This is a genomic window from Maribacter sp. MMG018 (genome assembly GCF_018100785.1).
In the GTDB taxonomy this organism is placed as follows: Bacteria; Bacteroidota; Bacteroidia; order Flavobacteriales; family Flavobacteriaceae; genus Maribacter.
On sequence record NZ_JAGJEC010000001.1, the window covers coordinates 634387 to 865072 of the forward strand.

Annotated in this window: 189 protein-coding genes, 2 tRNA genes and 3 pseudogenes (2 of these 194 running past the window's edge); 127 read left to right on the forward strand and 67 right to left on the reverse strand. The window is 38.9% G+C overall.

Annotated elements, in window-relative coordinates:
* A protein-coding gene (locus tag J8L85_RS02825) for an outer membrane beta-barrel family protein (RefSeq protein ID WP_348771718.1) crosses the window boundary here: on the reverse strand, positions 1-5 show its start. Its footprint begins 2404 nt before the window's first position; 5 of the gene's 2409 nt are visible here — the first part of the coding sequence; it begins with the start codon at positions 3-5; its stop codon lies off the left edge, out of view.
* A 210-nt stretch (positions 6-215) separates the two neighbouring features.
* Between J8L85_RS02825 and lepA the strand changes: the two genes are divergently transcribed.
* Positions 216-2012 carry a translation elongation factor 4 gene (gene lepA / locus J8L85_RS02830; protein ID WP_211014337.1) on the forward strand — a complete coding sequence of 599 codons (1797 nt, stop codon included), beginning with the start codon at positions 216-218 and terminating at the stop codon, positions 2010-2012.
* 57 nt (positions 2013-2069) lie between these two features.
* Here lepA and J8L85_RS02835 read toward each other — a convergent pair whose 3' ends face one another.
* Positions 2070-2438 carry a hypothetical protein gene (locus J8L85_RS02835; protein ID WP_211014339.1) on the reverse strand — a complete coding sequence of 123 codons (369 nt, stop codon included), beginning with the start codon at positions 2436-2438 and terminating at the stop codon, positions 2070-2072.
* Between the two features lie 569 nt (positions 2439-3007).
* Between J8L85_RS02835 and J8L85_RS17975 the strand changes: the two are divergent.
* Positions 3008-4594, forward strand: a pseudogene (locus tag J8L85_RS17975) (DUF4038 domain-containing protein).
* Between the two features lie 12 nt (positions 4595-4606).
* Here the strand turns inward: J8L85_RS17975 and J8L85_RS02850 are convergent.
* Positions 4607-6454 (reverse strand): sodium:proton antiporter, encoded by a 1848-nt coding sequence (locus tag J8L85_RS02850; protein ID WP_211014345.1) that lies wholly within the window; start codon positions 6452-6454, stop codon positions 4607-4609.
* Positions 6455-7005: 551 nt separating this feature from the next.
* On the opposite strand from J8L85_RS02850, the gene J8L85_RS02855 reads away from it, so the two are divergent.
* The 7 genes from J8L85_RS02855 to J8L85_RS02885 all read left to right on the forward strand — a co-directional run bounded on the left by J8L85_RS02855 (position 7006) and on the right by J8L85_RS02885 (position 17795).
* Positions 7006-10821, forward strand: a complete 3816-nt coding sequence (locus tag J8L85_RS02855) for a PAS domain S-box protein (protein ID WP_211014347.1) — start codon at positions 7006-7008, stop codon at positions 10819-10821.
* Positions 10822-10824: 3 nt separating this feature from the next.
* Positions 10825-11217: a response regulator gene (locus tag J8L85_RS02860; protein ID WP_211014349.1), complete on the forward strand. Its 393-nt coding sequence runs from the start codon at positions 10825-10827 to the stop codon at positions 11215-11217.
* Between the two features lie 148 nt (positions 11218-11365).
* A complete protein-coding gene (locus J8L85_RS02865; RefSeq protein WP_211014351.1) occupies positions 11366-12232 on the forward strand; it encodes an MBL fold metallo-hydrolase in 867 nt (288 codons plus the stop codon).
* 25 nt (positions 12233-12257) lie between these two features.
* A complete protein-coding gene (locus J8L85_RS02870; RefSeq protein ID WP_211014353.1) occupies positions 12258-13889 on the forward strand; it encodes a S8 family peptidase in 1632 nt (543 codons plus the stop codon).
* A gap of 19 nt (positions 13890-13908) precedes the next feature.
* Positions 13909-15765 carry a M1 family metallopeptidase gene (locus J8L85_RS02875; RefSeq protein WP_211014355.1) on the forward strand — a complete coding sequence of 619 codons (1857 nt, stop codon included), beginning with the start codon at positions 13909-13911 and terminating at the stop codon, positions 15763-15765.
* 13 nt (positions 15766-15778) lie between these two features.
* Positions 15779-16186 (forward strand): ribonuclease P protein component, encoded by a 408-nt coding sequence (rnpA, locus tag J8L85_RS02880; RefSeq protein ID WP_247656540.1) that lies wholly within the window; start codon positions 15779-15781, stop codon positions 16184-16186.
* On the forward strand, positions 16167-17795 hold the full coding sequence (locus J8L85_RS02885; protein ID WP_211014357.1) for a S41 family peptidase: 1629 nt from the start codon (positions 16167-16169) through the stop codon (positions 17793-17795). The genes rnpA and J8L85_RS02885 overlap by 20 nt, the downstream gene beginning before the upstream one ends.
* A 98-nt stretch (positions 17796-17893) precedes the next feature.
* On the opposite strand, the gene J8L85_RS02890 is transcribed toward J8L85_RS02885, so the two are convergent.
* Both J8L85_RS02890 and J8L85_RS02895 read right to left on the reverse strand, forming a co-directional pair.
* A complete protein-coding gene (locus tag J8L85_RS02890) occupies positions 17894-18751 on the reverse strand; it encodes a DUF1080 domain-containing protein (RefSeq protein WP_211014358.1) in 858 nt (285 codons plus the stop codon).
* A 101-nt stretch (positions 18752-18852) separates the two neighbouring features.
* Positions 18853-19668: a PIG-L deacetylase family protein gene (locus J8L85_RS02895; protein WP_211014360.1), complete on the reverse strand. Its 816-nt coding sequence runs from the start codon at positions 19666-19668 to the stop codon at positions 18853-18855.
* A 204-nt stretch (positions 19669-19872) separates the two neighbouring features.
* On the opposite strand from J8L85_RS02895, the gene J8L85_RS02900 reads away from it, so the two are divergent.
* Genes J8L85_RS02900 through J8L85_RS02910 form a run of 3 tightly spaced genes read left to right on the forward strand, consistent with a single transcriptional unit; the run spans position 19873 to position 23296 of the window.
* Complete coding sequence (locus J8L85_RS02900; protein WP_247656541.1) at positions 19873-21450, forward strand: peptidase S10; 1578 nt, start codon at positions 19873-19875, stop codon at positions 21448-21450.
* On the forward strand, positions 21451-22425 hold the full coding sequence (locus tag J8L85_RS02905) for an MBL fold metallo-hydrolase (protein WP_211014362.1): 975 nt from the start codon (positions 21451-21453) through the stop codon (positions 22423-22425).
* Positions 22426-22432: 7 nt separating this feature from the next.
* The gene (locus J8L85_RS02910) at positions 22433-23296 is read left to right on the forward strand and encodes a fructosamine kinase family protein (RefSeq protein WP_211014364.1); all 864 of its coding nucleotides are present in this window, start codon (positions 22433-22435) and stop codon (positions 23294-23296) included.
* Between the two features lie 24 nt (positions 23297-23320).
* Here the strand turns inward: J8L85_RS02910 and J8L85_RS02915 are convergent, their stop codons facing one another.
* The gene (locus tag J8L85_RS02915) at positions 23321-24511 is read right to left on the reverse strand and encodes an SH3 domain-containing C40 family peptidase (RefSeq protein WP_211014367.1); all 1191 of its coding nucleotides are present in this window, start codon (positions 24509-24511) and stop codon (positions 23321-23323) included.
* 91 nt (positions 24512-24602) lie between these two features.
* On the opposite strand from J8L85_RS02915, the gene dcm reads away from it, so the two are divergent.
* The 3 genes from dcm to J8L85_RS02930 all read left to right on the forward strand — a co-directional run bounded on the left by dcm (position 24603) and on the right by J8L85_RS02930 (position 26917).
* Complete coding sequence (gene dcm, locus J8L85_RS02920; protein ID WP_211014369.1) at positions 24603-25832, forward strand: DNA (cytosine-5-)-methyltransferase; 1230 nt, start codon at positions 24603-24605, stop codon at positions 25830-25832.
* Positions 25829-26437, forward strand: a complete 609-nt coding sequence (locus J8L85_RS02925) for a hypothetical protein (RefSeq protein WP_211014371.1) — start codon at positions 25829-25831, stop codon at positions 26435-26437. The genes dcm and J8L85_RS02925 overlap by 4 nt, the downstream gene beginning before the upstream one ends.
* Positions 26438-26542: 105 nt before the next feature.
* Positions 26543-26917, forward strand: a complete 375-nt coding sequence (locus J8L85_RS02930) for a hypothetical protein (RefSeq protein ID WP_211014373.1) — start codon at positions 26543-26545, stop codon at positions 26915-26917.
* A gap of 47 nt (positions 26918-26964) precedes the next feature.
* On the opposite strand, the gene J8L85_RS02935 is transcribed toward J8L85_RS02930, so the two are convergent.
* From J8L85_RS02935 to rpiB, 3 genes are read right to left on the reverse strand one after another with little or no spacing between them, the layout of a single operon-like run.
* Positions 26965-27408 (reverse strand): GNAT family N-acetyltransferase, encoded by a 444-nt coding sequence (locus J8L85_RS02935; RefSeq protein ID WP_211014375.1) that lies wholly within the window; start codon positions 27406-27408, stop codon positions 26965-26967.
* A complete protein-coding gene (locus J8L85_RS02940; RefSeq protein WP_211014377.1) occupies positions 27408-28328 on the reverse strand; it encodes a cation diffusion facilitator family transporter in 921 nt (306 codons plus the stop codon). Before J8L85_RS02940 ends, J8L85_RS02935 begins: the two co-directional genes overlap by 1 nt.
* 12 nt (positions 28329-28340) lie before the next feature.
* On the reverse strand, positions 28341-28772 hold the full coding sequence (rpiB, locus tag J8L85_RS02945) for a ribose 5-phosphate isomerase B (protein WP_211014379.1): 432 nt from the start codon (positions 28770-28772) through the stop codon (positions 28341-28343).
* Between the two features lie 641 nt (positions 28773-29413).
* Between rpiB and rnr the strand changes: the two genes are divergently transcribed.
* The 3 genes from rnr to J8L85_RS02960 all read left to right on the forward strand — a co-directional run bounded on the left by rnr (position 29414) and on the right by J8L85_RS02960 (position 33031).
* Positions 29414-31603: a ribonuclease R gene (rnr, locus tag J8L85_RS02950; RefSeq protein ID WP_211014381.1), complete on the forward strand. Its 2190-nt coding sequence runs from the start codon at positions 29414-29416 to the stop codon at positions 31601-31603.
* Positions 31604-31678: 75 nt separating this feature from the next.
* The gene (locus J8L85_RS02955) at positions 31679-32356 is read left to right on the forward strand and encodes a head GIN domain-containing protein (protein ID WP_211014383.1); all 678 of its coding nucleotides are present in this window, start codon (positions 31679-31681) and stop codon (positions 32354-32356) included.
* A 6-nt stretch (positions 32357-32362) separates the two neighbouring features.
* A complete protein-coding gene (locus J8L85_RS02960) occupies positions 32363-33031 on the forward strand; it encodes a LysE family transporter (protein WP_211014385.1) in 669 nt (222 codons plus the stop codon).
* Between the two features lie 59 nt (positions 33032-33090).
* Here the strand turns inward: J8L85_RS02960 and J8L85_RS02965 are convergent, their stop codons facing one another.
* The 5 genes from J8L85_RS02965 to J8L85_RS02985 all read right to left on the reverse strand — a co-directional run bounded on the left by J8L85_RS02965 (position 33091) and on the right by J8L85_RS02985 (position 40486).
* A complete protein-coding gene (locus J8L85_RS02965; RefSeq protein WP_211014387.1) occupies positions 33091-33597 on the reverse strand; it encodes an OmpH family outer membrane protein in 507 nt (168 codons plus the stop codon).
* Between the two features lie 235 nt (positions 33598-33832).
* Complete coding sequence (locus J8L85_RS02970; RefSeq protein WP_211014389.1) at positions 33833-34666, reverse strand: class I SAM-dependent methyltransferase; 834 nt, start codon at positions 34664-34666, stop codon at positions 33833-33835.
* Positions 34667-34725: 59 nt separating this feature from the next.
* Entirely contained in the window at positions 34726-36594 is a 1869-nt protein-coding gene (gene mnmG / locus J8L85_RS02975; RefSeq protein ID WP_211014391.1) for a tRNA uridine-5-carboxymethylaminomethyl(34) synthesis enzyme MnmG, read from the reverse strand.
* Between the two features lie 3 nt (positions 36595-36597).
* A complete protein-coding gene (ybeY, locus tag J8L85_RS02980; protein ID WP_211014393.1) occupies positions 36598-37020 on the reverse strand; it encodes an rRNA maturation RNase YbeY in 423 nt (140 codons plus the stop codon).
* Positions 37013-40486, reverse strand: coding sequence for a DUF4175 family protein (locus J8L85_RS02985; protein ID WP_211014395.1), 3474 nt, complete (start codon positions 40484-40486; stop codon positions 37013-37015). The genes ybeY and J8L85_RS02985 overlap by 8 nt, the downstream gene beginning before the upstream one ends.
* Positions 40487-40668: 182 nt before the next feature.
* Between J8L85_RS02985 and gltX the strand changes: the two genes are divergently transcribed.
* A complete protein-coding gene (gltX, locus tag J8L85_RS02990) occupies positions 40669-42189 on the forward strand; it encodes a glutamate--tRNA ligase (protein ID WP_211014397.1) in 1521 nt (506 codons plus the stop codon).
* 76 nt (positions 42190-42265) lie between these two features.
* Here gltX and J8L85_RS02995 read toward each other — a convergent pair whose 3' ends face one another.
* The 3 genes from J8L85_RS02995 to J8L85_RS03005 all read right to left on the reverse strand — a co-directional run bounded on the left by J8L85_RS02995 (position 42266) and on the right by J8L85_RS03005 (position 44966).
* Positions 42266-43564, reverse strand: a complete 1299-nt coding sequence (locus J8L85_RS02995; RefSeq protein WP_211014399.1) for an ectonucleotide pyrophosphatase/phosphodiesterase — start codon at positions 43562-43564, stop codon at positions 42266-42268.
* Positions 43565-43709: 145 nt separating this feature from the next.
* Positions 43710-44450 carry a sulfite exporter TauE/SafE family protein gene (locus J8L85_RS03000; protein WP_348771740.1) on the reverse strand — a complete coding sequence of 247 codons (741 nt, stop codon included), beginning with the start codon at positions 44448-44450 and terminating at the stop codon, positions 43710-43712.
* Between the two features lie 150 nt (positions 44451-44600).
* On the reverse strand, positions 44601-44966 hold the full coding sequence (locus tag J8L85_RS03005) for a DUF1801 domain-containing protein (RefSeq protein ID WP_211014403.1): 366 nt from the start codon (positions 44964-44966) through the stop codon (positions 44601-44603).
* 222 nt (positions 44967-45188) lie between these two features.
* Between J8L85_RS03005 and J8L85_RS03010 the strand changes: the two genes are divergently transcribed.
* A complete protein-coding gene (locus J8L85_RS03010; RefSeq protein ID WP_211014405.1) occupies positions 45189-46127 on the forward strand; it encodes an SPFH domain-containing protein in 939 nt (312 codons plus the stop codon).
* Between the two features lie 291 nt (positions 46128-46418).
* On the opposite strand, the gene J8L85_RS03015 is transcribed toward J8L85_RS03010, so the two are convergent.
* A complete protein-coding gene (locus J8L85_RS03015; RefSeq protein WP_211014407.1) occupies positions 46419-48104 on the reverse strand; it encodes a glutamine--tRNA ligase/YqeY domain fusion protein in 1686 nt (561 codons plus the stop codon).
* A gap of 220 nt (positions 48105-48324) precedes the next feature.
* Here J8L85_RS03015 and J8L85_RS03020 point away from each other — a divergent pair, with 220 nt between their 5' ends.
* The 7 genes from J8L85_RS03020 (at position 48325) to J8L85_RS03050 (ending at position 69150) form a co-directional block, all read left to right on the forward strand.
* Entirely contained in the window at positions 48325-50571 is a 2247-nt protein-coding gene (locus tag J8L85_RS03020) for a gliding motility-associated C-terminal domain-containing protein (protein WP_211014409.1), read from the forward strand.
* A gap of 8 nt (positions 50572-50579) precedes the next feature.
* Complete coding sequence (locus J8L85_RS03025; protein ID WP_211014411.1) at positions 50580-52667, forward strand: type IX secretion system membrane protein PorP/SprF; 2088 nt, start codon at positions 50580-50582, stop codon at positions 52665-52667.
* A 352-nt stretch (positions 52668-53019) separates the two neighbouring features.
* Entirely contained in the window at positions 53020-67440 is a 14421-nt protein-coding gene (locus J8L85_RS03030; RefSeq protein WP_211014413.1) for a T9SS type B sorting domain-containing protein, read from the forward strand.
* Positions 67441-67462: 22 nt separating this feature from the next.
* Positions 67463-68407, forward strand: a complete 945-nt coding sequence (locus J8L85_RS03035) for a type IX secretion system membrane protein PorP/SprF (RefSeq protein WP_047246875.1) — start codon at positions 67463-67465, stop codon at positions 68405-68407.
* A gap of 48 nt (positions 68408-68455) precedes the next feature.
* On the forward strand, positions 68456-68812 hold the full coding sequence (folB, locus tag J8L85_RS03040) for a dihydroneopterin aldolase (protein WP_211014415.1): 357 nt from the start codon (positions 68456-68458) through the stop codon (positions 68810-68812).
* 59 nt (positions 68813-68871) lie between these two features.
* A tRNA-Cys gene (locus tag J8L85_RS03045) sits at positions 68872-68942 on the forward strand.
* A 134-nt stretch (positions 68943-69076) separates the two neighbouring features.
* Positions 69077-69150: transfer RNA gene (locus J8L85_RS03050), tRNA-Cys, on the forward strand.
* Positions 69151-69183: 33 nt separating this feature from the next.
* Here the strand turns inward: J8L85_RS03050 and J8L85_RS03055 are convergent.
* Complete coding sequence (locus tag J8L85_RS03055; RefSeq protein WP_211014417.1) at positions 69184-69582, reverse strand: DoxX family protein; 399 nt, start codon at positions 69580-69582, stop codon at positions 69184-69186.
* 4 nt (positions 69583-69586) lie between these two features.
* A complete protein-coding gene (locus tag J8L85_RS03060) occupies positions 69587-70747 on the reverse strand; it encodes a DNA polymerase III subunit delta' (protein WP_211014419.1) in 1161 nt (386 codons plus the stop codon).
* 125 nt (positions 70748-70872) lie between these two features.
* Between J8L85_RS03060 and J8L85_RS03065 the strand changes: the two genes are divergently transcribed.
* The 3 genes from J8L85_RS03065 to J8L85_RS03075 all read left to right on the forward strand — a co-directional run bounded on the left by J8L85_RS03065 (position 70873) and on the right by J8L85_RS03075 (position 74817).
* Entirely contained in the window at positions 70873-72063 is a 1191-nt protein-coding gene (locus J8L85_RS03065) for a phosphoglycerate kinase (RefSeq protein WP_211014421.1), read from the forward strand.
* Positions 72064-72181: 118 nt separating this feature from the next.
* Complete coding sequence (locus J8L85_RS03070) at positions 72182-73813, forward strand: lytic transglycosylase domain-containing protein (protein ID WP_211014422.1); 1632 nt, start codon at positions 72182-72184, stop codon at positions 73811-73813.
* A gap of 14 nt (positions 73814-73827) precedes the next feature.
* Positions 73828-74817: a DUF4837 family protein gene (locus J8L85_RS03075; RefSeq protein WP_211014424.1), complete on the forward strand. Its 990-nt coding sequence runs from the start codon at positions 73828-73830 to the stop codon at positions 74815-74817.
* A gap of 122 nt (positions 74818-74939) precedes the next feature.
* Here the strand turns inward: J8L85_RS03075 and J8L85_RS18090 are convergent, their stop codons facing one another.
* From J8L85_RS18090 to tatA, 3 genes are all read right to left on the reverse strand, one after another.
* Complete coding sequence (locus J8L85_RS18090) at positions 74940-75116, reverse strand: DUF6747 family protein (protein WP_316933223.1); 177 nt, start codon at positions 75114-75116, stop codon at positions 74940-74942.
* A gap of 300 nt (positions 75117-75416) precedes the next feature.
* Complete coding sequence (locus tag J8L85_RS03080; RefSeq protein WP_247656542.1) at positions 75417-77894, reverse strand: OmpA family protein; 2478 nt, start codon at positions 77892-77894, stop codon at positions 75417-75419.
* Positions 77895-78202: 308 nt separating this feature from the next.
* Positions 78203-78388 carry a twin-arginine translocase TatA/TatE family subunit gene (gene tatA, locus J8L85_RS03085; RefSeq protein ID WP_047246868.1) on the reverse strand — a complete coding sequence of 62 codons (186 nt, stop codon included), beginning with the start codon at positions 78386-78388 and terminating at the stop codon, positions 78203-78205.
* A gap of 716 nt (positions 78389-79104) precedes the next feature.
* Between tatA and J8L85_RS03090 the strand changes: the two genes are divergently transcribed.
* The 21 genes and pseudogenes from J8L85_RS03090 (at position 79105) to purD (ending at position 100480) form a co-directional block, all read left to right on the forward strand.
* Entirely contained in the window at positions 79105-79974 is an 870-nt protein-coding gene (locus J8L85_RS03090) for a M23 family metallopeptidase (RefSeq protein ID WP_211014426.1), read from the forward strand.
* 4 nt (positions 79975-79978) lie between these two features.
* Entirely contained in the window at positions 79979-81490 is a 1512-nt protein-coding gene (locus tag J8L85_RS03095) for a GH3 auxin-responsive promoter family protein (RefSeq protein WP_211014428.1), read from the forward strand.
* 38 nt (positions 81491-81528) lie between these two features.
* Positions 81529-83208 (forward strand): hypothetical protein, encoded by a 1680-nt coding sequence (locus J8L85_RS03100; protein WP_211014430.1) that lies wholly within the window; start codon positions 81529-81531, stop codon positions 83206-83208.
* Between the two features lies 1 nt (position 83209).
* Complete coding sequence (locus tag J8L85_RS03105; protein ID WP_211014432.1) at positions 83210-84217, forward strand: hypothetical protein; 1008 nt, start codon at positions 83210-83212, stop codon at positions 84215-84217.
* A gap of 10 nt (positions 84218-84227) precedes the next feature.
* On the forward strand, positions 84228-85250 hold the full coding sequence (gene rfbB / locus J8L85_RS03110) for a dTDP-glucose 4,6-dehydratase (protein WP_211014434.1): 1023 nt from the start codon (positions 84228-84230) through the stop codon (positions 85248-85250).
* A gap of 4 nt (positions 85251-85254) precedes the next feature.
* Entirely contained in the window at positions 85255-86109 is an 855-nt protein-coding gene (gene rfbA / locus J8L85_RS03115) for a glucose-1-phosphate thymidylyltransferase RfbA (protein WP_211014437.1), read from the forward strand.
* A gap of 18 nt (positions 86110-86127) precedes the next feature.
* Positions 86128-86673: a dTDP-4-dehydrorhamnose 3,5-epimerase gene (rfbC, locus tag J8L85_RS03120; protein WP_211014439.1), complete on the forward strand. Its 546-nt coding sequence runs from the start codon at positions 86128-86130 to the stop codon at positions 86671-86673.
* Positions 86670-87449 (forward strand): dTDP-4-dehydrorhamnose reductase, encoded by a 780-nt coding sequence (rfbD, locus tag J8L85_RS03125; protein WP_211014442.1) that lies wholly within the window; start codon positions 86670-86672, stop codon positions 87447-87449. Before rfbC ends, rfbD begins: the two co-directional genes overlap by 4 nt.
* 66 nt (positions 87450-87515) lie before the next feature.
* Positions 87516-87796: pseudogene (locus J8L85_RS03130) on the forward strand (UDP-N-acetylglucosamine 2-epimerase); the annotation flags it as partial.
* Between the two features lie 535 nt (positions 87797-88331).
* Positions 88332-89087, forward strand: a complete 756-nt coding sequence (locus J8L85_RS03135) for a hypothetical protein (RefSeq protein WP_211014444.1) — start codon at positions 88332-88334, stop codon at positions 89085-89087.
* Positions 89084-90124, forward strand: coding sequence for an N-acetylneuraminate synthase family protein (locus tag J8L85_RS03140; RefSeq protein ID WP_211014446.1), 1041 nt, complete (start codon positions 89084-89086; stop codon positions 90122-90124). Before J8L85_RS03135 ends, J8L85_RS03140 begins: the two co-directional genes overlap by 4 nt.
* Positions 90125-90126: 2 nt before the next feature.
* Complete coding sequence (locus tag J8L85_RS03145) at positions 90127-90648, forward strand: HAD-IIIA family hydrolase (RefSeq protein WP_211014448.1); 522 nt, start codon at positions 90127-90129, stop codon at positions 90646-90648.
* Between the two features lie 140 nt (positions 90649-90788).
* Positions 90789-92246: an oligosaccharide flippase family protein gene (locus J8L85_RS03150; RefSeq protein ID WP_211014450.1), complete on the forward strand. Its 1458-nt coding sequence runs from the start codon at positions 90789-90791 to the stop codon at positions 92244-92246.
* A gap of 20 nt (positions 92247-92266) precedes the next feature.
* Entirely contained in the window at positions 92267-93298 is a 1032-nt protein-coding gene (locus J8L85_RS03155) for a hypothetical protein (RefSeq protein WP_211014453.1), read from the forward strand.
* 7 nt (positions 93299-93305) lie between these two features.
* Positions 93306-94697: a hypothetical protein gene (locus J8L85_RS03160; protein ID WP_211014455.1), complete on the forward strand. Its 1392-nt coding sequence runs from the start codon at positions 93306-93308 to the stop codon at positions 94695-94697.
* Positions 94672-95853 carry an O-antigen ligase family protein gene (locus tag J8L85_RS03165; RefSeq protein ID WP_211014457.1) on the forward strand — a complete coding sequence of 394 codons (1182 nt, stop codon included), beginning with the start codon at positions 94672-94674 and terminating at the stop codon, positions 95851-95853. Before J8L85_RS03160 ends, J8L85_RS03165 begins: the two co-directional genes overlap by 26 nt.
* A 3-nt stretch (positions 95854-95856) precedes the next feature.
* Positions 95857-96333, forward strand: coding sequence for a PssD/Cps14F family polysaccharide biosynthesis glycosyltransferase (gene pssD / locus J8L85_RS03170; protein ID WP_211014459.1), 477 nt, complete (start codon positions 95857-95859; stop codon positions 96331-96333).
* Between the two features lie 4 nt (positions 96334-96337).
* Complete coding sequence (gene pssE, locus J8L85_RS03175) at positions 96338-96820, forward strand: PssE/Cps14G family polysaccharide biosynthesis glycosyltransferase (RefSeq protein WP_211014461.1); 483 nt, start codon at positions 96338-96340, stop codon at positions 96818-96820.
* A 10-nt stretch (positions 96821-96830) separates the two neighbouring features.
* The gene (locus J8L85_RS03180; RefSeq protein ID WP_211014464.1) at positions 96831-98183 is read left to right on the forward strand and encodes an undecaprenyl-phosphate glucose phosphotransferase; all 1353 of its coding nucleotides are present in this window, start codon (positions 96831-96833) and stop codon (positions 98181-98183) included.
* A gap of 5 nt (positions 98184-98188) precedes the next feature.
* Positions 98189-99166, forward strand: a complete 978-nt coding sequence (locus J8L85_RS03185) for a UDP-glucuronic acid decarboxylase family protein (protein ID WP_211014465.1) — start codon at positions 98189-98191, stop codon at positions 99164-99166.
* A gap of 42 nt (positions 99167-99208) precedes the next feature.
* A complete protein-coding gene (gene purD, locus J8L85_RS03190) occupies positions 99209-100480 on the forward strand; it encodes a phosphoribosylamine--glycine ligase (protein WP_211014467.1) in 1272 nt (423 codons plus the stop codon).
* A gap of 16 nt (positions 100481-100496) precedes the next feature.
* Here the strand turns inward: purD and J8L85_RS03195 are convergent, their stop codons facing one another.
* The gene (locus J8L85_RS03195; protein ID WP_211014470.1) at positions 100497-100718 is read right to left on the reverse strand and encodes a uracil phosphoribosyltransferase; all 222 of its coding nucleotides are present in this window, start codon (positions 100716-100718) and stop codon (positions 100497-100499) included.
* A 42-nt stretch (positions 100719-100760) separates the two neighbouring features.
* On the opposite strand from J8L85_RS03195, the gene J8L85_RS03200 reads away from it, so the two are divergent.
* From J8L85_RS03200 to J8L85_RS03210, 3 genes are read left to right on the forward strand one after another with little or no spacing between them, the layout of a single operon-like run.
* Entirely contained in the window at positions 100761-101696 is a 936-nt protein-coding gene (locus tag J8L85_RS03200; RefSeq protein WP_211014472.1) for a hypothetical protein, read from the forward strand.
* 33 nt (positions 101697-101729) lie between these two features.
* Positions 101730-102332, forward strand: a complete 603-nt coding sequence (locus J8L85_RS03205) for a DUF4254 domain-containing protein (protein WP_211014474.1) — start codon at positions 101730-101732, stop codon at positions 102330-102332.
* Positions 102319-103368, forward strand: coding sequence for a glycosyltransferase family 9 protein (locus J8L85_RS03210; RefSeq protein WP_348771719.1), 1050 nt, complete (start codon positions 102319-102321; stop codon positions 103366-103368). Before J8L85_RS03205 ends, J8L85_RS03210 begins: the two co-directional genes overlap by 14 nt.
* A gap of 4 nt (positions 103369-103372) precedes the next feature.
* Here J8L85_RS03210 and J8L85_RS03215 read toward each other — a convergent pair whose 3' ends face one another.
* The 8 genes and pseudogenes from J8L85_RS03215 to J8L85_RS03250 all read right to left on the reverse strand — a co-directional run bounded on the left by J8L85_RS03215 (position 103373) and on the right by J8L85_RS03250 (position 113422).
* The gene (locus J8L85_RS03215; RefSeq protein ID WP_247656543.1) at positions 103373-104056 is read right to left on the reverse strand and encodes a TetR/AcrR family transcriptional regulator; all 684 of its coding nucleotides are present in this window, start codon (positions 104054-104056) and stop codon (positions 103373-103375) included.
* Positions 104057-104377: 321 nt separating this feature from the next.
* Complete coding sequence (gene arsS / locus J8L85_RS03220; protein ID WP_211014477.1) at positions 104378-105433, reverse strand: arsenosugar biosynthesis radical SAM (seleno)protein ArsS; 1056 nt, start codon at positions 105431-105433, stop codon at positions 104378-104380.
* A gap of 72 nt (positions 105434-105505) precedes the next feature.
* On the reverse strand, positions 105506-105841 hold the full coding sequence (locus J8L85_RS03225; RefSeq protein ID WP_084696481.1) for an arsenosugar biosynthesis-associated peroxidase-like protein: 336 nt from the start codon (positions 105839-105841) through the stop codon (positions 105506-105508).
* Positions 105842-106075: 234 nt separating this feature from the next.
* A pseudogene (locus tag J8L85_RS03230) lies at positions 106076-106711 on the reverse strand (metallophosphoesterase family protein); the annotation flags it as partial.
* Positions 106696-108036, reverse strand: a complete 1341-nt coding sequence (locus J8L85_RS03235; RefSeq protein WP_211014479.1) for a sodium:solute symporter — start codon at positions 108034-108036, stop codon at positions 106696-106698. The gene J8L85_RS03235 and the pseudogene J8L85_RS03230, both read right to left, overlap by 16 nt.
* A gap of 5 nt (positions 108037-108041) precedes the next feature.
* Positions 108042-109475, reverse strand: coding sequence for a SusD/RagB family nutrient-binding outer membrane lipoprotein (locus J8L85_RS03240; protein WP_211014481.1), 1434 nt, complete (start codon positions 109473-109475; stop codon positions 108042-108044).
* Between the two features lie 6 nt (positions 109476-109481).
* Positions 109482-112685: a SusC/RagA family TonB-linked outer membrane protein gene (locus J8L85_RS03245; RefSeq protein WP_211014483.1), complete on the reverse strand. Its 3204-nt coding sequence runs from the start codon at positions 112683-112685 to the stop codon at positions 109482-109484.
* Positions 112686-112741: 56 nt separating this feature from the next.
* Complete coding sequence (locus tag J8L85_RS03250) at positions 112742-113422, reverse strand: DUF2064 domain-containing protein (protein ID WP_211014485.1); 681 nt, start codon at positions 113420-113422, stop codon at positions 112742-112744.
* A 379-nt stretch (positions 113423-113801) separates the two neighbouring features.
* Here J8L85_RS03250 and J8L85_RS03255 point away from each other — a divergent pair, with 379 nt between their 5' ends.
* Together J8L85_RS03255 and J8L85_RS03260 are read left to right on the forward strand one after the other, a co-directional pair.
* Entirely contained in the window at positions 113802-115316 is a 1515-nt protein-coding gene (locus J8L85_RS03255) for a Do family serine endopeptidase (protein WP_211014487.1), read from the forward strand.
* Between the two features lie 65 nt (positions 115317-115381).
* Positions 115382-116173, forward strand: coding sequence for a patatin-like phospholipase family protein (locus J8L85_RS03260; RefSeq protein ID WP_211014490.1), 792 nt, complete (start codon positions 115382-115384; stop codon positions 116171-116173).
* A 60-nt stretch (positions 116174-116233) separates the two neighbouring features.
* On the opposite strand, the gene J8L85_RS03265 is transcribed toward J8L85_RS03260, so the two are convergent.
* The gene (locus tag J8L85_RS03265) at positions 116234-117283 is read right to left on the reverse strand and encodes a ferredoxin--NADP reductase (protein WP_211014492.1); all 1050 of its coding nucleotides are present in this window, start codon (positions 117281-117283) and stop codon (positions 116234-116236) included.
* A gap of 160 nt (positions 117284-117443) precedes the next feature.
* Here J8L85_RS03265 and J8L85_RS03270 point away from each other — a divergent pair, with 160 nt between their 5' ends.
* The 22 genes from J8L85_RS03270 to J8L85_RS03375 all read left to right on the forward strand — a co-directional run bounded on the left by J8L85_RS03270 (position 117444) and on the right by J8L85_RS03375 (position 137780).
* Positions 117444-117782 (forward strand): helix-turn-helix transcriptional regulator, encoded by a 339-nt coding sequence (locus J8L85_RS03270; RefSeq protein ID WP_047246834.1) that lies wholly within the window; start codon positions 117444-117446, stop codon positions 117780-117782.
* Positions 117783-117785: 3 nt separating this feature from the next.
* Entirely contained in the window at positions 117786-118451 is a 666-nt protein-coding gene (locus J8L85_RS03275) for a hypothetical protein (protein WP_211014493.1), read from the forward strand.
* Positions 118452-118471: 20 nt separating this feature from the next.
* Positions 118472-119182 carry a hypothetical protein gene (locus J8L85_RS03280; protein WP_211014495.1) on the forward strand — a complete coding sequence of 237 codons (711 nt, stop codon included), beginning with the start codon at positions 118472-118474 and terminating at the stop codon, positions 119180-119182.
* A gap of 61 nt (positions 119183-119243) precedes the next feature.
* Positions 119244-120713 (forward strand): DUF5687 family protein, encoded by a 1470-nt coding sequence (locus J8L85_RS03285; protein ID WP_211014498.1) that lies wholly within the window; start codon positions 119244-119246, stop codon positions 120711-120713.
* Between the two features lie 11 nt (positions 120714-120724).
* Entirely contained in the window at positions 120725-121420 is a 696-nt protein-coding gene (locus tag J8L85_RS03290) for an ABC transporter ATP-binding protein (RefSeq protein WP_211014500.1), read from the forward strand.
* Between the two features lie 256 nt (positions 121421-121676).
* The gene (locus J8L85_RS03295) at positions 121677-124289 is read left to right on the forward strand and encodes a hypothetical protein (protein ID WP_247656544.1); all 2613 of its coding nucleotides are present in this window, start codon (positions 121677-121679) and stop codon (positions 124287-124289) included.
* Positions 124290-124292: 3 nt separating this feature from the next.
* Positions 124293-124724 (forward strand): polymer-forming cytoskeletal protein, encoded by a 432-nt coding sequence (locus J8L85_RS03300; protein ID WP_211014502.1) that lies wholly within the window; start codon positions 124293-124295, stop codon positions 124722-124724.
* Positions 124702-124926, forward strand: coding sequence for an AtpZ/AtpI family protein (locus tag J8L85_RS03305; protein ID WP_047246827.1), 225 nt, complete (start codon positions 124702-124704; stop codon positions 124924-124926). The genes J8L85_RS03300 and J8L85_RS03305 overlap by 23 nt, the downstream gene beginning before the upstream one ends.
* A gap of 6 nt (positions 124927-124932) precedes the next feature.
* On the forward strand, positions 124933-125319 hold the full coding sequence (locus tag J8L85_RS03310) for a DUF6168 family protein (protein ID WP_211014504.1): 387 nt from the start codon (positions 124933-124935) through the stop codon (positions 125317-125319).
* Between the two features lie 94 nt (positions 125320-125413).
* On the forward strand, positions 125414-126592 hold the full coding sequence (gene atpB / locus J8L85_RS03315) for a F0F1 ATP synthase subunit A (protein WP_211014506.1): 1179 nt from the start codon (positions 125414-125416) through the stop codon (positions 126590-126592).
* 38 nt (positions 126593-126630) lie between these two features.
* Entirely contained in the window at positions 126631-126819 is a 189-nt protein-coding gene (gene atpE / locus J8L85_RS03320) for an ATP synthase F0 subunit C (RefSeq protein WP_013993139.1), read from the forward strand.
* 92 nt (positions 126820-126911) lie between these two features.
* Complete coding sequence (locus J8L85_RS03325; protein ID WP_211014508.1) at positions 126912-127412, forward strand: F0F1 ATP synthase subunit B; 501 nt, start codon at positions 126912-126914, stop codon at positions 127410-127412.
* A gap of 5 nt (positions 127413-127417) precedes the next feature.
* Positions 127418-127957, forward strand: coding sequence for an ATP synthase F1 subunit delta (atpH, locus tag J8L85_RS03330; RefSeq protein WP_211014510.1), 540 nt, complete (start codon positions 127418-127420; stop codon positions 127955-127957).
* A gap of 61 nt (positions 127958-128018) precedes the next feature.
* Positions 128019-129596: a F0F1 ATP synthase subunit alpha gene (atpA, locus tag J8L85_RS03335; protein WP_211014512.1), complete on the forward strand. Its 1578-nt coding sequence runs from the start codon at positions 128019-128021 to the stop codon at positions 129594-129596.
* Positions 129597-129623: 27 nt separating this feature from the next.
* Positions 129624-130484 (forward strand): ATP synthase F1 subunit gamma, encoded by an 861-nt coding sequence (atpG, locus tag J8L85_RS03340; protein ID WP_211014514.1) that lies wholly within the window; start codon positions 129624-129626, stop codon positions 130482-130484.
* Positions 130485-130582: 98 nt separating this feature from the next.
* Positions 130583-131794, forward strand: coding sequence for a TCR/Tet family MFS transporter (locus J8L85_RS03345; RefSeq protein WP_211014516.1), 1212 nt, complete (start codon positions 130583-130585; stop codon positions 131792-131794).
* A gap of 232 nt (positions 131795-132026) precedes the next feature.
* Complete coding sequence (locus J8L85_RS03350) at positions 132027-133484, forward strand: oligosaccharide flippase family protein (protein WP_211014518.1); 1458 nt, start codon at positions 132027-132029, stop codon at positions 133482-133484.
* A 35-nt stretch (positions 133485-133519) separates the two neighbouring features.
* Complete coding sequence (gene dut / locus J8L85_RS03355) at positions 133520-133954, forward strand: dUTP diphosphatase (RefSeq protein WP_211014520.1); 435 nt, start codon at positions 133520-133522, stop codon at positions 133952-133954.
* Between the two features lie 6 nt (positions 133955-133960).
* Positions 133961-134905 (forward strand): hypothetical protein, encoded by a 945-nt coding sequence (locus J8L85_RS03360; RefSeq protein ID WP_211014522.1) that lies wholly within the window; start codon positions 133961-133963, stop codon positions 134903-134905.
* Between the two features lie 3 nt (positions 134906-134908).
* The gene (locus J8L85_RS03365) at positions 134909-135694 is read left to right on the forward strand and encodes a DUF4292 domain-containing protein (protein ID WP_211014524.1); all 786 of its coding nucleotides are present in this window, start codon (positions 134909-134911) and stop codon (positions 135692-135694) included.
* On the forward strand, positions 135691-136923 hold the full coding sequence (locus J8L85_RS03370) for a peptidoglycan DD-metalloendopeptidase family protein (protein WP_211014526.1): 1233 nt from the start codon (positions 135691-135693) through the stop codon (positions 136921-136923). The genes J8L85_RS03365 and J8L85_RS03370 overlap by 4 nt, the downstream gene beginning before the upstream one ends.
* 17 nt (positions 136924-136940) lie before the next feature.
* Positions 136941-137780, forward strand: coding sequence for an aldo/keto reductase (locus J8L85_RS03375; RefSeq protein WP_211014528.1), 840 nt, complete (start codon positions 136941-136943; stop codon positions 137778-137780).
* Here J8L85_RS03375 and J8L85_RS03380 read toward each other — a convergent pair.
* A complete protein-coding gene (locus J8L85_RS03380) occupies positions 137777-138292 on the reverse strand; it encodes an acyl-CoA thioesterase (protein ID WP_211014530.1) in 516 nt (171 codons plus the stop codon). The genes J8L85_RS03375 and J8L85_RS03380 overlap by 4 nt on opposite strands.
* A gap of 59 nt (positions 138293-138351) precedes the next feature.
* On the reverse strand, positions 138352-139317 hold the full coding sequence (locus J8L85_RS03385; RefSeq protein ID WP_211014532.1) for an SPOR domain-containing protein: 966 nt from the start codon (positions 139315-139317) through the stop codon (positions 138352-138354).
* Positions 139318-139407: 90 nt separating this feature from the next.
* Here J8L85_RS03385 and dprA point away from each other — a divergent pair, with 90 nt between their 5' ends.
* Positions 139408-140526 carry a DNA-processing protein DprA gene (gene dprA / locus J8L85_RS03390; RefSeq protein WP_211014534.1) on the forward strand — a complete coding sequence of 373 codons (1119 nt, stop codon included), beginning with the start codon at positions 139408-139410 and terminating at the stop codon, positions 140524-140526.
* A 180-nt stretch (positions 140527-140706) separates the two neighbouring features.
* Here the strand turns inward: dprA and trpS are convergent, their stop codons facing one another.
* Positions 140707-141675 carry a tryptophan--tRNA ligase gene (gene trpS, locus J8L85_RS03395; RefSeq protein ID WP_211014536.1) on the reverse strand — a complete coding sequence of 323 codons (969 nt, stop codon included), beginning with the start codon at positions 141673-141675 and terminating at the stop codon, positions 140707-140709.
* A 70-nt stretch (positions 141676-141745) separates the two neighbouring features.
* Here trpS and J8L85_RS03400 point away from each other — a divergent pair, with 70 nt between their 5' ends.
* Positions 141746-142483, forward strand: a complete 738-nt coding sequence (locus J8L85_RS03400) for a lysophospholipid acyltransferase family protein (protein WP_211014539.1) — start codon at positions 141746-141748, stop codon at positions 142481-142483.
* A 4-nt stretch (positions 142484-142487) separates the two neighbouring features.
* Here the strand turns inward: J8L85_RS03400 and J8L85_RS03405 are convergent, their stop codons facing one another.
* The 4 genes from J8L85_RS03405 to recA form a co-directional block, all read right to left on the reverse strand.
* Complete coding sequence (locus J8L85_RS03405) at positions 142488-143972, reverse strand: outer membrane beta-barrel protein (RefSeq protein WP_211014541.1); 1485 nt, start codon at positions 143970-143972, stop codon at positions 142488-142490.
* A 40-nt stretch (positions 143973-144012) separates the two neighbouring features.
* Positions 144013-144576, reverse strand: a complete 564-nt coding sequence (locus J8L85_RS03410; RefSeq protein WP_211014543.1) for a sigma-70 family RNA polymerase sigma factor — start codon at positions 144574-144576, stop codon at positions 144013-144015.
* A 25-nt stretch (positions 144577-144601) separates the two neighbouring features.
* Positions 144602-145021 carry a hypothetical protein gene (locus tag J8L85_RS03415; protein WP_211014545.1) on the reverse strand — a complete coding sequence of 140 codons (420 nt, stop codon included), beginning with the start codon at positions 145019-145021 and terminating at the stop codon, positions 144602-144604.
* Positions 145022-145101: 80 nt separating this feature from the next.
* Entirely contained in the window at positions 145102-146109 is a 1008-nt protein-coding gene (gene recA, locus J8L85_RS03420) for a recombinase RecA (RefSeq protein ID WP_047246805.1), read from the reverse strand.
* Between the two features lie 445 nt (positions 146110-146554).
* On the opposite strand from recA, the gene J8L85_RS03425 reads away from it, so the two are divergent.
* The 3 genes from J8L85_RS03425 to J8L85_RS03435 are packed head-to-tail and all read left to right on the forward strand — an operon-like array spanning position 146555 to position 149113.
* Positions 146555-147796: a peptidase U32 family protein gene (locus tag J8L85_RS03425; RefSeq protein ID WP_211014548.1), complete on the forward strand. Its 1242-nt coding sequence runs from the start codon at positions 146555-146557 to the stop codon at positions 147794-147796.
* The gene (locus J8L85_RS03430; protein WP_211014550.1) at positions 147796-148026 is read left to right on the forward strand and encodes a ferredoxin; all 231 of its coding nucleotides are present in this window, start codon (positions 147796-147798) and stop codon (positions 148024-148026) included. Before J8L85_RS03425 ends, J8L85_RS03430 begins: the two co-directional genes overlap by 1 nt.
* Before the next feature lie 55 nt (positions 148027-148081).
* Positions 148082-149113: a rhodanese-related sulfurtransferase gene (locus tag J8L85_RS03435; protein ID WP_211014552.1), complete on the forward strand. Its 1032-nt coding sequence runs from the start codon at positions 148082-148084 to the stop codon at positions 149111-149113.
* A gap of 2 nt (positions 149114-149115) precedes the next feature.
* Here the strand turns inward: J8L85_RS03435 and J8L85_RS03440 are convergent, their stop codons facing one another.
* Complete coding sequence (locus J8L85_RS03440) at positions 149116-150285, reverse strand: MFS transporter (protein ID WP_211014554.1); 1170 nt, start codon at positions 150283-150285, stop codon at positions 149116-149118.
* A gap of 176 nt (positions 150286-150461) precedes the next feature.
* Between J8L85_RS03440 and ricT the strand changes: the two genes are divergently transcribed.
* The 9 genes from ricT (at position 150462) to J8L85_RS03485 (ending at position 161375) form a co-directional block, all read left to right on the forward strand.
* Complete coding sequence (gene ricT, locus J8L85_RS03445; protein WP_211014556.1) at positions 150462-151640, forward strand: regulatory iron-sulfur-containing complex subunit RicT; 1179 nt, start codon at positions 150462-150464, stop codon at positions 151638-151640.
* Positions 151630-152115, forward strand: a complete 486-nt coding sequence (locus J8L85_RS03450) for a gliding motility lipoprotein GldH (protein ID WP_211014558.1) — start codon at positions 151630-151632, stop codon at positions 152113-152115. The genes ricT and J8L85_RS03450 overlap by 11 nt, the downstream gene beginning before the upstream one ends.
* A 4-nt stretch (positions 152116-152119) precedes the next feature.
* Positions 152120-154465: a transglycosylase domain-containing protein gene (locus tag J8L85_RS03455; RefSeq protein WP_211014560.1), complete on the forward strand. Its 2346-nt coding sequence runs from the start codon at positions 152120-152122 to the stop codon at positions 154463-154465.
* A 105-nt stretch (positions 154466-154570) separates the two neighbouring features.
* Positions 154571-155272, forward strand: coding sequence for a CoA transferase subunit A (locus tag J8L85_RS03460; RefSeq protein WP_211014562.1), 702 nt, complete (start codon positions 154571-154573; stop codon positions 155270-155272).
* A 2-nt stretch (positions 155273-155274) separates the two neighbouring features.
* Positions 155275-155931: a CoA transferase subunit B gene (locus J8L85_RS03465; protein ID WP_211014564.1), complete on the forward strand. Its 657-nt coding sequence runs from the start codon at positions 155275-155277 to the stop codon at positions 155929-155931.
* A gap of 575 nt (positions 155932-156506) precedes the next feature.
* Entirely contained in the window at positions 156507-156875 is a 369-nt protein-coding gene (locus tag J8L85_RS03470; protein ID WP_211014566.1) for a lipocalin family protein, read from the forward strand.
* A 382-nt stretch (positions 156876-157257) separates the two neighbouring features.
* On the forward strand, positions 157258-159627 hold the full coding sequence (locus tag J8L85_RS03475) for a prolyl oligopeptidase family serine peptidase (RefSeq protein WP_211014568.1): 2370 nt from the start codon (positions 157258-157260) through the stop codon (positions 159625-159627).
* Between the two features lie 61 nt (positions 159628-159688).
* Positions 159689-160213, forward strand: a complete 525-nt coding sequence (locus J8L85_RS03480; protein ID WP_247656545.1) for a GNAT family N-acetyltransferase — start codon at positions 159689-159691, stop codon at positions 160211-160213.
* Positions 160214-160223: 10 nt separating this feature from the next.
* Positions 160224-161375, forward strand: coding sequence for a serine hydrolase (locus J8L85_RS03485; RefSeq protein ID WP_211014570.1), 1152 nt, complete (start codon positions 160224-160226; stop codon positions 161373-161375).
* On the opposite strand, the gene J8L85_RS03490 is transcribed toward J8L85_RS03485, so the two are convergent.
* The 9 genes from J8L85_RS03490 to J8L85_RS03530 form a co-directional block, all read right to left on the reverse strand.
* Positions 161372-162526 carry a methionine aminotransferase gene (locus J8L85_RS03490; protein WP_211014572.1) on the reverse strand — a complete coding sequence of 385 codons (1155 nt, stop codon included), beginning with the start codon at positions 162524-162526 and terminating at the stop codon, positions 161372-161374. The two genes, J8L85_RS03485 and J8L85_RS03490, sit on opposite strands and share 4 nt — an antisense overlap.
* Before the next feature lie 68 nt (positions 162527-162594).
* Complete coding sequence (locus tag J8L85_RS03495; protein ID WP_211014574.1) at positions 162595-163095, reverse strand: very short patch repair endonuclease; 501 nt, start codon at positions 163093-163095, stop codon at positions 162595-162597.
* A 65-nt stretch (positions 163096-163160) separates the two neighbouring features.
* Positions 163161-163907, reverse strand: a complete 747-nt coding sequence (locus tag J8L85_RS03500) for a succinate dehydrogenase/fumarate reductase iron-sulfur subunit (RefSeq protein WP_211014576.1) — start codon at positions 163905-163907, stop codon at positions 163161-163163.
* A 65-nt stretch (positions 163908-163972) separates the two neighbouring features.
* Positions 163973-165988, reverse strand: a complete 2016-nt coding sequence (locus J8L85_RS03505) for a fumarate reductase/succinate dehydrogenase flavoprotein subunit (RefSeq protein WP_211014578.1) — start codon at positions 165986-165988, stop codon at positions 163973-163975.
* A gap of 12 nt (positions 165989-166000) precedes the next feature.
* Positions 166001-166678: a succinate dehydrogenase cytochrome b subunit gene (locus tag J8L85_RS03510; RefSeq protein WP_211014580.1), complete on the reverse strand. Its 678-nt coding sequence runs from the start codon at positions 166676-166678 to the stop codon at positions 166001-166003.
* A 309-nt stretch (positions 166679-166987) separates the two neighbouring features.
* On the reverse strand, positions 166988-167377 hold the full coding sequence (locus J8L85_RS03515) for a DUF2721 domain-containing protein (protein ID WP_211014582.1): 390 nt from the start codon (positions 167375-167377) through the stop codon (positions 166988-166990).
* A gap of 42 nt (positions 167378-167419) precedes the next feature.
* On the reverse strand, positions 167420-170266 hold the full coding sequence (locus J8L85_RS03520) for a sialidase family protein (protein ID WP_211014584.1): 2847 nt from the start codon (positions 170264-170266) through the stop codon (positions 167420-167422).
* Between the two features lie 117 nt (positions 170267-170383).
* A complete protein-coding gene (locus J8L85_RS03525) occupies positions 170384-172126 on the reverse strand; it encodes a M28 family peptidase (protein ID WP_211014586.1) in 1743 nt (580 codons plus the stop codon).
* Positions 172114-173565: a M20/M25/M40 family metallo-hydrolase gene (locus J8L85_RS03530; protein ID WP_211014588.1), complete on the reverse strand. Its 1452-nt coding sequence runs from the start codon at positions 173563-173565 to the stop codon at positions 172114-172116. Before J8L85_RS03530 ends, J8L85_RS03525 begins: the two co-directional genes overlap by 13 nt.
* A gap of 175 nt (positions 173566-173740) precedes the next feature.
* On the opposite strand from J8L85_RS03530, the gene J8L85_RS03535 reads away from it, so the two are divergent.
* Genes J8L85_RS03535 through J8L85_RS03545 form a run of 3 tightly spaced genes read left to right on the forward strand, consistent with a single transcriptional unit; the run spans position 173741 to position 175990 of the window.
* Positions 173741-175033 (forward strand): aminopeptidase P family protein, encoded by a 1293-nt coding sequence (locus J8L85_RS03535; RefSeq protein WP_211014590.1) that lies wholly within the window; start codon positions 173741-173743, stop codon positions 175031-175033.
* A gap of 9 nt (positions 175034-175042) precedes the next feature.
* A complete protein-coding gene (locus J8L85_RS03540; protein WP_211014592.1) occupies positions 175043-175813 on the forward strand; it encodes an exodeoxyribonuclease III in 771 nt (256 codons plus the stop codon).
* A 3-nt stretch (positions 175814-175816) separates the two neighbouring features.
* Positions 175817-175990: a hypothetical protein gene (locus tag J8L85_RS03545; RefSeq protein ID WP_211016360.1), complete on the forward strand. Its 174-nt coding sequence runs from the start codon at positions 175817-175819 to the stop codon at positions 175988-175990.
* 36 nt (positions 175991-176026) lie between these two features.
* Here J8L85_RS03545 and brnQ read toward each other — a convergent pair whose 3' ends face one another.
* Entirely contained in the window at positions 176027-177307 is a 1281-nt protein-coding gene (brnQ, locus tag J8L85_RS03550) for a branched-chain amino acid transport system II carrier protein (RefSeq protein WP_211014594.1), read from the reverse strand.
* Positions 177308-177566: 259 nt separating this feature from the next.
* Between brnQ and J8L85_RS03555 the strand changes: the two genes are divergently transcribed.
* Positions 177567-177779, forward strand: coding sequence for a hypothetical protein (locus J8L85_RS03555; RefSeq protein WP_211014596.1), 213 nt, complete (start codon positions 177567-177569; stop codon positions 177777-177779).
* 156 nt (positions 177780-177935) lie between these two features.
* On the opposite strand, the gene thiL is transcribed toward J8L85_RS03555, so the two are convergent.
* Positions 177936-178985: a thiamine-phosphate kinase gene (gene thiL / locus J8L85_RS03560; RefSeq protein ID WP_211014599.1), complete on the reverse strand. Its 1050-nt coding sequence runs from the start codon at positions 178983-178985 to the stop codon at positions 177936-177938.
* 165 nt (positions 178986-179150) lie between these two features.
* Here thiL and J8L85_RS03565 point away from each other — a divergent pair, with 165 nt between their 5' ends.
* From J8L85_RS03565 to J8L85_RS03620, 12 genes are all read left to right on the forward strand, one after another.
* Entirely contained in the window at positions 179151-179480 is a 330-nt protein-coding gene (locus tag J8L85_RS03565) for an iron-sulfur cluster assembly accessory protein (protein ID WP_211014601.1), read from the forward strand.
* A gap of 37 nt (positions 179481-179517) precedes the next feature.
* Positions 179518-180963, forward strand: coding sequence for a Fe-S cluster assembly protein SufB (gene sufB, locus J8L85_RS03570; protein WP_211014603.1), 1446 nt, complete (start codon positions 179518-179520; stop codon positions 180961-180963).
* A gap of 76 nt (positions 180964-181039) precedes the next feature.
* On the forward strand, positions 181040-181906 hold the full coding sequence (locus J8L85_RS03575; RefSeq protein WP_211014605.1) for an N-acyl homoserine lactonase family protein: 867 nt from the start codon (positions 181040-181042) through the stop codon (positions 181904-181906).
* A 6-nt stretch (positions 181907-181912) separates the two neighbouring features.
* Positions 181913-182665 (forward strand): Fe-S cluster assembly ATPase SufC, encoded by a 753-nt coding sequence (sufC, locus tag J8L85_RS03580; protein ID WP_211014607.1) that lies wholly within the window; start codon positions 181913-181915, stop codon positions 182663-182665.
* Positions 182666-182732: 67 nt separating this feature from the next.
* Positions 182733-184049, forward strand: coding sequence for a Fe-S cluster assembly protein SufD (gene sufD, locus J8L85_RS03585; protein ID WP_211014609.1), 1317 nt, complete (start codon positions 182733-182735; stop codon positions 184047-184049).
* A gap of 132 nt (positions 184050-184181) precedes the next feature.
* The gene (locus tag J8L85_RS03590) at positions 184182-184841 is read left to right on the forward strand and encodes a porin family protein (protein WP_211014611.1); all 660 of its coding nucleotides are present in this window, start codon (positions 184182-184184) and stop codon (positions 184839-184841) included.
* 110 nt (positions 184842-184951) lie between these two features.
* Positions 184952-185572: an outer membrane beta-barrel protein gene (locus J8L85_RS03595; RefSeq protein WP_211014613.1), complete on the forward strand. Its 621-nt coding sequence runs from the start codon at positions 184952-184954 to the stop codon at positions 185570-185572.
* 88 nt (positions 185573-185660) lie between these two features.
* Complete coding sequence (locus J8L85_RS03600) at positions 185661-186875, forward strand: cysteine desulfurase (protein ID WP_211014615.1); 1215 nt, start codon at positions 185661-185663, stop codon at positions 186873-186875.
* A 73-nt stretch (positions 186876-186948) separates the two neighbouring features.
* Positions 186949-187371, forward strand: coding sequence for a SufE family protein (locus J8L85_RS03605; RefSeq protein ID WP_211014617.1), 423 nt, complete (start codon positions 186949-186951; stop codon positions 187369-187371).
* A gap of 5 nt (positions 187372-187376) precedes the next feature.
* Positions 187377-187709 carry an SUF system Fe-S cluster assembly protein gene (locus J8L85_RS03610; RefSeq protein WP_211014619.1) on the forward strand — a complete coding sequence of 111 codons (333 nt, stop codon included), beginning with the start codon at positions 187377-187379 and terminating at the stop codon, positions 187707-187709.
* A gap of 39 nt (positions 187710-187748) precedes the next feature.
* The gene (locus J8L85_RS03615; protein WP_211014621.1) at positions 187749-188261 is read left to right on the forward strand and encodes a DUF2480 family protein; all 513 of its coding nucleotides are present in this window, start codon (positions 187749-187751) and stop codon (positions 188259-188261) included.
* A 67-nt stretch (positions 188262-188328) separates the two neighbouring features.
* On the forward strand, positions 188329-189261 hold the full coding sequence (locus J8L85_RS03620; RefSeq protein WP_211014623.1) for a DUF3078 domain-containing protein: 933 nt from the start codon (positions 188329-188331) through the stop codon (positions 189259-189261).
* A 265-nt stretch (positions 189262-189526) separates the two neighbouring features.
* Here the strand turns inward: J8L85_RS03620 and hflX are convergent, their stop codons facing one another.
* Entirely contained in the window at positions 189527-190738 is a 1212-nt protein-coding gene (gene hflX, locus J8L85_RS03625) for a GTPase HflX (protein ID WP_211014625.1), read from the reverse strand.
* A 134-nt stretch (positions 190739-190872) separates the two neighbouring features.
* Between hflX and J8L85_RS03630 the strand changes: the two genes are divergently transcribed.
* From J8L85_RS03630 to J8L85_RS03695, 14 genes are all read left to right on the forward strand, one after another.
* Positions 190873-193602, forward strand: coding sequence for a M14 metallopeptidase family protein (locus J8L85_RS03630; protein WP_211014627.1), 2730 nt, complete (start codon positions 190873-190875; stop codon positions 193600-193602).
* Between the two features lie 59 nt (positions 193603-193661).
* Positions 193662-194639, forward strand: coding sequence for an endonuclease/exonuclease/phosphatase family protein (locus J8L85_RS03635; RefSeq protein WP_211014629.1), 978 nt, complete (start codon positions 193662-193664; stop codon positions 194637-194639).
* Between the two features lie 176 nt (positions 194640-194815).
* Positions 194816-197026: a S8 family serine peptidase gene (locus tag J8L85_RS03640; RefSeq protein ID WP_211014631.1), complete on the forward strand. Its 2211-nt coding sequence runs from the start codon at positions 194816-194818 to the stop codon at positions 197024-197026.
* Positions 197027-197235: 209 nt separating this feature from the next.
* Positions 197236-199485, forward strand: a complete 2250-nt coding sequence (katG, locus tag J8L85_RS03645; protein WP_211014633.1) for a catalase/peroxidase HPI — start codon at positions 197236-197238, stop codon at positions 199483-199485.
* A gap of 254 nt (positions 199486-199739) precedes the next feature.
* The gene (locus tag J8L85_RS03650; protein WP_211014635.1) at positions 199740-199916 is read left to right on the forward strand and encodes a hypothetical protein; all 177 of its coding nucleotides are present in this window, start codon (positions 199740-199742) and stop codon (positions 199914-199916) included.
* 47 nt (positions 199917-199963) lie between these two features.
* On the forward strand, positions 199964-200533 hold the full coding sequence (locus J8L85_RS03655) for a hypothetical protein (protein WP_211014637.1): 570 nt from the start codon (positions 199964-199966) through the stop codon (positions 200531-200533).
* A gap of 15 nt (positions 200534-200548) precedes the next feature.
* Positions 200549-201013 (forward strand): hypothetical protein, encoded by a 465-nt coding sequence (locus tag J8L85_RS03660; RefSeq protein ID WP_211014639.1) that lies wholly within the window; start codon positions 200549-200551, stop codon positions 201011-201013.
* A gap of 334 nt (positions 201014-201347) precedes the next feature.
* Positions 201348-201734, forward strand: coding sequence for a hypothetical protein (locus J8L85_RS03665; protein ID WP_211014641.1), 387 nt, complete (start codon positions 201348-201350; stop codon positions 201732-201734).
* Entirely contained in the window at positions 201731-202249 is a 519-nt protein-coding gene (locus J8L85_RS03670; protein ID WP_211014643.1) for a hypothetical protein, read from the forward strand. Before J8L85_RS03665 ends, J8L85_RS03670 begins: the two co-directional genes overlap by 4 nt.
* 175 nt (positions 202250-202424) lie before the next feature.
* Complete coding sequence (locus J8L85_RS03675) at positions 202425-202946, forward strand: hypothetical protein (protein WP_211014645.1); 522 nt, start codon at positions 202425-202427, stop codon at positions 202944-202946.
* Between the two features lie 114 nt (positions 202947-203060).
* Positions 203061-203528 (forward strand): hypothetical protein, encoded by a 468-nt coding sequence (locus J8L85_RS03680; RefSeq protein WP_211014647.1) that lies wholly within the window; start codon positions 203061-203063, stop codon positions 203526-203528.
* 137 nt (positions 203529-203665) lie between these two features.
* Positions 203666-204214: a hypothetical protein gene (locus J8L85_RS03685; protein ID WP_211014649.1), complete on the forward strand. Its 549-nt coding sequence runs from the start codon at positions 203666-203668 to the stop codon at positions 204212-204214.
* Positions 204215-204410: 196 nt separating this feature from the next.
* Positions 204411-204647, forward strand: a complete 237-nt coding sequence (locus J8L85_RS03690; RefSeq protein WP_211014651.1) for a hypothetical protein — start codon at positions 204411-204413, stop codon at positions 204645-204647.
* Positions 204648-204961: 314 nt separating this feature from the next.
* On the forward strand, positions 204962-205312 hold the full coding sequence (locus J8L85_RS03695; RefSeq protein ID WP_211014653.1) for a hypothetical protein: 351 nt from the start codon (positions 204962-204964) through the stop codon (positions 205310-205312).
* A gap of 274 nt (positions 205313-205586) precedes the next feature.
* On the opposite strand, the gene J8L85_RS03700 is transcribed toward J8L85_RS03695, so the two are convergent.
* The 5 genes from J8L85_RS03700 to hemB all read right to left on the reverse strand — a co-directional run bounded on the left by J8L85_RS03700 (position 205587) and on the right by hemB (position 210575).
* Positions 205587-206300, reverse strand: coding sequence for a 3'-5' exonuclease (locus J8L85_RS03700; RefSeq protein ID WP_211014655.1), 714 nt, complete (start codon positions 206298-206300; stop codon positions 205587-205589).
* 236 nt (positions 206301-206536) lie between these two features.
* Complete coding sequence (locus J8L85_RS03705) at positions 206537-207010, reverse strand: methylated-DNA--[protein]-cysteine S-methyltransferase (protein WP_211014657.1); 474 nt, start codon at positions 207008-207010, stop codon at positions 206537-206539.
* A gap of 9 nt (positions 207011-207019) precedes the next feature.
* A complete protein-coding gene (locus J8L85_RS03710; protein WP_211014659.1) occupies positions 207020-208153 on the reverse strand; it encodes a hemolysin family protein in 1134 nt (377 codons plus the stop codon).
* A gap of 79 nt (positions 208154-208232) precedes the next feature.
* Entirely contained in the window at positions 208233-209564 is a 1332-nt protein-coding gene (locus J8L85_RS03715; protein ID WP_211014661.1) for a serine hydrolase, read from the reverse strand.
* Between the two features lie 21 nt (positions 209565-209585).
* Complete coding sequence (hemB, locus tag J8L85_RS03720) at positions 209586-210575, reverse strand: porphobilinogen synthase (protein ID WP_211014663.1); 990 nt, start codon at positions 210573-210575, stop codon at positions 209586-209588.
* 359 nt (positions 210576-210934) lie between these two features.
* Between hemB and J8L85_RS03725 the strand changes: the two genes are divergently transcribed.
* Complete coding sequence (locus J8L85_RS03725) at positions 210935-213577, forward strand: DEAD/DEAH box helicase family protein (protein WP_211014665.1); 2643 nt, start codon at positions 210935-210937, stop codon at positions 213575-213577.
* A 203-nt stretch (positions 213578-213780) separates the two neighbouring features.
* Here the strand turns inward: J8L85_RS03725 and hemF are convergent, their stop codons facing one another.
* From hemF to hemA, 5 genes are all read right to left on the reverse strand, one after another.
* Complete coding sequence (hemF, locus tag J8L85_RS03730) at positions 213781-214683, reverse strand: oxygen-dependent coproporphyrinogen oxidase (RefSeq protein WP_211014667.1); 903 nt, start codon at positions 214681-214683, stop codon at positions 213781-213783.
* On the reverse strand, positions 214673-215215 hold the full coding sequence (locus J8L85_RS03735) for a GNAT family N-acetyltransferase (protein WP_211014669.1): 543 nt from the start codon (positions 215213-215215) through the stop codon (positions 214673-214675). The genes hemF and J8L85_RS03735 overlap by 11 nt, the downstream gene beginning before the upstream one ends.
* A gap of 296 nt (positions 215216-215511) precedes the next feature.
* Positions 215512-216543, reverse strand: a complete 1032-nt coding sequence (gene hemE / locus J8L85_RS03740) for a uroporphyrinogen decarboxylase (RefSeq protein WP_211014671.1) — start codon at positions 216541-216543, stop codon at positions 215512-215514.
* A complete protein-coding gene (gene hemC, locus J8L85_RS03745) occupies positions 216540-218123 on the reverse strand; it encodes a hydroxymethylbilane synthase (protein WP_211014673.1) in 1584 nt (527 codons plus the stop codon). Before hemC ends, hemE begins: the two co-directional genes overlap by 4 nt.
* On the reverse strand, positions 218120-219376 hold the full coding sequence (gene hemA / locus J8L85_RS03750) for a glutamyl-tRNA reductase (protein WP_211014675.1): 1257 nt from the start codon (positions 219374-219376) through the stop codon (positions 218120-218122). Before hemA ends, hemC begins: the two co-directional genes overlap by 4 nt.
* Before the next feature lie 194 nt (positions 219377-219570).
* Here hemA and J8L85_RS03755 point away from each other — a divergent pair, with 194 nt between their 5' ends.
* Entirely contained in the window at positions 219571-220461 is an 891-nt protein-coding gene (locus J8L85_RS03755) for an AraC family transcriptional regulator (RefSeq protein WP_211014678.1), read from the forward strand.
* Positions 220462-220625: 164 nt separating this feature from the next.
* Here the strand turns inward: J8L85_RS03755 and J8L85_RS03760 are convergent, their stop codons facing one another.
* Positions 220626-221468, reverse strand: coding sequence for an N-acetylmuramoyl-L-alanine amidase-like domain-containing protein (locus J8L85_RS03760; protein ID WP_211014680.1), 843 nt, complete (start codon positions 221466-221468; stop codon positions 220626-220628).
* A 5-nt stretch (positions 221469-221473) separates the two neighbouring features.
* Positions 221474-222547, reverse strand: coding sequence for a mechanosensitive ion channel domain-containing protein (locus tag J8L85_RS03765; protein ID WP_211014683.1), 1074 nt, complete (start codon positions 222545-222547; stop codon positions 221474-221476).
* A 159-nt stretch (positions 222548-222706) separates the two neighbouring features.
* Between J8L85_RS03765 and hemH the strand changes: the two genes are divergently transcribed.
* From hemH to J8L85_RS03780, 3 genes are all read left to right on the forward strand, one after another.
* Positions 222707-223738, forward strand: a complete 1032-nt coding sequence (gene hemH / locus J8L85_RS03770; protein ID WP_211014685.1) for a ferrochelatase — start codon at positions 222707-222709, stop codon at positions 223736-223738.
* Between the two features lie 228 nt (positions 223739-223966).
* On the forward strand, positions 223967-225343 hold the full coding sequence (locus tag J8L85_RS03775; protein WP_211014688.1) for an MATE family efflux transporter: 1377 nt from the start codon (positions 223967-223969) through the stop codon (positions 225341-225343).
* A gap of 109 nt (positions 225344-225452) precedes the next feature.
* A complete protein-coding gene (locus tag J8L85_RS03780) occupies positions 225453-226556 on the forward strand; it encodes a lactonase family protein (protein WP_211014690.1) in 1104 nt (367 codons plus the stop codon).
* 24 nt (positions 226557-226580) lie between these two features.
* On the opposite strand, the gene J8L85_RS03785 is transcribed toward J8L85_RS03780, so the two are convergent.
* Positions 226581-227447: a type ISP restriction/modification enzyme gene (locus J8L85_RS03785; protein ID WP_211014692.1), complete on the reverse strand. Its 867-nt coding sequence runs from the start codon at positions 227445-227447 to the stop codon at positions 226581-226583.
* 151 nt (positions 227448-227598) lie between these two features.
* On the reverse strand, positions 227599-230686 hold the 3' portion of the coding sequence (locus J8L85_RS03790) for a S41 family peptidase (protein WP_211014694.1). It continues 71 nt past the right edge of the window; 3088 of the gene's 3159 nt are visible here — the last part of the coding sequence; the start codon falls outside the window, past its right edge; its stop codon occupies positions 227599-227601.

Genomic DNA, 230686 nt, shown 5'->3' on the forward strand with positions numbered 1-230686 from the left:
CTCACTTTTAATTTGGTTGAACATCAAATCTAACAAAATATTACCGTTTTTCTTTACAAATTTTGTAATCCGTTTTTTAGGGTGTTACATTCACACCATTTTTATTTCAACGATACCACATTCAATGTCCATTTAAATTAGATTATATTTGCAGTTGCTTTTAAAAACCCTTATTAATCCTGTTTTTATTAGCTTTATCCTTTTTGCCAATTGCTATGAAAAACATTCGTAATTTTTGCATTATTGCCCATATAGACCACGGTAAAAGTACCTTGGCGGACAGACTTTTGGATTTTACCGGTTCGGTGACCGAGAGAGAGAAAAAAGAGCAATTATTGGATAATATGGACCTGGAACGTGAGCGGGGCATTACCATTAAGAGCCATGCCATACAAATGGACTATATATACAAGGGCGAAAAATATATCTTGAACCTTATTGACACCCCTGGGCATGTAGATTTTTCCTATGAGGTCTCGCGATCCATTGCTGCCTGTGAAGGGGCCCTTTTGGTAGTGGATGCCGCACAGAGTATACAGGCACAGACTATTTCCAATTTATATTTGGCCCTAGAGAACGACCTAGAGATTATTCCTGTTTTGAACAAGGTAGATCTGCCAAGCGCCAACCCAGAGGAAGTAACCGACGATATTGTGGACCTGTTGGGTTGTAAGCCCGAAGAGGTGATCCCTGCCAGTGCCAAGACCGGTATTGGTATCGAAGAAATATTGAGTGCCATTATAGAACGCGTACCCGCCCCACAAGGTAATTCGGATGAGCCTTTGCAAGCATTGGTATTCGACTCTGTTTACAACCCCTTTCGTGGGGTAGAGACCTATTTTAGGGTCGTAAACGGAGCAATTAAAAAGAATCAAAAGATTAAGTTTGTCGCTACCGACAAGAGCTATTTTGCAGATGAAATAGGTACTTTAAAATTAACACAACACCCTAAACAGGTTATTAATACAGGTGATGTAGGGTATTTGATTACCGGTATCAAAGACGCAAGAGAGGTAAAAGTTGGTGATACCATTACCGATGCAGACAACCCAACAAAAAACCCGATAGCAGGTTTTGAAGATGTAAAACCTATGGTTTTCGCCGGTATCTATCCTGTGGATACCGAAGACTTTGAAGAACTGCGTTCTTCGATGGAAAAACTGCAATTGAACGATGCTTCTTTGGTCTTTACACCAGAAAGTAGTGCCGCCCTTGGTTTCGGTTTCCGTTGTGGCTTTCTTGGAATGTTGCACATGGAAATTATTCAAGAACGTCTAGAGCGCGAGTTTAATATGACCGTGATCACTACCGTTCCGAACGTTAGTTACCACGCCTATACTAGAAAAGACCCAAATACCCCATTAATAGTAAACAACCCCAGTGATCTTCCAGATCCTTCAACTATAGACAGGGTAGAGGAGCCTTATATAAAAGCGACCATCATTACCAAGTCTGACTTTGTAGGTAACGTTATGTCTCTTTGTATCGAAAAAAGGGGACAGATTACCAATCAGACCTATTTGACGACAGAGCGGGTAGAATTAAATTTTGATATGCCATTGGCAGAAATTGTTTTTGATTTCTACGACCGTCTAAAGACCGTATCAAAAGGGTACGCCTCTTTCGATTATGCCCCAATTGGTATGCGGGTATCAAAATTGGTTCGTGTAGATATTCTGCTGAACGGGCAAACCGTTGATGCCCTGTCTGCCCTGATACATTTTGACAGTGCCTCTACCATTGGTAAAAAGATGTGCGAAAAACTGAAAGAACTGATTCCAAGGCAACAGTTCGATATTCCGATACAGGCCGCCATTGGTTCTAAAATTATTTCTAGGGAAACCATAAAGGCCCTTCGTAAAGATGTGACCGCCAAGTGTTATGGTGGTGATATTTCTAGAAAAAGAAAATTGTTGGAAAAACAGAAGAAAGGTAAAAAACGTATGCGCCAAGTAGGTAACGTAGAAATACCGCAAGAGGCATTTATGGCCGTATTAAAACTAAACGATTAAAAAAAGTCCCTTACGTTCAATCCGTAAGGGACTTTTTACTTTTATAAAGCCTCCGCCTTATTTTTTAATGGCAATCATAAACCCATCTTTTTCCAAAGTGGTATATCCCAATTGCTCCCCTATGGTAAATGTTTCATCGGAACGTACGTCCCCTTCATAGTCTACCTCGTAACCCTCATCGGATTTTGTCCAACTAAACGTGGTCTCCGCATCAATTCGACCATTGGTCATCTCTTTGTACTCTCCCGTATGATTTGCTTTAAAAAGCCATACATCTTCATTGGTAGTAGTTTCGCCTCCCTCTGGGGTATAACTAGATTCGCTCACCCAAGTTCCAACAATTTCATCCAAGTCATCATCATCTTTTGAACAATTGGTAAAGACAACTGTACTAGCCATGGCAAAAAATAAAATGATTCTTTTCATAATAATTATGGATTAAAGTTTACTAAAATCGAATTACTACAAAAACGCATGGTGCTTTCAAATATTGTCAGAAAATAATACATATTTATTGTCCTTTTTAGGTTGGTCGTAGGTATGCAAAAAAAGAATAATCCTGTTGGTTATCCGTTCTCCTTTACCCAATTACAGAGGAAATTGCTTTTCATACAACCACTTTCTCCACGGCACATTTTTTACCCGTCTTACCTTCTGGCGCCGGTGAACTGGCCCCAAGGAAAATAACGACTTACATTGCATGTTTTACGGCGGAACTCCGTATTATTCCCATCCGAACAAACCCTATCTTCATTTGAAAACAGGGTGACGACCAATTGGGGCCGTCAGGTAAGGATATGCCTATATCGGCACTATATTTTTGTAGCCTGTTTGCCGGCCAAAACACATAATCGCCCCAAAAGAGCTAGTCCTTGACATTCGGAAAATACCGGACTTCGAAATACCATGTATTTTACTAACTTCATTGTCTAAATCTGTTCATAATGAGGTCTTTTCGATTCTGTCTGTTTCTATTGTTTCCATTTTTTTCTTTGATGGGCCAATCTTCTTCTGGTGATGTGGAACAATGGACAACCCTCGAGATTACCCTGACCTCAAATGAACAATACAAGAACCCCTACACCGATGTTGATGTTTGGGCAATCTTTTACGATGACAAAAACCACGAATTTATAAGGCCTGCCTTTTGGGACGGCAACAATATCTGGAAAGTACGCTTTGCGCCCCCTACCGGTAATGTCGAATGGAAGTGGAAATCATTTGCTTCGAATCAAAAAGATGTTGGCCTACAAGGGCAATCGGGCTCTTTTAGGTCCGTACCCCATTCGGGCACGAACAAGTTGCTAAAAAACGGGCTTCTGACCATGTCCGAAGGCCATCGAAGTATAGTTCAACACTCCGGAAAACCTTTTTTAATGGTTGCCGATACGCCATGGGCCATACCCTTTCGTGCAAGTGTCGAACAAGTAGAGATCTATGCAAAAGACCGGCAAGAAAAAGGCTTCAATACCGTGTTGTTGATGACCTTGCAACCAGACATGAAAGCTGAGGGACCCAACAAGCGCAATACCGAACAGGGGTTTAAAAGGGCATTTAAAGACTTGTCGAAAGGTAGTTTAAACCAAATGAACATCGACTACTTTCAATACTACGATAAAATCATAACCACTCTTATAGCGCATGAGATAGTTCCTGTACACCAACCTGTTTTTCATGGCTTCGGATGGAAAGGGCTCGAGGTTTTGGGAAGGTCTATAAACCCCAAGGAATATGAACGCTACTGCAAATACCTACTGGCCCGTTATGGAAGTCTTCCGGCCATTTGGCTGTTAGGCGGAGACCATAACGGCAAAGACCCCGGGATACTTGAAAGCGGGGAAATGCTCGAAAAATGGGATTGTTATGCACAACCCACAGGTATACATTACAACCCTTGTGACGATTACTTGGCCTCTTGGGCAAAAGAAGATAGCGACCATTGTTTTCATTACAACAAAACATATCAAGAAAAAGAATGGCTCGATTTTCAATGGGCATAGACCGGCCATAACGGAGAACATCTCTACCATAAAGTAGAGCGCATGTACGCCAATATACCAATAAAAGGAAGCGCAAATGGCGAACCTACCTACGAGGGTATGGGAAATGGCCAAAATGGTCTAGGTTGGTGGCAGGGAGAAGAGGCATGGACGCAACTGATGCACGGGGGCACTATGGGTGTGGTGTACGGTGCGGCCACTCTTTGGCAATGGAAGGTTTCTCCAACAGAAAAAGGTTGGGACTCATGGACGGACCAAGCAACTTCATGGAAAGAGGCCATGGCAATGGAAGGCTCTATGTATGTAGGGCTTGTGGGTAAAATTTTAAAGGATTATGACCTAACGGATATAGAAAAACGATTTGACCTCGCCCAGGGCAAACCCTTGTTGGCCAAAAAAGACCAGCTTTATATTTCGTACCTCAATGAAGGGGGGGCTATAGATATTCCGAGTGTTCCTTTAGGTCTAGAATATTATTGGGCGAACCCCAAAACAGGAAAAACAACACCAAGAAAAAAAGTGGTACAGACTACTTTTAGGTCTCCCGACACCAACCCTTGGGTACTTATAATCGGCAAATGATGTTAATTATGGTTATTCTACAGATTTTGCCCCGTTAACAATATCGAACATCTTTCCCAAATAGACCAACCTAGAACCCTTTTCAATATCAGTGAACTTTTTACTATGGGCAGGAATGATCTTTAAATCACCATCGGGCGTTTTAAGAAATAGCGGTATAATTTCCGTATCTGCCTTTGTTATCTCTATTAAGCCCTCGTAATGTTCCGTATCGTTAAGTTCAATTTCATGGATTACAGGATATTTTCTGGCCGTTTCGGATAATTTTATAAAATCGTCGGTATGGGAAAACAATCCTTCCTTCGGATTGTTTTCGGGATCGTTCATTTCATCGGAATCTACCAACCTAAACGAACCATATTCCCCAAATTGTTTCTTAAACTTGTCAATGGCGTATTTGTTTATTTCAGAGTTTCCCGTAAGTGCCATTAGATAGCCCACATCGTTCAACTCTATATTGTCCGACAAGTTATCCGAATAGATGTTGGCTACAATGGCCTCCAACCCCTGTTTTTTTGCCTTTTCTATATTGGTCTGGTTATTGTCTATAAGTACCACATGGCGGTTGTTCTTATGCAAATAATCCGCAATTAACCTAGACACCTTAGAGGCACCTATAATAAGAACCCCTTCAGATTTTTCTAAGAACACCCCTAACAGCTTTGCCATAAAACGAGCGGTAGAGGCATTAAGCAAAACAGTGCCCAAAACGATCATAAAAACCAATGGTGTTATATATTCAGCGCCCGGTTCGCCCCTAGAAATCAATTTGGACCCAAACAGAGAGGCAATACCTGCGGCTACAATACCCCGAGGGCCTACCCAACTGATAAACAATTTTTCCCTGAAATTAAGGTTAGACCCCATCGTACTTAAAAACACCCCCAAAGGCCTTACCACAAAAACCACGATGGCAAAAAGAATAAGGGTATTAAAGCTGTACAACAGCTCAAGTTCTGGCAAATTCATACTTGCGGATAGAAGTATAAAAAGCATGGAAATTAAAAGTATGCTCAGCGACTCTTTAAAATAGAGCAGTTCTTTAATATTCGGCAATTGAGTATTTCCCATGACCATGCCCATAACCACTACTGCCAACAGCCCTGATTCATGTGCGAACAATTCTGAAATGACAAAAACGGAAAGCACTACCGATAACGATACCACGTTTAATAAATAATGGGGTATATAGTTCTTTTTTATGGCCAAGGTTAGAGCGTGTGCGAAAGTAAAACCAAAAGTAAAACCCAACAATAAGACCTTTACAAATTCTAATAGACCGGTTTGGGTATACCCTTGTCCCTCGCCAATACTAATAAATTCAAATACCAATACCGCCACCAAGGCTCCGATAGGATCTATAAGTATTCCCTCCCATTTTAATACGGCCGAAAGATCTTTCTTTAAAGGAATATTTCTAAGAATAGGAGTAATCACCGTTGGTCCGGTAACGATGATAAGCGCCGAAAACAAAAAAGATATTTGCCAAGTAAGTCCAAAGATAAAATGTGCCGCCGTGCCTGCTAAAAAAAAAGTAACGGCGCTTCCTACGGTAATAAGCTTGGTAATTACGGGCCCTACCCTAGTTACCTCTGAACGTTTTAAGGTAAGCCCCCCTTCGAACAAAATGACCCCAATTGCCAAAGAGACAAAGTGATATAGACTTTCCCCAAGAAAAAGGCCCTCTTTTTTATTCCAAATAGGTCTTATCAATTTTGTACCGTCCTCCGTAAACAATGTAGATATCGGCCCCACCAATAGACCTATAAGAATAAGAGGTAAAATGGCCGGTAGTTTAAATCGCCATGCTACCCATTGTGCAATGATTCCAAGAATGATTATCCCAGCTAGTTCTACCATAAAAAAAATTTAAAGCAAGATAGGTTTTAATATAGAAAAAAATCAACTCTGAAGAAAAACCTTACCCATTGATGCAAATAACACACTATTGATCAAACGGGCACAAACAGTGTGGCGAATACCGTAAACGAGCCCAAAACAAAAACATTTCTCCCCTTTAGTCTATGCGGTTACCCTTTTTATCCACCGATTACAACGTATTGTATCTCCACGTTTTGTTCCTTAAAATGGGTTAATTATATTTCTGTGTCACAAAAAAATGATATATCGTGAAAAACGGTCTTTTATATTTATTATAAATGCAAAACCGAAGAAAACTCTCACTAATTAGACAGAAAACCTTTTTTTTAAAAAAGACTTTTTTACTTTTGTCTCTAGTTTCCCCAAAAAACTCATTTTAAACAATCTATAAGGCTTTCTTCCTCAAAAATTTACAAAAAGTTCATACCTTAAATCCATAAATTTTTCAGTAAAATAACTTTTACTATTAAAAATGTTGATGGATTATAACGAGTTTTTTGATTTAAAAATAATGATGTTAATTTCATAGAATGATCCGTCCTCTTAAACAAAACATCTTAAAGAAACCTATTCTAGTCGGTTTTGTGGTTTTCATAATTGTGTTGTGTTTTGCCCAGTTTTTTGTTTATCAAAGGTTCTTATTGCTAAAAAGTCTCGATCAAGAAGAAATAAACCTTCAGGCCCTAAGGGTAAAAGAGGGTCTGCTCAATGTTTTTAACCAAAGTTTCGCTACCACACAATCTTTATCTTTTATAATAGGTAATTACGGGGTTCCTTCCGATTTTGACAGTATTTCACAACTATTGTTGGACTCAAACGATAAGATAGACGCTATAGAGCTTGTAAATAAAGAAGGTGTAATTACCCATGTATATCCGTTACAAGGCAATGACGTAACAGGATTTAATATCTTACAAGACTCTATTGGCAAACAGGGAGCGCTTAAAACAATAAAGCAAAAGGATTTTTTTCTCACAGGACCTATAAAATTAAAGCAGGGCGGATCAGGGTTTGTTGGCAGAACCCCCATATTTAAAAACGGTTCTTTTGAAGGGTTTTCCGCTGCGGTCATCAAATTGTCCAGCTTTTTAAGTGCTATCCCTACCGACTCGGTAGGTAACGATCGTTTTTTGTATCAATTAGCAAAAATTAACCCCGATAAATCGGAAGAAGTCTTTTTTTCCTCCAAAAAAATCGATGTAAAAAATGCTCAAAGTGTACCTATTACTTTAGGTAAAGGAGAATTAAAACTCTATGTGATATCGAATAACAGAACCACCCTATATACCATATTAATATTTTGTGTTCTAGGTTTCTTGCTCGCTATTATCGCCGGCCTATTTGTTGTGTTCCTTATAAGGCAACCTAAAAAACTCAACAAAATGGTAGAGGAAAAAATTAAACTGTTCAAAGAAAGCGAGGAAAAATACAAAACCCTGATAGAACAGGCTTCTGACGGAATATTTATTACCACAAATGAGGGAAAGATACTAGAGACCAACCTCAAAGGTTCACAAATGTTCGGATATTCGAAGGAAGAACTGTCAAATAAATACATCAAAGAGCTTCTTGCCCAGGGCGAGACCGAAAGATTACCCATTCAGTTCGCTGCCCTTAAGACAGGGCAGACCGTAAGGGCAGAACGGAAACTTATTACAAAAGACGGGCAAACTTTCTATGGTGAGGTAAAATCTAAAATGCTTCCCAACAACACCGTCTTAGGAATCGTAAGAGATACTACCGAGAGAAAGAAACTAGAGTTGATCGCAGAGAACAACTTACAGAAGTTCAGCATGGCCTTTAACACTCGTACGATAGGTATGGCCATTTTTGACCAGCACCTAAACTTTGTAGATGCCAATGCCTACTTTTTAGAGCTGATAGGATACCCCCTACATGAAATAAAAGGAAAAAGAATAAGGGATATAGGTCCTCTTGCCAAAGACCAGGATTCTAAACTGGAAGAGGCGCTACAATCATTGAAATTACATGGTCGATTCTCTTCGTTGGAAATTGAGCTCCTTCCAAGAAATAGTACTATAGTTCATTTGTTGGCTTCTGCGGAAACCTATACGTATAACGGGGAAACGCATATTTTAGCTACTTACGTAGATAGAACAGAGGCAAAAAAAGCTCAAATAAAAATGGCTCAAAGTGAAAACAAGTACAGAGAGCTAACAGAGCGGATCTCTGATGCCTATGTAGCATTTGACAAAGACTGGAACTTTGTTTATATAAATGCCAGAGCGGCAAGAATAATAGATAAAAAGCCAGATGATGTATTGGGCAAAAACATGTGGGAAGAGTTTCCGGAGTTTGCCAATTCCCCCGCCTTCTCTGTGTTCAACAACTCGTTAAAAAATCAGAAATACGCCTATTTAGAACATCATAACAATGAGTTTAACAGTTGGCTGGCAATTCATGTTTATCCGTCACCTAGTGGTTCTACTGTTTACTTTAGAAATATTACCAGGAAAAAATTAGCAGAAAAAGAAAACCAAAAACTGTTGTCCATTATAGAGAACAGTCTTGGGTTTATAGGTTCTTCAGATTTGGAAGGCACCTCTGTTTACATAAACGATGCCGGTAAAAAATTGGTCGGCCTAACTCCCGAAAACGACCTCTCTAACATATCTGTTTTCGACTTCTTTTCAGAAGAATCTAAAGAAATCATCTATAATGAATACCTGCCACTTATTCACGAAAAAGGTTCGTGGAACGGAGAAGTATATCTTAAAAACCTGAAAACGAACAAATACGTACCTGTAGAGTTTTCCGCTTTTATCATTACCGATAGAGAAACCAAAGAACCTATTGGCATCGGAGCGGTAGCCTTTGACCTATCGGAAAGGAAAAAAACAGAAAAAGAGATCTTGTCGTTACAATCGAAAATGGATGCTGCAATACGCATAGGTAAGATAGGCTATTGGAGTTGGGACATAAAAACAGAAACCATAGATTGGTCCGACAGAATGTATGAAATATATGATGTTGAACCAGGAACGGTCATAGACGCTCCGTTTTCTCGAACATTGATCCATAAAGATGATATAGATTTTCATGACAGAATGTTGGCCCGCAACATCGAGGCCAGGGACCATTCTCCATTTAGCTACAGAATTGTTCAAAGAGACAATACGGTAAAACATGTATTGGTACAAATGGAAGTGGTAATGGATGAGAACGGCGTTCCTATTAGATACCAAGGTACCGCCGTAGACATAACATCTCAAAAAGAAGCTGAAAAGGCCCTAAGGGAAACACAAGAAAAGTTCTCAAAGGCATTCTATACCAACCTGATAGGAATGTTCATACTTGACAAGGGCAGAAAAATAGTCGAGGTAAACTCTAGGGCCTGTACTATTCTGAACAGTACTAGAGAAACCCTATTGGGCCACACTATAATGGAATCGGGAACATTAAGCATAAACAATAATGATTCTTTGTTGTCGGGTCAACTTTGGGAGATTTTTCTAGAAAACAAAGAGGTTAAGAACGAGGAGTTTAAAGTTACCCTACAAAACGGCAAAGTAATATCTATATTACTATCTATAGAGTCTTTAATGCTCGAAGGTGTAGAACATTATTTGGTTACCATAGTCGACAATACCAAACGAAAAGAAGCCGAAGAACTTCTTGAGGAGCAAAATGTAGAACTTAAAAAAACAAATTCTGAACTAGATAGTTTTGTCTATAGTGCCTCTCATGAGTTGCGGGCACCGTTAACCTCTGTAATGGGGTTGATACAAATTATGATGGACGAGCAACAAGAATCCCATTGTGTTCATCAATTACAAATGATGGAAAACTCCATCACAAGATTAGACGATTTTATCAAAGAAATTATTGCGTTTTCACGTAATAGAAATTTAGAGGTTCAATTAGATGAAATAGATTTTCATGATTTGATCGACGACGTTCTAGAAAGTCTGTGGTACCTTAAAAACATACAGGCCATTACATTTGTCAAGGACATTAAAAACGATGTACCCTTTATCTCGGATAAAAAAAGAGTAATGGTTCTATTGAACAATCTTATCTCAAATGCCATTAAGTACCACGACATTGATAAAGACAACCCTACCGTCTGGATCAATATTAGAACGTCTCAGCAAAATGTTGTAATAGAAATAAAGGATAATGGGCCCGGCATAGAAAAAGAGCTTCAAAACAAAATATTCGATATGTTCTACCGAGTTTCTGCAAAAGTAATGGGTTCTGGTATCGGGTTATATATAGTTAAAGAAATTTTAAATAAATTAGGGGGAAGTATAAACGTTGAATCTAAACCAAAAAAAGGTTCTTCTTTTATTATAACCGTACCAAACATAACCATTAAAAATTAAATTATGAGTCCTAAAAAAGTACTCTTAATAGATGATTCTGAAATAGATAATTACATCAACAAGGCCGTTCTTTCGAAATCGGAACTTGTTTCGGAAATTACCATAAAAACCTCTGGGGCAGACGCACTTAAATATTTGGAAAGTGCTAACGAAGACTCTTTCCCGGATATCATTTTCTTGGATATAAGAATGCCCGGCATGGACGGCTTTGAGTTTATGGAACACTATATTAAATTACCCGAAAACCTAACGGGCCAATGCAAAGTCTTTGTGCTCAGTTCTTCTATAGACCCTGTAGATATTGAAAAATCTAACAGTTACAAAGAAATTGAAAAGCACTTGACCAAACCACTTGCACACCACCCGATAGAAAAATTGGTGCTATTTCATGATTAAAACCAAGGCTTTATAAAAAGGCGCGGTCGATCATATCGACTTTAAATTTATAACAAACAACCTGTTTCTTAGAGTTAAAAACTCTTAAATAGTACCTGATTATATACATTTTGGTTAATTTTCCGAATTTATTATTTCTTTTTACACAATGCATCTATACCCTATAGAGACAGGTAATTTTAAGTTGGACGGTGGTGCCATGTTCGGAGTGGTACCCAAAACTTTGTGGCAAAGAACGAACCCTGCAGACAACAATAATCTTATAGATATAGCCGCGAGAAGCCTTTTAATAGAAGACGGCAACCGTCTAATTCTGATAGATACGGGATTGGGAAACAAGCAATCGGACAAGTTTTTTGGCTATTACCACAGGTGGGGAGATTTTTCGTTGGATGATTCCCTTGCCAAGGCAGGTTTTCACCGAAACGATATTACCGATGTGTTTATGACCCATCTTCACTTTGACCATTGTGGGGGCTGTATTCAATGGAACAAAGACCGTACAGGTTTTGAACCTGCTTTTAAAAATGCGTCTTTTTGGACGAACAAAAAACACTGGAAATGGGCAACAGAACCAAACGCCAGGGAGAAGGCCTCGTTCTTAAAAGAGAACTTGATTCCTATGCAAGAAAGTGGTCATTTAAAATTCATCGATACCCCTAGTTCGACAAGCACCTTTGTCAAAAACACGGAATTCAATTTTGATATTTTATTTGTGGATGGCCATACCGAAAAACAAATGTTGCCTCAACTACGCTACAAAGAAAAAAATATTGTTTTTGTAGCAGATCTTATTCCTACCGTTGGCCATATTCCATTACCATATGTTATGGGCTATGACACAAGGCCCTTAAAAACACTTTCAGAAAAAGAAATCTTTTTAAATGAGGCCGTAGACAAAAACTACTATCTGTTTTTTGAACACGATGCACACAACCAATTGTGTACCTTAAAAAGAACAGAAAAAGGTGTTGTTCTTGATAAGACCTATACCTTTGACGAAATTTTTAATTAACAACAAACAACTTTAATTACTTTATATGACACGTATATTTCCTAAATCCTTATTAATTCTATCTTTCTCCATCCTCATATCTTGTGGTGGTACAGGAGGGTTAATTTTAACCCCCGTAGAAAATATAGACACCGTTCCCCTAAAGGTTTCTGAATTAACAGATAAAGAAAAGAAACACTGGGGCCATTTGGATCTGGCCACCGATACCATTCCCGGTATGAGCGTAGACAGGGCTTATGATGAAATTATCAAGAATAAAAAAGGAACTAAGGTTATTGTAGCGGTGCTAGATTCTGGTATCGATCTAGACCACGAAGATCTAGATGATGTTATTTGGACCAATACCGATGAAATACCAGGAAACAACAAAGATGATGACAATAATGGTTATGTAGATGATATTCACGGGTATAACTTTTTGGGAGAATCTTACAACGAACAATTAGAGTATGTGCGCATGCTTCGATTAAATATTGGAGACCAGGCAACATTGTCAAAAGCACAGGCAAAATTAGATTCAGAATATGCCGAGGCCCAGCAGAACAAGCAACAATATGAGCAAATTTTACAAGCTGTTAAAAATGCCGACAGCGAGGTTAAAACACACTTGGGCAAAGACAGTTATACCAAAGAAGATGTTGCTGGTATTAAAGCGACTTCGGAGAGTTTACAGCGCAGCCAGGCCATTCTTACCCAAATGTTCTCTATAAAAGAGACGATTCCAGAGGTAATCGAAGAATTGGGCGATGGCATCAATTATTTTACCGAACAACTTAACTACAACCTCAACAAAGATTTTAACGGACGTGAAATTGTAGGTGACGACCCTTATGATTGGAACGACACGGATTACGGAAACGGAAACCCTAATAATAGGGTCGATGACGAGAGTCACGGAACACATGTTGCCGGTATTATCGCAGCCGAAAGAAACAATGGTAAAGGAGCCGACGGCGTTGCCAACAATGTTGCCATTATGAGCATCAGGGCGGTACCTAATGGTGACGAGTACGACAAAGATATTGCCCGTGGTATCCGCTATGCGGTAGATAACGGTGCAAGGGTAATCAACGGTAGTTTTGGAAAGGCCTTTTCGCCCAATGCAGAATGGGTCTATGACGCAATTAAATACGCTGCCGAAAAAGGTGTTCTTTTTGTACATGCCGCAGGTAACGATGGGGCCGACCTAGACGATCCATCAAACCCAAATTTCCCGAACGATCAGATCAATAATGGTCCTGAGTTTGCCGACAATGTAATAACGGTAGGCGCCCTAGATCCTAAATATGGTTCTGAATTGGTTGCTTCCTATTCAAATTATGGTAAAATAAACGTAGATGTATTTGCTCCTGGAACAGATATTTACTCTACATTCCCAAATAACGAATATGAATTTTCTCCAGGTACATCAATGGCAGCCCCAGCGGTAGCGGGTGTAGCGGCTTTGTTGTTCTCTCAATACCCAAATTTAACCGCCTCACAGGTAAAGAAAATCATTCTTAACTCTGGGCTACCTATTAAAACGAAGGTTATTTTAGGGGGAGATAACTCAAAGAGTGCTTCTTTATCGGAAATATCGACCTCCGGTAAAATAGTAAATGCCTATAATGCCTTGATTATGGCAAGCAAAGTAAGTGCAGGCCAACTACAATTGTAATTAATAAAGACACCTAAAAATGAAAACGTTATTTCTTTCGCTATTAATGGTTACGGGTTTCGCTTGTTCTATAAGTGCCCAGAACCAGGCCAATTATTGGCAGCAGCATGTAGACTACACCATGGATGTTGACATGGATGTTGACAACTATCAATATACCGGAACGCAGAAATTAGTTTACACTAATAACTCTCCGGACGAACTTACAAGGGTGTATTACCATTTGTTCTTTAACGCCTTTCAGCCAGGCAGCGAAATGGATATTAGGTTACAGAATATTCAGGATCCTGACCGCAGAATGATCACGGAGGACAAAAAAAGCCGTATTGCAGCGCTCAAAGAAGATGAAATAGGATATCTGCACGTAGAATCATTAACACAAGATGGCCAAAAGGTAACTTTTAACGAAGAAGGTACGGTCTTGGTTGTAGAACTGGCAAAACCGATTCCTTCTGGAGGCAAAACCACCTTTGAAATGACTTTTAAAGGCCAAGTGCCCGTTCAGATAAGACGTTCTGGCCGTAACAATAATGATGGTGTTGCCCTTTCTATGAGCCAATGGTATCCAAAACTTGCCGAATACGATTTTGAAGGGTGGCATGCAGACCCGTACATTGCCCGTGAATTTCATGGTGTTTGGGGTGATTTTGATGTAAAATTGACGATAGATAAAGACTATGTTGTTGGTGGCACCGGGTATTTGCAAAACCCACAAGAGATTGGCCATGGCTATGAAGCTCCCGGAACCAAGGTGAAAAAACAAAAGGGCAAAACACTCACTTGGCACTTTAAAGCGCCTATGGTACATGATTTTATGTGGGCCGCAGATCCAGACTATGTACACGACACCTTAAAAATGGAAAACGGTACTACGCTGCATTTTCTATATAAAAACGACCCAAAGTTTCAAGAAACATGGAAGGCTGTTCAGCCAATGACAGCAAAGGCCATGGACTTTTTTAATAAGAACATCGGGCCCTACCCTTACGACCAATATTCGGTCATACAAGGTGGGGACGGCGGTATGGAATACGCTATGGGAACATTAATTACCGGCGGAGACAGACCTGGTAGTGTTATAGGCACCATGATCCACGAACTTGCACACTCTTGGTTTCAGCACGTGTTGGCCACTAACGAATCTAAACATGAGTGGATGGACGAAGGCTTTACTTCTTTCATTTCCGCTCTTTGCAGTAATGAGATCAGGGGAAGTAAAAAAGACAATCCGTTCGAAAACTCTTATAAAGGCTATTACCGTCTAGTACAATCGGGAAAAGAACAACCTCAAAGCACACATGCGGATAGGTATGACCTTAACTTTGCCTATAGTATCGCGGCCTATAGCAAAGGAGCTATCTTTTTATCTCAATTAGGTTATGTGATCGGACAAGACAAACTAATGGAAACCCTCAGAAAATATTATGCCGATTTTAAGTTTAAGCACCCTGTTCCCAATGACATTAAGAGAACGGCCGAAAAAGTTTCGGGGATGGAGTTGGATTGGTATTTAACGGACTGGACACAAACGACCAACACCATAGACTACGGTATAAAATCTGTAGAGGCCGATGGCAATGGAACAAAAATAACCTTAGAACGTATTGGGCTTATGCCTATGCCACAAGATATTTTGGTTGTTTATAACGATGATACCAGAGAAACCTTCTATGCTCCGTTAAGAATGATGCGCGGTGAAAAGGACAATCCTTACCAAGAGATAAAAAGAACGGTGTTGCCAGACTGGCCCTGGGCTTTTCCAACTTATGAATTTACTATAGACAAGCCCATTTCTAGCATTAAGGCCATTCTCATAGACCCTTCACAATTAATGGCCGATGTGAACGGAGAAAATAATATCTGGCAAGCGGAATAAGCTCAAATATAAGATGATGGGCGAGACGGATACTAAAAAAGATTTTTCCTTTGGGAAGAAAGAAAAACTGAAAAGCAATATACTGATCGGTCAATTGTTTCTCGAAGGAAAAAGCTTGTCCGTCTATCCTCTAAAATTAATTTATTTAAAAACTGACATACAGGACACACAGATAAAGACAGCGGTTACCGTACCAAAAAAGATATTTAAGCGTGCCGTTCATCGAAATAGGATCAAAAGACTGCTAAGAGAGTCGTACAGGCTCAACAAAGCCATTATTTTTAACAATACTGGGGACAAGTTTGCGTTTCTATTTTTATACCTTGGAAAAGAAATGCCGGCTTTTGTGGATCTTGAATCAAAAATGAAGCTGCTTTTACAAAAGTTTAATGCCCAAATCAATGAAAAAAATAATGCGTAAAAGAGTACTTATTCCCATTCTTGCAGTAACTTTTCTTGTAATTGGAAGTAGTTTTAAAAGTGACTTCTTTGAAATAGCAAAACAGATAGAAATCTTTACCACCCTTTTCAAGGAACTTAACATGAACTACGTGGATGAAACAAATCCCGCAGAGTTGATGGATACGGCCATCAAAAACATGTTAGAGGAACTAGATCCATATACCAAGTTCTTGAACGAACAGGATGTAGAATCTTATCGCATAAACAATGCAGGTGAATACTCGGGTATCGGTGCCCTTGTAAGAACCTATAAAGACCGTTTATTGATCATAGAGCCCCACCAAGGATATCCTGCAGACAAAGCAGGGCTAAAGGCTGGTGATCAAATTATACAGATTGGCGATGTAAAAGTTGCAGATTTTAAAGATAACGCCAGCGAACTATTAAAAGGTGCCAATGGCTCAGAAGTCTCCATAATCTATAAAAGACAAGGTAAAATAAGTAGTACCACCATAAAGAGAGAAGGTATAGAAGTAGATGCCGTACCTTTTTATGAAATGGTAGATGACAAGACCGGTTATATTGTATTGTCAAAGTTCAATGCAAAGGCCTCTTCCCAAACCAAAGATGCGCTGTTAGACCTTAAGGGCAAAGGAGCAGAACGTATTATCTTAGATCTTCGTGATAACCCTGGCGGATTATTATCGGAAGCCATCAACGTTACCAATTTGTTCGTTCCAAAAGGAGAATTGATCGTTACCACCAAATCGAAAGTAAAAAAATTCAATAGGGAATATAAAACCACAAAGAATGCCGTCGATACTGAAATTCCTTTAGTAGTACTTGTAAACGGAAGTAGTGCCTCGGCAAGTGAAATTGTATCTGGAAGTTTACAGGATTTGGACAGGGCCGTTATTATGGGCGCCAGAAGTTTTGGCAAAGGATTGGTACAAAGACCCTTAAAATTGACATATGGTACCCAACTGAAAGTAACCATTTCTAGATACTATACCTCTTCGGGTAGATGTATCCAAGCCTTGGATTATTGGAACAGGGATGAAAAAGGCAATGCGACCCGTCATACAAAGTTTAACGATTTTACCACCAGAAACGGCCGAAAGGTACAAGATGGTGGCGGTGTATTGCCCGATATTGAGATCGCTACCGTAAAAACGAACGATCTTACCATGGCCTTGCTTCAAAACAACGTAATTTTTGACTATGCCACCAACTATTATTTTAACCACAACATAGAAAACATTGATAATTTCAAGTTCACCAATTCTGATTTTAACGAATTTAAAGCCTTTGTAAGACAAAGTAATTTTTCTTTTGAGACCAAGGCCGAAAAAGCGATTAAAACGGCATTATCGGGAGAAGAAAACGACTTTTTGGGACAAGAAGTAAAAGATAGTTACAAAACGCTTTTGGCCAACATACAAAAAGGAAAAATAAGTGCTTTGGACAAGTACCAAAACGAGATTCAGAAAAACCTCGAGGACGAAATCGTAAAGCGCTACTTTTATCGCAACGGTCTTTATCAATATTATTTAAATAACGATGATGCCATCTTGGCCGCTACAGAGCTCTTGGGCAACGGTAGCAAGTACAGGTCTATTCTTCAATAAAAATACCTTCTAGTCCGAACATTGCGTAAACGTTATTAGGGCCGTGCTACCTTTTAAGTAATTTTTACCCGTTACGGTAACGCCCTTCTGTAATGCATTTATTTGTATTCACAACTGTTGTTGTCCGCCACTTTATAATACGTCTTATAATTAATGGCCTTGGGATCCATACAGCCCTTTAGATTCCTGATTTTAATATTTCTAAAGTCTATCGGTTGACCCTCGCTCTGTAAAGCGATTAAACCCTCTTTTAACGGCTTGCCGTCCACTTTTTGTTTTGGATCATATCCATTGACCACTCCCCCTCCTATTTGTGGCTTTGTATATTGAAGTACGGTTTTACCGTTAATGATATGGGTCACCAAAGAGTCGTGCAAAACAATAAGCTCTGCGGTCACCCATTGGTCTCCAAAATACGTGTCAGATGATGAGTTAATACAATGTCTAGCGTCTATTTTACCTTGATAGACCACGTCTGTACCGGGTGAACACATATTTCCCGTAGGACGTTTTTTTCCTTCTTCGATACCCGCCAAAAACTGCATTTCTACAGAAATAGGCCAGTCTTGTTCTTTTAACATGGTTCTAGGATCTTGGGAATGAAACATTATGCCACTGTTCTTTAAAGTATATTCTGGGGCTCCGGGAAACAATTCGCCTACAAACCTATATTCCATTACCAAGTGAAAATCAGAATATGGTCGATCATAATACAAATGCCCAAAACGGTCGTTGAACTGCCCCTCGTAATTATCGTATCTAACTTTGATCATACCATCTTCGGCCCTAAAAGTATCACCATAATTATCGTCTACCTCATAATGATGGATCTTGGTGGTCCACCCTTCCAAATTGGTGCCGTTGAACATATTTTTCCATCCGTCGTTGGTTTGCTGAGATAAACTAGCACCACATCCTAACAGTACTAAAAATACTGTTGCCATTCCTTTCTTCATTATAAATGCTTTCACAGAAAAATTCCGTTGATTGTAATTCATGCTTATAATTGTATTTTTTTACCCTTTTAGATTCGTTTAAATTATACAAAATGATAATATTATTCAAATATTGAACTAGTATCCTTTTTCGGAGCTTCAAATTTTCTTAAATAAACGACCCTTCCGTTCTTACTTTTTCTGGCCTCAAAATCCTCTCTGGTCATATTGGGATCTATTTGAGAATAATGACATTTGTAAGAGTTATAGGCCCTCTCCAGATCTTCTTTTGTATACGTAATTTTGGTCCTTAAAAACTTACTGGCCTGCCCCCTTAAAAGTTTACCTTCGGGGTCATCTATAAACGCCGTAGGTGTGCCGTAATAAAACAGAGACATGGGTTTTTCATAATCTTTGCTAAGATAAACCTGGGTTACCGAAGCCCCGACCAACCTGTGGTCCATATGTGTAGACCCACCATCCGGACCCCAAGTAATAATCGCATCTGGTCGTATGTTGTCGACAATCTCTCCTAAATCCTTTATCATCTTACGGGCGTGAGGTACATGGCCATCATATCCTTCACCGGCCTTTAATTGATCGTGATAATCTAAATGTATCAACTCGGCGCCCAGTTGCGATGCGGCACATTGCATTTCTTCCTTTCGTGTGGCCACCAGCTCTTCGCCGGCCTTATGGTCATGATAATCATTGGTGCCATACCTACCATCCGTTACAATTACGATATGCACCTTGGCACCTTCCCTATTGTACTTCGATAATATTGGGGCTACTGTACTTTCATCGTCCGGATGTGCAAATATTGCCAACACCACTTTATTCACATATTCTTTTTGGCCAAAAGCTTTTTGTGTATAGCCTCCTAATAGTAATAACAGCAACGTTGCCGTAAAAAGTCTCTGTGTTCTTTTTTTCATGACGATATCTTTTTATACCAATGCCGATTCTCCAGTTAATGGAGTATAAGACTATGGTTCATTTATAAGCAAGATCAAATACGTTCAATAAGCTGTACATCTCGTTTTAGACATCGTTAAAAATGTTATCGGTGATGCAATTTTATTGACAATTACAATCTATTGATTTTAAGAATTAAAGCCTTTTAAATGTACAGGAATTAAATGAAAAAAACACCCGTTCAAATATTATCGTTAATTTTAAATGTGCTTTATGAACAACTAATAAACCAAATAATGAAATACCGCCCGCTTTTATTCACCAGCTTACTTTTTTGTTTCCTATCACATGCTCAAGGCACCAAGTCAGAAACGGAAATTAAGCCCATTCCGGAAGCAAAATCTTTTGTAACAACCCACCAAGGCATCTTTGGTGGCAAGACCATTAAATATAAGGCAACGGCCAAAGAAACCTTTCTTGTTAACAAAGAAGGGGACTCGATTGCAACAATATGGTCTGTGGCCTATACAAAAACACCCGTTGGCGATGTTACCAAAAGACCCGTAACCTTTGTTTTTAATGGGGGTCCGGGTTCGGCATCTATGTGGTTGCACATGGGGTTTTTTGGCCCTAAGATCATAAAAGTAGATTCTGATGCAAAGCTTGACGACGGTGCCGCCCCATATAATTTGACGGACAACGAGCACGCCTTGTTAGACCTCACCGACCTGGTCTTTATAGATCCCGTAGGAACCGGTTACAGTCGTTTGGTAGGAAAGGGAAAAGGGGAGGATTTTTATGGCCTCAAGGAAGATGTAAATTCTTTTGCCCAGTTTATCCGCACATGGGTTACCGAAAACGAACGTTGGTTCTCGCCTAAATACTTGGCAGGTGAAAGTTATGGGACCACAAGGGCGGCGGCATTGGGTAAAGCCCTCGAGGGTTCTGGCCAAAATATGGCCTTGAACGGAATGATTCTTATTTCACAGGCCTTAGATTATGCCGGGTCTACCTCGGTTGCCAATAACGTTACTTCTTTTATTACCTATTTGCCCAGCATGGCGGCCACAGCATGGTACCACAAAAAGGCAGGACAAGGCAAAACATTGGAAACTTTTACACAAGAATGTAGAGAGTTTACCTATAATACATATATCCCCGCCTTGTACAAAGGGGCATTGCTAACAACAGAAGAAAAGGATGCCGTTGCAGAAAAACTGGCTTATTTTACCGGTTTGGACAAAACATATATTCTACGTTCGAACCTTAGAATATTAATGAGGCGTTTTCAAAAACAGCTGTTGGCGGACAAAGGTTTGGCCATTGGCCGTTTAGACGGGAGGTTTATGGGCGATGAGGCCGACAAGGTTTCGGAAGGTCCACACTTGGGCGATCCGGCAAGCTATCAAATAAGCGCGGCCTATACCGCAAGCCTCAACCACTATTTTGCTTCTGTATTAAAGATTAAAATGGACCGGCCCTATATAACCTCTGGCGGTGGCTCAAATTGGAGGTGGAGAACGGTTCCCGATGGTCAATACTGGGAGCCTATGCCCGTAAACACCGCGCCAGCCTTAGGGGAAACCATGAGACGAAATACCGCAATGAAGGTAATGGTCGCCTGTGGTTATTACGATTTGATCACACCCTTCTTTGATGCTGAATACACCTTTGCCAGAAACGGTATCGTAAAAGACCGTGTAGAAATGCACTACTATGAGGCCGGCCATATGATGTATACCCACCAACCCGATTTAATTATGTTGAGCAAGGATATACGTGAATTTTTAACTGCGGAATAAATGTTTTCAAGACTTGTTTTTTATGCTTTCGCAATGCTGCTTCTTAGCTGCACGCAAACAAAAAAAGAAAATAATGAAGTAGCCCATAAAGCCTCTGTAAAACCCGATACCGGTGTTTCTCTTATAGTACTTGGTAATGTACAGGATGCCGGATCTCCACATATTGCATGTAAAAAAGATTGTTGTAAACTGTTGTTCGATAACGAGGATCAATCCAGAAAGGTCGTTTCTTTAGGTTTGATAGATAACCTGGAACAAAAAACATTTCTTTTTGAGGCTACCCCAGATATGACACACCAGTTGCATCGTTTAAAAGAAAGTACCGATTGGGCCACTAGCGACATTCCCAACGGCATTTTTATTACACACGCCCATATTGGACATTATACCGGTTTAATGTATTTAGGAAAAGAGGCAACGAACGCAAAGGATGTTCCTGTATACGCCATGCCCAAAATGAGCGACTTTCTTTCTGCAAATGGTCCGTGGAGCCAATTGGTATCTGATAAGAACATTAAACTTGTTGCTATAGAAAATGACCGGTTACTGCCCTTAACAAATAGCATACAGGTACTACCATACAAGGTTCCCCATAGGGACGAATACTCTGAAACCGTAGGTTTTAAAGTTATTGGCCCCAATAAATCATTTCTATTTATACCCGACATCAATAAATGGAATGTTTGGGAAACGGATATAAGGTCTATAATAAAAGAAGTGGATTATGCTTTTTTGGACGCCACCTTCTTCGATGCCAAAGAAATAAATAATAGGGACATCTCTGAAATACCCCATCCTTTTGTAATTGAAAGTATGGCTCTTTTTGATTCCTTATCTCCACAAGACAAAAAGAAAGTTCATTTCATTCATTTTAACCACACCAATCCCCTTTTGGACGAACATAGTGAAGCGACCAAACTAGTAAAGGAAAAAGGATTTTCCATCGCAAGAAAAGATATGAAGTTTACATTATAAACCCTTTATGGACAAAGAACTACTTGAGCATATTTCAACATTGCTTGGTGTTGTTTTAAAAAAGGTAACTCCCTTGTCGGGTGGTGATGTCTCAGAAGTATACCTTCTAGAGACCGTAACAGATCGTTTTGTGTGTAAAGTAAATACCCTGGCCAATTCCCCATTATTACATGCGGAAAAAATAGGTTTAGAGGTAATCGCGGCCTCAAATACCATAGGGGTACCAAAAACATATGACTGTGGAGAAAAGGAAGAAAAAGCCTTTTTGGTAATGGAGTTTATAGAAAGTAGAACGGCCACAACCTCCGATATGTCCTCATTGGGGCATCAACTTGCTACTTTGCACATGTCTGGCGAGGTTACAATATTTGGAGGTGAAAACGACAATTATATAGGCAGCCTACCCCAATCTAACACTACCCATAACGATTGGGTCTCATTTTACGTTCATGAGCGCCTAAATCCACAGTTAAAAATAGCGGTGGACAACGGACAACTTTTACAAAACGAAATACCTTCACAAGAAAAGCTTATAGAACGTTGTAAACAACTTTTTCCAAATATTACCCCTTCGCTATTGCACGGTGATCTATGGAGCGGCAATTATCTAATAAGCCATAGTGGTGTCCCATACCTTATAGACCCTGCCGTTTATTATGGGCATTATGAAGTGGACCTTGCAATGACGAAGTTGTTCGGTGGGTTCGGTAATTCGTTCTATGATGCTTACAATGAGCTTGTACCTTTAGAAAACGGTTGGAAGGAAAGACAGGATATTTATCAACTTTATTATTTGTTGGTCCATTTAAATATGTTCGGACCCTCCTATAAACCATCTGTACTCCATATTATATCTACCTATTTTACCTAAAAAACAACCTAGTTGTCTTTTCTATCAATTTCTACTGTCGAAGGTAAAATTTCGCTGTAGGTTGATCAAAGCGTCATCCTCTTCCTTAAAAATTCTATTGGTCCTTAAATAGCGATTTAGATTATATTCGTCATAATTATCGGCTTCTTTGTCCATACTACTTATTCGAACCCTATCCGAAGCGTGAATAAATTCGTTGTTTCCGATCCACATGCCCACATGTACAACTTTCTCTGCGGTTGAATCGGTCGCTTTTCTACCAAAGAACAACAAATCTCCTTTTTCTAAATTGTCGAAATTCTTTACCGAGTCTATGGGTTTGCCCGCATGCACTTGCTGTGATGCATCTCTAGGAATCACAACCCCGTTTAAAAAATATATTGTCTTGGTAAAACCACTACAATCCATACCTTTGGTAGAGGTGCCTCCCCACAGATACGGAACGCCCATTAATCCTTTAGAGGTCTCCACTAGGGCGTCTACGTTCTTTTCCAACCGGTTGAGCCAGCCATTATAATTTTCCGCTTCTTCCTTTTCTACAAAAGCTTCTCTGCCATCAGGAAACCTAACTTTATAAAATGTCCTGTCCTCTTCCAATAATTCCAATATATTTCCTGCCACAAGGTCCGACACCCGCTCTTTACTCTCTATACTTTTATAGGCATGGCCATAAGTATGGGTATATATAATTTTATTCTTGTTCTGCCAGGCTTCCAATTCATCATTGTCCAATACATAAATTTCACCGGCATTTACCCAGGCCAAATATTTATCGGGCGTTTGTATATAGTACCATCCCCCTTCTTTTTTTAATACTTTGACCGGTGTGCCCAATGTTGCTTGGGTAGATAATTCTGCAGAATGTTTTGGGGCACTCCTAAGATTGGCGACCGAAATAGTTATTAGGGCATTCTGTTTTCCTTTTAAATCTTTAGAAGGCAATATTCGAACACTGTCTATAAAATCTATATTCTTAAGCGATAGTGTTTTCTTTAGTTGATCAACGGCTTCTTGCATATTGCTTTCTCCCTCCAAAACATAGCTGCCATTCTCTTTTCTAGCTTCTATATTGAAAAGTGCTACCCGCTTGTCGGGCGCAAACCGGTTCTTGGTTTGGTCTATATACTTTTGTATATGGTTGTTGTCCTCGTTCTTATCTTGGCATGCAAAAGTGATAGTTAGCAATAAAAAGAGAACCGTTCTTTTAAAAAACATATGCTTTTTTTTGTAAAAATACAGAATAAGACCTCTTTTCAAGAAAATTACTGTTGGATCTCATTATATAATTTGGCTAACTTAGCAAAGCATGAAAAAACTCAAAGCAATAGAACTTTTCGCCGGAGTAGGTGGTTTTAGATTAGGCCTGGAAGAAACAGAAAATTATGAGGTTGTATGGAGCAATCAATGGGAACCTAGTACCAAAACCCAACATGCATCTATGGTCTATGAAGCTAGATTTGGTTCTGAAAACCATATCAATTCAGATATATCCGAAGTGCCAACATCTATAATTCCGGATGCAGATCTATTAGTAGGGGGATTCCCTTGCCAAGATTATTCTGTTGCCACTACTTTACAGAATTCGAAGGGGTTAATAGGTAAAAAGGGGGTGCTTTGGTGGAGCATACATCGCATTCTTTCTGAAAAGAAAAATCCTCCGAAATATCTGTTTTTAGAGAATGTAGATCGTTTGCTTAAATCTCCGTCCAATCAAAGAGGAAGAGACTTTGCTATAATGTTGAAGAGTTTGGACGAACTTGGCTATGCCATAGAATGGCGGGTCATAAATGCCGCCGAATATGGCATGCCGCAGCGTAGAAGACGTGTTTTTTTTCTAGGTTACCATAAAACGACCAAACTCTATAAAGAACTTAAAAAGACCCAGGCCTTAAAATGGATTCATAATAAAGGTACATTCGCCCATGCTTTTCCAGTACAGGATCCTATAAAAAGTATCTCTTCTTTTGTGTTGGAAAACGACCTGGTCACCATTTCGGAGACCTTTAACAAAGACAAAAAGCTATCGCCTTTTGAAAATACCGGGGTATTTGTTGACGGAAAAGTGGCTACCATAAAAACAATCCCTTCTTATGATGGCGAAAAAAAGGTGTTGAGAGATGTGCTCCAAAATGGCGAAGTAACACCCGATTTTTATATTTCTAACGAAGACCTGCCAAAATGGGAATATCTAAAAGGGGCAAAAAAAGAGGTAAGGACCGCAAAAAACGGGTATACCTATAATTACAGTGAAGGAGGCATGGTGTTTCCGGACGCCCTTGACAATGCTTCTCGTACCATTATCACGGGAGAGGGAGGTAAAAGTCCATCAAGGTTCAAACATGTAATTAAAAGCGACAAGGGGTTAAGAAGATTAACTCCGGTTGAACTGGAACGTTTAAACATGTTCCCCGACAACCATACAAAGCTAGAGGGCATTAGCGATGCCAAAAGGGCTTTTTTTATGGGCAATGCCCTGGTAGTAGGTATCGTAAACCGTATTGCTGTTACGCTTCATGAAAAAATAAGCAACCGTTGAAAAGTCATTTTAAATCGGACTTAAAGAAAGAAAAAAGGCTTGCGCTGCTTGTAGACTCTTATTATTTAAAACATTTACAATTTTATAACTACCATCGTATTGGTGATATAAAACAGCAACTTGAGGGTATCGATGTTCTCTTTACCGATAAAAAATCTGGTGAAAAGTATGCTATCGATGAAAAAGCACAGTTAGATTACATAAATGAAGATTTACCCACTTTTGCATTCGAAATAAGCTATTTAAAAAACGATATTACCAAAAAGGGATGGCTGTACGACCTTTCTAAAAAAACGGATTTCTATGCCCTTATTACGGCCATATATGAGGACGAGCCAAATATCTTTACTTCTTGTAAGATAACTATTGTAAATAGAAAAAAACTTATTTACCTGCTAAAGGAAAAAGGTGTTTGCGAGTTGTCCATTTCAAATAAATGGAACCAAAGTCAACAAAACCACGGTAAAATAGTATTAAAAGAATTAGACTCAAGATCAGAAGGTTACATTTTTTATTCTAAAAACAACAAAGTAGAAAAACCCATAAATCTTATTTTAAAGTTAGATTTTCTTATTAACAACGGTATTGCTAAACGCTTATGCTGATCCTTTACCCGATTTCTAAACCATAAATTCAATATTTTTTATTAAAAAGCTGTTAATCAGTATGTTTCGTTTGGATTTCTCCAAAAATTTTATAACTTATAGGTTATGGTAAAATTAGATAAATCAGAAAATACGGAATTTATAGAAAAATCTATAAGCTATTTGGAAGCTACCGGTTTTGAGAACATCAAAGCGGATATGGAGGGTTACGAAAAGCCTAAATCTTATAGTAGAAAAGGTGCTGGTGATAAGATTACACCAGATATAGTAGCTATTAAAAATGGCAGAAAATATTTTTTTGACATTAGTCTTAAATCAGAAAAGCCAAGGTTGTTAAAAAGTAAATGGTTGTTTTTGGATACTTTGAGCAGAATGAACTCTAATAGGTTTAGAATTATAACCACTAAGGGCCATTACAAATTCACCGATATGATGTTGGAAGATATTAACCTTAGCAACAAAGAACCTATTAAAATATAATATTCACTATTTCTTACACACTAAAAGGCATCTGATAGATGCCTTTTTTATTCCCTTATCATAGCAATGTGTGGTATACCGTCTTCCAAATAGCCTTCACCGGTCTCAATAAAACCCAATGAGTTATAAAATTTGGTCAAATATTCTTGTGCAGATATCCGTATTTTTTTTGTTCTTAAATGCTCGTGAACAGCTTTAATAGAAGCTTTCATAATATCTATACCATAGCCGAACTTTCTTTCTTCTTGGCTTACTACCACCCTACCAATACTTGCTTCTTCAAAATAATCACCAGGTTTAAAAATTCGTGTATAGGCGACTATTCGTCCTTCTTTTTTTCCTATAACATGAAGGGCCTTTTGATCCTTACCATCTACATCTTGGTAAACACAATCTTGTTCTACAACAAAAACAGCACTTCGCAATTGTAATATTTGATACAGTTCAATGGTACTGAGTTCTTTAAATGTCTTTACTGTTATTGCTATCATTAATCTTGAACAATTATCTTTTTACTGTCGCATTTACCATATTCAGGTTGAATATTTACATGGTTAATACCGTGCTTATGGTAAACCTCTTCTTCTATTTGATCTAATATTTCATCAAATTCCGAAATTCTTATATCTGAAATAAAATCTATATGCGCCTCTAAATGAACTTCATCTTCATTTAGTTGCCAAACATGTACATGATGTACATTTTTTATACCATCTATCTTACAAATGGTATCTACTATTTGCTGTATTTGTATGGTATTTGGCGTAAACAACATTAACACTCTGGTAGAATCCTTTAAAAGGTCATACCCCATATATATCAAGTAAATTGCAATGGCAAAGGTAAGGGCGGGATCAACCCAATATAGTTGATAGAATTTCATTAACAACCCCCCTATTAAAACCGCTACGGAAGCCATCATATCGGTAAGCAAGTGCAAATACGCAGATTTCATGTTCATATTGCTATCTGCATCCTTTTTTAACAGAAAAACACTAAATCCGTTCGCGGCGATTCCTAGTAAAGACAACCATATTACCAGACTGGACTCCACGGGTTCGGGAGCCATAAATCGTTCAATAGCCTCTTTTACCAAAATAATAGCTACAACAATAAGGGCTGCGGAGTTTACAAAGGCAGCAATAATTTCAGCTCTTTTATAACCGAAAGTTTTATTGGCAGAAGCTTTTTTTTTAGAAAGAACGTTAGCTATATAACTAATTATCAATGAAAGTACATCACTGAAATTATGTAATGCATCCGATAGTAATGCCAGGCTTCCGGAAACGATACCCCCTATAACCTGAGATACGGTAATAAGTATATTCAAGAAAATGGAAATAACCAGATTCCTTCCTTCTACTTTGGGGTGGCTATGTGCGTGCCCATGATGATCGTGTGCGTGCCCCATGTTATACGAATACTATTTACAAGGTATTTTTTCTATGCGTCTTTCGTGTCTACCCCCTTCAAAATCGGTATTTAAGAAAGTTTCCACCATTTCCAATGCCTGTGGTAAAGAAATATATCTTGCCGGTAAACTAAGAATATTGGCATCGTTATGTTCTCTGGCCAAAGCAACTATCTCTTTGGTCCAACATAATGCGGCCCTAACTTTTTGATGTTTATTGGCAGTCATTGAGGCCCCGTTACCACTACCGCATATAATAATACCGCAGTCTACTTTACCCTCTTCTACATCTTGTGCCACTGGATGAACAAAATCAGGATAATCTACACTATCCGTACCATCGGTACCATAATTAACAACTTCAATGTTCTTTGACTTAAGAAGACCTATTATAGCCAGCTTATATTCGGTACCGGCATGATCGTTTCCAATAGCTATTTTCATGATATATTTCTTTAGGGTAAACCATTTATAGTAAGCATTTTCAAATGTTTACATATATAAGCAAAGGTACGATATACCAATGTTCACAACAAAAAATGAACGGTTCACAACATTAATTTAATACTTGGTTATTTTGATTGTTTATTAGTAGCGTAAATACTACCCATAAATGTCTGAAAAAATGTTGACAAAAAAGTATTTAAAAATTTGGAAGTACAGTTTATAATTCTCCTACGACCAAATTTTATAATTAGCTAATAATGATATTAGAATTAATTAGTTTCTTGTAAAGGAATATCAATACTTAGTTAACACTAATTTTACTTTTACTTATCAAAAAATACATGTTGAAATAGGTTATCAACCTTTATTGATAACTTTTTTAATCTTCTGATTATCATCTAAATTTTATGCTAATACAATGTCAATAACTATTAGTATCTAATAAAAGCAAGTAAACTTAAAATTAGTTTTACCAGATATTAACAAACAATCATAATCATCATTTTATTTTTAAATTTTAAAAAAAGAAACAGTATTATATTATATATGTTGATAACCTTGGTAGTAAATGCAATAGTGCTTGATTCTAACACTAGCACTAAATTATAATTCGTAATTTTCCAATAAATTAAGATTGAATGTCCAAAAGAAATAAGAAGACGAAAAACCATAAAAGAAACGAGATTACCAAAGGTATATTTACTGTATTAGAGAAAGAACCCAATAAAAGTTTTAATTATAAGCAAATAGCTGCTAAAATTGGTATTACCGATGCGCAGGATAGAAATACCCTAATTAAAAGATTGACCCAACTAAAAGAGAAAAAGCGGATACAAGAAGTTGATAGGGGCAATTATAAGGTTTTAGAGGATACTAAAACCTATCATGAAGGGGTCGTAGATGTTACAGGAAAAGGAAACGCCTATATTATAATAGATGGTATGGACAGTGATGTGTTCGTGCCTTATAACAAGTTAAACAAAGCCTTTCATAAAGATAAAGTCAAAGTATTTGTACATCCTAAAAGAGGAAGTAAAAAGTTAGAAGGTGATATTGTTGAAGTTATAGAAAGATTTAAGTCCACCTTCGTTGGTATTGTAGATATGCAAAAGAACTTTGCATTCGTGAGACCCACCGATTTTAGAATGTATACCGATATATTCGTATCTCAAGATAAATTAAAAGGGGCACAGGATGGTGATAAGGTTATAGTAGAACTGTTGGAATGGCCAGATGGTGTAGATTCACCATACGGTAAAATAACAGAGGTACTTGGTAAACCTGGTGAGCATGATACCGAAATACATTCTATTTTGGCGGAGTATGGTTTACCATATGAGTTTCCAGTAGAAGTACAACGCTTTGCTGATGGCTTGGATACCAGCATAAAAGAAGAGGAAATAAAGAAAAGAAGGGATATGCGGGATGTCCTTACTTTTACGATAGATCCCAAGGATGCCAAAGATTTTGATGATGCACTGTCTTTTGCTGTCTTAGAAAACGGTAATTATGAAATAGGTATTCATATTGCCGACGTATCACATTATTTACAAGAGAATACGGTGTTGGACGATGAGGCCTATGACCGGGCCACATCTGTATATTTAGTGGATCGGGTAGTACCTATGTTACCCGAAGTACTTTCTAACAATGCCTGTTCATTAAGACCTAATGAAGAAAAATATACTTTTTCTGCGGTATTCGAAATAGATGATAATGCGATTATACGTGATCAATGGTTCGGTAGAACCGTAATTGATTCCAACGAACGTTTTGCATACGAAGAAGCACAACATATAATAGAAACCGGTAATGGTAACATACCTAAAGAAGTTTCTATAAGAAAAGATGCCTATAAGGTCGATGATGCAGTAGTTGAAGCGACGCTTACAATGGATAGATTGGCGAAGATGATGCGTGAAAAACGTATGAAACAAGGCGCTATTTCTTTTGATAAGGTAGAAGTACGTTTTAACCTGAACGAGAAAAATGAACCTGTTGGTGTGTATTTTAAGGAAGCTAAGGATGCTAATAAACTGATAGAGGAATTTATGTTGTTGGCCAATAGAAAAGTGGCCGAGTTTATTGGAAAACAAAAACCCAAAAAGACTTTTATTTATAGGGTACATGACGATCCGGACGAGGATAAGCTAATGGCCTTGAACGGTATCGTTTCTAGATTTGGGCATAAATTGGATTTTAAGGACAAGAAAAGTATCAGTGCTTCATTGAACAAACTTTTAGAAGATGTAAAGGGTCAAAAAGAACAGAATCTTGTAGATACTTTGGCTATTAGAAGTATGAACAAGGCCATTTATACTGTTGACAATATTGGTCATTACGGGTTGGCATTCGATTATTATACCCATTTTACCTCACCTATTAGAAGATATCCGGATGTTATGGTCCATAGACTTTTACAACATTATTTGGAGGGAGGAAATTCTGTGAAGGCTGATAAGTATGAAGAAAAATGTAAACATTCTTCTGATATGGAGGGATTGGCCGCCAGTGCAGAACGTGATTCAATTAAGTATATGCAGATCAAGTTTATGCAGGATCATAAAGATGAGGAATTTGTTGGGGTTATCAGTGGAGTTACCGAATGGGGCATTTATGTGGAGATTATTGAGAATAAATGTGAGGGTATGGTACGTACCCGCGATATAAAAGGAGATTATTATATCTTTGATGAGAAACAATATGCGATTGTTGGCGAACGTACCAAAAAGACGTATCAATTAGGTGATGAGGTCGTGGTAATGGTCAAAAATACCGATTTAATAAAGCGTCACTTAGATTTCTCTTTGATTGGTAAAAGAGAATAGTTTTTTGGAACGTATTTTGATTAATTAGGGTAGTAAAATCAAGGTTTTAATTGTTAGGACCTATAAATCAGATAGATGAAGCATTTTCTATTATTGTTATTCCTTGTATTAGGGCAGACGATAGAGGCTCAAGATACAGAGATTACCCAAAAGCTAGAAAAATTTGTAGAACTTAAAGGTTTCGATGGTTTGTCCATTAATCTTATTAGGTCTTCAGAAAATAAAGCGGTAATCAAAGGCGAAAATACCGATAAGGTAGCGATTGTTAATAACGATGGTGTTCTTAAAATACGAATGCAGATAGTTAAGATATTCAGTGGATATAAGACCTTTGTTGATGTTTATTATACCGATGATATAAAGGTAATAGATGTAAACGAAGATGCTAGAATCACTTCGGACGGTGTTATAGTACAAGATGTACTTGAATTGAAGGCACAAGAAGGTGGTGAAATAGTGGTATCTGCCGAAGTGGAACAAATACTTATTAAATCTGTATCCGGTGGTGTTATTAAAGCTTCTGGTATATCCAATTTACAAGATGTACAGATCAATACAGGTGGTATTTATGAGGGCAAGGCGCTTAAAACAAAGTTTTCAACGGTTAATGTAAACGCCGGTTCTAGGGCCGAAATTTATGCAAGCGATTATGTAAAAGCGGCGGTAAAGGCGGGTGGCGAGGTTATAGTATATGGCAACCCTCCTAAATTAGAGGAAAAAACGGTATTTGGAGGTAGCATTAAAAGAATGTAATATTAGATGATAGAAGATATACAGGCGGCAATTCCACTAGGCTTTTTATTAAGTTTTATGATTGGGCCTGTTTTTTTTGTACTACTGGAAACCAGTGCTATAAAAGGATTTAGAGCTGCCATTGTTTTTGATATCGGTGTTATAGTTGCTGATGTATTGTTTATTACTATAGCTTATTTTAGTAGTTTTCAACTACTGGAAAATTTAAGTAATCAACCAGGTCTTTATGTTTTTGGAGGTGTTATTCTGTTAATATATGGAATTACGGTTTTTTTTAAACAAGGTGTAAAACAATCTACCGAGGTACCTATCAAATCTAAAAAGGGGGATTATATAAGTCTCTTTTTTAAGGGATTTCTACTGAATTTTATAAATATTGGGGTACTTGTATTTTGGCTAGGGGTTATTATTATAGTGGGTCCTACTTTAGAAAATGAACCCTATAGGATAAGGGTATTTTTTAGCTCAATGATATTGGCCTATTTCGTAACAGATGTTTTTAAGATCCTATTGGCAAAACAGTTAAAAAGAAAATTGACCAATACGCGTATTCACTTGATTAAAAAGGTTATTGCTATAATATTGATAATTAGTGGGGTAGTGTTGATTGTCAAGGGATTTCTTCCAAAGGATAAATTCAATTTGGAGAATCAGATAGAGAATATGGCACATTAAATAAAAAAGACCGGTATAACCGGTCTTTTCATGTTTTGAGTAGAAATATATGTGAACGTTTATTGTTTGTACTTATCGTTCAATACTTTAATTATTTCATCGGTAAGATCATTGGCTTCTTTACCGTAAAGAACACTACCACCATCGCCACCACCTAAAATATAGCTGTAACCGTTGGTTTTGCCGTATGCTTCAATTTCTTTTTTAACCTTAGAAACTACACTGTCCATTTCGGTTTGTCCGGCTAATTGTAGTTGTTGGTCTTCCATTTGTAATTGTTGCCCTATTTGTTGCCCTCTTTGTTGAAAAGCGGCATATTCTTGTTGTGCTTTTGATTGAGACATTTTTTGAGCTCTTTCTTGAAAAGCTTGTGCTTCCATTTGAAAGGCTTGAGAAATACTATCTCTTTTTTTTGTCAAAGCTTCCGCTTTCACTTTGAATTTGGATTCAACATCAATTTTTTCTTGATATTCATCCATAAGTTTAACATTGTCTACAAAACCTATTTTTTCTTGTTGACAAGCACTCATGGTTAAAATTGTTAAACCAAGGATTATTTTTTTCATTTTACTGGTGTTAAAAGTTGGGCAAAAGTAACAAAGGTTTTCTTAATCGCATATTTATGCGACAGTTATTATTTTTAGTTAAAAATCAATATATCAATATTATTGATGAGTTTAATATATAACATCAATATAATTTATTATAATTGGGTTTTTTTAAGGCGATTTAAGAGTGTTTTGAAATTTTGATTGGTATTTGTATAGCTATCGAATTAAAATACGCTGTATAGGGTTTAATTTAATTTTTTACCTTTTTTAGCACATAAATTAGTGAAGAATATTCACCAGACGACATGGCTTTTAAATTTGAGGTTAAACCGGTAATAAAAGCGTTAAAATATCTATTGGAATTGTTTTTGTATTTTTCTGATAGGAGCGATACGTAATAAGAATCGAATAGCATCGGTTTAATATCGATGATTTCCATACTGTGTTTCTGAAAAATTTTGGATATTGAATTTTTTGAAAAGTGATGAAGATGACGAGGCACATCATAGGCAGCCCAATAGGGCCCATATTTTTTTGCGTCGTACGATTTGTAATTGGGTACGGCAATAATCAAAGTGCCGTTCTTTTTTAAGAGTGATGTTATTTTTTTTGTTTGTTCTTCTAGATTTGGTAAGTGTTCTAAAACATGCCATAGTGTTATGGCGTCGTATGTATTATTTTCTATTTTAGATATATCCGATTTTAGATTTATACCTTTTAATGCAGCATTGTTTCTGGCCAGTTCGTTAGGTTCAATTCCGGTTGTCTCCCACCCTTTCGATTTGGCCGTTAGAAGAAATTCTCCAGTTCCAGCACCAATATCCAATAGTTTATAAGAGTCTTTTGTATACTTATTTAGTAGACCAACTTTTTTCTTTAAACTATATTTTTTAACTAACTGATAGATTTTATCTATAATATTTTTCTTTTGATCGGAGTGTGATACATAGTCTTCGCTGTTATAATAGGTGTCTAAATTTTTAGGTATTGGGTGTGTTGAGAGCATGTCAAACTCATTATTGTACAACAGGTCAAACTCTTCTTGAGTATTAAAATAATCCTTTGTTTTAAGGTATAAACTCATTTTATGGGTGGAATTTATAGAGGTGATTTATGGATTGTTCCACGTGGAACAATTGTTTATTATCTCCCTAGGTAAACTAATAGAACGCTGATGTCACTCGGGGTAACACCGCTAATTCTTGATGCCTGTGAAATTGTCACTGGTTGTATTGCTGTTAGTTTTTCACGAGCCTCAAAAGAGAGTGATTTTAATTTGGTATAGTCAAAGTTTTCTGGAATTTTAACCGCCTTCAATCTTTGTAATTTATCGGCATTTAGTTTTTCCTTTGCAATATATCCAGAGTATTTAACTTGTACTTCTGTTTGTTCCAACACCTCGTTGTCTAAATTATTTTCTTTGGCGTAGTGTTTTACTTTATCTAAGCTTAACATGTGTTCCATGGTAACTTTAGGCCTTGAAAATAGTTTGAACATTTTATCGGATTGTTTTATCAATGATGAATTTACAGATTCTAATATGGGGTTTATTTCATCAGGTAGTACACTTGTTTCTTTAAAGAAACTTACAAATGCATTTGATTTGGAAAGCTTTTCTTCCATACGTTGCATTCTTTCTTTTTTAGCTAATCCTATTTCATAACCCTTGGGGGTTAATCTTAAATCTGCATTATCTTGTCTTAGCAATGTTCTATATTCTGCTCGTGAAGTAAACATTCTATATGGTTCTTCAGTTCCTTTTGTAATAAGGTCATCTATTAATACACCAATGTAGGCTTCATTCCTGGCCAGGGTAAAAGGTTCCTTTTCGTTTATTTTTAAATGAGCATTTATCCCTGCCATTAAACCTTGTGAGGCAGCTTCTTCATAACCGGTGGTACCATTTATTTGTCCGGCGAAATATAAATTGTTTATGAGCTTTGTTTCTAAGGTGTGCTTTAATTGTGTTGGCGGAAAGTAATCGTATTCTATAGCATAACCCGGTCTAAAGAATTTTACATTTTCAAAACCAACCACAGATCTTAATGCCTTAAACTGTATGTCTTCTGGTAAAGAAGTTGAAAACCCGTTAACGTATACTTCAACAGTATTCCATCCTTCCGGCTCAATAAACATTTGATGCGAATCTTTATTTGCAAACCTGTTTATTTTATCTTCTATAGAAGGACAATATCTTGGACCGATACTTTTTATTCTTCCGTTGAACATAGGAGACCTGTCAAAACCCTCTCTAAGAATTTCATGTACCAGAGCGCTGGTATGGGTCATATGACAGTCTCGTTGTTCCTTTAATATAGGTGTGTTGGTATATGAGAACTTATAGGGTTGTTCATCACCTGGCTGAACTATCATTTTAGAATAATCCAACGACCTGCCATCTACTCTGGGTGGTGTTCCGGTTTTCATTCTTCCACTATCAAAGCCTAGGCTTGTTAGTTGTTCTGTTATTCCCGTAGCTGCTTTTTCGCCAGCACGACCTCCTCCAAATTGTTTTTCTCCAATGTGTATTAACCCATTTAAAAACGTTCCATTGGTTAATACAACTGACCTTCCTTTTATATGTACACCTAAAGATGTCTTTACCCCTACCACGTTATCTTTTTCTATTAAAAGACCGGATACCATTTCTTGGTAAAAATCTACATTGGGGGTTCTTTCTAATGCTAGTCTCCATTCTTCTGCAAAACGCATACGGTCACTCTGGGCCCTTGGGCTCCACATGGCCGGTCCTTTCGATTTGTTGAGCATCTTAAACTGTATGGCCGACTTATCGGTAATAATACCGCTGTAACCACCCAATGCGTCTATTTCTCTTACTATTTGACCTTTGGCGATTCCACCCATGGCAGGGTTGCAAGACATTTGACCTATGTTTTGCAAGTTCATCGTTACCAATAAAGTTTTAGAACCCATATTGGCTGCAGCAGCTGCCGCTTCTGCACCGGCGTGACCACCGCCTACTACTATAACATCATAAATTTCTTCGAACATAGCTTACTTGTGTTCCACGTGGAACATATTTATTTTTTCTTCTTCTTTTTTACGCATTTCTTCAATATCCTCTTTTTTCTTGTCCTTATAACCCATTAAGTGAAGAACGCCATGAGCCATAACCCGCAGCAATTCATTATTAAAAGACACATTAAAACGGATGCTGTTTTCTTTGACCCTTTCTATAGAGATATAAATATCACCAGAAACAACGCTTCCGCTTGTATAGTCAAAAGTAATAATGTCTGTATAAGTATCGTGTTGAAGATATTGCTGGTTGATGTTCAATAGATATGAATCATCGCAAAAAATATAGTTCAATTCTCCTGAAGTATATTCTTCGCTTTCACAAATTGTTTTTATCCAGCTGCGGTACTTATCTTTTTCTGATAGTGAAAAATCGGTTTCATAATGAAAATCAATCATTGCCTTTAAAATACGCTTTTACCTTGTTTTGAAAATTTTGGCGCAAAGGTAAGGCTTGTCGATTTAAAATTTCTACCTCATTTCGATAATTCTCTAATAATGAGGGTTTAGTAATTATAGGGTTGCTAAAGTCTTTTTTATTGGTATTACTTTCCCTTTCTTGCTTTCTGCCTTGTTTTAAAGCGGCATTTTCTAGCTTAAGTAATTCGTATTGTATGTTGTTGGCCTTGGTTATAGTGCGTTGGGTTATGCCATTTTCTAACAAATCATTTTGAAAATCCTCCATTTGTTTCATCAACTTCTCCCCTAATTTACGGTCGCCTTCATTGAGCATGTTTTGTAATTGCTTTTCCAGTTCTTGTCGTATGCGTTGTTGTTCTTGATAGATTTCATAAATTTCTTGCAATTCAGATTCTGTCATTCCACCTTCTCCACCACTGCTCCCATTTCTATTGTTTGCTCCTTGTTTGCCGTTTTTTCCTTCCCCATTTTGACCCTCTCCATTTTGGCCTTCTCCATTTTTTCCGGTATTTCCTTTTTGAGAATCCTTGCCTTGATTGCCTTCCCCTTCTCCTTTTTCTCCTTGGCCAGCTTTTCCTTCTCCCTTCTCGCCTTCGTTACCTTGTTTGCCTTCACTTCCTTTTTGGCCCATTTTTTCACCTATAGATTCTTGTTGTTTTATAATATCCGGCAATTGAAACCCTTGTTGTCCATCTCCTTTTCCTTTCCCCATTTGCATGCTTTGTTGCATGTTTTCTAAAACATTTGCCAAGAAATCCGCTAAGCTGTTCGAGGCCGTCAGCACATATTTTTGATAAGATACGCCTTGGTACATTTGACCATCTGCCAAGCTTTCCAATGACTTGTCTATATTGTAATATACCTCTGTTATTTGTTCGTTTACAAATTCAGACAGCTCTGCCTGTCTTAATGATAAGGCAAATAAACTATCATCTACATGTTCGAACAATCCCCGTAATTCTTGTTGGTTTCTTACCGTTTCTGAATATTCCGATATTTCGCCTCTTTCTTGGGCGCTTAGTTTATCATATAGATTTTCTTGTTTAAAAGAGAAAATTATTAGGTTGTCTAGAATTTGACGTAACATTTCGGCATCTTCTGCAACAGAAGAACCCCCACTTGCTCCTTCGGAACTTTTACTAAGTTCTTCGCTCATTTGTTTCATTTTATCGGCAGCCGATTTTTGGCTTTTCTTCGTCTGTGAAGCCGATTTCTCCATTTCTTGTTGGTTCTGTTCCTGTGCCGAATTCTGATAGTTTTTAATTTCTTCCGACGCTTTCTCTTGATCTTGTTCTATTCCTTGTTTTTTATTGTTGTCTATTTTAAGGTCTATGGGTTTCTTTAATTCTGTGTTGTCTTTTTTAAGCTCATCCAGTTGTTTGCTTATTTCCTTAAATTCTTCATTGAGCTTTTGCTGAGCTTTTTCCGAATTGTTCTCGTCAATGTTTTCTTTGGACAGTTTTTCCTGTTTTTCCGATAGTTTTTCTAAATCTGTAGCTAGTTGCGACGTTTTTTCTGTTACATAATACCGTTTGGTCAGTTCTACTAGTTGCTCTAGGCTTCTTTGTGAGTTTTGTTGCTTTTTACCTAGCTCCTCTAGCTTTTGACTTAGTTCTTCTTTGTTTATTTTTTCGGCTATTTTATTTAGCTCCTCTATAAGTTTTTGGTTTTTCTTTGCTTCAATTTCTTGCCGCTCCAAGCGCTCTTGAAGCAGTTTGTTCAGCTTATTGTCGGTATTGTTTTTTTCAAGATTTTCTTTTAGTTCCTTACTGAACTTTTGCATTAGTTCTTCTTGTTGTTCCTGTTTTTTTAGAAAGTCCCGTACTTGGTTTTTGTCATTATAGTTTAGACTACTTTTTTCCTTTTGTAATTCATTTATTTCTTTAAGCGCCTCTATTTGTTGGGCTGCTTTTTCCAGCGATTGGTCAAAATTCTTAATTATAGTTTGTTGTTGGCGTAAGTCATTGTTTTTCAGTTGGTTATCATTTAATAATTGATGATTGAACACCTGACTTTTAACTGATTTTCCTTTATGTATGGCATCGTTATCGGTGACTAAAAAGTAGAAGGAATATTGTTTGTTCTCTTCAAGGTTCAGACCCGACGGAAACGTATAATAAAAGCGACTAAAACTTTCTTTTGGTGAAATAAGGCTCATTACTTTTTTGTCTTCGGCATTATCGTTGCTATAATAGACAAGGTCAATTTTTTGAAGACCATAATCATCGGTGGCTTCGCCTGAATAGTACGATATATTTGGGTTTAAGCTATCTATGACCTGTACAACTTTCACCGTGGGATACGCGTCTTTGATAACCTGAAAGGAATAGTCCAATTTTTCATGAGCTTTTATGTTCTCGTTAGAGGTGGTAAGTTGATATCTTAGGTTAGAGTAAATCCGTTTAGACAGTTCAAAATCATTTTCATTTTTAGAAAACACCAAACTGGTGTCTTTACTTATCAGGTTGATTTCTTGGGTGTCTTCTCCCCTAATTTTCCAGGTAACCTTGGTGCCTTCTGGCATAATGGCATTGCCTGTGCTTTTTAATATTTCGGGCGATTTGTTCAGGTACCCAGGATACTCCATTAAAATATTGAAGTCGGTAATTGCCGGCGCCTTTAATGAAGTCAACGTATATTCTCTGGACCATACTTCGTTGCCCTTGAACCTAAATTTTGTGGAATGTATGGGTGGTGAAAGGGTATATTGATAGATTCCATTTTCTTCTTGTAACAATATTTCCTTGTCACCCAATACAACATACACGTTTTCTGGTCGTATGTTACCCGAGGTAGATACTTTAAACGTAAAGGGTTCACTTTCTACAACCTTTAAATCTGATGACAGTAATTCAAATTGAAAAGGAGCGGGAGGCTCGTAGGCCATATCAAAATTGACCACTCTTTCATAAGAACCGAAAAAAGAGGACCAATTGCCCGAAACCCACAAAATTGCAATGACCAATAAGGGAACAGTGGCATATTTTAAATATTTATAAGCATCTTTAAAGCTAATGGCGTTTGTAAACGGAATTGGTTTTAGTTGCTCTGAACGCTGGTCTATACTGGCCAACAACAATTCTGATTTAGAGGGGCTATCCGCAAGATCCAAAAGATTATAAAGCTTATCCCCCACTTCTGGAAAATGCTTACCTATCATCAGTGCCGCATCTTTGGTAGAAATTCCCTTTTTAAATTTAAAGAGATAGAACAATGGGGTTAATATATATTTAAAAAGCAGAAAGAGCTCCACTCCCACAAAAAACAATAGTAGCACTAATCTTCCTGTAGAATTCAGCCAAAGAGTGTACTCTATGCCCAAGACAATTAAAAAAAACAAAAGCCCCAAGGCTACAAATAGAATAATTCCCTTTACAAGTTCTTGGGTATAATGCTTTCTGATAAACTCGTTGAGTTTTTCTAATATGTTGTTGTAAGACTGCAAATTGTGTTTTTTATACCAAGATAGCAGTAATTCGATTTTTCGTTCAGAAAAAACTGTTAAAACGGTGTTTTATGCCACCCCCTTGTTCTTTATAGAACCATAAGCGCCGATAAAATTTAAAATTATCTTTAATACTCTTCATCAATCTTTTTAGCATACAGTGCTTTTTATACCTTTGCGGCATGACAAAAAAAGTTCGTGTTAGGTTTGCGCCCAGTCCTACTGGGCCATTGCATATAGGAGGGGTCAGAACCGCTCTTTTTAATTATTTATTTGCCAAAAAAAATGGAGGGGATTTTATTCTTCGAATAGAGGATACGGATCAAAATAGGTTCGTTGAGGGTGCCGAAGAATATATTATCGAGGCACTTAATTGGTGTGGAATTATATGTGATGAAGGTCCGTCCGCATCCGCAGCTACCGCTGATCAAGGAAAATATGGCCCTTACAGACAAAGCGAACGTAAAGATCTGTATAGAAAATATGCCGAAGAGCTTGTGGCAAAAGGAAAAGCCTATTATGCTTTTGATACTTCCGAGCGTTTAGATTTTCACAGAAAAGACCATGAGGCCAAGGGTAAAACGTTTATATACAATTGGCACAATCGTCTAAAACTGGACAACTCTTTGTCCATGAGTGCAGAAGACCTGAAAAAAAGATTGGATTCTGGAGACGACTACGTAATTAGATTTTTAACACCACCGGACGAAAAGTTGCACCTAAAGGATATTATTAGGGGAGACATTGAAATAGACACCAATATTTTAGATGATAAGGTCTTGTTTAAAAGTGATGGAATGCCCACCTATCACTTAGCAAACATTGTAGATGACCATCTTATGGAAATTACACATGTAATTCGAGGCGAAGAATGGTTGCCTTCGTTGGCACTGCACAAAGAACTATATGACGCTTTTGGTTGGGATGCACCTGCGTTTGCCCATTTACCATTGATAATGAAACCCGTTGGAAAGGGAAAATTAAGTAAAAGAGATGGGGAAAAAGGAGGGTTTCCAGTTTTTCCGTTATCATGGAAAGATTCTGAAGGATATAGGGAAGCTGGGTATTTCCCCGAGGCGGTTGTTAACTTTTTGGCTCTTTTGGGCTGGAACCCGGGAACAGAACAGGAGATTTTTTCTATGCAAGAACTAATAGATAGTTTTTCTCTTGAGCGCGTAAACAAGTCTGGGGCAAGATTTGACCCAGATAAAACCAAATGGTATAATCAACAGTACATGCACCAGAAAGAGGATTCGGAACTGGCAACATCCTTTATGCAAGAGCTAAAGGCAAAGGATATAGATGTTGTTTCGGAGAACTATGTTGAGAAGGTGGTTGCCCTAGTAAAGGAACGTGCCACTTTTATAGACGATTTCTGGAATTTAAGTGATTACTTTTTTGTTGCACCGGCAGATTACAACGAAAAAGCCATTAAAAAGCAATGGAAAGAAGGTACTCCCCAGATTATGGAAGATTTGGTGAAAGTACTGGAGCCGATTTCTGATTTTTCGTCAGAAAATGTCGAAGCTATCGTTAAGGGCTGGATTTCTGAACAAGAATTGTCTTTTGGTAAGGTAATGCCACCCTTAAGGTTGGTTTTGGTAGGAGACATGAAAGGGCCACATATTTTTGATATTATCGCCATGATCGGCAAAGAGGAAACGATTTCAAGAATTAAAAACGCCATTTTAACCCAGAGCTAAAATGGCGTTTATTGATATGAGTTTAAAACGTTCCCTGTAAGTTTTTAGGCGTTTTTTTGTTTTCCGTGCGGTAAACCTACTGTTTTTCTGTTTTATCCTTTAGAGCGCCTTCTATGGCCTTTAAATTACCATCGATGTCGGTAGGTATGTCCAAGCCCAATAGTTCACATATTAAAGGATAAATATGAATGTTCTTTACAGAGGGTATGGTTTGATTACTTTTAAAAGCGGGGCCATTCGCATAAAAAATGCCGTGCATTTCTTTATGCGCAGGATCGTAGCCATGCACACCATACGAAGTTCTAGTATTTTTCATTTTAGCTGCAATAGCTTCTTTTGAAGAAAAATAATAGCCAAAATCGGGAATAACCTGAATAGACCCCCAGTCTTCGTTCTGTGGCGTATATTCAAAACCTGGGGTATCTTCTGTTTTATACACCATAAAATGGTTTTCCTTTTGTTTTAACGAAGCAACGATTTCATTTGTTTGGCTTTTATTCTTTGGATGTATGAACACAATGGATCCATTGTCTATGGTAGAATATAGGTCATCGTTCTTAATATCTTCAATGGGTATATAATGGTCCTTGTCCACATTGGCCATACCATGGTCTGAAACTATTATCATATTAACGGGTAGTCCCGTGGCACGTACGCCATTATAAAGGTCGCCAAGGTTTTTATCGAGCGACATGAGCGTTTCTTTTAGCTTTTCATCGGCATTGGGGCCAAAACGGTGTCCGATATCGTCCATATCGGAGAAATATAGGGTAATAAGATGGGGTCTTTCTTTAGGGGGCAGATCCAGCCATTCCAACGCTTGTTGTACCCGGGTTTCGTTTTTAATGCTTCCATCGTATTTGCGATAATAGGTAGGTTTTATACCCTGTATATCGGCTTCTGTTCCAACAAAGAAATAGCTGGCGGTAACCATTCCCGCACGTGAGGCCTGAACCCAAATAGGGGTTCCCCCATAAAACTCACCATCTTCTACCACCTTACGATCTCGGATCCTGTACATCGATTTCTTTTTATGGCTGTAGAAGGTGTTTCCTATCAAACCATGATTTTCCGGATACATGCCCGTGGCAATGGTATAGTGATTCGGAAAAGTTTTGGAAGGAAAAGAAGGTATCAAAGATTCTGCCTTGACCCCGGTTTTAATAAAGCTACTTAGAAAAGGAGGATTAAAACGATCCACATAGTCCCAACGGAATCCGTCCAAAGAAATTAAGATAACATAAGGTTTTTGTAAAGCGGACTCGGAATTTATAGTAGTAACCGAGGAAGTAATGTTGGAGGTTGATTTACAAGAAGATACAATTAGGGTGATGGTCATAAAAACCAACACAAAAATGCCATGCTGTTTTCTCATTGGTAAGATTTTTCCAGTATTTAAAAATTGTTATTAGAACACCTAATAAATAAATGAATAAATATAGGAAAACCATTTGCTTAATATCTGTCGGTTTATCATAAATCAAAGATGTTTCAATAGAAAATCTCAGAAGGATTAAAAATCAATAATCGAGGTTGCCCACAACATTCAACAGGGTTACAAGACCTATAAGCAAAATAAGGACCAAAGATATTTTCTTAAACTTGTCTTGAGGTATGTAGTTTAAAATTTGTTTTCCCAAGTAGGTGCCTAGAATACCGATACCCAAAAGAAAAGGTATATAAATAAGGTGCTCTTTGGTTATATACCCGTTATTGAAGTACACGAACGTACGCGTAAAATCTATAAAAAAATCAATAAAGGCCGATGTGGCGATGAAAACACTTTTTTCTAGGTTGAAGGCTGCCATTGTTAATCCGCGAATGGCTCCTCCGGTTCCTAGTAGACCTGCGGAAAAACCAGAAAGAGCGCCGCCCGTGATGGCATTTTTCTTATTGGGTGTAATTACCAAATCTTTTTTTATCAGAAAAAGAAGGCTTAGGCCCACCAAGAAAAGGGCGAGGACAATTTCTAAATATGTACCGTCCACCAATTTGGTCAAAAATCCTCCAATAATAACAAAAACTACAGAAGGAACCCCTATGTTGACCAATAGCCTCTTGTCCAACCCTTTTTTGAATAACAAAATTTTACTCATATTGCTCGCTAAGTGAAACAAGGCCGTCAGCCCTAGCACATAGTGGAAATCAAAATAAAAATTACCAATAGGAACAAAAAATACAGAAGACCCGAAACCTCCTATGGTGCCAATGATTTCGGCCAGTAGGGCCAAAACTAAAAATATGTAGTTCAATTTATCCACCATTAGGATTTATAGATCATTGTTAGGCTAAAGTACTCTTTTATTAATGGGAATGGACCTTACAACCCTGCTTTTGGATAGTAATTCAGTTTTTGTACAAATTGGTATAATTTTTTATCTTTCTGATATAGAAAGGATTAAAGTATGCCCCTATGATCTAACAGTACCCGAAGTATATAACGTTATGGTCTGGAAAAATAAAGATTGAAGCGTTTCCACAGGTAAATCTTTATTGGGGTCTAGTCTAAATATTTTCATTTTAGACCTGTTTCCTGTTTCGAGCTGTGTATGTTGTAAATGTGAACCATTAACAAACAAAACGTAGGGCTCTGTAGTTTTTTTGTCTATCCAGAGATAGCAAAAGGGCTTTTTCTTGAAGCAAAAGCAGGGCATTCCATATTTTTTTGTTTCACTAACGTGACAGTTGAGTTTTAAAATAAGAGATCTTATAGCAAGTAAACAGCCTCTGTTCGGTTCGTCCTGATTTAGATAGAAGGTATCAGTGTTAAATTTCATACCAAAAGGTTTTTATGTGCATACAGCCAGATAAACCGATGTTTTTGATTAGAGTTGGTTTGGCCTTACCGTTTATTTTACTTTTCATTAAAAGTAAGTAAATAATGAAAGCTAAGGCATTGTGGGCCAATGCATTCATATGAAAGTGTAACAAATAGAGGTGAAATACTACATATATAGAAACGATTTTGTACATTGAATCAATAACTTAAATACTTAATTATGGGTGGATTTATTTGGATTCCGATTTTTATCTTTTTAGCACTGGTACTGCTGTCCTTTGTTTTTATCGTAAAACAACAAACGGCGGCGATCATTGAAACTTTTGGAAGGTTTAGTAGTATTAGACACTCCGGTCTTCAGTTTAAAATACCTTTTGTACAACGTATCGCCGGAAGGTTAAGTCTAAAAATTCAACAATTGGATGTTATAATCGAAACCAAAACATTGGACGATGTTTTTGTTCGGCTTAAGGTATCTGTTCAGTATAAGGTCATTAAAGAAAAAGTATACGATGCTTTTTACAAATTGGACTATCCGCACGATCAGATTACCTCTTATGTGTTTGATGTGGTAAGGGCCGAAGTGCCAAAAATGAAGTTGGACGATGTTTTTGTAAAGAAAGACGATATTGCTCTGGCGGTAAAGGCGGAATTGAACGACGCCATGTTGGACTACGGATTTGATATTATTAAAACTTTGGTTACCGATATTGATCCCGATGCCCAGGTAAAAGCTGCAATGAACAGAATTAATGCTTCAGAGAGAGAGAAAATTGCCGCCCAGTTCGAAGGGGACGCGGCACGTATTCTGATTGTAGAAAAAGCAAAGGCAGAAGCTGAAAGTAAAAGATTGCAAGGACAAGGTATTGCGGATCAACGTAGGGAGATTGCCCGTGGACTGGAAGAATCTGTAGAGGTGCTTAATAAAGTTGGCATCAACTCACAAGAGGCTTCGGCTCTAATTGTGGTAACGCAACATTATGATACCTTGCAGAGTATAGGAGAAGAAACCAACACCAACCTTATTCTGTTGCCTAACTCACCTCAGGCCGGCAGTGATATGTTGAATAATATGGTAGCCTCTTTTACGGCAAGCAACATGATCGGAGAGCAAATGAAAAAAACGAGTGGTAAAAAGACAACGGACAAAAAAGAATAATCGGTACAATTTATTTTCTAAACACTCAACTATTACAACCTGAAGGCTCGCGATTTTAAAATCGCGAGCCTTTTTGTTATAGTATTGGCCCCAACTTGACGTAAAAAGGAAACAAAGCCCTTAAAGGCACGTTTTCCTTATAAAATATACCAATGGGTTCAGGCCCTAAAAAATGCTGCCAAAAAGCCTGTAAAAAGGTCAAAAAGCATTGATAAATACAATAAACATCGGCACTGTCTATAGATATTGTTGATCTTATAAAAACGGGTGGCAATGATGCTTAAAAGGGCATTAATTCTTTTGTTGAATTTTAGCCCAAGAATCACGCAGACCCACCGTTCTATTGAAAACCAATTTTTCTGCAGAAGAATCTTTGTCCACACAAAAATACCCGATACGTTGAAACTGGAATCGTTCACCAATAGAGGCGTCTTTTAAACTTGGCTCTACATAACCGGTTATTGTTTTTAGAGAGTCTGGGTTTATGAAATCCATAAAGTCTTTATCCTTGTGGGTGTCCGGACTTTCGTCTGTAAACAAGCGATCATACAACCGAACTTCTGCAGCTAAGGCATGTTTTATAGAAACCCAATGTAAGGTTCCTTTAACACGGCGCAGACTTTCTGGAGTACCACTCCCACTCTTACTCTTTGGGTCGTAGGTACACTGAACCTCAACAATATCCCCATCGGTATTTTTAGTACAGCTCTCAGCCTTAACAATATAGCCGTTCTTAAGCCGAACCTCTCCCCCTAATTTTAGACGAAAGAATTTTTTGTTGGCTTCTTCCTTAAAATCGGCTTTTTCTATATATAATTCTCTGGAGAACGGAACCTGCCTAGAGCCCAAAGATTCGTCTTCGGGACTATTTTCTGCCTCCAACCATTCCTCTTGTCCTTCCGGATAATTGGTAATGACTAATTTTAACGGGTCTAATACACCCATTACCCTTGGGGTAATTTTATTTAGGTGTTCGCGCACATGAAATTCCAATAAAGAAACATCTATTAGGTTATCCCTTTTTGCGATACCAATGGTATCAACAAAATTTCGAATAGATTCTGGGGTATATCCTCTTCTTCTTAATCCTGAAATGGTGGGCATCCGCGGGTCGTCCCATCCATTAACTATGTTTTGTTCTACCAACTGGGCCAGCTTTCGCTTGCTTACAACGGTATGGCTCAAATTTCTTCTAGCAAATTCACGTTGTTTTGGTCTTAATTTATCAGGTGAAGTAACTTGATCTAAAAACCAGTCATAAAGCTCTCTATGTGGTAAAAATTCTAAGGTACATAATGAGTGTGAAACCTGTTCTATGTAATCGCTCTCACCATGCGTCCAGTCGTACATAGGATAAATGCACCAATCGGTATTTGTTCTATGGTGGGCTTTGTGCAGAATTCTATACATAATAGGGTCGCGCATCAACATGTTGGTAGCTGCCATGTCTATTTTGGCCCGTAACACATGTGTGCCTTCCTTGAATTCACCATTTTTCATTCCCTCAAAGAGCGATAGGTTTTCTTCGACAGACCTATTTCTATAGGGACTATCAACACCTGGTTCTGTAGGGGTTCCTTTTTGAGCGGCCATTTCTTCCGAAGTCTGACTATCTACATAGGCTTTGCCATCTCTTATAAGCTGTACGGCCCAATCATATAATTGTTGAAAATAATCAGAGGCATACCGTTCGGTATCCCACTTAAATCCTAACCAGGAAACATCCTTCTTAATGGCATCCACAAACTCTTGTTCCTCTTTGGCTGGGTTGGTATCGTCGAACCTAAGGTTCACCGGTGCATCATAACGTAAACCCAGTCCAAAATTGAGGCAGATAGAACTTGCGTGCCCTATGTGCAAATAACCATTTGGCTCTGGCGGAAACCTAAAACGCAAATCATTTTTAGAATACCCGTTACTTAGGTCTTCCTCTATAATTTGTTCTATAAAATTTAAAGACTTCGATGTCTCGCTCATAGTTTGATTTTTGAAGCTACAAAAGTAGCAAAATTGGCTTAATACCTTGAATTAAAATGTGCTCACACTGTATTAAATCACTTTCACAACATTTTTAAACTTGGCTACAACAATAAATTCAGTGCCCCCGTTATATATGACATATTTGTTTTGAGTACTAGGTTTTAATGAATCGACCTTCAACATTCATAAACATAGGGGCCCAAAACTACACATCACTATGAAAAATTTTTACAAATCTTACATCTTAACCGTAATCTTTATGTTGATTGGCTTCCTACAGCTATCAGCACAAGCAATTGTAATCAACGCACCAGAACCGGCAGATAATCCTAATTTGGCCGGTAATTCTCCATGGACTGCCATTTGTGCAGGTAGTTCAGGTTTTAACGAATACTTTGTGAATATCACATGGGCAGGTACGGCCAATGCTGGTAACAAGTTTATTCTAGAACTATCGGATGCCAATGGAAACTTTGATTCGCCAACCGAATTGGCGACCATTACCGATAAAAACACCGACAACGATTTTGACGTTAGCTTTTCTATATCTACAACCACTAGGGGAAATGGATATAAAATGCGCGTAAGAAGTACCGATCCAGAAAAGATAGGTGCAGAGTCCGATGCATACAATATGTACTATATGGACGTTACCACCAATCTGAACATAAGTGAACTAGGAGATGGAGTACCTCCGGGAAGTGTATGTTCTATGGATCCGATTACCCTGCAGGTAGACAATATAGAAAACCCAGAAACCTATCAGTATATTTGGTACAAGAGCGGAACGCTTCTTACTGGAGAAACCGGACACACTTTAACCGTTTCCGAAAGTGGAATGTACAGCGCCTTTATTGATTATGGACCCGTTTGTACAGGTTCTGGTAATACAGATTCTAATATAGTGGACGTAACTATTGGTGGCATCGGTTCAGGTATAGCTATAAATACGCCTACAAAAACCGCTCTTTGTAGTGGCGATACAGAAACATTGTCCATTGCTACTACAGATGTTTCTTGGAGCTACCAGTGGTATAAAGATGGTACTGCGATTCCAGGAGCCATTTCAACCTCCTATACGATTAATGCTTCGAATGCCGGTTTTGAAGGAGATTATGCCGTAGAAATATCCGGTACAGGTATTTGTACCGAAAGATCCGAAGCTGTGACGATAACAAATGCCGATGCCTTTACGGTTACTAGGGAAAATGCAGAGAATGTTGTGGTTCTACCATCACAATCTCAAGTGCTCTCTGTGTCCACTACGGCTGTGAACCCTACTTATAAATGGTTTAGAAACGGAGTGGAAATATCTGGGGAGACCAGTAATTCTCTGAGCATTACACAAGAAGGAGAATATTATGCCCAAGTATCACAAACGGGTGGTAGTTGTGCCGTTACCAGTAAAAACTCTGAAACGACTACAGCGGTATTGCCAGATTCGTTTGAGATAGTTTTGGATTATGCCGATAGTTATACGGCTTGTGAAACTACCAATGTGGTCTTAGAGGTAAAAACGGTAAACGCCATTACAACCGATGGCACAAGTACAGATGTTACAGCAGACTTAATAGACGCCCTCACCTACCAATGGAAAAAGAACGGTACGGATATCGCAGGCCAGAACGGAAAATCGATAAGCTTGGCTTCTAATTCCGAGAATGGTGATTACAGCGTAAATGCGTCCATTAACTCTTACAGCGAAACATCTAATACGTTGACAGTACAATTATTAACGAGTGAAACAGTTACTATTAGTAGTACCAGTACGGTTTACTGTAGTGCCAGTGATCAAGTTTTTATTACAGCATCTCTAGATCTGTCTTCTGAAAGTTTTCAATGGCAGCTAGATGGAACAACGGTAAGCACCACCGATGAAACATTGATTGCTACCGGACCAGGAACATACCGATTGGTTTTGGACAAGGATGGTTGTGATTTGATTTCAAATGAAATAGTAATCACTACGTTAGATGAAAACTTAATAACACTGGATCCGACCGGGGAGATAATTATACCGGAAGGTACTTCTAAAACGGTGGTCGCCACTGGCGGTACCGCGTATAGTTGGATGGATCCAAACAATGTGGAAATAAGCACCTCTGATAGTGCCACGGTTACAGAACCAGGAATCTATACCTTAATCGCAAATATTGATAACTGTGAAGTAGTAAAACAATTTGAAGTATCCATTTTGGACACCTTTAAAGTGCCCAATGTTATCACCGTAAACGGTGATGGTATAAATGACCAATGGATCATCCCCAACTCTTATTCTAACAAAGCGGATGTAAATGTTATCATCTACAACGAGAATGGGGAAGAGATTTTAAATGTATTTGATTATAAGAACAACTGGCCGCAATCGTCGACCGCTTTTACCAAACAAAACATGGTGTTCTATTATAAAATAAGGAACGCCAGTGAAGTGCTGAAACAAGGCACTATCACAGTAATACGCTAAAATTAACAATGCTACCTAAAAAACGTATATTATTCATTTTCGTTCTAGTTCTGCTTGGGCTTACAAAAGTACAGGCCCAGGACGACAACCCGTATTTTGGTTATGAGGTACCATCTCAAAACCTTCTGAAGTACAATAGGTTTTTGATCAACCCAACGTTTTCGACCGTAAGGGAAGATAAATCATATATTAATCTATTGCACAGAAACCAATCGGTAGAATTTGATGATAACAATCAAAACTACTTTTTAAGTTATAGTGGTCGTATTAGTGATCGCACGGGATTGGGACTAAGTTTGTATACGCAAAGATTAGGTGCATTGAGCAATTATGGCGTATTGGCCAATTATGCCTACGGTATAAAATTAAGCGATAAAAGTAACTTTACCTTTGGAGCCAATATTTCTTACTACAATAGTGGTTTTGACGAAAGTAGGGCTACCACGGTAGAAGAAGACCCATTCTTAGCAGGGTTCCAAGACCAGAATCTTTTATCGTTCCAACCAGGATTCAACCTATCGTACGGTAACTTTGATGTTGGTGTTTTTGCAGAAAACCTATTTGATTATAACTTAAAGACGAGCGAATCATTAACAGAGTTTAGCGATAAGACATATTCCGGGCATTTACAATATACCCATCAGTTTAATAAATCTTCGGGTATTTTGGAATCCGGTAGGTTAATGCCTTTGGCGCGTGTAAGAATGGATGGTGAGGATGATAAGGTAACCCTTGGCGGTAGTTTAATTTTAGACTTGCCCAAGCTTGGGTGGGTACAGGCAGGCTATGACAGTTTTTACGGTGCCTCTGCAGGTGTAGGGTTTAACCTTAACCAAAGAATTTCTTTAGGATACACCATGGAGAAAGGATTGTCGAATAACTTTGACACCTTTGGGCTGACCCACGAGATTTCTTTTGCATACTCCTTTACACCAAACCTTACGGAAGACAGGGTTATGCTAGAGGACGATATGGACGATTTGGTGCAAAATGAATTGGAGCCTAAAGACGTAACCACCAATGAGGAAATTGAGGAGTTAAAAAGGAAGTTGGCGGAAAACGATGCCATTATAGAGGAATTGATGTTTAGGCAAGATTCCTTGGAAATGAACAGACAAGCCGACTTGGAACGTAGGTTCAATATGGTTATGAGAATGGTCCGTAACGAAACCAATGGAGAACGCCCAGACCTTGAAAAAAGAGCGGAGCAGATATTCCGTGGCAATAACGGCAATACACAGACAGGTGTTGCCAGTACCCATAATGCCAGCAACGATGGCGGTGGGGCTACATCAACAGTTGCAACGAATCAAAATCAGGTTAAGAAAGATGTTGTTCCCAACACTTCTGTGGCACAAAATACTCCTAAAAGAAACGTTCAAAAATCAAAACCAAGTACTACTGTAGTACAGGACAAGATTAAAACAAGAAAGTTTAAGGACCTACCGGATGTAACAGATGGGTATTATGTGGTGGCCAATGTATACAAGGGAACCCAATACTTGGACAAGTTTTTAAACCAATTGGAATCAAAAGGTATAAATGCCAATTATATAGACAACCCCAACAATGGTTTAAAGTATGTATATCTACAACGTTACGATACATGGGAGGAGGCTGTTGAGGCCCATAAGAACAATATGGATGGCGCCTATACGGGAAAAACATGGATTATGAACGTGGAGAACCGTTATACCAATGAAGCATATGCCGATAATGTGAACAAGCTAAAAGAGAAGGCTTCAAAGTACGATACCGAAACATTGCGTAAAAACGTTATTGCCAAAGATAACCTGGCCAATAACGGTGTTGAACCCAAAAATTATCGAATAGAAGGTATAGGGGCCGGTTATTATATTATTGCAAATGTATTTGCCAACCCTAAAAATGCCAATCGTTTTGTGGATCTGTTAAACTCATATGGGCTTAGTGCAAGCTATTTTATCAATCCAGAAAATAACTATAGGTATGTTTACTTGAAACGACATGACTCTTGGAGCAATGCCCTTATTTCTTATTACTCTAAACTTAATAATGCCTATGATGATAAGATGTGGATCATGAGGGTAGCTAACCATGAGCGGCATGTGACATAAAAACCATAGTAAAAAAGTACTCTTTTTCAAGTTTGAAGGATTGAAAATAGAGGATAAAAGTCCAAAAACCATATGCGGTTTTTGGACTTTTTTGTTTGCATATAATGAAAAACGGAAACTCAAAAAGGATTTTGAACAATGGTTTTTAGTCTTAAAAATGGACTATGTCAAAAAAAATTTACTGCTCATAAAGATCATTTCACAACACATTAACATGTTATAACAACATTAAATTTTACACCTCAATAGTATGGGTAATATTTGTTTTGGAGTGTCCTGTTCAGACCTTTCACAAAAAGGTAACAGATATATACTCAAAGAATAACAGAGCATGATCAAATATTTTTCTTCTATGAGAACACATTTTATTAAATGTACCCTAGTTATACTTTTCTTTGGATTGGGTTCTTTTACCGCTTTTTCACAGGTAAAGAAGAACTTTGAAGTTAGATATGAAGCGGATATACGGGGAGAACTTACCTTTGTTGGAAATAGCATTGTAGCCCCGCATATAGACCCATATTGTACAGGTTTTTGGATATGGAGAACTTGTTATCCCGAACAATTTCCGAACGATCCGTATAATCTAACGGGTAGTTCCTCTAGAGCCAATGATGACCTCGACATGCAATATATTGATATTGACGGTGATGCATCAACCTTTAGTTCCAGTAGTGCTACATTGCAAATACCCGATATTAGCTGTGCCAGAGTAAGATACGCAGGGCTTTATTGGTCGGCCGTATACAAAAATTCTGATCGTAGCAATATAGATAATATTAAGTTTAGAGTACCGGGAGGATCTTACCAAGATATTACAGCAGATGAAATTCTATTTGACGGAAACGGTGATTCCGATTTTGGTGATTATAGCCCATATGCGGCATATAAAGACGTAACATCGATTGTATCTAGTTTGGCAAATCCGAACGGTGAGTATTTTGTTGCAAACGTAAGAGCAAGTAACGGTGTTGGTAGAGACCTTGGTATTCCTGGTGGTATATCAGGAGGGTGGAACTTGGTCATCGTATATGAAAACCCCAATCTTCCAGGTAGTAAGTTTATCACTACTTTCGACGGTTATGCAGGTATAAAATCGGGTGAAAGCGTAGATATTCCAATTAGTGGTTTTACTACGTTGCCAGCTCCATTTCCTGTTATAGCCAATATGGGCGTTGCCACGCTTGAAGGGGACAACAATATTCAGGGGGATGGACTTAGCATCGATGCTTTTGGTGGAGGAGTATTTACATCATTGTCGGATGGTGAAAACCCGGCAAACAACTTTTTTAATTCCAGTATTACCTTAAAAGGAAATCCTGTCACAACAAGAAACCCAAACAGTACCAACACGCTTGGATGGGATTTAGATTTAATAGAAATACCCAACGACAATAAGGACGTAATTCCTAATGGTGCTACCAGTGCTGTTTTAAGAGCTTCGTCTAGCCAAGATAAATATGATATTTTCTTTACCTCCTTTGATGTGGAGATCATTGCTCCAAAGATTGTTTTGGAGAAGAAGGTATATACGCCTGGCGGGATCGATATCACAGGGCAAGGTGTTCATCTTGGTCAGGTTTTGGACTACGTGCTTACTTTTCAGAATCTTGGTAACGATGATGGTACCAATTATACGATAAGAGATGTATTACCGGTAAACGTTTCTCCTCCGTACGGCAGGTCTTATTTTATAGATTCCGATTTTGATCTTCCAGATGATCTACCGGAAGATGTAACCTATAGCTATGACCCAAATACGAGAGAAGTCACTTTTTCGGTCCCGGATGGATATATAGAAGAAGGTGACCCTGAGTACTCTATTCGGATGAGGGTTCAGGTTGCCGAAAACTGTTTTGATTTTATAGATGCCTGTTCAGATCTGATACAAAACTTGGCGTATGGAACGTATAGCGGAGTTGAAAACAGTGCCGTGGTTACCGATGACCCTAGTGTAACCGATTTTGATGCTTGTGGATTTGTAGTTCCAGGGGCCACAAACTTTTTATTGGACGACCTCTCAGATTGTAACTTTACCCGAACGGTAGAACTTTGTGGGGCAAACGCATTATTGGATGCCGGAGATGGCTTTGATGACTATTTTTGGTATAGAGACAACAACGGAAACGGAGAAATAGACCCCGGGGATACCGATATTACCAATGTAGATGGTGACCCCGATAATGATCCAAGTACAATTTTAGTAGATGCAATAGGAACTTATATTGTAGACAAAATTGCAACAGATCCTTGTAAAGGGTTTAAAGAAATAATAAATGTAGAGCCCTACGGTTCTGGCAGCTTGCCACACCCCATAATTGAGTTTTATAATGCGGTAAACAGCGATACCGATCCATCAAATGATATCTCGGGCGAAATAGTGACCTGTAGTGTCGACAATGACCTGTTGCCGAAAATATTCTTATGTGGTATCGATGATTCCCATCAATTACAGGTAAACATCGTTGATGCCCAGAGTATTGTTTGGGAAAAGCTGGACGAAGGCAGTTGTTCTCCATCTGGTGATGATTGTGCCAACAAGGCTCTTACCTGTACTTGGGACGAAGTAGGAAGAGGCAAGAGTTATGTGTTGGATTCCGAAGGGCAGTACCGTTTATCGGTTACGTATCAAAATGGATGTACAAGCCGTTTTTACTTTAACGGTTTTCAGAACAATCTTGACATAGAGTATAATTCCGCTGATATTATTTGTAATACGGATGGAAACATAACCATAACCAACCTTGGTAATGGTTATGGCTATCAGTTGGTAGATGATATTACGAGCGATATATTGGTTCCATTTAGCGCCAACAACGGGCCTAGCTTTGATTTTAGTACGGGAGAAAGTGGATCTTACAGGGTTGAGGTAACCCAATTGGACACTGACGGAGACCCTATAGACAATGCCTGTATTTTTTCAACACCTGTAATAGGTGTACAGGAAAGAGACGTAACCTATGCCGTAAACGTAACATCGGCAACCTGTTTTGCTGCAGGGTCTATTAACTTACAGATAAACAACGCAGAGCCTGTTTATGAGTATGAAATTAGACTGGATGATGGTAGTAATGGAGGCCAAGGAACCTTGGTGGATAATGAAACGGCCCAAGTGGACAATGATTTCACTTTTGAAGGTTTAACACCTGGAGATTATATCGCTATTATACGTACGGCAGATGGGTGCTCTTATAGTGAGAACGTTACTATAATCGACGAAAACGATCTTGAGGTAACCGCAAGGGTGTCTCAACATATTTCTTGTGAGGATGGCATCATAACAATGGAGTCTACCGGAGGTGTAACACCTCATAGATATGCTATTTGGTCTTATGTGGATGATGGCGGAAATACGGTTACATCGTATCCTTCCCCTGAAGATATTCCTTCTTCAGAATTCCAGACAAGTACCGATTTCAGTATTGCCGATGCGGGAGACTATACCTTTGTTGTTATAGACAGAAGTGGCTGTTTTGCATATTCCAATACGGTAACCATAGAGTTTCAACCACCGGCAGATTTTGACCCTACAACAGTAACCGATGTTGCTTGTTTTGGGGAAGCCAGCGGTAGTATACATTATAACCTGATAAATGATAATGGAAATGTATTGACCTTTACGCTATTTGATGAAAACGATGTAGAAATTTCAGAAAATGGATCGGGTAATTTCACCAATTTATCGGCAGGGGACTATAAGGTAATTATAAACCAAAGCAGAGGAAGTATATCTTGTAATTATGAAAACTCCTTCACGATTGCAGAACCGACCAGCGCAATTACGGGTACGGCCCAGTTGGTTCAAGATTATACCTGTCTGCAAGAGGGTATTATCGAAGTGATCAATGTAAGCGGAGGTACGGCTCCTTACCAGTATAGTATAGACGGAATCAACTTTGTTCCGGATACTACTCCAAATGCAAATAGGTTCGAAAACTTAACCGACGGCAGCTATACGATAAGTATAAGAGATGCCAGCGGATGTGTTTTTACGGCAGCACCTATTGTTATTGATGCTCCCAACCCGCCTACAGATCTAACAATAGTAGAATCGCAGATTACGTGTCCTGCAGAAACGGTATCGTTGAACGTTACCGCGGTTGATGGTACGGCACCTTATACATTTGAAATTATTGTGCCAACAACGATCAACCCTTCCAGTGCTTCGGGCAATACGGCCGATTTTGACGGTCTTGCCGCAGACACATATACGATAAGGGTTACCGATGCGGACGGCTGTTTTTATGACGAAAACTATACGATAGCTCCTATTGTTCCCATTACCATGAGTGGATCCACCTTAACACCTGTAAGTTGTTTTGGTGCCGATGATGGTAGTGTTCAGTTTACTATAAATTATCAAACCGGACAAAACTTTACATATACGGTTACCGGACCATCGGGCGTAGAAGCTACAGGAGGTGTAGAAGCCTCTATCAACCTATCAAATCTTGAAGCAGGTGATTATACCTTGGATATAGTGGATACGGATACTAATTGTACTTATTCGGAAACCTATACATTAGAAGGTCCATTGACCGCATTGACCGTTTCGGACTTAGCGGTTACCCAACCTACATGTTTGGCGAATGGTAGCGTGGTGATTACTGCGACCGGAGGATGGGGAAGCTATGAATTTGATTTAACAAATCCGGATGGTTCTGCCTTTGGGTCTAATACGACCGGAGCTTTTTCAGGCTTAACGCAAACAGGTACTTATAACGGTACTATTACAGATGCCAACAATTGTATTGTGCCTTTCTCTTTTGTAATGGATCCTTCCGTTGCTCCTGTTTTAGAGTTGATCCCGAACAGTTTTTGTTATGATGATGCGGTAGGTTTAACGATTACTGCCAATGTAATTTCTGGAGGAGATGGCAACTTTGAGTACAACATAAATGGAGGAGCTTTTTCTTCAAATAATATATTTGCAGGTCTTTCCGCTGGTACATACACCATAGGGGTTAGAGACGGAAAAAGCTGTGCGGCTACAGAAACTATTACCATTAATCCAGAGTTGAGCGTATTGGCAAGTGCCTCTCCAATTTCTGCCTGTGACACCGACACCGACATCGATATTACGGCAGCTGGTGGCGATGGAAATTATGTGTATGCCGTAGTGGCGGACGGGGATACTCCAGCCGCAGGAGATTTTTCTGCTGCTAACAATCCAGTTTCAGGTATAACCGCAGGCGATTACGATGTTTATGTAAGGGATAATAATGGCAACACCGGTTATTGCGAAGCTGTGTATGATATTAATATACAACAAGATGACCCACTTGCAATTACTGTTTCCAACACCCCAATTCTTTGTAGTGGTGAAAATCAGGCGACGATAACTATCGTGGCATCTGGCGGCGAAGCTCCATTTACATATAGTATAGATAATGGTGCTACCTATCAAATAACGAACACATTTAACAACCTTGGGGCCGGAACCTACAGTATTAGTGTAAGGGATGTGAATAATTGTGAAGTTACCCAAACCTATAACATTACGGAGCCCTTTACCCTTTCTGCTTCGGCTGCGGTAACGCAATTGGTAGAATGTAACCCAAGCGACGGTGCAGAGGTAAGGGTAACCAATGCCCAAGGGGGTACGGCACCATATACATATAGTTTTGATGGGGGATCTACCTATGATACAAGTGCTATAGGTTTCCTTTTACCGGGAACACATACGGTGTATATCAAAGATGCGAATGGTTGTACCTACCCAATGTCGGTTACCATAGAACAGGCACCCACACCACCGAATGTAACGTTGACACCATCGGTAGATTATTCTTGTGAAGGCACGGGTATTGTTACCATTTCTCCTGACAACCCTAATTTGGAATATACCTACTATTTAAACGGAAGTGTAAATTCACCTTCAGATTCCAATGTTTTTGCGGACGTACCAGTGGGAACACACACCGTAAGGGTAGATTATATAAGTGCTACACCACCTGCTAAAAGTGAGCTTTTGAAGGAAGATTTTGGAACAGGTCCTAATGTTTCCATTCCTCAGATAGATTCGGCATATTATTGTTATGAATCTCAAGATGCTTCTTTGGGAACATGTGCCGATGCCAATTTTGAGATTAACGATTTACAATATAGTGTTACCAATACCATTGTCGATCCTTTTGGCACTTGGGTAAGCCCTATAGATAATTCCGGGGATCCTAATGGTAGATATTTGGCCATTAATGTTGGCGACCCGGGTGTAAACACTATTGTTTATAGCAAGACCGGTGTTGAAATTATTCCGAACAGGGATGTAGAGGTAGAGCTGGACGTAATCAATTTGGTAAAACAAGGTACTAATATTATAGAACCAAATATTTTGGTAGAAATCGTAGATCCCTTGGGCAATGTTATAGATAGTGGTACTACGGGCCTTATATCTGAAAATACGGGACCCAACGATTGGAGAAGTGTTAGTATTCCTCCATTGGATCCTGGAGCGAACAGTACAATCGATATTGTTATCAGAACTATTGCTACCGGAACTAACGGAAACGATGTTGCCATTGACAATATTGAAGCATATCAAAATCCGGAACAATGTTATCAAACAGTTACTTTAGATGTAACCGTTGAACCAGGAAATGCTTTTGCCGCCAATGTAATAGGCTTTACAGATGTAGATTGTAATGGGGCCAGTAATGGAGACATCACTTTTGAGGTCGATAATTTTGGAACTGGCGGTTATGAATATAGTTTAGATGATTTTACTACGATATTGGGTAGCTCAACGAGCTCTCCAGCAACAATATCATCGCTATCGGCAGGTAGTTATACTATTTATATTAGAGATGTAGACAACCCTGTTGCGGGATGTACCGTAACAATAAATCAAACTATAGGGGAACCGGATGCCGTGGTTGCCAGTGCTTCTATAACACAAGAATATACTTGTGATAATGGTGGGGCTACAATAACAGCCAGTGCCACTGGTGGTACACCAGGGTATGAATATCAATTGGAAGATGATTTAGGAAATGTTGTTACCGGATACCAGCCCAGTACAACATTTAACGGTGTTGCGGCAGGCGATTATATTGTAAGGGCAAGAGACACGAACGGATGTTCAGACCCTATAGATACGGCTATTACCGTTGTTGCTCCTGTAACCCCGGTATTTACCCTTACCCCTGTTGCCTGTTATTCAGGTAACAATGATGGTAGTATACAGGTAGATGTAACCGCAGGTAATGGCGATTATCAGTTTAGCATTAATTCCGGGCCTTGGTTGACACCAACACCTAGTAACTTAACTACCTATACTTTTGAGAACCTTGGCAGTGGCACCTATACTATTGATGTTAGGGATGGGTATGGCTGTGCTCCGGCACAACAGAGTGTTACCCTTGAGCCACAATTAACGGCCATTGTCGATGTTACCGACATCAGTAATTGTGCAGGTGGTAATATTACGGTTACGGCAACAGGGGGCGATGGTAGTTATGCCTATGCTTTTGTGCCTACCACTACAGACCCGACAGGGTCCTTCGGACCATCAAATTCATTTACCGTGACTGCGGGCAATGAAGGCACCTACGATGTATATGTAAGGGATAATTCGGCGAGCACGCCTTACTGTGAATACATGGAAACTGTTGAGGTTAAACCAGCGGTGCCGCTGACGTTTACCGCAACACCAACAGATCCGATATGTCATGACGGATTTGGTTCTATTGAGGTGGATATTACCTCAGGTAATATTCCATATACGGTACAGATTATCGATTTGGACAATGGAGGAGCTTCCGATGAAACATTGACAAATGTTTTGGGGGCTACCACTAACTTCTATAATCTTGCGCCGGGGAATTATACGATTAATGTTTCGGATCCCGATGGTTGTATGGTTTCACAAACTCCTGTGAATATTGCAAACCCTGATGAGCTTACGGCAGATTTTGAAGCGATCGTACCTTCAGGATGTGATCCCGACCCTAATCAGTACGGGTTTAGATTTATCAACTACCCAACTACTTTGGGTACCCTAGAATTTAGTGCGGACGGTGGGGCTTCATGGCAATCGAGCGACACCTTTGTTGGGGTGGCATATGCATCCGGAACCGAGGTGGATCCAGTAGTGAGGGTTGTTGGAACCAATTGTCGTTTAGATTTGACAAGAGAGACCATTCCATATCCTTTAGACGACCTTAATATACATCTTACAGCAAATCTTGTTAGCTGTAATAATTTAGAGGTTATCGTACAGGGAACGGAAGGTTTGGCTCCATATCAATATACGTATACCGACGATCCGGCCAATTTTAATGCGGCTACGGCAACATGGACCGCTTTTACACCTGGTAACCATGTATATTCTAACCTTGTTCCAGGACGCACCTATGTTTTTTATGCACGGGACAGCAGCCCATGTATGAGACAAAGTAGTGTAAATGTAAACGACGTGGTACCACCTCCGGTACAAATAGATGCTGAGGTGACCCCAACCTGCGATGGCTTTAGTAACGGGCAAATAACCTATACCGTAACAGAAGACACTCCAGGAGAACTTGGTGGCTCGTTTGATTGGGATTTTTATCGCATAGAGAGCACTTTGCCCCATACGCTTGTTCAGTCTGGTACTGTAGCTGGGTTTGTATCTGGTGATAGTTTTGTAGTGCCTACACCGGCAAGCTTGCCAGAAGGTGACTATTATGTGGAAATTAGGGGTGCGGCACCTAATAATTGTATTATTGGAAGTGAAAATGTACGTGTTAGGGAATTAGATCCAATTACCTATACACCAAATGTATTGGAAGACATTACTTGTGCCGATCCGGGAATTATAGAGATTCAAAATATTCAAGGTGGTGGAGGCACCTATAATTACACTTTAAGCAGTGGTAATTTCACGGCTGATATTGTAACAACATCTAACCCTATAGAAGTTCCTATTTCTAATATAGTGGATGTTACGGCTTCACCATTTAATATAGACATTGATGTAACGGACCAATATGGCTGTACGGTGGCAACACAGACCGTTTCAATGAATATAGCCCAAAGTCCGTCTATCGATAACATATCGGTTTCAAATTGTGCAACACCGCTAAGTTTAACGGTAAATGCTAGCGGAGGAACCGGAACATATTTGTACTCCATTGACGGAGGAACTACTTATGTGGATAATGGAGGCGTATTCAACAATGTGGCTTCAGGATCATATACTGTGGCTATTATGGACACAAACGGTTGTACCGATACCGATACGATCGAGGTGCATCCTGTTTTAGAAGCTGATGTTATCCTTACTAAATTATTGGATTGTTCTACGCCACAAGATGCAGGTATTACCATCGAGGTGACCCAAGGCTCCAATAATTATGATTATGAAATTTCCGACGGAACGGGAACAGTGGTCGCCAGGACCAATCTACCTAGCAACCCTTATGTTTTTAATACGTTGATACCAGAAGATTATACTATCACCATATATGACAACAGTACCTCGTCACCAGAATGTAATAGGGTGTTTACGGTAACGGTACCACCAGCGGTAGAGCCTGTATTGTCTATTGATGCCTATACAAATGCTACTTGTTATGGTGTTTCTGATGGTACCATTGCAGTATCGGCAGTAGATAGTGGTATAGGACCGTTTACTTTTGAGATTATTTCAGGTCCGGGAAGTGGGGCAACTTTCCCTATTTCGGCATCATCAAATACGGATGTAACGGCAGTCTTTAATGGTTTGGAAGGAGCTGTAGCTCCCGGAATTACTTATACGATAAGGGCAACAGCCGCAAATGGTTGTTTTGAAGATATCACCCAAGTTATTTTGCAACCTGAGGAAATAGATAATGTGACAGCATCGGTACAAGAATTTATATGTACTGCTGGAAACAATGGAAACAGCGCTACCATCACTATCGATGAGACCCTTATTACTGGAGGTTCGGGTACGTATGTTAGATATGAATTTATTGAAGAAGACGACCCAAATACAGCAACTGTAGAAGCACCGGTTGTTGTTCAAGACGGTACGAATCCTGTTTATACGGAAACAGATATAGCAGGAGGTAGTTATACCATCAATGTCTATGATAGTAATGGATGTATGGGTACTACTACGGCGACAATCGAACCGTTTGACGAGCTGATATCCGCAACGGCAGACATTACCAATACGGTAACTTGTAACCCTGGTACCGATGGTGAACTGACCGTAAACGTAACATCTACATTAGGTGATTCATCTAAATTCGAGTACAGTATCGATAATGGGGCCACCTATCAGGCATCCAATGTATTTCCAGGTCTAGTGCCAGGTGCATATACTATTTTGATTAGACATGTAGATACAGGGTGTGTAATCTCGGCTACCCAAACATTGTTGGAGCCAAATACATTTACTATTGATGTGGTAAAAACCAGTGATGTCGTTTGTTATGGTACCGCTACAGGTGCTGTAAACTTTGAATTGGTCGATGCAACATACCCAGGAGGGTTTACTTGGACCATCTATGACACCAATGGTACTTTGGCGAATACAGGCGATGACACCGTTGTTACTTCAGGCACAGAAGCAACAAATGGCCCAACGGCCGATATTAGCCTACCGGCTGGCAGTTATTATGTTTCTGTTGTACAGGACAACAATCCTTTCTGTACAAATACAGAGGCGTTCTCTATAAATGGCCCAACGGCCGATATTAGCGGAGCTACCGTAGTAACGGATATTACATGTGTTCCTGGCAACGATGGTTCTATTACCATTACCAATGTAACCGGAGGATGGGGCGGCTACACCTATTATGTAGGTGTTGGAGCTCCTGCAACTATAGATTTTGTGTCAGACGCCTCATTTACAGGGCTTTCTGCCGGTACATACCAAGCTTGGGCACGTGACTCAGCAGGTTGTGAAAGATTGATTCAAGATAATATTGTACTTGATGTTCCTGCGCCGATCGCGGCTACACTACAAATAAACCAAGAAAATTGTACAAACCTAGAAGGGGAAATTGAAGTGAGCCTACCAACGGGCGGACAAGGAAGTAACTATACCTATCAATTAATATTGAACGGATCCGATTTCCGAGCACCTCAGAACACCAGGGTATTCTCTGGCCTGGGCGCAGGAAGCTATGCGGTTCGTGTTACGGATCAGTGGGGCTGTACTTTTACAACTCCTGCAGAACTGCTGTACGAGGAAATGAACCTTACGGCAACTGTGGTTAAGACAATCGATTGTACCGTGAATTCAGGAGGAGAAATTACCATTAATGTAAACGGAGGCTCTACAAACTTGGAATACACGGTTACATATCCTGACGGAACTACAACTGCTACCAATACGGACGGTATTTTTACAAACCTTGACCAACCTGGCCTTTATAGTTTCTTGGTAAGGGATTTGGATACTGACAGTCCTATATGTGAGAGAACCATTACACAACGTTTAGAAGCTCCTGTTCTGCCAGCGCTGTTAAACGCTACGGTTACCGATGTTAGTTGTTTTGGAGGTAGTGATGGTAGCATAACGGCGGTGATAGACCCTGCAACCAACACCGATCCAGATTATGAATATGAGCTTTATGCCATTTCCGATTTGGTGAATCCGATAGCAGGACCACAAAATAGTGCATTGTTTACCAATTTGGCCGCTGGTGAATACCAAGTAAGAGTTATTTCGGCAAAAGGTTGTGAAGCAACTAAGAACGAAACCGTAAACGAACCACAAGAGTTGAGAATAGACGCTACAGCGACGGCATTTGATTGTGCCGCTGACAATAGTGTCAATACGGCTACGATTACTGTTGATGTATTGGATGGAATATCTACACCAGGTGTTTCTTCGGGTACGGGGCCATATTTGTTTAGTTTGGACAATATTACGTATCAATCATCGAACACGTTCAATATTGTTGATGACGGAAGCGTGCAGACCATAACGGTATATGCTAAGGACGATAATGGATGTACGACGACGGATACCGTTACCATTCAGCCTATAAACAAGTTTACGGCTACTATAGCTACAGATGTAGAGATATCGTGTACGTATGCCGAAACAATAACAATTACTGTTAACGATAATGGGTTGGCACATAACTACTCGTATGAATTGTTACCGATTGGTAATACCAATGCGACATTACAAGGCACTACTGCCAATACGGCTACATTCGACTTGCTTACTACAGGTTCTTATACCTTTAGGGTTACCGATACGGACACAGGATGTTATTTTGATACCCCTGCGTACGATGTAGAGCCGTTCGATTTTATAGAGGCAACGGCAGTGGCAACGACACCTGTAACATGTTACGGTGATAATAATGGGGCTTTATCAATAGATATTGACGGATATTCGGGCAGCTACCAATATGAGGTACTCGACAATGCAGGAAACATCGTTATACCTGCCACCGCAGCAAATACAAGTGTCAATCCTAGAACAATAGGAGGGCTGACAGGAGGAAGCTACTTTGTGCGTATAACGGAAACATCGGTTCCTCTTTGTTCAGAAGACACCAATATGGTTACAATAGTGTCTCCAGATATGCCTTTATCGGCTACTGTAACACCTGAGGAAGAAGCTACTTGTACCGATGATAAGGGAGAAATTCTTGTTGAGGTCACAGGAGGGTATGCTCCTTATGATATAGAGCTTACAAATACAACTACTGGTCAGAACTATAGTTTTACAGATGTACAGTCTATGTTGTTCACCAATCTTTCTGCAGGTGATTTCACTGTTGAGGTGACAGATAGCGTAGGATGTCTTGTTAGCTATAACGAAACCTTGGTTGCAGCTACCCCGATCATAGCGAATGCAACACCTTTGGTTACCAACTTAGCGTGTTATGGCGACACAGGAGCTACTGTTTCTGCAGTGGTTACCAGTGGAGGTAGCGGAAATTATCAGTACCAGTTAAACCAATATGATGCTACCGGTACAACGATTACATCCACTACAGGGGCACAATTCAGCCCTGATTTTAACGATTTGGGAGCTGGCATCTATAGTGTTACCGTTATCGATGGATGGGATTGTGATGTGACTACCAATACGGTAGAGATCATTGAGCCTACTCTTGTACAGGCACAACTTATAAGAACAGATCCATTGACCTGTGCCACGGGGGTAGAGTTTGAACTATCGGCTACCGGAGGTAGTGGTTCTTATGAATATAGTACCGACAACGTGGTATTCTTGCCTATGACGAGCAATCCGATGCCTTTACCGGAAACAGGAGTGTTGTCGGCAGGTACATACCAATATTATGTAAGGGATGTTAACGGCTGTGATGCGGTGTTGTCCAATGCTATTACCGAAGATATGATAGACCCATTGGATTTGGAGGTAGATCTTTCTGCAGCGGTGATCAACTGTAACGGAGAAAGTACCGCAAGTATATATGCGGAAGCGTCGGGTGGTTTGGGCAACTATGAATATGAGTTGTATACAGATGCCTCTTTATCCGCCGCCAGTAGAATATATGGGCCTCAAACAAGAGGAGAGTTTAGAAATCTACCGGCAGGAACATACTATGTCTCTGTTACCAGTGAAGATTGTACAACCTTGCCAGAAGAGGTTATCATAACAGAACCAACGCCATTGTCGTACACAGAAGACATCGTAAATGTTACTTGTGCAGGAGAAGGCAACGGAAGTATTACTGTTACCTTATCAGGTGGATCGGGAGGTTATCAATATGCGATTTCACCTAATTTAAGCCAGTTCGATACCATTAATACATTTACCGATTTAGAGCCGGGTGATTATACCGTTATCGCACAGGACATAAATGGTTGTTTTGAATACCTGACCTATACCATAACAGAGCCTAGCGCCCTAATGGTAGAGGCAGAGGTGACACCAGAAATATGTGTAGATAGCCAAGATGGAACCATAACGTTGAACATTACCGGAGGTACGGCACCTTACAGTACAGCGTTGAATTCTAATGACGATGCCGATTTTGTAGAAGACAGGGTTAATTTTATAAATATGGCCGCTGGAAACTATCTATTGTTTGTTAGGGATGCCAATGGTTGCGAAACCAATGTTGTAGTAGACATTGATACAGGTGTAAACCTAAACGCAACTATAGAACCTGTCTATGAATGTACGGGAGATGTGCCTAATAATTATATAAATATTACGTTAGAGGACGAAAGTGTTATAGGAGATGTTCTATATGCATTGGATTCTGTAGATCCTTCTGCAATGCAGTTGAATCCGGATTTCACGAATATTGCCCCAGGGGACCATTACATTGCCATAGCCCATGCAAATGGTTGTTTGGTTACTATAGACTTTTCTATAGAGGCATTTGATCCTTTGACCTTGGAATTGGAGCAGAACAAGCTGAACGAGATTACTGCAAACGCCCTTGGAGGAAGACCTGAATACACCTATTATTTTGATGGTATTGACAACGGAAACGACAACACCTTCTATATTACAAGAACCGACACCTATGAAGTTAGGGTGGTAGATGAGAACGGATGTGAGACTATAGCTTCTATTTATATGGAGTTTATAGATATCGAGATTCCTAACTTCTTTACCCCTGATGGTGATGGTAACAATGATTTATGGATTCCAAGAAACATGGAACAGTATCCAGAGATACTAATCAAAATATTTGATCGTTATGGTAGAGTGGTTTCCGAACAATCCTACGATGCAGCAGGATGGGACGGTAAATATAATGACAAGGAGTTGCCAACAGGAGATTACTGGTATGTAATCCAATTGAACGGAGAAACGGACGAACGTGAATTTGTAGGTCATTTTACCCTATATAGATAAAAGAATTTAACCTAAAAAAACTATGCGAAACAGACTATTGACCTTGGCTCTTTTTGTTAGTGCCTTTGCCCTAAGAGGTCAGGAGCTTACGATTCCGCAATTATCACAATATTTGGCGGACAACCCTTTTGTGATGTCCCCCACTTATGCGGGAATCGGAGACCATGTAAAAATTAGAGTTAATGGTCTAACCCAATGGGTAGGTATTAAAGATGCGCCGGACACCCAATCTTTGGCGGCGGATATGCGAATAGGAGAAAAATCGGGAATCGGAGCCTTGCTGTACAACGATAGTAACGGTGAGACAAAGCAAAGGGGAGCCCGTGTTTCTTTTGCCCACCACCTTACGTTAGATAGATATGAGGACGAGTTTTTGTCTTTCGGGATCTCATATAACTTTAACCAGTTTAGAATAGATATCGAGAATTTTGACGCCTTGGATCCAAGCGTAACAGATGACAGGGCAACAACGAACCATAACTTTGACGTAGGGCTGTTATATCGCTACGACAAGTTTTATATAAGTGCAAACGCATCTAATATACTAAATAAGGATCTTACCAAGTTTAACCCTGTTTTTGAGCCTAACAGGTTACGTAACTACTATATCTATACAGGATATAGATATACAAAAAACAGGAGAAGTAACTTAGAGATAGAACCGTCGGTATTCTTTCAGTTGTTCGAAAGTGATGGTAGATCTGTTACCGATTTGAACGTTAAGTTTAGATGGTACGATTTTGAAGATTACTACTATGCAGGTGTAACCTACAGGTTCTTAAATGACCAAATAGGAGACCCTTTATATATTGCCCCTATTGTTGGTTTAAAAAAGAACAACTTTTATTTTGGGTATTCTTACCAGGTAATTTTGAACGAGATATTGGGCTATAGTAGCGGAACCCATGTGTTAACGCTAGGGGTAGACCTTTTCCAAGGTATCAGTAATTGTAGATGTACCTACTAAAGTTTGCTTTCTTTGTTTTAAGTTTGCCGTTATAACTTAACTTTTATAATGGGAACTGTAAGTGTAGACAATATTAGGGTGTATGCCTATCATGGCTGTCTTTCGGAAGAAACAAGAATAGGAAGTGATTATTTGGTGAACGTAACGGTTAAGGCAGACCTTTCCCAAGCCTCTGTAACGGACGAACTAAAGAACACGGTAGACTATGTTCACATAAACAAAATAGTGGCACAGGAAATGGCTATACCCTCTAAATTGTTGGAGCATGTGGCCAAAAGAATCGGGGATAGGATATTTAATGAAATACCGATGGTAAAAAAATCAAAGATATCTGTTTCTAAAGTGAATCCACCTATAAATGGAGATGTAGAAAAAGTTTCGGTAAAACTTAGTTTTCACCGATAAACAATAAGGCGTTTGTTTCGTTAAATAATTATTTTGAGATAGTTTTATAATACTAAAAAGGCATTGTGGCTGAACGGTTAGGCAAAACTCCGCAAGAGTTCTTATAGTGGTTCGAATCCACTCGATGCCTCTAGTTTTTCTTAAGATTTGTTTTTCCGGTTCTTGATACTTTTCTACCAAAAAGGATGCTTAAGTTTTAAACAAACTCACTTTTCTAATAAGCCGAAAGAATTTATTTTACTAAATTTGCACTCGATTTAAAATGGCATCGTGGCCGAGTGGCTAGGCAGAGCTCTGCAAAAGCTTGTACAGCGGTTCGAATCCGCTCGATGCCTCCAGAAAAGCCTTCCTGTTCAGGAAGGCTTTTTTTATTAGGCCTGTAAAAGAAATATCAGAAAAACCGTAGGTATTAAATAAACCACGATCGTTCTGGCACCTTCGTAGTCTTTTGCCACTCTTTGCCCAAACAATAACATTAGCAGCGTTAAAGAACAGAGTAAGGCCCCGTATAAGGCCATAACGGTAGTACCGACAGTTAAAATGCTATAGAGGCCAATGGTACAGAGAATACCGGCCACTACTTCGCTAACCAAGACAATAAACAACAAAACAGGAACTATATCTTTAAAGAGCGTTTTTGAAAAATGCTCTTTTAACCAAGACACATTTCCTTTCCAATCAAAAATTTTGTCAATACCACTTTGAAAAAAAGTAATGATCAAAAATAGCAGTAATACTGTTTCTGTTGCATGGTTCAGAAGAGTTTCCATATTATTAATTGGTTTGAGTTGCTTTTTTATGTAAAAGTCTTGTAAGCCTAATGGATAGATCGGTAAATATCAATTTGGCATTTCCGTTACGTTCTATATGGTAAATGGCATTTTCCAATTCTTCCGTAATCGTTAAAATATTGTTCTCGTGTATAAAGGGGGCAAACTTTGCCAACTGAAATCCATCAGCATGAATTTTCATATAGGCCAGTTCATCGACCCCGTAATTTATCAATAATGCCTGCCTCATTACCATAATGCAGTAATGAAGAAATTTTTTTTGTGTTTCCCTACCTGTTTTCGACAGTTCGTCGCTCCAAAGTATAAGTTCGTGAATAACCGCTTTGTTGCCTTTGGCCTTAAAGGCACTTCGCACCCATTGCACAAACCATTTTTCAAAAACCAAGTCTTCAGAGTCTTTGTTGAGCAAGTCCAGTGCTTTGTTGAAATTGCCGTTGGCCTCATGGGCGATTTGCGCAGCTTCTTGTGTAGAAGCACCATTTTTTATCAAGGCATCCGTTATGGCATTCTCCGCTAAAGGTGGAAAATGCAAGATTTGACACCTAGAGCGTATGGTTTGTATAATCTGCTCTTCGTCTTGGCATAGAAGCAGGAAAACGGTTTGTTCCGGTGGCTCCTCTATTAGTTTCAATAATTTATTGGCCGCGGATAGATTCATTTTTTCGGCCATCCAGATAATCATTACCTTATAACCGCCTTCATATGATTTGAGCGACAATTTTTTTACAATATCCTGAGCTTCATCAACACCTATTTGCCCCTGCTTTTTTTCAATTCCGATAAGTTGGTGCCAGTCGAAAAGATTTCCGTATGGTTGTTCTTTCATGAAATCTCTCCATTCCTGTATATAATGGTCGCTTACGGCGTGTGATTTTGCTTTGTCGGTATTGGCCACCGGAAAGGCAAAATGTACATCGGGGTGCGAGAATGAATTGAATTTCAGGTTACAAGAAACGTTGCCCCCTTCATTTTCGCCGTTCGTATTACCACAGATCAAGTATTGGGCATAGGCCAAGGCCATGGGCAAAACCCCGCAACCTTCTGGCCCCACGAATAACTGGGCATGTGGAACCCTTCCTGCATCCGCGGTTTTCACCAAGTGGTTTTTTATATGTGAAAGCCCTAAAACATCCTTAAAAAACATAGATTCAAATATAGTTGTTTTTAACCCATTTTCGAATTATGCCATAGAGATATAAATTAACCCGCCGGAGTTTTTTCTCCCCCTATTAATCTTTACATTTGCGACTTACTTAAAATCAAGATCTCATGAAAACACTGGACGACTATAATTTTGAAAATAAGAAAGCATTGATCAGGGTAGATTTTAATGTACCCCTGAATGAGAATTTTGAAGTAACGGATACCAATAGAATAGAAGCGGCCAAGCCTACTATTATAAAAGTGTTGGAAGACGGGGGAAGTGCTGTATTAATGAGTCATCTAGGAAGGCCAAAAGGAGTTAGAAACCCTGATTTGTCTTTAAAACATATTTGCTCAAAAGTATCTGAAATTATAGGTGTTGCAGTAAAATTTGTGGATGATTGTGTTGGTGAAGAGGCAGAGAAGGCCGTTGCCGAACTTCAAAATGGAGAAGTTCTTTTATTGGAGAACCTTAGATATTATGCGGAGGAAGAAAAAGGAGACGAGGCTTTTGCCGAAAAACTTTCTAAACTTGGCGACATTTATGTGAACGATGCTTTTGGAACCGCACATAGGGCCCATGCGTCTACAACGATAGTGGCAAAGTTTTTTCCGAACGCCAAATGCTTTGGATACTTATTGGCAAAAGAGATCGATGCCATTGAAAAAGTGATGAGAACTGGCGAAAAACCAATTTTGGCCATTTTAGGAGGAGCAAAGGTTTCATCTAAAATCACAATTATAGAAAACATTCTTGATAAGGTAGACGACCTCATTATCGGTGGTGGTATGACCTACACATTCATCAAAGCACAGGGCGGACAAGTAGGAGATTCTATTTGCGAGGACGACAAAATGGATTTGGCAATGGATATTTTAAAGCAAGCCAAAGAAAAAGGAGTAAACGTACATATTCCTGTAGATGTGTTGGCAGCCGATGCTTTTGATGCCAATGCAAAAACACAAGTGGTGGATGTAGACAAGATTCCTGCCGGATGGCAAGGGTTGGATGCAGGACCAAAAACATTGGAAAACTTTAAAAATGTCATACTTGGCGCAAAAACCATTCTTTGGAACGGCCCAGTAGGAGTTTTTGAAATGGAAAAATTCTCAAAAGGAACGATTGCTGTTGGAAACTACATAGATGAGGCTACTAAAAACGGAGCTTTTTCCCTTGTAGGAGGAGGAGATTCCGTAGCGGCCGTAAAACAATTTGGCTTCGAGAACAAAGTTAGTTATGTTTCTACCGGTGGTGGTGCCATGTTAGAAAGTTTAGAAGGTAAGACCTTACCCGGTATTGCAGCAATAAACGAGTAGTAAAGGCGTTATCGATTAACGGGACTAGGGAGAATATCCGCATTTTAAGAAAGAAAATTTTATTCTAACGGAAAAATGTACGATTTTCGTTGGTCCCGCTAAGAAATTTTACGCTACTATGATCAAGTTAAAATTAAACTACTTCATTTTTTCAGGGCTTTTTGCATTGCCATTTTTTATGATGGCACAGGAAAAAGACTCTATAGTCTCAACTAAAAAAGAAAAGCTTGATGTTGAGGAGATGGTCTCCGATACTATTGCTTTACAGGCCGAAGAGGTGATAGCCCTTTCTACAGTCGATTCTCTTCCGGACAACGATTTTGTCTTGATCAAATCTCCATTGACTAAAAAGTATGACCTTAAAGATAATGAGGTAGCAGCAAAGTATGATAGTCTATGGATGAAAGAATTGATAGCCAATGCGCCGCTATTCGATGAAATCTATGATGAAGTAACTACACTAGATCCTGATTCTACCTATGTTTACGACCTTGATACCGACACGCTAAAACTTCGTTTAGAAAAATTAAATCAAAAGACGCCTTTTAATATAGCTTACAATCCATCGTTAGAGAATGTTATTAAGTCGTTCTTGACAAGAAAAAGGGGGCTTATGCAACGTATGTTGACCGCAAGTCAATTCTATTTCCCGCTTTTTGAACAACAAATGGACAATTATAATATTCCGTTGGAGATGAAATATTTGTCCATTATAGAATCTGCTTTAAACCCCAAGGCACGTTCACGTGTCGGGGCTACCGGATTGTGGCAGTTTATGTACAGCACGGGAAAGATGTATGACTTGGACGTAACCAGTTATGTAGATGAACGTAGCGACCCCATAAAGTCTACAGAGGCGGCATGCAAGTATTTGTCAAAACTGTATGATATATTTAATGATTGGGACTTGGCATTGGCAGCATATAATTCTGGTCCGGGCAACGTTAACAAGGCCATTAGAAGGTCTGGAGGGTATAAAAACTACTGGAACATTAGAAGAAACCTCCCTAGGGAGACGGCTGGATATGTACCTGCATTCTTGGCCACCATGTATATTTTTGAATATGCCGAGGAACACGGCTTAAAGGGCAAAAAGATAGAAAGGCCCTATTTTGAAACGGATACGGTGCATGTAAAAAGCTTGATAACATTTGATCAAATTTCCGAATTGGTAGGTATAGACAAAGAAGAACTGAAGATTTTGAATCCCTCTTATAAACTAAATGCGATACCCTATATTGAAGGTAAAAATTATGCGCTAAGATTGCCCGTGGACGTAATGGGAAAATTCGTTGCCAACGAAGAGGCAATTTATGCCCATGTAGAGAAAGAGCTTAAAAGTAAGGAAAGCCCATTGCCACAATTGGTAAAACAAGCACAGGAGAATAGAATTCGATATAGGGTGCGAAGTGGCGATTATCTAGGAAAAATTGCTGAACGGTATGGTGTTAGGGTAAGTCAAATAAAAAACTGGAACGGTTTAAGGGGAAATAACCTTAGAATTGGACAACGGTTGACAATATACCCTAGAAGAAATGCTACAGCCTCCGTAAAGCCCAAAAACACTCCTTCTAAATCTACGGTTACGAGTAACACTAAGGTTCATGAAGTGCGCAGTGGAGACTCACTTTGGACAATTTCTAGAAAATATCCAGGAATTAGTATTGAAAATTTACGAGAATGGAACGGTATTAGTGGGAATAATCTAAAACCGGGCACAAAATTAAAATTGTGCGATTGTTCATCGTAAATTAGAGATACAAAATGAAAAAAATCAGTACACTATTCCTAGTAACCTTTTTGTTTCTTACAGGATGTAAAGAAGGAAGTAAAAAATCTTATTTACCAGAGTCTATCGGGGCGTATAATACGCTTACCGTGGTCATTGACAATGAACTTTGGAAAGGCGATGTCGGAGACAATATAAGGGGGCATTTTGCCGCGCCGGCACCAGGGCTTTCATGGGACGAGGCTCAGTTTACCATTACCCAAATACCACCACAAATTTTTTCGGGTTCGGTTCGTAATACCAGAGCCGTGCTATATGTTATGGAAGATTCCTTGAACATTGCGCACATGAAAAAGGATATGTACGCAAAACCTCAATTGGTAGGGGTGATCAAGGGGAGAAACAAAAAAGAAATAATTGAGAACCTTAACAAGAAAGCTCCCGAATTTATAACCGATTTTAAGGAATTGGAACTGGCAGAGGCCCAAAAGAGATTTTTAAAATCGCTAAGTAAAGAAAAGGCATTACAAGAAAAGTTGGGTATTTCATTAGACCTACCATCTATTTATAAAGTAGGAAGGGAAGAAGATAATTTTGTGTGGATCGATAGGCAAATACAGAAAGGGAATATGAACATAATTGCCTACAGTGTTCCATGGGATACTTTTAGCAACGATTCTACTTTTGTTCAGGATATTGTAAAAATGAGGGATTCTATCGGAAAAATGTTTATTCCAGGAGAAGATATCCCTGGAAAGGATAATCATATGATTACTGAAAAGGCTTTTTCTCCTTACGTGTTTCCTGCCGAGGTTTCTGGAAGAAAGGCAGCCGAGGTAAGGGGAAGGTGGGAAATGTCGGCATATCCAATGGCAGGCCCTTTTTTAACCTATATTATCAACGATAAGCCAAACAATAGAAAATTGGTTTTAGAGGGTTTTACTTTTGCACCTGCTACAAGAAAAAGAGATTATATGTTTGAATTGGAAGCTATATTGAAGACGGTTCGTTTTATAGAGCCGTAATACCGAGGTATATAACGTAATAGAAAAAGGCTTGAGATATTTCTCAAGCCTTTTTTATGTTTTGTATTTTAAGTTGGTGGGTGTCTCGGGTTAAATATTATCAACCCATATATGCTACTATCCTATAGATTACTAAAGGAAAACCCTGTGGAAACTCTAAAAACCAGCGCATACGTAGCAGCTAGAATCAAAAGAAAACAAAACCACGAAAACAATTTAAAATAATGCTCTAAAATGAAGTTTCTCCAATTTTTAAAAGCCTCAACATAAATCTCTTTAATAAGTAAAAATTTCTCCATACCTGATAATTATTAGTTCTTATGAGGCAAATATCAACGGTTATGGATCAAATACTCAAAATATCGGTTTAAAGGTGCGTTTTTACTATAAAAAGAGAACCATATTTTAAAAAATCTATAAACGGTAGAAATTTACGATTTATAGCACCCCAATTATGCGCTAGGTCTGTTTTATATTAGGGCTATAAGATTAAACAAGAAGGGAGGATGTCAAGTGTCCTTTCAAAAAAGGAAGCAGGATATAAGCAAAAAAGCCACTAACATTAGTGGCTTTTTTTGCTTAGTTGGTTTTGCGATTTTTTACATATCCACTATAATGAATTCAGATCTACGGTTTAGATAGTGCTCTTCTTCAGAACAAGGCACTGATCCATTACATTCGTTCAACAGTTTTTCTTCACCATAACCCATGGCACTTTCAATTCTGTCGGCAGAAATACCTTGTGATATAATATAGTCTCTTGTTGCTTTGGCCCTTTTGTCCGACAAGTATTTATTGTAGACGGCACTACCTCGTGAATCTGTGTGTGATTCAATCTTAATAACCATTTCTGGATACTCGTTCATAACGCTTACCAGCTTATCTAGCTCTTTGGCGGCATCTGTACGAATGTTGAATTTATCAAAATTAAAGTGGATCATCTCCGTTTTAAGTTTTTTGACCCCGTTTTCCAAGGCGATCATTTCGTTCAGTTTTCTCATTTGAACGTTTGTTGCAACCGTATCGTTATCTATGGTAGCAACTTCTATTTCCTCGTCATGGAAGGTGTCTTGTACGGTTCTGATCTTGTATGTTGTATTTGGTTCTAGATCATTAAAACTAAAGCTACCGTCTTCATCAGTTACCGTTTCTTTTAACTTTATGTTGTTTTCATCAAGTAGTTCTACTAAAGCGGTAGGCATATGGTCTCCCGTAACCAGGTCGGTAACTACACCAGCAATGACATTCTGATTTGTTGGAACCTCCTCTACGACCAACCTCTTAAATGAGTATATATCGTCATCTCCTTTTCCTCCGGCCCTGTTAGAGGCAAAATAACCTATTTGTGTTTCTTCATTAACGATATATGAAAAATCATCTTTGTTACTATTTACCGGTTGGCCAACATTTTTGACCTCCTCGAAACCACCATCTTCGTTAAAGGAGGCCTCATATACATCAAGTCCGCCCATACCAACATAACCGTTAGATGAGAAATATAACTTCTTCTCGTTTACGAACGGGAACATTTCTTTTTGTTCTGTATTTATGCTTGGCCCTAAATTTCTAGGCTCTGAAAATTGTCCGTTTTCCAATAGGTCCACAACAAAAATGTCGGTCTCTCCAATACTGCCAGGCATATCTGATACGAAGTACATTTTTTTGCCGTCGGGACTAATCGCTGGGTGTCCGGTGGAGTAATTGTCACTGTTAAATGGCACTTCTGTTGCTTCGGTCCATTCTCCATCAACTAGATTGGATTTGTAAATTTTTAAATGATTTACCCCTTTATTGTCACGCTTAAGTTTTTTACCATAATTGTTTCGGGTAAAATACATAGTCGTCCTATCTGGGGTAAAAGCTACCGAGGCTTCATGGTATTTAGTGTTTACCTTTTTTGAAAGCTTTCTTGCATTTACCAACTCTTGTGATTCTTTATTTAATTTAGCGGTATATAGGTCTAGATAAGGTTGGTTGTTCCATTTATATTTTCTGGTGTTAAAAATAGAGGAGTCGGCAGCGGAAGTAAACACAACCTCATCATCTGTATAAAACACAGGTGAAAAGTCAGAATAAACCGAATTGATATTTAAGTTTTTAATATCAAACTGGTTGGAAGCACTTAATAATTGGTCTAGAACAGCCTCTCTTTGTTTGTTGTCCATACCAACTACAGAGTTCGATTTCTTTTCGTATAGGCGCATCAAACGTTTTGCCCTACCGTACTTACCTGTTCCTTTTAAGGTATGGGCGTATTTAAAAATATTCTCGGCAGATAGTTCGTCACCATATTTTTCATATAATATGTTGTACCATTTATAGGCATGCTCCATATTGGTATTATAATAGTGTGCATCGCCAGCTTTTTGAAGCACTTCAGGAGAGTAGTTGTAAGGGTCTTTGTTTAGTGCTTGCTCATAAAGTTCGGCGGCCTCTGCGTACCACATCTTGTTAAAATACTCATCTGCTTTGCTAATAAGCTTGCTTTTTTCCGATGGATTATTCGAATAGGCCTCTAGAGCCCCAGTGGATGTTTTTGCGTTTTTTTCTGTAGTATCAGCATCAACCACTTCTAACATATCATAAGTTACATTTTCTATGGCTATGGGCTCCTTTGGTTGTTCACTGTTTATTACGTTCAGGATCCAAATATCTTTCGTGTACCTATTGTCAAATTTAGAATTACAATCGGCAATTGCTTTTTGCCAAGAAGAGTATTGATTCAGATATACATAATAAAGGTCGTTTTCGGGGTTTTGTATATAGCCGGCTCCAAAACCTTCTTTTTTTAGTTTTTTTACATGTTTGTCAAGCTTGTTCGGTTTGCTGAAAATACTGGAAATCACATAATACCCGTTTTCTACACCTTTGAGGTTAGATAAGGTTCTTTGTGGAATATTGTTTTCGTTGACCGCGTTTAAAAAGTCCCCACTGTGCGATTCTTCCATTATGGAAGTAGAAGTGTTGTTGGCGGTTATGCCCATGTCTTGTTCTTTCGAAGACATATCGTTTTCAAAATTCTGGCCGCTGAGATTAAGGGCGACAAGAGAAAAGCAAACTAATAGTATATTTTTCATGTTTTGGAAAATCAGTCGACAAATGATGTCAATAGGATGGTTAGTTTATAACGCATTTTGACTTAATTCATTATCGAAAATAGGTCTAAACACTATTTTGATTTATTTTTTGTTGTGAAAGACTTATTTTTTGTCGTGTAGTCCCGTTTCTCTAGTAGGTGACCTTTATGGGTCATGGGAATGTCATACGAAAAAGAAAGGTGTTTTGAGAAAGGGAATGGCCGTAAAAGTTTGGGAGGCAGATTTTTGACCACAAAAAAAACGCTAGCAAAAGTTAGCGTTTTTATAATTTTTGAAAGAATAGGGTATTACTCTTTTTTTGTTTCTTCAGAAACTTCATCTTCTTTTGAAGCGTCTTTAAATTCTTTTATACCACTACCAAGGCCACGCATAAGTTCCGGTATTTTTTTTCCTCCAAATAAAAGAAGAACTACCAAGACCACGATTGCAATTTGCCATGGTCCAATTGCCAAAAATATATTTGCTATAGTCATATGAATATCATTTAACGGATAACAAATGTAAGAAAAAGTTATTAGTTTGTTGTTAATATTAACCTTAAGTGTTTTTTTATTTGCATTAATAAAAATGGAGAAAATTCAAATGTTGGGTTTCAACCTACAACATTAAATAATACCTATTGGTATTATTTAATGTTCTATCTTAAACGGGGTTTTGCTGTATTAAATAAAAGGAACAACCAAATTTGTGGTGCAGGTTAAGTAGGTTTAAAACAAAGAATAGCCTTATCTGCTCCATCGTTATCTTTTTAGATTATTGGAGTTTATATTGGTATGATGTTCCAAATTAAAAGTTCGATGTTTCTAAAATCACATTGCTTAGGCATCTAATGTAGATAAAGGAATAAAAATTTAGCACACTTAACTTGGTGAACAAGCGGATGCTTTGTTAATTTTGACCATAGGTTTTTTGTACTACGGCCAAATCTAATTTCACAGATGTATTTGACCAGTAATAGTTGATTAGCCAATGATGTTATGGGGAATTAGCTGTTCATATGTTGTAAAGAAAGTTAAATACCACCAAAAACTGCAGAAGAGGACTAGATTGGAACGAATACCAGTCAGCAAGTAAGATTTAAAACCAAAGACGAATAAAAAACGTACGTAAAGAATAGCAAGACTTTACTTGATGGAATAAATCATTTCAAAGAAGGTCTTAATTAAATTCTAAGCTTATCTTTGTTAGGATGGCCAAAAAAGTTAAAAAGAGAAAAGAAATAAAGCGAAAGTTACTTCATAAGTATCGTTTGGTGATCCTAAATGAAAGTACTTTTGAAGAAAAGATATCCTTTAAGCTAAGTAGGTTAAATGTATTTGTGACCGGATCTCTTCTTATGATCGGGCTTATCGGTCTAACCATTTTACTGATCGCCTTTACTCCCCTTAGGGAATACATTCCGGGGTATTCATCCACAAAACTTAAACGGCAGGCCACAGAGCTAACCTATAAGACAGATTCTCTTGTAAGAACATTAAATTATACCAATAAGTATCTTGATAATATCCGCATGGTCTTAAGAGGGGATATAGAGAACAATGAAATTAATAGGGATTCTTTGTTCGAGCAATTTAAGATAGATCCCTCTTCGGTAGACCTGACCCCGATAAAAGAGGATTCCCTTTTACGGGCAGAGGTTGCTTTAGAGGACAAGTACAATTTGTTCGAAAGATCTACAAGCAAGAAAAACCTGGTCTTGTTTCCTCCCGTTTCGGGCATGGTATCCATGGGTTATGATTTGGAGAAAAAACATTATGCGGTAGATGTGACCGCCCCTAAGGATACGCCTGTGAAAGCAGTGGCGAACGGTACCGTTATATTTTCCGAATGGACGGCAGACACCGGTTATGTGATTATAATAGAGCACCAGGGCGGTTTGCTTAGTGTGTATAAGCACAATGGCTCTTTGGCCAAGTTTCAAGGAGCGGTCGTTCGTGGCGGAGAAGTAATAGCATCTGTAGGAAATACAGGAGAATATACTACCGGTCCCCATCTTCATTTTGAATTATGGGAAGACGGAAACCCTGTTAATCCTCAGGATTTCATTGATTTCAATTAAGAACATGTCGTTAAAATCTGTAGCAGCCAAAGTTTTTGCGCAATTAATAGCTAGTAAAACATCAAGGTGGACCAAGCACCCTTTTGATACCCAAAAAAAGGTGTTTAAGGAATTGATCCATAACGGGGCTAGAACAAAATTCGGAAAGGACCATGAATTCGGCAGTATTCGTAGTTATGAGGATTTTGTCGCCAAGGTACCGGTAAGGGATTATGAAGAGCTAAAGCCCTATGTAAATTTGGTTGTGGAAGGACAACCAGATGTATTATGGCCCGGAAAGCCCATTTATTTTGCGAAGACTTCGGGTACGACCTCTGGGGCAAAATACATTCCGATTACAAAGGGATCTATAAAAATGCAAGTGGAAGCCTCTAGAAATGCCATTCTTAATTATATACATGAGACGGGAAGGGCAGATTTTGTAGATGGTAAAATGATATTTTTGCAGGGAAGCCCGATACTTGAAGATAAAAACGGAATTAAACTGGGGCGCCTTTCAGGAATCTCCGCACATTATGTTCCTAATTATTTACAAAAGAATAGACTGCCCAGCTGGGAGACCAATTGTATTGAGGACTGGGAGACGAAAGTGAACCAAATTGTAGAGGAAACAAAGGATGAGGATATGACGGTAATCGCCGGAATACCTTCATGGGTGCAAATGTATTTTGAAAGATTAAAGGAAAAGACCGATCGGAATATTGGAGAACTGTTCGAGAATTTTGAGCTTTTTATTTTTGGAGGGGTCAACTATGAACCCTATCGAAAAAAGTTTGAGGAATTAATAGGTAGAAGAGTGGCCAGTATCGAACTTTTTCCTGCAAGTGAAGGCTTTTTCGCATATCAAGATTCTCAGACCGAGAAAGGGATGCTCTTGTTGTTGAATTCTGGAATATTTTATGAATTCATTCGGGTAGATGAGTTTTTTAACGAAGACCGAAAAAGACTTACTTTAAGTGATGTAGAGCTAAACGTCGACTATGTAATGATCATTTCCACCAATGCCGGTCTGTGGGCCTACAATCTTGGAGACACCATTCGGTTTGTTTCCTTAAAACCGTTTAAAATAGTAGTTTCCGGAAGGGTAAAACACTTTATATCCGCTTTTGGTGAGCACGTAATAGCAAAAGAAGTCGAAGAAGCCATGATGACGGCAACCAAGAAAACGGATACCAAGGTTAACGAGTTTACCGTAGCTCCTCAAATAACACCGGTAGAAGGAGAACTTCCGTATCATGAATGGTTGATAGAATTTGAAAAAATGCCTTCTAACGTAGACCAGTTTGTTCAGATTTTGGACGAGGCGTTGCAAAAACAGAACAGCTATTATTTTGACTTGATAGAAGGTAAAGTCTTGCAACAGTTAAAAATAACCCCGATCAAAGAAGGAGGGTTTAGAGACTATATGAAGTCTATTGGAAAGCTAGGAGGGCAAAACAAGGTGCAGAGATTATCGAATGACCGAAACTTGGCTGATAAATTGAGCAATTTTAAAGTAAATTTGCCTAAAAGTTAAAACAAATTATTAATCGTAATTTTGTTGGATATCTTAATATGGATAAAGCAATTACACCCACTAGGGCCCAAGAATCTACAAATGCCATCGAACGCATGTACATTACCATGCGTCATCTTTTTAATAGAGGCTTTTATAAACCGAACGGTGTTTCTGGAGAAGCACTTAAGAATGCGCTTTTGTTGCTCAGACCTGAAATATATGGATCTGTAGGAGAAGAGAGAACAGAGCTTAACGGTCTATTATATGTGCTGGATAGGTTGCCAGAGGGCATAGAGCAATGCAGGTTTATAAACCTTACTTCCGACGAGGGTTATGGCATCTCCCATATACGCCCTATTGTTCCGCCAAAAAGAAGGCGTAATTGTTATCGTATAGATGACGAACAAATGAACATTGAGATTACTAGGGGCCGTTCCGATATCTACGACATTCTTACGCATTTGACATTTCTTTTTATAGAATCTGAAAAGATCTGTAAAAAAGTACTCATACCTGAGTCCAATAAAACGGTCAGAGATTGGCAAAAACTGGAAAATGCCGTTAAAAAGGAAGAATTGGAACAGTCGGAAAGAGAGATTGCCCTAATTCATACCGCCAATATTTTAGGAAGGTCTTTCGAAGAAATATTGGATGTTTACAATAAACTCAGTACAAAGGAAAATCCGGAAAGATTCCTGAAAATTATTTATTGGTTGGGCAAATTGGCCCTTGACGAAGAATTGACAGGAGAAAAAAGGGCGATTACCTTTACATCGTTGTTGCGTGAGCGTTTAGGGCATCACATTCACGGTGAAATATGGGCAACTAACATTAAGAACATACTTAAAAAGAACAATCTTTTAAGTAGGCCTATCCATATTATTTCTGCCAATATGCACAGTGTCATGAATTCTCTTTTCGCCCAAAAGGCCCTTAAAGATGAATTTTCCGATTCCGAACCTATAGAAATTTACGAAGCCTTGAGTAGTTCTGGTAACGAACATCTTAGAGACAAGGTAAAAGCTGTGGCGGAAGAAAACGGTATGATATCTATAGACGACACTTCCGGAACAAACATAGATGTGCAAATATTCGACACTTCTAAATTTAATAAAGAAGTTTGCTCGTATGAATTTTCCAACGACAAAGATGTGGAAAAACCTGTTATATTTGTTATGGACTATGCATTTGGGGAACAGGCCTTTGAAACTATAGATGAGCTTCTAAAACCATTTGGAAATAAGAAGAATGAATCCTTTTTAAATGTTTTATCTGTATCCATAATGGGCAAAGCAGGTATTTTAGAAGGGGGAAAAGGAGATATAATGATTCCTTCTGCCCATATTTTTGAAGGAACAGCGGATAATTACCCGTTCGAGAACGAGTTGTGTGCAAAGGATTTTGAAGGATATGGGTTAAAAGTATTCGAAGGCACAATGGTCACCGTTTTGGGAACATCGTTACAGAATAGGGATATTCTTGACTTTTTTCACAAATCTACATGGAACGTAATAGGCTTGGAGATGGAAGGGGTGCATTATCAGAAAGCGATACAATCTGCCTCTAAAATCAGAAAAAGCATTAGAGAAGATGTAAAGGTCAGGTACGCCTATTATGCTTCTGACAATCCATTGGAGACCGGTAGTACCTTGGCCTCTGGCGGATTAGGGACCACAGGGGTAAAACCCACTTATTTAATAACCGACAAAATATTAAAACAGATATTTAACTCATAACATGGCTGATAACAAACCAAATACTGCCTCTAGCTCAGATGAGATAGATTTAGGACAGTTGTTCAAAATGATAGGAAAGGCGGTAGACCGAATAGGTGTCGCTTTTTTACGGGTATTCCTTTATTTTAAAAAGAATGTACTTATTCTAATTGGACTTCTGGTAGTGGGCGTGGCCATTAGTTATGCACTGAGTTTATTGGTGAGTGAAAAGTTAAAGACCGAGACTATCGTACGACCTAATTTTGACAGTGAAGATTATGTGTATGATGCCGTTGCGGAAATCCAGGCGAATATTTTAAGTAAAGACACCGTATTTTTTGAGAAAATGGGAGTTTCTTTCAAGGACGTAGAAGGATTCAAAATTGATATACAGCCCATTACAGATCCGGAGGAAACAAAGGAAGAGGCAGAGCAGGAGTTGGAGTACTTAAAAATACTTCAAAACTTTAAGGAAGAAAATTTTGTCGTCGATATTATACGATCAGAACTGACCAAGAAAAGTATAATACCACATCGTATTACCTTTACTTATACGGATGCCGAAAAGGGACCTATAGTGGCACAAAAGATATTAGCGTATATTAATAATAATGTTTATTATGATAAGCTGATTACAATGTTTAGGGAAAATGCCCAGACCCGTATAGAGAAGAACACAGCCCTTATTTCCCAGATAGACAACCTTATCGATAATTATACAAAAACGCTTGCACAAGATACTGTAGAAAGACCTCAAGGATCGGTATACATGGAAAATGAAAGTGCGCTTAACATAGGGAGTTTACTTTCTTTAAAAAACATGTTTCTAAAGGAAATAGAAGAAAAGAAAGCCGAACTTGCCGAACAGAACGAGATTTTGAGTATTATAAACATGGGGAATCCCCAAGTCTTTAGAAAACCGTTTTTCGCCAATAAGTTTTTCTTGATTCCTACCGCTTTGGTGGCTTTATTTTTCGTGATATCCTTTATTCGCTTTTTGAACAGGAAAGCTCAAGAATTGCAGTTATAGAAAAGCACAAATGTCCAATAGAACAATTCTGATAACAGGGGGAGCTGGTTTCATAGGCAGTAACTTTATTCCGTTTTTTTTAGAAAAACATAGTACTGTTTCAGTAGTGAATCTAGATAAACTTACCTATGCAGGTGATCTTGGGCATCTTAAGGAAGTTAAAAATAACGAACGGTACAAATTTATTCAAGGAGATATATGTAATGCGGATTTGGTAAGGGCGATTTTTAAGAATGAGCAAATTTCGGATGTCATACACTTTGCCGCCGAGTCACACGTAGATAATTCGATTGAAGGACCGGAAACCTTTATTAAAACCAATATCAACGGAACCTTTACCTTGCTGGAAGCTGCGCGGGAACATTGGTTGGATAATGCGAATAGTGGAAAGAATGGGTTTGAAGCATCTCGCTTCCATCATATATCAACAGATGAGGTTTATGGGAGTCTTGGAAAATCGGGTTTTTTTGATGAAAATTGCGCATACGCCCCCAATAGTCCATATAGTGCATCAAAAGCATCTTCCGATTTTTTAGTGCGTAGTTATTTTCACACTTATGGTCTCAACGTAATTACTACGAACTGCTCTAATAATTATGGGCCCAAGCAGCATGATGAGAAATTGATTCCGACCATTATCCGAAAAGCTTTGAAGGGAGAGGAAATACCTATTTATGGCGATGGGAAGAATGTGAGGGATTGGCTATATGTGCAAGACCACTGTCTGGGAATAGATTTAGCCTTTAGCAAAGGAAAGATTGGAGAAACCTATGTAATTGGAGGAAATAATGAACACAGCAATATTTTCATAGCGCAAAAAATATGTGCTATTTTAGATGAGGTTTACCCGAAAAAGACGGGAAGCTATAGTGAACAGATCACCTTTGTCCGTGATCGTTTGGGACATGATTTCAGATATGCCATAGATGCAACAAAGATCAAAACCGAATTGGGTTGGCAATCTAAGTGGGATTTTGATTCCGGACTTCGGGAGACTGTTTCGTGGTACATGAACAAATATCAGCAAGGTTAATCGTATGAAAGGTATCATTTTGGCAGGAGGGTCTGGAACGCGCTTACATCCACTTACATTGGCAGTAAGCAAGCAGCTTATGCCTATTTATGATAAGCCCATGATATATTACCCTTTGGCAACGCTTTTATCGGCAGGGATACAAGAAATATTGATCATTACCACGCCACAAGATATTGCCTTGTTTCAAAAATTATTGGGCGATGGTAGCCAATTGGGCTGTAGTTTTGAATACGCCGTACAAAAGAACCCGAACGGATTGGCAGAAGCCTTTATTATAGGGGAAAATTTTATAGGAAAAGAAAAAGTGGCCCTTATTTTAGGGGATAATATTTTTTATGGTTCTGGCCTTGCCAAATTGCTGCAAGCGAACAATGACCCCGATGGAGGTATCATTTATGGATATCATGTACAAGACCCAAAAAGGTATGGTGTCGTTGAGTTCGATAAGGAAGGAAAGGCCGTTTCCATTGAGGAAAAACCTGAAAACCCTAAATCGAACTATGCGGTTCCGGGCATCTATTTCTATGATAACGAAGTCGTGGAAATAGCAAAGGGCATTAAACCTAGTCCAAGAGGAGAGCTGGAGATTACCGACGTTAATAAAGTATATTTGGCAAAGAAAAAGTTGACCGTAAGTATTTTAGATCGTGGCACCGCTTGGTTAGATACGGGAACTTTTAGTTCTTTGATGCAGGCATCACAATTTGTTGAGGTTATTGAAGAGCGACAAGGATTAAAGGTAGGGGCTATTGAAGAAGTGGCCTATACCATGGGGTATATTTCACGAAAACAATTGCATAAACTGGCCGAACCACTGTTAAAAAGTGGGTACGGCAACTATTTACTAGAGCTATAATTAGCTGAAAACCATAATATGAAAATTACGGAGATTGGCTTAAAAGGCTGTTATATAATTCAACCGACACTGTTTAACGACGAGAGAGGTATTTTCTTTGAATTGTATCAACAGAAAAAGTTTGAAGAGGCTATCGGACAAAAAGTAAACTTTGTTCAAGATAATATCTCGGTCTCGAAAAAAGGGGTGCTACGAGGGCTTCATTTACAAACGGGAGTTCATGCCCAGTCCAAATTGGTACAAGTGGTTCATGGGGAAGTCATGGATGTCATAGTCGATTTAAGACCCAAAAGTGCCACTTTTGGGGGGCATTACAAGTTTATTTTGTCTAGTGATAATAAAACATCCCTTTTTATACCAAAAGGTATGGCCCATGGTTTTGTTACTTTGAGCAAAGAAGCTACGTTTATGTATAAATGTGATGCTTTTTATAACGCGACATCAGAAAGTGGTATAATCTATAATGATAAAGACTTAAATATAGACTGGCAAATCCCTGTTGACTCCCCTATTGTTTCTGAAAAAGATAGACAACTTCCTACTTTTAAAGAATTTTTTAAATGAAATCCGTACTCGTTACCGGTGCCAACGGTCAGTTGGGAAGAAGTATAAGGGATATTGTTGCCGATTACCCTGATTTACAGGTTACCTTTAAAGGAAAAGATACGTTGGACATAGCAAACGATCAAGAAGTAAAGAACACTTTTGATTCTTATAAATATGACTATTGTATTAATTGTGCCGCTTATACCAATGTTGAACAGGCGGAGATAAACCCGGAACTTGCTTATAAAATAAATACTGAGGGAGCCAAGAATTTGGCATTGGCCTGCAAAGACCATAAAACGGTTTTAATTCATATATCTACGGATTATGTTTTTGATGGCACTAAAAGAGAACCTTATGCGGTTGAAGACGAACCAAACCCCATCAATGAATATGGCAAATCAAAGTTAGAAGGAGAGGTGGTTATTCAAGAAATATTGAATGAGTTTTTTATTGTTCGTACGTCATGGTTATATCATAAAGTGCATGGAAAGAATTTTTATAAGAGTATTTTGGAAAAAGCGAGGTCGGGAGAAGTACTAAAGGTGACCGATGCACAAAAAGGTTGTCCGACGAACGCCAGTAATTTGGCTCGGTATATTTTAGAGTTGATTACCCAAAATAATAAGGGGTATGGTATTCTTCATTATACCGATAATGAAGCAATGACCTGGTATGATTTTGCAAAAAGGATACTTGAGGAAAACAATCTGAGTCACAAGGTGCAACTTGAGAAAGCGAAGAATTATCGCACTTTTACTATTAGACCTGAGAATAGCACTTTAAAGAGCTGAATATCAATACATGAAATTAAAAAAAAGATTCTAATTGTTTTTGGCACCCGGCCAGAGGCAATTAAGATGGCACCATTAGTAAAAGAATTCCAAAAGCATGCTGATGAGTTTGAAACCAAAGTTCGTATAACGGCCCAACATAGGGAAATGCTGGACCAAGTACTTTCCTTCTTTGAGATTAAGCCCGATTACGATTTGGATTTAATGAAACCCAACCAAAATTTGTATTCCTTAACGGCTGATATTATAACAGGGTTAAAGCCTGTTTTAGAGGAATTTGGTACAGGTTGTTTTTTATTCATGGCGACACCTCAACTAGTATTGAAGGATTCTATTCTGGTGCAAAGCCCTTTCATGAGAAGGTGGGGCCTCTGCTTTTAATATAAAATATCCCTTTCCCGAAGAAATGAGCTGATGTTTTGTAGATCTTGTTTCACAATACCTAAAAACATACTAACAAAATCTATCTTAAGTAAATTAAATAGGTTTAATGTTGAGGTAGTTATATTTAGTGTTATTATTGATTGTAATAAATTATACAAATACTTATCGGTCAACTCTCGATTCCAACAAAGGAGAACAAGTTTTTATGTTGAATAAATAAATGAGGGATTTTATATATAGGATGATTTATTAAATTATATCCCAGATTTGATAGTTGCATAGTAAATAAAGTGTTTAGGAGGTATATGTTGATTATTTGTGGAGAATATTTAACTGTTTCATGTATTCTATTATAACGGCGTTTTATATTTCATTTTTCGGGCATACTTGTCTTTTCAGTTCATAAGTTAAACAACGAAAGACCAAAGGGGTTGTTAGGGTCAATAATAATCGTAGATTTGTTCAAATTGATTAAAAAATTATTTATAGTGCTAAAATATGCCTAGAATAGGAATAATAATTCAAGCAAGAACAGGATCCACTCGATTGCCGGGTAAAGTAATATTACCGTTTCATGGAAATAAATCTATTTTGGATGTGATATTGGAAAAAATATTGGTGTTCAAAAATAGGTTTCCAATAATCCTTGCAACCAGTACAAAAGAGAACGATCAAGTTTTAAAATATTATTCAGACAAGTATGGTATAGAATTTTTTGTAGGCAGTGAGAGTAATGTTTTAGAGCGTTTTTATATGGCTGGACAAGCACATAATTTAGATGCTATAGTAAGGGTTTGTTCAGACAATCCTTTTTTAGAAATCGAATATTTGAACAATCTCTTATTTCTTTATGATAATCATGAGGGGTTGGATTATTGTAGTTATAAAACTGCAGAAGGAATACCCGTGATAAAGTCACATTGGGGTCTTTTTTCAGAAATTGTTACGGTATCTGCTTTGCGTAGGACACTAGAAGCTACTGAGGATGTGTTTTATCAAGAACACGTAACTAATTATATTTACGGTCACCCAAAAAAATTCAATGTTAAATTATTTAATGCTCCAGAATTGGTTTTTAAGAGGGAAGATTTTAGATTTACGGTGGACAACGAAATTGATTTCGAAAACATGTCTACATTGTATTCATTGAGCAAAAAAAATAATTGGGATTTAGAAAATGTTATTGCTGAGATTGATAGGAATGAGTCCTTAAAAAGTAGTATGATTAACAATATAAATATATACAAAAAATGACTTATATAATTGGGGAAATAGGGCAAAACCATAATGGATCAGTAGATATTGCAAAGCTAATTGTAGATGTAGTAAGCAGACCAATCCATGACAAATTGTTTGGTAAAGAACTAAGGCGTATGGATGCGGTTAAATTGACTAAAAGAGACTTAAAGCAAGAGCTTTCCTCCTCACATATGGAAAAACCTTATGATTCACTACATTCATTTGGAAAAACTTATGGGGAGCATAGAGAGTTTTTAGAGCTCGATGATGACCAACATTTGGATATTTATAATCACGCCAAAGAAAAGGGGTTGGATTTTGTTGAAACATTATGTGCGGTAAGTTGCCTAAGTCTTTTAAAAAAATTTGTTCCTGACAGGTTGAAAGTGGCTTCTAGGGATTTGACAAACATTCCATTGTTAACTGCAATGGCGGAAACCAAAATACCAATAATTTTATCTACGGGAATGGCGGGAAAAAAAGAATTAGACGATGCTTTGGAAGCCATTGGTAGATACCATACTGATATTTCAATTTTGCACTGCGTTTCGGAATATCCAACAAAATATGAAAATGTTAATTTAAGGACTATAGACTATTTAAAGAAGAATTATGACGACTACAAAATAGGTTATTCAGATCATACGATAGGAATTGCCACTCCAATAGCTGCTGTGGCTATGGGTGCTGAAATTATTGAAAAGCATATTACCCTAGACCGGCAAATGAAAGGTACTGATCAAGCTGGATCATTAGCTATAGATGGTATTTATAGAATGATGAGAGACATTAGAAACCTTGAACTTTCTTTTGGAAAGGAAGACATTTTTATAGAAGATTCTGTAAAAACGGCAAGGTGTAAATTAGAACGCTCAATTGCAACGATAAAACCATTGGAAGAAGGTCATATACTTACTGAAAATGATATTCATTTATTAAGTCCCGGTGATGGGTTTAAATGGGTGGAAAAGGATCAAATTTTAGGGAAAAGATTGATTAAACCATTGCCAAAGGATGAGATTATTTACCCTAATAATTTGAGAAGACAATAAAAATGCTTCCAAAACTTGTTTTAACGGATATAGATGGAGTATGGACGGATGGTGGTATGTATTATGATGAAAAGGGAAATGAATTTAAAAAATTCAACACATATGATAGTGCGGGAATACTCTTTTGTAAACTATTGAATATCCCAACGGGAATTATTACTGGAGAATCTGCAGACTCTGTTAAGCGCCGGGCTAAAAAATTAAATGTAGATTACGTTTATCTCGGAGTAAAGGATAAAGTTAGAATTGTAATGCAACTTTGCGAAAAACTTGATATAAGTTTGGACGAAATAGCTTTTATTGGCGATGATATTAATGATTATAATCTTTTGCAAAAGATTAATTTAAATGCTTGTCCTAACTCAGCACCAAATTATATTAAGGACATTGTTAATTGGGTAATGAAAAAAAATGGAGGAGAAGGGGCTTTTAGAGAGTTTGTGGAGAAAATATTGGAGGAGAACAACATTGACATACCCGAATTGTTAAAAACCCACAATATTATAGGCAAATTCAATCAATAGATAGACTACTTCAGACTTGAATTGATAAACTAATTTATCCTCAAATTTTTTTGTTAAAGAGTTTCCGTTAATGGAAATGTTATTGGACCGTAATATTGCCAGTTGGTGGATTTTGGTCTAAGTTTAAATTTAAGGGATTCATGAGCATTGTAAAAAAAACGGGGATATTATTGCTGTCAGAAGTAATAGCCAAAGGTGTTGCTTTCATGTTGATTCCTCTCTATTCTTTTTTGATATTACCGGATGATTTTGGGAAGATTGCTATTTTACAGATTTTTTTTACCGCATTTCAAATTTTGGTGTCATTCTCGCTCAAGAGCACATTTGACAAGTATTTTTTTGACAGTAAAGAGAAGTCCATTAATACCTTGTTTTCTAATTTAATTGTACTACAATTCATAACACTCGTTCTTGGTGGTCTTGTTTACTTAATTTTTTTACGTTTTTTTGCGAGCCTTCTTAATATTGGAAATAATCAATACTTTGATATAGTATTTGTTACTACAGTGTTAGCTGTGTTTTTGCCAATTGTAAACTCATATTTATTGTGTATTGGTGACGTAAACAAAGTGGGTAAATATTCAATTGTTATTTCGGTGGTGCGCAGTGTAATAGCTTTGGTTCTAGTATTGAATATGGAAGATAAGATTCTCGCTGTTTTATTGGCTAATTTGGTTGAGCATTTACTTGGGGCTCTTATAGCAGCGCCTTTTTATATTAAGAGAATCAGCTCAAAACACATAAGGGTTCATACTATAAAGGAAATGGGTGTTTATTCGCTGTTATATTTCCCTGCAATAGTATCAAATTTTTTAATTAAATTTTCCGATCGTTTAATGATTCAATTTATGTTAGGGTACCAAAGTCTTGGCATCTATGCTATGGGAACTAGACTGGTAAATATACCGGGTCAGTTTATATCAACAATAAATAAAAATTTCACACCTCAAATTTATCAAAGTATTAGTGAGGATAATATATTGGATTTCAACAAGCTAGTAAGATTTTTCTTAGTGTCTATTTTTGTTTTATTGTTTGGTTTAATACTTTTTTCTAAGGAAGTTTTTTATCTCATTGGGGATGAGTATCAATCTTCCTATGCAATATTTATAATATTATCATATACATCCTATATAAATGGATATAATCTTATGATTCAGCCATCTATGACATACTATAAGAAATATGTCAAGTATAAATCAATTATTTTTGTTTCTATCGGTATAATCAATATCATCTTCAACTTTTTAGTTATCCCCAAATATGGTATAACGGGAGCTGCTCTGGTAACAGCAGTATCGTACTTGGCATCTATTCCGTTTAGTTATCATTATTCGAGAATGGCTTATAAAGCCAATTATTTTATCAAATGGTTCTATTTGTCTTGCGTTCTTTTGGCTGGGATTTCATTATATATGATTATAAGTGTTGATGAAAGTTCTATATTTGAATTTTGTGTAAGAATTATATCCTTTTTAGGAATAGGATATCTATTTGTAGTTAGATTAGCAAATCTAAAAAATTTGTATAGTAAATTGAGTTTTTTCGTTAAAGTTAAATTAATATCCAAAGACACAGAAAGGCATAAAAAGGATTAATTGCAGCTAAAAATTATTTTATGGCGAAAAACATACTCGTAATAGTGGAATCTCCATTACAGTTGATAAATGCCAATGAGTATATTAGAGAATTTGCCACGGACGCAAAAATTGATTTTTACTTAATCAGTTCTAGGGAAGTTAATAATCTTGACCAAATGAATGAAACTTTTAAACTTTTAAAGTTAAAAGGAGACATTGTAAGAATTACTGTTCAAGATATTAACAAAAGTAAGTTGACTAGATTAAATTTCTACAAAAAGGTAATTGGAGTTGCATGGAAAAAAGACAACAAACAATATGATTTGGTTCTTGTAGGGCATATTACCTCGATATACCAATTAATCTTAGCAAATACAATAGATTCTCAGGTCAAAACTATTTATCTGGATGACGGTACATCTTCATTTTATGAGCAGAGGGTGTTGCAAAATCAAAGGATAAAATCTTTTTCCCCGTGGTATAAAAGAATTTTTCCAGCTTTATTAGGTTTGAGCGCAAATATTAAATATTATAAAGGAGGCTTATATTTTTACACAATGTATAGGGAGCTAATAACCAAAGAGTTTCCTCACTTGATGTATTCCTTGAATAACTTTAATTATTTAAAAAGGAAATATAGCCAAAAGGATAGGGATAAGGATGTGGTTTTTTTTATTGGAACACCTTTTTATTGGAAATCGGCCAGGTTAAATAATTCAAAGGAGCTTTTTCGACAAATAGCGGAATATTATATTGATAAAAAAGTCATATATTTTCCACACAGGTATGAAGGTAGGGAGCATAAAGACTTTGTAATGGAATGTGGTTGGGAAATTAATGAAACAGGGTTACCTATTGAGTTATCTTTAATCAATTCAGATAGTTTGCCTAAAGAATTCGCAATGTTTACATCATCGGCTTTTTATACGATAATAAAACTTATTCCTTTTATAAAATTCAAATCTTTTGAGCTGAATAATCTATCAGATACATTGAATAGTGAAAACACATATAAATTATATCGTGAATATGATAAAATAAAAGAAATTGAAGTTATAAAACTATCTTAAGATGAGGTTGACTTTAAAAAAAGACATTTACAGTTTAGGTCTGATTGCCTTTGGATTGAACTTAGTACTTTTTTTGACCTTATCGATAAATCTTTTTTTGGGATTTGCAGTACTTCTTTTGATATTCTTTGCAATTGTAGGAAACTCAAAGTTATTTTTTGCTTTTTTTATTCAAGCAATTTTTTTTCAAAACACCTTTATAGCTTTCTTCTCGGGCGTTATCGGCTCCAATACTGAATTTAAGGTGTTACATGGCATTAACTTTTTACTTCCTTCTTTACTTGCCGTGTTTATTTTTAAAAATAGCTCAATGTTTATTAGCAAATCCTTCTATCTAAGGACCATAGGTGTTATTTTGTTGCTAATCATCTATTTTGTCTTTGGGATGATGAATTATGGGGTTATGAACAGTGTAGTGTATTTAAGGTTGTATGTTGCCCCAATTCTTTATTTATTGGCTGGAATATACTTTTCCAATAGATTGGAACTTCCTTTTTTAAATAATAATATGAAGGGTTTGTTCATTATTTGCGTAATTATAACTGCTCTTCAGTTTTTGTTTCCCTTAATCGTTTCTTTCTTTCTTAATGACCTTAGTTATTTTGGTATTAAAGTAGGTGTGGACAATTGGGAAGAGCTGCTTGCTTTTTATAGAAAAAAAAGGTTGTTCAACATATCCTGGTTTGATGTTAAACTAGCCAGAATAGGCTCATTAATCAAAAGTATCATTTCTTTGGGTTATTTTTTGTCAATTTTAGGTGTTTACTTTTTCTGGCCTTATAAGAAGGGGCGTTTGTTTTTGATTTTCATACTAATGGTTTTATCTGTGAATTCTAAAGGAGCATTTTTGGTGATTTTCTTTTCTATGTTGCTTTACTTTTTAATGTATCGTATCAACTTATCAAAAAACCTTGCCTTTATGATTTATTTTATTATCAATGTTTTATTGGTTTATTTAGGTATTTATAGTAGAAATGAACATATTGTAGGTTTTTTTTCGGGAATAGAATACTTGCCAACAATAGGTAACGGGTTAGGGTTTGGGGGTAATCTATCAAGTTCTCTCGTATCAAATTATTCTGGTAGTCCGTTGCCGGATTTGGGTTATTGGACTAGGTTTCAAAATGGAAGCGAAAGCGTGTTTGGGGTTCTTTTTTCTAGCTTGGGAATCATGTCGTTGTTTTACATCTATTATTTTGCGGATACTATCAAAAAATTATTTAGATTATTTGACTCTTCTACTGTACAAGTTAATATTCTTAAGATATTGACAATTGTACTTTTCGTTCAAGGCATATATCAAGAAGAGGCATTCTCTCCTTATGCTTTTGGACTTGTGATGTTTTTGGTTGGTTTAAACCTAAAATCCGTACATGAGAATAAAGCTATTTCAGTATAGTATTTGCGTATTTGCATTTAGTTTAAGTTTTAATCCGGATTGGAGCAGTAAGGCTATTTTGTTGGCGGGAATTATGGCTCTATTTAATTTAAGATTTGATAAAAATGCCCTTAGAGGTAAACTTTTGTATTTCCTGCTGGGACTTTCTGTTTTTACTATTTTCAATCTCTGTATAATTGCCAAAAGTTTTGATGGGTCATTTTTGATTTTAGTAGGTTTATTGTTTCTTTTCTACTTTTTGTTTTTTCATACCAGATTGGAATCAAGTTGGTATAAATATTTTTTTATCTCATTTACGATAGGAGTGTATTTTGTTGGTTTTTTAAATTTAGGCGTGGCATTATTATACATTTCAGATATTGACTTTATGTCTCTTTATAATACCTGGTCTAATTATTCTGTAATAGATATTCAAAAAATATATTATGCACTTTACCTAAACATGGCTTTTTTATTTATTATTGACTTGGTAATCAAAAATGCGAGAAGATATAGGCCTATTATAATTACCGCAATTTGTTTAGCCACGCTTTTGCTATTTGTGTATTCTGGTTCTTTGAGTGGAATTGGGATGTTCTTGGTATTATGTGTGCTCATAACTGTCTATTACGAATTACCTAAATACTTCCATGGGGTTTCTGCTATGTTCGTGCTGTTGCCGTTGGTAACTTTTTTAGCTTTAATAAATCCATCAGCGCAAAAAATATTTAGTAAAGTTGATGGAGAGAACTCTAGAATTAGAAATTTTAACGTCAATAAAGAGTTGGTGTTCCAATCTCCAATAATAGGCTATGGACTAGGTAAGGAGTTAGAGACGATGCAGAAGGCCCGTGAACCAGGCAGTTGGGAGTTTAAAAATAAGTATCATGCCCATAATCAGTATTTCGAGTTTTTTTTGGGAGGAGGTATGGTTTTGTTTGCCGTATTTGTTTATTTATTTTCCTTATTATTAATGAGTGCCTATAGTAATTACAGTAAATCTCTTTACCCAATAGGTTTTTGCATAATTATGGTTTTTGTGTTTTTAATAGAATCAATCTTAAGAAGACATCATGGTTTTATGTTTTTCACTTTTTTCTTTATGCTTTTCATGGGGTACTTAAGTAATAATAATAGTGTAACTTTGAGCAAGGAAATCAAAAGAAACAGTTTATAGTTTATGGGGCGCACTAAAAGGGTTTTGTTAATTTCCAGTGTTGGCGGACATTTAGAACAACTTTTGGGGTTAAAAGTAGTTATTGATGAATTCGAAAGTTATATGGTGACCGAGAAGAATAACTCAACAATTAACCTAAAGAATAAATTACCCAATCTTTATTTTATACCGTATTTATCTAGAAAGAATCTATTAAGTTTTATTGTAAACTTCATAAAAGGTGCATATATATCTTTTAAGCACTATTGGAAGATAAAACCAAGTGTGATAGTTACTACTGGTTCTGGGGCGGTTTTGCCAATGTGTTTAATAGGTAAGTTATTTGGTAGTAAAATAATTTTCATTGAGACATTTTCTCGAATCGAGAGCAAAACAAAAACGGGAAAGTTAGCCTATTACTTTGCAGATTTGTTCATAGTTCAGTGGAAGGAATTACTATCAATTTACCCTAAGGCAGTTTATATAGGACATATTTATTAGTGGTATGGTGTTTGTAACTTTAGGAAATCAAGATTTTCAGTTTAAGAGATTATTAACTAACCTTGAAAAACTCAAACTGAAAGGGGTGATAAATCAGGAAATTATTGCTCAGATTGGTCATACAGTTTTTGAGAGTGATTATATGGAAATAAGGGAATTTCTGTCTCATGAAGAATTTAATCAATTAATGAACGAAGCGGATTTCATTATTTGCCATGCCGGCACAGGTTCAATAGTAAATGCTATAAAAAGGAAAAAGAAAGTTATTGTAGCGGCAAGATTAGCAAAATATAAAGAACATATTGACGACCATCAACAGGAGATTAAAATTGCTTTTGAAAAAAAACAGTATATATTGGGCACTAACAATGAAATGACCGATCTCGAGGAAAAAATGAAGATGATAAAACAATTTGAACCAAAGGAATTTGTTTCAAACAATGAAAACTTTAATAATCAACTAGTTTCTATCATCAAAGGGTTGTAATTTATTTTAAATGTTTTTCAAACAAGGTAGATATTCAGGATTCATTACACCATTATCTTATATCATGGATTTATTGGTGGTGAACCTGTTCACTAATTTTCTTCCCATAAACTTTCAAAACCCAATTCTATTCCACAGTTATATAACCATTGCGTGGGTCGTTTTGTCATTTAAGAACGAGTTTTATGAAGTTCACAGGTACTCTAAGGTTGTTGTAATACTTCGTAAGCTATTTACACAATTTGTTTTTTTCTTCCTGATACTGTATGCCTATATAGGTTTTTTTAAACAACCGTTGATGAGTAGACTGGCCTTAGGAAAGTATTTTCTTTTGGTGTTCGCCGGTGTATCTGTCTTAAAGTTTTTGAGCTATACACTTTTGATGAAATATAGAGAAAGAGTCAAGGGTAATATTAGAAACGTAGTGGTTATTGGCAAAAGTAAGAAGGCGAACCAGTTAATAGACGTTTTTAATGAAAGACGTGAGTATGGATATCAGTTTATGCGACAGTTTTCCACAAAAGATGCCAATTTCGATTTAATAAGTTGTTTCAGGTATATCGCCAATAATAATATCGACGAAATATACTGTTCGGTATCTGAATTGAAAAACGAAGAGATTGCAGCCTTTATAGATTTTGCGGATAATAACCTTAAAACACTTAAATTTTTGCCTGACAATAAAAACATCTTTTCCAAAAAATTGAAATTCGAGTATTATGATTATCTCCCCATACTTTCGTTACGGGATATACCATTGCATAATTCGTTGAACGCCTTTTTGAAGAGAATGTTCGATATCGTTTTTTCTTTGATAGTTATTTTTGGAATCTTAATTTGGTTCGGGCCCATCTTGGCCTTATTGATCAGGTTAGAATCCAAGGGTCCCGTGTTCTTTATTCAAAAACGTACAGGATTCGATAACAATGAATTTTATTGCTTTAAATTCAGGTCTATGGCCATGAACAAAGATGCGGATACGCTACAGGCCGGCAAAAACGATATGAGGGTTACGAAAATTGGTAAGTTTATACGAAAAACCAGTATTGACGAACTACCTCAGTTCTATAACGTGCTTTTTGGAAACATGTCCGTTGTGGGTCCAAGACCACATATGTTAAAACATACTGATGAGTATGCCAGTAGGGTGGATAAGTATATGTTACGGCACTTTGTAAAGCCTGGTATTACCGGACTTGCCCAAGTAAGAGGATATAGGGGAGAAATTGAACAGGACAGTGATATTCAGAACAGAATTAAGTTTGATATATTTTACGTGGAAAACTGGTCTTTTTTCTTGGATCTAAAGATTATTGTGCAAACGGTCATTAATGCATTTAAGGGAGAGGAAAAGGCTTATTAAATAATATGAAAAGAATACTAATAACCGGTGCAGCAGGCTTTTTAGGTTCGCATTTATGCGATCGGTTTATAAAAGAGGGGTTTTATGTGATTGGTATGGACAATCTCATAACGGGTGATTTGGACAATATTTCGCATTTGTTCCCACTGGAGAATTTTGAGTTTCACCTTCACGATGTAACAAAGTTTGTACATGTTTCCGGAAAACTGGATTACATTCTACATTTTGCATCACCGGCTAGCCCCATCGATTATTTAAAAATTCCTATAAAGACCCTAAAGGTTGGTTCTTTGGGTACATTGAACCTTTTAGGGCTGGCCAAGGAAAAGAATGCTCGTATTTTGGTAGCGTCCACCTCTGAAGTGTACGGCGACCCTTTGGTACACCCGCAGAACGAAGAGTATTATGGCAATGTAAATCCAATCGGACCTAGAGGCGTATATGATGAGGCCAAAAGGTTTATGGAGTCTATTACAATGGCGTATCATCGCCATCATGGACTAGATACCCGCATTGTACGTATTTTTAATACCTATGGGCCTAGAATGCGTTTAAACGATGGCAGGGTAGTACCCGCCTTTATGGGGCAGGCGCTAAGGGGTGAGGACTTGACGGTATTTGGTGATGGCTCACAAACACGTTCTTTCTGTTATATAGACGATCAGGTAGAAGGAATATACCGATTGCTATTTAGCGATTACACAGATCCTATAAATATTGGAAATCCGCACGAAACCACGATCAAGGATTTTGCGGAGGAGATAATTGCCCTTACAGGTACCAGTCAAAAGGTAATTTATAAACCATTACCTAAAGATGACCCTATGCAACGGCAACCAGATATAAGCAAAGCGAAAAAAGTACTGGGTTGGGAGCCGAAAACGCCGAGGTCCGAAGGATTGAAAATCGTATACGATTATTTTAAATCACTGTCTCCACAGGAGTTACAGAAAAAGGAACATAGAGATTTTACTTCTAAATAGTTTTATAATACAGCAAAGTTTATTTTTGCCAAAATCATTCTTATGAACATTCTTTTACTTGGCTCTGGGGGTCGTGAACATGCAATGGCTTGGAAAATAAGTCAAAGTCAAAATTTATCTAATCTATATATTGCTCCTGGTAACGCAGGTACTGCCGAATTAGGCGAGAATATACCAATTGGTGTTAATGATTTTAAGGAGATAAAAAAAGTAGTCCTTTCCAAAAACATAGAACTTGTTTTGGTGGGGCCAGAAGATCCTTTGGTGAACGGTATACACGATTTCTTTTTACAAGATACCGAGTTGAGCAACGTTCCTGTGATAGGACCTCAAAAAATGGCCGCGACCTTAGAGGGTAGTAAAGAGTTCGCCAAAGAATTTATGATGCGACATAATATTCCAACGGCACGGTATAAAAGTTTTACGGCTGAAACTGTGGAGGATGGTTTTCGTTTTTTAGAAGAGTTGAGTGCTCCGTATGTTTTAAAGGCCGATGGTTTGGCCGCTGGAAAAGGGGTGGTTATTTTAAACGATCTGCAGCAGGCCAAAGACGAGCTTAAGGCGATGTTGGTAGATCAAAAATTTGGAACTGCCAGTACCACCGTGGTCATAGAAGAATTTTTGGATGGCATTGAGCTGAGTGTTTTTGTGCTTACCGACGGGGAACACTATAAGGTTTTACCGACCGCTAAAGACTATAAACGTATCGGCGAAGGTGATACGGGGCTTAATACCGGCGGAATGGGGGCCATATCGCCCGTTCCTTTCGCTGATGAAGTGTTTATGGACAAGATAGAGCAGCGAATCGTTAAACCTACCGTAGAAGGCCTTAAAATAGATAATTTACCCTATAAGGGATTTATTTTTATCGGTTTGATCAAGGTAGGGGACGACCCTAAGGTGATAGAGTATAATGTGCGCATGGGCGATCCGGAAACAGAAGTTGTTTTGCCAAGGATACAAAACGATTTCATTGAACTTTTAAAAACGGTAGCTGCGGGAACCTTGAACGATGTAGACCTGAAAATAGATGAGCGTTCTGCCACTACGGTGATGACCGTATCAGGAGGGTATCCGGGTAGTTATGAAAAAGGAAAGGAAATTACGGGAATCGAATCTATAACGGATTCTATTGTCTTTCATGCCGGAACCACATTAAAAGAAGGAAAAGTGGTGACCAATGGTGGTAGGGTCATGGCTGTAACTTCGTACGGGGACAATTTTAAGGAAGCCCTTAAATTATCCTACAACAATGTGGAAAAACTGGATTTCGACGGAATTAATTACCGAAAGGATATAGGCTTCGACCTATAATTATAATAGGTCAGGTTTAAAGGAACGAATGAGAAGTACTGGTCTTGTCCTCTTCTCCGTTGTCGTTGAACTTTTTTAGTTGTAGCATCCAATAAACGAAAGCAACAAAGCCGATCAACATAAACAACCAATTGAGTATGTTAGAAAAGGCCCAGCTATCCGCGAACCTGAAAAAATCCAAAGGGGCAAACAATACGTTTACGAACAAATCCTCTATACCTTCAAAAAATGACTTCATCTTATTGTTATATTTACACCCGCAAAAATATAAAAATCATACATGATTTCAAGCATTTTTGGAAAAACTAAGCCGATCAACTTCATTATTGTTGCCGGATTTGTCCTTTTTTTCTATTTAACAGTTCAGAATTTTTTGTTCGAACAAAGCTTTTTAAGTAACGGGACGGCGCAGAAAATACTCGTGCTGGGGTCACTTTTGTTCAGTGTTTTTGTTGTAGATTTTATTGTAAAAAAGAACAAACTTACCGGGCCCAATTCGTACGCTATACTGTTTTTTGCGATTCTATTGGTTGTTTTTCCGGAGTCTTTGGGCGACGATAATGCGGTGTTATGTAGTTTTTTTCTGCTTTTGGCAACTAGGCGCCTGCTTAGTGTAAAATCGCTTAAAAGCATTAGGTTGAAAATATTCGACGCCAGTTTATGGATATTGGTTTCCAGTATCTTTTACGATTGGGCCGTTCTATATTTAACATTGGTGATGGTCACTATATACGTTTATGATGCAAAGAATATCAAAAACTGGTTGGCTATTTTTTCAGCGGTTCTTTGTTTTTCAATGATTTTGGTTAGTACCGTCCTACTGTTGGACAAGACTGATTTTCTTACCGACCACTATGATTTTAGCATAAATATCGAAGCGATCTATCCTCTACACTGGACTTCGAGCATTAAAGTCTCCCTATACATATTCATAAACGTTGTCTTATCTATTTGGACATTTTTAAAACTCAGTAATGCCGGATTGGGAAAAATCATCACCATCCGGTTGATTACATTCTCTTTTTTATTGGGGCTTATCGTGAACCTCTTGGTCATTTCCCGCAATGGCAACGCCATTATGGTCACTTTTTTCCCTTCAATAATATTGTTGACCAACTATGTGGAATCCATTAGGAAGGAAAAATTTAGGGAACTTGTTCTATTGGGCTGTATATTGGTTCCCATAGTAGTTTTTGTGAGCCGCCTTTTAATTTGACAATAAGGGGTATCTTTGTGTAAAATTCTGATTATGTTTAGTGAGTTTGCATTTGATATTTTTGAAAAAAGCATTGAAAAATATCACGAAAAGGATGATGTATACCAATCTTTCGAAAATCCGTATCCCAAAGATGATATAGCCCATTTGCTCTATCGAAAAAATTGGATAGATACCGTTCAATGGCATTATGAGGATATTATAAGGGATCCCGATATTGAGCCGAACGCTGCCCTTGACCTAAAACGAAAGATAGATGCCAGTAATCAGGATCGTACGGATCTGGTAGAGTACATTGATAGTTATTTCCTAAAAAAATACCAATCGGTAGAAGTGTGTGAAGATGCTACGATAAACACCGAAAGCCCCGCTTGGGCCATTGACCGCCTCTCTATTCTTGCCCTAAAGATCTATCATATGAGAGAGGAAGCCAATAGAACCGATGCCTCTTCCGATCATTTAGAAAAATGTAATGCGAAACTTTCTATTTTATTAGAACAGAAGAAAGACCTTTCTACGGCTATAGACCAATTGTTAGATGATATTGAGGCTGGTCGTAAATACATGAAGGTATATAAACAAATGAAAATGTATAACGATGAGGAACTAAATCCCGTCTTACGTGGTCAAAAATAAGCCTCAACATTTATTGGTCATTAGACTTTCTGCCATGGGAGACGTGGCGATGACGGTTCCTGTCTTAATGGCTTTGACCAAAGAGTATCCTGAACTTAAGATTACTTTTTTAACGAAAGCTTTTTTAAAACCTGTTCTTGAGAATATTCCAAACGTAAAGGTGTACGTTGCGGAAGTTAACGGTAGACATAAAGGTATTAATGGCTTATGGAAGCTATACAAAGAACTTCGTAAGTTGAATATTGATGCTGTAGCGGACCTGCACAATGTATTGCGAAGCAACATTTTAAAAATCTTCTTTGGTTTAAGTGGAACACCGTTCGTACAACTGGATAAAGGAAGAGCCGAGAAAAAGGCTTTAGTGGCAGAAAAAGACAAGAAATTCGAACCTTTGATGCCCATGTACGATAGGTATGCGGAAGTTTTTTCGAAATTGGGCCTTGGGTTTCAATTAGACACGAAATGTATATGCAAGCCAAGACCATTGGCTGAAGGTATAAAGTCGAAACTGGGGTTAAAGCCTTTAAAAACTATCGGAATAGCGCCGTTCGCGGCTTTTGAAGGAAAGGTGTACCCATTGCCACTAATGGAGAAAGTTGTTTCTGAGTTGAATGCTGTAGCAAAGTATCAGATCTTACTTTTTGGAGGAGGGAAGAAAGAGGCGAAAATACTGGAAAAATGGGAAGGTACATATGAGAATTGTATATCCGTTATAGGTAAACTTAGCTTTAAGGAAGAATTAAACCTGATCGGTAATTTGAATGTCATGGTCTCAATGGACAGTGGAAACGGTCATTTGGCGGCCATTTACGGTGTTCCCGTAATTACTTTATGGGGAGTTACCCACCCGTATGCAGGGTTTTACCCTTTTGGGCAAGATGAAAGCAATGCCCTATTGGCAGATAGGACGCGTTTTCCCTTGATTCCTACTTCGGTGTATGGGAATAAATTTCCTCCGGGCTATGAAAAGGCCATGGAGACGATTCCTCCAAAGAGGGTAATTCATAAAGTACTCGATATAATTAGCGGGCAATAATGGTCTAAACACCTACGGTCATAGGATGTAGGGATCTAAAATATTGTTTTAATTGTGACATAAACCTATATTTTTTGGCACTTGGTGCTGCACCTACCATTAATGTTCTAATACCAAAATAGGCACTCATTAAATAAGTGGCCACAGCTTCACAGTCAACATGCCGGTCTATATATCCATTGAATTTTCCTTTTTGAAGAGTAGAGACCAGGTTTACTTCCCAAATAGCGACCACATCGTTTAAATGTTTCATGATGTTCTCGTTCTTTCCTTGAAATTCGGTCAGAAAATTGCTCAGAATACAGCCAAAATCCATTTCATTGTGTACCGCCGTTTCCAAGGCATCTTCAAAGCAGTTGGTTATTAGGTCCAATGGGTTCTTATGGCCCTCTATGGGTTCTATTAAAGTGCTATAGACTTTTCTCGCAAGTAGGTTTTGCACGATTTGAATAAAGAAATCTTCTTTAGAATCAAAGTGATAGTAGAAAGCTCCTTTCGATAACGAAAGCCTTTTTAATATATCATCGATACTTGTATTGTAATATCCTTTGCTATAAAATAATTCCAGACCGGTGGTCTGCATATTGTGCATGGTGGCCATGCGTTTTAAATTTTTGTCCATGATTTCAAGATTTGGGTTATCCGACCGTATGGTCTGTACAAAGAACTCAACAATATCTCTCCTCATTGGCGATAAACGGTGTAGGGAAGAAAATAATCGGTAAAAACCCATTATTCGGACGAACTACATATTTAGCCATCGGAGAAACGGACCGACCAGTCGGTTTAGGTGCAATTTTATAGGTTGAACGACAAGCTTGTTAGATGCAGTATACGGTATATATGGGGTATAGTGGGCGCTTTGACGCTTCATGAATTTAGCTTTTACCCACAAGGGATGATGGCTCCCTATTCTTTTTGAGGCTTATGAGGAAAAGGTATACCGGTCTAATTGATGGTAGACCCCCGTTATGATATAATTATCAATCGGGGGGTCAAATAGTTCATATTAGGCAACAGTTCCCTGACAGCTGCTACCAGAGCCGGCTGTACAGCCGTAACAGTGCTGAGATATAATAATGTTCCTGTTATTCAACAGGTCTTCGTTGTAATCTTTAATGTGTTTTACTTTACTGGCAACTTTTAAATCTAACATTTGATTAAAATCACAATCGTACAACCACCCGTCCCAACTGATGGATATGGTATTGGTGCACATGACATTGGCGACCGCGGCGGGGTTGTAGGCTTCGACCAGGGCATACATATAATCTTCATAATTTTCGGAAGCGATCAAATAATCTAAAAACCTGGCAATGGGTAGGTTCGTAATCGCGAACAGATTATGAAACTGAATGTTAAAGTCCTCCATCAAGGCTTTTTTAAAGTCTTTTTCCAAAGCAGCTTGGTCCCCGGGCAAGTAGGCTCCAGAGGGGTTATAGACTAAGTCTAACCGTAAATCGCTATCGGGTATACCATACCCCCTCTCATTTAATTCTTGTAAGGCCTTAATAGATTTATCGAACACCCCGTTACCACGTTGTTTGTCGGTTTTTCCCCTTGTGTAGTGTGGCATGGATGAAATAACATGAACATTGTGTTTTTTAAAGAAATCGGGCAGGTCATAATACTTTTTGTTGGCCCTTATAATGGTAAGGTTCGAACGAACAATAAAATCTTTGATGCCCGCCTTGGCGGCTTCTTCTACGAACCATCTAAAATGAGGGTTCATTTCTGGAGCGCCACCAGTAAGGTCAAGGGTGTGTGCACCGGTATTTTTAATAACCTCTAGGCATTGTTGCATGGTTTCCCGGGTCATGATCTCTTTTCGGTCCGGACCCGCATCTACATGGCAGTGTTCGCAGACCTGATTGCACATATAACCTACATTGATCTGTAAGATTTCCAGTTTCTTTGGACGCAGGGGAAATTTACCGATCATGTCGATCTTATCCTTAAAGTAAGGGAGTTCCCCTTCTTCAAAAATGCCACCGTTCAAGATTTCCAATTGTTTGTTGGAAACTGCTAGTTCATCTCCTTGCGCTTTTAGCGATTTTGTAGCCATATTTATAATTTAAGTAGCCATAATTTGTATTTGGAAGTAATGGTCATAAACTGACTTTTCCAAATACGGTTTCTACATAGATAATTTGTTATACTTGTTCATCATTTGTACACCGTGTACCAAGGTAGCTCCGCTTTCAATGGCCGCTCCAACATGAACCGCCTCCATCATTTCTTCCTTGGTAATTCCCTTTTGTAAACCGTCTTTGGTATAGGCATCGATACAATATGGGCATTTCACCACATGTGAAACCGCAAGTGCTATTAATGATTTCTCTCTAGCACTTAGTGCGCCTTCTTCGAAAACCTTACCATAATAGTCAAAAAATTTAGTTCCGAGCTCTTCGCTCCATTCGGTTATTTTACTGAATTTTCTTAAATCCTTTGGGTCGTAATAAGAATCTGCCATCTGTTTCTGTGTTTTTGTTTTTATATTGTTTTCTAATGAATGGTCTAAAGCAATGGGAATGCCCTGTCCCATTTTTTCTATCTCGGGAAGTATTTCCATATTGTCCCATATACCCGATGAGAGGGTGTCGGCATATGCTTCCGGTAAATGGTTTTTGTACATTAATTGCTGTGTGGTCAAATAGTCATACTCAAAAGACCGATAAGTATATTTTATTTCGCCTTCTGCTATATCCATTAATACATACCACACCCTTGTAGTACCGTCATTGGCGGGCATACCTATGACACCGGGGTTCAACCAAATTTTGTTATTAATTGATTGATGAAAAGGAAGACCACAGTGGCCTGCAATGACCAGATCACTACCTGTTGCTTCAAAACATTGTTTTTTGCTTACATCCGCGTTGGATTTAAAGATGTATTCCGATACATTTTTATAGTTGCCATGAACCACGGTAATCTTTTTGCCGCCGTAATCAAAACTGATGTTTTCCGGTAAATTCGAGATCCATTCCAATGAGTTTTTTGATAAACGGCCTTTGGTATAGGGGAACCACATCTTAGAAAAATCGTCACATCTTCCTCCTGCCTTAAAATCGCAACCACAATCTTCGCTGTCATTTGCCAACTGTATTTCTACGTTGCCAGCAATGGACAATGCGCCCCATTGTCGGAACAAAGAGACCGTTTCTTCCGGTTGGGCACAGTAGCCCGTAATATCACCCGTACAAATGCAATTATCCGGTGCTATGCCCGCTGCTTCCGCAATGGATATCAACTTTTGCAATGCCTGCAAATTGCTATAAACACCACCGAAAAGGAGTATTTTTCCAGTTTTGGCGCCAATATGTTTTATTTTTTTATCCATCTAGGTATTAAATAAAGAGTTGTACAACATAAAATTCCCCATAGGTTGATCCATAACAAATCGGCATATTTTCCTGCCGTAAATATGAGTGCTTGGGGAAACTTGTCAAAAACCAATAAAAAGCCGAATACGATACCACAAAACACGCTTAAGTGAAAACTAATTTTAGGTGTATTGTCTTTCCAGAACAAGAATATCGGGGTCAGGCCTATTACCATAGTACCACTAATAGTGGTAGCGGAGAGTATTTCTGCATCTAAGAACACTGGAACGGTACCTATAATGGCAATAATAATCATAGACCACCTGCCAAAGGACAAGGTGTTTCCTAGATTTAGATCAACGGACAGTAATTTAGAAAATGACGAAAACGTAGAATCCAATGTGGAGGCCGCCGAAGTGATCATAATAAAGTTGATGACCAATAAAATGAAAACACCCATGGCCTTACCGACTTCCACCGCAGCCTGGCCGACCATGCCCTCCGATTGGGCATAGATGCCGATTACACTGAAGAAAATAATACATACGGCACCAACAACACTGGCCCAAAGAAAACTTTTTAATGTTGTTTTTGGTGAGCTTATAAAGCCTCTATCGGTTAAAACGGGGTCATGAAAGGGATAACTAAAAGATTGTAATAGGGCGGCAAACAATAAATTAAGTCCCGTTTCAAAGGACCAGACCCCTGAATTTGCTGCATCTTTTATGGTTAACGATGATTCTTTTCCAAAAATATTGAACAATATTACCATTATAAGAATGGAGAATAACCCCATTTGGATAACATCGGTAAAAATTGAACTGCTCATACCTCCTTTTAGGACATAGGCCAATGTGAGCAGGGTAAACAAGAGGATACTTCCATAATAGGCGCTTGTTCCTATATCCCCGAAATAAGACCCAATGACCATTGTGTTGCTCCAGACCTCGTTGAACAATCTGATGGCAATGAGAACAGAAAAAACCGAGACGGCCGTTTTGCCGAACTTCGAGGTTAAAAAATGATGGATGCTGCTATAATGTCCATATATCCTCATACGGTATATGATAATGCCTGCAATAGTGAAAGATAGATAATAGCCGGCATAGGCAACACCCCCCACAATACCATAATCTAGCCCTAAATTGGCTGCATTTGTAATACTTTTGGCAAATATCCAGGAAATGACCAAACTGCCCATCAACATAAATGTGTTGGGAGCCTTTTTCCTTTGGACCGCCTTAAAAAACTGATTGGTGTCTTTTGCTAAAGGAGAAAGAAAGAATAACACCAAACTTGATGTTATAATGAGTCCCCATTGCCAAAATAAGATGTCTTTCATAATCATTAATCTTTGTCCCACCAGACTTTTACGTTAATACTGTTTCCGTTTGTATTACTGGCCGCTATGCTGTAATTGGCATTGTTCAAAGCCTCTTCTTCTGGTGGGTAGGGCATACGAACGGGAATTTGGTTATTGTTTAAACTGGCAGAAACCTGTTTTAATCTTGGGAACCCCGTTCTTCTGTATTCGACCCAACCCTCATAGCCATTTATCATATTGGCGATCCATTTTTGGGTAATAATGGTTTCTAATGAATTTTCGGGGTCGTAGGCCCCTTGATCGGTCAAATAGTTCGGAGGTAGTTCTACCTGCCAATAATCAAAAGCCTGCAATACCCCGGTTTCATAGAATGTTTGGGCCTGGGCGTTTATATATCCTTTATGGGCGGCTTCGGCCAATAGAAAATGAGTTTCCATACTGGTCATAAAATTGGCGTCCAAGAGTCCGGTGTTTTCCCTAAAAATGGTCCCCGTTAAGGAATAGTCGGACAAGGAAACAGTGGTGGCCGAGGCATCTATTCCGTTTAAAAGACCGTTATATTCATCTTCTGTTATACTGTTGGCAAAAGGTCTATAGAGTCTGGCAATTCTAGGGTCGTTTAATTCGGATAAGATATCGTGTATGGTTTCTGACATTACAAAATTGTTGAAATCACCAATACGTAAGCGGGCCAAACGGAAGTTGTTGGGTTCACCATCGCTGAAATCGAAAACGGCATTCTCATTGTTACTGTCAATAAAATTTCCTTCGTTAACTATAGATTGTAACTCTTGTGAAATATTTACCCTGGCCGAAATGCGCATCAGGTACTTGATACGTAAGGAGTTTGCAAAACGTAACCATCCATCTAAATCGCCGTTAAATAGTATGTCGCCTTCCAATACAATGGTACCTTCGTAGTTTTGTATGGTCTCAATACCCTTTGAGAGATTGTCCAAAATACCATTCTCATCCATGTAAATAGATTCTTGCGAGTCGTATTTTGGGGTTACCGTGGTATTATCTCCCTTAAAGGCCTCGAAATAGGGAACATCGCCGAATAGATCGGTCAGGCTTGCCGCCATGTATGCCTTCATAATTCTGGCAGGACCTTCATAGACCGCGTATGCCGGATTTTCTTTAGATAGGGCAAGAATAATTTCGTTGTCCCTAAGATTCTGGTAAAATATAGGCCAAGGATTTCCGCCCAATTGAGGGGATTTTAAGTTATGCCTATCAAAAAGATTAAAATCTAGCGCAGTGGTATATTGTCCCAATAAATTGCCCGCCGTAAATCCTTCATACGACATTTGCTCGCCATAATCATAAATGACCTGTCGTAATAGTAAACTCGGCTGAACGCTTACGGGGGTATTAGTGTTGGTGTTGATTTCCTCAAAATTTTGAGTGCAACCCGCCAAGAATAAAAAACCGAGTATGATATATAGATATTTCATGTTTCCTTAAAAATTAAAACTTGCCTTAAGACCATAACTACGCGTAGTTGCATACGACATATCTTCTACACCACCAATAAGCGATTGCCCTTGTACGGCAAGCTGTTCGGGATCAAAGTGAGGGTTCTCGGTAATGGCAAATAGATTTTTACCTATGAGCGATAGGTTTAAACTGGCTTCTTGGTTAAAAAGGCTTAGATTATCAAAAGTGTAGCCAATAGAAAATTGGCGTAATTTTAAAAAGGAAGCATCATAGATATTGTTCTCTTCATGGTTTCGGTCATAGAATTGGCGATAATAACTTTCTGCTGAAATAGCGACCGTATTTTGGGTGTAGATCGGGTTTTCTGTAGATCCGGTATTTACCACGCCATCCGCTACAATACCATTTTTAGGTCGGTATGCGGTTTCGGCCAGTTGACCGCCAACATTGCCCAACGCCCTGGTTCTGGATACAATAATGCCTCCTTGCCTCCAATCGAACAAGAAACTTAGATTCCACTTCTTATAATTGAAACGGTTGGAAAACCCCAGCGCAAAATCAGGATTGTAATTTCCTAGTTTTCGTAGGGTATTATCGGGGATATAGTTGCCTTGGTCTGTCAAAACAAAATCCCCGTTCTCATTTTTTAGGTATCCCGTACCATAGAGATCGCCTATGCGCCCCCCTTCTTCCACTTGTAAATATACCGTTTGGTTTTGGCTGTCGTAAATTCTTGAATAAGCAAGCGTTAACCTACCATCGTTTTGTGGCAGATCTTCAACAATGGCTTTGTTCGTACTAAAATTAAAAGTGCTTTTCCATACTAGGTTTTCGGTAACAATAGGGGAAATTCCCATAATGATCTCTACCCCTTTAGAACGTACGCTGCCCGCATTTACCACTTGTTGGGTGTATCCGGAAGAGATGCCGATGGGCAAGGATATAATTTGATCTTTTGTTAAGGCGTTGTAGTAAGAAATATCAAAATTTAACCGATCGGAAAACAAGCGGATATCGGCCCCTATTTCGAAAGATGAGGTTTGTTCCGGTCTTAGGTTGGGGTTGGCGATGGTATTTTGATTGCTGAATGTAGGTTGGCCATTGTACGGTGTCTGTGCTACAAACGCTCCGGTTGTTTGGTAAGGGTCGGTATCGTTACCGACCTGGGCCCAACTGCCCCTTAATTTTAAAAAAGAAATATAGTTTGGTAGATCTGTTACTTCCGACACTATAAAACTAGTGGATACCGAAGGGTAAAAGAAAGAGGTATTATCAACGGAAAAAGGGGTTGCCAAGGCACTGGACCAATCGTTACGAGCGGTAATGTCCATAAAAAGGAAATTTTTATACCCCAACTTTACTAGTCCATAAAAGCTGTTGATACGCTTGTTTGATTCAAATTCGAATACCTCGATAGGCGAGGCGGCATTGGATAATCTAAAAATACCCGGCTGGGCCAAACTGGTAGTTTGTGATTGTGAGGTAGATGCTTTTTGGTCCAATCTATTGCCTCCGATGGAAACATCGAGACTTAAATTATGAAACCCCTTTCCATAATTTATAAGAAAGTCTGTATTTATTTCCCTAAAAAATACGTCGTGTTCGGCATAACCTCCATTTTGAAATCTATTGGAGCTAAAGGCCCGTCTTAACCTGCGTCTTTCGTTTGAGTAATCCATACCAGATCGTAGCGAAATGGTTAGATGATCCGTAATATCATAGCTGGCGGAGATATTTCCAAAAACCCGGTCCCTGTTAAAAGAATTTCGATTTTCGTACATGGTAAAGAAGGGGTTATCAAAATAGGTGTAATTAAACGAGTATTGTTGCACTCCTTCCAACCCTGGTTGCCAATAATCTCGTAAGCTTTCGATATTTAGTGATCTGGGTCCCCATCCTACAAGGGCGTAATTTACGTTCTCGGAGCCATATCCGTTAGAGGGCCTATTGCTGCTTTTGGAATTCACATAGTTTATAAAGGACCCGAATCTTAGATTTTTGGTCGGTTTAAAATTTAAACGGGTACTAATGGTCTGTCTATCCAGATCAACACCGGGTATAATCGATTCACTCCTTAAATCTGTAAACGACAGCCTATAACTTCCTTTTTCAAACCCTGAGGAAACGGCTATGTTGTTAATAAGTGTCGTACCCGTTCTATAAAAATCTTTTAGGTTATCGGGATTGGAAACAAAAGGAGTAGGGGTAATGGGAAGATTGTTGTAAAGAGAGGTATCTCCACCTCTGACCACGGTGCCGTTGGGCAATGTGACGGGACTATCGAATTGGGGAACTAGATTACCTACATCCAAGCGCAGTCCCCAGCTATATGAAATTAAATCGTTGGTACCCCCCCCTAGACCATCAACAAAGGCAAATTGCCCGGCATTTCCTTGCCCATATTCGTTTTGAAAATCGGGGAGTTTAAAAGCCGTGTCCACAAAAAAACTGGTGTTGTAGCTAATGCCCAGATCTTTGGTGTTGCCACCATCCTTTGTTTCTATGACTATAACTCCGTTCGATGCCCGTGTACCATATAGGGCGGCGGCGCTTGGCCCTTTCAACACCGATACCTCTTTAATATCATCCGGATTCACCTCCATGGCCCCGTTACCAAAATCTATTTCTTGAAATCCGGTCGCGGCCTCATTGCTATAATTGAAAACCGAATTGTTGTTTATAGGAACCCCGTTTATAATGAATAACGGATTGTTATTTGAAAAGGATGCTTCTCCCCTAATGGTGATTTTAGATGAAGAGCCTACACCTGTAGGGCCTTGGTTGATCGTTACACCTGCTAATTTTCCGGATAGATTGTCTAAAAAATTGACCGACTTTACTTCGGTAACTCCCTGTGCGTCCAAGCTTTGAACTACATAGCCCAATTCTTTGGTTTCACGTTTTAGGCCCAAAGCGGTCAGAACCACTTCGTTCAGTTGTTCCGATGCTTCCAATAGGGTTACATTTATGACCAAACGGCCGTTAATGGTAATGTTTTGTGATTTGTAGCCCAATACAGAAAATTGCAATACACCTTGGGTGTTGGGTACTGTCAGCGAATAGGAGCCATTTTCATTGGTGGTAGCCCCTATGTCGTAATCCAACAGAACAATATTCACATAAGGTATAGCATTCCCTTCGGCATCCTTTACAGTACCGGAAATAGTATCCTGAGCTAATGTGGGTGCGGTCATAACAATGGCCATGACCAACATTACAAATTTCATATTGGAGGTTATTTCATTAGTAATCGAGGGCGCTTATGCAACCCGGGTCGGTTCAATTAGAAATGAAATAAGAAGGGAGACCCTTTGTTGTAAGGGTGTAGAACAAAGACACTTGAAAAATTTTCTATAAAGAAGGCGTCCGTGTTCTTTTTAATAAATAGAAAAGAGGTCAATATCTTTCTTAAAGAAGTGGAGATAGAACGTGTAAAAGCACAAAGTCTTTTTATGTCGTCTACGGTATCTAGATCATTAAGTACCTGTAATCGGTAAACAGCGCAATTTTTATTTGTAAGTTTTCGCAACAGACTACTTAAAAGGTTAAAACGCCGCCATGGTAATTGTTGAAAGAAGACAGGGTCAAAATTGGATTTGTGAAGGCCTATCAAATAAAAACCTCCATCCAATGAAGGACCCACTACCGTTTTTTGTGATCTAAGTGCGGATACCGCTTCCTTTAGATGGCTTGTTCGTAGTTGGGGGCTATCGTTACCAATGGCAATGACCTTATCGAACCCTTTGTTAAAAACAGTATTTAAGGCATTGGTAAAACGCTCTCCAAACGAATTGCCCATTTGTTCTTTTTCGGTAAAATGAAAGTAGGGTAACTCCGTTTTTTGAACGGTCTTCAGGGTATTTTTCGTAAGGGTATCAAACAGTATTTCTCCATTGCGGACAGGCTTATGTAACAACTCTTCGGAAGAAGAATTCGCAAATACCAAAATGGCCGTACTCTGCATTAATTTCTGTTTAATTTTCTTTTTCTATTTAAACTTACGACAAAAATTGACACGGGTTTTCTCGTATTCAAGATTTCCCTCCTTAGAATATATGAAAAAAACCTGTCAATTGACAAAATGACATAAACATACCGGTGGGTTGGTACGTTTACATCGCGAGGACCCAATTTTTTCAAAGGCACTCCATCATTTCTATTAAAAAGTCGCCAAAAAGCACATTCCTTTCAAAATTCAATATGTTTTTTTTGCAAACAGACCGGATAGTCTAAAAAAGAACTTAAAAAAATATGAAATTTTAAAAAATTTTTAGCACTGAAGGTGACCCAACTGGCATAGGGATTGACATAATTTTGTAGTAAAAACAAAAAAGAAGATAGATATGAATACAAACAAAACAAAGAGTGGAAGTATAAGGGTTTACTTCTTCTCTGCCCTTATCGCCTTGGTCGTTAGTTTAGGGGTGATAGGGTTGAACAAGCTAGACCAAAAAGATGAAGTAAAAGGAGTAACCACCGTAGAAATGGTAAAAGGAAAGCACGTGCTGTATACGGCAGATGATGAGGGTAATATTAAACCGTTGGATTTTACCGATACCTCAAAAAAGGTACTGGATGCCGTAGTGCATATAAAATCTACCCAAATGTCATCTCAATATGGCAATAGTAGGGCGAGGGAGCTCCCCGACCCGTTCAAAGAATTTTTTGGGGATATGTTCAAGGGTCAAACGCCAGAAATAAAATCGCAACCTAGGGTAGGTACCGGTTCGGGAGTCATTATCAATGACAAAGGGTACATTGTAACAAACAACCATGTGATAGAAAATGCGGATGATATTGAGGTGACCCTCTACGATAACGAATCTTATAAGGCAACGGTAATAGGTACCGACCCCACTACGGATCTGGCCCTGATTCAGATAAAGGCCGATAATCTTAAGACCATGTCTTTAGTGAATTCAGATGATGTAGAGGTTGGCGAATGGGTGCTTGCGGTTGGTAACCCCCTTGGGTTGAACTCTACGGTTACGGCCGGTATCGTAAGTGCAAAAGCACGTAATATCAATATTAACCAGGATCGTTTTGCGGTAGAAAGCTTTATTCAGACAGACGCGGCCATAAACCCGGGAAATAGTGGTGGTGCCCTGGTTAACTTAGATGGTAATTTGGTAGGGATCAATACTGCCATAGCCAGTAGAACAGGTACTTATACCGGATACGGGTTTGCGGTGCCCAGTAACATTGTTACAAAAGTTGTGGAAGACCTCTTAAAATACGGAAACGTACAAAGGGGAATGTTGGGTGTTACCATACGTACCATGGACAGTAATTTGGCCAAGGAAAAAGATGTAGATTTTGCCAGTGGTGTTTGGGTAGAAGAAGTTGGTGAAGATTCTGCCGCTGATAAGGCAGGGGTAGAGTCCGGAGATATTATTTTAGAGGTGAACGGTATCGAAACCCATACGTCTCCACGATTACAAGAAATCATTGCAGGTAAAAGACCGGGCGATAAGGTAACCTTGTTGGTAAAACGTGATGGCAAGAAAAAAGAGATAGAGGTAACCTTAATGAATAGGGAAGGTGGCACCGGTATCATTAAAAAAGAGCGAAAAGAAGTGTTTAACCTGCTTGGTGCCGATTTTGAAACTTTGGATAAGGACTTGGCCAAAAAATTGGACCTTGATGGTGGCGTTCAGGTGAAGAAGTTATATCCGGGAACAATAAAAAGACAAACACAGATGAGAGAAGGTTTTATCATCACACATATTGATGGTAAACGCGTTAAGGAAGTAGGAGATGTAGCCAAAATACTAGAGAATAAAAAAGGAGGGGTTATGTTAGAAGGGATCTATGAGAACGGTGATAAATATTATTATGCGTTCGGATTGGAATCATAAGGTAGTATTTGGTTAATTTTAATGCCGTATAGGAAGAACAAAATCCTATACGGCATTTTTATTGTATGCTCGAACCAGAAAGTAACATATCGCTAAGGTCAAAAAAAATAGGATTGGTACTATCGGGCGGTGGTGTAAGGGGCATGGCCCACATTGGGGTTATCAAGGCACTGCAAGAATTTGGTCTGGAGGCGGAAATTGTGGCAGGTAGTAGTGTTGGGGCACTTGTAGGGGCTTTATATGCAAACAATACCTCTATCACCGATATGATCCGTTTTTTTAAAGAGACCCCATTGTTTAAGTATAACTTTTTTACCATTGCCAAACCCGGCCTTTTAGATACCGACAGGTATGAAAATGTTTTTAGGAACTATTTTCCCAAAAATTCTTTTGAAGAGCTCAAAAGAGACCTTTATGTAGTTGCCACCGACCTTGAAAAAGGAGAAGAACTATTTGTGAACAGAGGAGAACTCATTAAACCTTTATTGGCATCGGCGGCGTTACCACCGGTATTCAGTCCTGTAAGCTATAACGGAGGTTTGTATGCGGATGGTGGTATTATGAACAACTTTCCATTAGAACCGGTTTTGGGTAAAGCGGACTTTATAATTGGCAGTAACGTGTCCATTGTTTCTAAATTGGACAAGAAACACTTAAAAAATTCCATCCAGCTAACAGGAAGGGTCACGGGCCTTATGATCTATGCCATTAACAGGGAAAAAATAAGGCAATGTGACATGGTCGTTGAACCCAAGGCCCTAGAGCATATAGGAATTCTTGATAGAAAGGGAATAGAAAAGGCCTATATGTTGGGTTATGAAAATGCCATTGAACAACTAAAGGTGCTGTTTCCATAAGCTATTGCACAAAGACTTGCAGATAAATTGCGGCCAGTATTTCACCAAATAGTTTGGTGGCTATACATCGTCGTAATCAATTTTTAGGGTCGGTGTTGTTGGGTGTGCCTGGCAGGTAAGAACAAAACCTTCGGCAATTTCACTATCGGTTAAAATTTGATTTACCGCCATCTCCGCCTTTCCTTCGGTAACTCGTGCAATACAGCTGCTACAAACACCTCCTTGGCAAGAATAGGGAGCGTCGATATTTTCTTTCAATACGGCATCGAGTACCGTTGTTTTCTTGTCCATGGTCAGTTGAAACTCCTCATCGTCCAAAACTACCGTTAAAGAAGTTTGTCCGTCCGGTAGGGTAGGCAATTCTTCTTTGATTTCGGTGGCCGTAAACAATTCAAAGAGAATTTTATCTTCTTCAATACCATTTTCCAACAAGGTGTCTTTTACGGTATGTATCATTTTCTCAGGACCACATAGGTAAAAGGCGTCGAAAGAGGTGTCGGCGTGTTTGTTTTTTAGGGCGTAGTTAACCGTAGAAGTGTCAATTCGTCCAAACAACGCCTTGTCTTCCCTTGTTTGACTATTGGTAAAGTAAACAAAAAATCTATTGGTGTAATCCAGTTCCAGTTTTACCAAATCGGTATAGAACATGGTTTCTTCATAGCTTTTGTTGCCATATACCAAAACAAAGGTGTTTTTTGGGTTATCGTCCAAAACAGATTTGGCAATACTCATGATCGGTGTAATGCCACTACCTGCAGCAAAGGCCGCAATATTTTGCACCTTCCCGGTCGTTTTAAAAGAGAACCTTCCTTCGGGGGGCATTACTTCCAATACATCGCCCTCTTGTAATTTAGTATTTGCGTAATGGGAAAAACCCCCATTGTCCACTTTTTTGATACCTATGGTAATATTTTCTTTTTTGGGGGATGAGCATATAGAGTAGGCCCTTCGAAGCTCTTTTCCTTTTATTTCTTTTTTTATAGTAATGTATTGCCCGGCAGTAAAAACGAAGGTCTGAACCAGATCTTTGGGTATCTCCAAGGTGACCGCAACCGAATTTGGAGTTAATTTTTTAATGCTTTTAACCGTAAGTGCATAGAAATCTGCCATAGTTTATCTTCTTAAATAGCTAGTCTACAAAATTAAGCATTGGCACATCGATATAAAATGGAAAGCTTTAAAAATATATACCTAAATTATTTATGCATAAGAAATTTATGTATATTGGTAAGGTCTATTTATTGAGATATAATTTAATGTAGCAGAAATAATGGCGAATTCTAAACTATACAAGGGAAGCTTATCTACGATCATCTTAAAATTATTGGATGAAGAAGGAAAGATGTACGGGTACGAGATTACCCAAAAAGTAAAGGCCATTACCAAAGGGGATTTAAAAATCACAGAAGGGGCCCTATATCCGGCCCTGCATAAATTGGAGGCCGAGGGCCTGTTGGATGTTGAGGTGGCCAAAGTGGACAATCGTTTGCGCAAGTATTATAAACTAACCGAGCAAGGGGAAAAAGAAACCGTGAACCGTTTGGCCGAGTTGGAAGAATTTATAAGAAGTATGCAGCAATTGGTCAAACCTAAATGGAGCATTCAATAGATTATGGAACTTACACATGATGAAATAAAAGCTATAGAGCGCTATTTGGATAGTAAGAACCTTACCCATGTAGATTTGAGGGTAGAGGTAGTTGATCATATCTCGGAAAGTATTGGTGAGGCTATGCAATCTCAAAAAGTCGATTTTGATACCGCTTTTCAAAACGAAATAAGTAAATGGCATACCGATCTTGGGGAGTATTCCAGTTATTGGCTCGGACTGCTTTGGGTGGGCCCCAGAATTGTTATAAATAAATGCGTCAAAAGAGTAAAGGTTATTTATTTAAAGACTGTTTTGTTCGCCTTTGCCATAACGGGGCTCTTCTTTTTGGCTACAGATGTGATTGCGATAGAAGCGTTAAGAGCTTTGGAGGTTTTTGTAGGTTCGTTATACCTCTTGTTATTTGCTGTGTTGCTCTTTTTTAAATACCGGATCAAGGGCACTGGTTTTCAAACATCGTTCAGTTTTCTGTTCAATATAAACGCCATCGCTTTTTCGTTCATGTTTGTATTGTACAATCCGTTTTGGACAGTATTTATGTCTTTGCTCCAAGATAGCGCCCTAAACCTTGTTTCCGTCTGGATGCATGCCTTTACCTTGGCCTTTTCATTTTTCTTTTTAGAGTTTTATAATTCACATATGGCAACCAATAAGCAGGTATTGATATGAAATCTGATCTATAATTAAGAATGAAGCTTACTCAAGATCACATACAACAGCTGTATAAATTTACCAGGGCACACCATGTAGAGCATTACGACCTGCAAACAGAGCTGGTAGACCATATGGCCAATGGTATAGAAGAGCAATGGCAAAAGAACCCGAACCTTTCTTTTGAAGAGGCCCTACAAGGCGAATTTAAAAAGTTTGGGGTTTTGGGTTTTATGGATGTGGTAGAAAAGCGGCAAAAGGCCTTGGGTAAAAAATACAGGTCTATTATATGGAGGTTCTTTAAAGAGTGGCTGCAGTTGCCAAAACTGCTTTTAACATTTTCTGCAGTAGCGATCGTGTATACCATACTACATTATACAAGTGATAGCGATGTAAAGGAATACGTTTGTTTCGGAATGGCTTTTTTACTGGTTGTTTTTTCTATGGGTTATCTTTTTGTTTCAAGAAAGTATAGAAAATCTAAAATGGTAGAGGGCGGTAAAAAATGGATGTTGGGGGAGATGATCTACAATCTTGGCAATGTGGTTGTTTATAATAACCTAGTGTTTCAGATAGTGTTATCCGTCCAAAATCTTGATCGATCTTTAATCGATAACATTTGGTTTGATCTGGCCTATGCCCTGCTGGTCGTAGCAGCTGCTTTGACTACCTATGTGGTTATGTTCGTTATTCCTTCAAAGGCGGAAGAATTGTTGGAGGAAACATATGCGGAGTATAAAATTGCCTAGATACTGTAACAAATTTGATTTTCTAAATACCTATTGTCTAAATAATAGCAACCAACCAACTATGTTTAAGAAATTTGCTTCGTTACAATGGAAATCTTTTTTTAGGTCTCCCAACTTCGGAAAAAGTCTTGCGGTAAAGATTCTGATGGGCTTTTTTGCGGTCTATATGTTGATCGTATTAGCGGCCATGGGGGTCGCCAGCTATTTTATCTTAAAAGATATTTTTCCGGATCAAAGCCCTATGTGGTCTATAAGTCAGTATATGATTTACTGGATATTGATCGAGTTGTTCTTCCGTTACTTTATGCAGAAGCTTCCGGTTATGGATATAAAGCCTTTTTTGACCACACCAGTTAAAAAAAGTACTATTGCCCACTATATTTTAGGTCGTTCGGCAGCATCGATCTATAATTTGTTGTCCCTTTTCTTTTTTGTTCCCTTTTGTATTGTTCTACTTTTTCAAGGGTATTCTTTTCTTAATGTAAGCCTATGGCTGGTGTCGATTATGGCCATTGTACTGGGCATTAATTATATAAATCTATTAATTAATAAAAGCGATAAGGCGCTTATTGCCCTAGGTACCATAATTGCAGTGCTGTATGGACTGGATTATTTTGGTCTCTTCTCGGTAAAGGACTTTTTCGCACCTATATTTCATGCGTTGTATGCATATCCAATAACGGTGCTTGTGCCCATAGCCCTGGCTGTGCTCATTTATTACCTTAACTACAAGTACCTGCATAACAAAATATACCTGGATGCAAGCTTAAAACCAAAGGACGTACAGGTGAATGCCAGCGATTTGGCATGGACCAAGAAATTGGGCGATATGGGAACTTTTCTTCAATTAGACCTTAAAATGATATGGAGGAACAAACGTACCAAGTCGCAGGTATGGATCTCTTTGTTGTTCGTTTTCTACGGATTAATATTCTACACGCAGGACATTTATGCCGAAATGATGCCGATGAAGGCATTTTTAGGAGTCTTTATGACGGGGATTTTCCTTAGTAATTTCGGTCAGTTCATACCCGCCTGGGATAGTAGTTATTATAGTATGATGATGTCGCAGAACATTCCATTGCGAAAGTACTTGGAGTCTAAGGCCTTGCTTATATCGGTCAGTGTTATTTTTATGTTTTTGCTTACCATCCCCTATGTTTACTTTGGTTGGGAGGCATTGGCCATTAATTTTGGCTGTGCATTGTATAACCTGGGCGTAAATATACCGGTAATTCTATTTTTCGGTTCCTTCAATAAAAAACGAATAGAATTAGATCAGAGTCCGTTCGGTAATATGCAAGGTACCAGTGCCAATCAATTTTTGATTATGCTGCCCGTATTAATAGTGCCGATTCTCATATTCACCCTATTTTATTATTTAATCTCTGTAGAGGCCGCGGTAATCGTTTTATCGGTAATGGGCATTGCAGGGTTGGCCATGAGAAATTTCCTTTTGGACAAGGTGACCCAACAGTACAGAAAAAAGAAATATGGCATGATCGCCGGATTTAAACAAAAGAATAGCTAACAATATCGACCATGATTATAACACAGAATTTAACGAAGAAATACGGTAAGCAGACCGTTTTGAATATTGAACATTTAGAAATCCCCACAGGGCAGAGTTTTGGTCTGGTCGGAAATAATGGAGCTGGCAAGACCACATTTTTTAGTTTGCTGCTAGATTTGATACAGCCTACATCTGGCCATATAGATAATAATGGGGTACAGGTAAATACCAGCGAAGAATGGAAGCCTTTTACGTCATCGTTTATAGACGAAACCTTTTTAATAGGGTATTTGACCCCTGAAGAGTACTTTTACTTTATTGGAGATCTACGGGGGCAGAACAAAGCGGACGTAGATGCACTATTGGCTCAGTTCGATGATTTTTTTCATGGCGAAATACTTGGGCAAAAGAAGTACCTACGCGACCTTTCCAAAGGAAATCAGAAAAAGGCCGGTATTGTGGCTTCTTTTATAGGAAATCCGGAGGTTGTTATTTTAGATGAGCCTTTTGCCAATTTAGACCCTACCACCCAGATACGTTTAAAAGCGATCATCAAAGATTTGGCCGCAAAGGAAAATGTGACCGTATTGGTATCCAGTCACGATTTGATCCACGTAACCGAAGTTTGTGAACGTATTGTAGTGCTGAACAAAGGCGAAGTGGTCAAGGATATTAAAACATCCACAGAAACATTAAAGGAATTGGAAACCTTTTTTGCCGGATAAATTCCTTTTAAAGTACTATAAAAGGTAAAAATGGATATAAAAAACAAAAACCGACTCACGAGTCGGTTTTTTGATGTAAAAATCTCATTGTAATTTTGGAGTCAGTCGTTTTATAACGACGAAACATCGATAAAAAGAGTAAAATCTTCATTTTTTTAAGGTAGATCTTCCTAAAACAAACTAACTGGTTTGTAAAAATGGAGGACGGGAAAAACAACTAGGGTGTAGTGGATGAAGATAAAATGACGTTTTGTCGATGAACAGTATAATAATATGGTTGTTTTTTAGTTATGCATACATACGTAGACAGTCTATTTTGAAGCTTAGAAACAAACTTATTTTATCCGGTCTTGTGGGAACATTGTTCTTTAGTGCATGTTCCACGAAAAAAGATGCCTTTATCAATCGCAATTGGCATGCCTTGAATACAAAGTATAACACTTTGTACAATGGCAATATTGCTTTTGAAGAGGGCAGGGCCACTTTAAATGACACCTATAAAGACGATTATTGGGAAATTTTGCCAATAGAGCGCCTAGAAGTATCCGGAGAGGTTAAGTTAGACTCTGAAGATAATAATCCGAACTTTATCATTGCCGAGGAGAAAGCCACAAAGGCCATCCAAAAGCATAGTATGGATATTAAAAACGAGGAACGTAACCCGCAGACCGATGAGGCTTTTCTATTATTGGGGAAGGCCCGTTACTTTGATGAAAGATATATACCTGCCCTAGAGGCCTTCAATTATATTCTGAACAAGTATTCCGAAAGCGATAAGCTCAATGAGGCAAGCATTTGGAGAGAAAAGGTAAACATACGTTTAGAGAACGAAGAGTTGGCGATTAAAAACTTAAAACGCCTAATGAAGTTCGAAAATCTTAAAGACCAAGAATATGCCGATGCCCGGGCCATGTTGGCACAAGCCTATATAAATCTAAATGTTCCCGATACGGCCATACAACAGCTTAAGGTAGCTTCACATTATACCAAAAAGAACCCCGAAAAAGGAAGGTATTACTATATAATAGGACAGCTTTACAATCAACTGGGCTATAAAGACAGTGCCAACTACGCCTTTGATAAGGTGATAGAACTTAATAGAAAATCGCCCAGGGTATATATGATCAACGCCGAGATCCAAAAGATCAAGAACACGAAGGTGACCGATGAGAACAAAGAAGAAATGCTGGAGTATCTTACTGATTTAGAGGAGAATCGTGAGAACAGGCCTTTTTTAGATAAGATATATAGGCAGATAGCCGAATACCACTTGGCAGAGGGTTCCGATAGTTTGGCATTGGTCTATTTTAACAGATCGCTACGAGCCACCCAGAACGAGCCAAAGCTTAGTGCCTTGAACTACGAAAACTTGGCGGAATACAACTTTGACCAGAACAATTATAAACACGCCGGGGCATACTACGACAGTGTTTTGACCAACTTGGACGAAAACACTAAAAAATATCGTACCATTAAAAAGAAGCTCGACAATCTAGAGGATGTTATTAAATATGAAGATATTGTACAGTATGCCGATAGTGTGATCAATCTATACTATCTGCCAAAAGATGAGCAAATCGCATATTTTGAGAAACATATCGAAGAGCTAAAGGCGGCCAAAGAAGCAGCGCAGAAGAAAGAAAGAGACAAATTAACCGATGGTTTTGCCGCATTTGCCAAAAGTAAGGGCGGAAAGGAAAACAAAGGTAAATTCTATTTCTACAACATTACCAGTTTAGGATATGGCCAAAATGATTTTAAGAATAGATGGGGCAATCGTGAGCTGGAAGACGATTGGCGATGGTCGAACAAATCTGTTACGAATGTTTCGACCGCCGAAGATGCGGTCGCGCAAGGTGATTTAACGGAAACTCCTATTTCTGAAGAAGAAAAATTTTCACTTGATTTTTATATGGATCGGCTTCCAAAAGATGTTTCGGTCATTGATAGCCTAAAGACCGAACGCAACTTTGCCAATTATCAATTGGGACTCATCTATAAAGAAAAGTTCAAAGAAAATATGTTGGCAGCGGAAAAACTGGAAAGTGTCCTGGCCTCCGATCCCGAAGAGCGCTTGGTGCTTCCATCAAAATATAACCTGTATAAAATATACGAGGAAGAGAATAGCCCTTTAATGGCGACAATGAAAGCGGATATTATTGCCAACCATAAAGATTCTAGATATGCAGAAATATTATTGAACCCGCAAGCGGTGCTTGCCGACAGTTCGGACAGTCCTGAAAAAAGATATCAAAATTTATTCGAGAAATTTCAGGAGCAAAAGTTCTTGGAGGTCATTACCGGTACCGAAGAGAATATTAATAGGTTTACGGGAGACCCTATAGTGCCCAAGTTCGAGATGTTGAAAGCCAATGCTATTGGTAGGCTTCAAGGTTTTGAACCGTTTAAGGAGGCCCTGAACTATGTTGCGTTGACTTACCCGAACAATCCAGAGGGTAAGAAGGCGGAACAGATGATAGCGGAACAATTGCCTAAGCTGGAATCTACCCAATTTTCACCAGAAACAGGCTCTCAGGGCACCTCTAATTGGAAAGTCGTTTTTCCGTTTAAGAGAAGCGATAACGAAAGGGCATTGGAATTGATGGAGTTGTTAGAAAAATCCATTGTAGATTTAAAGTATAAGAATATTGTTTCAAAAGATATTTATAATTTAGAAGAGCAATTTGTGGTAGTACATGGCTTTAAATCCAAAGATTTTGCCCTAGGATATGCCGAGCTTTTAAAAAACAACAAGGATTATAAGGTTGCTGATGAGAATTTCGTAATTTTATCTGACAACTATAAAATAATACAAGTACATAAAAATTTACAAGCATACAAGAACACACTTTTAACCCCAAAACCTTGAACAATGTTTTCAGACAAACAAAAACCTAGATCTATGAGCGAAATTGGAGGACAACCCAACAGAATTGAAAAAAACACTAAGATTAAAGGAGATATCGTTTCCGAAGCCGATTTTCGTATCGATGGAAAATTGGACGGCAACGTAAAAACTTCGGGCAAAGTGGTCATTGGTAAAGATGGTTATATTCACGGCAAGGTAGAATGCGTGAATGCCGATATCGAAGGTAGCTTCAATGGAGAACTATTGGTTTCCGACTTATTATCGTTAAAATCATCTGCAATAATCGAGGGTACGGTATCCGTTTCTAAATTGGCCGTTGAGCCTGGTGCTACCTTTAATGCTTCATGTAGCATGAAAGGAAAAGGCCTAGGAACTAATTCAGGAGGGTTCAAATCTTCCGTAGGCGGAAAAAATGAGCCGGCAAAAGCCTCATAACAATTCCGATTTGCTGCGTGCCGCAGCAAGCCTATCGGGTATTGCCATTCAAATGGGAGCAACCATTTATTTGGGCAATTTGTTAGGTTCTTGGTTGGATGAAAAATTTCAAAAAACATTTTTAGAGGATACAGTTACATTACTTGCCGTATTTTTGTCGATATACTTGGTCATAAAAAAAGTAATGGCCCTAAATAAATAGGTAAAATTGCTCAAAAAGATATTTTTATACACAGCCGTGTTCGCTTTGGTGGGCACGGTCTCTTATTTCTTGCACAGTCTGTTTTTGCAAGAAGATGATCTAGAAATTAGATCGATTTTGGAAAAAACATACCTGTTCCATTTTTTGTATTCCCTACTATTGGTTGTCGGGTTTGAAATTCTTTCAAAACAACATAAAATATTTGAACAATTAGGTTTTATCTATATAGGCCTGTTGGTTTTTAAAATTGTACTCTTTACGGCCATGCTTTTCCCACAACTAATGGGAGATCAACCACTTCCCCGTATTTATAGGGCTTTTATTCTTGTTCCTATATTTATATTCTTGTCTTTAGAAGTCTTTTTTGTTTCAAAAATCATGCAAAGAAAATAATCTGGAATTTTAAAGCTTTAAAATTCTTTGAATTACGGTAATATTAACTACTTTTGCGCAAATTTTCAGGAGCATAATTTTTGATAAAGAAATAATGAAGGACGTTTCAAAAGTGATTAAAAAGCTAGTGTTGTTTTTGGCAATAGGAAGTTCACTCCAAGGTTTTGCAGTCTCAGAGGGTCAAAAAGAAGGTACTGTTAGCAGTAAAGAAGATGTAGATGCATATATTCTGCACCATATTAAAGACGCTCATGACTTTCACCTGTTTTCTTATACAAACAGTGAAGGGGAGAGAAAGCATGTAGGCTTTCCATTACCGGTAATATTATGGTCCAGCAATGGCTTGGTAACGTTTATGTCCTCTGAATTTCACCATGATGATAACGGCGAGGTCGTGGTAGAAAAAAATGGTTCTAAGTTCGTTAAGTTGCACAGTAAGATATATGAGTTGGAAGAAGGTGCAACTTCTTTAAGTTTAGACGAAGACCATCATGCGGCCAATGCGCACAAAGTGTTGGATTTTTCTATCACCAAAAGTGTATTCGGAATTTTATTGGTAGGTCTTTTTATGTTATGGGCCTTTTCTTCTTTGGCCAAACAATATAAAAGCAAAAGTGTTCCTACCGGTTTTGGTAGGGTTTTAGAGCCGTTGGTGATATATGTACGTGACGAAATCGCCCGTCCTAACATAGGTGAGAAAAAATACAGAAAGTTTACCGGCTATTTGTTGACCGTATTCTTCTTTATTTGGATTTTGAACCTTTTAGGCTTGACCCCATTTGGCTTTAACGTAACAGGACAACTTGCGGTAACCGCTGCATTGGCCATATTTACCTTGTTTATATATACGTTTAGTGGAAATAAAGATTATTGGATGCACATGCTCTGGATGCCAGGGGTACCTGTGTTGATAAGACCTGTATTGGCTATTATTGAATTGGCCGGGGCGTTTATCATTAAGCCATTTTCATTGTTGGTGCGTCTTTTTGCAAACATATCTGCGGGCCACATCGTAGTTATGAGCTTGATCGCTATTATGTTCACCCTTAAGGAAACCCTTACGGTCGGTGGGGCTACGGCCTTGTCTTTTGTGTTGTCGTTTTTTATCACATTGATAGAAGTATTGGTAGCCTTTTTGCAGGCCTACATATTTACAATGCTTTCGGCCTTGTTTATTGGTATGGCGGTAGCGGAACATGAGCATGAACATGAGCATGATGCCGAAGGGCATGTGGTACCGGATGCAGAAGATGTAAGAGGAGATTTTATTTAAGAAGAGTTTTTTTAATTTAATATATAAATCAGTTTACTATGTACAATTTAATTGGAGCAGGTTTAATCGTTATCGGAGCAGGTATTGGACTTGGTCAAATTGGTGGTAAGGCAATGGAAGGTATTGCCCGTCAACCAGAAGCGACCGGTAAAATTCAAACTGCGATGATTATCATCGCTGCACTTTTGGAAGGTTTGGCATTCGGTGCCTTGTTCTTAGGAAAATAAGAATATTAAACCAAAAAAGACATTTTCCTGCAACGGTTGGTTGCAGGAAATGTTTTAATTATTGATTCGTATTTTAATTTATAGATAAATAAATGGAAACTTTATTAAACGATTTTTCGCCAGGTTTGTTCATAGTTCAGGTCATTTTGTTATTGGCCTTGATATTTTTGATGGTGAAATTTGCTTGGAAACCAATTCTAAATTCTTTGAACGAAAGGGAAGCCGGTATTCAAGATGCTTTGGCCGCAGCTGAAAAGGCAAAAGCCGATATGCAAAATCTTCAGGCGGACAACGATAGAATGTTGAAAGAAGCCCGTGCAGAGCGTGAGGCAATGTTGAAGGAAGCCCGTGAGATCAAAGATAAAATGATAGCCGACTCTAAAGAGCAGGCGAAAGCTGAGGGCGATAAAATGATCAAGCAGGCACAGGCCACAATAGAGAGCGAGAAGAAAGCCGCTGTTGCCGATATCAAAAGCCAAGTGGCGGAACTATCCGTTAGTATTGCAGAAAAAGTATTGAAAGAGGAATTATCCGCTAAAGACAAGCAGCTTCAATTAGTGGAGAAAATGTTGGGTGATATCAAATTGAACTAAAAGAAATGAGCGACTCTAGAGCAGCAATCAGATATGCGAAGGCCATTTTGGATTTGGCAGTGGAAAACAAGGCTACCGATGCCGTTGAGAAAGATATGCGTACCATAGTGGATACCATTTCAGACAGCACGGATCTAAAAGATATGTTGTCTAGCCCTGTTATTTCCGGAGACGTAAAAAAGAAAGTCTTGAACGAGGTTTTCAAAGGGTCTCATGCAATTACCGATGGAATGATAGGCATGTTGGTAGACAACAAAAGGGTTGCTATGTTGAACGAGGTAGCTTTAAAGTACATCATTCTAAACGAGCAATTGAAAGGAAATGATGTAGCATACGTAACTACCGCGGTTCCTATGGACGAAGCCTTGGAAAAAAAGGTTTTGAAACATGTAGCCTCCATTACCGGCAATGAGGTAACCATTGAAAATAAGATCGATGAGAGTATCATCGGTGGGTTTGTTTTAAGAGTGGGCGATTTGCAGTACGATGCCAGCATTTCGAACAAATTGAACAATTTAAAAAGAGAATTTACAAACAGTCTATAATAATTATTAGTAGAAAGAGAGGGGTGAAACTCCTTATTTCAACACTTTATATCTAGAACATATGGCAGGAGTAAAAGCCGCAGAAGTATCGGCAATTTTAAAGAAACAATTATCAGGATTTGATGCAACCGCTACTTTGGATGAAGTAGGAACTGTATTGCAAGTAGGTGATGGTATTGCCAGGGTCTACGGCTTGGCAAATGCACAATATGGTGAGTTGGTTGAGTTCGAAGGCGGTTTGGAAGGAATCGTTTTGAACTTGGAAGAAGACAATGTGGGTGTTGTATTGTTAGGACCTTCCAAAGAAGTTGGAGAAGGTGCTACCGTTAAAAGAACCCAAAGAATTGCCTCTATCAATGTTGGTGAAGGAATTGTTGGTCGTGTGGTAGATACTTTGGGTAACCCTATCGATGGTAAGGGGCCTATTACCGGTGACACTTATGAAATGCCATTGGAGCGTAAAGCACCGGGTGTTATTTATAGAGAACCTGTAACAGAACCAATGCAATCTGGTATCAAGGCGATAGATGCCATGATTCCTGTAGGTCGTGGTCAAAGGGAGCTTGTGATCGGTGACCGTCAAACAGGTAAGACTACTGTTTGTATAGATACTATTCTAAACCAGAAAGAATTTTATGATGCCGGTGAGCCTGTTTACTGTATATATGTAGCCGTAGGGCAAAAGGCATCTACAGTAGCAGGGATAGCTCAAATATTAGAAGATAAAGGTGCAATGGCCTATACGACCATTGTTGCCGCAAATGCATCCGATCCTGCTCCAATGCAGGTGTATGCTCCGTTTGCCGGTGCTTCTATCGGTGAGTACTTTAGAGATACAGGTCGTCCAGCATTGATCATATATGATGATTTGTCAAAACAAGCGGTAGCTTACCGTGAGGTGTCCCTTCTTTTGAGAAGACCACCAGGACGTGAGGCTTACCCAGGTGACGTTTTCTACCTACACTCTAGATTATTGGAGCGTGCCGCAAAAGTTATCAATGATGACGATATCGCAAAAGAAATGAACGATTTACCAGAGGTGTTAAAACCGATGGTAAAAGGTGGTGGTTCTTTAACGGCATTGCCAATTATCGAAACTCAGGCAGGTGACGTATCGGCCTATATACCTACCAACGTAATTTCTATTACCGATGGTCAGATTTTCTTAGAGCAAGATTTGTTCAACCAAGGTGTAAGACCAGCAATTAACGTGGGTATTTCGGTATCTCGTGTGGGTGGTAACGCACAGATCAAATCAATGAAAAAAGTGGCTGGTACCTTAAAACTGGATCAAGCACAGTTCCGTGAATTGGAAGCATTCGCGAAATTTGGTTCCGATTTGGATGCTGCTACATTGAACGTGATCGAGAAAGGTCGTAGAAATGTTGAAATCTTAAAGCAAGCACAGAACGATCCTTATACGGTAGAAGATCAGATCGCGATTATTTACGCAGGGTCTAAAAACTTATTGAAAGATGTTCCTGTTGAAAAGGTCAAAGAATTTGAACGTGATTTCTTGGAATTCTTGAATGCTAAGCATAGAGATGTACTTGACACTTTAAAAGCTGGAAAATTAACAGACGAGGTTACAGATACCTTAGCCTCTGTTTGTAAAGAGCTTTCTGCTAAATACAACTAAATTAAATCGAATTCTTAACTCGAAAGAATGGCCAATTTAAAGGAAATACGTAATAGAATAGCATCTGTTTCTTCAACCATGCAGATTACCAGTGCCATGAAAATGGTATCTGCTGCAAAATTGAAAAAAGCGCAAGATGCCATTACGGCAATGAGGCCTTATGCCGATAAGCTAACGGAACTTTTACAAGGTCTTAGCGCCAGTTTGGAAGGGGACTCAGGAAGCAAGTATGCCGATAATAGAGAGGTGAACAAAGTATTGGTGGTAGCCATAACCTCTAATAGGGGGTTATGTGGTGCGTTCAACTCTAATATTTTAAAACAGAGTACCGATCTTGTCGAGAATGTGTACGCTGGAAAACAAGTGGATTTTGTTGCCATTGGTAAAAAGGCCAATGATTTTCTTGGAAAGCGATACAATGTTATTGCTGAGCATAGCGTTATTTTCGATGACCTAACATTTGATAATGTTGCCTTGATCGCAGAAGACCTGATGGAGAAGTTCACCAACGGTACTTACGATCGTATTGAAATTATATACAACAAGTTCAAGAATGCGGCGACACAAATTGTTATGACCGAACAATTTCTTCCAATAGTGCCTGTTACAGGGGAAGATAGTGCCAATGTAGATTACACTTTTGAGCCATCTAAGGCAGAAATAGTGGAGCAATTGATCCCGAAATCATTAAAGACACAATTGTATAAGGGCATAAGAGATTCGTTTGCTAGTGAGCACGGAGCGCGTATGACCGCTATGCACAAGGCTACCGATAACGCCACTGAATTGAGAGATCAGCTTAAATTGACCTATAACAAGGCAAGACAAGCAGCAATTACAAATGAAATATTAGAAATAGTTGGTGGAGCCGAGGCTTTGAACAACTAATTTCATATTAATAGTAGAATAAAAAACCTCACAGAAATGTGAGGTTTTTGTTTTTAAGGTCAGACCACTTCAATTTTTAACCGACTTTTGTCCCCGATATGAAATCGAAAAAAACGGCTTTACTTTTTATATTCATTACAATTTTGGTCGATGTTATCGGAATAGGGATCATTCTCCCTATCATTCCAGAATTGATAATGGAGCTAACAGGTGAGGGCAATCATATGGCCATTATATATGGAATGTGGTTGACCACCGCTTTTGCAGGAATGCAATTTTTGTTTTCACCCATATTAGGGGAAGTATCGGATAGATTCGGTAGGCGTCCCATTCTTTTGTTGGCGTTGCTTGGTTTGAGTATCGATTATTTGATACACGCGTGGGCACCTACCATTACTTGGTTGTTTTTGGGAAGGTTTTTGGCCGGTATTACCGGAGCCAGTTTTACGGTGGCCTCCGCTTATATCGCCGATGTTAGTACCAAAGAGAACAAGGCAAAGAATTTTGGGTTGATTGGGGCCGCTTTCGGATTGGGCTTTATTATTGGCCCTGGAATTGGTGGTTTTTTTGGTGAAATAGATATTCGATTACCTTTTTACATAGCGGCGGCATTGACGTTTACTAATTTTCTATTTGGCTTGTTCTTTGTTCCAGAATCCCTATTGCCAGAGAACAGAAGGCCTATTAATATAATGAAAATGGTACCGGGGGTGTCGTTATTCGCATTACGGAACTATAAAGGGGTGTTGTTGCTTCTCTCGGCCTATTTTTTGGCCAATTTGGCCGGCCAGGCGCTTCCTTCCACATGGTCCTATTATGGAATTGAGCGTTATGATTGGAGTCCAAAGGAAATAGGCATTTCATTGATGGTCGTAGGGTTGTTGGTAGCGATCGTTCAGGGAGTTCTAGTCGGTTTTTTTGTAAAGAAACTAGGTAGAAAAAGGGTGGTTGTCTATGGCTTTTTATTATGGACGATAGGTATGTTCCTTTTTTCATTGGCATCTGAACCTTGGATGTTGTATGCCTTTTTAATTCCATACGCATTAGGGGGTATTGCAGGACCCACGGTTCAAGGGGTCATTTCCAACGAGGTTTCCGAAAAGGAACAAGGAAACCTACAAGGGTCTATTACGGGTCTGGTCAGTGTTACCGCAATTTTAGGGCAATTGATATTCTCACCGGTCTTTTATTACTTTATACGTCCAGAAACAACTATTTATTTTCCTGGGGCTCCCTACGCATTGGCTGCCTTTTTGCTATTACTGGCTTTTTTATTGGCCTTTTTGGCAATGAGAAGAATGGACCTATAGAACAATTTACATGTTATTATCATCGGTAGAATAAAGGATTGTATTTTTTGTGCTTGACAGAGGATCGCGACCCTAGAACTTAAAGAAGGGCATTACACATAGATTTGTGTATGGTTTGCACGACGTTTGTCAACACTTTCGATAGAAATACAATTTTTTAAGCAACGAGCTATAGAAGTAACTTTGTTTAACCATCGTAAATAGGTACTTTTAAGGTCTCAATATAAGGTGCTTGAATCCGCTTAAAAAACTTTTTAAACAAACTGCCATATATGGCTTGGCAACTGTTTTGCCAAGAATGCTGTCATTCTTGCTCGTGCCTATTTATACTGCTGTAATGCCTCCCGGAACATATGGAGAGGTAACCCTTATTTTTTCATGGTTTGCCATTTTCAATGTTTTTTTGGCTTACGGAATGGAGACGGCCTTTTTTAGGTTTTATAAAGAATCGGAGTATCGAAAAAAGGTAGTCTCTACCTCTTTGATTTCTTTGGCGGGGTCCTCTATGTTGTTCTTGTTGGTAGGTTTGCTGTTTAAGGATACTATTGCCGCGGTTTTGAATATTGAGCCTAGGTATATGAACTATGTATTGGGTATTTTGGTGTTGGATGCTTTGGTGATCGTTCCTTTTGCTTGGTTAAGGGCAAATGAGAAACCGATGCGGTATGCCATTGTTAAAATTTTGAACGTGGCAATGAATCTTGGGTTGAACCTGTTCTTTCTAATTCTGTTGCCAAAATTGGCGACAGCGGATGCCCCAGGGTTTTTAGGCAAGGCCTATATACCCGATTTTGAGATATCGTACATTCTTATTTCCAATCTTATTGCCAGTAGCGTAACGCTGTTGCTGATGATCCGTATTTATTTAAGAAAACCGTATGTTTTTGATATGGATCTGTGGCGGAGAATGTTAAAATATGCCATGCCTGTTATGGTTGCCGGAATCGCATTTACCGTTAACGAGGTTTTTGATAGATACCTGCTTTCAGAATTGCTTCCTGCCGACATTGCCAAAGTTGAAATGGGAAAATATTCAGCGTGCTATAAGCTGGCATTGTTCATGACACTTTTTGCAACGGCTTTTCGTATGGGTATAGAGCCCTTTTTCTTTAGTCATTCCGATAGCAAAAACCCTCAAAAGGCGTATGCCCAGATAACCAATTATTTTGTAGTACTGGGAAGTATAATACTATTGGGAGTGGTTGTTTTTGCCGATGTGCTAAAAAAAATGATTGTTTTAAATGCATCTTATTGGGATGCTATGTCGGTAGTGCCCATTATCGTATTGGCCAGTTTTTTCCTCGGAATCTACCATAATCTATCTGTTTGGTATAAAATTACCGACAGAACCAAATTTGGAGCATATATATCCATGATCGGGGCTTTGTTAACGATCATCATCAACTTTGCATTTGTATCTTCCTATAGTTATATGGCATCGGCATGGGCAACCCTGATCGCCTATGGTACCATGATGCTGTTGTCCTTTTATTTTGGACGTATGTACTACCCAATACCCTATAATTTTAGAAAAATTATATTTTACTTAGGAATTTCTATACTGTTTTCAATCATTTCCTTCTATATCTTTGATAGGAGTTTATTTGTTGGAATCCCATTATTATTAATTTTCTTGGGCTTGGTATATAAATTGGAAATAGACAATTTAAAAAAGGTTTTCACTAAGTAGGAAACAATAATTTTTAATCTATTATATTAATTTGAATGAAAATAAAGATTATAAATAAATCGGGTCATGAGTTGCCCCACTACGAGACAGAGGCGTCCGCCGGAATGGATTTAAGGGCCAATATTGATGAACCGGTTAGGCTTAAACCGTTAGAGCGTGCCATTATTAAGACGGGTCTTTTTATGGAATTGCCCATGGGCTATGAAGCGCAAGTAAGACCACGGAGCGGTTTGGCGGCAAAAAAGGGGATAACCGTATTAAATGCCCCTGGTACGATCGATGCCGATTACCGAGGTGAAGTGGGGGTGATCCTCGTTAACTTATCAAATGAAGACTTTATTATAGAGAACGGTGAGCGAATAGCACAAATGGTCATTGCCAAACACGAGCGAGCCGAGTGGGTGACGGTAGATAGTTTGTCCGATACCGCTAGGGGCCAAGGTGGTTTTGGTAGTACCGGTGTAAAGTAATTATACATGAGAACAAAAATCCTAATGCTGCTAATTTGTCTGGGGATATACCTTATCCCCATGGGAGTTTGTTCGCAAGAGGATAACAGGGTCATGGTAGAGGAGAGTGCTGAAGTCTTTTTAGATGAGTATTCCGATGATTTTCAGGTTAGTTTCTTTGAAGCACTAAAGCAAAAGGGCATTCAGAACTATGATAAGGCTATAAATGCCTTATTGAAATGTAAGGAAATGGGCCCCGAAAAAGATGTGGTTGCCTATGAGCTCGCCAAAACGTATTTGTTGGACAAGCAATATATAAATGCACAACAATTTGCTGAAGAAGCGATAGCCGAAGACCCAGAAAATTATTGGTACGCACATATTTTGGCAAAAACTATGGATGCGCAAAATTCTTCCATAGAACTTGTAAAAGAACACATTCCTTGGAAGAACGATACTTTAAAGGCGAATATCGCCAAGGCCTATTTTGAACTCGGAAAATATAGATTGGCAAAATCAATATTGGAAGAGGTAAAAAATATGGAGGGATTGGATTATTTGAAATCCAGGATAAACGATTCCATTAACAAGGAGCCCGAAAAAATAGTGGTTAAAAGTTATACTACGGAGGTAGGCACCTCCTCCGAAGTAAAAAGTTTAATGGAGTATAAGAACCGATTAAAAGGTTTGATAAGTATAGAAAATTCCGCGACATTAATTTTGCAGGTCTCGGAAGATGCATTGGAAAATTATCCGTCGCAACCCTATTTTTATTATGCCAATGGATATGCCCTTAACAGAACCAGAAAAAATAGGCAGGCGATAGAGTCGTTGGAAACGGCGTTGGATTATTTAATAGGAGATATATCATTGGGCAATAAGATTTACAAAGAATTGGCAGATGCATACAATGCATTGAACAACCCGACGAAGGCAAATATGTATCTTCGTAAGATTAAACCCGGATTTTAGATTATGACAGGGAATTTATTAAAAAATAGTAGGGCGTTCTTTTATGTGGCTTTTGTTTTCCTTGTGGTATCCTGTAAGAGTACCAAGGTAATATCCGATGGCACCGTAGACGATCGGTTGTCTTCTAAAGCCGTTATTAAGGCCCATTATCAAAACGCACCTGGCTTTAATAGCCTTAGCGGCAAGGTTAAAATAAATTATAACGACGGGGAAGATTCACAGAGTTTTACCGTGAGCCTTCGAATGGTAAAGGACAAGGGTATTTGGATGAGTGCTCCTTTAGGCATCGTAAAGGCATATATTACACCAGATCGGGTTTCTTTTTATAACAAATTGGACAATGAATATTTTGATGGCGACTTTTCTTATTTAAGCAAACTGTTGGGCACCGAGGTCGATTTTGGTATTGTGCAAAATCTTCTGTTGGGTCAGGCACTATTTGATTTGAGAAAAGAAAAGTATGGGGTTTCCATTGCCGATGAAAGCTATCGTTTGATTCCGAAAAAGGCCGGACAGTTGTATAAGACATTGTTTCAGATAGAACCAAAAAATTATAAAATGGCATTACAACAGTTGTCGCAGCCATTAAAGAAAAGATTATTGGAGATCAAGTACCAAAATTACCAGCAAGTGGGTAAGGAAGCGATACCCAATGAAATTAACATACTAGCGATTGAAGAGAATTCGGAGAGCAATATTTCTTTGGAGTATCGTAGCATAGAATTGAATAGGCAAATAAATTTTCCGTATAAAATACCAAAAGGTTTTAAAGAGATAGTATTAGAATGATGCTTAAAAAACCATACACCTATTTGTTGTTTTTATTTGTTGCCTTTGCAGTACAACATGCAATTGGGCAAACAAGTGAGCAAAAGGCATTGGAGGAAAAAAGGGCCCAACTGCAAAACGAGATAAGGAATATTAATCGGCTCTTGTTATCCGAAAAGAAAGAAAAGGGGAATGTCTTGGACCAAATGGAGGCCTTGGATAAAAAGATCGGTGTGCGGCAGCAATTAATAAGGGTAACCAACCAACAAACAAACCTTCTCAATAGGCAAATCAATACCAATATTAGGAATATTAGCAAACTTAAGAGCGAACTACAAGAGATCAAGGACGAATATGCCAAAATGATCCAGAAGTCCTATCAAAACAAATCCAAACAAAACAGGTTGATGTTCCTGTTGTCTTCAGAGAGCTTTTTTCAGGCCTTTAAAAGGCTGCAGTATATGAAACAATATACCGACTATAGAAAAGAGCAAGGAGAGCAGATAATAGCCAAAACGGAGGAGCTAACGAGGCTTAACATGGACTTGAACGAAGAAAGGAAGGTGAAAGAAGTATTGTTGGCCCAGAACAACAAAGCGAAGAATCAACTTTTTAAAGAAATACAGGAGCAGAAAGCCCTTCTTGGCACTATTCGTAAAAATGAAAGTAAATATGCCAAGGCAATAGAGGCAAAGAAACGTGAAGCACGAAAAATTGACCAACAGATCGAAAAATTGATCAGGTCGGCCATTGCTGCATCTAATAAGAAGGCAGGTAAGACATCCAGTAGTAGTTCCAGTAAATTTGTTTTAACACCAGAAGCGACCATCGTAGCCAATAATTTTGCCGCCAATAAAGGGAAGCTTATATGGCCAGTGGAAAAGGGAATAAAAAGCCAAGGTTTCGGAATCTATAAAGATGCCGTTTATCCAGGGATAAAGCATCAAAGCAACGGGGTGATCATAGCTACGGATCCAGGCAGCAAGGCAAGAGCTATTTTTGAAGGTGAAGTCATCGCCATACTGGCGGTGCCTGGTGGTAATAAGGGGGTGCAGATTAAGCATGGTAACTTTATAAGTACGTACTATAATCTGTCGGAACTCTCGGTAAAAAAAGGGGACAAGGTTAAAATAAAGCAAGAGTTGGGCACTATTTATACCAATCGGTCCAATGGTCAAACCCGCTTAAAGTTCTATTTATATAGAGACACTTCAAGGTTGAACCCCGAGGAGTGGGTGTATCAACTTTAACTAATATACTATCGCACATGAAAGGGAAGATAACGGACATTCAAGGAACTTTTACGCTGCATAACGGTGTAAAAATGCCCTATTTGGGCTTAGGAACCTATCAAGCAGAGAACAACCAAGAGGTGATAGATTCGGTAAAATATGCATTGGAAATCGGTTATAGGCATATCGATACCGCTTCTATCTACCAAAATGAAGAAGGGGTGGGTACTGGCATAAAAGAAAGCTCAGTGCCAAGAGAGGACATCTTTTTGGTTACGAAGGTATGGAATGCCGATCAAGGTTACGATAGCACCTTAAAATCTTTCGAGGACAGTATAAAACGATTACAGGTAGATTATTTAGATCTTTTATTGGTTCATTGGCCCGTAAAGGAAAAATATAAAGATACTTGGAGGGCGCTTGAGTATTTATATGAACATAAAAAAGTAAGGGCCATAGGTGTCAGTAATTTTCTACAGCATCACTTAGAGGACTTAATGACGGATTGTAAAATTGTGCCTATGGTGAACCAAATGGAATTTCATCCTTATGTGGTACAGCAAGAGTTGATCGACTTTTGTGATAAAAATACCATTCAGTACGAAGCATGGTCCCCATTTATGCAAGGCAAAGTCTTTAATCTTGATATCTGCAAGAAATTGGCGGCCAAGTATAACAAATCGATCGCCCAGATCATACTACGTTGGGATTTGCAAAAAGGCGTAGTAACCATCCCTAAGTCGGTTCATAGAAATAGGATAGAATCAAATGCCGATATTTTCGATTTCGAATTATCGCAAGAAGATGTAGCTTATTTGGATAGTCTAGATAGGGGCGAGCGAATAGGTCCCCACCCCGATCATTTCGATTTTTAGTCCTTTGTGAAGAGTGCTTTTAGTTCGGTAGCATCGTCCGCTTTCATTTTACCGGCCAATACCAAACTTAGTTGTTTTCGCCTTAGGGCCCCTTCATATCTTTTTTTCTCTAAGGCCGTTTCAGGTCGTAGAGGAGGTACTTCTGTCGGTTTTCCGGTTTCATCTACGGCTACAAACGTATAAATGGCTTCATTGGCCTTGGTGCGCTTTCCATTATACCTGTCTTCTATCCAAACATCTATATATACCTCCATAGAAGTAGTATAGGCCCTAGATACGGCAGCCTCTACCGTTACAACACTTCCTAAGGGAACGGCAAGATTAAATGCCACATGATTTACAGAAGCGGTCACAGTTATTCTTCTACTGTGCCTACCGGCGGCTATACTTGCTGCACGGTCCATCCTGGCAAGTAGTTCTCCCCCAAAAAGATTTTGAAGGGCATTGGTTTCACTAGGTAAGACCATATCGGTCATAGTGGTTCTAGATTCTGATGGAGTTTTTGCTGTCATACAGTAAAATTTTGCGCAAAGATACGGGCAACAAAAATTCTAAATGAAGCTAGGTTACTTTATTTTTCAGAAAGCAGCCACGCATCGGCAGATTGCGTACGTTTGATCTCCTTTAAGGCCGTTAAAGCCTCTTTGGGGTCATTAAAACGGTCATAGGTAACCACGTGAAGGCCGTAGGCATTGGTGCCATAATAAGACGCATTCTTGTACCCTTTGTTTTGAAGGGCCTTAATTTTGCGGTCTGCGTTTTCTTTAATTCTAAATGCCCCTGCTACGATATGGTGTTTTCCGGCGGTGGCCGTTTTGGTTTTGGCAGAGGAGATGGCATCAATAGTTACCGTAGGTAATTCAAGGGGGTCGGTATCAAAAAATGTAGCCTCTTGTATCTGTCTGGTCACCTCTTTTTGAGCCTCTTGTCTTACGATTTGATCTGCTTGTATACGGTCGTTGTAGAAGCGGTAGCCTGTTAGGCTTGTGGACAATGCGACTAAAAATATGGCGGCATATTTTAAATAAGGCCTAAAACTACCTTGTTCTCTTTTTTCGGGACTGATGATAAATGGAATTTGCTCTTCCATTTCTACTACCTCTTCTTTTAAGACTTCCCTGGTAACAGGTATTGCTTTAAAGGAAGATAATCCAAACGAGGAGGTCAGATAATTTACCTCGTAATAAGGCTGAAATTGTATGCGCCCCTCACCATTGGTCCAAAGAAGCCCTATGTTTGGTAAGCTTATCTTTTCACCATCGGCCAATTGTCTTTTCCAATCTTTGGCTACCTCTTCGATTTTGGACAGGGTAGTTTCAAAAGAAGCTTTTTCTGCTTCTGCTATATGGGAAACCAACAAGCCATCATTGGAGGTGAGCTGCTCGTTAAAGGAAATTAACTTTGCAGGAGCATAAAAAGTATTCGTGATATCATTGATCCTTGCCGGAGTCCTTTGGGTAAGGAACGCCCCGAAATTTGGGATTACCACGCAGTTATATCTATAAAGTAATTCTGTGATATAATGTTCTACTACCATAAGGCACAAATATCAAAAAAATAAAGGGTCTTCAAAACGGATGGGATAACTTTTTATTAACATTATATTTGTGGTCTCTGGTTCATAACAATGATAGATTCACAACATACTGCTGATGAGTTGCTTGCAATTTTAAGGTTACAGCACATACCTAACATTGGCGATGTTCTTGCCAAGAAATTAATTGCACATTGTGGTAGTCCATCGGCAGTTTTTGAAGAAAAAAGGGAAGCACTCTTAAAAATTGACGGTATTGGAACACACACCATAAAATATCTGTTCAATGCGGCACATTTAAAAGCTGCGGAAGCTGAATACAGCTATATTATAAGCAACAACATCCAATACACCTATTTTAGGGACGCAGAGTATCCTAAACACCTTAAGCATTGTATCGACGCCCCGATTCTACTGTTTAGAAAAGGAAAAATGGATTTTGCGGGCCGTAAAATAATCAGTGTTGTAGGTACCCGTAACATTACCAGTTATGGCATGGCTTTTTGTGAGCAGTTCGTAAAGGACATAGCTCCGCTAAACCCTATTATTGTTAGTGGATTCGCCTACGGAGTCGATATTTGTATCCAAAGGGAAGCAATAAGGCAAGGTTTGCAGACCATCGGTTGTTTGGCGCATGGCCTTAACCAAATTTATCCGAAGGTACATGCGAAGTATCAGGCCGGGGTATGCGATAACGGAGGGTTTTTTACAGAATTTTGGAGTAACAGTAATCCCGAAAGGGAGAATTTCTTAAAGAGGAACCGGGTAATTGCCGGTATGAGCGAGGCTACCGTTGTAATAGAGTCCGCAGAAAAAGGAGGTAGTTTGGTCACTGCAGATATAGCCCATGGTTACAATAGAGATGTTTTTGCCGTACCAGGACGTAGTAGCGATAAGTATAGTATTGGTTGTAATAATTTAATAAAACAGCAAAAAGCACATATGTTGACCTCTGCGGCCGATTTGGTGTATATGTTAAATTGGGATATTGACGAGCAGAAAACCAAAACGGTTCAAAAGCAATTGTTTGTAGACTTGGACGAAACAGAACAGGCTATTTATACTTATTTGCAGCAAAATGGCAAGCAGTTGTTAGATGGTATCGCCCTAGATTGCCAAATACCCATTTATAAGACTTCGGCCACCTTGTTGGCCATGGAAATGAAAGGCGTTATTAGACCTTTGCCAGGTAAATTGTTCGAAGCCATTTAAGATTTTACAGACTATCCGGTATGTAGAAATGATTAAAATAATGGTGTAAAGCGTTTTTGAGGCGCTATGTCGATCAATCTATAAAAGAAAACGATCACTGGGCCGTTTACGTAAATTTAAAACAATAAAAAACCGACCCTTTGGTCGGTTTTGAATTTTTAATACTATTGGCAGGTATAATTAATACCCTATTTTTTCTCGAACTCTTTGTAAGACGCCCTCAGCTACTTTTCTTGCTTTTTCGGCACCTATAGCCAATGCTTCATCCACTTCATTGAGGTTGTTCATGTAATAATCGTATTTTTCGCGGGCTTCACCAAACTTGTCTGTGATAACTTCGTACAACGCTTGTTTGGCATGGCCATAACCATAATTACCGGCAAGGTAATTGGCGCTCATTTCCTCTATTTGTTCTTGGGTTGCCAATAGTTTGTATAGGGCAAATACGTTGTCGTTGGTAGGGTCTTTCGGATCTTCCATAGGGGTACTGTCCGTTTGTATTCCCATGATCTGTTTTCTCAATTTTTTATCGGTCTGAAAAAGATTGATCAGGTTGCCACGGCTTTTACTCATTTTCTCCCCATCGGTGCCGGGTACATACATGGTATTTTCGTGAACTTTTCCTTCAGGAATCACAAAGGTTTCGCCCATTTTGGCATGAAAACGGGAAGCTACGTCCCTAGTCATTTCTATATGCTGTAACTGATCTTTCCCTACAGGTACTATATTCGCATCGTACAAAAGAATATCGGCGGCCATTAGCATGGGGTATGTGAACAACCCTGCGTTCACATCTTCCAGTCTGTCGGCCTTATCCTTGAAGCCATGGGCCAAGGTCAATCTTTGATATGGAAAAAAGCAACTTAGGTACCAAGATAGTTCTGTAGCTAAGGGAACATCGCTTTGGCGGTAGAAAACGGTCTTTTCTATATCCAGTCCAAAAGCAAGCCAGGTAGATGCAATAGAATAGGTATTTCTTCGCAGTTCCTCTGCATTTTTTATTTGTGTGAGCGAATGTAGGTCCGCAATAAAAAGAAACGACTCGTTTTTAGGGTCGCTTGCCATTTCTATAGCGGGCATTATAGCGCCTAAAATATTGCCCAAATGTGGTGTTCCCGTACTTTGGATTCCTGTTAAAATTCTTGCCATTTATGTATAAAATAAGGGTGCAAAGGTAAAACAAATCAAAAAAATAAGCGCAAATAACTATTTTTGATTTATGGTTAAATTACTTAAGCGAGTAGGGCAAACTATATATAGAATTTGGTTTTACGTTTTAGTCGCCGTACCAATTTTTTTGTGTTTTCCTTTTTTGTTGCTCTTTGCCTCTAGAGAGCAATGGTATCCCCAGTTTTTTTGGATGGCCCGTAATTTATGGGCAAAACCTATTTTATATGGCATGGGATGCCCGCCGAGGGTGCTTTATGATGAATACTTGGTGAAGGGGAAGAGTTATATGTTGGTGGCCAACCATACCAGTATGTTAGATATTATGCTGATGCTTTATGCCAGTAAAAACCCATTTGTTTTTGTGGGAAAGAAAGAACTGGAGAAGATTCCTGTATTCGGTTTCTTTTATAGACGGGTGTGCATTATGGTAGATCGCGACAATGTACAAAGTAGAACGGGAGTCTATAGGCGGGCCCAAAGAAGATTAAAGCAAGGGTTGAGTATTTGTATTTTTCCCGAGGGAGGCGTTCCCGATGACGAAAGTATTGTGTTGGATACGTTTAAGGATGGCGCGTTTAAAATGGCCATAGCACATAAAATTCCGGTAGTGCCTATGACCTTCTATGATAATAAAAAACGATTTTCGTTTACCTTTTTTAGTGGCGGACCGGGATTGATCAGGGCCAGGGTGCATCGATTTTTTGAGACCGAAGGACTGGAAGAAAATGATAAAAGTAAACTTCGAGAAGAGGTTAGGGAAGTCATTTACAGAGAACTCACTTCTTAATACCTTAGAATTTAAAACTAAGTCCACTGTAAATTCCTAATGAGTATGGATTAAACGACCCGTCAACATTTGAGAAAGTGTTTAGTTGATATTTAAAAACCGGTTCTATATTCAAACGAACATTACGGGTAAATTTATAGTCGAGGCCAATACCTACATTGGCACTAAAATTTACATCGTTAATATTATTGGCTTCGCCAACTTCAGTAGTAAGGGCACCTGAAGTAAGGGAAACTTCATTATCTACTAAAAATAAAGAGCTAACACCGCCAATGACATTTACGCCAAGTTTATTGTTGATCAAGGCGTATGATAATTCCACAGGTACTTCAAGATAGCCTATTTTTTGACCCATCTCTCCAGAAAGTTGAGCATTTTGGGCCGAGACATCAAGTGTTTTACTAGTAGTACTTATGGTTGTATTGTTGTTCGAAACTATTAAATTGTCAGATGTTTTTGCGTAATCGATATTTGGGATTTGAGAGTTTTCCAAGGCAGAAAGTGAGGAGGTGAAATATACATCGTTGGTATTATAGCCATAATCTACTTTGTGTATTCCTGACCGTACTGAGAGTTTTGAATTAATCTCATATGCCACGGCTACACCATAACTGAGGTTTATATCACCCGATTTAGAATTGGAGGCGAACATTGGGCTTAAGGGGCTACCATCACCTATTGCGTTATAATATACAGGAGCTACACTTGGTCCGGCCGACCATCTTTTTTCAGATTTCTGTGCAATTTGATCCTCTTCTTGTTCAGTAACCGCTTCAAAAATTGACCTCTTTTTAGAATCGTCTGTAACAGGTTCTTTTTGAGGGTCATTATTGGCTACGGCAGATTGCACGTTTGTTTGCATGGCGCCATTTGCTTTCACTGCGGACAACTCTTTTTCTGTAGGTTGTATATTCTCTTGCCTTTCTTCGGCTTGTGCTACGGCACTCTCTGAAATACCGGTGGTTGTTTTGACAAGGTCATTTTGGCCATTGGTGTTCGTTTCGGTATTTCTATTAGATTTCTCTTGGGAAGAAAGCACGGTAATACCGGGTTGAACAGAGGTACCGTTCGTATTTTTGTGTATGGTGTTTTGAGATGAATTTTCTTTTGTTGTTTCGCTGTAGTCGGTACTCTCTACCAGTTGGTTTTGGTTGTTGTCGGTGTTTTCCTTGTTTACAATTACTTCTGTTTCTTCAATCGGATCGACATCGGATTTTATATTGGTGTTAAAGGGTTGGGTCTCTTTTTTTTCTATATCGGTAATGGGGTTCTTATCTGTGACTTCTTCATTTTGAAATGGATTAAAAACTAATAGTCCCAAGACCAATGTTGCAGCGATACCTCCTAACTGCCACCAAAGGGGTAGAATTCTCTTCTTTTTTTTCTTATCCAACGAAGCTTCAATGGAGGACCACACCTTTTGGTCTGGAGTTTTCTTGAAGTCCAGAAATTTTTCCTGGAATAGTTGGTCTATTTTCTTTTTGCTCATTTTTGTTCAGCCTAATATTTTCTATTGATCCATCTAAGAATCATTTTTTCTTTCCGAGAATAACCATCAATCCGATAATGGATTGGGAAACTTTTCTTTCTATCTTTTCTTTTAATAACATTCTGGCACGGGCAAGGTTGGATTTTGATGTGCCTACTGTGGTGCCCATTAATTCTCCTATTTCTTTATGTGTATATCCGTCCAATACATACAAATTAAAGGTGGCCCTGTATTTATTTGGCAATTCTTGTATGTATTTTAATAAGGTTTGTAAAGAGATGTCGTCATAAACGTTTTCTACCTTTACTTCTTCTTCAATATTGTCATTGACTACATTTAGATATTCCTCTCTTCTGTATTTTTGTAATACCGTGTTTATGGTAATACGTTTCATCCAACCTTCGAATGATCCCTTGGATTTGTACTGACCAATTTTATCATAAATGGTCATAAAACTATCATGAAGGTTATCTTCGGCCTCTGTTTTATTGCGCGAGTATTTTAAACATATACCATAGAGCACCCCTGCATAGGTCCTATACAGATGTTCTTGAGCCTTTCTATCGCCCTTTTTACATTTATGTATGAGTTCTTCTAAAGGCACTCGGTCGGTTATATTAAAATGTAAGTTATTCTACCGGAACGACAACTTCAAAAAACTCAGGTTCTCCTTCACTATTGTCCCCTTTATAAAACCTAAAGGTATATGGTTGATCGTATTTTACGATAAAATCAAAAGAAGCCTCTTCTTCTTCATTTACTTCGGTACAGGCTTCATCATCCGTCATTGATACGCCTATAGCGACTACGTTTCTAACAGTGGTGTCTTCTTTTGTAACGTCAAGGCCTTCATAATGCGTACATTCGTCCGGTATGGTGTAAGTTACGTTTATTTTATATGTTTCGTTTAATTTAAACGACTCTGGTAATTCTGCACTATTTATGGTTAATGAGGTAAAATAAAAGTTGGGGTCGTCGTCGTCAAGCGAACAACCACTCAATAGAACCGATATAAGTGCGGTCGCAAAAACAAATTTTCTCATCATCATCAATTCTTTTTGATAAAGATGGAAGTATGGAAAAAAGGTTGCGTTGGTCGATTAAAAATCGGCCAACGCAGTTTATTTACTTATTTGTTAAGGGCATTGATGGCATCCCTTATTTTACCGTCCAATTCTTCGAACAATTCCGGATTGTCCAGCAATAATGTTTTAACAGCGTCTCTTCCTTGTCCTAGTTTTGTGTCGCCATAACTGAACCAAGAACCGCTTTTCTTAATGATTTCGTATTCAACGCCTAGATCAATGATCTCACCTACTTTTGAAATACCTTCCCCGTACATGATGTCAAATTCGGTAGTCCTGAAAGGAGGGGCTACTTTGTTTTTGACCACTTTTACGCGTGTTTTGTTTCCTTGTACATTACCGTCGGTATCTTTTATTTGCGTAGAACGCCTAATATCCAGTCGTACCGATGCATAGAATTTTAACGCGTTACCACCGGTCGTGGTCTCTGGGTTTCCGAACATGACACCGATTTTTTCACGCAATTGGTTTATGAAGATTACCGTACAATTTGTTTTACTGATAGAGCCGGTCAATTTTCTTAATGCCTGTGACATTAAACGGGCATGCAATCCCATTTTAGAATCTCCCATTTCCCCTTCTATTTCACTTTTAGGGGTCAGTGCAGCAACAGAATCGACTATAACAATATCGATGGCTCCCGAACGAATTAAGTTGTCCGCAATTTCTAGGGCCTGCTCTCCGTTATCGGGCTGGGAAATAATTAAATTATCAATATCAACACCTAATTTTTGTGCGTAGAAACGATCAAAAGCATGTTCCGCATCGATAAAAGCTGCGATACCTCCATTTTTTTGTGCTTCGGCAATGGCATGTAATGTCAAGGTCGTTTTACCTGAAGATTCCGGTCCATAGATTTCTATGACCCTTCCTCGGGGGTAACCTCCTACTCCTAAAGCAATATCAAGGCCCAAAGAACCTGAAGGTATAACTTCAACATCTTCTACAATGCTGTCGCCCATTTTCATAACTGCACCTTTTCCGTAGGTTTTGTCCAGTTTGTCCAAGGTTAGTTTTAGGGCTTTTAATTTTGCTTCTTTTTCAGAACTCATTTGTTAAATTTTAGAAGAGCTAAATTAGCATTTCTTTTTCGAAAAAAAGAATATTGAGGGCTATTACGCAACCATTTGAGCCTTTTGCTATCTTATAATTAATTAGACATTGTTTATTGTATTATAATCCATTGTTTTTAGTGTCAATGGATATTGGTGGCTATGTCCTTTTTATTTTCTGTAAGAATGCTATGAAGAAGAAGAAAATGGAATAGTCGAATAAAGAGTCCCGTTATAACGGGACTCTTTTTTATTGAGTACATCCAGTAATATACCTATCGTTATAAAATTTTGTAAATGCTGAGGTTTTTATCTCAAAATTGATTTATTGGCAAGGGGTTTTTAACATTCTCTTTTAACCAGAGGCCTTATATTTAGTACGGTTGCATGGTAATATTGCCATATAATGTATCTTTGCAGTCCAGAAAACATAGCACTTGTACTTATGACAAGAAATGGAAAGATAGAACTAATGGCTCCGGCAGGGAACTATGAGTCCCTACAGGCTGCTATCGATAATGGGGCCGATTCGGTATATTTTGGCGTAGAGCAATTGAATATGCGGGCCAGGGCTAGTATTAATTTTACTTTGGAAGACCTGCCAGAGATCGCCCGGCGGTGCGGGGAGAAGAATATACGAACCTACCTTACCCTTAATACGATCATATACGACCACGACCTTTCTATTATAAAGACGGTTTTGGATGCTGCCAAAAATGCGGGCATTACAGCGGTGATCGCCATGGATCAGGCCGTTATTTCCTATGCTAGGCAGATTGGTATGGAAGTACATATCTCTACCCAGATCAATATTACGAATATAGAAACAGTAAAATTTTATTCGCTGTTCGCAGATACCGTGGTGTTAAGTAGAGAATTGAGTCTAAGACAGATCAAGAATATTTGTTCGCAGATTGAAAAAGAGGAGGTAAAAGGGCCTTCCGGTAATTTGGTGGAGGTAGAGGTGTTTGGACATGGCGCCCTGTGTATGGCGGTATCCGGAAAATGTTATTTGAGCCTACACTCCCATAATTCATCGGCGAACAGAGGGGCTTGTAAGCAAAATTGTCGTAAAAAATACACGGTCATAGACCAAGAAAGTGGTTTTGAGATTGAATTGGACAACGAATATATGATGTCGCCCAAGGATCTTTGCACCCTCGATTTTCTGGATCAGATCATCGATGCCGGGGTAAAGGTACTAAAGATCGAAGGTAGGGGGCGTGCCCCCGAATATGTGGCTACGGTCATTAAAACCTACAGAGAAGCGATAGACTCCTATTACGAAGGGACATTTAATAAAGAAAAGGTAAACGTCTGGATGGAAGCCTTGAAAAAGGTGTATAACCGAGGCTTTTGGGGTGGTTACTATCTCGGGCAGAAACTGGGGGAATGGAGCGATGGCCCGGGGTCACAGGCTACCCAAAAGAAAGTATATGTAGGTAAGGGGGTGCATTATTACCCAAAACCAGGAATCGCAGAATTTAAGATCGAGGCCTATGATATTAAGGTAGGCGATCAGCTTTTGGTGACCGGACCGACAACCGGGGTAAAAGAACTTCAATTGGACGAGATGATGGTGAACGACCTCAAGGCCGAAATGGCCGAAAAGGGGAACAACTGTACCTTTCCCACCGGCTTTAAGGTGCGGCCCTCCGATAAATTGTATAAAATCGTCCAGCAATAATGGTCGTTGTTACACTGCAGCGGAAGAAGTGCATTGGTTGCAATTATTGTGTCGAATTGGCACCGGAGCAGTTTCAAATGTCCAAAAAAGATGGAAAAAGTGTCTTGTTGCATGCGGTAGAGAAAAAGGGCTTTCATACCATCAAATCACCTGATGACGCGATTTACGAACCTTGCAGGCAAGCACAACAGGCCTGTCCCGTAAAGATCATTACTACCAAGATACGGTAATATTAGCCTATCTTTGCCCGAATAGACTATTCTTTAACTTAACGATTGGTATAGCATGCAACTGTACAATACATTAAGTGCAAAGGAAAGGGAGGCTCTTATCAAAGAGGCCGGTCAAGAACGATTGACAATTTCTTTCTATAAATATGCACACATCGGCAATCCTGCCATTTTTAGAAACCATTTGTTCGTTCATTGGAACGAATTGGATGTTTTGGGCCGTATTTACGTTGCTCATGAGGGTATCAATGCCCAATTATCTGTACCGGCAGAGAATTTTGAAGCTTTCAAAAAACATTTGGACAGCATTTCTTTCTTAGAGAATGTACGGTTGAACATTGCCATTGAACAAGACAACCTTTCTTTTTTAAAGTTAAAGGTCAAGGTGAGGCGTAAAATTGTGGCCGATGGCCTAAACGACAACGCCTTCGATGTTACCAATAAAGGGGTGCACGTAAATGCGGAACGGTTCAATGAGCTTATCGATGATCCAGATACCGTTTTGGTCGACATGAGAAACCATTACGAAAGTGAGATAGGTCACTTTAAGAATGCTATTACGCCCGATGTGGATACGTTTAGGGATTCTTTGGATATTATAGAAAACGACCTTGCCGACCATAAAGAGGATAAAAAATTGGTTATGTACTGTACCGGGGGTATCCGGTGCGAAAAGGCAAGTGCCTATTATAAATATAAAGGCTTTAAACAGGTGTACCAGTTAGAAGGGGGCATTATAGAATATACCCGACAGGTAAACGCAAAAAAGTTGGAGAACAAGTTCGTAGGTAAGAACTTTGTCTTTGATCACCGCAGGAGCGAACGTATTTCAGACGATGTGATCGCGCAATGCCACCAATGTGGCAAACCCTGCGACACCCATGTAAACTGCGCCAACGAGGCCTGTCATCTTCTCTTTATACAGTGCGAGGAATGTGCCCAGAAAATGGACGACTGTTGTTCCGATAGTTGTAAAGAGGTACATGCACTGCCATACGAAGAACAAAAGGCGTTAAGAAAGGGTAAAACGGTAAGCAACAAGATTTTTAAAAAAGGAAGGTCGAAAGTACTGAAATTTAAGGGCTAAGCTTAGATTTCTTTGTTTCCGAATACCAAATGTATTAGCAAGGTTGCGATGGAAAGGGAAAGGCCAAGAATGGAAACCCCTGTCCATTTGTAATGTTGCCATGCGAGGGCGGCCAAAACTGTTCCAAGGGCGCCTCCCAAGAAAAATATGACCATATAAACCGTGTTCGTACGGTTTCGGGCGTTTTCGTTTCTTGAAAATATGATGTTCTGGTTGGCTATGTGTAACGATTGTTGCCCAAGGTCAACCAAAATCACCCCGATAACGATACCGATGATGGAATGATCGGAAAATAGAAAAACCGTCCAAGAGGCAATTAAAATAAGTGATGACGTAATAACGATACGGTTTTTGCTCATCCGGTCGCTTAGTCTTCCTACAACACTTGCGGCCAACGCCCCTACGATACCTATAAGGCCAAATGTCCCTGTAATACCGCTGCCATAACCAAAATTATCCTCCATTAAAAAAACCAAGGTGGTCCAAAATGCACATAGTCCCGCAAAGGAAAGTCCACCGCGTACTGCGGCCAAACGTAGGGGAGGTTCCGTCTTGAACAAATGGACCAACGATTTCATTAAACCCTTATAGGTACCGGTATAGACGGGATCTACCCTTGGCAATTTTATTTTTAGGAGGACAAAGAGCCCTAACATCATGGCGGTAGCTACAAAATACATGGTGCGCCAACCGAATTGTTCGCCGATAAAACCACTGATAACCCTGCTTCCTAAAATACCGATCAGCAATCCGCTCATAACGATACCTATAGCACGGCCCCTGTTCTGGGGGTTTGAGAGCTGGGCAGCCATGGGAACGAACAACTGGGGCAGGGCCGAGGTGCATCCTATAAAAAAGCTGGCAACGACCAGAAGCCATAACGACGGGGCAAACCCTGCAGCCAACAACGATGCCAGCAAAAGCATAAAATCTATTTTCAATATTTTTTGGTTAGAGACCATATCGCCCAACGGAATTACAAAAAGTAGGCCCGCGGCATATCCCAATTGTGTCGCCAAGGCGACATTGCTAACGGCCGATTCGGTGACCCCGAAACTAACCGAGATCATATGAAGTAAAGGTTGGTTGTAGTATAGGTTTGCCGCTAACAAGCCTGCAGAGAGGCTCATAAGATAGAGAACGGTATCGCTCAACCCTTTTTGTTTTTCCATAGATTGGAGTACCCTGTTTTTTTGACTTAGACAAAATTGTTGCAAAGGAACGAAGAACTGTGGTAAGTTGAGATAAGTTTTCAACACATTAAAAATTTAGTACCTTTACATATAAAATTAATACGAACCCAATTTGGTCCGAACTTTCCGGTTTAGATCAAATCAAGATATACTATATGAGCTGTAACAGTTGTTCGACCGGTAAGGACGGACAACCACGTGGGTGCAAGAACAACGGAACTTGCGGTACCGATGGTTGTAATAAATTGACTGTTTTTGACTGGCTTTCAAATATGGCGCTTCCCAATGGGGAAAAGCCTTTTGAGTACGTAGAAGTACGTTTTAAGAACAGTAGAAAAGAATTCTTCAAAAATACCGAAAACCTAACACTTTCTATAGGGGATATTGTAGCAACACAGGCGCAGAGCGGTCACGATATAGGCATGGTTACCTTGACAGGAGAACTTGTGCGTGTTCAGATGAAGCGTAAAAAGGTAGACTTTACAAAAGAGGAATTGCCAAAAATATATAGAAAGGCCACCCAAAAGGATATAGATATTTGGCAGAAATGTCGAGACCGTGAAGAAGAAATAAAAAAACGTTCCAGAGAGATAGCCATTATTCTGAAATTACAGATGAAGATCTCGGATGTGGAATTTCAGGGAGACGGTTCAAAGGCTACATTTTATTACACGGCAGAAGAACGGGTAGATTTTCGTCAGTTGATAAAAGATATGGCCAAGGCGTTCGGTATTCGAATAGAAATGCGCCAAATAGGATATAGGCAAGAAGCCCAGCGATTAGGTGGTATAGGTTCATGTGGGCGAGAGCTTTGTTGTTCAACTTGGCTGACCGATTTTAGATCGGTTTCCACTTCCGCAGCCCGTTACCAACAACTTTCGTTAAATCCCCAAAAATTGGCCGGGCAATGTGGTAAATTAAAATGTTGCTTAAACTATGAATTGGATGTTTATTTGGATGCCCTAAAGGATTTTCCCTCCCAAGATACCAAGTTGTACACCGAAAAGGGATTGGCCTTTTGCCAAAAAACGGACATATTTAAAGAGTTGCTCTGGTTTTCATACAAAGACGAGCCTGCCAATTGGCATGTGCTCTCTAAGGACCAGGTGATAGAGATTCTTGAAAAGAACAAGAAAAAAGAAAAAGTGGCCAGCTTAGAGGCCTATGCGGCGGACAATATTGAAGAAGAAAAGGTAGTTTTTGAAAATGTAGTAGGTCAAGACAGCCTTACACGTTTTGATAAGCCCAAGAAGAGCAGCAATAAGCGAAACCGAAATAGAAATAGAAAAAAGAACAACAGAAATAGAAACAGAAATAAGAAAAATGCGTCGTAGTTTTTTTGTTATAATGTCGATTTTATGTTTTTTCTCTTGTAATACCGATGTGGTAACTTCGGAGTACAAAAGCCTCAATGGGGCCGTGTGGAATAGAGATGATGTAATTAAGTTCAATTTTTCCGAGATCGATACGGTTCAGGAATATAACATGTTCATCAACGTTAGAAACGACAATACCTTTCCTTATAGCAATCTATTTATTATTACTTCATTAACGACTCCGGAGGGTGAAGTGCTCCAAGACACTATGGAGTATGAAATGGCTTTGCCAGATGGAACATGGTTGGGCAAAGGTTCGGGAAGTCTAAAGGAAAATAAATTATGGTATAAGGAAAACATCGTTTTTCCTTCACCAGGCGTATATACACTAGAAGTTTCGCATGCAATGCGTAAAAATGGAAATGTCTCTGGGATTATAGGACTTGAAGGCATTACCGATGTAGGTTTGGAAATAACAAAAAGTAATCCCTAAGCTTATGGCAAAAGCGGTTAAAAAGAAAAACAACAACAAGGGTTTTTCTAAATATATAAAATGGTTTTGGATCTTATTCATATCTGGAGTGGCATTTGTTGCCTTGATCTTTCTGTCGGCCTCTTGGGGGCTTTTCGGGGAGTTGCCACCCTATGAATATCTAGAGAATCCTCAAACAAACTTGGCTTCACAGATAATATCGTCAGATGGCGAGCTTTTGGGCAAGTTTTATTTGGAGGATAACCGTACAGACGTAAAATACGAGGATTTACCGGATAATTTGGTGAATGCACTGATCGCGACGGAAGATGCACGTTTTCATGATCACTCGGGTATAGATGCGAGAGGAACCTTGAGGGCTTTTTTCTTTTTAGGAACCCGTGGAGGGGCCAGTACGATCAGTCAACAATTAGCAAGACAATTGTTTGTCGGTGTAAGGTCAAGAAACAAGATAGAGACCATTAAACAAAAAATTAAGGAGTGGGTATTGGCCATTAGGCTAGAGCGTAGTTATACCAAAGAAGAAATCATCAGTATGTATTTTAATATTTATGATTTTGGAAACAATGCCGATGGTATAAGGTCTGCTGCCCGTATTTATTTTGGGAAAGAACCAAAAGATCTAAAGACGGAAGAATCTGCCGTGTTGGTGGGTATGTTTAAGAACTCATCTCTCTTTAATCCTTTAAGAAGAGAGGAAATGGTGAAGAACCGCCGTAATACGGTATTGGGCCAAATGGCCAAGTACGGTTATATTACCGAAGAAGAGAAAGATTCTTTGCAGGCCTTGAAGATGGATATCAACTATAATCCGGAAAACCATAGGGAAGGTCTTGCCACCTACTTTAGAATGTATCTGCAGAGATTCATGAAAGATTGGATAGAAAAGAACCCAAAACCTGCGATGAAAGGTGAAAGGGACAAGTGGAACATATATTTGGATGGCCTAAAGATTTATACGACCATAGATTCTAAAATGCAGGCGAATGCCGAGGAAGCGGTGTACGAACATATGAAAAACTTACAGAGAGAGTTTTTTAATCAAAATACGCCAGATAAGAACCCTACCGCACCATTTTTGGATCTGACTCCTGAGGAAACAAATCGAATTATGGAAAGGGCGATGAGAACTTCTGAACGTTGGCGAAAAATGAAAGCCGCCGGCAAAACGGAAAAAGAGATCAGGGAGTCGTTTACCAAGAAGGCCGAAATGACCGTTTTTGATTGGAACAGTGAAACCAAAGAGAAGGATACGGTAATGACACCGTTGGACTCTATTCGCTACTACAAGACCTTTTTAAGGGCCGCCATGATGTCCATGGAACCACAAACAGGTCATGTAAAGGCATGGGTAGGTGGTATCGATTACAAACACTTTCAATACGACAATGTAATACAAGGGGCTAGGCAGGCCGGGTCTACCTTTAAGCCTTTCGTATATGCGGCAGCGATCGATCAATTACGCCTTTCGCCATGTGAAACCTTTCCAGATACCCAATACTGTATTGAAGCGGGCAAGCATGGAAATATAGAACCCTGGTGTCCTGATAACTCGGATGGTAAATTCTCTGGCAAGGATATGACATTGAAATATGCCTTGGCAAATTCGGTGAACTCGGTAACGGCACAATTAATAGATAAGGTCGGGCCAAAATCAGTAGTATCGATCGTGAAAAACCTGGGCTTGACAAGAGATATTCTTGAAGTTCCGGCCATTGCTTTGGGAACACCGGAGTTCAGTGTATACGAAATGGTAGGGGCCTATGGTGCATTTGCCAATCAAGGGGTATACGTTAAACCGGTAATGGTTACCAGAATAGAGGATAAGAACGGTACTGTTTTATATGAATATGTTCCAGAAACAAAAGACGTATTGAGCAAAGAAGTCTCTTACGCGATGATAGATTTAATGAAAGGGGTTACTCAAGGAGGATCCGGAACAAGATTACGTCATAGTTACAACAAGAACAACTCGGTATATAAAAAGATCATAACAGGCTACCCTTATGAACTCACAAACCCGATTGCCGGTAAGACCGGAACTACCCAGAATCAAAGTGATGGTTGGTTTATGGGAGTAGTGCCCAATTTGGTAACCGGTGTTTGGGTAGGTGGAGAAGAAAGGTCTGTACACTTTAAGAGTATAACATATGGTCAGGGAGCATCAATGGCACTGCCTATATGGGGACTTTATATGAAAAAGAATTATGCGAACGAAGATCTTGGTGTTTCTAAGGATGACTTTGAGAAACCCGAAAATATGTCTATCGTAACCGATTGCGACAAATTTGAGAAAGACAACAAAAAAGATATGCATTTAGAGGACGATCTAGACGATCTGGACTTCTAATGATGGATTGATAAATTTGTATTAAAAACCCTGGCAAGCGCCAGGGTTTTTTTATATTATCAAATTAAAAGCATTATTTTAGTAATATGATATTTAAATGTGGTTATGATAAAGAAAACGGTATCAAGTGTTGAGGAAGCACTGAAAGGTGTGCAAGACGGCATGACTTTTATGTTAGGAGGGTTTGGCCTGTGCGGTATCCCCGAAAAGGCAATTGCCGAATTGGTAAGATTGGGAATATCGGATATTACCTGTATTTCCAACAATGCTGGGGTAGATGACTTTGGACTTGGTCTTTTACTTCAAAAGCGCCAAATAAAAAAAATGATTTCTTCTTACGTTGGGGAAAACGATGAATTTGAAAGGCAGATGTTGAGTGGTGAATTGGAAGTAGAATTGACTCCACAGGGTACATTGGCCGAAAAATGCAGGGCCGCCCAGAGCGGTTTTCCGGCTTTTTATACCCCGGCCGGTTACGGCACCGAGGTGGCCGAGGGTAAGGAGACAAGAGAATTTAATGGTAAAATGTATGTTTTGGAAGAAGCCTTTAAAGCAGATTTCGCTTTCGTTAAGGCATGGAAAGGAGATGAGGCCGGTAATTTAATATTTAAGGGTACGGCAAGAAATTTTAATCCGTGCATGTGCGGTGCCGCGAAAATAACGGTAGCAGAGGTGGAAGAATTGGTGCCTGCAGGGGCTTTGGATCCAAACCAAATACATGTTCCCGGAATATTCGTTCAACGAATTTTTCAAGGTAACGATTATGAAAAACGTATAGAACAGCGAACCGTAAGAAAAAGAAATTAAAAATGTTAGATAAGAACGGAATAGCAAAGCGCATTGCGCAGGAGGTTAAAGATGGCTATTATGTAAACCTTGGAATAGGGATACCCACCTTGGTGGCGAATTTTGTCAGAGATGATATTAGTGTAGAATTCCAAAGTGAAAACGGTGTTTTGGGAATGGGGCCTTTCCCTTTTGAAGGGGAGGAAGATGCTGATGTGATAAACGCGGGAAAGCAAACCATAACTACATTGCCAGGAGCATCTTTTTTTGATTCTGCCACCAGTTTTTCTATGATCAGGGGGCAACATGTAGATTTGACCATTCTGGGAGCTATGGAAGTAGCCGAAAATGGTGATATTGCCAATTGGAAGATTCCCGGTAAAATGGTAAAGGGTATGGGAGGCGCTATGGACTTGGTGGCGTCGGCAGAGCATATTATCGTAGCCATGATGCATACGAACAGGTCTGGGCAGTCTAAACTTCTAAAAAAATGTTCTCTTCCGCTTACAGGGGTACAATGCGTAAAAAAAATCGTTACTAATTTGGCGGTGTTAGAGATAGGACCAAAGGGATTTATTTTATTAGAAAGAGCACCTGGGGTCAGTGTTGAAGAGATCAAGGCTGCCACCGAAGGAAATTTAATAGTAGAAGGTGAGATTCCTGAAATGAAGCTAGGTTAAGGTCGCATTACTTTTGTGGTATAGAAAACACTTTTAATAATTCACAACATTTTATAATGTCTTCACAACATTAATTGATTTATTTGTTCGTTATTTTCTTATATTTATGACGAGTTACGAATAACCCAAAGCAATCGATTAAAATTTAGCCTAATGAATACCCAAAACCACATTGCACCAGAAGAAAAAGTACAGGTATACCACAATGATTTTTTTAGTGGTATCGTTTTGTTGACCAAAAAGCTGTTTATGCTTTAGTCTATCAACAAAAATTAAAAGAGTAAGAAAAAGAGCAACTTATTAAGTTGCTCTTTTTTTATACCCATACTTTAAGGACTTTTTTTATTGTTCTGTAAACATCCACTAAAATATTAACATATTGACTAATATGTTATTTTTGCCTTACTTTAATCGATAAATAATGTACTTTTATCGTACTATATAACAAGTTTGCCTGTCTACACATCGATAATAGTAAGTTTTACCACAAAATATAAATTTGTAGGAAAAATATTACATATATTTGAAGTGTAATTAATAGTGAATCCCAAATCACTACATAAACTTAACCCATCATGCGAACTTTATTTAATGGTGTATTGCTCTTTATTTTAATTAGTTCTTGTTCTAAAATTGAAACCAATGACGATCCGGTCATAGGTATATGGGAACATAATGTGAAAGCTGCGACCAATAGCAACAAGATGGTGGTGGACAAAGAAGAGTGGATTTTTAATGACGTATATCTTGGGCGCTTTCACGGATACAATAATGGAGAGATTACATATTTAACCGATTTTAAATGGACCGTGGACGGTGACATATACACTATATCCTATCCGGGAACCGATTTTCCAAATGATCAGGCAATACTTGTAGAAAATGAAGACGGGACACATCTAAAGCGTTTGTCCGGTGATACATTGGCAATCAAACGAAATTGAACATAAGACTTATATATACCTACTTATTATGCAAACTACACATTATCAAAGTCCGGCTGTTAGACAAGAATCTCGGTCAGAGGTAAGAATTCTATTAAAAGCTATGTTAATGCTTACCAAGAAGCTATTTATGTTCTAATAGAACTAAAAGCAAAAATCCCCCCTAAGGAGCAAAGAAATTTGTTCCTTTTTTTATGCTGAATTTTCTGTAAACGGCATATGAGAAATGTAAACGACCGCTTTACTGTTCTTTAGGGAAAAGCAAGTTCTGATCAATATCGATATAATTTAGGAAGTCATTTAAAATTCGCTTAAAATATTCCTATTTTTAACCTAGTATCCTAAATAATATTATCTCTAACTAAATTATTTAAACAGGTTCATGATCAAGCGTACTTTCTATTTTCTGGTTTTTTTATTTAATGTGTTGCCGCTGGTTGCCCAGCAATCGAATATTTCTTCATTGAAAATTGAAGAAATTATGAAGGGCGATGATTTTATCGGGCATAGGCCATCCAATGTTTTTTGGGCCTCAGATCAATCTACTATCTATTTTAATTGGAATCCTGAAAAGGCCTTTAGTGATTCACTTTATGGCTACCAACTTGCTAACAAGCAAATAAAAAAAATAGGTTTTATGGAAGCGGAGAAGCTTCCTTCTGCGAGAATGTTGGATCATCCGACCAAACAAAAAAGTGTATATGCCAAAAACGGGGACATATTTATTTTTGATAAGACGACACGTACGTCTTTACCCATTACCAAAACCAAAGAAAGGGAATCCAATCCCCATTTTACCGACAACGGTACAAAAGTGGCCTATATAAAAGAGAACAATTTGTATACCTGGGATCTTAATACAGGCGCTACAGAACAAATCACCGATTTTGTGGAAAGTGTAGAGAAAGAACCTAAAAAAAGTACCAAAGACGAATGGTTGTATCAAGATCAATTAAGCTTGTTTGGTGTGCTTCGTGAAAGAAAAGAAAAAAGAGATCAGGAAGAAAGCATACTCAAAAAATTAGAGGATGAAGCTCCCCTTCCTCTTGTTCATGGTAAAAAGCGTGTCGTAAATTTAAAAGTTGGGCCAGCCGGTCGTTTTGTTACCTATGTGCTAATGGAAACTAAAAAGAACAAACGTACCATTGTTCCGCACTTTGTGACAGAATCGGGCTATACCGAAGATCAGACTACTAGAACAAAGGTAGGGGACGAACTTCCGGTATATGAAATGTTCGTATACGATAGGGTAAAACGAAAAAACTATCAAGTTTCGTTCGAGAACCTTGAGGGGTTGAACGATATTCCTGAATTCACCAAAGATTATCCGGACAAGCCCTACGTAAACGATAATCCTGTCGGTAGAGTTAGTAGCCCCACATGGCATCCAAACGGTTCAAAGGCCATTTTAGATGTTCAGGCCAGTAACTATAAAAATAGATGGATCGTTTTGTTAGATGCCGAGACAGGTACTATTACCCAGTTAGACAGGCAACATGATGAAGCTTGGATAGGTGGCCCGGGAATCACCGGATGGTTTAGTGGGGGAAAATTAGGGTGGATGCCCGACGGAAAACATATCTGGTATATGTCCGAAAAAACAGGATATTCCCATATCTATATGATGGATATGAACGGGGGAGGCAAGAAGGCTCTAACCCAAGGCGAATTTGAAATATACGACCCCTTTATTTCCAAGGATAAAAAACGATGGTATTTTACGGCGAATAAAAACCATCCTGGAGACAGACAATTCTATACCATGAACCTTAAGGGAGGTAAGTTTAGGCAACTAACAAGTATGGAAGGTAAAAATGAAGTTACCCTATCTCCCGATGAAAAGTATATGGCAATACTATATTCGTATTCCAACAAGCCGACAGAATTATATTTGCAGAACAACCCTTTAAAGAGTAATAAGGTTCAACCTATACGTATTACGGAGTCAAACACCCAAGAGTTTGATAGTTATCAGTGGAAAGATCCCGAGATAATTACTTTTCCGGCTTCTGATGGTGCTCAGGTGCATGCCCGTCTTTATACGCCAGAAGCGAGCGTTAAAAACAACGCGGCCGTAATCTTTGTACATGGCGCAGGTTATCTACAAAATGCCCATAAATGGTGGAGTTCTTATCATAGGGAATATATGTTCCATAACCTTTTGGTAGACAATGGCTATACTGTTTTGGATATAGATTACCGAGGTAGTGCCGGATATGGCCGTGATTGGCGAACAGGAATATATCGCCATATGGGCGGTAAAGACCTTTCGGATCAAGTGGATGGAGCCAAGTACCTTATGCAAAAATATGGGGTAGATGCCGATAAAATTGGAATTTATGGTGGGTCATATGGTGGGTTTATTACCCTTATGGGAATGTTCAACGCCCCTGATATTTTTAGCGCGGGCGCAGCCATCCGTTCGGTTGGTGATTGGGCGGCATATAACCATACCTACACGGCCCATATATTAAATACACCTGTACAGGATAGTTTAGCCTATAAAAGAAGCTCACCTATATATTTTGCAGAAGGCCTAAAGGGCAAACTATTAATTCTACACGGTATGGTAGATGATAATGTGCACTTTCAAGATATGGTACGACTTTCTCAAAGATTGATAGAACTTGGTAAGGAAGATTGGGAAATGGCGGTTTATCCAGTAGAAAGACATGGTTTTGTAGAACCAAGTAGTTGGACGGATGAATACAAGCGTATATTTAAATTGTTTCAAGAGACGCTGGTGAAATAAGGCTTTTTATGCCATTATTCGTTAAAGGCCTAATTCTTAAACCAACATTTATGCGGTAGTTATGAAAATTGAGTTCCAAAAATGTGGAGAGGAACATTTAGATACTTTAGTAGAGATTTCTAAAGCTACTTTTATAGCTGCATTTAAGGACCAAAATAATCCTGATGATTTTGACAGGTATATATCACAGGCTTTTTCGAGGCAACGATTATATACAGAATTAATGAACCCAGAATCGGTGTTTTATTTTGTTTTTGGAAAAGGGGAATTAGTGGGGTATTTTAAATTGAACACCAATGATGCCCAAACAGATATTAAGCTTCCTGAAAGTATGGAATTAGAACGTATTTATGTGTTGCATAACTTTCAGGGCAACGGATTGGGAGAAATGATTGTTGAGAAGGCCAAGAAGATGGCCAAGGACCTAAAAAAATCGTTTTTATGGCTGGGGTCTGGGAAAAGAACCAAAGGGCCATTCAGTTTTATGAAAGGCAAGATTTCCATCAGTTCGGAACACATCCTTATTACATTGGGGATGATAAACAGACCGATTGGTTCATGCGTGCAGACCTTTAAAAATAAATAAAAGAACATATATGCTACATAGAATCATTACCGCCCTTTTACTAGTGTCTTGTTTTACAATTTGTGGACAGGATTACTACTTCCCCGAACGCAATGCGGATTGGGAACAAAGAAGTCCCGAAAATTTTAAAGTGAACGGAGAAAAGTTGAAAGAGGCAGTGGATTTTGCCATGAACAACGAATATTCGGGTTCACGAGATTTGCGTATTGCTATTTTAAAAGGATTTGAAAAAGAACCCTTTCACCAAATATTAGGGCCTACCAAGAAAAGGGGCGGCCCGGCAGGTATGATTCTAAAAAATGGGTATGTTGTTACCCGTTGGGGCGATACCAAAAGGGTGGATATGACTTTTAGCGTCACTAAAAGTTTCTTGAGTACAACGGCAGGTTTGGCCTTTGATGAACAATTGATCGCAAGTACGGACGATAAGGTGGCCAATTATGTATGGGATGGTACTTTTGAAGGCCCTCATAACTCTGAAATCACCTGGAAACATTTGCTACAACAAAATTCTGCATGGTCGGGTGAGCTTTGGGGCGGTAAGGATTGGGCCGATAGGCCACCAAGTACAGGTAGTATAGACGATTGGAAATTTGCTGCACCCAATAAACCGGGTTCCGTAATGGAATATAACGATGTTAGGGTAAATGTTTTGGCCTACGCGTTAACGCAGGTTTGGCGTAAACCTTTACCTCAGGTTCTAAAAGAAAATTTGATGGATAAGATCGGGGCTAGTACAACATGGAGATGGTATGGTTATGATCATGCGTGGACGGTTATAGACGGTGTAAAGATGAATTCGGTTACCGGTGGGGGGCATTCTGGTGCGGGTATGTTCATAAGTACGGAGGATATGGCGCGCTTTGGTCTCTTGTTTTTGAATAATGGAAAATGGGAGAATCAGAGGCTGCTAAGTGAAGAATGGATACAAATGGCCATTGAACCATCGGAGCCTAATGTTAATTATGGTTATATGTGGTGGTTGAACAAAAAGGGGGATAGGCATTGGAAAGGATTGTCGGAAGATATTTATTATGCCGCCGGTTTTGGCGGTAACTTTATAGTTGTAGACAGAAAAAATGATTTGGTCGTGGTTACAAGGTGGTTAGAACCTAATAAGATCGGTGAGTTTATGACTCGGGTAACGGCTGCGCTACCTTAAAATCTAGAAAGTATTTCTAACGCTTTTGAAAGGGTTTCTTTCTTTTTTGCAAAACAGAAACGGAGCATTTTATCATCCCTATGCTTCATATTAAAAGAAGAAATGGGTATGCATGCCACGCCATGTTCTGTAATTAGTCTTTTGGCAAAACCTTCGTCCCCTTCGTCTGAAATATTGGAGTAGTCCAATAATTGAAAATAAGTTCCTTCCGTAGGTGTAAATTTAAAGTTGGTGCCAGATAGGCCTTTCAGGAAATAATTGCGTTTTTGCTCATAAAAACTGTTTAACTTCAGATAGTTTTCTTCACTGTTAAGATATGTAGAAAGGGCCCTTTGTTTAGGGTGGTCTACACAGAAGACTGCAAATTGATGGGTTTTTCTAAATTCTTGCATCAATTTGGCCGGTGCGGCACAGTACCCAATTTTCCATCCGGTTACATGGAATGTTTTGCCAAAAGAGGCACATACGATGCTGCGTTGTACCAAATCATGAAATCTGCAGGCACTTTCATGTTGTTGGCCATCAAATACGATATGTTCGTAAACCTCGTCGCTCAATAAAATAATGTTGGTGGGTTTTAGAATTTCCTGTAGGGTCAACATGTCTTTTTTGGTGAAGATGCGTCCGCTTGGGTTATGAGGTGTATTTATGATTACCATTTTCGTCCTTGGGGTTATTTTTTGCTTAAAAACGTCCCAATCTATGATGTATCCGTTTTTATTGAGTTGTAATGGAACCGGAATGCCACCGTTAACCTCTATTGCCGGCTCATAACAGTCATACGCGGGCTTTATTACGATTACTTCGTCTCCAGGTCGTATAAAGGCGGTAATCGCCGTAAAAATAGCTTGAGTGGCACCAACGGTAACGGTTATTTCTTTTTCTACATCGTATAAGTGATTATGTTGGTTGTATATCTTTTTAGAAATGGCTGCTCTTAACCCGTAGTAACCATGCATTGGCGCATATTGGTTATGTCCTTCGCGCATGGCTTTCGAAACCAATGAAATTAATTGTGGGTCGGCTTCAAAATTTGGGAAGCCTTGTGAAAGATCTATTGCCCCATGTGTTCTGGCTAAATTACCGACGGTGGTAAAAATCGTCGTTTGTACATTCGGCAGTTTCGAGATATAAGGAACCATGGCGCTCATTGGTATAAATATAGAAAATTATGCTGGTCTACCGTCTGGGGATTCCTAGTTTGGTTTTTTGGGGGTTGTCAAAGTTTCTTAGGCTGCTGCCGTAGTTGTGTTTCGACACATTTTAAATGATCGGTAACTTTTGTGAGGCATCTTTCAAGGTCTTTTTTGATCTCGCTTTCCCAAAACCTGAAAATGGTATAACCCATTTCTTTTAATTTGGCGTTCACTTCTTGATCACGTTGAATATTACGCTCTATCTTGGCAACCCAAAATTCACGGTTGGTTTTAATTTTTGGTTTTCTTTCTTCCCAATTGTAACCATGCCAGTATTCGCCATCAATGAAGATAACTGTTTTGTATTTGTTTAAGGCTATATCGGGCTTCCCTATTAATTTTTTATAGTCTATACGATATCTATACCCTACGGCGAACAAAGCTTTTCTAAAAGCCATTTCTGGCTTTGTATTCTTGCCGCGGATCTTGCTCATTATTTTAGAACGTTGCGGAGTGGTGTAAAAGCCAGACTCCTCGTTGAAACGTGGTACTACGATACGTTCTTTGGTATAATCTTTAGACATCTCCCTAAATTAAAAAATCCCAGACCTTTCGGAATGGGATTTTGAAAATTTTATGATACAAGGATCTAATCTTTAATATTTGCCGATAAATATTCACGGTTCATACGGGCAATGTTCTCAAGAGAAATTCCTTTAGGACATTCTATTTCACACGCACCGGTATTCGTACAATTACCAAAACCTTCAAGGTCCATTTGGGCAACCATATTCTTAACACGGTCTACGGCTTCTATGCGGCCTTGTGGAAGTAGGGCATATTGTGAAACCTTGGCACCAACGAATAACATGGCAGAGGCATTTTTACAACTTGCAACACAAGCTCCACAACCGATGCACGTTGCGGCATCCATGGCCTCATCGGCAGCATACTTTGAAATAGGAATGGCGTTGGCATCCTGTGTATTACCAGAGGTATTTACAGAAATATAACCACCGGCATGTTGTATACGGTCAAATGAGCTTCTGTCTACCACTAAATCCTTGATTACAGGAAAAGCCTTGGCTCTAAATGGCTCTATGGTTATGGTATCGCCATCTTTGAACATACGCATATGTAGTTGACAGGTGGTGACACCCCTATCGGGTCCATGGGCCTCTCCGTTGATGTACATGGAACACATACCACATATTCCTTCACGGCAATCATGGTCAAAAGCAACCGGTTCTTCTCCTTGGTTGACCAGTTGTTCGTTTAAAACATCCATCATTTCCAAAAAGGACATGTGTTCGGATATATCCGTTACTTTATAATCGACCATAGAACCTTTATCTTTTGGTCCTTTTTGCCTCCAAATTTTTAACGTCAGATTCATATTTTTTCGTTTTGGTTGCTAGTTGTCCGAGTAGATTGCCCCAATCATTTTGAACGAACCATCAACTACTTGTAACTTCTTTGTTTTAATTCTATTTCATTGAACTCCAATTGTTCTTTGTGTAAAACAGCTTCAGAGGGTTCTCCTTTATACTCCCATGCCGCTACATAAGCAAATTCCGCATCGTTCCTTTTTGCTTCTCCTTTTTGCTCGCCTTCAAGTTCTACTGATTCTTCCCTAAAGTGACCACCGCAAGATTCTTCTCTTAAAAGAGCATCTTTTGCGAACAATTCTCCAAGTTCTAGGAAGTCGGCTACACGACCTGCTTTCTCCAACTCGCTGTTAAGTTCATTGGCAGTACCCGGAACACTTACGTTTTTGTAAAAATCTTCACGTAGTTCCTTAATTTCAGAAGCGGCTTCTTTTAAACCTTGTGCATTTCTAGACATACCACATTTGTCCCACATAATCTTACCTAGTTTTTTGTGGTAGTAGTCAACAGAGTGTTTTCCGTTGTTAGAAATGAAGAAATCGATTTTATCTTGTACCGATTTTTCTGCTTCGTCAAATTCAGGCGTATCGGTCGGAATCTTTCCGGTCCTAATTTCGTTGGATAAATAATCGCCAATGGTATAAGGCAATACAAAATACCCATCCGCCAAACCTTGCATTAGGGCCGAAGCTCCCAATCTGTTGGCTCCATGGTCAGAGAAGTTCGCCTCACCGATGGCATAACAACCTGGAATGGTCGTCATTAAGTTGTAATCTACCCAAATACCTCCCATGGTATAGTGTACCGCAGGGTAGATCATCATAGGTGTTTCATACGGATTCTCATCAACGATTTTCTCGTACATCTGAAATAGGTTACCGTACTTGGCCTCTATGATCGCTTTTCCTAATTCATAGATTTTTGCTGCCGATGGATTTTGAATATTATGGATTTTCGCCTGCTCTTTACCATAACGTTCTATGGCAGAGGCAAAATCCAAGTATACCGCTTCACCTGTAGCGTTTACACCATAACCGGCATCACATCTTTCTTTTGCAGCCCTTGAGGCAACATCTCGTGGAACCAAGTTACCGAACGCAGGGTAACGACGTTCCAAGTAATAATCTCTTTCGTCTTCGCTTAAATCGGTAGGTTTTTTACGGCCTTCGCGAATGGCTTTTACGTCTTCAATATTTTTAGGAACCCAAATACGTCCATCGTTACGTAAAGATTCTGACATCAGTGTTAATTTAGACTGATAATCTCCTGAACGAGGAATACATGTTGGGTGTATTTGTGTATAACAAGGGTTGGCAAAAAATGCTCCCTTTTTGTGAATTTTCCATGCGGCAGTTGCATTTGATCCCATGGCGTTGGTAGATAGGAAATAAAGATTTCCGTAACCACCGGAAGCAATTACAACGGCATGTGCAGAATGTCTTTCCAGTTCTCCCGTTACCAAGTTTCTGGCAATGATCCCGCGAGCTTTGCCATCTACTTTAACCACGTCTAGCATTTCATGGCGGTTGTAAGGAACAATCTTACCCCTCGCAATTTGTCGGTTCATTGCAGAATAGGCACCCAATAACAATTGTTGGCCTGTCTGTCCTTTTGCATAAAAGGTTCTGGATACAAGTACGCCCCCAAAAGAACGGTTGTCCAATAGGCCACCATAATCACGGGCAAAAGGCACCCCTTGGGCAACACATTGGTCGATTATATTGGCAGAAACTTCCGCCAATCTATATACGTTTGCTTCTCTAGAACGATAATCACCACCTTTTACCGTGTCGTAAAATAGACGATATACAGAGTCACCATCACCTTGATAATTTTTAGCGGCATTGATACCACCCTGGGCAGCAATGGAGTGGGCCCTACGTGGAGAATCTTGATAGCAAAAGGTTTTTACGTTATAACCCAATTCCGCTAATGTAGCGGCCGCAGATCCACCTGCCAAACCTGTTCCAACAACAATAACATCGATGTTACGTTTGTTGGCCGGGTTTACTAAATTAATATGATCCTTATAATCGGTCCACTTTGTTTTCAACGGACCCTTAGGTACTTTTGAGTCTAATACAGACATAAGTAAATGGTATTAATGATTAAAATGATGATAAAGGGCAATGATTATAAATCCTAACGGTATTATAACCGCATATGCCTTACCAAAAGTTTGTAGCTTTTTCTTTCTCATAGACGTTGCCCCTACTGATTGAAATGCAGAACTAAAGCCATGCATTAGGTGCAATGACAAAAATATAAAGGCAACTACGTAGGCACCGACACGTAACGGACTTACAAACTTATGCGTAAGCTCTTCGTAGTACCGGAAACCTTCTCCATCGGCCAATAGACCGGTCATGTCTCCTTGAATATATTTAGTATTGATTTCCGGAATCCAAAAATCAATGAAATGTAATACCAAGAAGGCCAATATGGCAAGACCACTGTAAATCATGTTTCTGCTCATCCAAGAGGAATTGGCAGCACCATTGTTTTTGGCATATTTGCTTACTCTTGCTCCTTTGTTTCTTGCTTCAAGAATAAAGCCCATAACAAAATGGTAGATTACACCAAATATCAGAACTGGTTGTAAAAGGTATTGTACCGCCCAAAAAGTACCCATGAAATGTGAGGTTTCGTTGAATGCCTCCGGACTGAATACAGATAACATGTTAATGGCAAAATGCTGAAGAAGAAAAATCATTAGAAAAAAGGCAGAGAGGGCCATTGCATATTTTCTGCCAATTGAAGATTTAAAAAATCCGCTCATTAGTTGTTAATTTTATATGCGAATTTAAAGCACGGGCTAGTTATTAACAAGTTTTTAGGGGTTTAGTACTCTTATTTAGACCCATTTTAAGGATGTAAAGAAGGTTGTTCGTACCCCATCCTTAAATTTTGGATGCCACCGTACATTTTGGGTTTAAGAATCTGATTTGTCTAATAGGTCAAAACCCTAAAATATATACAGGAAAAGAACATGTGGGTATTTGGTTTCTGTTAAACCTACATTGTTTTTTGATCTTCTTTGAAGAGACAGAAAAATATGTTTGCTACTAATAAAACTGCCTGTATTGAGTCAGTTTTCCATATTCTTCAGTTGAATTTCAAGAGCTTTGGTTGATAATTGTACTTCTATAAACGATAGTATCAAAGAGATCATTAAAGCGAAAAGGCTGACCCCAAAAACCATATTGGCCCAGAAACGAAGTTCTATATAGATGAGGGACATGGTAATAACGGCCAATAAAAAACTGAAAATGGCTGTGGCCTGCATGTTTTTTATGATCGTAAGGCGCTTGCGCAATTTTTTTACTTGAAGACCTACCGATTTGGACCCTGTTTCCTCATATTTTTGGTTTAATTGGCGAATTAAGGCCGCGATTGCCAAATAACGTGCGTTGTAGGCCAACATGGTCAATGAAATGGCAGGGAAAAGCAATGCAGGTATTCCTAAAGTAAGTTCCATAACTATCTATTTGTCAAGTAAAATAAAAACGCATCTTAGAACTTACTCTATTTTGAACGTTTTGGTTTCAGTTTTTCCATTGCCCGATATTTCAACGGTATACGTGCCTTTTGGTAAATAGGTCTTCCCGTCTTTTGACGCAACCAATGGGGTTTTATGCTTTGTTTGGTAATTGTTTTTACCGGTTTTCGAAAAGGCTACATCGAATGATAGAATATTGAAACCTTTGTCACCGTCAAGGGTCGTTTTGCTTACCTCGATACCGTCTTCACTCTTAATGGTTGCTGTAAACGGGGTGGATTTTGAAGAGTAAAAGACAATGTCAAGACCTGGTGTTCTGGGTTTTGACCATGAGCTTCTTGCATTTCCCCATCTTTTGGAATGTTTTATGTTTTCTAGATCGAACACACGTAATTTATCGTTCAGATTTTCAGGGGTCATTTTTTGTAGGGCGGAGATGTCCGCTTTGTAAATACTGCGCCCGTGCGTGCCGACCAATAAGTGCTTCGCCTTGGGCTGAATTACTAGGTCGTGAACGGCTACGTTGGGCATTCCATTTTGAAATACTTCCCAAGAAGCTCCCCGGTCAAAAGAGACATAAAGGCCGTTATCGGTACCTACAAAAAGAAGATTTTCGTTTTCAGGGGCTTCCAATAGAACGTTTACCGGAGATGCAGGTATGTTATTGGCGATGGATTTCCACGATTCTCCATAATCTTCGCTTACATAGATGTAAGAGCTAAAATCGTCCCATCGGTAACCGTTCAAGGTAACATATACTCTTTCTTTTTTATGCTTAGAGGCGGCAACACGAGTTACCCATAGATCTTTGGGGAAAGTATTTGAAATGATACGCCAGCTATCTCCTCCGTTTTTACTTATTTGTACTAAACCATCATCGCTTCCTGTGTATAACAATCCAAATTTTAATGGTGATTCAGAAATAGTGGTTAAGGTGCCAAAGGCCACATTGCCTTTTTTTCCGCCTTGGGTCAAATCTGGGGAAATGGTTTCCCAGGTATCACCTTGGTTTAATGAACGGTGCAATTTATTGCCTCCCAAGTAAAGAATGTCTTGATTGTGCGGTGAAAGCAATATAGGTGTTTGCCAGTTAAAACGGTAAGGGGTTTCCCCTAGTTCGTGTTTGGGTTGTATGTATTTTCTTGTTTTGTTGGCGAGGTCTATCCTAAAATAATTACCAAACTGGAATCCGGTGTATACAATATTGGAGTTTCTCGAATCTATCTGTACCTGCATACCATCACCACCTAAAATCGATTTCCAAGGGTAATCACCTGTTTGATGCCATTTGCTATTTTCTTCGGCGTTATGTGGGCCTTTCCAAACACCGTTGTCCTGCAGTCCGCCATACACATTGTATGGTTCCTCGTTGTCTACGTTGATGGCGTAAAATTGCCCTACGGTGGGGTAGTTGTTCTTGGTCCAGCTTTGGCCATCGTCATACGATATATTAAGGCCTCCGTCATTTCCATTGATGAGGTGACCGGGCTTCTTGGGGTTTACCCAGAGGGCATGGTGGTCATCATGTACATTTTCTCCATGTATAGAGGTATAGGTTTTTCCGCCATCGTCAGATTTTATAATAGGTACACCTCCGAGGTAAATCTTGTTTTTATTACTGGGATCTACATTGATCTGTGCAAAATAATAACCATAACTGTAGAAAAGCCCGTCTATATAATCCTCGTTCTGTTTGCTCCATGTTTTGCCTCCATTATCACTTCTGTAAACCTCCGCACCTATAACGGGCGAGTCGAACAGCTGCGAGTTGGCATTTTCTAAATACGCCGCTAGGTCCATTGGTTTTATGGCCCCATTGCTAACCATATGCTTTACATTTTTAGCTCGGTATTTTTCTTGAAAATTATTTGTCTTTAAAAAAGTATTTAGCTCTTGGTCAGAGAGTTTAAGAAAATCTTTTGATGACATGGTCTTAAAATCTTCTTTTGTAAGGCCTTTACTCTTTCTGTTCGCACCTCTTGTCCGAGGTCTTCTGAACTGGTTGTCATGAACGGCGTACACTATATTTTCATCAAAAACGGCCAAGCCTATTCTTCCGACACCGCTTCCTGTCGGGAATCCACTTTCTGGGGTGGATATTCTTACCCAAGTATCCCCACCATCGGTACTTTTGTATATACCCGAAAGGTTTCCATTACCTTTAAAATCCCAAGCTTTTCTGTCTTTTTGCCAAGCAGCGGCATACATGATGTTATAGTTTTCAGGAGCATGTGCCACATCTATTATACCAGTGTCCTCACCTATAAAAAGGGTGTTTTTCCATGTTTTGCCACCGTCCGTTGTTTTGTATATACCCCTTTCTTTATTGGTGGAATATAAATGGCCTGTTACCCCAACCACTACTTCATTCGGATTGTTCGGGTTAATAACAATGCGACCTATATGATGCGAATCTGTTAGGCCTACATTTTTCCAACTTTTTCCGTTGTCCGTAGATTTTAAAATACCAATACCGGCATAAGTGGAACGAGAGGCATTGTTTTCTCCCGTACCAACATAAATGGTTCCAGATTTCCAATGTACGGCAATGTCGCCAATATTTTGTGTTTGGGAATTATCCATTACGGGTTCAAAGGTGGTGCCGTTATTGTTGGTGTACCACAATCCTCCCGTAGCATAAGCTACATAGAATTCGGTAGGGTTTTCGTCATTTACCGCCAGGTCTACAACCCGACCGCTCATAATAGAGGGGCCAATATTTTTTAGGGTTATATTTTTTACTATAGACTGCTCTTCTAATTGGTTTTTTGAGGCAAGTGCTTTGATGACTTCTTTTGCGTTGCTAGGTTGTACCTGTGCAGAAAGCACGCTTATGCCGAATAAAACAAAAAGGTAAAAGGATTTCATACGAAGTTATATTCAAATAATACCTCCGAAAGTTAGGGATTACTTTTACTGATGACAAATTTTGTCGAATATTGAAAACGACCTTTAAATCCCTATAGCTCTCTTCCTATGCTGTGATTACTTCAGTCTTTTTATTTGAAGTTTGTTGAAATCTGAAAGTCTGTGTTGGGCATTTTCTATTTCTTGAGATAGCGTAACATCTTCCCCTAAATCTTTTAATGTTTCAAATGCATTTAAGTACCAGTCTTCCCAAGCTTCCAAAATCTGGCGTTCTACAGCAACGGTTGAATTGTTGTTCAGGGTATTTTTACTAAGTTCAAACTCTTCCTTTAATCTTGTTTTGGCCACTTTTTCCAACGTGCTTAAAATATGGAGTGCAGTTTGTGAATTTCCGTTTACCAGTTCCAATGCACTGGCCAAGGCGGCCGTACCCACATTTTTTAGGGTTTCTTGCGAAACTTTGTCTATACGGTCATTGTCCGTATGATAAAACTGGTCGGTAAAGTGCCATAACAAAAGACCGGGAATATCGGCTCTTAAAAAAGGGGTGTGGTCGCTACCGCCTTCAAAAGGGTTGGTGTTCACTTCCCAATGGGCGTATTTTCCTTGTTTTTTAAAATTTTGAATAATAAAATCGTTCAGGTAGTGGGGTTTCATTTGTTCTAAAGACAAAGGTTGTCCGCCCCATTCAGAATGTTTGTCCTTGCCTCGGGTCCAAATGGCACTGGGGTCGGGCATTTTTTCAATCAAGAAAGAACCACCTGTTAGGGCCGTGTTTTCCCCTACCATATCTAAACTAATGCCCCATTTTATACCATTGGCCCTTTCTTTGTTTTCTTGAATGTACCTGTGGGTAGAAGAAATTTCATCGCCCCATAGAAATGTTAGGGTCCTGTTGAAATCCACTTTTGCTGTTTTCGCCAAATTTGCGGCTACGATCGCCATCTCCAATTGTGCGCCTACACCGCTGGCATTGTCGTTGGCACCCGGTTCTTGTATATGTGCACTGAACACCATTCTTTCAGATGGTTTTTTTGCGCCTTTGATGTTGGCGATTATAGTGAGCTCCTCGGCTTTATAAATTTTTGTCTGAATATTTACATGAACCGTGGTCGGTCTTGTTTTTAGTGCTGCCTCAAGTTTTTCTTTGGCCTCATAGGAAAGGGCGATGCCCCAAATATTAGTGTCGGTCTGAGGCGGCAAACTTCTAAATTGAATAGAGGTCTTGTTTTTTTCGGGTTGAAGATAGGGGGGATTGTCGTAGGTGATAACACCCAGAACTCCTTTGGCTACAAGTTCTTTATAGTAATTTCGAAACCCCTCTTCTATGTAGGCTACTTTGCCTTTTATTTTCAGTTTTGAAAGATCATCACCGGGTTTTATATGTACAATATCCGCTGTGATTCCCGTCTTTGGGGTTGAAGCCGAGTTTAGATAGGTCATGTTGCGATTACTGCTAGAAACAAGCAAGGGTGTATTGTCGCCAACAATTTGCAATGAGGCCGAAACAGGTTCCCAAGTGGGTTTTTCCATGGGGCGTTTTTCAATACGATAGGTTAACCTGTCTGTAGGGGAGGCTTTTGTTTCTAGAACATAACCGGCATTTTCCAACGCGTCGGCTATCCAATACACACTGTTGTTAAAACCTGTGTTTCCCGGAACGCGCCAATATTGGGCAACATACTCGGTGGTTTTATAGGCAATGTCGCCACTAAATTGTGGCCGAACCAAATTAAAGTACGTATCACTTGTTTTTTCCGGTTTTTGGGCGAAAGAAACAATAAGCCCCAATAAAAAAAACGGCAAAAGAATTATCGCTCTTTTGCCGTTGTTCGTTTTGTTAATCGTTATTTTTCCCATTTCCAGTCGCCTCCGATAATCAATTTTTCCTTCAAGTTGTTTTTGATCATAAAATTTTTGGTCGTTTCACTGTCCATTTTGGTAGCGGGCAATGTATCCGCATTGGCCAGGGCATATACCATCATAGTGCCAAACCTTGCGGTATTGGTCATATGGTCTTTGTTCACTAGATCAAAATCATCACAATCGGAATGGTAACATCCGTAAATAGAACGGTCTAAATTACTATGTACTGACAAAATGGGAACACCTTCTAACATAAACGGTTGGTGGTCGCTATGCAAACCAGATCGGTTCGAAAATTTGTTTTGGTAAATAGAGTCTTGTTGTTGAATGGCAGCCCCCAGATCTTTAAAAAACTGTTCGTTTTCGAGCTGTCCTCCTGCATTCATGCCTATTGGGTTACCGGACATGTCCAGGTTCATCATATATTTTATATTGTCGATAGTGTTGTTGGCAACAGCTTGCCGTACCATATGCTTAGATCCCAATAAGCCTTGTTCCTCTCCCATGAACATGACAAACTTTACCGTTCTTTTAGGGTGCAGGTTATTTGCTTTAAAAGCCCTTGCAATATCTAATATGGCAAAGGATCCGATGCCGTTGTCGATAGCTCCGGTAGCAAGGTCCCAAGAATCCAAATGTCCTCCCAATATTATTTCTTCCTGTGGAATTTCACTTCCGGGTAATGTTGCGATTACGTTTCTTGCCTTGATCATATCACTTTTGTTGGTCATATGGATATCTGCCTTCGCTTTGCCTTCTTTTAAGGTTTCTTTTAACGCCATACCGTCTTCTTTGCCGATACAAACTGCTGGTATAGGAATCAATTCACCTGTAACGGAGGCCGTTCCCGTCAATAATACACCATTGTCCACTTGGTTGATGATGATGATACCAATGGCTCCGTGTTCTATGGCAAGGGCCGTTTTTTCACTTCGGTGAAGATTGGAGAGTCCTTTCGGGCTGTCGGGTAATATACTTATATACACCAAAGCGATTTTTCCTTTGACAGCATCTGGATTAGCGGCATAATCGGCTTCTAGGCCATTGCCCATATCTACGATTTCACCGGAAACATCGGCCTTTATGGGAGAATGCCCCAAGGTTACGACTTTTACGTCCGTATCATTGATTTTTAATGAAACCTCGCCCCGTGACCAAGCTTCTACTTCAAAAGTTTGGTAGGCGACATCTTCAAATCCGTATTCTTTAAACTTGTTATAGGTGTATTCTTCCGCTTTTGCCCCGTTTTCAGAACCGGTAAGACGGTGGCCAATAGTTTCCGTCGCTTCTTTTAATGTGCTATAGCCTTTTGCGTTTTGTTTTATTTCAGAGTCGATACGAGCAAATAATTCTGCTTGGGTCTCTTCTTTTTTTGTTTCCGAACATCCTATTAGAAACAGAGAGGAAAGAAATAGTAAACTTAGTTTTTTCATATTGTCTGATTAATTATTAATTGAGGTTTGGTTTTGTTTTTATTGACGCTTTCACAAGATAAGAAATTGAAAGCAGAGGAGGTAATTTCAATATCACATTGATCCTACAAATATCATGTTGTTTTTCTGCTTAAACTATATGGAATCCGTAATTTTATGGTCAAATTGTAAACTTATGAAGTACGAACAGATACCGAACTCACTTTTTATAAAAAACCGCCAAAAATTTATGGCCCGTATGAAGCCAAAAAGTATTGCGGTTTTCAATTCTAACGATATTTATCCAATAAGTGCCGATAGTACGTTGCCTTTTGAGCAGCATAGGGATATTTTTTACCTTTCGGGCGCCGATCAAGAAGAAACTATATTATTGTTGTTTCCGGATGCGATGGATAAAAAGCACCGCGAAATTTTATTCGTGCGCGAAACAAACGAGCATATCGCAATTTGGGAAGGCGAAAAGCTGACCAAAGAAAAAGCGACCGAGATTTCAGGAATTGAGACGGTTTATTGGCTGCAAGATTTTGATAAGGTCTTCTTTGATTTAATGACCGAGGCCGAAACAATTTATTTCAACACCAATGAGCATTACAGGCAAGCGGTAGAGACGCAGACCCGAGAGGATCGCTTTATTCAAAAATGTAAACAAGAATACCCCGCACACCAAGTAGCAAAAAGCAATCCTATCCTTCAAGAGATACGTGGGGTAAAAGAACCCGAAGAGCTAGCGCTTATGCAAACGGCCTGCAATATTACCGAAAAAGGGTTTCGTAGGTTGTTAGGTTTTGTAAAACCCGGGGTTTGGGAATACGAAATAGAAGCAGAGTTGTTACATGAATTTGTACGCAATCGATCAAAGGGGTTCGCTTATCCACCTATTATAGCATCGGGCAACAATGCCAATGTATTGCATTATCTAGAGAACAACAAACCATGTAAAGACGGTGAACTGATCTTAATGGATGTTGCCGCGGAGTATGCCAATTATTCTAGCGACCTTACCCGTACCATTCCTGTAAACGGAAAGTTTACCAAACGACAAAAAGAGGTCTATAATGCGGTTTTACGCGTTAAGAACGAGGCGACGAAAATGTTGGTGCCCGGCACCATTTGGGCAGAGTACCATAAAGAATGTGGTAAATTGATGACATCCGAATTGTTAGGGCTGGGACTATTGGATAAGGCAGATGTGCAAAATGAAAATCCGGATTGGCCTGCCTATAAAAAGTATTTTATGCACGGTACCAGTCATCATATCGGGTTAAACACCCATGATTATGGAGAGTTAAAGACGCCCATGAAAGCGAATATGGTCTTTACCGTTGAACCGGGTATTTACATTCCTGATGAAAATATGGGAATTCGTTTAGAGGACGACGTGGTTATACAAGAACAGGGAGAACCTTTTAACCTAATGAAGAATATTCCGATCGAGGTAGAGGAAATAGAAGATTTGATGAACCAATAATCTCTTATTATGAAATTAGTATCATGGAATGTTAACGGGATAAGGGCCTCGGTAAAAAAGGGGTTCGCAGAGGTCGTTTCTGATTTTGGTGCCGATGTTTTTTGTGTTCAAGAAACCAAGGCCCAAGATGATCAAGTAAAAGAGGCGTTGTCGGAAATCTCCGATTACGAACTGTTTTGTAACAGTGCCGAAAAAAAAGGGTATTCCGGAACGGCTATTCTTTCTAAAGAAAAGCCGTTGTCATTTACTGTAGATATGGGAAAAGAGGAACACGATGCAGAGGGGCGCATTACCCATGCAGAGTACCCAGATTTCCATTTGGTAAATGTGTATGTGCCAAATAGCGGTAGTGGATTAAAGCGATTGGATTACCGAGCGGTTTGGGACAAAGACTTTACCGCTTATCTTAAAGAATTGTCACAGAGCAAACCGTTGATTATAACGGGTGATTTTAATGTCGCCCATACCGAAAACGATTTGGCCAACCCTAAATCCAACTACAACAAAACCTCGGGCTTTACACAGGTAGAAATAGATGGTTTCGATGCCTTGTTAAAAGAACTGGGCTTAGTGGACAGTTTTAGGGCCTTGCACCCGACCACTTTTGATAAATATACTTTTTGGAGTATGCGCGGAGGTGCCCGAGGGCGTAACGTAGGGTGGCGTATCGATTATTTTTTGGTCAGTGAGGCTATTTGGCCCAAGGTAAAGTCCGCTCAAATACATGATCAGGTAATGGGCAGCGACCATTGTCCCATCAGTCTTGAAATAACGTTTTAAGGTATGCGTATGTTTTTATTGTTGCAAGATGTGGCCGATATAGAAAAGAAGATGGAAGCGGCTCCTGATAGCGCCTATGAAATAGGGGTGGTCATCGGCACCTATCTTCCATTGGTAGTCTTGGTCTTGGTAGCCTATGCTTTTTACTATTATTCAAAAAAGCGTACCCAAGACTAATGTTGGGGCACCTGATTAATGTTTATAAGTAAGGGGTTAGGGTAGGGAGTTTTTGTGTGTTTTAAATAAGAGGTTGAAAATAATAAACACCGCCAAAGCCGGAAGCAACCACCCTAAACTGTATTGTTGTAGCGGGATCCAAGAAAATATTTTTGTTGTAGTGGCGCCTATACTATCTAAAAAATCGGGAATACTAAAAATTATGGTAGTGATGGTGACCGCTTTGAATACTCTAGATGAAACATACTGGTTCGGGGCTATGTTCAATAGAATTAGAATTATGGTAATAGGATAAATGAACATAAGTACGGGCAATGCTACCGTTATAATATAGCCAACATTGAATTGGCCCATGATTACCCCGAGGACGCAGCCAATAATGGCTGTGATCAAATAAGCAAGCTTAGAATCGTTAAAGCGCGACCTAATAAAATCGGAGGTTCCTGTTACGATACCCACAGCCGTTGTGAAACAGGCAAGCGACACAAGAACGCTTAAAAATAGATTTCCTACGTTACCGAGGGCCATGGTAGCCATACCCGATAAAAGAGATGTTCTTGAAATGGAAGCTTCAAAGAAATCATGCACCAAAGAACCAGAAAGTATCAGTCCCATATAAATTAAGAAAAGGGCAAGGCCGGCAAGCCATCCGGCCGTTCTAATGAGCTTTCTTTTAAAAATATAAGATTCTTCTTTATGTTTTATATTGATGGATACGATGATGACCCCACCAACAACGACCGCTCCAATAGCATCAAATGTTTGGTATCCTTCTAAAAGGCCATCGGTAAAAGGATTAGTGAATTCGGTGCTGGGAAAACTAAAATGGACCGTAAAGGTAATAATGCCTATCAAAACAATTAAAATAAGTATTATACCGGGCGTCAATAGTTTTCCGATGAGGTTCAAAATTTTAGACCGGTTCATTACAAAAATGAAGACCAATAGAAAATAAACAATACTGGTTACCCACGAAGGAATGTCAAAATAGGGGGCAATAGCCATTTCATGGGTTACCGACGCCGTTCTGGGCGATGGTAAACTGATTGATATAGCGTATATGATGACGGCGTAGACCAAGCCAAACGAAGAAGATACTTTTTTGCCAAAGTCAAAGATGGTCCCCTGTAATTTTGCATGGGCCATAATACCCAAAATAGGAATCAAGACTGCCGAGATGCAAAATCCGATGGTTACCAACCACCAAAATTCTCCAGATTTAAAGCCTAATTGTGGAGGCAAGATTAAATTTCCCGCTCCAAAAAATAGAGAAAATAGGGCAAAAGCCGTTACCAGTGTTTCTTTGGTATTGCTCATGGGTTTAATTATGGCCGAAAGATAGATTAAAATGCTGAAAATGTGTTTCTAAAAAATGAAACCTATAAAAATGAAAAGTTGACCACAAGAATGGATCACATCACAACAAATTATAGTTCAGCTGATTAAAAAAATATAATTTAACATAGAATTTAAAAACTCGTCGTTGTGTTGTAACGGCATTATATCAATAAATTAATAATTAGGCATTTAATCATTTCCCAAATTAGACCAAATGCGACTTTAAAAAACCTACAGTATGAAAAAACTATTCTGTAACATTTTCGGCCACCACTACGCAGTTTCAAAAAAAGTAACTTCTCACATTAAGGAGTATAAGTGTATTCATTGCAACAAGCAAGTTACTACAGATGTGACCGGAAACCTGTCTATTCTTACTCCAGAACTTCAAGATATCAATAAGACCTTGGAGCGTATTTATCAAAATAGGCATAACCACCAAGTAGCATAAGCCTAACTGACAAAAAAATATTTGTTTCGGTCATAGATCTGACCCGAAACAACAAATGCATTCCTGGAAATTTAGTAAGCACCTTTCTTCTTAACTGTCGTATGCCCCACAACGGATAAGATTTGGATCGCCCTATGTTTTCAGGATTTTTTTATGCTAAGATCCTTGAAAGGAATTCCAGCCTTGTGCCGTTAGCGGAATTAATGTCTCGGCACGGGTCACCAAATTCGCCCCGCCTTCCGCATCGGTCATATGCCCTATTACCGTTAGATTCGGATTGCCCTTTATTTTTGGAAAGTCGGCCTGATCAATGGTAAGCAATAGTTCGTAATCTTCCCCTCCGCTCAAGGCCACCGTTGTACTGTCCATTTTAAACTCTTCGCAACTGTTAATTACGGTAGGGTCTAATGGAATTTTGTTTTCATACAAATGGCAACCCACCTTGCTATTTTTGCACAGGTGTAAAATTTCGGAAGACAGACCATCGCTAATATCTATCATAGAAGTTGGTTTTACCTCTAGTTTGCGCAGTAACTCAACCATGTCCTTTCTGGCTTCAGGTTTTAGTTGACGTTCCACTATATAAGTATAGGGTTCCAAATCTGGTTGGTTGTTGGGGTTTACCTTAAAAACCTCTTTTTCCCTTTCTAGTACTTGAAGTCCCATATAAGCCCCTCCCAAATCGCCGGTTACCACCAAAAGATCATTGGGTTTGGCTCCGGATCTGTAGGTAATATCTTTTTCTTCGGCCTCGCCAAGTGCGGTAACACTTATGAGCATGCCCTTGTTCGAAGAAGTGGTGTCGCCACCGATCATATCCACATTATAGGTTTTGCATGCCAATGCAATTCCGGCATATAGTTCTTCAATGGCCTCTAATGGAAACCGGTTGGATACGGCAATGGATACGGTAATCTGTGTAGCCTTGGCATTCATGGCATATATATCTGAAATATTGACCATAACTGCCTTGTAACCTAAATGTTTTAGGGGCATGTAGCTTAAGTCGAAGTGAATGCCCTCGATCAACAGGTCTGTGGAAACAACCGTTTTTTTGTTCTTAAAATCCAACACGGCGGCATCGTCACCTACACCCTTAAGGGTAGATTTGTGATTATTTTCGAAATATTTGGTCAAATGATCGATAAGACCAAATTCGCCTAATTTTTCTAATGAAGTTTTTTCGTTATTCTTGTCCTCTAGCATGATGCAAAAGTAAACAGGATATTTATATCGAGTATTCTATTGGAGAGATAATTTTTATATAGATAGCCTCTATTGTATTATACGTTATAATAATGTTAGGATATGCAATAAAAACGTACTAATAAAGTATATTTGTAAATTATTTATAATTAATCCATTTAAGAGATGATTCAAGTATCGGAAACGGCAAAAAAGAAAGTAATCGACCTTATGACAGAGGAAGGTTATAACGCTGCCAAGGATTATGTTCGGGTGGGTGTTAAAAGTGGTGGCTGTAGTGGCTTATCCTACGAGTTGAAGTTTGATAACAAAATGAATGAAACCGATAAGGTTTTTGAAGATAATGATATCCGCATTATTGTGGACAAAAAGAGTTTTTTATATTTAGTGGGTACCGTTCTGGAATATTCTGGGGGGTTAAACGGAAAAGGCTTTGTCTTCAATAATCCGAACGCACAACGTACTTGCGGTTGCGGAGAGAGTTTTTCACTATAAATCGTGGCCGGTTTGCGGCCTACTTATTTGAGAGCATATGGCATATACTGAAGAGGAATTAAAAAAAGAACTGGAAACCAAAGAGTATGAATATGGTTTTTATACTGACATAGAATCGGATACTTTCCCCAATGGGCTGAACGAAGAAATCGTGGTTGCCATTTCAAAAAAGAAAGAGGAACCCGAGTGGATGACCCAATGGCGTTTAGAGGCCTTTAAGGCCTGGAAGGAAATGGAGGAGCCGGAATGGGCCAATGTTCATTATAAAAAACCGGATTTTCAAGCTATATCATACTATTCGGCACCTAACAAAAAGCCTAAATACAATAGCTTAGACGAAGTAGATCCAGAATTGTTGGACACTTTTAAGAAGTTGGGCATCTCCATCGATGAACAAAAGAAATTGGCAGGTGTAGCGGTAGATATCGTAATGGATTCTGTTTCGGTGGCCACTACCTTCAAGAAAACCTTGGCGGAAAAGGGTATTATTTTTTGTTCTATTTCGGAGGCCATTAAAGAGCATCCAGAATTGGTCAAAAAATATATAGGAACAGTAGTGCCACAAAAAGACAATTTTTATGCGGCCCTAAACTCCGCAGTTTTTTCAGATGGTAGTTTTTGTTATATACCCAAAGGTGTGCGTTGCCCTATGGAGCTGTCCACCTATTTTAGGATCAACCAAGCAGGTACCGGGCAGTTCGAAAGAACTTTGGTGATTGCAGACGAAGGTAGCTATGTAAGTTATCTTGAAGGTTGTACCGCACCATCAAGGGACGAGAACCAATTACATGCCGCAGTAGTGGAATTAATAGCATTGGATGATGCCGAAATAAAATATTCTACCGTTCAAAACTGGTTTCCAGGTGATAAGGAAGGAAAAGGCGGAGTGTTCAATTTTGTTACCAAAAGAGGACTTTGTGAGAAAAATGCCAAAATTTCTTGGACACAGGTAGAAACAGGTTCGGCCGTAACATGGAAGTATCCTTCCTGTGTTTTAAAGGGAGATAATTCTATTGGTGAATTTTACTCCATTGCCGTTACCAATAACTATCAGCAGGCGGATACGGGTACAAAAATGATCCACTTAGGCAAGAATACGAAGAGTACCATCATTTCTAAAGGAATCTCGGCAGGTAAGTCACAGAACAGTTACCGAGGGTTGGTACAGGTGAACAGTCGTGCCGAAAATGCAAGAAACTTTTCGCAATGCGACTCTCTTTTAATGGGCAATGAATGTGGTGCGCATACTTTTCCTTATATAGAGGCAAAGAATAAATCGGCTCAGATAGAACACGAGGCCACTACCAGTAAAATTGGCGAGGACCAAATTTTTTATTGTAACCAAAGAGGAATAGAAACAGAAAAGGCCATTGCCTTGATAGTGAACGGATTTAGTAAAGAGGTATTGAACAAATTGCCGATGGAGTTTGCGGTAGAGGCGCAAAAGTTATTGGAAATAAGTTTGGAAGGCTCAGTAGGGTAATCAACTTAAATGCATTCATTGGCAATTGTACATAGAATGTTTTTAAACGATAACCATAGTTAAACGTGTACCGGATATGAAAAGATATTTTTTGCTACTTATGATTCTTGTTACTGCTTTTTCTTGTAAAGAAGAGAAGAAAGAAGCTGTGGACAAGGTTGTGGCGAAAGCCAAATCGGGTATAAAGCTGTATACTTTTGATGGAGGTACGGTAATGGTGAACGATCTAGAACTTTTCTCTCAGGACACCACTTATCATGGTCAGAGCAAAGAATTTGCCGACCCATTTTATGTTATTAGCCATCCTAAGGGAAATTTGATGTGGGATGCCGGTCTGCCAGAAATGTTGGTAGGGCAAGACCCCTATACAACGCCAAATGGAGCTTTTACCGTGTCAAGAAAAGATTCGGTGATAAATCAATTGAAGAAAATAGGAATGACATTCGATGATATTGATTTTATAGCTCTTTCGCATACCCATTTTGATCATAGCGGTCATGCGAACGCCCTTAAAAACTCCACATGGTTGGTGCAAGAGGCCGAGTATGATTTTGTGGCCAGCGAAGCAACGGCTGTTTCAAATCCGGAGTTGTACAATGCGGTAAGAGACCTACAGAACATAAAAAAAATCAATGGTGATTATGACGTGTTCGGGGATGGTAACGTGGTTATCAAAGCTATGCCGGGCCATACACCGGGGCATCAGGTCCTGTTTTTGGACTTGGATGAAAACGGACCTACCCTGTTAACGGGAGATTTGTATCACCTTTACGAAAATAGGGAACATAAAAGAGTACCCGTTTTTAATTTCGATTTAAGTAAAACATTGGCAAGTATGGAGGCTTTTGAGGCTTTTGCCAAAGAAAAAGAAGCGAAAGTATACCTACAACATCAAAAAGAAGATTTTAATAAAATGCCTAAGGCACCAGAATTTTTAAAGTAAGATATTATGTTGAAAATTACAGACCTGCATGCACAGGTAGAGGATAAGGAAATATTAAAGGGGATAAACCTAGAGGTAAAAGCGGGCGAAGTTCATGCGATCATGGGGCCAAACGGTTCTGGTAAAAGTACGTTGGCTTCCGTTATTGCCGGTAAGGAAGAATTTGAGGTTACCGAGGGTAGTGTAGCTCTTGACGGTGAAAACCTAGAAGATATTGCACCAGAGGAAAGAGCGCACAAAGGTATTTTTCTGTCGTTTCAGTATCCGGTAGAGATTCCTGGGGTCTCGGTTACCAATTTTATGAAAACGGCGATCAACGAGTCTAGAAAAGCCAAAGGCTTGGATGATATGCCCGCCAATGAAATGTTGAAAATGATTCGTGAAAAATCCGAATTATTGGAGATAGACCGTAAATTCTTGTCTAGGTCTTTAAACGAAGGATTCTCCGGAGGAGAAAAGAAGCGTAACGAGATCTTTCAAATGGCAATGCTAGAGCCTAAAGTGGCTATTTTGGACGAAACGGATTCTGGTCTCGACATCGATGCCCTAAGAATTGTGGCCAACGGTGTAAACAAATTAAAGAGTAAGGACAACGCTGTTATCGTAATTACCCACTATCAAAGATTATTGGATTATATAGTGCCAGATTTTGTGCATGTACTTTACAACGGTAAAATTGTAAAATCCGGAGGTAAGGAGCTGGCAATGGAACTAGAAGAAAAAGGGTACGATTGGTTGAAGCAAGAAGCTGCCGTTTAAAAGGTAGGTAGACAAGGTAAAAAGAAAGCGCCTTTTAATTTAAGCCGACTACTTAACACTAAAAGAAATGGATTTAAAAGATAAGTTGATATCTTCCTTTATGGCATTCGAGAACAATGTGGATGTAGAGAACCCTGTTCACGATGTACGTATGGAAGCAATAAAGAATTTTGAAGAGAAAGGGTTTCCGTCCAAAAAAGAGGAAGCTTGGAAGTATACTTCGTTGAACAGTCTTCAAAAGATAGATTTTAGTATTTTTCCGAAAGAAGAAAATACGATAGAGTACAAAGATGTTAAGCGTTATTTTCTTCATGAAATAGATACTTATAAGATTGTTTTTATAGACGGTATTTATAGCTCGTACCTTTCTGAGACAACACATGACGGTGTAGATATCTGTCTTATGAGCGCAGCGTTGACCAAGCCTATGTACAAGCAGGTCATAGATGTGTATTTTAATAAAGTGGCCTCTAAGGAAGAGTCCCTGACTACGCTGAATACCGCTTTTAGTAAAGAGGGGGCCTATATCTACATTCCAAAGAACAAAATGCCCAAAAAACCTATCGAAATTTTACATTTTGCGACAGGCAACGAGGCAGCTTTGATGTTACAGCCACGTAATTTGATAGTGGTAGAGGAAAATGCGGAAGTTCAGATCATAGAACGCCATCAGAGCTTAACGTCAAATGAGGTTTTGACCAATTCGGTTACCGAGATATTCGCCGCCGAAAATGGTATCGTAGATTATTATAAAATACAGAACGATGCCCCGGAATCGTCTTTGATAGACAATACCTATATCAATCAAAAAGGTAAGAGCGTCGTAAAAGTGCACACCTTTTCTTTTGGAGGTAAACTTACCCGTAACAATTTGAACTTCTATCAAAACGGGGAGTATATAGATTCTACCATGAAGGGCGTTACCATCTTAGGGGACAAACAGCATGTAGACCATCACTCCTTGGTGCATCATATAGAACCTAACTGTGAAAGTCATCAAGATTATAAAGGTATTTACGGCGATGGTTCCACAGGTGTTTTCAACGGTAAAATTATTGTAGATAAGATTGCCCAAAAGACCAATGCTTTTCAACAGAACAATAATATTTTGATCAGTGATAAGGCAACGATCAACACCAAACCACAATTAGAGATTTTTGCGGACGACGTAAAATGTTCACACGGTTGTACTATTGGGCAGTTAGATGAAGACGCTTTGTTCTATTTACAATCGCGTGGTATTCCTAAAAAGGAAGCACGTGCTTTGTTAATGTATGCTTTTGCCAATAATGTATTGGAGAGTGTTCGTATACCAGAATTAAAAATTAGAATTAATAAATTGATTGCTGAAAAACTAGGGGTTAATCTTGGGTTTGATTTGTAAGAAAAGAACAATTTTCTTAAAACATATTGTTATAAGACTTTAAAAAGCGACACTTCATCAGTGTCGCTTTTTTTATGAGAGAATTTACCTATAAATTAACGGCTTAATAATAAACCAACAACCAATTTATCTATGAAAAAACACTATTTGTTTGTGATTTCTTTTCTCATTTTCAATGCCTCTATTTGGGCTCAAGAAGTTAGACTTGGAGTAAAAGCTGGATTAAATGTATCTAACATAGATAATAATGATCCTTTTTATGATGAAAATAGCAATTATAGGACTTCATTTCATGCAGGGCTTTTTGCTGAGATACCTTTAAATTCTAAATTTTCGTTTCAGCCAGAGCTGTTGTATTCTTCAATAGGGAAGGTAGATAAATATGATTTAAATTATAGAATTTTTGATTTAGAACCTCTAGGAGCAGATTCTTTTAAACTCGTACAAAAGAGAAATTACCTGACTGTGCCTCTAACTTTCAAGTGGTATGTTGCAGAACGATTATATATCAATGCAGGACCGCAAGTAAGTTTTCTTTTAAATACGGTAAGTAAAGCTAAAGGAGATGATTTTCCGGATAGCTATGAAGATGCATATAAAGCTTCAGGAGAATTTAAATTAGATTATGGGGCAGTTCTTGGTGTGGGATTTTTTATAAATGATGATATAAATATCGGTCTTCAATATTACAGAGGATTGAAAGATTTATTTGGTGATTCTGATTTTGATATCATTGATCGTAAAGCTTACCATTCTGTGTTTCAATTAACTGTTGCATATTCAATTTTTTAAATAATTTGAGCATAAATTAACGGTTCGTTAGGTAATTCTTAACGATCCGTTGTATTTTCTTACACTACTATTGAGCTATTTTCGTTTTATAAATAAATAACTAGAATTTTATGAAACGACTTTTATTTACCTCATTTTTAGTATTAACCTCTATTATTTTACATGCTCAAGATCAAAAATGGAGTGTGGAAGCTAATTATCCATTAAATGTTTCTGATGATTTAGGATTTAGTGAATTAAATGGTGTTATCGATTTGGGTATTAAATATCGTTTTGTTGAGCTAGGTGCCGTAAATATTGGTGTTGGACTTAGTGCCGCGTATTTAAAAAATCAAGATGAATGGACTTACTACGATCTAGAGAATGTAAACGTAAATAATGATTATAAAGTGAAAAAGCTTTTATTTCAGCCGAAAGTGTTTGCCGAATTGGCGATACCGGGTTTTACAAAACTTAAGCCACAAATTGCCCTAGGTTATTCAATAGTTAAAGATGATTACTATTATAAAAGTGGAAATAATTCAGAAGTTGATAATAATTCTACTGACGGAGGATTAAACTTGAATTTAGGTCTGTCTTATGATATTTCTAATAGATTTTTTATTCAAATACAATATGATTACTTAAACGTAAATGTAAATGGAGATACCGTTATAAATGGAGAAACTTTTAGTTATGATTATGATGAAAATGGAAGTCTAATAAAAGCTGGTATCGGATTTCGGTTTTAAAACTAATAAATCTACCTTTTCACAAAAGGATAAACAATACCCGATATGTTTTCATTATCGGGTATCTTTGTATATAAGAAGATTGACTATGTTAGACATTAAAAAAATAAGGGAAGATTTTCCAATTCTAAGTCGAGAAGTGAATGGGAAACCTTTGGTGTACTTCGACAATGCCGCTACATCGCAGACCCCAAAACAGGTGATAGATGCTATTGTAGATTATTATGAAAACTACAATGCCAATATTCACCGTGGTGTGCACGCCCTATCGCAAGAGGCTACAGATAAATATGAGATAGCGCGGCAGAAAATTCAGAAGCACTTCAATGCAAAGAATTCATACGAAATCATATTTACTTCGGGTACTACCCATGGCATTAACCTGGTAGCCAGCGGATTTACTTCGTTGTTGGAAAAGGGAGACGAGATTATAGTATCGGCCATGGAACACCACTCCAATATTGTGCCATGGCAAATGCTTTGCGAACGAACAGGTGCGGTACTTAAGGTGATACCAATGAACCAACAGGGAGAGTTGATTATGGAGAAGTTTTCTGAAATACTTTCCCCTAAAACAAAATTGGTATTCTGTAACCATGTATCCAACGCTCTTGGCACTATAAACCCAATTGAGAAAATTATTGATATGGCCCATGGGGTCGGTGCTGCGGTATTGATAGATGGGGCACAGGCAGCTCCACATATAAAGGCGGATGTACAAGCATTGGATGTAGATTTCTATGTTGTTTCCGCTCATAAAATGTGTGGCCCTACGGGTGTTGGCATGCTTTACGGGAAAGAAGAATGGCTCAATAAGCTACCACCTTATCAAGGAGGAGGAGAGATGATAGCCGAGGTTACGTTTGAAAAGACGACCTATGCTGAGCTACCTCATAAGTTTGAGGCAGGTACACCTAATATTTGTGGTGGAATTGCCTTTGGTGCGGCCCTCGACTATATGAACAGTATTGGCTTTGCCAATATTGCCGAGTATGAACACGAGCTGTTAGAATATGCGACCCAAGAGCTTTTAAAGATAGATGGGTTAAAGATCTATGGTAACGCCGAGCATAAAACCGCCGTTATTTCTTTTAATATCGAGGGGGTGCACCCATACGATATAGGCACTATTTTAGATAAATTGGGTATTGCGGTACGAACAGGACATCATTGTACGCAGCCCATAATGGACTTTTACGGCATTCCGGGAACGGTAAGGGCCAGTTTTAGTTTTTATAATACCAAAGAAGAAATAGATGTGCTCGTAGCGGGAGTTGAAAGAGCCAAAAACATGCTGGTGTAAGCTTTTTTGTTAGCATAAGCCTAAACTTTTGATTCCCAAGAATTCCTATTGTACTTTTGTGTAAAAGCCACCCATGAAAATTAAAGAGATACAAGAAGAGATCGTAGATGAGTTTTCAATGTTCGATGATTGGATGCAGCGCTATGAATATATGATAGAGTTGGGCAAATCGCTTCCCATGATCGACGAAGAATATAAGACCGATGATAATATTATAAAAGGTTGCCAGAGCAAAGTATGGGTACATGCCGAGTTGGATGGAGACAAATTGGTATTTACCGCCGATAGCGATGCGATCATTACAAAGGGGATTATTGCCATTTTGATCAGGGCCTTTAGCAATCAAAAACCCCAAGATATTATAGATGCAGATACCGATTTTATTGATGAAATCGGATTAAAAGAGCATTTATCGCCCACAAGGGCCAATGGTCTTGTAAGCATGATCAAACAGTTAAAACTATATGCGATCGCTTATCAGACGCAATTAAATTAAGAGATATGAGCGAAGAAACACAAGAAAGGGATACCTCCGAATTAGGAGAGAAAATAGTAAAGATCTTAAAGACTATTTATGATCCGGAAATTCCTGTAGATATATACGAACTGGGATTAATTTATGACGTTTTGGTCAATGAAGACAATGAGGTAAAGATATTGATGACCCTTACCTCGCCTAACTGTCCCGTTGCCGAGACCTTGCCTACAGAAGTAGAGGAAAAAGTGAAGTCTCTGAACGATATAAAAGATGCTGAGGTAGAGATTACCTTTGATCCCCCATGGACCCAAGATTTAATGAGCGAAGAGGCCAAATTAGAGCTAGGGCTTTTGTAATTGCGCCTTAACCATTAGAATTGATTCGGTAAAAGCTATATGTCAGACGAAATAATAAATAGAGTATCGCAAAGCAAGCTGGTTACTGTTGACCTTGAAGAGTATTACCCTTCGGGAAAAAGAATTGTTTTGGATATTAAAGATTGGCTTTTCGAGGGGTTTATTTTACGTGAAAAGGAATTTAGGGCTTATTTGAAAGAACATGATTGGGAGCAATATAAGGATGCATACGTTGTTCTGACCTGTTCTACGGAGGCTATCGTACCAGGCTGGGCCTATATGCTTATTACCACAAAGCTTCATCCTTATGCAAAAAAAGTGGTTCAAGGCACCTTAGAGGATTTAGAAACCTTGTTGTATCAATCTATTATAGAGAATATGGATGTTTCCGGTTATAAAAACAAACCGGTCATAATTAAGGGGTGTAGTAAAAAACCGGTACCCCCGAATGCCTATATTATGATAGCGGACAAACTTCAGTCCGTTGCAAAATCCATCATGTACGGAGAAGCATGTTCTTCTGTTCCTTTATATAAGGAAAAAAATCAATAGAAATTCCTGTAGGGAAAAAGTGACTATTCGTACATTTGCGTTTCTAAAAAAATAAACACTAATTATCATGAAGAACATTTTTTTAACTACAGTGCTAATGTTGGCGTGTGCTTTTGGCTTTGCGCAGACAGAAGAGGAACTAAAGGCCGAAATGGCTTCTAAGAAAGATTCTATTGCAGCCATTCAAGGAAGGGTAGATGCGATAAAAGGTCAAATTGACGCACTTCCAGGTTGGAAGATAGGGGCTTTTGGTACTATAGGTGCCAATATCAGTGGTTTCGATAACTGGTATGCCCAAGGTACACCTAACAACTCTACCGGTAATATTGGAGTTACGGTAAACGGTTATGCTAACTTGCAACAAGAAAAGTTTTTCTGGAGAAACTCTGGAAACTTGAATTTGGGATGGGTAAAATTCGATGATAAAGACGACCCTGCCGATGATGACAGTTTTAGACAAGCTACCGATGTTTTTACCATCACCTCTTTATACGGTCGTAAATTAAGTGAAAAGTTCGCTATTTCTGCGTTAGGGGAATACAGAACTACCATCTTGGACAACTTTAACGATCCTGGTTATTTAGATTTAGGTATTGGTGCTACTTGGACACCGATAACCGATTTGGTTGTGGTAATACACCCTTTAAACTATAACTTCGTATTTAGCAGCGAAGATGATATTTTCGAATCTTCTTTAGGTGCAAAGATCGTTGCCGATTATACTCGTAAGATCGGAAATATCAATTTCAAGTCCAACCTATCTATGTTCCAAAGCTACAAGTCTTCAGATTTGTCTAACTGGACTTGGATAAACTCTTTTGGTTACACCATTTGGAACGGAATAGGTTTAGGTTTTGAGTTTGGCTTAAGAAATAACAAGCAAGAAGCTCTTAACTATGCCATAAACGACGCTGTAGTTCCTGATGCAGGTGCTACTTTTGACAGTATAGACAACGATTTACAGTCTTACTGGTTATTTGGATTGAACTACGCGTTCTAAGAAATAAATATAGTAGTATAAAAAAAGCCCTCTTTTTAGAGGGCTTTTTTGGTTAAGTAGGTATCGTAAAATTTGGGATTTTACTCATAGTTATAAGTTCAATATCGATTTGGGGTCAACACTATCACTTACGCACACTGTAAAGTTACGGTGAGCGTTTCGCTTGTGTGCAATTTATGTTGTGAACGCGACCTAAAATGTTGTGAAACATATCAACGGTTCAAATTCATCGATGAACAACATCCCTGGTTGTATGGATGGTATTTTAATACTCGTCTAAATGTTCTGGATATAGAAAATTATTATACGGAAAACGGGTCACATGAATGTCCCTTACCTCATCATAGACACGTTTTCTGAACTCGCCCAGGTTTTCTTTGTTCAGGGCAGATATAAAGAGGGCCCTATCGCCAACTTTTTCCATCCAGGTACTTTTCCATTCGTCAATGGTAAAATGTTTTGTGGTACGTTCGGTGATTAAATCGTCCTCGTCTATGGTCTCGTGCTCGTACTGGTCTATTTTATTGAAGACCATGATGGTTTTTTTGTCAGAACTTTCGATTTCCGACAGTATTTTGTTTACAGATTCGATATGCTCATCGAACTGAGGGTGCGAAATATCCACTACATGAAGTAGAAGGTCCGCCTCACGCACTTCGTCCAAGGTGCTTTTAAAGCTCTCTACGAGCTGTGTAGGCAGTTTTCGGATAAATCCAACGGTATCGCTCAAAAGAAATGGGAGATTGCCTATGACCACTTTTCTAACAGTAGTGTCCAGTGTGGCAAAAAGCTTGTTTTCGGCAAATACATCACTTTTACTAATAACGTTCATTAAAGTCGACTTGCCCACATTGGTATACCCCACCAGGGCCACCCTTACCAAAGCGCCCCTGTTACCCCTTTGGGTCTCCATTTGTTTATCTATTTTTTGCAGCTTTTTTTTGAGCAGGGTTATACGGTCACGAACTATACGCCTATCCGTTTCGATTTCGGTTTCACCAGGTCCGCGCATACCAATACCCCCTTTTTGTCTTTCCAAGTGGGTCCATAGCCCGGTAAGTCTCGGCAATAGGTATTGATATTGCGCCAGCTCTACTTGCGTGCGTGCATAGCTGGTTTGGGCCCTTTGGGCAAAAATGTCAAGAATTAAACTTGTTCTGTCTATTATTTTACAGCGTAACTGTTTTTCGATATTTCTTTGCTGGGCGGCAGAAAGTTCATCATCAAAGATGACGGCGCCTATTTCGTTTTCTTCCACAAAACGTTCTACCTCCTGCATTTTTCCACTTCCAATAAGCGTTTTTGGATTGGGAATATCCATTCTTTGAACAAATCGCTTCACCACTTCGCCCCCGGCCGTATAGGTAAGAAATTCAAGTTCGTCCAAGTATTCGGTAACCTTCTCTTCAGACTGTTCTTTGTTCATGATACCGATAAGAACGGCCTTTTCGTATTCTGTTGTTTTCTTTTCTAGCATTGAATCAATTAAAGTACAAATCTAAACAATGTTTCTAAAGCCATTTTTTACAAAAGTATTTTATTATGTACTTACGTCTAAAATAATGGGATAGTTTCTATAATTTAGGCTTTTAGAACCAACCTAGATACATAATGACTCTGATTCACACAGTAATTACCCGGCCTAGATTACTAAAAAACTATTTTTCCCAAGGTCTACTCTTGATCTTTATGTTAACGGTATTTAAGGTTCAGGCTCAGGTAGAAACGATTCCTACACCTAAAGATATTATTGGTTTTGAAGTAGGCGCAGACTTTCACTTGGCGACCTACGACCAATCTATAGCTTATTTTAAAGCATTGGACGCGGCCAGTGATTTGGTAGAAATGCGAGAAACCGGAAAAACATCCGAAGGGCGAACTTGGTATTATGTGCTTATTTCCTCTAAAGAGAATCTTGCCAAAATAGATCATTACAAGGGTATTTCCCAAAAATTGGCCCATCCGGAAGGTATTGGTCGTGAAGAAGCTAAAAAATTAGCGGAAGAGGGTAAGGCAATAGTTGACCTTAGTGGAGGGTTACATGCTTCTGAAGTCGCCGGGGCGCAACATATAATTACATTGGCCCACCAAATTGTGAGCGAAGCGGATACCAAAAAATTCAAACCCATTTTAGACGATGTTATTCTGGTGCTATGGCCGTCGCTGAACCCAGATGGGCAAGATATTATTGCAAATTGGTACATGTCCAATGTGGGTACTCCGTACGAAACAGCTAGAACCCCTTGGCTTTATCAGAAATATGTTGGTCATGACAATAATAGGGATGCCTATATGCTTAATATGTTAGAGTCTAGGGTGGTAGGTAGAACCTGGAGGGAATGGGAACCCAATATAATTCATGTACACCATCAATCATCGCCATTTCCGACAAGAATATGGTTGCCGCCTTTTGCGGAACCTATTGCCCCGCAAACACCTGCGATAGTGGCAAGGGAAGTAAATATGATAGGTATGGCCATGGCGCAAGAACTTGAAACGGAAGGTTTGCCGGGGGCCGTTCATATGGGAAAAGGCTTTGATGCCTGGTACCCGGGGTACATAGACTATTTGCCGGCAATGCAGAACATACCTTCGTTTTGGACAGAAACCGCCCTTTATAGGTATGCGACCCCTTATTTTTATACCATTCAAGATTTTCCGGCCCATCGAAAGGACCTTCGGGTAGAATCTCTTTATAACAGTCCGTGGAAAGGGGGCTGGTGGCGATTGAGCGATGCTATGAAATACATGCAGACGGCATCTATCGCTGTTTTGGACTATAGTGCCAAGTATAAGGAAACCTTGCTGTTCAATAAGTATCAAGCAGCGAGCAATACCATAGAAAAATATAAAAAGGAACCCCCATTTGCCTATATCGTACCACAAAAACAACGAGATCCTGTTCGCCCGGTAGAGCTATTAAAACGTCTGGCATTTAATGGGGCCAAGATTTATGAGCTGGATAAATCTATGGAGTATGCCGGTGTCAACTATCCAAAAGGAACATGGGTGATTCCCTTAGACCAAGAATTCGGTGAAATGATACGACAGGTGTTGGATGTACAGGAATATCCAGATTTACGGGAATCTCCCGATGGGCCTTTGGAACAACCCTATGATGCGGCGGGGTGGACCTTGCCTTTTCAAATGGAGGTACAGGTCGTATCAGGTACGGTACCCTTGTCAGAAGAATTTAGGGCAGCCATGTCTTTGGTTCAGGGGACTCCTATAGAGACATCGGATGATGAAACGGAAGACCTTAATAAGGTAGACATGGCGCCCGGGGCGGGTTTTGACACCGATAGGGTTGCAGCGGGTATAAAGCCCTTGCCCGGAACCCTAAGAGGAGGGGGAAGTACCTTGTGGTTAGACCCCACCGAGAACAATACTTTTAGGGTATTGACCGATGCTATGGACGACGGGTATGGAATAGTATATGATGCAGAAGAGAGAAAATATGGCGTTAAGGGCGCCAGTAAGGGAAAAGCGCAACGATGGGTTGGTGATTATGCCGTTAATGGTATAATGAACTCTAGGTCCGGGGATGCTAAAGTTACCTCTAGGATTGCCGTATATAGGCCATGGACGGCTAGTATGGATATGGGTTGGACTCGGTGGTTGTTGGATAGTTTTGGTTTTTCCTATACCTCTATTAGAAATATGGATTTTAAAACGGGGAGCTTAAAAGACCGTTTTGATGTAATCGTTATTGCTTCCGATAGGCCAAGCGCTATTGAAAACGGTATCCAACAAGGTGGAGCTCCGTCTCAATATACTAAAGGGTTGGGGGATTTAGAAAAAAGAAACCTAGATGCTTTTGTAAAAGAAGGTGGAACGTTGATAGCCTTGAACAGAAGTGTCGATTTTGCTATCGAAGCCCTACATCTACCAGTAGAAAACGTAGTGAAAGGAGTGGATCGGGCCAAGTTTTTTACGGGTGGTTCCATAATGCAGGTAGAGACCAGTCTTACGCACCCGGTAATGGCCGGCATGATGAAGAATGCCAATATATTTGTGTACAACAGCCCGGTATTTGAGCTTGCGGAAGGTTTTAAAGGAGAGGTCCTGGCTAAATACCAAGAAAAGGGTTCTCCGTTAATGTCCGGTTATTTGGTCGGCGAGGAGTATATGAACGGCAGGGCGGCCGCCCTCGATGTGCATCATGGCAACGGACATGTGTTGTTGTTCGGTTTTCAGCCTCAATGGCGTGGTCAACCTATGGGAACATATCGTACCCTGTTCAATGCCCTTTTGTATACCAATGCGTTACCAACATCTATACCCGAAGCAGGTGAAGGGTGGATAGGGCACTTATTCGTTTTGGAGGAAGAATCCGAATAATAAGGAGAGGCTTTTAAATACTCTTTTTATTTTTATCCCTTGATAAATTAGAAGATTGCATGCGATTTCCATTGTTCAGAAAAAAATATAAGAAACATCTATTTACCATAGCGTTCTATAATTTAGAGAATCTTTTTGACGCCGAGGACAATGAATTTACTTTAGATGAAGACTTTACCCCTAAAGGTTTTAAAAAGTGGACACCCAAGAAATACCGTAGAAAACTTGCTAAACTATCTAGAACTATTGCTAAGATAGGTAGCTCTGCCAATAAGTATCCTCCTGTTTTGATTGGGGTCGCAGAGGTCGAAAATGAATCTGTTATGCAAGACCTTGTTAAGACCAAACCGATAGATCAGTACCACTATAGTTTTATACATTATGAATCTCCGGATGAACGGGGTATTGATACGGGACTGATATACAATCAAAAGTATTTTGAGGTTATTACATCGAAGCCCATACCGCTTATCGTTGACAATTTGAATGGCGAAAGGGATACGACAAGAGATATTTTGTATGTATGCGGTAAATTAAATGGAGAAAAGGTCCATCTTTTTGTAAACCATTGGCCTTCTAGAAGAGACGGTAGCGATTCAACGGAATATAAAAGAATAAAAGCTGCACAGGTAATCAAAGAGGAAATGAGGGCCATTGAGAATGAAGACCCGTCTGCCAATTATATTGTAATGGGCGATTTTAACGATGATCCGAGGTCTAAGAGTATTCAAACACTACTGGAAAATACTTCTTTGCACAACCCAATGGAAAAATTACATGCACCTGAGTTAAGGGGAAGTGCCAGCTATAAGCGAAAATGGATCCTTTTTGACCAGATTATTCTCTCCCATAGTTTTTATAACTATGAAAAAAAGAGCCATAGTTTTCATACCGCGAATATTTTTGATGATGAGTTCTTAAAAGAACTAAAGGGTAAATACAAAGGAAGCCCGTACCGAACTTATGCGGGCAGAAAATATCTAGGAGGGTATAGCGATCATTTTCCTGTTTATATAATTCTGAAATATAATTCGTAAAGATTTCACTCTCAAAAAAGTAAGAATAATCCTATACACATCAAAAAATGATGATTTCACAACAACACTTGATATTTAGGCGTGTATTTCATCGAATAAATCATCCTTTTAGTCGAAACTGAAAGAATGTTTAGATATAATTGTAGTCCAAATCTTACATATCTAACTAACAAATTATGGACTACGGAAAGCAATCATACAATAAGAGTGTTCTTTTGGGGCTCTTATTTCTTTTTTTTCTAACAACCTCCTTCCTGACCGCCCAATCAAAAAAAATAAATGAAATCATAAATAAGGAATACGATTTTTCTAAAATCGGATCAATGCAGGTCGACCTTGAGTTTGATTATGAAAAAAATAGGGCAAAGACCATGGCAATGGCCAAGGCAAATAATCTGAAGTTGAAAGAAGTATTGCCCAACGGTAAAAAGGTAGAACTGCAGGAAATTGGAGAAGATGGAAGTCCCATTTATTATGAAACGTATTCCGATAATGCAAGTCAAGCTTGTAGAGCTTCGGAATTACATGCGAATGGCACCCTGAACCTAGATTTGGATGGTGCAGGTATGAAGGTAGGTGTGTGGGATTCTGGTGTAGCCCTTACAACCCATCAAGAATATGGTGATAGGGCAATGGTTGTAGATGGTAGTACAGAAATAGACGCACATGCAACAATGGTTACCGGAAGTCTTATTTCTTCAGGAGTAAAAAAGGGGGCTCAAGGTGTAGCATATAAAGCAAATGTACTTTCGCACGACTGGACCCGTGATAAATTGGAAGTTATAGAAGCGGCCGCAAACGGCTTGTTGCTTTCCAACCATTCTTATGGAATTAAATCTGATAGGGTGCCCGACTGGTATTTTGGTTCTTATATTAAAGTGGCCCAAGATTGGGACAAGATTATGTATAACGCACCATATTATTTAATGGTTACGGCAGCGGGTAATGCCAGACATAGCGGAGATAACGAAACTCCTATATTCGGAACAAGTGCAGATGGTTTTGATTTAATGTTAGGTTTTACCGTTGCCAAGAACGGACTTACCGTTGCGGGATCCGATACCAAAATTGATGGCAATGGCAACTTAAAAAAAGCTACGGTGTCGGCTTACAGCAGTTACGGACCCGTAGATGATGGTAGAATTAAACCAGATTTGGCCGGTGACGGCTCTTCTATCCTTTCTACAGATGCCGATGGTGATACCAGTTACGATGTTTCTTCAGGAACTTCAATGGCAACACCCGGTGTTACAGGAGCCTTGTTATTGTTGCAACAGCACAATGAGCAGTTGTACGGTTCTTATCTAAAAGCGGCTACCCTTAAAGGGTTGGCCTTGCATACGGCCGATGATGTCGATACTCCCGGACCCGATTATAAGATGGGTTGGGGTGTAATGAACGCAAAAAGAGCTGCAGAATTGGTATACAATAAGGAGTATAGTTCCTATGTTCTCGAAGACCAACTTTCTGAAGGTGATACATTCTCTTTTACCGTAATGGCAAATGGTAACGAACCCTTGGTCGCATCCATTTCATGGACCGACCCCGAATCAGATTATGTAAACAGAGGTGAATTGAACGCCAAGACAGCCGCATTGGTTAACGATTTGGATATACGTGTAGTACAGGATGGCAAAACCTATTTTCCTTGGAAATTAAATCCGGCAAATCCCAAGGCGGCCGCTACCACAGGCGATAACCTGGTAGATCCTTTTGAACGAATAGATATACCCAGCGCAAAAGGCTCATATACGATAACGGTAACCCACAAAGGGACCCTAAAATATGATATACAAGATTTTTCGTTGCTTATATCCGGTGTGGGCATTACTTCATGTAACCCAACGGCACCTAACAGTTTGTCTTTAAGTAATGCTATGGAAAATAGCGTTACCCTGTCATGGGAAGAAATGACCGATGGTTTGTACGAGGTACAGTATAGAAACAAAAAAGATGATAATTGGATGACGGATTACGGCATGGAAGCGTACAAAACTTTAACCGGATTACAATTGAACGAAGATTATATTGTGAGGGTTCGTACGTTTTGCTCGCAAAATGTTGCTTCCGACTATAGTATGGAATATAAATTTACTTTCGAAGGAGCCGAAACCGTAATCGGTGATTTAGGGGGCTACCAAACGCTTGGTGCCGACGGTACGGTAAAGTTCTCCGTATATCCGAATCCTGCGGTAGAACAGATCAATATAAGTTCAGAAGTGAGCGATACGGCTATGTATCGTATCATATCTGCCTCCGGTATTGAATTAAAGATGGGCGATGTTCAAAATAATCAGGTCGATGTTGCTGATCTTGCTACAGGACTGTATGTGATACAGGTGCAAGATATGGGCGTGAACAAAAGTGCCAAGTTTTATAAATATTAATATCGATTTGTAAACCTTCCCCCAACATTTATAGGTTTTTTCTTTAGACCTGTCATTTTGCAGAACATGACAGGTTTTTTTTATGACGGTATTACAGTACCTTATGATAGATTATATTTATGTTATGATAACACAAATCAAGAGTTTATCTATTGATTTGAAGGTTTGTTTCGGTAACTTTACTCTATTCACACCTAAAACTTATAAAAATGGACAATAAGAACAATCCCCATGGAGAAGCATGGGACGTAAACGAATCTAGCGCGGCCGGCTGCCCTTTTTTAAATGGCGAGCTACATCAATCGGCCGGTGGAGGTACCACCAATAGAGATTGGTGGCCCAACATGTTAAACTTGAATATTCTTAGGTTACATTCTTCGAAATCGGATCCTATGGACGAGGATTTTAATTATGAGGAGGAATTTAAAAAACTGGATTTAGCGGCGGTCAAAAAAGATCTTACGGATCTAATGACCGATAGTCAAGATTGGTGGCCTGCCGATTATGGTCATTATGGTCCTTTCTTTATACGTATGGCATGGCACAGTGCCGGTACTTATCGTATATCTGACGGTCGTGGGGGTGCTAGCTCCGGTAGCCAGCGTTTTGCACCGTTGAACAGCTGGCCGGATAATGCCAATTTAGATAAGGCAAGACTGTTATTGTGGCCCGTTAAACAGAAATATGGTAAGAAGATATCATGGGCGGATTTGATGATCTTGGCAGGGAACGTTGCCCATGAATCGATGGGACTTAAAATGTTCGGTTTTGCAGGAGGCCGTGAAGATATATGGCAGCCAGAAGAAGATATTTATTGGGGGTCTGAAACGGAATGGCTTGGTAGTAAAGAACGGTATGATACGGATGGAAATGAACTTGAAAATCCTTTAGGGGCTGCCCACATGGGGTTGATCTATGTAAACCCCGAAGGACATAACGGAAATCCAGATCCTGTGGAGGCCGCCCATTATATTAGGGAAACTTTTGGCCGTATGGCCATGAACGATTATGAGACGGTGGCATTGATCGCCGGGGGGCATACTTTTGGAAAAACACATGGTGCCGCCAATCCAGAGGAGTATGTTGGGGCAGAGCCTGCCGCCGCCGATATAACGGAACAAGGTCTTGGATGGAAAAATAAGTACGGTAGCGGTGTAGGGGCCGATACAATTACCAGTGGGCTAGAAGGTGCTTGGAGCCAGACACCTACACAGTGGAGCCATAATTTTTTCAAAAACCTTTTTGGCTTTGAGTGGGAACTTACCAAGAGTCCGGCCGGAGCGTGGCAATACAAGCCCGTAGGCGATGCCGGTGCAGGTACCGTACCCGATGCACATATAGAGGGTAAGGGGCATCAACCATTTATGTTGGTTACCGACCTTTCGCTACGTATGGATCCGGAGTATGAGAAAATCTCAAGACACTTCTTGGAGAACCCCGATGAGTTTGCCGATGCATACGCCAAGGCCTGGTTTAAGCTTACTCATAGAGATATGGGACCGGTAGACCGTTATTTAGGTCCAGAAGTGCCTCAAGAAGAGTTAATTTGGCAAGATCCCGTGCCAAAAGTAGACCACGAACTGGTAAACGAAGAGGACATAGCATCTTTAAAGGCTACTATTTTGGCTTCAGGACTATCAATCTCTGAAATGGTCGCTACGGCTTGGGCCTCTGCTGCTACGTATAGGGATTCCGATAAACGTGGTGGTGCCAATGGAGGGCGAATTCGTTTGGAGCCACAGAAAAATTGGAAGGCCAATAACCCAAAACAATTGGCAAAGGTTATCGCTGTTTTAGAGGGAATACAAAAAGAGTTCAACGATGCGCAGTCTGGAAACAAAAAGGTTTCTTTTGCCGACTTGGTAGTACTTGCAGGAACGGCAGCAGTGGAAAAAGCGGCCAAGAATGCGGGCTACGATATTACGGTTCCGTTTAGTCCGGGTAGAACCGATGCCACACAAGAAAAGACCGATGTTGAAGCGTTTGAGGCATTAGAGCCTCTAGCGGACGGATTTAGAAACTTTACCAAGGCAAAGTATTCTGTTAAAGGAGAAGAGTTGTTGGTAGACCGTGCCCAATTATTAAGTTTGACAGCTCCAGAGATGACCGTTCTAGTTGGTGGTATGAGAGTATTGAATACCAATACCGACGGATCTGAACACGGTGTATTTACGGATAAGAAAGACCAGCTTACCAACGATTTTTTCTTGAATCTGTTGGATATGGGCACTACATGGAAAGCCATTTCTGATGACGACACTCTTTTTGAAGGAAGTAACCGTAAGACCGGTGAGAAGAAATGGACGGGTACCAGGGTAGATCTTATTTTTGGTTCAAATTCTGAACTTAGGGCCTTGGCAGAAGTATATGCTACCTCCGATGCCAAAGAAAAGTTCGTAAAAGACTTTGTAAAAGCATGGACCAAAGTGATGAACTTAGATCGATTTGATTTGAAATAATAATCGAGCTAAATATCAATTGTAGAAAGGGCAGCTAAATAGCTGCCCTTTTTTTATTCGGTATTCTAAAATTGATAATTTGAACGCGGTAGTGGAGTCATTTGCCCTGAACAACATTTATGGAGAAGGTCTAGATTCGGTTTGTTTTAGTGTATTTCATCGGTAAAATCACGTCTTTTATCGTTAAAACAGTAAAACCTCCATTTTTATAAGGCTTTTCTAAAAGGAGCGTAATATCGGTTTTTCTAACTTATATGGAAACCATTAATACTTTCATTGTCAAAAATCTTAGACCAACCGGGGTTTTAGCGTACAAAATGGATGAATTTATTAAGGAGAGTTATATAGAAATAGGAGGACAGGCTACAAGAAGTGCTCCATTAGGTTGGTCAGGTGTTGTTGGGCAATATATAGAAGATTGGAATGGATAATTGTTATTAAAATGAAGGTTTCTTTTTGTTTTCTACTAATTTTTCTCATGAATTATCAAGAAATGAACATGGATTATACTTTTTTGGATAAGTCTGTAAAAGAATTATTTGAAGGTCTAGAATATATTGAATGTAACAATGAAAATTTTAGAGAATGTTATTTCCCGGCAAGTAATTATAGCACTATCTCAGGAATACCAACTAACTATAATTTTTTAGGATTTCCCGTACAGAAAATGGGAGCTTATGTAAATACAAAAAATGAATTGAAAAAGTTTACAATATCAGTTGAAGTGCCGGATGCTCGTTTTTTTTATGATCAAGTGGTAAAAGAATACGGAATGCCAGAAACATCTAGCCTATCAAAATTTTATTTAGAAAAATACGGATATAAAACGCCCAATGAAATCAACAAGGATTCATTGGATGAGTACTATCAAAATCTGAACAAACCTGAAATTGATGATTTTTCTATTGTTAGAAGCACTACATGGTATGATATCGATAAAGGTTCCGGACGGACTCCAATAGGTATGATTGTTAGTAATAAAACTAGTCCTGAGGATATGTTTTCTAAAAGAGAAATATGGATAACCTTCTTTAGGCAAAGACAATAGCCTTTTTTATGAACTATGAAAAATATCTTAACACTAGCAATTTTTTTTCTTTGCCTGAATCTTTTTTCTTGTAAAAAAGAACAAAAAAATAATTCTGAATTAGAAAAAAATAACCGAGATAAATGTTTTAATCGAATTGAAAAAGTAAATCTTATCAATGAAATTCTTAAAACTGATAATATTCAAACCTACCTACATCTAGATATCGAGGAAAGAAATCCAGTAAGGATAATTAAAAATGATTTCTTAATTGAACTCGATTCGTTTTTGCTTGATAAGCATGGATATGTTAAAATAGTGGATTCTTTACCATATAATAAATTAAAACTCCAATTAGAATTATATCCAATGGATTCTTGTCGGTTTAGTAAAGGAAATTTTGTTTTCTATAGTCCCATAGAAAATGCAGAAGTAAATGGTAATATTGAATTAAAAGATTCGGTTTGGGTAATATCCGTTATTCAGGATATTGAATTTTAAACCCAATATCCTTTATTGGCTCTACTGTTTTACATGAGTACACTCATTTAGGGGATTCAGTATTTGGAAATAATTTTTGGGGAAATGAATGGATTAATAGTGGTTTTAATTTGGAAACTGAGGCTGGACTTTTATTTGAAGAAATGATTTTTGGAGAAAAGGTTGAAATTTCAAATGCGGGTGTGATTCTTAAACGAAGTGGAGGTTTATGAAACATATATTAGTCTTACTCTTATACTTTAGTTTGTGTACAAATTGTTTAGCCCAAAAAACGGATGACTGTGATTTGTACGCCTCATCTATCAGTAAAATAAAAACATTTAAATATCATAAATTGGATATAAAGTTCAATTTAGAAATTTCGGAATCATTAAAAAAATCAATACTAAACTCTGAACTATTCGATAATCAGGAAAAGGTAGCTTTAGAAAAAATTCTTTCAGATTATAAAATTAAGAAAACGATGTATCCGTGCAAAAGGATAAGAGATTTGGTGATGAACATAAAAGGTAGAGAACTAAATAATGATGTTGACAAGGGCATTGTCATAAACTATTTAGAACCTGTGTGGATAGATAGTGGAAACGCATATCTAATTATGGAGCAAATTTCAACGAGTAGCAAAACAGGAGTTACTGTAGGTGCAACTATAATGGAAATTTATGCTAAAATGGGGAGTGATTGGGTCGCTGAAGATAAACTAATTTTGGAGCAGTTATGAATTATAAAAAGATAATTTTCACATTTCTAGTTGTTTTTCTGAACATAAATCTTTATGGTCAAAAGAAGTTATGCCATGAACATCAATTTTTAGAACAGGCTTTTAGTTACATGATTCCTGTAGAAGGAGATACCTTAGTAATTGAGGTTGGTTTAATTCCAAGCCTAACAGCTATTACCGATTGGAAAAATCAGGGAATAATAACAAGCAAGGAAAAAAGAAAAATTGAATTGGCTTATAAAAAAAATAAGGAGCCAGTTTGTATAAAAACTCAGCAGCTTGTGGACAGTATTAATAATTTAAGTAATAATTCTAAAAACAAGGAGTATACAAAAAGACTATTTTCCAGACCTGTTAGAATTTCCAAGACTAGGGTGGTTGTTTTTCATGAGAATATATTGCAAAGCAAATATCATAGTGGAGGAAAAGCCGTAGGATGTTTAACCGGTATTTTCTTTGGAAATGAAACTGGGAATTGGAAAATAATTGAAAAAAAATGCCTCGAAATGTATTAAAAAAACACAATTTTCTCTGCAAAGTATAGGTATCATTATTTTTAGAAAATTAGAAAAAAATCATTCTAGATTAGCTTCCGAGGCAACAAATCAAACTTATAATGGTATAAGTCCAGAAGGTGAACCATGCGAATAGCCAGCTTTAGAATTTTATTTATTTTCCTTGTCATAGGCTGTGGATCTACACTCTATTTCAAAGAACAATATTCAGTCTCATGAATGGTATATTGTCAATAAAGTCGTACATCTCATAGATTTAAAAAAGTTTAATGTATATAATGACATTGATGATATTTCCTTGATAAGATTTTTTAAAGATTATGGGGCTTTTGATAAATATGGATATTATGAAGATTTTGGACCCCTAAAAGAATGGATTCCAGATTCCATACTTAATAAGAATTTCACCAAAACTAAGGTGGATGAAATGATTTTGAAGTTAGAAAAAAGAACGGCTAAAAAATGGACAGATACAAACTTAATTGGTAAAGATTGGAAGTTAATTGAAAATGATCAAGATATATCAATGGAGACTAAAACAGCAAGATTGTCTTACCCAGTATTTCTTGGTGATAAGATATCACTTGTAAAATATAGTACAAAATCAGGATTTTATGACGAACATGGTTCATCTGGAACCCTTATATTTTGTAAAAATGCTGACGATTGGAAAATATTAATTCATTTACCTTTTTAATAATGGCTTTGACTATCCTGGAGAAGAAGGTAGAAAATTCGAAATTTCTGTTTATGGAGAAAATGTTCATCCGGATAGGGCAAGAATTGTATTAAATAGGGTAAATTAAAAATCATGAGGATTTCAATAATTATATTTTTTATGTCAATAATTTTTGGCTGTAAAGAAAATACGGCCCAAAAAATCAACACAAAAACACGGCCTGTTCAGCAACCTATGGTTCAAGATTGCATGGACAAAAAAGATAGGGAAAAAATTATTGAAGCCATAGTGTCAACACCAGATTTTCAGATGTTCCTGCATCCCAAGATTGAGGGTAGATTACCTGTTAAATTGGTCAAAAATGAATTTGTAACGTCTGACCTAATAATCTATTCAAACGGGCTTAAAGTTCAATTTGTTGATTCCCTTGAATTGCCGGAAGGAAGTCAGCACCGTATTACCATAGGTGACATTGACTGTTCTGGTTCCAAAATTTCATATTCCGTATATTATCCGATAGAAGGAGCAATTATATCTGGAAAGGTATATAAAAATCATAAGGAATGGGTTGCCACTGAAACAACCTGGGGTGAAATATAACTGACAACTATTATGAATATCTAGCCTGGGACGGTGTTCCTAAGGCTTACCGTGATCCAAATATTACTGATTCGATGATAAATTCCGTAGTTCAAAAATTCAGGTCAAGAGGGCTAGACTGTAATTAGTATTGCGATATGAAATCAAAATTTATTTTAGGCATAATATTTATTATTGGTATTTTGGGAACGATTTTTTGTAGTTATTACGAGTTTGGATCTTTTTCTGATAAGAAGGAAATTTATATTTATTTTAACCCTAATAAGGATTCGACCAATTTGGTTGATTGGGAAAGATTTAAGAGTCATCTACCAAAAGATTTTGACCCAAATAAATTTATGGATGGTAATTATACGGGGATGATTAGCGATATGATGCGAGATAAAATTGATAGTATATATCAAGCATATCAAAAACCTAAAAGGAAATTTATAAATAAGAAGACAGGGGAACTTCAATTCGGGATACAAGTAGGAATGTATGAAAAAATATTTTTTGAATATGACACATTAAAAATTTATAAGGAAAATAAAAATAATAAAAACATAGAGTATACATTAGATTCAATAGTTGACTTAATAAGAACAAGGGATTTTAATAATTACAAATTTTATTTGATTTTAGAAAAGCCACAAGATGATACTAAGTTTATTTCCAAAGTAACTCCCTCATGGATATTGTATTAATTTGCCTGAATTTTTGGTTTGCATCTTCTTATAGAACCATATATAGTAACTTGCAAAGCGAGCCGCTTAGATTGAAATATACGTCCTATTCCATATAAAAGGTCTAGATAGACAAAAAGTTTGTTTCGTTTTTATTGGATAACAACAAAACTGAAGATTCTGTAGCCCCCGCTGGCGCGAGCATCCTGCTTATGCCTTGTACGAAGATTTTGTTTTAGAACAAGATTTTGATTGGTTTACAGACGAGGACCATCCTGAAAGAGTGGATATTGCCAAGGAGTTTGTCTGGTTCTTGATAGATAATGGATATACCGAAGAGAACATAAACTTTGTGCTTACGGCAATAAATGATATAATGGTTGAAAATGTTGAATCGATTTCTGAATTAAGTATATTACAACAAAATCCCTATTCTATTTGGAAGAAACGATAAGTCTGATGCTTTTAGACATGCATTTTATAATGTAATAAATGCAAAACGAGTAGGGGTTACTATTGCAAAGTTGTTTTCGGATGCACATGAAAGCGAGGTGCCGCAGGCATTGATAAAAGAAAAGCAAATGGATTTATCTAATAATAATGTTGGTCATCAAACGATCAATGGTAATTCTGGGAAGACTAATGGAGAATTGTCAACTATTATATTTCAAAAACTCTTGAACGGAGAATTGCGATACGTATCACCTATAGGCTCTAATGGCCTGCCGACAAGTAGTACTAGTCTAATTCCAACTAATCAATAATTAAATGAGAAAAATCGTTTTCGTATCGTTTTTTTTAATATTCTTTTCCTCATGTGTTAAAAACGGAGTGACTTTCGAAGTAAAAAATCAGAGTGGAATACAAATTGATTCTGTTCATATAACTAACGGATATTCATCAGTAGTAGAATCTAATATTGGAAATGGAAAGTCATACTCAATTTTCCTTCCTTTTGATAAAGGAATCAAAATTAGAGGTGATGGTTCCTATCAAATTAGGATATATAATAAAACCTCAAATAGAGAAATGAATTTTGGATATTTCAGTAATGGTATTCCACTAGCGGAAGAGTACGAAATATTAATAGAAAAAGATACGATTTTATTTCATGAATAATTGACTACCCATGAACTAATTCTGTCTGGTTACCATGACAGGAACTTTAGGCACTTATACCCTGTAATGTTTTAGTACAGCTTATAAATGTTCAAGTATCAATAGTCTGTATTAATTAACTTTGCCGTTCAGAATTCTCCCCCCGTTGGCGCATGCATCCTGTTTATGCCTTGTACGAAGATTTTGTTTTACAACAAGATTTTGAGTATGATGGCAATACTAAACCAAGAACCAATAACAATCAACCAAATTCTCACTTCGGGGTTAAAGGGCTTTATACCTTCTTTATTTGGTGGTCTTCCAATAAATCTTCATTACGTAACTTTAAAAATACCTGTGCGGTGGTGACCACGTCCAGTTCGCAATAGGTGACGATACGGTCAATATCCTTTTCCAGGTAATAGACATCCCTTACCATACTGCCGTCTATATCCTCTTTTGGGGAAGGTATGCCTAGAATGTTCGCCATTAGTTTTAAGGAAGTATAATGCTTGTAATCACCAAATTTCCATAGTTCCATAGTGTCCAAATGGGGAACTTCCCACGGTTTCTTTCCAAAAAGGTCTAGTTTCCAGGGTAAGGAAATACCATTAATGATCATACGCCGGGCTATATACGGAAAATCGAACTCCTTGCCATTATGGGCACAGAGTAGATGTTTGGCCTGGTTGTAATGGCCGTCGAGAAGGTTTTTAAAATCTTTTAGTAATTGGGTTTCCTCGCCATAAAAAGTGGTGACCCTAAAACTATTTTCTACTCCGTTTATTTTGAAGTACCCGACAGAGATGCACACGATCTTTCCGAACTCTGCCCAAATTCCGGCCCTGTCATAGAATTCTTCGGCGGTAAACTCTTCTTTGCGCTGGTACCGCGATTTTTGTTCCCAGAGTTCTTGTTTTGCATCGTCCAGCTCTTCAAAATGTTCCTTTTCCGGTACGGTTTCAATATCTAGAAACAGTAAGTTTTCTAAGTTTAATTTTTGAAGCATGTTGTTTTTATTGGGTTTCTCGTTCCTCAATTTAATATATAAAATTCAATTTATAGGAAGGGGATGATTTGTCTGCCAAAATCGTAGAACCGACCGATAGGTCGGTTTTTAGTCCTATTCAATACCATGTTCGAATCTGTTGGCCCGTTTAACGGACGTTAAAACTCGCTGATTCGTCTATTAAATAGGTGAAAGAAGGGTTTTTTACAAAAGAACCGACCGTATGGTATGTTGGCTCAGAACAAAGATTGTTGTTTTACCGGGTTTTCATGATCCAGCAACCATTTTTTGCGGTGCAGGCCACCGGCATAACCCGTTAATGAGCCATCAGTGCCAATGACCCTATGGCAGGGGACAACGATCCATAACGGATTTTTTCCGTTTGCAGCAGCAACGGCCCTAATGGCTTTTACATCGCCGAGTGTTTTGGAAAGCTCCAAATAAGAAACGGTCTTTCCGAAGGGTATACTAGAGAGTGCGTTCCATACACGTTTTTGAAAATCTGTTCCATTCGGGTTTAGGTCCAGGTCAAACTCTTTTCTATTTCCTTCAAAATATTCGTTTAGTTGGTACACGGCATCTTCCAGTACCGTAGGTATTACTTCTGTAATTTTTTCTTCCGATTCCAACACGGTAATAGAGGTGAGGCCATGTTCGTCACCCTCCAATTTGGTATAGCCTAGGGGAGATTGTATTACAGCAGATTCCATACAACGTATTTATTCTGGTTTTGGGGGCGTTTGCTCTTTCTTTTCGATGACGCCTGACCGTTGGGCCCTATTTTCCCAGTTCTTGCGTGCCAAGAGCTGTAAATCGGCTACATTGTCGCTTTCGTCCATAATCTCTAGCCCCAAAAGGGTTTCAATTACATCTTCCATGGTAACCAGCCCACTTACCGATCCGTATTCGTCTACGACCAAGGCAATATGTTCACGTTTGGCCACTAGGGTATCGAACAGTTGGGGTATGGGAGTGCTTCTGCGCGTAATCAGAATGTCCCTTTTAATTTCCTCTAAGGGCATATCCCCGTTTTTATTGATGATTTCCTCATATACATTGTCCTTTAAGACAAATCCTATGATATTATCGATCTTATCTTTGTAAATAGGGATTCGGGAAAAGCGCAATTTCGGGTTCTCTTCAAAAAAGGTCTGAATAGTCTTATCGGCAGATGCTATTTTCACCACCGCCCTAGGGGTCATGACATCTTTTACCAGTACTTCGTCGAACTTTAAAAGGTTTTTGATAATGGTCGATTCCGATTTTTCAAAAACACCTTCTTCGTGGGCCATATCGGTCATAGCCGTAAAATCTTCCCTACTTAGAACGCTACCGTGATGGCCTTTGCCGCCCACCAGTTTGGTGAACAGTTGCAAAAGCCACAAAAGCCCTGTGTATTTTAAACCCAATACCATTATTTTAAGGGCCTTGGCGGTAAAATTGGCCAACTGTCTCCAATAGGTGGCGCCTATTGTTTTTGGAATTATTTCCGAGGCCACCAAGATCAAGATGGTCATAATGGTCGAAACGACACCCACCATTAGGTCTTCTGTAAATTGCATGCCCAATACGGTTCTTTGGGTGGCGCCATAAAGCTCACTATAGGCTACTTTTGCTTGTACCCCGACCAAAATGGCACCAACGGTGTGTGCAATGGTATTTAAGGTCAGAATAGCAATCAGTGGTTTATCAACGTCGTTCTTTAATTCTTCTAAAGTGCTGGCATAAGATTTGCCCTCTCTTTTCTTAACGTTCACGAACGTTGGGCTAATACTCAACAGAACGGCTTCCAAAATGGAGCACAGGAACGAAAAGAAAATGGAAATTAGGGCATAAAAAATAAGTAATCCCATAGTTGTATTTTGAATAGACTAAGATACCAAATTAATCGATTTGCACCATGTATTTATAAATAGCGGTACATGTTATTGTTTATAATCGTTTTTGAAATGCCTTATAAAAAACTTGTTGAACGGCAGAACGTATGTGTAGGTCGTAGAGGTTTCTGTTTGCGCGGGTAGGGTATACCCGATTGGAGAGAAATATATATACCAATTGGTTTTTTGGGTCTGCCCACACAAAAGTTCCCGTAAAACCACTATGACCAAAACTTTCCGGACTAACTTCGGGTGCAGGGTAAGATTCCTCAAGGGGTAAAAGGTTGTTGTCTATAAGCGGTTTGTCGAAACCTAAGCCCCTTCTATTATCGTTTTGTGGATATTGTACACGTATGAATTCGTTCATGGTTTTTTCGGAGATGTAACGCTTTCCGGCATAGATTCCCTTTTGCAAGAACATTTGCATCATAATGGCCAAGTCGTTTGCCGTACCAAAAAGCCCTGCGTTGCCAGATATGCCTCCCAATAGGGATGCATTTTCATCATGCACCCAACCTTGGGTCAGGCGGTGTCTAAATAAAGTGTCCATTTCGGTCGGAACAATTTTATTTGAAAAATTATGCGTGCTAGGTAAGAAACCAAAAGTTTTCATACCAAGTGGTTTGTAAAATTCTTCTTCGATATATTGTTCGTAGGGTATCCCTGTAAGCTGTGCAATCAATTCCGGAAAAATCAAGAACGTAAGACCCGAATATTTGTATTTCTTTTCAGCCGAAACGGTAGAACGGTTTATGATTCGGTACATTTTTTTATTGAAGTTATTTTTTACATAAATACCTTCAAATACTTCATTTTTAAATCGTTTGTTTGGCTTTGAACGTAAAAACCTATTTTTAAACCGACCATTATTTTTTAGGGTTTCGTTTAAGAAAACAATGTAGGGTTCAAGACCCGCCTGATGTGCCAAAATCTCCCTTAATGTGATATTTCTTTTGTCTTTTTTATGTTTCCAAGGGGTCCAATAAGAGCTAAAGGGCGTGTCCAGATCTAATTTACCTTCATCTACCAATTTCATGAGGGCCGGTAGGGGCCCCATAATTTTTGTAACCGAGGCCAAATCATAAATGTCGTTTAAAGCGACAGGTTGAACACTGTCGTAGGTATGATAGCCATATGCTTTATGAAAAATGATATTCCCTTCTTTGGCCACCATAATTTGTGCGCCCGGAAAGGCATTATTTTTTATACCATTTGTTATAATGCTGTCTATTTTATGGTAAATGGCAACAGAATCCAATTCGTAGGCCGCCAAAGAGGATATTTGCAAACTCGACCCCACGGGTAGCGCCAATGGTTGCTTTTTATCTTCTTGGGCAATAAGGGTGGTTACAAATAAACCAAATAGTATAAATAAATATTTAAGCATCAAATTATGGTAAGGGTGGCATTAACCCAATAGTTTTACCGCATCCTTGGCAAAATAGCTGGCTATGATGCTGGCACCTGCGCGCTTAATGGCGGTCAATTGTTCCATCATTACGGCGTCGTGGTCCAACCATCCTTTTTCTGCGGCTGCCTTCACCATGGCGTACTCCCCTGAAACCTGATATACGGCTATAGGAACATCTATCTCGTTTTTAAGGTCTCGGACAATATCAAGATAACAAAGTCCTGGTTTTACCATTACAATATCCGCTCCTTCATCGATATCTTGTTCGGTTTCCCTAATAGCTTCCAACCTGTTGGCATAGTCCATTTGGTAGGTTTTTTTGTCCTTGGGTACGTTTTTAATGTCTACGGGGGCAGAATCTAGGGCATCTCTAAACGGCCCGTAAAAAGCACTGGCGTATTTGGCGCTATACGCCATAATGCCGGTATTGGTATAACCTTCATCTTCCAATGCCTCTCTGATACTCAGAATACGACCGTCCATCATATCGCTTGGAGCTACAAAATCGGCTCCTGCCTTAGCGTGCGACAAACTCATTTCCGTAAGTACTTCTACGCTTTCGTCGTTCAATATCTGACCATCTGTAACAATACCATCATGGCCGTAAGAAGAATAGGGATCCATGGCCACATCGGTCATTACCAACATTTGCGGACATGCGTTTTTTATCGTTTTTATAGCACGTTGCATCAACCCGTCAGGATTTAATGCTTCGGTACCTTTGTTGTCTTTTAAGTTCTCTTCCACTTTGGCAAAAAGTAGCACAGAGCAAAGCCCCATTTTCCATAGTTCCTTGACCTCTTTTTCCAACAGGTCCAAACTCAAATTAAAATAATTGGGCATGGACGGAATCTCTTTCTTTACCCCTTTGCCTTCGGTCACAAAAAGTGGTACCAAAAAATCGCTTGGTGTTAGGGTCGTTTCCCTTACTAAATTGCGTATTGCCTGCGAGCTTCTAAGCCGTCTGTTTCTAATAAGTGGGTACATGTCTTTTCTTTTGTGCAAAGGTAAGGCAAGTGGGTTAAATCTCCTTGTTTCCAGCTGAAATCTATGGGGTGTTAGGCAAAATTTCTGCGCTTAGTGAAACCGATCGTGAACGGTCGGCCATCAAGACCGGAATTTATAGTGAACCCCGGTATGGGAATGCTCGTTATGGGTACTATGAGTGAACTTTTCTGGAATCTGAAACTGGCAATCTCATTGATGGGCGGGCTTTTTTTAAAAGAGGATCATCATATTTGCAATAATTGGATAAGTGAACGTACTAGAAATATCTTTTTGCCTTTTGTTGTACTATTTTATTAGTTTTCCTGTTTAATTATGGAATTAAAACTATACTAGGGTCATTGCGGCAACTTAATAAGATTTTAGAGTTCAAGTACACTTGGCGTAACTATCAACAAAGATTTTTAGATGGTTTTCAAGAACATGTCAAAGATGGGCATTTACATGTAATTGCACCCCCGGGATCGGGTAAAACCATACTTGGTCTAGAAATGTTGATCCGTATTGGAAAACCTACATTGGTTTTGGCGCCAACATTGACCATACGAAACCAATGGCGCAGTAGATTGCTTGATTTCTTTTCTTCGGACGGTATTTTTGATGCTTACTCTTTGGATATTAAATCGCCTAGCGTAATCACGTTTTCAACGTATCAATCCTTATTTTCCTTATCAAAGTCATTTGGCGAGGATGAAGAACAAAAACTTCTAGAACATATAAGGGAGCATAAGATCGAAACCTTGATTTTAGATGAAGCACATCATTTAAAAAATGAATGGTGGCATTGTTTGTATCGCTTAAAGAAAATAGAAGGGCTTACTGTGGTGTCGTTGACGGCTACACCACCTTATGATAGTTCTACCGCTGAGATAAACCGCTATTTTAATTTATGTGGCCCCATAGATGATGAGATCGCAGTACCCGATTTAATCAAAAATGGTGATTTGTGCCCGCATCAAGACTTTGTTTATTTCTCGAAACCGGAAGAAGCCCAAATTCGCTATATCGTAGGTTACAGAGAACAGATTTTAAATTTTACGAACACCCTTATCGCCAACACGGCCCTACAGGAGCAATTGATTGCCTTGGATTTTTATACCGATCCTGAGCGGCATATAGAATTCATTTATGAAAATCCAACATTCTTTTCGGCTATAATTATTTATTTGAACGCTTGTGGTTATACCGTTAACAAAGGCCATCTGAACATTCTTGGTTTTTCTGATAATAAGGTGGTCTTCCCGAGTTTTACGTACGAATGGTCGGAAGCCTTGCTTCAACATTTATTGGTGGATCAACGTGAAGTTTTTAGTGGTATGGAAGAGGTGCTTTTGCCAATAGAGAAAGAACTGAGACGTATAGGGGTATTGGAGCGCAGAAAGGTAAACTTTGTTGGTGATGAGTTATTGTACAGAAACCTTTCTAATAGTCCGAGTAAGCTAGAGAGTATATTCCATATTGTTAATAATACCGATGACCATTTAGGGGAAGGGGCTAGAACGGTGGTCTTGGCGGATTTTATCCGTAAAGAATTTCTTGATTTTAATAGTAGCGATACAAGTGGCCTAAACAGGCTTGGGGTCGTACCGATTTTAAAATACCTATTGGTCAAGCAAAAGAATAAGATAACGTTAGGGGTACTGACCGGTTCGTTGGTGATCTTGCATGAAAATACCCTGTTACGATTAAAACAATTATTAAATACCGATGTGCTTGGTGTTACACCTGTGATAGGTTCGTTGGGTTATGTGTTTATCGAAGTACCCAGTACTTTAAAAAACCAAATAGCAGAAGCGGTCACACAGCTTTTTGAAGAAGGCTTGATCAAAACACTCATTGGTACCAAGGCGTTTCTTGGTGAGGGTTGGGATGCCCCTTGCATAAACACCCTCATACTTGCATCGTACGTAGGTTCATTTGTTTCTTCTAATCAAATGCGGGGCCGTGCTATTCGTGTCGATGCCGATAATCCGGGAAAAACAGGAACTATATGGCACTTGGCGTGTATAGACCCTACCGTTACCGATGGAGGTAAGGATATGGAAAAATTACGGCAACGTTTTAATGCTTTTACGGGGGTCTCCTTACGGGATGAAATCTATATCTCCAACAGAATAGACCGATTGGTATTACCTTCGGAGTTCACTGAGGCTACCGATGTAGCATTGATGAACGAAGAGATGTTGCAATTGTCTCGACAAAAATCCGTCATCGAACAAAGATGGGACAAGGCCATTGAAAAGGGTAACATTCTGGTTCATGAATTAAAAATACCGTTCGGCCAAGAATCATCTTTTTATAATACGAAAAAGTTAAAAGCACTTAATGCAGGTAAGTATGTGATGCTAGAGGTTGTCTTAGGAGTTTCCTTGTTTGTTCCGGAATTTGTGATCAAAAATATAGGGACAGTTTTGAACAAGGGTATTTTGCAAACGCTTTATTTTTTTATAGCAGCTCTTATCGTGGGTTTTGGGCCTAAAACTTACAAGGCGATACAACTTTACTTTTTGTTCGGAAATCAGTACAAGAAGACTAAAAAAATAGGAAAAGCTTTATTGTCGTACTTGTTAGAAAGCAATACTTTAGGTTTTTCCTCTGCAGAAGCTATTCTGTGTGCCGAGCAGTCGGTAAAAGGTGTGTTTTCCATCTATTTGTTAAAAGCTAGCCAGCAAGACAGTAATTTGTTCGTTTCTTTGTTGGAAGAGATAATCGCCCCAATAGAAAACCCTAAATATCTAATGGTAAACAGTAGTTGGTTAAAAAGAAAATTGAGGGTTAGCAATTATTATGTGGTACCCAAGGACATAGGAAAGAACAAAAAGGAAGCTTCGTTGTTTCAAACGCATTGGAAAGCCCATGTTGACCGTTCTAGAATTTTATATACCAGAACACAGAAAGGACGCAAAGTTCTATTAAAGGCCAGATTTTCCCATCTTAAATATCAGTTTGAGGAAGTTTCAAAGAAGACGATTACCTGGAAGTAAATAGAAAGGCTCGGTTCAAAAAACGAACAGTGCTAAATGTAGGGTTATTCTTTTTTTGATTTTGCCCTTTCCATAATAGCCTTAAGCCGTTCTTTACGCAAGGCCTCTTCCTTTCGAAGTTTGTTTTTCTTCCGATTTATAAGCTTGGTGTGTTTTGCTTTGTTGACCGTGTTTTTCGCTTTTCCCTTTTTGCCCATAACCTACTAAACCCAGTCTTTAGGTTGTTTTAAGACCTTTAGTAGTTTTTCTTCTTCACTACCTTCTTTTGGGTGGTGGTCGTAACGCCATTGAACGTGTGGCGGTAGGCTCATTAGAATACTTTCTATACGTCCGTTGGTCTTTAGGCCGAACAAGGTGCCCTTGTCATGTACCAAATTAAACTCGACATAGCGACCACGCCTTATTTCTTGCCAATCTCTTTGTTCTTGGGTGTAGGCAAGGTCTTTTCTTTTTATAACGATAGGTATATAACTATTCAGGAAGCTGTTGCCGACCTCTGTAACAAAATTGTACCAATTTTGCATGGTCATTTCTGGCGTAGCCTTGCAGTAATCAAAAAATAGGCCGCCAACTCCTCTGGCTTCGTTACGGTGTGTGTTCCAGAAATATTCGTCACACCTTTTTTTGTAAGTGTCGTAAAAGGTTGGGTCGTGTTTGTCGCAGGCATCTTTGCAAACCGTATGAAAATGAACGGCATCCTCCTCAAAAAGATAATAGGGAGTTAAATCTTGGCCGCCCCCAAACCATTGGTCTATAATTTCACCGTCTCTGCCGTACATTTCAAAATAACGCCAGTTGGCATGTACGGTCGGTACCATTGGGTTTTTCGGATGTAGTACCAAACTGAGTCCACATGCAAAAAAATCAGCTTCTTCGACCCCGAAATAGGCTTGCATACTTTTGGGCAAAGCCCCATGTACCCCAGAAATGTTTACACCACCTTTTTCAAAAACGTTTCCGTTTTCTATAACTCTGGTTCTACCGCCACCACCTTCTGCTCTCTTCCAAATATCTTGGTGAAAAGTGGCTTTACCGTCAATTTCCTCTAATTTATTGGTAATGGTATCTTGTAGGTTTTGTATATAATCGTAGAATTTATCTTTCATTGGTTTTAATGTATAGTTCCATATCCAATAATGCTTCCTCGGGAGGTTGATGCTCATTGGGCAAGGTTTCTTTCCAGATGTAACCACATTTTTCGGCTATACGAACACTTCCTATATTAGTTTTATGAACGATGATTCTCAATTGGTTCAACTTTAATTTATCAAAGGACCAATTGGTCAAATGTTGCACTATTTTGGTAGTAATTCCCAGACCTTCGTATTGGTAACCGATACAATAGGCCAATTCTGCTTCCAGTTTTTGGTAATCTAGACTTTTTACATATACCAAACCGGCCACGGTTCTTTCGATTTTGTTCTTCACTACAAACAAAAACTCGGTCTTATCTTGAAACTCCTTAACCTTTTGAGCTACAAAAATGGCAGAAAGTTCCGGTGTTAGGGTCGCTTCCAAGGTTTTGGGAAAATAGCGTTTTAATCGTGTGGCATTTACCGTGGTAAAATCACAAATGCGCCAAGCGTCTTTTTCTTGGACAGGGTTGATCTCGAAAATTCCTATATCAAAAGAATCCATACTGCAACTATCTAAGATTCGTTTATATTGTTAAATAGAGATTTGATAGTAGGCTCTTGCCTTTGCGTTTTATAGGTAAGCCGAAGCTTAAACACGTAATCTGGCAATAAACATAAGAATAATTAGTATTACATTTTCTTAAATTAACTAGATTTCTGTAACCAAACCTGAGCACTCAAAACAAGAAGTTTTTCTAAGTTACTGTTTATATGGGGATAAACACCATAAAAAGTAAAAAGATAAGATTTGTAAAGACACGTAGCTTAACGGAAATTTGTCTTTTTTTTATTCCCGTATCAAGATGCTTTAAACTCCTTTACGGCATCAATAAAGGCTTTGGCATTCTCTACGGGTACATTGGGAAGAATTCCATGTCCCAAATTGACTACATATTGGTCTTTTCCGAATTCATGGATCATTTGAGTGACCATTTTTTTAATTTCTTCGGGAGGCGAAAGCAAACGGGCAGGATCAAAATTTCCTTGTAGGGTGATCTTGCCGCCAGAAAGGTAGCGTGCATTTCTTGCCGAACAGGTCCAATCTACACCTAGTGCCGCTGCACCCGATTTGGCCATATCGCCAAGCGCGAACCAACATCCTTTTCCAAAAACGATTACAGGAGCCTCATCTTTAAGGGCGTCTATGATCTGTTGTATGTATTGCCAAGAAAACTCTTTGTAATCTACGGGGGAAAGCATGCCGCCCCAAGAATCAAAAACCTGTACGGCGTTTACACCGGCTTTTACTTTTGCTTTTAAATAGGCAATGGTGGTATCTGTTATCTTTTGTAAAAGTTCATGTGCTACCACGGGTTGGGTAAAGCATAATTCTTTTGCCTTGTCAAATGTTTTGCTGCCCTGGCCTTGTACGCAATAGCACAATATGGTCCAAGGGGAACCGGCAAAACCAATAAGCGGTACTTCGTCTTCCAATTTCTCTTTGGTAGCGGTAATGGCATCCATGACGTAGCCGAGAGTGTCTTGTATATCGGGTACTATAACACTGTCCAAATCTTTTTGTGAACGTATGGGGTTTGGTAGGTAGGGACCAAAATTTGGTTTCATTTCCACATCAATGTTCATTGCTTGCGGAATGACCAAAATGTCGCTGAACAATATAGCGGCATCCATACCAAATCTTCGAATGGGCTGTACGGTAATTTCCGACGCCAGTTCCGGAGTTTGGCACCGGGTGAAAAAATCATATTTTTTCCTGATTTCCATGAATTCCGGCAAGTATCTTCCAGCTTGGCGCATCATCCATACAGGAGGTCTTTCAACAGTTTCGCCTTTTAAGGCCCGCAAAAATAAGTCGTTCTTTAAGCTCATTGTTCTTTGTAATCTTCATTTACCAATTCTATGACACTTTCGATGTCCGGAATTCTAGCAACTTTTACCTTTTTAAAGTGTTTACGGGCTTCATTGGCCGTTGTTTCACCTATGCAATAGGCAATTGAATGTGGTTTGTTCTTCAACAGGTAACTTTCAATGGCAGAGGGGCTACAAAATATGATTCCTTCTACCGATTCGTCTATCGCTTTGCTAGATAATTTGGTGCGATAGGCCTCTACCTTGTTAACGGTAATATTGTTTTTCTCTAAAACGGAGGGTAATTCCTCTAAACTTAAATTGCCATGAAAATAGGTTACCTCTGTTCCTTCAAGATATTCTACCAGGTATTTTGCCAGATCGGCGGCATTGTTTTCAAAATGGGCTACTTTACCTATTCTCTTTTGTATAAGCCGTCTTGTTTTTCGGCCAACACAGTATATGTTCTCAAATTGTAGTTCGGCAGCACTGATGTTCGTTAAAAGGCTCTCTACGGCATTCTTACTTGTAAAGACTACATTTTTCATTTCCTTTTTGAGCACCAAAGGAGAAATTCTATTGGGGCTTATCTTAATAAAATCCTCTGAATCTACTTTAATGGAAATATTAAAACGCTGTAATTGTTCTTCGGTCAGTTTTTTGGTAGAAAAAATGTTCGTTTTAAGATCGGCTCCCTGCAGTTCGTTCATTAAACGTTTTCCGCCCCTGCTCAAAATACTTTTGGCGGCATCTATACCTAATCTGTCATGTTTTCCCAATGGTGCCGTAAGCGCAGCCTCTAGTTTTTTAGAGCCATTTGCGGTCAATAACACACCCTTAAAGTTTACCGTTTCTTCCTTGTCTATGTAGGCCAAGGCTCCTATAGGGGCAGAGCATCCACCTTCCAATTCCCGTAAGAACTCGCGCTCTATTTTTGTGCAAATTTCTGTTTCACGGTGGTTCAGCTCCGCACAAATCTCCCTGATTTCCTCGTCGTGCTCCATGGCGACTACCATAATTGCCCCTTGTGCAGGTGCAGGAACCATCCAGGTAAGGCCGATGGTGTTTTTTGGCTCTAGGCCAATGCGTTGTAGACCGGCCGCGGCAAATATGGCGCCGTTCCAGTCATTATTCTGTAATTTCTCTAATCGGCTGTTTACATTTCCCCGTAAATCTACTACGGTATGGGTAGGGTATCGATTTAGCCACTGTGCTTTTCTTCTGAGGCTGCCAGTGGCAATAACGCCTTCAGGGGAACCTAAAAACTCTTCGTTGTCCTTAAAAGCGAGTATGTCCATATAATTGGCCCGCTTCAGAACTGCAGCTTGTACAATTCCTTTTGGTAGGGCCGTAGGTACATCTTTCATGGAATGTACCGCAATATCAATATCGCCATTTAGCATGGCAATATCCAATGTTTTGGTAAAAACACCAGTTATTCCGAGCTCGTAAAGGGGTTTGTCCAAAACAAGGTCGCCGGTAGATTTTACCGGTACAAGCGTTACTTTATGTCCTAATGATTGTATTTGGTCTTTAACCGTGTTGGCCTGCCAAAGCGCAAGTTCGCTATCGCGGGTACCTATTCGTATGGTTCTGCTCATTTAGTTTCTAGTTCTAATTGAAATACTTTTTGAATAAGCTCAAGACTAGAGTCGGAATCGATGGTATCGTCCTTTAAATGATTAGCAAACTGTTTGGTTATTTTTTGAATGATACGGTTAGATATAATATCTGCGTGCTCGGTATCAAAATTGGCCACTTTTTTAGATTGATAATCGAGCTCTTCCTCTTTCATGGTCTTCAACTTCATTTTTAAAGCCTTGATAACGGGGGCGAACTTTCGTGTTTCGAGCCATTGGGTAAAGTCGTTTTTTACCTCTTCGATAATTCGCTCTGCCTGTGGAATGAACAATTTTCTCTTTTCGAGTGTTTGGTCCGTGATCTGTGATAATTGATCTAGGTGAACAAGGGAAACATTGTCTAATTCCAGCACATTGTCATCTACGTTCTTGGGTACCGACAAATCCAAGATCAACAATGGATTTTTGGTATAGATAAGTTCTTTGCTAATAGTGGGCTTTTGTGCTCCGGTAGCGACTACCAGTACGTCTGTTTTTCGAATTTCGGCTTGTAGGTCCCCATAATCCTTTACCGTAAGATTAAATTTGCCACCAATTTTATCCGCTTTCTCCTTAGTTCTGTTAATAAGGGTAATGTTCGGGTTTTTAGTGTGTTTTATAAGGTTTTCACAGGTGTTTCTACCTATTTTACCTGTGCCGAACAGTAAAATGTTCTTGTTGGTCACATCCGGTACATTGTTTAGAATGTATTGTACGGAGGCAAAGGATACCGATGTGGCACCAGAAGATATTTCTGTTTCGTTTTTTATACGTTTACTCGCCTGTATGACAGAATTTACAAGGCGTTCAAGAAACGGATTCGCAATTCCTAATTTCTTTGATCGGCCAAAACTTTGCTTTAATTGGCTAATAATCTCAAAATCTCCCAAGATTTGACTGTCCAAGCCGGTTCCTACGCGGAACAAGTGGGTAATGGCCTCGTTGTTCTTGTACACATAAGCTACTTCTTGAAACTCTTCTACACTACCGTTAGAGTAGTCGCAAAGCAACTTTATAAGTTGAAAGGGGTGTTGGGCAAAACCATGCAGTTCTGTTCTATTACAGGTTGAGGTCGCCAAAAGGCCATCTATGCCTTGCTGTTGGGCCTTTTTCAATAGCCCGGTCATGGCAGTTTCGTCCAAACTGAATTTACCACGCACTTCGGCATCGGCTTTTTTGTAGCTTAAACCAATGGTGTAAAACGAGCTATGTTTAGAAATATGATAATTTTTCATAGATGCGGTGACAAAAATAGAAGCATCAAATCAATAAAAGTAACGCTAGAGGAACTATTAGCATCGATTAAAGTGATTTTCGACCAAAATAAAGGCATTTCCGTTGAAATCCCTTAATTTTACTATGTTTGAGGTAAATTTAGATGCTATTATTTAGAAGGGTTCTAAATAGAATTAATTTATAGATTCATTTTATGATGGATAAAAATGTCGCCAAAGGTTCTTTTGAGGAAATATTAATCGATGATGGCTTTTATGTACTTAAGATTCAGAACAATACTCCTGAAGTAACTAAGGTTATACGTGAAATTAACCGAACCTATATCCAGTTTCATTTTTGCCTAAAAGGTGGAGGTAAATTTGTGTTCAACGATGGCAATTATGCCTTGGAAGTCTCAGAAGAGAATTCGTTGTTACTTTATAATACACAGTTAGATCTACCATTGAATTTGATGTTGTCCCCAAATTCTTGGATGGTTTCGGTAGTAATGAGCATACGTAAATTTCATTCGTTATTTTCCGATGAGGCCAGCTATATTCCTTTCTTGAGCAGCGAAAACCAAGAAAAGAAATACTATGCACAAGAACCGGTTTCACCTGCTATTGCGGTAGTGCTCAGCCAGATCATAAACTACAACCTTAATGCTACCATTAAAAAATTATACGTAAAAGGAAAGGTATATGAACTAATTGCCCTTTACTTCAATAAAAATACGGATACCGATGTGGAGCAATGTCCTTTCTTGGTAGATGAGGACAACGTAAAAAGAATTCGCAAGGCAAAAGAAATAATTATTGCCAATATGGCCGAGCCACCATCGTTGGCGGAACTGGCAAAAGAAATTGGCCTTAGTTTAAAAAGATTGAAAGAAGGTTTTAAACAGATTTATGGAGACTCGGTGTATAGTTTTCTCTTTGATTATAAAATGGAATACGCCAGAAGACTGTTGGAATCGGGGCAGTACAATGTAAATGAGATTGGATTGAAAATTGGGTATAGTACTTCGAGTCATTTTATTGCGGCGTTCAAAAAAAAGTACGGAACTACGCCCAAAAAATACGTGATGGCTTTGGCGAGCGGCTAAAAATTTAGACCAAGTAGTCTGTTGGGTATTTTTATAGGTGTCTTAAATTGATATAAAACTTCATTTTGGCGATAAAAAAATACGGTTCTACGAGGTTGTTTATGGGGGTATCGTTTTTTGGCCATAAGAAAACAGACCAGTGGGTCGGAAAGCTCTTTTTTCTCTTAATTGGGGCGAGCTACTATTATTCCCGTATTCTTTTTGATGTTTTTAAGATATTCTGCAAGGGGTTTTGTGGAAACCTCCACTTCCATAGATCCTGTTGATGCATGTAGCAAATGTATTCTGCCATCGGCTTCTCGTGTGGCAATGCCGGTATGGGTTACGTCCAAACCATTAATCGAGGTCGCCAAGGCGATAATGTCACCAGAATGGATCAAGTGCTCGTTCTCGACAATTTTGTCTTGTGCCAAAACACAAATAGGACGATTGTTCAAAAAACGCTCGGAGGCTTTTATTTTTTCATAATTTACATCATCCTTTAAAAAAGGATATAGGTCTCTGTGGGTACTCATAAAATTAATGTCCTTGGCAATTTCTTCTCCGCCAATTTCACTGGTAATATCTTTTAAAAGGCCTTTGGCCTCGTTGTTGGCGATCCATTCGGTAAAATAATGTAAGCGAGAGGCGTAGCCATTTAGTTTTCCGTCTTTATACCGAACGGTTTCTAGGTTTTCCGTAAAGTTCTCAAAACTGTCCTCTCCGTTTCTTGCCATTAGGCTAAAGGCCAATACGTTTTCTACAAAAGTGGTGCAGTCCAGCCCTTGCAGGTTGACCACCAAAGTTTCTCTATCGCCTATTTCCAGTGTTTTGGCAACATAGGGTGTTTTTAAAAATGTTTTGCCAACGGCTACCATTGTTGCCCCAAAATCTGGTTGTAACAAGGCGGGTATTTCCTTTAATTTGGCATCAACGGCCGCTCTGTTCAAAGGAGAGCAGGTTAGGTTTTGGGCCTGTAAAAAACTTAATGTGATGGCAAGAAAGCCAAATAGAAGATATTTTTTCATGTATGTTAGTTTTTACTTTGTGGTGTTTCGTCCGTATTATTGAGTAATATTCTATTATGTACAATGCTGTCCGGATAGTTTTGTTGTAAGAAAGTAATTAATTTTTCTCTGACCAACACCCGCAAATCCCATGCCGTCGAAGAATCTTTGGCGCTCATAAGGGCTCTTATTTCCACGCAATTTGGTTTACTGTCCGTTACTTGTAGCACATTTACCTGTTTGTCCCATAGATCCGTGTTCTCCAAAATGCGCGTCAGTTCATTACGAATGGCGTCAATTGGTACGTTGTAATCGGTATATAGGAATACGGTTCCTAAGATATCTGCCGAGGTTTTTGTCCAGTTTTGAAATGGTTTTTCGATAAAATAAGGGGTAGGTACGATCAATCTGCGCTTGTCCCATATTTTGACAACGACATAGGTTAAGGTTATTTCCTCGATGCGGCCCCATTCTCCTTCTACGATGACCACATCATCTATTTTAATGGGTTGGGCAATGGCGATCTGTATACCTGCCAATACGGTACCTATTAGTTTTTGGGCAGAAAAACCTATAATAATACCGGCTACTCCTGCAGAAGCGAATATACTTACCCCTATTTCACGAATCTCTTCGAAACTCATAAGGGCCAGACCTACGGCCAAAATGACCACGATGAATATAACAATGCGTTCAAGAATATTGAATTGGGTGTATATTTTTCGTGCTTTAAGGTTGTTGGTCGTATGTACGTCGTAATTATGAATGACCAACTGTTTAACGATCTTTAGAATTCCGATGATCAGCCATGTCATGGCAAAAATAAAGAGCAGGGTACTGGTCTTTTTAAACCAATAAGCTTCATCTTCTAGACCTAATAACTGTCGTAACGAGGCCATTCTGATGATAATGGATAAAAAAATAAGGAAAATGGGAAGGGCTATTTTCTTCATTACCCCTTTGGGCAATAAATATTTTGGATTTCTACCAAGCTTTCGCAATGTAAAGAGTACCACCCAATATAATATTAGAAATACGGCCAAAGATAGGCTCAGGTATATAATAGATTCGTTGGGAATATCTTGAAAGATGGTATCCATAAATTTTAGTTTGGTACAACATACTAAAAATTAGTGTCGCACAAAATAATTGCCAAAGATATCGATAGCCTTTATGGCAGAATAGAAAACTATTGCCGAAAATTAAAATATCATCTATGTTCAAGTGTTATTTTTGCATCCGAACAGAACAAGTAAATCATGAAAGGAGTTTTATTGGTCAATTTAGGATCCCCAGATAGTCCCACGGCAAAAGATGTAAAACCTTATTTGGATGAGTTTTTGATGGATGAGCGGGTGATCGATACCCCTAAATGGCTGCGAAACATTATTGTAAGGGGTATTATCCTTCAGACCAGACCCAAAAAATCTGCAGAGGCATATGCCAAAATCTGGTGGGATGAAGGTTCTCCTTTGATCGTACTTTCCGAGAGATTTACGAACAAGTTGCGCAAACAGACGCAAATGCCGGTAGCATTGGGAATGCGCTATGGTAGCATGACCATTAAAAATGCCTTACAGGAGTTAAAGGACAAAGGGGTGGACGAAGTTCTTTTGGTGCCTCTATATCCGCATTATGCCATGTCTTCCTATGAAACGGTGGTGGTAAAGACCATGGAAGAAAAAGATGCCCATTTCCCAGAAATGAAGATAACTACCCTGCCCGCTTTTTATGATAACGAAGATTTTATAAAGGTGCTTTCAGAATCGATAGCGGCAGAGCTGGACGGCTTTGATTATGATCATATATTGTTTTCATATCACGGTATTCCCGAAAGACATATCCGAAAATCAGATCCTACCAAATTTCATTGTAAGATAGATGGTTCTTGTTGTTCCACAAATTCTGTGGCCCATCATACCTGTTATAGGCATCAATGTTATAAAATGACAGAGCTGGTAAAGTCTTATTTAGAGCTTCCTGACAATAAGGTGAGTGTTTCGTTTCAATCAAGACTGCCCAATGATCCATGGTTAAAGCCTTATACCGACTTTGAATTTGAGCGTTTTCCGAAAGAGGGCAAGAAAAAATTGGCAGTTATAACTCCTGCCTTTGTTTCCGATTGTCTAGAAACCTTAGAAGAAATAGCTATGGAGGGTAAACACCAGTTTCAAGAGGCCGGAGGAAAGGATTACAAACATATACCTTGCCTAAACGATAGCGATAGTTGGGTAAATGTGATGGCCTCTTGGGTAAACGATTGGGAACAAAACGGGGTGCTGCCCAAGTAATTTCTTTTGTATAGTTTTCTGATTGTTAAGTGCCTATGTTCGTTGAGGGATCGTAGGTAGGTGAAGTTGTTCCGTAAAATGTACGGAAGACAACAAAAAAATAACAAAAATCTATAAATGGTCTTGGTAACATATTATTAGTTTTGCCGATGCTATTAGTAGGTGAAATAAGGGAATATCCAAAATAGGCCAAGGTTGTATCCTAGGCCATTTCGATTTAAAGCAATAATGTCAAAAGTCTCAGCGGAACAACTCGGAACACAACCTATCGGTAGACTTTTGATCAGTCAGGCCGTACCGGCAAGCATCGGTATCTTGGTAATGTCGTTAAATGTACTGGTCGACTCCATTTTCGTAGGCAATTGGATAGGTTCTATTGCCATAGCTGCTATTAATGTAGTATTGCCCGTTTCTTTTTTTATCAGTGCTTTGGGGATGTCCATAGGTGTCGGCGGCGCCAGTATTATTTCTAGGGCCTTGGGTAGAAATGATAGAGAAAAGGCTTTTGCCACTTTTGGAAACCAGATTACCCTCACCCTGATCATTACCATTACCATGGTCATCGCCGGATTAACCTATGTGGAGTCCATTATTCCGGCTTTTGGGGGAAAAGGAGCCATTTATGAACCTGCAAAAATATATTATACCATTGTTTTGTTCGGCGTGCCTTTCTTGGCGCTATGTATGATGGGAAACACCGTTATTAGGGCAGAAGGAAAGCCTAAGTTTGCCATGATCGCCATGATCATACCTTCTATAGGAAACCTTTTGATGGATTATGTTTTTATTTATAAGCTCGATTTGGGAATGGAAGGAGCGGCATGGGCAACCACCATTAGTAATATACTGTGTTTTGCCTATGTTTTATATTTCTTTGCCTCCCCAAAATCGGAAATAAAATTTAAGGCCAGACATTTACTGTTAAATGCTCCGGTGGTAAAGGAGATCGGCTCTTTGGGTTTTGTTACATTGGCAAGACAGGCCGTGGTAAGTATTATTTACCTTTTAATGAACAATATTCTTTTTGGTTTAGGGGGTGAGGCTATGGTTGCGGTGTATGCCATTGTAGGTCGAATGTTGATGTTCTCGTTATTTCCGGTTTTTGGAATCACCCAAGCATTTTTGCCTATTGCCGGCTTTAATTACGGAGCTAGAAAATTTGATAGGGTCCGAGAATCCATAACAACGGCCATTAAGTATGCCGCTCTTTTGGCAACCGTCGTCTTTATTGGTCTTATGGTTTTTCCAGAGGCGATTACTTCGTTGTTTTTAAGTGATAAGCCTGGTATGTCGGCCCATGATTTGCAAACGAATGCCTTTGTTTTGGAAAATGCTCCAAATGCCATGCGCTGGGTATTTGCCGCTACACCGATCATTGCCCTGCAATTGATTGGGGCCGCATATTTTCAGGCAATCGGTAAGGCAGTGCCCGCTCTACTTTTAACCCTGTCAAGGCAAGGGTTTTTCTTTATTCCATTAATCTTGATATTACCTGGGTTTTGGGGTGAATTCGGGGTGTGGTTGGCGTTTCCCGTTGCCGATATCTTGGCAACGATCGTAACCGGTTATTTTTTGAGAATGGAAATTAAGAATACCTTGGTGTAATACACTTTGCCGTAATTTCATGTTTTTGTCTTTTCTTACCTTAAAAATCTTCACTTATTACTCTTTCAAGTTGATCTAAGTGCCTATTTTTAGGTTTTAAATGATATAGATGAAGAATTTAAAAGCCACTTTGGCCATAGTTTGTATTATGGCATTTATAGGATGTAAAATGGAAGAAGAGCAGCAATTAAATGAACTGTATGTGGGTACGTATACCCAAGGCGATAGTGAGGGTATTTATCGTTTTCAATTCAATTCCCGTACAGGGGAACTCTCCCAGAAAGAATTGGCCGCACCCTTGAACAATCCTTCCTATATCCGTTTCTCACCCGATAAAAAAAAGCTATATGCGGTTATGGAAACAGATGAGTTTGATGGTAACTCTGGGGGTATTATGGCTTTTGATCTTGTAGGGGGTGCTTTAAAGGAGAAAGGCCCCAAGGCCAATGTTGGAGCGCATCCTTGTCATATTGCTATATCCGATGATGGCAAACAGTTGGCAGTCTCGAGTTACACCGGTGGAAGTGTTTCTTTGTTTGCTTTGGACGATTCTGGAGCCCTATTGCCCGACCCGCAATTTATAGACCTTAAAAGTCTGGATACGGTGAAAACCTCACATGCACATTCAACCGAATTTACGCCCGACGGACTGTTTATTGCCGATTTAGGGCTAGATGCCGTAAAACGTTACTCGTACAATGGCAAGGAGTTCATCCCTCATGAGCAGACCTCTTTAGATTTGCCCGACGGTGCTGGGCCTAGGCATTTTACCTTTGGCCAAAACAGACGGTTTTTATATGTTATCAATGAGTTAAACTCTACCATTACCGTTTTTGAGAAAACGGGAAAAGAATATAAAATGTTGGAAACCAAAACAACACTTGCCGATGACTTTAAAGGAGAAAGTTTTTGTGCCGATATTCACCTTTCGCCAGATGGTAAGTTCTTGTATGGTTCCAATAGGGGAGAGCAGACTATAGTTATATTTAAGGTTGATGATGCAACTGGAAAACTGACCTTAGTGGGTAGAGAGGATGTACGGGGAGATTGGCCGCGTAATTTTACCATAGATCCCAGTGGACAATTTCTTTTGGTCGCCAATCAAAAGAGCGATAATATTACGGTTTTTAAAAGGGATGCTAGTACCGGTACCTTGACCTATTTACAGGAAACAAGCTTGCCCAGTCCTGTTTGTTTGACATTTTTGGAGTAGGGGGCGTAGTCGAATCACATGCTGTTATTCTTCAATTTCAATGGCGTCTATTTTTCGTGTCAACTGGTAGGTTTTGGTGAGCGCCACAATTATTTTCTGGTAATGCAGAATATCATCATGGCTTAGTGTGCGACCCTTGCGGTCTTTAAGCCATTTTTGGGCCGGTCGGTTGCCGCTCATATGAAACTCCCATGCTATTAACGGTACTTGATCAAAATACTGCGCGTCGTTGATCCAAACTTTACCTATTATTTCCTTAGTTTTCTCCTTAACAGAGGAATCGTTCGGTTCAAAACCGGGGCTGGTCTTGGTAAACTCTCTTGTAATGATATTGCTGCCGTCTTTAGGATAGCTGGTAGTGTATTCCTCTACAAGCGGCCATTCCTGCAGGTGTATTTTTCTAATTTTTTTGCCTAGTTGTACCAATTGCCAAAAGGTTTTGGAGTCTTTGGGGTAGGGCACCCTAGAAAAATCTATTTTGAGGAACTCCTTGTGCTTTTTGCGATAAGTGGACGAATGCAGAACCGCATAGATATAGTCTAAGAGGTCTGCGGGGGTAAAAAAGGTCTTATAATCGTCACGCAGTTCCGGACTGTTTATAAAACATACATTGCCTTCTGCTTTTTCATCGGGAAGAAAGGATAGACCTGTGTTTTTTTCAACTTGTTTTATAATTGTGGTACTTGTGTCCAAAGTTTGATTTGAGGATTCTTTATAAGAATCCTGATAGTCCATTGTAGAATTTGAATAAGTGGGAAAGGGGTAAAGAATATCCTTTGTTTTCCATTGTTCAACATAATTGACCGGAATTGTCTTAGAAACAATAAGATGCTGCCAATTAAAAGTGTTATGTGCCATGAAAATAGATAATATTACGTTTATTCCCTTCATCACATGTTTAGTCGTGTACCCAAATAAGGAAGCTTATTTCCTCTATAAACTTATGAATACACCAATGGGCAAGGTGCTACTGCCATGTCATAAAACATAGGTTGGCACCTTGGCGAAGTATTTTCTTGCTCGGTATATGGCAAGTGTTATGTTATCCTTTCAGCTGACGGAATATTTCTTGTAAGGCACCATCTAGCTGAGGTTTTTTTCCGTCTAAACGGTCCTTGAAATTTTCGGGCACTACAATGTCGGGGCTAACCCCTGTTTTTTCCAGGTTCTTACCATCCAATGTAAAGCATCCCCATGCCGGTAATCTATAGAACGAACCATCTACGAGTCCCTTGCCAGAGGTGAAAATAATCCAACGATAGGTTTCCTTACCCATTATCGTACCCAATTTTAGGGCTTTGAATCCTGCGGCGGTCATTTCAGCGTCACTGAGCGATTGCTCGTTTATCAATAGAATAATAGGCTTTACGGCGGGGGCAAAATTAGGTTGCGGCGCTAGGTCACCGTCCCTGTATTTCCATTTTAGATATGGTTTTTGTGAAAGAAACTGTAAGACCTCGTTATGTACGTTTCCACCGGTATTGTATCGTAAATCCAAAATTAGGGCATCCCTTTGATTGGTTTCCGAGACCATTTCCCTTTTAAAGTTTTTAAGTTCGCCACCACCCATGTTTTTCATATGTACGTAGGCAATCTTTTTGTCGCTTTTGGTGTCTATGTATTTTTGGTTGTCGTCTACCCATTCATCGTACAGAAGGTTTCTTTGGGCATTGGTGCTTATCGGATGGATGTTAATTGATATTGTTTTACCGGCACGTTTAAAATCTAACTGCATTTCATTGTCCAACGAAGGTTCGTTAAAGTAAGACTCCCTGTTTTTTGATGGATCTACTTTTTTACCGTTTACGGCGACTAGCACATCGCCTTTTTTGATGTCCTTTCCGGATACGTCCGCAGGACCATCGGTAATAATGTGCTCAACGGTGTAGGGGTTATCGTTAGAGAATAAAATGCCTGTCGCCAATGTCTTGGTCTTGTAGAATACTTTTTCTTCATCTCCACTAGAACTAAAACCAAAATGCGAGGTGTTTAGCTCGCCCAACATATCATTGAATAATCGGCGTAATTGGTTTCTGTTGGTAATGTAGGGTAGGTATTGTTCGTATTTTTTTCGGAGTACGGTCCAGTCTTCCCCATGAAAATCACCGTCGTAAAAGTTTTCCTCGAATCCGGCCCAAGCTTCATGGAACATTTGGTTGAATTCTTCGGATAGATTTCTGCGGAAGGTAAAGTCGATGTCAATCTTTTCCGCCTTGTTGTTTTCTACATCAAAGGTGTGAATGTTTCCTTTGCTCAACAGGTAATAACTGTCTTTTGCATTCGCTAATTGATACCCGTTCATTGCATCGTCCAATACCTTTTCTATCTTGTTTTTTTCGAAAGGCTTTATGACGGTTTTCCAAAGTTTTGTTTTTCCTTCGTCATGGTTGCTCAAATAAAGCACGTGCATTGTCTCGTCTTTTTGAATAACAAAAGGACTTGTTTGTCTGCCAAAAGAAGGACTTATAGCCGTAATTCTTTCCATAATGCCATCCTCGTTGATTTTGATGGTTATGGGTTTTTTATCTTCTTTTTTAGGTTCTTTTTTCTTGTTCTTAGTATCCTTGTCTTTATCCTCTTTTTCTTCCTCTTTAAACAATTCTTCATACTTGCCATAAGTAAAGGCATCCTCGTATTTATCTAAAGGCATCTGATATATCTGGGATTCGGAAAGTCCGTATGGGTAAGAGGGTTCTGTTAGATTGGAAACCATATACAGGTATTTTCCGTCTGGGGACCAAACGGGAGATCTTTCCGTAACACCGGTATTGGTCAGGTTGGTTATTTTTTTATCCGACAGGCGAATTACAAAAACGTCCGATTCGAAATTTCTAATGGCGGTATACACAACATGGCTACCATTGGGAGAAAAGTAGGGTTGCGGGGCATAAAGGGCCCAAAACTCATCCTTTACCAATACGTCACTTTTGAAATTGGAAAGGTCTAACAGGCGCAACTCGTCACGTCCGCTAATGTACAGAGCTTTTTTAAGATCGGGGTCCAGCAAAATGTTCACATTGTTTCTAAGGTCGCTGGTATGTTGTTTTTCAGGGCTGCTGCCATCTCCGGCAATGGTAAATAAATTGGCGTAACCATTATGCGTTCTATTGTACAACAATGTTTTGTTGTCTTTTAGCCACACTACCTCGAGTACGCGCTCTTTGGGGTTTGTAACGATATGTTTTACGAATTTTCCTTTCACATCCGATACAAATAGTTCTCCCCTAGCTATAAATGCCAGTTTCTTATTGTCTGGAGATACCGAAAAATTGGTGATGTTGCCCTGTGCCTTAAAGTCTTGGGTCTTGGTCAAAGTGCTGTTCTTTGTTATTTTGATGGGAACCTTATTCGCGGTTTTGCTGCTTACATCATAGCTGTAAATTTGATAGTCTTTGCCGAAAACCACTATTTGGCCGTTGGCACTCACCTGTGGGCGACCAATGGAGGAGTCGAATGTAGTCAATTGATTTTTCGAATCGTTTTCTAGCTGATATAGGTTGTACTCGCCATTGGCTCGGTCAGAAACAAAATAAAGACTTCCGTTTTGGTCTATTGTGGCCCAAAGGTCTTTGCCGTTATAAGTCGTGTATTCCTTATATTCTTTAGTAGCTGGGTTATATGATTTTATATTGGGGTTATAGGCGCCCTTGTATCTTTTTCTATGGGTGAAATTTTTGCCTTCCCAGCTTTCGTTAAAGAATATTTCTTCTGTCTTCGGATGAACTGCAATATTGGCGACGGTATTAAAATAATTTTGGAAAAGGCGTTTTGGCGTTCCCCCTTCAATAGATACTTCATAGCCCGAGTAGCGATTGTTTCTGGAAGAGGTAAAGTATATCGTTTTTGAGTCCCAAGACCAACTATCCATGTCATCGGCGGCATCGTTAAAGGTGAGCTGCTGAATGGTGCCGCCTTCAAGGGGCATTACGTAAATATCCTTATTGCCGAATTGTGTAGCGCTAAAGGCCAACCATTTTCCGTCGGGAGATATTCTAGGCAATGATTCCTCTCCGTCCATTGCGGTAAGCCTTACTGCCGTTCCCCCGGTTACGGGAACACTCCATAGGTCAGAATCATAACTAAAAACAATGGTTTTTGCATCTGGTGATACGGTAGGGTCCATTAAAAAA

Coding starts and splice junctions, on each gene's coding strand:
- J8L85_RS03785 (WP_211014692.1), bottom strand. CDS start 227,447: ATGAAGGGAATAAACGTAATATTATCTATTTTCATGGCACATAACACT.
- J8L85_RS02960 (WP_211014385.1), top strand. CDS start 32,363: ATGATAGAAGATATACAGGCGGCAATTCCACTAGGCTTTTTATTAAGT.
- hemB (WP_211014663.1), bottom strand. CDS start 210,575: ATGTACCCACTTATTAGAAACAGACGGCTTAGAAGCTCGCAGGCAATA.
- hemC (WP_211014673.1), bottom strand. CDS start 218,123: ATGAGCAGAACCATACGAATAGGTACCCGCGATAGCGAACTTGCGCTT.
- J8L85_RS03620 (WP_211014623.1), top strand. CDS start 188,329: ATGAAGAACATTTTTTTAACTACAGTGCTAATGTTGGCGTGTGCTTTT.
- atpB (WP_211014506.1), top strand. CDS start 125,414: ATGAAGGACGTTTCAAAAGTGATTAAAAAGCTAGTGTTGTTTTTGGCA.
- J8L85_RS03435 (WP_211014552.1), top strand. CDS start 148,082: ATGCAACTGTACAATACATTAAGTGCAAAGGAAAGGGAGGCTCTTATC.
- J8L85_RS02895 (WP_211014360.1), bottom strand. CDS start 19,668: ATGAAAAAAAGAACACAGAGACTTTTTACGGCAACGTTGCTGTTATTA.
- J8L85_RS03540 (WP_211014592.1), top strand. CDS start 175,043: ATGAAATTAGTATCATGGAATGTTAACGGGATAAGGGCCTCGGTAAAA.
- J8L85_RS03500 (WP_211014576.1), bottom strand. CDS start 163,907: ATGAATCTGACGTTAAAAATTTGGAGGCAAAAAGGACCAAAAGATAAA.
- J8L85_RS03530 (WP_211014588.1), bottom strand. CDS start 173,565: ATGAAAAAACTAAGTTTACTATTTCTTTCCTCTCTGTTTCTAATAGGA.
- J8L85_RS18090 (WP_316933223.1), bottom strand. CDS start 75,116: ATGGAGAAATTTTTACTTATTAAAGAGATTTATGTTGAGGCTTTTAAA.
- J8L85_RS03080 (WP_247656542.1), bottom strand. CDS start 77,894: ATGAAAAATATACTATTAGTTTGCTTTTCTCTTGTCGCCCTTAATCTC.
- J8L85_RS02905 (WP_211014362.1), top strand. CDS start 21,451: ATGTTTTCAAGACTTGTTTTTTATGCTTTCGCAATGCTGCTTCTTAGC.
- J8L85_RS03735 (WP_211014669.1), bottom strand. CDS start 215,215: ATGGATTCTTTTGATATAGGAATTTTCGAGATCAACCCTGTCCAAGAA.
- J8L85_RS02900 (WP_247656541.1), top strand. CDS start 19,873: ATGAAAAAAACACCCGTTCAAATATTATCGTTAATTTTAAATGTGCTT.
- J8L85_RS03515 (WP_211014582.1), bottom strand. CDS start 167,377: ATGGAACTTACTTTAGGAATACCTGCATTGCTTTTCCCTGCCATTTCA.
- J8L85_RS03035 (WP_047246875.1), top strand. CDS start 67,463: ATGCGAAACAGACTATTGACCTTGGCTCTTTTTGTTAGTGCCTTTGCC.
- J8L85_RS03450 (WP_211014558.1), top strand. CDS start 151,630: ATGCGTCGTAGTTTTTTTGTTATAATGTCGATTTTATGTTTTTTCTCT.
- purD (WP_211014467.1), top strand. CDS start 99,209: ATGAACATTCTTTTACTTGGCTCTGGGGGTCGTGAACATGCAATGGCT.
- J8L85_RS02940 (WP_211014377.1), bottom strand. CDS start 28,328: ATGGGGCACGCACACGATCATCATGGGCACGCACATAGCCACCCCAAA.
- rpiB (WP_211014379.1), bottom strand. CDS start 28,772: ATGAAAATAGCTATTGGAAACGATCATGCCGGTACCGAATATAAGCTG.
- J8L85_RS03025 (WP_211014411.1), top strand. CDS start 50,580: ATGCTACCTAAAAAACGTATATTATTCATTTTCGTTCTAGTTCTGCTT.
- J8L85_RS03670 (WP_211014643.1), top strand. CDS start 201,731: ATGAATTATAAAAAGATAATTTTCACATTTCTAGTTGTTTTTCTGAAC.
- J8L85_RS03375 (WP_211014528.1), top strand. CDS start 136,941: ATGAAAGGGAAGATAACGGACATTCAAGGAACTTTTACGCTGCATAAC.
- dcm (WP_211014369.1), top strand. CDS start 24,603: ATGAAAAAACTCAAAGCAATAGAACTTTTCGCCGGAGTAGGTGGTTTT.
- J8L85_RS03075 (WP_211014424.1), top strand. CDS start 73,828: ATGAAAAAAATCAGTACACTATTCCTAGTAACCTTTTTGTTTCTTACA.
- sufB (WP_211014603.1), top strand. CDS start 179,518: ATGGCATATACTGAAGAGGAATTAAAAAAAGAACTGGAAACCAAAGAG.
- J8L85_RS03610 (WP_211014619.1), top strand. CDS start 187,377: ATGAGCGAAGAAACACAAGAAAGGGATACCTCCGAATTAGGAGAGAAA.
- J8L85_RS03065 (WP_211014421.1), top strand. CDS start 70,873: ATGAAAACACTGGACGACTATAATTTTGAAAATAAGAAAGCATTGATC.
- J8L85_RS03165 (WP_211014457.1), top strand. CDS start 94,672: ATGAGAATAAAGCTATTTCAGTATAGTATTTGCGTATTTGCATTTAGT.
- dprA (WP_211014534.1), top strand. CDS start 139,408: ATGATAGATTCACAACATACTGCTGATGAGTTGCTTGCAATTTTAAGG.
- J8L85_RS03270 (WP_047246834.1), top strand. CDS start 117,444: ATGGCGAATTCTAAACTATACAAGGGAAGCTTATCTACGATCATCTTA.
- ybeY (WP_211014393.1), bottom strand. CDS start 37,020: ATGATTGATTTTCATTATGAAACCGATTTTTCACTATCAGAAAAAGAT.
- J8L85_RS03650 (WP_211014635.1), top strand. CDS start 199,740: ATGGAAACCATTAATACTTTCATTGTCAAAAATCTTAGACCAACCGGG.
- J8L85_RS03055 (WP_211014417.1), bottom strand. CDS start 69,582: ATGGAAACTCTTCTGAACCATGCAACAGAAACAGTATTACTGCTATTT.
- J8L85_RS03490 (WP_211014572.1), bottom strand. CDS start 162,526: ATGAGCGCCATGGTTCCTTATATCTCGAAACTGCCGAATGTACAAACG.
- J8L85_RS03380 (WP_211014530.1), bottom strand. CDS start 138,292: ATGACAGCAAAAACTCCATCAGAATCTAGAACCACTATGACCGATATG.
- folB (WP_211014415.1), top strand. CDS start 68,456: ATGGGAACTGTAAGTGTAGACAATATTAGGGTGTATGCCTATCATGGC.
- atpA (WP_211014512.1), top strand. CDS start 128,019: ATGGCAGGAGTAAAAGCCGCAGAAGTATCGGCAATTTTAAAGAAACAA.
- J8L85_RS03755 (WP_211014678.1), top strand. CDS start 219,571: ATGATGGATAAAAATGTCGCCAAAGGTTCTTTTGAGGAAATATTAATC.
- brnQ (WP_211014594.1), bottom strand. CDS start 177,307: ATGAGCAATACCAAAGAAACACTGGTAACGGCTTTTGCCCTATTTTCT.
- J8L85_RS02930 (WP_211014373.1), top strand. CDS start 26,543: ATGGTAAAATTAGATAAATCAGAAAATACGGAATTTATAGAAAAATCT.
- J8L85_RS02970 (WP_211014389.1), bottom strand. CDS start 34,666: ATGAGTTTATACCTTAAAACAAAGGATTATTTTAATACTCAAGAAGAG.
- J8L85_RS03510 (WP_211014580.1), bottom strand. CDS start 166,678: ATGAGCGGATTTTTTAAATCTTCAATTGGCAGAAAATATGCAATGGCC.
- hemE (WP_211014671.1), bottom strand. CDS start 216,543: ATGAGCTTAAAGAACGACTTATTTTTGCGGGCCTTAAAAGGCGAAACT.
- J8L85_RS03415 (WP_211014545.1), bottom strand. CDS start 145,021: ATGATGATGAGAAAATTTGTTTTTGCGACCGCACTTATATCGGTTCTA.
- J8L85_RS03680 (WP_211014647.1), top strand. CDS start 203,061: ATGAGGATTTCAATAATTATATTTTTTATGTCAATAATTTTTGGCTGT.
- J8L85_RS03095 (WP_211014428.1), top strand. CDS start 79,979: ATGTCGTTAAAATCTGTAGCAGCCAAAGTTTTTGCGCAATTAATAGCT.
- J8L85_RS03700 (WP_211014655.1), bottom strand. CDS start 206,300: ATGCTTCAAAAATTAAACTTAGAAAACTTACTGTTTCTAGATATTGAA.
- J8L85_RS03565 (WP_211014601.1), top strand. CDS start 179,151: ATGATTCAAGTATCGGAAACGGCAAAAAAGAAAGTAATCGACCTTATG.
- J8L85_RS03145 (WP_211014448.1), top strand. CDS start 90,127: ATGCTTCCAAAACTTGTTTTAACGGATATAGATGGAGTATGGACGGAT.
- J8L85_RS03285 (WP_211014498.1), top strand. CDS start 119,244: ATGTTTAAGAAATTTGCTTCGTTACAATGGAAATCTTTTTTTAGGTCT.
- J8L85_RS03525 (WP_211014586.1), bottom strand. CDS start 172,126: ATGGGAAAAATAACGATTAACAAAACGAACAACGGCAAAAGAGCGATA.
- J8L85_RS03555 (WP_211014596.1), top strand. CDS start 177,567: ATGAAAAAACTATTCTGTAACATTTTCGGCCACCACTACGCAGTTTCA.
- atpG (WP_211014514.1), top strand. CDS start 129,624: ATGGCCAATTTAAAGGAAATACGTAATAGAATAGCATCTGTTTCTTCA.
- J8L85_RS03015 (WP_211014407.1), bottom strand. CDS start 48,104: ATGAGCGAGACATCGAAGTCTTTAAATTTTATAGAACAAATTATAGAG.
- J8L85_RS03295 (WP_247656544.1), top strand. CDS start 121,677: ATGAACAGTATAATAATATGGTTGTTTTTTAGTTATGCATACATACGT.
- sufC (WP_211014607.1), top strand. CDS start 181,913: ATGTTGAAAATTACAGACCTGCATGCACAGGTAGAGGATAAGGAAATA.
- J8L85_RS03695 (WP_211014653.1), top strand. CDS start 204,962: ATGAGAAAAATCGTTTTCGTATCGTTTTTTTTAATATTCTTTTCCTCA.
- lepA (WP_211014337.1), top strand. CDS start 216: ATGAAAAACATTCGTAATTTTTGCATTATTGCCCATATAGACCACGGT.
- J8L85_RS03470 (WP_211014566.1), top strand. CDS start 156,507: ATGCGAACTTTATTTAATGGTGTATTGCTCTTTATTTTAATTAGTTCT.
- thiL (WP_211014599.1), bottom strand. CDS start 178,985: ATGCTAGAGGACAAGAATAACGAAAAAACTTCATTAGAAAAATTAGGC.
- J8L85_RS03405 (WP_211014541.1), bottom strand. CDS start 143,972: ATGAGCAAAAAGAAAATAGACCAACTATTCCAGGAAAAATTTCTGGAC.
- J8L85_RS03370 (WP_211014526.1), top strand. CDS start 135,691: ATGATGCTTAAAAAACCATACACCTATTTGTTGTTTTTATTTGTTGCC.
- J8L85_RS03765 (WP_211014683.1), bottom strand. CDS start 222,547: ATGGATACCATCTTTCAAGATATTCCCAACGAATCTATTATATACCTG.
- J8L85_RS03060 (WP_211014419.1), bottom strand. CDS start 70,747: ATGTTTTTTAAGGATGTTTTAGGGCTTTCACATATAAAAAACCACTTG.
- J8L85_RS03240 (WP_211014481.1), bottom strand. CDS start 109,475: ATGAAATATCTATATATCATACTCGGTTTTTTATTCTTGGCGGGTTGC.
- rfbD (WP_211014442.1), top strand. CDS start 86,670: ATGAAATCCGTACTCGTTACCGGTGCCAACGGTCAGTTGGGAAGAAGT.
- J8L85_RS03400 (WP_211014539.1), top strand. CDS start 141,746: ATGGTTAAATTACTTAAGCGAGTAGGGCAAACTATATATAGAATTTGG.
- J8L85_RS02955 (WP_211014383.1), top strand. CDS start 31,679: ATGAAGCATTTTCTATTATTGTTATTCCTTGTATTAGGGCAGACGATA.
- J8L85_RS03480 (WP_247656545.1), top strand. CDS start 159,689: ATGAAAATTGAGTTCCAAAAATGTGGAGAGGAACATTTAGATACTTTA.
- J8L85_RS02850 (WP_211014345.1), bottom strand. CDS start 6,454: ATGGTAGAACTAGCTGGGATAATCATTCTTGGAATCATTGCACAATGG.
- J8L85_RS03205 (WP_211014474.1), top strand. CDS start 101,730: ATGTTTAGTGAGTTTGCATTTGATATTTTTGAAAAAAGCATTGAAAAA.
- J8L85_RS03775 (WP_211014688.1), top strand. CDS start 223,967: ATGTCAAAAGTCTCAGCGGAACAACTCGGAACACAACCTATCGGTAGA.
- atpE (WP_013993139.1), top strand. CDS start 126,631: ATGTACAATTTAATTGGAGCAGGTTTAATCGTTATCGGAGCAGGTATT.
- J8L85_RS02875 (WP_211014355.1), top strand. CDS start 13,909: ATGAAAACGTTATTTCTTTCGCTATTAATGGTTACGGGTTTCGCTTGT.
- pssD (WP_211014459.1), top strand. CDS start 95,857: ATGGGGCGCACTAAAAGGGTTTTGTTAATTTCCAGTGTTGGCGGACAT.
- dut (WP_211014520.1), top strand. CDS start 133,520: ATGAAAATAAAGATTATAAATAAATCGGGTCATGAGTTGCCCCACTAC.
- J8L85_RS03600 (WP_211014615.1), top strand. CDS start 185,661: ATGTTAGACATTAAAAAAATAAGGGAAGATTTTCCAATTCTAAGTCGA.
- J8L85_RS02855 (WP_211014347.1), top strand. CDS start 7,006: ATGATCCGTCCTCTTAAACAAAACATCTTAAAGAAACCTATTCTAGTC.
- J8L85_RS02935 (WP_211014375.1), bottom strand. CDS start 27,408: ATGATAGCAATAACAGTAAAGACATTTAAAGAACTCAGTACCATTGAA.
- J8L85_RS03255 (WP_211014487.1), top strand. CDS start 113,802: ATGAATACAAACAAAACAAAGAGTGGAAGTATAAGGGTTTACTTCTTC.
- hemA (WP_211014675.1), bottom strand. CDS start 219,376: ATGAAAAATTATCATATTTCTAAACATAGCTCGTTTTACACCATTGGT.
- J8L85_RS03535 (WP_211014590.1), top strand. CDS start 173,741: ATGAAGTACGAACAGATACCGAACTCACTTTTTATAAAAAACCGCCAA.
- J8L85_RS02965 (WP_211014387.1), bottom strand. CDS start 33,597: ATGAAAAAAATAATCCTTGGTTTAACAATTTTAACCATGAGTGCTTGT.
- J8L85_RS02890 (WP_211014358.1), bottom strand. CDS start 18,751: ATGAAGAAAGGAATGGCAACAGTATTTTTAGTACTGTTAGGATGTGGT.
- J8L85_RS03090 (WP_211014426.1), top strand. CDS start 79,105: ATGGCCAAAAAAGTTAAAAAGAGAAAAGAAATAAAGCGAAAGTTACTT.
- trpS (WP_211014536.1), bottom strand. CDS start 141,675: ATGGCAAGAATTTTAACAGGAATCCAAAGTACGGGAACACCACATTTG.
- mnmG (WP_211014391.1), bottom strand. CDS start 36,594: ATGTTCGAAGAAATTTATGATGTTATAGTAGTAGGCGGTGGTCACGCC.
- J8L85_RS03545 (WP_211016360.1), top strand. CDS start 175,817: ATGCGTATGTTTTTATTGTTGCAAGATGTGGCCGATATAGAAAAGAAG.
- J8L85_RS03715 (WP_211014661.1), bottom strand. CDS start 209,564: ATGCTTAAATATTTATTTATACTATTTGGTTTATTTGTAACCACCCTT.
- J8L85_RS03200 (WP_211014472.1), top strand. CDS start 100,761: ATGATTTCAAGCATTTTTGGAAAAACTAAGCCGATCAACTTCATTATT.
- J8L85_RS02910 (WP_211014364.1), top strand. CDS start 22,433: ATGGACAAAGAACTACTTGAGCATATTTCAACATTGCTTGGTGTTGTT.
- J8L85_RS03135 (WP_211014444.1), top strand. CDS start 88,332: ATGCCTAGAATAGGAATAATAATTCAAGCAAGAACAGGATCCACTCGA.
- J8L85_RS03195 (WP_211014470.1), bottom strand. CDS start 100,718: ATGAAGTCATTTTTTGAAGGTATAGAGGATTTGTTCGTAAACGTATTG.
- J8L85_RS03180 (WP_211014464.1), top strand. CDS start 96,831: ATGTTTTTCAAACAAGGTAGATATTCAGGATTCATTACACCATTATCT.
- J8L85_RS03020 (WP_211014409.1), top strand. CDS start 48,325: ATGAAAAATTTTTACAAATCTTACATCTTAACCGTAATCTTTATGTTG.
- tatA (WP_047246868.1), bottom strand. CDS start 78,388: ATGACTATAGCAAATATATTTTTGGCAATTGGACCATGGCAAATTGCA.
- hemF (WP_211014667.1), bottom strand. CDS start 214,683: ATGAAAGATAAATTCTACGATTATATACAAAACCTACAAGATACCATT.
- J8L85_RS03705 (WP_211014657.1), bottom strand. CDS start 207,010: ATGGAATCTGCTGTAATACAATCTCCCCTAGGCTATACCAAATTGGAG.
- J8L85_RS03685 (WP_211014649.1), top strand. CDS start 203,666: ATGAAATCAAAATTTATTTTAGGCATAATATTTATTATTGGTATTTTG.
- rnpA (WP_247656540.1), top strand. CDS start 15,779: ATGATGGGCGAGACGGATACTAAAAAAGATTTTTCCTTTGGGAAGAAA.
- J8L85_RS02885 (WP_211014357.1), top strand. CDS start 16,167: ATGAAAAAAATAATGCGTAAAAGAGTACTTATTCCCATTCTTGCAGTA.
- J8L85_RS03100 (WP_211014430.1), top strand. CDS start 81,529: ATGGATAAAGCAATTACACCCACTAGGGCCCAAGAATCTACAAATGCC.
- J8L85_RS03325 (WP_211014508.1), top strand. CDS start 126,912: ATGGAAACTTTATTAAACGATTTTTCGCCAGGTTTGTTCATAGTTCAG.
- J8L85_RS03275 (WP_211014493.1), top strand. CDS start 117,786: ATGGAACTTACACATGATGAAATAAAAGCTATAGAGCGCTATTTGGAT.
- arsS (WP_211014477.1), bottom strand. CDS start 105,433: ATGGCTACAAAATCGCTAAAAGCGCAAGGAGATGAACTAGCAGTTTCC.
- atpH (WP_211014510.1), top strand. CDS start 127,418: ATGAGCGACTCTAGAGCAGCAATCAGATATGCGAAGGCCATTTTGGAT.
- J8L85_RS03235 (WP_211014479.1), bottom strand. CDS start 108,036: ATGAAAGACATCTTATTTTGGCAATGGGGACTCATTATAACATCAAGT.
- recA (WP_047246805.1), bottom strand. CDS start 146,109: ATGAGTTCTGAAAAAGAAGCAAAATTAAAAGCCCTAAAACTAACCTTG.
- J8L85_RS03010 (WP_211014405.1), top strand. CDS start 45,189: ATGGGTGGATTTATTTGGATTCCGATTTTTATCTTTTTAGCACTGGTA.
- rfbC (WP_211014439.1), top strand. CDS start 86,128: ATGAAAATTACGGAGATTGGCTTAAAAGGCTGTTATATAATTCAACCG.
- J8L85_RS02870 (WP_211014353.1), top strand. CDS start 12,258: ATGACACGTATATTTCCTAAATCCTTATTAATTCTATCTTTCTCCATC.
- J8L85_RS03660 (WP_211014639.1), top strand. CDS start 200,549: ATGAAAAATATCTTAACACTAGCAATTTTTTTTCTTTGCCTGAATCTT.
- J8L85_RS03710 (WP_211014659.1), bottom strand. CDS start 208,153: ATGGGATTACTTATTTTTTATGCCCTAATTTCCATTTTCTTTTCGTTC.
- J8L85_RS03505 (WP_211014578.1), bottom strand. CDS start 165,988: ATGTCTGTATTAGACTCAAAAGTACCTAAGGGTCCGTTGAAAACAAAG.
- katG (WP_211014633.1), top strand. CDS start 197,236: ATGGACAATAAGAACAATCCCCATGGAGAAGCATGGGACGTAAACGAA.
- hemH (WP_211014685.1), top strand. CDS start 222,707: ATGAAAGGAGTTTTATTGGTCAATTTAGGATCCCCAGATAGTCCCACG.
- J8L85_RS03005 (WP_211014403.1), bottom strand. CDS start 44,966: ATGAAATTTAACACTGATACCTTCTATCTAAATCAGGACGAACCGAAC.
- sufD (WP_211014609.1), top strand. CDS start 182,733: ATGGATTTAAAAGATAAGTTGATATCTTCCTTTATGGCATTCGAGAAC.
- J8L85_RS03245 (WP_211014483.1), bottom strand. CDS start 112,685: ATGAAATTTGTAATGTTGGTCATGGCCATTGTTATGACCGCACCCACA.
- J8L85_RS02835 (WP_211014339.1), bottom strand. CDS start 2,438: ATGAAAAGAATCATTTTATTTTTTGCCATGGCTAGTACAGTTGTCTTT.
- J8L85_RS03780 (WP_211014690.1), top strand. CDS start 225,453: ATGAAGAATTTAAAAGCCACTTTGGCCATAGTTTGTATTATGGCATTT.
- J8L85_RS03365 (WP_211014524.1), top strand. CDS start 134,909: ATGACAGGGAATTTATTAAAAAATAGTAGGGCGTTCTTTTATGTGGCT.
- J8L85_RS03590 (WP_211014611.1), top strand. CDS start 184,182: ATGAAAAAACACTATTTGTTTGTGATTTCTTTTCTCATTTTCAATGCC.
- J8L85_RS03345 (WP_211014516.1), top strand. CDS start 130,583: ATGAAATCGAAAAAAACGGCTTTACTTTTTATATTCATTACAATTTTG.
- J8L85_RS02865 (WP_211014351.1), top strand. CDS start 11,366: ATGCATCTATACCCTATAGAGACAGGTAATTTTAAGTTGGACGGTGGT.
- J8L85_RS03605 (WP_211014617.1), top strand. CDS start 186,949: ATGAAAATTAAAGAGATACAAGAAGAGATCGTAGATGAGTTTTCAATG.
- pssE (WP_211014461.1), top strand. CDS start 96,338: ATGGTGTTTGTAACTTTAGGAAATCAAGATTTTCAGTTTAAGAGATTA.
- J8L85_RS03595 (WP_211014613.1), top strand. CDS start 184,952: ATGAAACGACTTTTATTTACCTCATTTTTAGTATTAACCTCTATTATT.
- J8L85_RS03140 (WP_211014446.1), top strand. CDS start 89,084: ATGACTTATATAATTGGGGAAATAGGGCAAAACCATAATGGATCAGTA.
- J8L85_RS02995 (WP_211014399.1), bottom strand. CDS start 43,564: ATGAGAAAACAGCATGGCATTTTTGTGTTGGTTTTTATGACCATCACC.
- rfbB (WP_211014434.1), top strand. CDS start 84,228: ATGTCCAATAGAACAATTCTGATAACAGGGGGAGCTGGTTTCATAGGC.
- J8L85_RS03070 (WP_211014422.1), top strand. CDS start 72,182: ATGATCAAGTTAAAATTAAACTACTTCATTTTTTCAGGGCTTTTTGCA.
- J8L85_RS03460 (WP_211014562.1), top strand. CDS start 154,571: ATGATAAAGAAAACGGTATCAAGTGTTGAGGAAGCACTGAAAGGTGTG.
- J8L85_RS03635 (WP_211014629.1), top strand. CDS start 193,662: ATGCGATTTCCATTGTTCAGAAAAAAATATAAGAAACATCTATTTACC.
- J8L85_RS03305 (WP_047246827.1), top strand. CDS start 124,702: ATGAGCCGGCAAAAGCCTCATAACAATTCCGATTTGCTGCGTGCCGCA.
- J8L85_RS03280 (WP_211014495.1), top strand. CDS start 118,472: ATGAAGCTTACTCAAGATCACATACAACAGCTGTATAAATTTACCAGG.
- J8L85_RS03150 (WP_211014450.1), top strand. CDS start 90,789: ATGAGCATTGTAAAAAAAACGGGGATATTATTGCTGTCAGAAGTAATA.
- gltX (WP_211014397.1), top strand. CDS start 40,669: ATGACAAAAAAAGTTCGTGTTAGGTTTGCGCCCAGTCCTACTGGGCCA.
- J8L85_RS03455 (WP_211014560.1), top strand. CDS start 152,120: ATGGCAAAAGCGGTTAAAAAGAAAAACAACAACAAGGGTTTTTCTAAA.
- J8L85_RS03290 (WP_211014500.1), top strand. CDS start 120,725: ATGATTATAACACAGAATTTAACGAAGAAATACGGTAAGCAGACCGTT.
- J8L85_RS03430 (WP_211014550.1), top strand. CDS start 147,796: ATGGTCGTTGTTACACTGCAGCGGAAGAAGTGCATTGGTTGCAATTAT.
- J8L85_RS03520 (WP_211014584.1), bottom strand. CDS start 170,266: ATGAAATCCTTTTACCTTTTTGTTTTATTCGGCATAAGCGTGCTTTCT.
- J8L85_RS03495 (WP_211014574.1), bottom strand. CDS start 163,095: ATGTCTAAAGATTATACCAAAGAACGTATCGTAGTACCACGTTTCAAC.
- J8L85_RS03630 (WP_211014627.1), top strand. CDS start 190,873: ATGACTCTGATTCACACAGTAATTACCCGGCCTAGATTACTAAAAAAC.
- J8L85_RS03215 (WP_247656543.1), bottom strand. CDS start 104,056: ATGAGGAGAGATATTGTTGAGTTCTTTGTACAGACCATACGGTCGGAT.
- J8L85_RS03615 (WP_211014621.1), top strand. CDS start 187,749: ATGTCAGACGAAATAATAAATAGAGTATCGCAAAGCAAGCTGGTTACT.
- J8L85_RS03485 (WP_211014570.1), top strand. CDS start 160,224: ATGCTACATAGAATCATTACCGCCCTTTTACTAGTGTCTTGTTTTACA.
- J8L85_RS02860 (WP_211014349.1), top strand. CDS start 10,825: ATGAGTCCTAAAAAAGTACTCTTAATAGATGATTCTGAAATAGATAAT.
- ricT (WP_211014556.1), top strand. CDS start 150,462: ATGAGCTGTAACAGTTGTTCGACCGGTAAGGACGGACAACCACGTGGG.
- J8L85_RS03300 (WP_211014502.1), top strand. CDS start 124,293: ATGTTTTCAGACAAACAAAAACCTAGATCTATGAGCGAAATTGGAGGA.
- J8L85_RS02915 (WP_211014367.1), bottom strand. CDS start 24,511: ATGTTTTTTAAAAGAACGGTTCTCTTTTTATTGCTAACTATCACTTTT.
- J8L85_RS03760 (WP_211014680.1), bottom strand. CDS start 221,468: ATGAAAAAATATCTTCTATTTGGCTTTCTTGCCATCACATTAAGTTTT.
- J8L85_RS03225 (WP_084696481.1), bottom strand. CDS start 105,841: ATGGCAGATTCTTATTACGACCCAAAGGATTTAAGAAAATTCAGTAAA.
- J8L85_RS03105 (WP_211014432.1), top strand. CDS start 83,210: ATGGCTGATAACAAACCAAATACTGCCTCTAGCTCAGATGAGATAGAT.
- J8L85_RS03030 (WP_211014413.1), top strand. CDS start 53,020: ATGAGAACACATTTTATTAAATGTACCCTAGTTATACTTTTCTTTGGA.
- J8L85_RS03425 (WP_211014548.1), top strand. CDS start 146,555: ATGACAAGAAATGGAAAGATAGAACTAATGGCTCCGGCAGGGAACTAT.
- J8L85_RS03640 (WP_211014631.1), top strand. CDS start 194,816: ATGGACTACGGAAAGCAATCATACAATAAGAGTGTTCTTTTGGGGCTC.
- J8L85_RS03360 (WP_211014522.1), top strand. CDS start 133,961: ATGAGAACAAAAATCCTAATGCTGCTAATTTGTCTGGGGATATACCTT.
- J8L85_RS03655 (WP_211014637.1), top strand. CDS start 199,964: ATGAATTATCAAGAAATGAACATGGATTATACTTTTTTGGATAAGTCT.
- hflX (WP_211014625.1), bottom strand. CDS start 190,738: ATGCTAGAAAAGAAAACAACAGAATACGAAAAGGCCGTTCTTATCGGT.
- rnr (WP_211014381.1), top strand. CDS start 29,414: ATGTCCAAAAGAAATAAGAAGACGAAAAACCATAAAAGAAACGAGATT.
- J8L85_RS03465 (WP_211014564.1), top strand. CDS start 155,275: ATGTTAGATAAGAACGGAATAGCAAAGCGCATTGCGCAGGAGGTTAAA.
- J8L85_RS03440 (WP_211014554.1), bottom strand. CDS start 150,285: ATGGAAAAACAAAAAGGGTTGAGCGATACCGTTCTCTATCTTATGAGC.
- J8L85_RS03385 (WP_211014532.1), bottom strand. CDS start 139,317: ATGGTAGTAGAACATTATATCACAGAATTACTTTATAGATATAACTGC.
- J8L85_RS03265 (WP_211014492.1), bottom strand. CDS start 117,283: ATGGCAGATTTCTATGCACTTACGGTTAAAAGCATTAAAAAATTAACT.
- J8L85_RS03155 (WP_211014453.1), top strand. CDS start 92,267: ATGGCGAAAAACATACTCGTAATAGTGGAATCTCCATTACAGTTGATA.
- J8L85_RS03575 (WP_211014605.1), top strand. CDS start 181,040: ATGAAAAGATATTTTTTGCTACTTATGATTCTTGTTACTGCTTTTTCT.
- J8L85_RS03185 (WP_211014465.1), top strand. CDS start 98,189: ATGAAAAGAATACTAATAACCGGTGCAGCAGGCTTTTTAGGTTCGCAT.
- J8L85_RS03475 (WP_211014568.1), top strand. CDS start 157,258: ATGATCAAGCGTACTTTCTATTTTCTGGTTTTTTTATTTAATGTGTTG.
- J8L85_RS03250 (WP_211014485.1), bottom strand. CDS start 113,422: ATGCAGAGTACGGCCATTTTGGTATTTGCGAATTCTTCTTCCGAAGAG.
- rfbA (WP_211014437.1), top strand. CDS start 85,255: ATGAAAGGTATCATTTTGGCAGGAGGGTCTGGAACGCGCTTACATCCA.
- J8L85_RS03260 (WP_211014490.1), top strand. CDS start 115,382: ATGCTCGAACCAGAAAGTAACATATCGCTAAGGTCAAAAAAAATAGGA.